This window comes from Brevibacillus sp. SIMBA_040 (assembly GCF_046535075.1).
Lineage (GTDB): Bacteria > Bacillota > Bacilli > Brevibacillales > Brevibacillaceae > Brevibacillus.
The window spans coordinates 1-230,686 of sequence record NZ_JAWRXI010000009.1 but is presented as its reverse complement, the minus strand read 5'-3'; the positions used below and the strand labels follow the sequence as shown (position 1 = coordinate 230,686).

228 protein-coding genes, 5 pseudogenes and 1 riboswitch (1 of these 234 cut by a window edge) are annotated in these 230,686 nt (G+C 46.6%); of the genes and pseudogenes, 189 read left to right on the top strand and 44 right to left on the bottom strand.

Annotation, left to right across the window (positions count from 1 at the left end):
- From SB752_RS17115 to SB752_RS17025, 19 genes are all read left to right on the top strand, one after another.
- Positions 1-161, top strand: the final stretch of a protein-coding gene (locus tag SB752_RS17115) for a phage tail tape measure protein (RefSeq protein WP_410716821.1). The gene continues 2,197 nt to the left of window position 1, outside the view; only the last 161 of its 2,358 coding nucleotides appear in the window; its start codon lies beyond the left edge, outside the window; the stop codon is at positions 159-161.
- Between the two features lie 55 nt (positions 162-216).
- Positions 217-477 carry a selenium-binding protein gene (locus SB752_RS17110; protein ID WP_410716820.1) on the top strand — a complete coding sequence of 87 codons (261 nt, stop codon included), beginning with the start codon at positions 217-219 and terminating at the stop codon, positions 475-477.
- A gap of 52 nt (positions 478-529) precedes the next feature.
- Positions 530-1,081 (top strand): hypothetical protein, encoded by a 552-nt coding sequence (locus SB752_RS17105; protein WP_410716819.1) that lies wholly within the window; start codon positions 530-532, stop codon positions 1,079-1,081.
- Positions 1,082-1,103: 22 nt separating this feature from the next.
- On the top strand, positions 1,104-2,096 hold the full coding sequence (locus SB752_RS17100) for an XkdQ/YqbQ family protein (RefSeq protein WP_410716818.1): 993 nt from the start codon (positions 1,104-1,106) through the stop codon (positions 2,094-2,096).
- Positions 2,093-2,524, top strand: a complete 432-nt coding sequence (locus tag SB752_RS17095; RefSeq protein WP_410716817.1) for a DUF2577 domain-containing protein — start codon at positions 2,093-2,095, stop codon at positions 2,522-2,524. Before SB752_RS17100 ends, SB752_RS17095 begins: the two co-directional genes overlap by 4 nt.
- Positions 2,521-2,958 (top strand): DUF2634 domain-containing protein, encoded by a 438-nt coding sequence (locus SB752_RS17090; RefSeq protein WP_410716816.1) that lies wholly within the window; start codon positions 2,521-2,523, stop codon positions 2,956-2,958. Before SB752_RS17095 ends, SB752_RS17090 begins: the two co-directional genes overlap by 4 nt.
- A complete protein-coding gene (locus tag SB752_RS17085) occupies positions 2,951-3,697 on the top strand; it encodes a baseplate J/gp47 family protein (protein WP_410716815.1) in 747 nt (248 codons plus the stop codon). The genes SB752_RS17090 and SB752_RS17085 overlap by 8 nt, the downstream gene beginning before the upstream one ends.
- Complete coding sequence (locus SB752_RS17080; protein WP_410716814.1) at positions 3,694-4,422, top strand: hypothetical protein; 729 nt, start codon at positions 3,694-3,696, stop codon at positions 4,420-4,422. The genes SB752_RS17085 and SB752_RS17080 overlap by 4 nt, the downstream gene beginning before the upstream one ends.
- Positions 4,423-4,434: 12 nt before the next feature.
- Entirely contained in the window at positions 4,435-4,953 is a 519-nt protein-coding gene (locus SB752_RS17075; RefSeq protein WP_410716813.1) for a hypothetical protein, read from the top strand.
- An 11-nt stretch (positions 4,954-4,964) separates the two neighbouring features.
- Positions 4,965-7,034: a DUF4815 domain-containing protein gene (locus SB752_RS17070; protein WP_410716812.1), complete on the top strand. Its 2,070-nt coding sequence runs from the start codon at positions 4,965-4,967 to the stop codon at positions 7,032-7,034.
- A gap of 14 nt (positions 7,035-7,048) precedes the next feature.
- The gene (locus SB752_RS17065) at positions 7,049-8,167 is read left to right on the top strand and encodes a hypothetical protein (RefSeq protein ID WP_410716811.1); all 1,119 of its coding nucleotides are present in this window, start codon (positions 7,049-7,051) and stop codon (positions 8,165-8,167) included.
- A 29-nt stretch (positions 8,168-8,196) separates the two neighbouring features.
- Positions 8,197-8,763: a hypothetical protein gene (locus SB752_RS17060; RefSeq protein WP_410716810.1), complete on the top strand. Its 567-nt coding sequence runs from the start codon at positions 8,197-8,199 to the stop codon at positions 8,761-8,763.
- A 4-nt stretch (positions 8,764-8,767) separates the two neighbouring features.
- A complete protein-coding gene (locus tag SB752_RS17055) occupies positions 8,768-10,366 on the top strand; it encodes a hypothetical protein (protein ID WP_410716809.1) in 1,599 nt (532 codons plus the stop codon).
- The gene (locus SB752_RS17050; protein WP_410716808.1) at positions 10,367-11,983 is read left to right on the top strand and encodes a hypothetical protein; all 1,617 of its coding nucleotides are present in this window, start codon (positions 10,367-10,369) and stop codon (positions 11,981-11,983) included. It begins immediately after the preceding gene.
- Between the two features lie 15 nt (positions 11,984-11,998).
- A complete protein-coding gene (locus SB752_RS17045; RefSeq protein WP_410716807.1) occupies positions 11,999-12,340 on the top strand; it encodes a hypothetical protein in 342 nt (113 codons plus the stop codon).
- A gap of 55 nt (positions 12,341-12,395) precedes the next feature.
- Positions 12,396-12,524: a hypothetical protein gene (locus SB752_RS17040; protein ID WP_410716806.1), complete on the top strand. Its 129-nt coding sequence runs from the start codon at positions 12,396-12,398 to the stop codon at positions 12,522-12,524.
- Between the two features lie 141 nt (positions 12,525-12,665).
- Positions 12,666-13,130, top strand: coding sequence for a phage holin family protein (locus SB752_RS17035; RefSeq protein WP_410716805.1), 465 nt, complete (start codon positions 12,666-12,668; stop codon positions 13,128-13,130).
- Between the two features lie 3 nt (positions 13,131-13,133).
- Positions 13,134-13,976, top strand: coding sequence for an N-acetylmuramoyl-L-alanine amidase (locus SB752_RS17030; protein WP_410716804.1), 843 nt, complete (start codon positions 13,134-13,136; stop codon positions 13,974-13,976).
- Position 13,977: 1 nt separating this feature from the next.
- A complete protein-coding gene (locus SB752_RS17025) occupies positions 13,978-14,307 on the top strand; it encodes a hypothetical protein (RefSeq protein ID WP_410716803.1) in 330 nt (109 codons plus the stop codon).
- Between the two features lie 97 nt (positions 14,308-14,404).
- Here SB752_RS17025 and SB752_RS17020 read toward each other — a convergent pair whose 3' ends face one another.
- A complete protein-coding gene (locus SB752_RS17020; RefSeq protein WP_410716802.1) occupies positions 14,405-14,839 on the bottom strand; it encodes a type II toxin-antitoxin system HicB family antitoxin in 435 nt (144 codons plus the stop codon).
- A gap of 28 nt (positions 14,840-14,867) precedes the next feature.
- Positions 14,868-15,032 carry a type II toxin-antitoxin system HicA family toxin gene (locus SB752_RS17015; RefSeq protein ID WP_486304118.1) on the bottom strand — a complete coding sequence of 55 codons (165 nt, stop codon included), beginning with the start codon at positions 15,030-15,032 and terminating at the stop codon, positions 14,868-14,870.
- A gap of 162 nt (positions 15,033-15,194) precedes the next feature.
- Here SB752_RS17015 and SB752_RS17010 point away from each other — a divergent pair, with 162 nt between their 5' ends.
- The 26 genes from SB752_RS17010 (at position 15,195) to SB752_RS16885 (ending at position 44,566) form a co-directional block, all read left to right on the top strand.
- Positions 15,195-15,410 (top strand): WYL domain-containing protein, encoded by a 216-nt coding sequence (locus SB752_RS17010; protein ID WP_410716800.1) that lies wholly within the window; start codon positions 15,195-15,197, stop codon positions 15,408-15,410.
- Entirely contained in the window at positions 15,400-15,642 is a 243-nt protein-coding gene (locus SB752_RS17005) for a LexA family transcriptional regulator (RefSeq protein ID WP_410716799.1), read from the top strand. Before SB752_RS17010 ends, SB752_RS17005 begins: the two co-directional genes overlap by 11 nt.
- Entirely contained in the window at positions 15,627-15,965 is a 339-nt protein-coding gene (locus tag SB752_RS17000; RefSeq protein ID WP_410716798.1) for a YolD-like family protein, read from the top strand. Before SB752_RS17005 ends, SB752_RS17000 begins: the two co-directional genes overlap by 16 nt.
- A 161-nt stretch (positions 15,966-16,126) precedes the next feature.
- A complete protein-coding gene (locus tag SB752_RS16995; RefSeq protein ID WP_410716797.1) occupies positions 16,127-16,612 on the top strand; it encodes a Panacea domain-containing protein in 486 nt (161 codons plus the stop codon).
- 42 nt (positions 16,613-16,654) lie between these two features.
- Complete coding sequence (locus SB752_RS16990) at positions 16,655-18,655, top strand: MFS transporter (RefSeq protein WP_410716796.1); 2,001 nt, start codon at positions 16,655-16,657, stop codon at positions 18,653-18,655.
- 349 nt (positions 18,656-19,004) lie between these two features.
- Entirely contained in the window at positions 19,005-20,372 is a 1,368-nt protein-coding gene (locus SB752_RS16985; protein ID WP_410716795.1) for a sigma-54 interaction domain-containing protein, read from the top strand.
- Between the two features lie 211 nt (positions 20,373-20,583).
- Complete coding sequence (locus tag SB752_RS16980; RefSeq protein ID WP_410716794.1) at positions 20,584-21,993, top strand: APC family permease; 1,410 nt, start codon at positions 20,584-20,586, stop codon at positions 21,991-21,993.
- Positions 21,983-22,864 (top strand): agmatinase family protein, encoded by an 882-nt coding sequence (locus SB752_RS16975; RefSeq protein WP_410716793.1) that lies wholly within the window; start codon positions 21,983-21,985, stop codon positions 22,862-22,864. The genes SB752_RS16980 and SB752_RS16975 overlap by 11 nt, the downstream gene beginning before the upstream one ends.
- A gap of 366 nt (positions 22,865-23,230) precedes the next feature.
- Positions 23,231-23,875 carry a hypothetical protein gene (locus SB752_RS16970; RefSeq protein ID WP_410716792.1) on the top strand — a complete coding sequence of 215 codons (645 nt, stop codon included), beginning with the start codon at positions 23,231-23,233 and terminating at the stop codon, positions 23,873-23,875.
- 339 nt (positions 23,876-24,214) lie between these two features.
- Complete coding sequence (locus SB752_RS16965; RefSeq protein ID WP_410716791.1) at positions 24,215-24,862, top strand: 2OG-Fe(II) oxygenase; 648 nt, start codon at positions 24,215-24,217, stop codon at positions 24,860-24,862.
- Positions 24,863-25,170: 308 nt separating this feature from the next.
- The gene (locus SB752_RS16960) at positions 25,171-26,364 is read left to right on the top strand and encodes a M20 metallopeptidase family protein (RefSeq protein ID WP_410716790.1); all 1,194 of its coding nucleotides are present in this window, start codon (positions 25,171-25,173) and stop codon (positions 26,362-26,364) included.
- 34 nt (positions 26,365-26,398) lie between these two features.
- Positions 26,399-27,712 (top strand): SLC13 family permease, encoded by a 1,314-nt coding sequence (locus SB752_RS16955; RefSeq protein ID WP_410716789.1) that lies wholly within the window; start codon positions 26,399-26,401, stop codon positions 27,710-27,712.
- 19 nt (positions 27,713-27,731) lie between these two features.
- Positions 27,732-28,529 carry a serine hydrolase gene (locus SB752_RS16950; protein WP_410716788.1) on the top strand — a complete coding sequence of 266 codons (798 nt, stop codon included), beginning with the start codon at positions 27,732-27,734 and terminating at the stop codon, positions 28,527-28,529.
- A 22-nt stretch (positions 28,530-28,551) separates the two neighbouring features.
- Complete coding sequence (locus tag SB752_RS16945; protein ID WP_410716787.1) at positions 28,552-29,886, top strand: CapA family protein; 1,335 nt, start codon at positions 28,552-28,554, stop codon at positions 29,884-29,886.
- Between the two features lie 159 nt (positions 29,887-30,045).
- Positions 30,046-31,341: a transcriptional regulator gene (locus SB752_RS16940; RefSeq protein ID WP_410716786.1), complete on the top strand. Its 1,296-nt coding sequence runs from the start codon at positions 30,046-30,048 to the stop codon at positions 31,339-31,341.
- Positions 31,342-32,196: 855 nt separating this feature from the next.
- Positions 32,197-33,942, top strand: a complete 1,746-nt coding sequence (locus SB752_RS16935) for a methyl-accepting chemotaxis protein (protein WP_410716913.1) — start codon at positions 32,197-32,199, stop codon at positions 33,940-33,942.
- 346 nt (positions 33,943-34,288) lie between these two features.
- Positions 34,289-34,981 carry a FadR/GntR family transcriptional regulator gene (locus SB752_RS16930; protein WP_410716785.1) on the top strand — a complete coding sequence of 231 codons (693 nt, stop codon included), beginning with the start codon at positions 34,289-34,291 and terminating at the stop codon, positions 34,979-34,981.
- Positions 34,982-35,469: 488 nt separating this feature from the next.
- Positions 35,470-36,387 carry a 5-dehydro-4-deoxyglucarate dehydratase gene (kdgD, locus tag SB752_RS16925; protein WP_410716784.1) on the top strand — a complete coding sequence of 306 codons (918 nt, stop codon included), beginning with the start codon at positions 35,470-35,472 and terminating at the stop codon, positions 36,385-36,387.
- Positions 36,388-36,550: 163 nt separating this feature from the next.
- Positions 36,551-37,009, top strand: a complete 459-nt coding sequence (locus tag SB752_RS16920; protein ID WP_410716783.1) for a RidA family protein — start codon at positions 36,551-36,553, stop codon at positions 37,007-37,009.
- A 46-nt stretch (positions 37,010-37,055) separates the two neighbouring features.
- Positions 37,056-38,033, top strand: a complete 978-nt coding sequence (locus SB752_RS16915; protein ID WP_410716782.1) for an aminopeptidase — start codon at positions 37,056-37,058, stop codon at positions 38,031-38,033.
- Between the two features lie 192 nt (positions 38,034-38,225).
- Entirely contained in the window at positions 38,226-39,227 is a 1,002-nt protein-coding gene (locus SB752_RS16910) for a TRAP transporter substrate-binding protein (RefSeq protein ID WP_410716781.1), read from the top strand.
- Positions 39,228-39,245: 18 nt separating this feature from the next.
- Positions 39,246-39,740, top strand: a complete 495-nt coding sequence (locus SB752_RS16905) for a TRAP transporter small permease (RefSeq protein ID WP_410716780.1) — start codon at positions 39,246-39,248, stop codon at positions 39,738-39,740.
- A 2-nt stretch (positions 39,741-39,742) separates the two neighbouring features.
- Entirely contained in the window at positions 39,743-41,044 is a 1,302-nt protein-coding gene (locus SB752_RS16900) for a TRAP transporter large permease (protein WP_410716912.1), read from the top strand.
- A 108-nt stretch (positions 41,045-41,152) separates the two neighbouring features.
- Positions 41,153-42,619 (top strand): alpha-ketoglutaric semialdehyde dehydrogenase GucD, encoded by a 1,467-nt coding sequence (gene gucD, locus SB752_RS16895; protein ID WP_410716779.1) that lies wholly within the window; start codon positions 41,153-41,155, stop codon positions 42,617-42,619.
- A 338-nt stretch (positions 42,620-42,957) separates the two neighbouring features.
- Positions 42,958-43,533, top strand: coding sequence for a sigma-70 family RNA polymerase sigma factor (locus SB752_RS16890; RefSeq protein WP_410716778.1), 576 nt, complete (start codon positions 42,958-42,960; stop codon positions 43,531-43,533).
- Positions 43,523-44,566 carry a hypothetical protein gene (locus SB752_RS16885; protein ID WP_410716777.1) on the top strand — a complete coding sequence of 348 codons (1,044 nt, stop codon included), beginning with the start codon at positions 43,523-43,525 and terminating at the stop codon, positions 44,564-44,566. The genes SB752_RS16890 and SB752_RS16885 overlap by 11 nt, the downstream gene beginning before the upstream one ends.
- A 42-nt stretch (positions 44,567-44,608) precedes the next feature.
- Here the strand turns inward: SB752_RS16885 and SB752_RS16880 are convergent, their stop codons facing one another.
- Positions 44,609-45,184 carry a GNAT family N-acetyltransferase gene (locus SB752_RS16880; RefSeq protein ID WP_410716776.1) on the bottom strand — a complete coding sequence of 192 codons (576 nt, stop codon included), beginning with the start codon at positions 45,182-45,184 and terminating at the stop codon, positions 44,609-44,611.
- A gap of 311 nt (positions 45,185-45,495) precedes the next feature.
- On the opposite strand from SB752_RS16880, the gene SB752_RS16875 reads away from it, so the two are divergent.
- From SB752_RS16875 to SB752_RS16865, 3 genes are all read left to right on the top strand, one after another.
- Positions 45,496-47,079: a sensor domain-containing diguanylate cyclase gene (locus SB752_RS16875; RefSeq protein WP_410716775.1), complete on the top strand. Its 1,584-nt coding sequence runs from the start codon at positions 45,496-45,498 to the stop codon at positions 47,077-47,079.
- A gap of 141 nt (positions 47,080-47,220) precedes the next feature.
- On the top strand, positions 47,221-48,237 hold the full coding sequence (locus SB752_RS16870) for a hypothetical protein (protein ID WP_410716774.1): 1,017 nt from the start codon (positions 47,221-47,223) through the stop codon (positions 48,235-48,237).
- Positions 48,238-48,425: 188 nt separating this feature from the next.
- On the top strand, positions 48,426-49,388 hold the full coding sequence (locus SB752_RS16865) for a metal-dependent hydrolase (RefSeq protein WP_410716773.1): 963 nt from the start codon (positions 48,426-48,428) through the stop codon (positions 49,386-49,388).
- A 104-nt stretch (positions 49,389-49,492) separates the two neighbouring features.
- Here SB752_RS16865 and SB752_RS16860 read toward each other — a convergent pair whose 3' ends face one another.
- A complete protein-coding gene (locus SB752_RS16860) occupies positions 49,493-49,810 on the bottom strand; it encodes a hypothetical protein (RefSeq protein ID WP_410716772.1) in 318 nt (105 codons plus the stop codon).
- A gap of 322 nt (positions 49,811-50,132) precedes the next feature.
- Between SB752_RS16860 and SB752_RS16855 the strand changes: the two genes are divergently transcribed.
- The 6 genes from SB752_RS16855 to SB752_RS16830 all read left to right on the top strand — a co-directional run bounded on the left by SB752_RS16855 (position 50,133) and on the right by SB752_RS16830 (position 56,456).
- Positions 50,133-51,455 (top strand): MFS transporter, encoded by a 1,323-nt coding sequence (locus SB752_RS16855; protein ID WP_410716771.1) that lies wholly within the window; start codon positions 50,133-50,135, stop codon positions 51,453-51,455.
- 162 nt (positions 51,456-51,617) lie between these two features.
- Entirely contained in the window at positions 51,618-54,197 is a 2,580-nt protein-coding gene (locus SB752_RS16850; RefSeq protein ID WP_410716770.1) for a winged helix-turn-helix domain-containing protein, read from the top strand.
- Between the two features lie 88 nt (positions 54,198-54,285).
- The gene (locus SB752_RS16845) at positions 54,286-54,462 is read left to right on the top strand and encodes a hypothetical protein (RefSeq protein WP_410716769.1); all 177 of its coding nucleotides are present in this window, start codon (positions 54,286-54,288) and stop codon (positions 54,460-54,462) included.
- Positions 54,463-54,550: 88 nt separating this feature from the next.
- Complete coding sequence (locus SB752_RS16840) at positions 54,551-55,369, top strand: alpha/beta fold hydrolase (protein ID WP_410716768.1); 819 nt, start codon at positions 54,551-54,553, stop codon at positions 55,367-55,369.
- Between the two features lie 263 nt (positions 55,370-55,632).
- Complete coding sequence (locus SB752_RS16835) at positions 55,633-56,253, top strand: stalk domain-containing protein (RefSeq protein ID WP_410716767.1); 621 nt, start codon at positions 55,633-55,635, stop codon at positions 56,251-56,253.
- 50 nt (positions 56,254-56,303) lie between these two features.
- Positions 56,304-56,456: a hypothetical protein gene (locus SB752_RS16830; RefSeq protein ID WP_410716766.1), complete on the top strand. Its 153-nt coding sequence runs from the start codon at positions 56,304-56,306 to the stop codon at positions 56,454-56,456.
- 78 nt (positions 56,457-56,534) lie between these two features.
- On the opposite strand, the gene SB752_RS16825 is transcribed toward SB752_RS16830, so the two are convergent.
- Positions 56,535-56,969 carry a DUF488 domain-containing protein gene (locus SB752_RS16825; RefSeq protein WP_410716765.1) on the bottom strand — a complete coding sequence of 145 codons (435 nt, stop codon included), beginning with the start codon at positions 56,967-56,969 and terminating at the stop codon, positions 56,535-56,537.
- A 264-nt stretch (positions 56,970-57,233) separates the two neighbouring features.
- Between SB752_RS16825 and SB752_RS16820 the strand changes: the two genes are divergently transcribed.
- The 3 genes from SB752_RS16820 (at position 57,234) to argH (ending at position 61,791) form a co-directional block, all read left to right on the top strand.
- Entirely contained in the window at positions 57,234-58,529 is a 1,296-nt protein-coding gene (locus tag SB752_RS16820; protein WP_410716764.1) for a hypothetical protein, read from the top strand.
- A 340-nt stretch (positions 58,530-58,869) separates the two neighbouring features.
- Positions 58,870-60,435 (top strand): APC family permease, encoded by a 1,566-nt coding sequence (locus SB752_RS16815; RefSeq protein ID WP_410716763.1) that lies wholly within the window; start codon positions 58,870-58,872, stop codon positions 60,433-60,435.
- Between the two features lie 36 nt (positions 60,436-60,471).
- Positions 60,472-61,791 carry an argininosuccinate lyase gene (argH, locus tag SB752_RS16810; protein WP_410716762.1) on the top strand — a complete coding sequence of 440 codons (1,320 nt, stop codon included), beginning with the start codon at positions 60,472-60,474 and terminating at the stop codon, positions 61,789-61,791.
- Between the two features lie 63 nt (positions 61,792-61,854).
- Here argH and SB752_RS16805 read toward each other — a convergent pair whose 3' ends face one another.
- Complete coding sequence (locus tag SB752_RS16805; protein WP_410716761.1) at positions 61,855-63,012, bottom strand: hypothetical protein; 1,158 nt, start codon at positions 63,010-63,012, stop codon at positions 61,855-61,857.
- Positions 62,996-63,550 (bottom strand): RNA polymerase sigma factor, encoded by a 555-nt coding sequence (locus SB752_RS16800; protein ID WP_410716911.1) that lies wholly within the window; start codon positions 63,548-63,550, stop codon positions 62,996-62,998. The genes SB752_RS16805 and SB752_RS16800 overlap by 17 nt, the downstream gene beginning before the upstream one ends.
- A 187-nt stretch (positions 63,551-63,737) precedes the next feature.
- Between SB752_RS16800 and SB752_RS16795 the strand changes: the two genes are divergently transcribed.
- The 4 genes from SB752_RS16795 (at position 63,738) to SB752_RS16780 (ending at position 68,774) form a co-directional block, all read left to right on the top strand.
- Complete coding sequence (locus SB752_RS16795; protein WP_410716760.1) at positions 63,738-64,421, top strand: response regulator transcription factor; 684 nt, start codon at positions 63,738-63,740, stop codon at positions 64,419-64,421.
- Between the two features lies 1 nt (position 64,422).
- Positions 64,423-65,424 (top strand): sensor histidine kinase, encoded by a 1,002-nt coding sequence (locus SB752_RS16790; protein WP_410716910.1) that lies wholly within the window; start codon positions 64,423-64,425, stop codon positions 65,422-65,424.
- 96 nt (positions 65,425-65,520) lie between these two features.
- Entirely contained in the window at positions 65,521-66,204 is a 684-nt protein-coding gene (locus tag SB752_RS16785) for an ABC transporter ATP-binding protein (protein ID WP_103109569.1), read from the top strand.
- Positions 66,201-68,774 (top strand): ABC transporter permease, encoded by a 2,574-nt coding sequence (locus SB752_RS16780; protein WP_410716759.1) that lies wholly within the window; start codon positions 66,201-66,203, stop codon positions 68,772-68,774. The genes SB752_RS16785 and SB752_RS16780 overlap by 4 nt, the downstream gene beginning before the upstream one ends.
- Before the next feature lie 64 nt (positions 68,775-68,838).
- Here the strand turns inward: SB752_RS16780 and SB752_RS16775 are convergent, their stop codons facing one another.
- The 3 genes from SB752_RS16775 to SB752_RS16765 form a co-directional block, all read right to left on the bottom strand.
- The gene (locus SB752_RS16775; protein ID WP_410716758.1) at positions 68,839-69,696 is read right to left on the bottom strand and encodes an SDR family NAD(P)-dependent oxidoreductase; all 858 of its coding nucleotides are present in this window, start codon (positions 69,694-69,696) and stop codon (positions 68,839-68,841) included.
- Between the two features lie 278 nt (positions 69,697-69,974).
- The gene (locus SB752_RS16770; RefSeq protein ID WP_410716757.1) at positions 69,975-70,409 is read right to left on the bottom strand and encodes a suppressor of fused domain protein; all 435 of its coding nucleotides are present in this window, start codon (positions 70,407-70,409) and stop codon (positions 69,975-69,977) included.
- Positions 70,410-70,420: 11 nt separating this feature from the next.
- Positions 70,421-70,849 (bottom strand): hypothetical protein, encoded by a 429-nt coding sequence (locus SB752_RS16765; protein WP_410716756.1) that lies wholly within the window; start codon positions 70,847-70,849, stop codon positions 70,421-70,423.
- Positions 70,850-71,215: 366 nt separating this feature from the next.
- On the opposite strand from SB752_RS16765, the gene SB752_RS16760 reads away from it, so the two are divergent.
- From SB752_RS16760 to SB752_RS16625, 28 genes are all read left to right on the top strand, one after another.
- A complete protein-coding gene (locus SB752_RS16760) occupies positions 71,216-72,394 on the top strand; it encodes a DUF4272 domain-containing protein (RefSeq protein WP_410716755.1) in 1,179 nt (392 codons plus the stop codon).
- A gap of 352 nt (positions 72,395-72,746) precedes the next feature.
- The gene (locus SB752_RS16755; protein ID WP_410716754.1) at positions 72,747-73,685 is read left to right on the top strand and encodes an ABC transporter permease; all 939 of its coding nucleotides are present in this window, start codon (positions 72,747-72,749) and stop codon (positions 73,683-73,685) included.
- Between the two features lie 2 nt (positions 73,686-73,687).
- Positions 73,688-74,575, top strand: coding sequence for an ABC transporter permease (locus tag SB752_RS16750; RefSeq protein ID WP_410716753.1), 888 nt, complete (start codon positions 73,688-73,690; stop codon positions 74,573-74,575).
- A gap of 48 nt (positions 74,576-74,623) precedes the next feature.
- Entirely contained in the window at positions 74,624-75,613 is a 990-nt protein-coding gene (locus SB752_RS16745) for an ABC transporter ATP-binding protein (protein WP_410716752.1), read from the top strand.
- The gene (locus SB752_RS16740; RefSeq protein ID WP_410716909.1) at positions 75,610-76,566 is read left to right on the top strand and encodes an ABC transporter ATP-binding protein; all 957 of its coding nucleotides are present in this window, start codon (positions 75,610-75,612) and stop codon (positions 76,564-76,566) included. The genes SB752_RS16745 and SB752_RS16740 overlap by 4 nt, the downstream gene beginning before the upstream one ends.
- 49 nt (positions 76,567-76,615) lie before the next feature.
- On the top strand, positions 76,616-77,722 hold the full coding sequence (locus SB752_RS16735) for an aminopeptidase (RefSeq protein ID WP_410716751.1): 1,107 nt from the start codon (positions 76,616-76,618) through the stop codon (positions 77,720-77,722).
- A 68-nt stretch (positions 77,723-77,790) separates the two neighbouring features.
- A complete protein-coding gene (locus SB752_RS16730; protein WP_410716750.1) occupies positions 77,791-78,792 on the top strand; it encodes a dipeptidase in 1,002 nt (333 codons plus the stop codon).
- A gap of 20 nt (positions 78,793-78,812) precedes the next feature.
- Entirely contained in the window at positions 78,813-80,144 is a 1,332-nt protein-coding gene (locus SB752_RS16725; RefSeq protein WP_410716749.1) for a transcriptional regulator, read from the top strand.
- A gap of 211 nt (positions 80,145-80,355) precedes the next feature.
- Positions 80,356-81,996, top strand: a complete 1,641-nt coding sequence (locus SB752_RS16720) for an ABC transporter substrate-binding protein (RefSeq protein ID WP_410716748.1) — start codon at positions 80,356-80,358, stop codon at positions 81,994-81,996.
- Between the two features lie 55 nt (positions 81,997-82,051).
- Entirely contained in the window at positions 82,052-83,686 is a 1,635-nt protein-coding gene (locus SB752_RS16715) for an ABC transporter substrate-binding protein (protein ID WP_410716747.1), read from the top strand.
- A 29-nt stretch (positions 83,687-83,715) separates the two neighbouring features.
- Positions 83,716-85,170: a serine hydrolase gene (locus SB752_RS16710; RefSeq protein WP_410716746.1), complete on the top strand. Its 1,455-nt coding sequence runs from the start codon at positions 83,716-83,718 to the stop codon at positions 85,168-85,170.
- A 3-nt stretch (positions 85,171-85,173) separates the two neighbouring features.
- Complete coding sequence (locus SB752_RS16705; protein ID WP_410716745.1) at positions 85,174-86,631, top strand: serine hydrolase; 1,458 nt, start codon at positions 85,174-85,176, stop codon at positions 86,629-86,631.
- Positions 86,632-86,636: 5 nt separating this feature from the next.
- Complete coding sequence (locus SB752_RS16700) at positions 86,637-87,746, top strand: mandelate racemase/muconate lactonizing enzyme family protein (protein WP_410716744.1); 1,110 nt, start codon at positions 86,637-86,639, stop codon at positions 87,744-87,746.
- A 44-nt stretch (positions 87,747-87,790) separates the two neighbouring features.
- Complete coding sequence (locus tag SB752_RS16695; protein WP_410716743.1) at positions 87,791-88,264, top strand: GNAT family N-acetyltransferase; 474 nt, start codon at positions 87,791-87,793, stop codon at positions 88,262-88,264.
- A gap of 18 nt (positions 88,265-88,282) precedes the next feature.
- Positions 88,283-89,395: a C45 family autoproteolytic acyltransferase/hydrolase gene (locus SB752_RS16690; RefSeq protein ID WP_410716742.1), complete on the top strand. Its 1,113-nt coding sequence runs from the start codon at positions 88,283-88,285 to the stop codon at positions 89,393-89,395.
- Positions 89,396-89,671: 276 nt separating this feature from the next.
- A complete protein-coding gene (locus SB752_RS16685) occupies positions 89,672-91,918 on the top strand; it encodes a N,N-dimethylformamidase beta subunit family domain-containing protein (RefSeq protein ID WP_410716741.1) in 2,247 nt (748 codons plus the stop codon).
- A gap of 464 nt (positions 91,919-92,382) precedes the next feature.
- Positions 92,383-94,005, top strand: coding sequence for an ABC transporter substrate-binding protein (locus tag SB752_RS16680; protein WP_410716740.1), 1,623 nt, complete (start codon positions 92,383-92,385; stop codon positions 94,003-94,005).
- Positions 94,006-94,032: 27 nt separating this feature from the next.
- Positions 94,033-95,010 (top strand): ABC transporter permease, encoded by a 978-nt coding sequence (locus tag SB752_RS16675; RefSeq protein WP_410716739.1) that lies wholly within the window; start codon positions 94,033-94,035, stop codon positions 95,008-95,010.
- Positions 95,007-95,822: an ABC transporter permease gene (locus SB752_RS16670; RefSeq protein WP_410716738.1), complete on the top strand. Its 816-nt coding sequence runs from the start codon at positions 95,007-95,009 to the stop codon at positions 95,820-95,822. Before SB752_RS16675 ends, SB752_RS16670 begins: the two co-directional genes overlap by 4 nt.
- A 98-nt stretch (positions 95,823-95,920) precedes the next feature.
- The gene (locus SB752_RS16665; protein ID WP_410716908.1) at positions 95,921-96,805 is read left to right on the top strand and encodes an ABC transporter ATP-binding protein; all 885 of its coding nucleotides are present in this window, start codon (positions 95,921-95,923) and stop codon (positions 96,803-96,805) included.
- The gene (locus SB752_RS16660; protein WP_410716737.1) at positions 96,795-97,409 is read left to right on the top strand and encodes an ABC transporter ATP-binding protein; all 615 of its coding nucleotides are present in this window, start codon (positions 96,795-96,797) and stop codon (positions 97,407-97,409) included. The genes SB752_RS16665 and SB752_RS16660 overlap by 11 nt, the downstream gene beginning before the upstream one ends.
- Before the next feature lie 428 nt (positions 97,410-97,837).
- The gene (locus tag SB752_RS16655) at positions 97,838-98,140 is read left to right on the top strand and encodes an urease subunit gamma (RefSeq protein WP_410716736.1); all 303 of its coding nucleotides are present in this window, start codon (positions 97,838-97,840) and stop codon (positions 98,138-98,140) included.
- Positions 98,141-98,174: 34 nt separating this feature from the next.
- Positions 98,175-98,498 (top strand): urease subunit beta, encoded by a 324-nt coding sequence (gene ureB, locus SB752_RS16650; protein ID WP_410716735.1) that lies wholly within the window; start codon positions 98,175-98,177, stop codon positions 98,496-98,498.
- Positions 98,495-100,207, top strand: a complete 1,713-nt coding sequence (ureC, locus tag SB752_RS16645) for an urease subunit alpha (protein ID WP_410716734.1) — start codon at positions 98,495-98,497, stop codon at positions 100,205-100,207. The genes ureB and ureC overlap by 4 nt, the downstream gene beginning before the upstream one ends.
- Before the next feature lie 11 nt (positions 100,208-100,218).
- Positions 100,219-100,671: an urease accessory protein UreE gene (gene ureE / locus SB752_RS16640; protein ID WP_410716733.1), complete on the top strand. Its 453-nt coding sequence runs from the start codon at positions 100,219-100,221 to the stop codon at positions 100,669-100,671.
- Positions 100,652-101,353 (top strand): urease accessory protein UreF, encoded by a 702-nt coding sequence (locus SB752_RS16635; protein WP_410716732.1) that lies wholly within the window; start codon positions 100,652-100,654, stop codon positions 101,351-101,353. The genes ureE and SB752_RS16635 overlap by 20 nt, the downstream gene beginning before the upstream one ends.
- A gap of 44 nt (positions 101,354-101,397) precedes the next feature.
- Positions 101,398-102,009: an urease accessory protein UreG gene (gene ureG / locus SB752_RS16630; protein WP_410716731.1), complete on the top strand. Its 612-nt coding sequence runs from the start codon at positions 101,398-101,400 to the stop codon at positions 102,007-102,009.
- A gap of 1 nt (position 102,010) precedes the next feature.
- On the top strand, positions 102,011-102,835 hold the full coding sequence (locus SB752_RS16625; protein ID WP_410716730.1) for an urease accessory protein UreD: 825 nt from the start codon (positions 102,011-102,013) through the stop codon (positions 102,833-102,835).
- 72 nt (positions 102,836-102,907) lie between these two features.
- On the opposite strand, the gene SB752_RS16620 is transcribed toward SB752_RS16625, so the two are convergent.
- The 4 genes from SB752_RS16620 to SB752_RS16605 form a co-directional block, all read right to left on the bottom strand.
- The gene (locus tag SB752_RS16620) at positions 102,908-104,560 is read right to left on the bottom strand and encodes a peptide ABC transporter substrate-binding protein (RefSeq protein ID WP_410716729.1); all 1,653 of its coding nucleotides are present in this window, start codon (positions 104,558-104,560) and stop codon (positions 102,908-102,910) included.
- A 272-nt stretch (positions 104,561-104,832) separates the two neighbouring features.
- Positions 104,833-105,414 (bottom strand): DoxX family membrane protein, encoded by a 582-nt coding sequence (locus SB752_RS16615; protein WP_410716728.1) that lies wholly within the window; start codon positions 105,412-105,414, stop codon positions 104,833-104,835.
- 410 nt (positions 105,415-105,824) lie between these two features.
- Entirely contained in the window at positions 105,825-106,715 is an 891-nt protein-coding gene (locus SB752_RS16610; protein WP_410716727.1) for an RNA polymerase sigma-70 factor, read from the bottom strand.
- A 46-nt stretch (positions 106,716-106,761) separates the two neighbouring features.
- Positions 106,762-107,937 (bottom strand): NAD(P)/FAD-dependent oxidoreductase, encoded by a 1,176-nt coding sequence (locus SB752_RS16605; protein ID WP_410716726.1) that lies wholly within the window; start codon positions 107,935-107,937, stop codon positions 106,762-106,764.
- A gap of 179 nt (positions 107,938-108,116) precedes the next feature.
- Here SB752_RS16605 and SB752_RS16600 point away from each other — a divergent pair, with 179 nt between their 5' ends.
- The 3 genes from SB752_RS16600 (at position 108,117) to SB752_RS16590 (ending at position 110,937) form a co-directional block, all read left to right on the top strand.
- Positions 108,117-108,635: a DUF2199 domain-containing protein gene (locus SB752_RS16600; protein ID WP_410716725.1), complete on the top strand. Its 519-nt coding sequence runs from the start codon at positions 108,117-108,119 to the stop codon at positions 108,633-108,635.
- 356 nt (positions 108,636-108,991) lie between these two features.
- A complete protein-coding gene (locus tag SB752_RS16595; RefSeq protein ID WP_410716724.1) occupies positions 108,992-109,549 on the top strand; it encodes a sigma-70 family RNA polymerase sigma factor in 558 nt (185 codons plus the stop codon).
- The gene (locus SB752_RS16590; RefSeq protein ID WP_410716723.1) at positions 109,546-110,937 is read left to right on the top strand and encodes a hypothetical protein; all 1,392 of its coding nucleotides are present in this window, start codon (positions 109,546-109,548) and stop codon (positions 110,935-110,937) included. Before SB752_RS16595 ends, SB752_RS16590 begins: the two co-directional genes overlap by 4 nt.
- Positions 110,938-111,011: 74 nt before the next feature.
- Here SB752_RS16590 and SB752_RS16585 read toward each other — a convergent pair whose 3' ends face one another.
- Positions 111,012-111,887: a dimethylarginine dimethylaminohydrolase family protein gene (locus SB752_RS16585; RefSeq protein WP_410716722.1), complete on the bottom strand. Its 876-nt coding sequence runs from the start codon at positions 111,885-111,887 to the stop codon at positions 111,012-111,014.
- A gap of 187 nt (positions 111,888-112,074) precedes the next feature.
- On the opposite strand from SB752_RS16585, the gene SB752_RS16580 reads away from it, so the two are divergent.
- From SB752_RS16580 to SB752_RS16545, 8 genes are all read left to right on the top strand, one after another.
- A complete protein-coding gene (locus tag SB752_RS16580; protein ID WP_410716721.1) occupies positions 112,075-112,809 on the top strand; it encodes an IclR family transcriptional regulator in 735 nt (244 codons plus the stop codon).
- Positions 112,810-113,156: 347 nt separating this feature from the next.
- A complete protein-coding gene (locus SB752_RS16575; RefSeq protein WP_410716720.1) occupies positions 113,157-113,711 on the top strand; it encodes a hypothetical protein in 555 nt (184 codons plus the stop codon).
- 38 nt (positions 113,712-113,749) lie between these two features.
- Positions 113,750-115,000, top strand: coding sequence for an aminopeptidase P family protein (locus SB752_RS16570; protein WP_410716907.1), 1,251 nt, complete (start codon positions 113,750-113,752; stop codon positions 114,998-115,000).
- A 1,267-nt stretch (positions 115,001-116,267) separates the two neighbouring features.
- A complete protein-coding gene (locus SB752_RS16565; protein WP_410716719.1) occupies positions 116,268-116,660 on the top strand; it encodes a VOC family protein in 393 nt (130 codons plus the stop codon).
- 104 nt (positions 116,661-116,764) lie between these two features.
- Complete coding sequence (locus SB752_RS16560) at positions 116,765-117,199, top strand: YciI family protein (RefSeq protein ID WP_410716718.1); 435 nt, start codon at positions 116,765-116,767, stop codon at positions 117,197-117,199.
- Positions 117,196-118,452 (top strand): RNA polymerase sigma factor, encoded by a 1,257-nt coding sequence (locus tag SB752_RS16555; RefSeq protein ID WP_410716717.1) that lies wholly within the window; start codon positions 117,196-117,198, stop codon positions 118,450-118,452. The genes SB752_RS16560 and SB752_RS16555 overlap by 4 nt, the downstream gene beginning before the upstream one ends.
- A 16-nt stretch (positions 118,453-118,468) precedes the next feature.
- On the top strand, positions 118,469-118,903 hold the full coding sequence (locus SB752_RS16550) for a YciI family protein (RefSeq protein ID WP_410716716.1): 435 nt from the start codon (positions 118,469-118,471) through the stop codon (positions 118,901-118,903).
- Positions 118,904-118,935: 32 nt separating this feature from the next.
- The gene (locus SB752_RS16545; protein ID WP_410716715.1) at positions 118,936-119,274 is read left to right on the top strand and encodes a DUF1801 domain-containing protein; all 339 of its coding nucleotides are present in this window, start codon (positions 118,936-118,938) and stop codon (positions 119,272-119,274) included.
- 82 nt (positions 119,275-119,356) lie between these two features.
- On the opposite strand, the pseudogene SB752_RS16540 reads toward SB752_RS16545, so the two are convergent.
- Positions 119,357-119,446, bottom strand: a pseudogene (locus SB752_RS16540) (glycosyltransferase); the annotation flags it as partial.
- 153 nt (positions 119,447-119,599) lie between these two features.
- On the opposite strand from SB752_RS16540, the gene SB752_RS16535 reads away from it, so the two are divergent.
- On the top strand, positions 119,600-120,121 hold the full coding sequence (locus SB752_RS16535; RefSeq protein WP_410716714.1) for a GNAT family N-acetyltransferase: 522 nt from the start codon (positions 119,600-119,602) through the stop codon (positions 120,119-120,121).
- 32 nt (positions 120,122-120,153) lie between these two features.
- A pseudogene (locus SB752_RS16530) lies at positions 120,154-120,537 on the top strand (LysE family translocator); the annotation flags it as partial.
- Between the two features lie 206 nt (positions 120,538-120,743).
- Here SB752_RS16530 and SB752_RS16525 read toward each other — a convergent pair.
- Positions 120,744-121,634, bottom strand: a complete 891-nt coding sequence (locus tag SB752_RS16525) for a hypothetical protein (protein ID WP_410716713.1) — start codon at positions 121,632-121,634, stop codon at positions 120,744-120,746.
- Between the two features lie 361 nt (positions 121,635-121,995).
- Between SB752_RS16525 and SB752_RS16520 the strand changes: the two are divergent.
- A pseudogene (locus tag SB752_RS16520) lies at positions 121,996-122,199 on the top strand (GNAT family N-acetyltransferase); the annotation flags it as partial.
- 74 nt (positions 122,200-122,273) lie between these two features.
- Positions 122,274-122,750 (top strand): hypothetical protein, encoded by a 477-nt coding sequence (locus SB752_RS16515; protein WP_410716916.1) that lies wholly within the window; start codon positions 122,274-122,276, stop codon positions 122,748-122,750.
- On the opposite strand, the gene SB752_RS16510 is transcribed toward SB752_RS16515, so the two are convergent.
- Positions 122,740-124,020: an ATP-binding protein gene (locus SB752_RS16510; protein WP_410716712.1), complete on the bottom strand. Its 1,281-nt coding sequence runs from the start codon at positions 124,018-124,020 to the stop codon at positions 122,740-122,742. The genes SB752_RS16515 and SB752_RS16510 overlap by 11 nt on opposite strands.
- A 217-nt stretch (positions 124,021-124,237) precedes the next feature.
- Positions 124,238-124,364: riboswitch (SAM riboswitch) on the top strand.
- Between the two features lie 114 nt (positions 124,365-124,478).
- Here SB752_RS16510 and SB752_RS16505 point away from each other — a divergent pair.
- The 8 genes from SB752_RS16505 to SB752_RS16470 all read left to right on the top strand — a co-directional run bounded on the left by SB752_RS16505 (position 124,479) and on the right by SB752_RS16470 (position 132,319).
- Positions 124,479-125,492, top strand: coding sequence for a sugar ABC transporter substrate-binding protein (locus SB752_RS16505; protein WP_410716711.1), 1,014 nt, complete (start codon positions 124,479-124,481; stop codon positions 125,490-125,492).
- 163 nt (positions 125,493-125,655) lie between these two features.
- Positions 125,656-127,146 (top strand): sugar ABC transporter ATP-binding protein, encoded by a 1,491-nt coding sequence (locus SB752_RS16500; RefSeq protein ID WP_410716710.1) that lies wholly within the window; start codon positions 125,656-125,658, stop codon positions 127,144-127,146.
- A gap of 1 nt (position 127,147) precedes the next feature.
- Positions 127,148-128,146 carry an ABC transporter permease gene (locus SB752_RS16495; RefSeq protein WP_410716709.1) on the top strand — a complete coding sequence of 333 codons (999 nt, stop codon included), beginning with the start codon at positions 127,148-127,150 and terminating at the stop codon, positions 128,144-128,146.
- 232 nt (positions 128,147-128,378) lie between these two features.
- Positions 128,379-129,194 (top strand): alpha/beta fold hydrolase, encoded by an 816-nt coding sequence (locus SB752_RS16490; protein WP_410716708.1) that lies wholly within the window; start codon positions 128,379-128,381, stop codon positions 129,192-129,194.
- 252 nt (positions 129,195-129,446) lie between these two features.
- The gene (map, locus tag SB752_RS16485; protein ID WP_410716707.1) at positions 129,447-130,190 is read left to right on the top strand and encodes a type I methionyl aminopeptidase; all 744 of its coding nucleotides are present in this window, start codon (positions 129,447-129,449) and stop codon (positions 130,188-130,190) included.
- Between the two features lie 147 nt (positions 130,191-130,337).
- Positions 130,338-130,892, top strand: a complete 555-nt coding sequence (locus tag SB752_RS16480; protein ID WP_410716706.1) for a DNA-3-methyladenine glycosylase I — start codon at positions 130,338-130,340, stop codon at positions 130,890-130,892.
- A gap of 30 nt (positions 130,893-130,922) precedes the next feature.
- Positions 130,923-131,399, top strand: coding sequence for a DinB family protein (locus tag SB752_RS16475; RefSeq protein WP_410716705.1), 477 nt, complete (start codon positions 130,923-130,925; stop codon positions 131,397-131,399).
- A gap of 254 nt (positions 131,400-131,653) precedes the next feature.
- Complete coding sequence (locus SB752_RS16470) at positions 131,654-132,319, top strand: hypothetical protein (RefSeq protein WP_410716906.1); 666 nt, start codon at positions 131,654-131,656, stop codon at positions 132,317-132,319.
- A 26-nt stretch (positions 132,320-132,345) separates the two neighbouring features.
- On the opposite strand, the gene SB752_RS16465 is transcribed toward SB752_RS16470, so the two are convergent.
- Entirely contained in the window at positions 132,346-133,479 is a 1,134-nt protein-coding gene (locus SB752_RS16465) for a serine hydrolase domain-containing protein (RefSeq protein WP_410716905.1), read from the bottom strand.
- Positions 133,480-133,685: 206 nt separating this feature from the next.
- Here SB752_RS16465 and SB752_RS16460 point away from each other — a divergent pair, with 206 nt between their 5' ends.
- From SB752_RS16460 to SB752_RS16365, 20 genes are all read left to right on the top strand, one after another.
- A complete protein-coding gene (locus SB752_RS16460) occupies positions 133,686-134,282 on the top strand; it encodes a TetR/AcrR family transcriptional regulator (protein WP_410716704.1) in 597 nt (198 codons plus the stop codon).
- Positions 134,283-134,570: 288 nt separating this feature from the next.
- Positions 134,571-135,614 (top strand): hypothetical protein, encoded by a 1,044-nt coding sequence (locus SB752_RS16455; protein WP_410716703.1) that lies wholly within the window; start codon positions 134,571-134,573, stop codon positions 135,612-135,614.
- Positions 135,615-135,991: 377 nt separating this feature from the next.
- Positions 135,992-138,571: a S8 family peptidase gene (locus SB752_RS16450; protein WP_410716702.1), complete on the top strand. Its 2,580-nt coding sequence runs from the start codon at positions 135,992-135,994 to the stop codon at positions 138,569-138,571.
- A 352-nt stretch (positions 138,572-138,923) separates the two neighbouring features.
- Positions 138,924-139,373: a hypothetical protein gene (locus SB752_RS16445; RefSeq protein ID WP_410716701.1), complete on the top strand. Its 450-nt coding sequence runs from the start codon at positions 138,924-138,926 to the stop codon at positions 139,371-139,373.
- Positions 139,373-139,564 (top strand): hypothetical protein, encoded by a 192-nt coding sequence (locus tag SB752_RS16440; RefSeq protein ID WP_410716700.1) that lies wholly within the window; start codon positions 139,373-139,375, stop codon positions 139,562-139,564. The genes SB752_RS16445 and SB752_RS16440 overlap by 1 nt, the downstream gene beginning before the upstream one ends.
- A gap of 2 nt (positions 139,565-139,566) precedes the next feature.
- Positions 139,567-140,904: a phage tail sheath subtilisin-like domain-containing protein gene (locus SB752_RS16435; RefSeq protein ID WP_410716699.1), complete on the top strand. Its 1,338-nt coding sequence runs from the start codon at positions 139,567-139,569 to the stop codon at positions 140,902-140,904.
- Positions 140,905-141,357: a hypothetical protein gene (locus SB752_RS16430; RefSeq protein ID WP_410716698.1), complete on the top strand. Its 453-nt coding sequence runs from the start codon at positions 140,905-140,907 to the stop codon at positions 141,355-141,357.
- A gap of 11 nt (positions 141,358-141,368) precedes the next feature.
- Entirely contained in the window at positions 141,369-141,749 is a 381-nt protein-coding gene (locus SB752_RS16425; protein ID WP_289137882.1) for a phage tail assembly chaperone, read from the top strand.
- Between the two features lie 233 nt (positions 141,750-141,982).
- The gene (locus SB752_RS16420; RefSeq protein WP_410716697.1) at positions 141,983-144,526 is read left to right on the top strand and encodes a phage tail tape measure protein; all 2,544 of its coding nucleotides are present in this window, start codon (positions 141,983-141,985) and stop codon (positions 144,524-144,526) included.
- Positions 144,523-145,113 (top strand): hypothetical protein, encoded by a 591-nt coding sequence (locus tag SB752_RS16415; RefSeq protein ID WP_410716696.1) that lies wholly within the window; start codon positions 144,523-144,525, stop codon positions 145,111-145,113. The genes SB752_RS16420 and SB752_RS16415 overlap by 4 nt, the downstream gene beginning before the upstream one ends.
- Before the next feature lie 19 nt (positions 145,114-145,132).
- Positions 145,133-146,086, top strand: coding sequence for an XkdQ/YqbQ family protein (locus tag SB752_RS16410; protein WP_410716695.1), 954 nt, complete (start codon positions 145,133-145,135; stop codon positions 146,084-146,086).
- Position 146,087: 1 nt separating this feature from the next.
- On the top strand, positions 146,088-146,336 hold the full coding sequence (locus SB752_RS16405; protein ID WP_410716694.1) for a hypothetical protein: 249 nt from the start codon (positions 146,088-146,090) through the stop codon (positions 146,334-146,336).
- Positions 146,336-146,770, top strand: a complete 435-nt coding sequence (locus SB752_RS16400) for a DUF2634 domain-containing protein (RefSeq protein WP_410716693.1) — start codon at positions 146,336-146,338, stop codon at positions 146,768-146,770. Before SB752_RS16405 ends, SB752_RS16400 begins: the two co-directional genes overlap by 1 nt.
- Positions 146,758-147,573: a baseplate J/gp47 family protein gene (locus SB752_RS16395; protein ID WP_410716692.1), complete on the top strand. Its 816-nt coding sequence runs from the start codon at positions 146,758-146,760 to the stop codon at positions 147,571-147,573. The genes SB752_RS16400 and SB752_RS16395 overlap by 13 nt, the downstream gene beginning before the upstream one ends.
- Complete coding sequence (locus tag SB752_RS16390; protein WP_410716691.1) at positions 147,570-148,142, top strand: hypothetical protein; 573 nt, start codon at positions 147,570-147,572, stop codon at positions 148,140-148,142. Before SB752_RS16395 ends, SB752_RS16390 begins: the two co-directional genes overlap by 4 nt.
- On the top strand, positions 148,142-148,456 hold the full coding sequence (locus SB752_RS16385) for a hypothetical protein (protein WP_410716690.1): 315 nt from the start codon (positions 148,142-148,144) through the stop codon (positions 148,454-148,456). Before SB752_RS16390 ends, SB752_RS16385 begins: the two co-directional genes overlap by 1 nt.
- Positions 148,456-148,728 (top strand): hypothetical protein, encoded by a 273-nt coding sequence (locus SB752_RS16380; protein WP_410716689.1) that lies wholly within the window; start codon positions 148,456-148,458, stop codon positions 148,726-148,728. Before SB752_RS16385 ends, SB752_RS16380 begins: the two co-directional genes overlap by 1 nt.
- A gap of 53 nt (positions 148,729-148,781) precedes the next feature.
- Entirely contained in the window at positions 148,782-150,467 is a 1,686-nt protein-coding gene (locus SB752_RS16375) for an Ig-like domain-containing protein (RefSeq protein WP_410716688.1), read from the top strand.
- Positions 150,464-150,667 (top strand): hypothetical protein, encoded by a 204-nt coding sequence (locus SB752_RS16370; RefSeq protein ID WP_410716687.1) that lies wholly within the window; start codon positions 150,464-150,466, stop codon positions 150,665-150,667. Before SB752_RS16375 ends, SB752_RS16370 begins: the two co-directional genes overlap by 4 nt.
- A 39-nt stretch (positions 150,668-150,706) precedes the next feature.
- Positions 150,707-150,835, top strand: coding sequence for a CD1375 family protein (locus SB752_RS16365; RefSeq protein WP_410716686.1), 129 nt, complete (start codon positions 150,707-150,709; stop codon positions 150,833-150,835).
- Positions 150,836-150,898: 63 nt separating this feature from the next.
- Here the strand turns inward: SB752_RS16365 and SB752_RS16360 are convergent, their stop codons facing one another.
- Entirely contained in the window at positions 150,899-151,078 is a 180-nt protein-coding gene (locus SB752_RS16360) for a hypothetical protein (RefSeq protein WP_410716685.1), read from the bottom strand.
- On the opposite strand from SB752_RS16360, the gene SB752_RS16355 reads away from it, so the two are divergent.
- From SB752_RS16355 to SB752_RS16345, 3 genes are all read left to right on the top strand, one after another.
- The gene (locus SB752_RS16355) at positions 151,079-151,330 is read left to right on the top strand and encodes a hypothetical protein (RefSeq protein ID WP_410716684.1); all 252 of its coding nucleotides are present in this window, start codon (positions 151,079-151,081) and stop codon (positions 151,328-151,330) included.
- Positions 151,331-151,466: 136 nt separating this feature from the next.
- Positions 151,467-151,928 carry a phage holin family protein gene (locus tag SB752_RS16350; RefSeq protein WP_410716683.1) on the top strand — a complete coding sequence of 154 codons (462 nt, stop codon included), beginning with the start codon at positions 151,467-151,469 and terminating at the stop codon, positions 151,926-151,928.
- Positions 151,929-152,768, top strand: a complete 840-nt coding sequence (locus tag SB752_RS16345) for an N-acetylmuramoyl-L-alanine amidase (protein WP_410716682.1) — start codon at positions 151,929-151,931, stop codon at positions 152,766-152,768. It abuts the gene before it with no gap.
- A 65-nt stretch (positions 152,769-152,833) separates the two neighbouring features.
- On the opposite strand, the gene SB752_RS16340 is transcribed toward SB752_RS16345, so the two are convergent.
- Positions 152,834-153,337: a S4 domain-containing protein gene (locus tag SB752_RS16340; RefSeq protein ID WP_410716681.1), complete on the bottom strand. Its 504-nt coding sequence runs from the start codon at positions 153,335-153,337 to the stop codon at positions 152,834-152,836.
- 507 nt (positions 153,338-153,844) lie between these two features.
- Here SB752_RS16340 and SB752_RS16335 point away from each other — a divergent pair.
- The 3 genes from SB752_RS16335 (at position 153,845) to SB752_RS16325 (ending at position 156,584) form a co-directional block, all read left to right on the top strand.
- Entirely contained in the window at positions 153,845-154,321 is a 477-nt protein-coding gene (locus SB752_RS16335) for an alpha-helical endospore appendage domain-containing protein (RefSeq protein WP_410716680.1), read from the top strand.
- Positions 154,302-155,156, top strand: a complete 855-nt coding sequence (locus SB752_RS16330) for a hypothetical protein (protein WP_410716679.1) — start codon at positions 154,302-154,304, stop codon at positions 155,154-155,156. Before SB752_RS16335 ends, SB752_RS16330 begins: the two co-directional genes overlap by 20 nt.
- A gap of 330 nt (positions 155,157-155,486) precedes the next feature.
- Complete coding sequence (locus tag SB752_RS16325; protein ID WP_410716678.1) at positions 155,487-156,584, top strand: histidine kinase N-terminal domain-containing protein; 1,098 nt, start codon at positions 155,487-155,489, stop codon at positions 156,582-156,584.
- Between the two features lie 41 nt (positions 156,585-156,625).
- On the opposite strand, the gene SB752_RS16320 is transcribed toward SB752_RS16325, so the two are convergent.
- From SB752_RS16320 to SB752_RS16295, 6 genes are all read right to left on the bottom strand, one after another.
- A complete protein-coding gene (locus SB752_RS16320; RefSeq protein ID WP_289137897.1) occupies positions 156,626-156,934 on the bottom strand; it encodes a hypothetical protein in 309 nt (102 codons plus the stop codon).
- Positions 156,935-157,018: 84 nt separating this feature from the next.
- Complete coding sequence (locus tag SB752_RS16315) at positions 157,019-157,228, bottom strand: cold-shock protein (RefSeq protein ID WP_410716677.1); 210 nt, start codon at positions 157,226-157,228, stop codon at positions 157,019-157,021.
- Positions 157,229-157,415: 187 nt separating this feature from the next.
- Positions 157,416-160,304 carry an ATP-binding protein gene (locus SB752_RS16310; protein WP_410716676.1) on the bottom strand — a complete coding sequence of 963 codons (2,889 nt, stop codon included), beginning with the start codon at positions 160,302-160,304 and terminating at the stop codon, positions 157,416-157,418.
- A complete protein-coding gene (locus SB752_RS16305) occupies positions 160,301-160,663 on the bottom strand; it encodes a response regulator transcription factor (protein ID WP_410716675.1) in 363 nt (120 codons plus the stop codon). Before SB752_RS16305 ends, SB752_RS16310 begins: the two co-directional genes overlap by 4 nt.
- 39 nt (positions 160,664-160,702) lie before the next feature.
- On the bottom strand, positions 160,703-162,325 hold the full coding sequence (locus SB752_RS16300; protein WP_410716674.1) for a response regulator: 1,623 nt from the start codon (positions 162,323-162,325) through the stop codon (positions 160,703-160,705).
- Between the two features lie 209 nt (positions 162,326-162,534).
- Complete coding sequence (locus SB752_RS16295; protein ID WP_410716673.1) at positions 162,535-163,011, bottom strand: hypothetical protein; 477 nt, start codon at positions 163,009-163,011, stop codon at positions 162,535-162,537.
- A gap of 98 nt (positions 163,012-163,109) precedes the next feature.
- On the opposite strand from SB752_RS16295, the gene SB752_RS16290 reads away from it, so the two are divergent.
- Positions 163,110-163,313 (top strand): YwbE family protein, encoded by a 204-nt coding sequence (locus SB752_RS16290; protein ID WP_312113292.1) that lies wholly within the window; start codon positions 163,110-163,112, stop codon positions 163,311-163,313.
- A gap of 64 nt (positions 163,314-163,377) precedes the next feature.
- Here the strand turns inward: SB752_RS16290 and SB752_RS16285 are convergent, their stop codons facing one another.
- Both SB752_RS16285 and SB752_RS16280 read right to left on the bottom strand, forming a co-directional pair.
- On the bottom strand, positions 163,378-163,938 hold the full coding sequence (locus SB752_RS16285; protein WP_410716672.1) for a cysteine hydrolase family protein: 561 nt from the start codon (positions 163,936-163,938) through the stop codon (positions 163,378-163,380).
- Positions 163,939-164,208: 270 nt separating this feature from the next.
- Entirely contained in the window at positions 164,209-164,757 is a 549-nt protein-coding gene (locus SB752_RS16280; protein ID WP_410716671.1) for a GbsR/MarR family transcriptional regulator, read from the bottom strand.
- 335 nt (positions 164,758-165,092) lie between these two features.
- Between SB752_RS16280 and SB752_RS16275 the strand changes: the two genes are divergently transcribed.
- The 4 genes from SB752_RS16275 to catA all read left to right on the top strand — a co-directional run bounded on the left by SB752_RS16275 (position 165,093) and on the right by catA (position 169,000).
- Positions 165,093-166,319, top strand: coding sequence for a quaternary amine ABC transporter ATP-binding protein (locus tag SB752_RS16275; RefSeq protein ID WP_410716670.1), 1,227 nt, complete (start codon positions 165,093-165,095; stop codon positions 166,317-166,319).
- Positions 166,316-167,155, top strand: coding sequence for an ABC transporter permease (locus SB752_RS16270; RefSeq protein ID WP_410716669.1), 840 nt, complete (start codon positions 166,316-166,318; stop codon positions 167,153-167,155). Before SB752_RS16275 ends, SB752_RS16270 begins: the two co-directional genes overlap by 4 nt.
- Before the next feature lie 11 nt (positions 167,156-167,166).
- On the top strand, positions 167,167-168,093 hold the full coding sequence (locus SB752_RS16265) for a glycine betaine ABC transporter substrate-binding protein (protein ID WP_410716668.1): 927 nt from the start codon (positions 167,167-167,169) through the stop codon (positions 168,091-168,093).
- Between the two features lie 247 nt (positions 168,094-168,340).
- Positions 168,341-169,000 (top strand): type A chloramphenicol O-acetyltransferase, encoded by a 660-nt coding sequence (gene catA, locus SB752_RS16260; protein WP_410716667.1) that lies wholly within the window; start codon positions 168,341-168,343, stop codon positions 168,998-169,000.
- Positions 169,001-169,101: 101 nt separating this feature from the next.
- Here catA and SB752_RS16255 read toward each other — a convergent pair.
- The 6 genes and pseudogenes from SB752_RS16255 to SB752_RS16230 form a co-directional block, all read right to left on the bottom strand.
- Positions 169,102-169,440: pseudogene (locus tag SB752_RS16255) on the bottom strand (VOC family protein).
- A 57-nt stretch (positions 169,441-169,497) separates the two neighbouring features.
- Positions 169,498-170,931 (bottom strand): DUF1254 domain-containing protein, encoded by a 1,434-nt coding sequence (locus SB752_RS16250; protein WP_410716666.1) that lies wholly within the window; start codon positions 170,929-170,931, stop codon positions 169,498-169,500.
- A 116-nt stretch (positions 170,932-171,047) separates the two neighbouring features.
- Positions 171,048-171,245, bottom strand: coding sequence for an AEC family transporter (locus tag SB752_RS16245; protein ID WP_410716665.1), 198 nt, complete (start codon positions 171,243-171,245; stop codon positions 171,048-171,050).
- On the bottom strand, positions 171,236-171,382 hold the full coding sequence (locus SB752_RS16240) for a hypothetical protein (RefSeq protein ID WP_410716664.1): 147 nt from the start codon (positions 171,380-171,382) through the stop codon (positions 171,236-171,238). The genes SB752_RS16245 and SB752_RS16240 overlap by 10 nt, the downstream gene beginning before the upstream one ends.
- A 27-nt stretch (positions 171,383-171,409) precedes the next feature.
- Positions 171,410-172,882 carry an amidase gene (locus tag SB752_RS16235; RefSeq protein WP_410716663.1) on the bottom strand — a complete coding sequence of 491 codons (1,473 nt, stop codon included), beginning with the start codon at positions 172,880-172,882 and terminating at the stop codon, positions 171,410-171,412.
- Between the two features lie 73 nt (positions 172,883-172,955).
- Positions 172,956-173,828: a helix-turn-helix domain-containing protein gene (locus SB752_RS16230; protein ID WP_410716662.1), complete on the bottom strand. Its 873-nt coding sequence runs from the start codon at positions 173,826-173,828 to the stop codon at positions 172,956-172,958.
- 238 nt (positions 173,829-174,066) lie between these two features.
- Here SB752_RS16230 and SB752_RS16225 point away from each other — a divergent pair, with 238 nt between their 5' ends.
- The 7 genes from SB752_RS16225 to SB752_RS16195 all read left to right on the top strand — a co-directional run bounded on the left by SB752_RS16225 (position 174,067) and on the right by SB752_RS16195 (position 180,547).
- Entirely contained in the window at positions 174,067-174,954 is an 888-nt protein-coding gene (locus tag SB752_RS16225; protein WP_410716661.1) for a DUF2167 domain-containing protein, read from the top strand.
- Between the two features lie 164 nt (positions 174,955-175,118).
- Positions 175,119-175,718 carry a DedA family protein gene (locus tag SB752_RS16220; protein WP_410716660.1) on the top strand — a complete coding sequence of 200 codons (600 nt, stop codon included), beginning with the start codon at positions 175,119-175,121 and terminating at the stop codon, positions 175,716-175,718.
- 18 nt (positions 175,719-175,736) lie between these two features.
- The gene (locus SB752_RS16215) at positions 175,737-176,396 is read left to right on the top strand and encodes a phosphatase PAP2 family protein (protein ID WP_410716659.1); all 660 of its coding nucleotides are present in this window, start codon (positions 175,737-175,739) and stop codon (positions 176,394-176,396) included.
- A 100-nt stretch (positions 176,397-176,496) separates the two neighbouring features.
- Positions 176,497-177,057, top strand: coding sequence for an amine oxidase (locus SB752_RS16210; protein WP_410716658.1), 561 nt, complete (start codon positions 176,497-176,499; stop codon positions 177,055-177,057).
- A gap of 93 nt (positions 177,058-177,150) precedes the next feature.
- Positions 177,151-177,807, top strand: coding sequence for an efflux RND transporter periplasmic adaptor subunit (locus SB752_RS16205; protein ID WP_410716657.1), 657 nt, complete (start codon positions 177,151-177,153; stop codon positions 177,805-177,807).
- 12 nt (positions 177,808-177,819) lie between these two features.
- Positions 177,820-179,379 carry a DHA2 family efflux MFS transporter permease subunit gene (locus tag SB752_RS16200; RefSeq protein WP_410716656.1) on the top strand — a complete coding sequence of 520 codons (1,560 nt, stop codon included), beginning with the start codon at positions 177,820-177,822 and terminating at the stop codon, positions 179,377-179,379.
- A 25-nt stretch (positions 179,380-179,404) separates the two neighbouring features.
- Positions 179,405-180,547: an HlyD family secretion protein gene (locus tag SB752_RS16195; protein ID WP_410716655.1), complete on the top strand. Its 1,143-nt coding sequence runs from the start codon at positions 179,405-179,407 to the stop codon at positions 180,545-180,547.
- Here SB752_RS16195 and SB752_RS16190 read toward each other — a convergent pair whose 3' ends face one another.
- Positions 180,548-182,125: a vWA domain-containing protein gene (locus SB752_RS16190; protein WP_410716654.1), complete on the bottom strand. Its 1,578-nt coding sequence runs from the start codon at positions 182,123-182,125 to the stop codon at positions 180,548-180,550.
- Between the two features lie 140 nt (positions 182,126-182,265).
- On the opposite strand from SB752_RS16190, the gene SB752_RS16185 reads away from it, so the two are divergent.
- The 7 genes from SB752_RS16185 to SB752_RS16155 all read left to right on the top strand — a co-directional run bounded on the left by SB752_RS16185 (position 182,266) and on the right by SB752_RS16155 (position 187,364).
- Positions 182,266-183,426 (top strand): iron-containing alcohol dehydrogenase, encoded by a 1,161-nt coding sequence (locus SB752_RS16185; RefSeq protein WP_410716653.1) that lies wholly within the window; start codon positions 182,266-182,268, stop codon positions 183,424-183,426.
- Positions 183,427-183,561: 135 nt separating this feature from the next.
- Positions 183,562-183,792 (top strand): hypothetical protein, encoded by a 231-nt coding sequence (locus tag SB752_RS16180; RefSeq protein WP_103110073.1) that lies wholly within the window; start codon positions 183,562-183,564, stop codon positions 183,790-183,792.
- 17 nt (positions 183,793-183,809) lie between these two features.
- Entirely contained in the window at positions 183,810-184,139 is a 330-nt protein-coding gene (locus SB752_RS16175) for a hypothetical protein (protein WP_410716652.1), read from the top strand.
- A gap of 128 nt (positions 184,140-184,267) precedes the next feature.
- The gene (gene lgt / locus SB752_RS16170) at positions 184,268-185,065 is read left to right on the top strand and encodes a prolipoprotein diacylglyceryl transferase (RefSeq protein ID WP_410716651.1); all 798 of its coding nucleotides are present in this window, start codon (positions 184,268-184,270) and stop codon (positions 185,063-185,065) included.
- Positions 185,066-185,271: 206 nt separating this feature from the next.
- Positions 185,272-185,589, top strand: a complete 318-nt coding sequence (locus SB752_RS16165) for a rhodanese-like domain-containing protein (RefSeq protein ID WP_410716650.1) — start codon at positions 185,272-185,274, stop codon at positions 185,587-185,589.
- Positions 185,590-185,605: 16 nt separating this feature from the next.
- Positions 185,606-186,175 (top strand): sulfurtransferase TusA family protein, encoded by a 570-nt coding sequence (locus tag SB752_RS16160; protein ID WP_410716649.1) that lies wholly within the window; start codon positions 185,606-185,608, stop codon positions 186,173-186,175.
- A 67-nt stretch (positions 186,176-186,242) separates the two neighbouring features.
- On the top strand, positions 186,243-187,364 hold the full coding sequence (locus SB752_RS16155; protein WP_410716904.1) for an MBL fold metallo-hydrolase: 1,122 nt from the start codon (positions 186,243-186,245) through the stop codon (positions 187,362-187,364).
- Between the two features lie 70 nt (positions 187,365-187,434).
- Here the strand turns inward: SB752_RS16155 and SB752_RS16150 are convergent, their stop codons facing one another.
- Positions 187,435-187,818, bottom strand: coding sequence for a hypothetical protein (locus SB752_RS16150; RefSeq protein ID WP_410716648.1), 384 nt, complete (start codon positions 187,816-187,818; stop codon positions 187,435-187,437).
- Between the two features lie 83 nt (positions 187,819-187,901).
- On the opposite strand from SB752_RS16150, the gene SB752_RS16145 reads away from it, so the two are divergent.
- From SB752_RS16145 to SB752_RS16120, 6 genes are all read left to right on the top strand, one after another.
- Positions 187,902-188,588 (top strand): response regulator transcription factor, encoded by a 687-nt coding sequence (locus SB752_RS16145; RefSeq protein ID WP_410716647.1) that lies wholly within the window; start codon positions 187,902-187,904, stop codon positions 188,586-188,588.
- Positions 188,545-189,660, top strand: coding sequence for a sensor histidine kinase (locus SB752_RS16140; protein ID WP_410716646.1), 1,116 nt, complete (start codon positions 188,545-188,547; stop codon positions 189,658-189,660). The genes SB752_RS16145 and SB752_RS16140 overlap by 44 nt, the downstream gene beginning before the upstream one ends.
- 82 nt (positions 189,661-189,742) lie before the next feature.
- Positions 189,743-190,243: a hypothetical protein gene (locus SB752_RS16135; RefSeq protein WP_410716645.1), complete on the top strand. Its 501-nt coding sequence runs from the start codon at positions 189,743-189,745 to the stop codon at positions 190,241-190,243.
- Entirely contained in the window at positions 190,236-190,958 is a 723-nt protein-coding gene (locus tag SB752_RS16130) for a cytochrome c biogenesis CcdA family protein (RefSeq protein WP_410716644.1), read from the top strand. The genes SB752_RS16135 and SB752_RS16130 overlap by 8 nt, the downstream gene beginning before the upstream one ends.
- Before the next feature lie 20 nt (positions 190,959-190,978).
- Entirely contained in the window at positions 190,979-191,536 is a 558-nt protein-coding gene (locus SB752_RS16125) for a peroxiredoxin family protein (protein ID WP_410716643.1), read from the top strand.
- 16 nt (positions 191,537-191,552) lie between these two features.
- On the top strand, positions 191,553-192,191 hold the full coding sequence (locus tag SB752_RS16120) for a hypothetical protein (RefSeq protein ID WP_410716642.1): 639 nt from the start codon (positions 191,553-191,555) through the stop codon (positions 192,189-192,191).
- A 78-nt stretch (positions 192,192-192,269) separates the two neighbouring features.
- Here SB752_RS16120 and SB752_RS16115 read toward each other — a convergent pair whose 3' ends face one another.
- From SB752_RS16115 to SB752_RS16105, 3 genes are all read right to left on the bottom strand, one after another.
- The gene (locus tag SB752_RS16115) at positions 192,270-192,650 is read right to left on the bottom strand and encodes a DoxX family protein (RefSeq protein WP_213025233.1); all 381 of its coding nucleotides are present in this window, start codon (positions 192,648-192,650) and stop codon (positions 192,270-192,272) included.
- 73 nt (positions 192,651-192,723) lie between these two features.
- On the bottom strand, positions 192,724-193,911 hold the full coding sequence (locus tag SB752_RS16110) for an oxalate decarboxylase family bicupin (RefSeq protein ID WP_410716641.1): 1,188 nt from the start codon (positions 193,909-193,911) through the stop codon (positions 192,724-192,726).
- Between the two features lie 96 nt (positions 193,912-194,007).
- Positions 194,008-194,556 carry a hypothetical protein gene (locus tag SB752_RS16105; protein ID WP_410716640.1) on the bottom strand — a complete coding sequence of 183 codons (549 nt, stop codon included), beginning with the start codon at positions 194,554-194,556 and terminating at the stop codon, positions 194,008-194,010.
- Between the two features lie 153 nt (positions 194,557-194,709).
- On the opposite strand from SB752_RS16105, the gene SB752_RS16100 reads away from it, so the two are divergent.
- From SB752_RS16100 to SB752_RS16090, 3 genes are all read left to right on the top strand, one after another.
- A complete protein-coding gene (locus SB752_RS16100) occupies positions 194,710-195,306 on the top strand; it encodes a TetR/AcrR family transcriptional regulator (RefSeq protein ID WP_410716639.1) in 597 nt (198 codons plus the stop codon).
- Between the two features lie 667 nt (positions 195,307-195,973).
- Positions 195,974-198,256, top strand: coding sequence for a DEAD/DEAH box helicase (locus tag SB752_RS16095; RefSeq protein WP_410716638.1), 2,283 nt, complete (start codon positions 195,974-195,976; stop codon positions 198,254-198,256).
- Positions 198,246-199,685 carry a ribonuclease H-like domain-containing protein gene (locus SB752_RS16090; RefSeq protein ID WP_410716637.1) on the top strand — a complete coding sequence of 480 codons (1,440 nt, stop codon included), beginning with the start codon at positions 198,246-198,248 and terminating at the stop codon, positions 199,683-199,685. Before SB752_RS16095 ends, SB752_RS16090 begins: the two co-directional genes overlap by 11 nt.
- A gap of 98 nt (positions 199,686-199,783) precedes the next feature.
- Here SB752_RS16090 and SB752_RS16085 read toward each other — a convergent pair whose 3' ends face one another.
- Positions 199,784-200,356 carry a GNAT family N-acetyltransferase gene (locus SB752_RS16085; protein ID WP_410716636.1) on the bottom strand — a complete coding sequence of 191 codons (573 nt, stop codon included), beginning with the start codon at positions 200,354-200,356 and terminating at the stop codon, positions 199,784-199,786.
- Between the two features lie 197 nt (positions 200,357-200,553).
- On the opposite strand from SB752_RS16085, the gene pdxR (SB752_RS16080) reads away from it, so the two are divergent.
- The 4 genes from pdxR (SB752_RS16080) to SB752_RS16065 all read left to right on the top strand — a co-directional run bounded on the left by pdxR (SB752_RS16080) (position 200,554) and on the right by SB752_RS16065 (position 203,438).
- The gene (pdxR, locus tag SB752_RS16080; protein WP_410716635.1) at positions 200,554-202,008 is read left to right on the top strand and encodes a MocR-like pyridoxine biosynthesis transcription factor PdxR; all 1,455 of its coding nucleotides are present in this window, start codon (positions 200,554-200,556) and stop codon (positions 202,006-202,008) included.
- 76 nt (positions 202,009-202,084) lie between these two features.
- On the top strand, positions 202,085-202,663 hold the full coding sequence (locus SB752_RS16075; protein ID WP_410716634.1) for a TetR/AcrR family transcriptional regulator: 579 nt from the start codon (positions 202,085-202,087) through the stop codon (positions 202,661-202,663).
- The gene (locus SB752_RS16070; protein ID WP_410716633.1) at positions 202,660-203,034 is read left to right on the top strand and encodes a DMT family transporter; all 375 of its coding nucleotides are present in this window, start codon (positions 202,660-202,662) and stop codon (positions 203,032-203,034) included. Before SB752_RS16075 ends, SB752_RS16070 begins: the two co-directional genes overlap by 4 nt.
- 8 nt (positions 203,035-203,042) lie before the next feature.
- On the top strand, positions 203,043-203,438 hold the full coding sequence (locus tag SB752_RS16065; protein WP_410716903.1) for a YvaD family protein: 396 nt from the start codon (positions 203,043-203,045) through the stop codon (positions 203,436-203,438).
- A 428-nt stretch (positions 203,439-203,866) separates the two neighbouring features.
- Here SB752_RS16065 and pdxR (SB752_RS16060) read toward each other — a convergent pair whose 3' ends face one another.
- On the bottom strand, positions 203,867-205,300 hold the full coding sequence (pdxR, locus tag SB752_RS16060) for a MocR-like pyridoxine biosynthesis transcription factor PdxR (RefSeq protein WP_410716632.1): 1,434 nt from the start codon (positions 205,298-205,300) through the stop codon (positions 203,867-203,869).
- A 127-nt stretch (positions 205,301-205,427) separates the two neighbouring features.
- On the opposite strand from pdxR (SB752_RS16060), the gene SB752_RS16055 reads away from it, so the two are divergent.
- The 13 genes from SB752_RS16055 (at position 205,428) to SB752_RS15995 (ending at position 223,105) form a co-directional block, all read left to right on the top strand.
- A complete protein-coding gene (locus tag SB752_RS16055; protein WP_410716631.1) occupies positions 205,428-206,402 on the top strand; it encodes a proline dehydrogenase family protein in 975 nt (324 codons plus the stop codon).
- 343 nt (positions 206,403-206,745) lie between these two features.
- Positions 206,746-209,115, top strand: a complete 2,370-nt coding sequence (locus tag SB752_RS16050; protein ID WP_410716630.1) for a DUF7408 domain-containing protein — start codon at positions 206,746-206,748, stop codon at positions 209,113-209,115.
- Positions 209,112-210,038, top strand: a complete 927-nt coding sequence (locus SB752_RS16045; protein ID WP_410716629.1) for an ABC transporter ATP-binding protein — start codon at positions 209,112-209,114, stop codon at positions 210,036-210,038. The genes SB752_RS16050 and SB752_RS16045 overlap by 4 nt, the downstream gene beginning before the upstream one ends.
- Positions 210,035-210,928 carry an ABC transporter permease gene (locus SB752_RS16040; RefSeq protein WP_410716628.1) on the top strand — a complete coding sequence of 298 codons (894 nt, stop codon included), beginning with the start codon at positions 210,035-210,037 and terminating at the stop codon, positions 210,926-210,928. The genes SB752_RS16045 and SB752_RS16040 overlap by 4 nt, the downstream gene beginning before the upstream one ends.
- Before the next feature lie 3 nt (positions 210,929-210,931).
- The gene (locus SB752_RS16035; protein WP_410716627.1) at positions 210,932-212,650 is read left to right on the top strand and encodes a hypothetical protein; all 1,719 of its coding nucleotides are present in this window, start codon (positions 210,932-210,934) and stop codon (positions 212,648-212,650) included.
- A gap of 36 nt (positions 212,651-212,686) precedes the next feature.
- The gene (locus SB752_RS16030) at positions 212,687-213,670 is read left to right on the top strand and encodes an AAA family ATPase (protein ID WP_410716626.1); all 984 of its coding nucleotides are present in this window, start codon (positions 212,687-212,689) and stop codon (positions 213,668-213,670) included.
- The gene (locus SB752_RS16025; RefSeq protein ID WP_410716625.1) at positions 213,667-214,548 is read left to right on the top strand and encodes a DUF58 domain-containing protein; all 882 of its coding nucleotides are present in this window, start codon (positions 213,667-213,669) and stop codon (positions 214,546-214,548) included. The genes SB752_RS16030 and SB752_RS16025 overlap by 4 nt, the downstream gene beginning before the upstream one ends.
- A gap of 17 nt (positions 214,549-214,565) precedes the next feature.
- Positions 214,566-216,428, top strand: coding sequence for a vWA domain-containing protein (locus SB752_RS16020; protein ID WP_410716624.1), 1,863 nt, complete (start codon positions 214,566-214,568; stop codon positions 216,426-216,428).
- Complete coding sequence (locus SB752_RS16015) at positions 216,418-219,267, top strand: VWA domain-containing protein (RefSeq protein ID WP_410716623.1); 2,850 nt, start codon at positions 216,418-216,420, stop codon at positions 219,265-219,267. The genes SB752_RS16020 and SB752_RS16015 overlap by 11 nt, the downstream gene beginning before the upstream one ends.
- Positions 219,268-219,486: 219 nt before the next feature.
- Positions 219,487-219,942 (top strand): xanthine dehydrogenase family protein molybdopterin-binding subunit, encoded by a 456-nt coding sequence (locus tag SB752_RS16010; protein WP_410716622.1) that lies wholly within the window; start codon positions 219,487-219,489, stop codon positions 219,940-219,942.
- Positions 219,943-219,978: 36 nt separating this feature from the next.
- Positions 219,979-221,814, top strand: a complete 1,836-nt coding sequence (locus SB752_RS16005) for a xanthine dehydrogenase family protein molybdopterin-binding subunit (RefSeq protein ID WP_410716902.1) — start codon at positions 219,979-219,981, stop codon at positions 221,812-221,814.
- Entirely contained in the window at positions 221,811-222,644 is an 834-nt protein-coding gene (locus tag SB752_RS16000) for an FAD binding domain-containing protein (protein ID WP_410716621.1), read from the top strand. Before SB752_RS16005 ends, SB752_RS16000 begins: the two co-directional genes overlap by 4 nt.
- 2 nt (positions 222,645-222,646) lie before the next feature.
- Entirely contained in the window at positions 222,647-223,105 is a 459-nt protein-coding gene (locus SB752_RS15995) for a (2Fe-2S)-binding protein (protein WP_410716620.1), read from the top strand.
- A gap of 202 nt (positions 223,106-223,307) precedes the next feature.
- Here the strand turns inward: SB752_RS15995 and SB752_RS15990 are convergent, their stop codons facing one another.
- Complete coding sequence (locus SB752_RS15990) at positions 223,308-224,018, bottom strand: hypothetical protein (RefSeq protein WP_410716619.1); 711 nt, start codon at positions 224,016-224,018, stop codon at positions 223,308-223,310.
- Positions 224,019-224,303: 285 nt separating this feature from the next.
- On the opposite strand from SB752_RS15990, the gene SB752_RS15985 reads away from it, so the two are divergent.
- The 6 genes and pseudogenes from SB752_RS15985 (at position 224,304) to SB752_RS15960 (ending at position 230,117) form a co-directional block, all read left to right on the top strand.
- Entirely contained in the window at positions 224,304-225,017 is a 714-nt protein-coding gene (locus tag SB752_RS15985) for a hypothetical protein (protein ID WP_410716618.1), read from the top strand.
- Positions 225,018-225,019: 2 nt separating this feature from the next.
- Complete coding sequence (locus SB752_RS15980) at positions 225,020-225,739, top strand: hypothetical protein (protein WP_410716617.1); 720 nt, start codon at positions 225,020-225,022, stop codon at positions 225,737-225,739.
- A 319-nt stretch (positions 225,740-226,058) separates the two neighbouring features.
- Positions 226,059-226,802 (top strand): annotated as a pseudogene (locus tag SB752_RS15975) (class I SAM-dependent methyltransferase).
- A gap of 240 nt (positions 226,803-227,042) precedes the next feature.
- Positions 227,043-227,510, top strand: coding sequence for an SMI1/KNR4 family protein (locus tag SB752_RS15970; RefSeq protein WP_410716616.1), 468 nt, complete (start codon positions 227,043-227,045; stop codon positions 227,508-227,510).
- A 224-nt stretch (positions 227,511-227,734) separates the two neighbouring features.
- On the top strand, positions 227,735-229,021 hold the full coding sequence (locus SB752_RS15965; RefSeq protein WP_410716615.1) for an IS110 family RNA-guided transposase: 1,287 nt from the start codon (positions 227,735-227,737) through the stop codon (positions 229,019-229,021).
- Positions 229,022-229,553: 532 nt separating this feature from the next.
- Entirely contained in the window at positions 229,554-230,117 is a 564-nt protein-coding gene (locus tag SB752_RS15960; RefSeq protein WP_410716614.1) for an AAA family ATPase, read from the top strand.
- Positions 230,118-230,479: 362 nt separating this feature from the next.
- Here SB752_RS15960 and SB752_RS15955 read toward each other — a convergent pair.
- On the bottom strand, positions 230,480-230,686 hold a 207-nt coding region (locus SB752_RS15955; RefSeq protein ID WP_410716613.1), incomplete at its 5' end, for a hypothetical protein.

The window sequence follows — 230,686 nt, the reverse complement described above, 5'->3', positions numbered from 1 at the left end:
AAACTCGGGTAGAACTACAACAAACAATTCAGGTGATTGTTCAGGGCGGAAACGTCAGTGAACCTGGAGAATTGGAAAAGCTCGCAGAAAAAATTGCGGAAATAGTTGCAGAAAAAACAGGGCATATATTTGCGGGAACTGGAACAGTTGTTCTTGAGTAGAAGGTAAAGTCTTCCTGAGAATCGAATACATCTTCTTTGAAGGAGGTGTATTGATGTGGGTATCTTTGGTGGAAAAAAAGATTCGAATTCAAAAGTTGATATGCTCGTGATAACATCTGATAAGCTGAACCGAGACTATGAGCCAATGGGGACTGTTTCGGTTGCATCAGCAAAAATATCAAGTGATATGGATATTTTTATTAATATGCTTGCGGAGAAGGCTAAAGAGCAAGGCGCAGATGCGGTTATCTGTTTCAGATATCAGTATAGTGGCGCTGTACATATCGCGTACGGCACCGCAGTGAAATACAAGTAAATTGGAAGGCGCTCTACAAATGTAGGGCGTCTTTTTAATTGGAGGTAGGGAGATGAAATTCAAGCATCTGGAGTTCTGGTTAACCTGGAACAATAACGCGGAAAAGCTTCGTCTGCCTGTCATCCCGCCGAAAATAGCAGTCAAGATCGGACACAGCTACATCGACATTGAGCTCGTCGCAATTGGGGAAGCGACCATCATCGGGGAATCAACATTGGAAGAGTATTCTTTTTCAACCAGATGGCCAGAGTCATATGATCCGGGGGATTGTGACTATGATGGGTTCCCTTCTCCTGAAGAATTTAAGGATACCCTTATACGTTGGAAAAACTCAGGTTACCCCATTCGATTCACGGTAACAGGAAGTGAAATCAATGTCCCAGTGACGATACGAGATTTTAGCTACGATTGGGACGGGTTTGATCTGGAGTTCACTTTGGCATTGAAAGAGTATAGGTTCGTTACGGTTGAGAGCACTGATGTAAATATTCCTTTCCAAACAACGGCGAAAGGAAAACGACCAGATACACGAAAAGCCAAAGTGTCAGCAACCAAGAAAAAAAGCGGAAAAGAATCCTTAGTCGACAAGTACAATTCACGATGACAGAGCAGGAAGGAGGGGGCAAATGCTTCCGAAATATCATTATGAGGTTCGATTCCAAAAGCCTGGTAAAAAAGCGCTTCGCCTCCCCTTTACAGAAGCGACTTGGTCCGGAAGTCGGCAGGAAGCAAAACGAACCCTAGCAGTTAAGACAAACAATGGTCGAGATCGTTTCTGGCCAAATGTGAATGTGGAGGAGGGTGACCTTCTGGAGTTGATTTCCTATTTCTCAGGCTCTCCACGTTCCCTGTTTACCGGTATGGTAGTGGATTTGGGGAAGTCGGCAAAGGGAGACGTTAATCCTGTCGCATATGACTTCGGCTTTTATTTACTCAATAACGATGTAGCTGTGGTGTTTACAGGGGGACCTGCCGATCAGCTCCTAAATGTAATTTTTGCGCAGCATGGTATTCCTGTGGGCGGTATCGGAGCAATGCCCGCCGTGGAAAAACAGGTCATTCGGGGGAAAAGCGTATGGGATGCAGTCGTGGACGTCCTTAATCAAGTATACCGTGCCACTGGTGATCGTTACTGGTGCTGGATCGATCAGGGAAAGGTGTATGTTGGAACGCAGCGCGGACAAATAAGACAATGGAAAATACAGCAAGGCAGCAATCTATTAAATGCGGAGCGCAAGCGATCCATTGCAGATATGCGAACGGTTGTAAGAGTCATCGGGAGCGATAGCGACTACCTCTCTGTTTTGCATGATGAAGTTGACGCAACCAACGCCAAACGATATGGCCATCTTGTTAAAGTGATTGAAATACAAGACGAAGATCGGGGAAACAAAATTTCGATTGCTAAGCAAGAGCTGCAGAACCTCAGCCGGGTAAAGGAACAAGCTGCTGTTACTTCTTTAGGAATTGATGATGTGATTGCCGGTACCACGATTGGTGTTTATGAGGAGATTACCGCGCTGCAAGGGACATTTACTGTTTTTGGCGACAGCCACACGATTCGCCCTGGTTACCATGAAATGAAGCTCGATTTACAGATGGAGGTGAGTGGGAAATGAACGGATTTCAAAAGCTTGCTCATACTCTATCAGGCATGGATCAAAAGCAAGGCCAGAATGGTGCAAAGCCACCTCAGAAAGATATTCGAATTGAGTTGGCAACTGTCATAAAGCCCCAGCCAGATTTGAAAATCTTGATCGATGGAATGGCTGAACCAATCGGTAAGGAGTTTCTTACGATTGCAGAGCATTTGGCGAGGCATAAGCGGATTGTCACCATTACTCACCAAGAGAAAGCTGAACGGGATCTGGGTGACATGAAGAAGGAGGACTATTTGGATACCGATGATCTAGCAGCTCCATACACATCGTTCAAACACAATTACTTGGAGCAGCAATTCGAGGATGTCCTCAAGAAAGATGACAAGATACTCGTCCTATCCGTAGGCTCAGCCTATTACATCATTGATCGGGTGGTGAGCCCATGAGTATCTTTCCAGATTTCCAGTTGGAAGATGAGAGTCCTGAACTGGAGCAACGCTCCATCCCCAACGTTCTTCGAACGTATAAGTACGACTTTGAAGCTGGTCAGTTTGTAGTTCGGCCTGATGGAAAGTCGGTGATGATTGTGGGCGAAGAGGCATTACTTCAAAATGCAACAAAGGCTCTCCTTACAGATCGCTATACTTTCGCAATCTACTCTTCAGATTATGGGCATGAACTAAAGGCGTTAATCAGAAGCGATGGAACACGGGAGTGGAAACAAGCGGAAGCTAAGCGCTTGGTGTGCGAGGCTTTGGAATATTTGTACGGGATAGAACGATGTGAAAAATTCTCTTTTCAGTGGGAAAGCAACATTTTGAAAATCTACTTTTTAATCATCACTGAAGAAGGGGTGTTGGAGATGGTGATTGATGTTTGAAACGGATTTAAGCTTTCTAGAAGGTTCGACCTTCCAACAGATATTATACGAGATGCTTCTCACTGTTGCCGAAGACTTAGACAGAAGCGAAGGCTCGATTATATACGATGCTCTTGCTCCGATTGCAAAAGCGCTTTTTAAGCATCAAACGGAACGCGGCAAGATTATCGAACAGGCATTTGCTGTAACTGCAACGAGGAAATATCTAGAGCTCATGGCAATAGATTACGGGTTAGCTCTGGATAAAAACGAGCCTACGGAGGATTTACGCAACCGGGTGTTGCGCCATAAACGGAATCCAGAACGCGGCGGAGCATTAGAAGATTATGAGCGATGGGCATTCTCAATACCTGGTGTGAACTACGCAAGAGGACTTAACTTGATACGAGGGATCGGCACTGTTGACTTGGTAGTCGGCGGTACGATCCCTAATTTATTGGAGACAGTTAGGGCAATAATTGATCGTCGTAAGACTCCTGGCCTTGATATAGTTGTTCGCCCTGTTAGTAAACAAGCTGTACCCATTGAAGTTGCTGTCACCGGGTTGGATAAAGAAAAAGCTCGACAAACAATATTGGCTTATACGAGTTCCATTGGTGTTGGTGGGACTTTATTCCTTGCTCAGATTTTTGCTGCGTTGGTTGGTGCCGGCGCAACAGACGCTCAGATTATTTTACCGACATCCAGTATTACACTTCGGCAAGATGCACAAATTGATCCGGTGGTGACGATTACATGAGCGAAGAGCAAAGGAATGCACTAATGGAGGAATTGCCTAGTTACTATAAAAAAAGCCGGCACATGCGAGCGATTATGAATGCAGCATCGGACTATCTACCAGTGGATAGCGACATCTGGAAAGCATTTTTCATTCATCTCATGTATGAGCCTTCATTGGAACTTTGGAGGCGCGAGCTTGATGCTGATGACGATGAGGATCTACTTGCAAAGTTGAGGGCAACTAATGGCAGAATGACGGTTGAATCTATTCTTGGACAAGGATTCGGATTACAAGAATCCTATCGCCTCATGCCGGAGGATGGTGTTGATCTTTCCGAATTTGGTGTATTGGCCGACGGCTGGGAGTTTGGACCTCTTACCTCTGTTATTTTCGCGACACCTGAAACCGTGGGAGTCGCACGCGGAATCGTAAAACTAATGGGGCTTGCAGGATTCCGTTATCTCTTCGGTGTCAGGGTCGCAGCATACCTCAAAGCGAAACAAGGGAAGACCATTACCAAACAGACCCGATTTTTCACAACGAGTAACTACAAAGAAAGAGACAACGAAGAAGCCAGCGGTCGTAAAATGGACTCGGCTGTCGCTAGATCGCAGTATTTCTCGTCGATTTGTGACGGACAGCGTAAAGCTTTCTGGACGCCAAATATAACGTTTCTGGATGACCTAACATTCGTGGACAAACTATTGGTCGTCCAGCGATCAAAAATCACAGTAATGCCGTAGGGGGTGCATGGAATGGGTATTAAATCATCTGACGTGGTAGGATTGCGGACCTTCCACGCCTACAATTTTTTACACAACGGGAGCATTTTCGTTGGTGCTGGGAAGAACACGCCTTGGACTGGTACACCTGAAGTGGTTCCAGAGCCAGCGTACAACGGGACAATCGAAAAGTTGGTCGCATTGAAACGTGCGGATCAAGTCAGGTATGCATTACCTGATCCGCTGGGAGACATTGAGATCACGATAGGGCAGAAATACCGCCTTGTTGATGAAGTAGAAGCAATCGCTAATAACTGTCGTTGGGTTTATGTACAGGCATGGTTTAAATACGATCAATTTCCAATCACGACGTACCGACAAACGGGCGTATTCACTAGCGTAAAGCTAAAGACGGGGATTCCAGTAAACAAGGATGTGCTGCTGCCCGCCGATGTTGAAAGTTACGGATTTTTCATCAACCTTTCGAACCTTGACCCGGTTGCTAGGGACAAGCAATCCAAGGAAAGCATTGAATACATTATTGAATTATAGGAGGGCGAGCCATGACGCATTACAATCGTTTCAATCCCGCGGACAAGTGGGTTTCTGTCGATATTAACGGTGGAAAACGAATCCAAAGCGCGGAACTGAACGAAATACAATCAATTGCGCTTCATCGGGACAAGCAAATTGGCGACATCATTTTCGGTTCAGGCCACGTTATCGAGGGCGGAGAGTTGTATATCAATGCTCAAAAAACGCAACTGCGGATCAGTCCTGCTCGCGTCTATCTGGACGGGATCGTCCACGACATCCCTGACACGACTCTGCAAATCACAGGGAAGGGAGAAGAAGACATCGGGTTAAAAGTGGCCATGACGGTAATCACATATGAAGATGACCCGAAACTTTTAGATCCTGCTGTCAGCCACTCTAATTTTGGGATGCCAGGAGCAGACAGAACGGTTTCACACCCCAGCTGGTACATTAACGACCCAGCAGCTACGACCATGTACCGCCTGATAGACGGGCAATTGGTAACGGCAAGGGTTCCTCCTGAATTGGAAGGCTTCACGCCTGTATTGGCGCGACGAACATACGATCAATCAGGGTCGTTTCTTGTGTCTGGAATGGATGGGTTTATCGAACCGAAAAACTCCTTGAGCGTGAATCTTGTCGTTGACGCAGGGAAAGCGTATGTACTCGGCTATGAATTATCCCGACTCGTTCCGACAAGGATTGAGATTCCAAAAGCCTTGGACTATAGAACCGTCATCAACGAAACGAAGACGTACACGACTGGAACAAACCTCTACACACTGAACTCGAAGCCAGTCAAAGAGATCACGCAAGTCACAGCGACAGTCGAGCGCACGGACACGATCACGCGCGGGAATATTGGCGGAACGTCTGACACCCTGCCGAATACACCTGTCGTCAATATCGTGGAAGTGAAGCAAGGCGGAACCACATATGTGAAGGGTGTTGACTTCCAACAGGTGGGCGATTCGGTCGACTGGTCACTCGCAGGAGCAGAGCCAGCAGGCGGGACGTCTTACACAGTCAAATACCAATACACGAAAGTAATGGTGCAAGGAACGGACTACAACAAGAGCGCCGACCGAGTCTATTTCCTTACTACTGGCGACAAACCAGTCAACGGGTCAACATTCCAGACGACCTACGACTTTTACTTGGCACGTAAAGACGTCTATTACATCGACGCCAAGAACGAAATCAAAGTCATCCAAGGACAACCAGCGGTTACAGCTTTCGCACCGACCTCACCACCTGACGTTTTGGAATTGGGCGAATTGTACTTGCCGCCAAACAGCAATCAGGTCGTCGTCACAAACCGCAAGCCGAAGCGCCTGACCATGCTGGAATTGCGGTCGCTGCTGGAGCGCCTGGAACGCGCCGAGTACAACCAAGCGATTGCCAGCCTCGATACGGCAGCGCAGCTTTCCGACCCGTCCTTGACCAAGAAGGGGATCTTCACCGACAACTTTACGAATTTCGAGCGCACAGACATCGGACATCCTGATTTTGACGCCATGCTGAACCCAGCCGAAAACGTGCTGCAACTGCCGATTGACGGGGATTTTTACGACCTACAAATCGACACGTCAGGTACAACGGCAAAGGTACATGAAAGATTGGTCACGTCGCAGTATGCCGAAGAAGTCCTGATCGACCAGTCCTTCACTACGCAAACAATGAACCTGAACCCATACATGGTATTCGGTAACATCGCGACGATCCGTCTAACGCCGTCGAGCGACACATGGATCGAACAGCAGACTATTACGAAAAAGGTTTGGGGATGGTGGGACGACTGGCGCAAAGTTGGGTCGACCAAGACCACGACGTCGATCCTGCTGGACGAGGCTATCCCATACATTCGACAACGCGAAGTCATCGTCTACGGCGAAGCGTTCGAGCCAATGAGCAATAATATCAAGGCAGAATTTGACGGCGTCCCTGTCACGTTGACGCCGCTAGGAACTACGGTCGCAGGAACAGCGCCGGGAACAATCAGGGCGGACGGACTGGGCAAATTCCAATGCTCGTTTATGATTCCGCCGAACATTCGCAGCGGAACCCGTGAAGTGTATTTCTATAACGAAGTGTAAGGGATGGGCAGACAATGGCAAAACAGAACGAGGCAAAAGCATCATACGTCGGTGTAGGTCGTAAACAAGTCATTGAATCGACGTTTTGGGAGATCCCGTCATGGCGTCTATATGACCCGTTGGCGCAAACTTTTATGCTGACGGAAGAACGGTACATCACTGGTCTTGACTTGTTTTTCGGACAAAAAGACCCGAACGCCGACGTTACGGTTCAAATTCGCGGGGTAGCCAATGGATACCCTTCTATGACGATCCTGTCGTCGACGGTGCTTAAATCTAGCGCCATTAGTGTGTCGGCAAACGGGACAGTTGCAACGCGAGTCAAATTCCCCGACCCGATCCTTTTGCAAGCTAACGTCGAATATGCAATCGTATTGCTGACACCATCGTCCAACTATCGGGCGCACGTCGCGAAAATGGGCGAAAAGGATCTTTACACACAGAAAGTCGTCGCAAAACAGCCGTATGACATCGGCTTGCTTTTTTCGTCTTCCAACGCGTCGGCATGGACAGCACATCAAGACATGGATCTCAAATTCAGGCTGATCGGCGCGAAATTCGTGCAATCAACCTATTATTTGAAATTCAAAAAAATGTCAGTTGATCGCGCGGCGCAAATGGTGATTGCGGTTTCTCAAATCGTGCCAAAGAATGCGGAAATCCAGTGGCAATACTCGCCGAATAACGCAAGTTGGTACGCTCTTGACGACGTCAGCGTGACGGCGTTCAACCAGACAGCGAACGACATTTATGTGCGTGCCATGTTCAAGTCGAAAGGCTCTTCTGCTGTCGTGCAAGCTGCGGTCGGGGCGTTCCCGTTGGCGTACAAAGACAGAGGGACGTATGTCAGCCGCGAAATCACATCGGCAACGAATTTCACCACGATCACGGCATATGTCGAACTGAATACGCCGTCAGGCACGAACCAAATCGTCGAATACTCGCTAAACGGCACGGACTGGATAGGTTTCGGGTCAGCCGTTTCAAGCGTTCAAATCGACCAAGACTTTATGCAATTGAAATTCTCGGCAAACGTATCTGCATCGGGGAAAGCGCGTGTCCGAATCAGACAGTTGTCGTCGTCTCGGTTGATTACACCAAGGGCGCGAAATCTGATGGTACATTTGACGTAATCCAACGATGAAAGGGGGAAGGATCGAACATGTCAACCAACACTGAACGTATTGTCCTCGATCCTTCCGCACCTGATTCGCTTCAAAAGGGTGCGGAAAAACTCAACAGGTCATTCGATTATTACGACCAAAAAATTGCGGCGTTAGAAGAGGATGCAACTAGCAATTCGACTGCAATAGAAGCGGTCGAATCGCTGATGAATACAGTCGTTTTCCCCGTTCAGAACAACCAAGAGTCGCGTATTCATGAATTGGAAAGTTGGCGCCTGGAACAAGACGAAATCGTCATCGGGATGAAGGCGGATATTTCGTCCGCCAAAAGAGGAATTGTCGACCTAGAAGACGACACAACACCTCTTTTCCCTGTTCGTTCAGGCAAAGACGAGAACGGCATTTTCACCGTTATCGACATGAATAGACTGAATGGGACGCTGCACACAAAAAGCGAGTTGATCAACAAAAACAGCGACGGGCAGTATTATGGGCGGCGAGTTCGGCGCTACGCAAAAGACGGCACGACGTTAATCAGGGAAGACTACTTGACGTTGTTCTATGATCTCGACGGCGATCTTGTAGAAGAAGTGAACGGGGAGTGATCTTATGAGAAACATCCACGAACTGCACGGACTGATCGGGGGTAAGTCAGAGAGTGCCGATGACATTATCGTCCGACAAAAAGCGACGGGGGACATCATAAAGGGCGACCCCGTCGCCCTCCATTTTTGGACAGCGAAAACAGCAATTGAAAAATCGTACAAACCACTGACGGAGACGTACCCGTCCAGAACCAACACCGGGAGCGTGAAGATGATTTCGGTGCTAGATAGCCAGCAAGGGAGAGATGTTCAAATCCTTGTGTGGTACGACACGGCAACGTCACTTGTAGCTATGATGGCGATTAAGTACGACATGGAAGGCAACAAACGAGAAAGTCAGAAGTACACCCTGTCGGGGTGGAATTCATGGAACTCGATCAACGATATTGTTTATATGCAAAGATCGAATGAAGCCATTTTCGTTGGGGCAAAAGGAACCAATATCGCTGCTGTACACATCACCGTAAACAGCGTCGACATGACGCTTTCGTTCGTGGAAACAGTTAGCACGATTTCAATAACAGGGTTTTCTTATGGATACCTCTACAACCAATCGCAAACAAACAATTGCTACTTTTTGCGGAATAGCAGCGGGTATGCTGTTGTTTATGCCATTACCGTAACGAACAAGGTGTTCTCTTTTTCGACAGCGCCATATACAGCAAGCACGGCATCTACGAATTTCATGTACGCTAGGATAGCAAGCGGCTCAGGAAACCTCCTTTTCATGCTTCCTACGGATACGACAACGACTGTATTCGGGGGACTCTCGATCAGCGGAACCACGTCGCCTACAATAACGTTCCGAGGGGTTAAATCAGTCACCATGACGTCGTCGCTAACATGTTTCGGGATCGTGTCAATCCCGAGACAGACGGCAGATAATGGGATATACAGATTTTTGTGTTTTGGAAAATCAGCACCAAACGAATACAGGCTGTTCGAGGTTGACTGGGACGCTAACGCGAATATCACAGTCCCAGCAATGGCGGACGCACGCATTTTAACAAATATCATGGGGGAGGGTGACGCCCTTTTCGGCGAACTAATACCACTCGAACCCGGAATCACTTCTTTCAGTACACATGCGGTTGTTGTTTTGTACACAGCGACAGCGTGGGTGTATGCCTTGTACGACACGCAAAACAAGAACCCCGCGCCAATATCGAAGCATGTAGTAAAAAGCAACGCGACCGTTAATGCAAGAGGGAACCCGCAAGTAGATAACGGAAAAGGTTATCAAAACCAGTATGATTTCGCGAAACGGATCGTCGATATGGTTGGATATTCGCCTTACACAGCATTTTCCTTTGTCCAAATGGGCATCAACAATGACCGCGATTTTATCGACGGAACCATTATCAATAACGATCCAAAATTCATGGGAATCGCACTGGAAAACGCTGGAAACAATGAATATTTGCGCGTTCAAGTGCGGGGGATTGTGAAGGGGTTGTCGAACCTCGTGCCGGGGTCAAAGTATTACGTTGATAAAAACGGCAAATTGACAAGAAAAAAGACAAGGAAGAAAGTAGGCGTTGCAATTTCCGCGACGGAACTCTTAATGCCTCGCAAATACATGGACGAGGGAGGAATAGTGTAAATGCAAACGATTAAACGAACATACCCAATCAGCGGAGCAACGAAGGCAGGTCTAATTTCGTATTTGCAGCCCGACGGTACGGTTTCGACCAAGGCATGCAACACGATCAACCAAGGCAATAAGAAGCTGACAGACAGCTTGATTCGTTCCTTTACGGCTGGCGGGTATCATAAATATCAATTAGTGCCAATGGGCATTGGTTTTATGCACCTAACGGTCTATAGTGGCTCGATTAATTACCAGCCCTTTCTTGTTAGTGGGGACGCTTTGGTTCCGGGTACAGTAACGGTTTTATCTGATCTTGGCACGAATATCACGCATTTCTATGTCTTGAAGTATCCGAGCGAAGATAGAATCCTAATTGTCTATGGTTTTTGTGACGGGACATCAACGAACTTTATCCGATGCCAACCGTATTCCGTCGACAAGGTATCGGGAGCCTTGACCGCCATCGGGACGTTTACAAATATCGTCAATGCGGTTGCGGTGAAATTCCCGCGATTTGAAAGTATCCTGAGCGGTGACGCGGTTTACATTACGTACCTTAATGGGGTCGTAGACAATAAAGCGGTCGTCCTGTATAAGACTGACCAACTAGGCGGCGTTGCGACTGGGTCAACCACTACCATTATTGCATCCGTATACGGCGCAGCAATCCAAGGGGTCGGCGCAATTTGCAAATTGAGCGAGACAAGCATTTTCCACATAATGAGGTCAGAAGTAGCGTCAAACCCCAAAACATGGAGAACCTTTGTGGCTACCATCAACACGACAACGAAGGGCGTTACGATTGCTTCTTCATCACTCACAAACGACGCGATCCAGACGGACGGGACTGCCGTGGAGGTTGCACTCGTCGGACAACACAGGGTCGCAATTCTGTATCACAAGAAACATAAAGGTATACACAAAAATATGATCACGCTGGTCGACACCCAATACACACCACATGCTTTCTACCAACCAGTAGAGGTCGAAAACGTATTGGGAAGGTTTGAGAAAAACCCGTTCAACGAACCGTGCGAACTGGTCTTTGATATCAACGCAGGGCAGAACAACCCGATAGTCGTTCGATTGGGAACGGATAAGATTGCGTTCGTAGGGCGGTACTCGCTTACCTACAGGGGAAGCATCGGGACGTCAACCGCCAGATTTGGGGTTGCTCTTGTCGTGGAGTTAGCGCCAGAAAGGGACGGGTTGATCATAAGTGAGCCATTCATCGTTTTTGACAGCATTCTTGGGAGTATTACCTCGGGAAGTATAATCGACATCGCGCAGGCGGCTGACGGGAGTTTTTTAATGGGGGCATATGCGTCAAGCACGTATATGCAGGTTGCCAAATTCGATGCGAGTATGTTCGTGGAAGGATACCCTATCGGAATTATGCAACAAGACGGAACGACAGTCCTGAAAGGGAAGGTAAAGACGGATGATTTCAACGGGGTCCCCATGTACGCTGGGTATTTTCAGTATTTGAACCCATCGAATAACACCTCTAACGTAGATAGATATTCGGCGCGATCCGCTAATTATACAGGTGCGCAAATCGGGGAAGCACTTGCGTATCAAGATCAAAACTGGTTTTATATGAACGAATACATCGGGTACGAAAAATAGGGAGGAATCAAAGGTATGTACATTATTTTCCAGAAAGACACAGGTATCATTGTTGATAAAACGCACAAGGCGAGTCGCGACGAACAAGGGATCGTTTCAGACAACACGATCTACGTCGACACTGAGGGAACCCTCGATTTCCGCGAAATGGATGAAGCCAAAATCCCAGCCGATCTCGTCGGTCACAAATATTTGTACGTAGCAGGCGGGGTGGATGGGGAAGACGTCATCGTTCCTAACCCTGATTACGTCGAATACAAGTCACCGGAACAAAGAATTGTAGAAATGGAAGCGCGTCAGGCTGCGACGGAAGAAGCTGTCCTGCAATTAATCCTTTCCCAGCCGTCCGCTGTCTAATAGAATGGTTGTCCAAGTTTGAATGGTTACATCTATATAGAGGGAGGTGAATAAAATGTATGCTTTTCTGCTTAATATGTGGGTCATGCGCAGGGTGACAGACGTTCAGCTTCAAACATGTCTGGCAAAGAAACAACTCACCCAAGACGAATACGACATGATTATTGTAACACCGCAAAAGTAGAAACGCCTTTCCAAAATGGAGGGCGTTTTTTTGTGGGGCTGATGATGTGGCTCCTCTTTCTATAACAACAAGTCCGACAGCAAGCTCCGTGCCTAGCGGGGCTATTTATTTGCCCCAAGGGGGTGAGAGGAAGATGAGCTGATGAAGTTTCTACAAAGCTTAGAGAATGTAGCAACACCTGCCAATGGCTGGGCAGCAACAGTAGGTGCGATACTGTCGACCCTATTTCAATATTTTTATGGCATTGATGCCAATCGTGTAGAGATTATTGGAGTTTTACTTTTTACAATCGGGCTTGATTGGATGACAGGTGTAGCTGCAGCTAAAAAAGATGACTCATATTCATCAGAATATGGTCTATCCCGAATTCCCCGAACTTTGTTTCTTATCGCATTACCTGCCTTAGCTAACCAGCTAGATAAAGTTATGGGCACACCGGGATTTTTATTTTATGGAGTGACTTTCGGTTTGCTCTACCATACTTGGAACAGCCTAACGGCGAATGCATATCGAGCTGGATGGCCAATTCCAAAATCAATCGTTAATTTGGTTGGTTCAGAAATAAAGGCTAAGGCAGAGCGAGCTACGCGAAAGGAGAGTAAGTAAATCATGCAAATCGTAGAAATGCTTCTTAACAATACAAGAGCACGACCTGGCACGAAGATTACGCCAAAGGGTGTAGTCATCCACTGGACTGCGAACGAACGTAAAGGCGCTGATGCCGTTGCAAACCGCAATTTCTTCAATAACCCAACAACAGAACCCAGCGCGCACTATTGTGTCGATGACAAGCAGATCGTACGCTGTCTGCCAGAGGATGAAATGGGCTACCACGTTGGTGCAAAAACGTACAAGCCTGATGCCCTCAAGCAGCTGAGCTCTTACCCAAATGACTGCACAATTGGCATTGAAATGTGCGTCAACCAAGACGGCGATTTCAATGCCATGTACCAGCGAGCATTGGAGCTGGCTGCGGACATCCTGAAACGGTATGGTTGGGGCATAGATCATCTGTGGCGGCACTTCGATATCACAGGGAAGAACTGCCCGGCATATTTCGTTTCAGATGACTACGCACGGAGGTTCACCGGACTGACAGCAGCGCAGGCATGGGCGAAATTTAAAGGTGATGTCCACAGGTTATTAACAGGATATCCACAGAAAAATGAAAGCAAGAGAGAACCGGTTACGGTCCAAATTACCCTGTCACGTCAAGGATTCTATATTGATAAAGTATCCTATTTGCCTATCAGAGCAGTTGCAGAGGCAGTAGGTGCCAAGGTGGAGTTTGATGCCGCCACCAGCCAAGTAAAGGTCAACGGCAAAGACGTTACCGAAACGATTGAAAACGGTACTTCCTATGCGCCGGCAAGGGAGCTGGCTGGCATCTTGAATCTTGATGTGGAGTGGGATGGGAATACCAAGACAGTTATTTTGAAAGGGGAGTTGTAGTATGGATTGGTTTACACAAACGATCCTATTTGTACAGGAGTGGGGCTGGTTAATGGCTCTGCTCTTTTTAGTCTTAGGGGCAATGGGAGCTGACCTTTTTCCGCGTGTGTACGCGTTTATTGTGGAAATTGAGAGTAGATACCCTGAGTTTGAAAAAATGCTTTTCACGAAGGAAAAAGAGCTGATAAACCGATACGAGTATTTGCCAGAACGGATACGAAAAGGTTTTGCTCTAGTCGGAGGAAAGCAGGCTTGGGCCTGGTTGGTAACGCGGATGTACCGATATTTAAGAGAACGAACTTGGAGAACAAGAAATAATACTGATGTATAAATGACGGGCCCTCCTTTGTGGAGGGCTTTATTTCGTTAGAGGCGTGTTATTGTACCGAACGTAAAATTAATACCCGCCAAATTGGCGGGCATTAGGTTTAATTAGCTGTTGAATCATTTTGACGGGGATTGTTGCCAATACCGAGTTGTTTTTTAAGGGCAGTCTGCAGAACTTGAGAAAAGTTTATGCCAGCGTTCTTTGCTTCATCAGCGAGCCACTTCGGCATGGTTACGGTCTTGTTCACAGCCTTGTTTTGCATCTCATCTCGAATAACATCCATCCAAGCAGTGATGATGACGAACTGACCAACAGGTTTATTTATCCAATCACTAAAATTGGATGTTGGCTTAGGAATAGGCATGCCTTCTTCTTCCATGCCGTACAGATGAAGTTCAAGTGCTTCCTTAGCATTGCGTGCTGCTTCTTCAAAGTCGTCTCCTTCTGTGATACAACCAGGTAGATCCGGGAAAGTCACGGTGAACCCTTGAGCATTGTCTGGTTGAAACAAAGCTGCAAACATATAGCGTTCCATATATTTAAAAACCTCCTTGCAGGGGGGCTTATAGCCCCGCCTGACTGAGTATTGATCTTATGGTGTCGGTTTTAAGGTCTTTTCTTGGATGTGGGATGGTTACCAGTCCAACCTTGTTAGGGTGTTTGTACTGTCGATGACTACCATTCTGTCTTACCAAGTACCACCCATCTTGTTCAATGATTTTGATCATGTCCCGCGACGAGTAGCTTTTCATTATGTCCTCCTTTCTATCTAAATTATAACACGTGTTATTTACCCGTGTAAATAGCATTTTGGAAAAATTTATCGTTGTATGTTCCTGTTTTGTTCGCATATAATACAAACAAATGTTCTTGTTTTGGAGGCGGATTAAGTGATAAGGGAACTTGAACGTGCGTTAAAGCAACAAAAAAACATTCAAGTCATTTATTTGGGCAAAGATGGCCATACAACAATGCGAACCCTACGCCCATTGGAGGTTACAGGAGAACGACTGAAAGCGTATTGCCTCACACGTAAAGCACCGAGGATTTTTGCAATCGACAACATACTTGCTGCTGAACCAGTGGAGAGTGGCCATGCTGTCTGATATCGAGCGAAAGGTACTCAGGGTGATTGGCAACTACTCTGCTGGTCGCCGGCGTACGCCAACAGTAGACGAATTGTGTATCAAGACAGGACGGAATCGAGGCGGGATTATGACCGTTTTGGAGGTCTTAGCACGTGAGGAATACATTGAGTGGCAACGTTCGGAACCAAACAAAATGACGGTTCTGGAAGCATGGGAGAGAAAGGAGCCAGGTAGATGGCAAGCAAAATAGAAAACCCATTGTCGATGCGCTTTGTGTTACCAGAGCAGCGAGCTTTGTACTTGAAGATGAAGGAAGAAGACAAGCTTGTGGCTATGCCAAACATTGAACAAGACGAGCTCGAGTCATTCCACTACCTGATCCGTGATTCTGCGCGCGAAGATTATGCAATCACAATTTCTTGGTGGAAGCCGATCAAAGGCGAGTTGGGGAGTACCTGTGAAATGTGGGGCGTGGTTAAATGGATTGATCAGAACGGGAAACGGATCAAACTAGTCAATGACGAGGATAGTCAGTGGATTCAGCTAAATACGATCGTTAATATTTTTGCATAATATAATACACCAGAGACCAACTATATATAGAAATCGTTTATGATGGGGACACAAAATGCGGTGATTATAACCTGTTATAAAATAAAAATCAACAGGTTAAGTGACTTTTTAAGTATCGTGCTGTAAAATTAAGTTAGAAGACAGAAAAGGAGGGATAGCAAATGGTGATTAGCGTTTTTGATGTTGCTAATTATTTTCTTTATAAGAGTGCCCCGGGGACACTTAATGCTGTCACTCACCTCAAATTACAGAAGCTTGCTTATTATGCACAAGCTTGGCATTACACTATTTTGAGAAAACCACTGTTCAATGAAGAAATAGAAGCGTGGGTTCATGGACCTGTGTGCCCAGTATTATACAATGAATTTAGAGATTATGGATATGAAGTAATTCCGGTACCTAGAAAGAGGGTAATGGCTGATCTTCATTCAATAATGAAACATCATCCAGAAGTTGAAGCACTTCTTGAATTTGTTTGGGATCTATATGGAAAGCACACTGGCAAAGAATTGGAGGATTTGACACATCGGGAAGATCCTTGGAAACGAGCACGGAAAAACATAAGTGAAAGTGAGCCGTCAAATAATATAATCACTTTAGACAGTATGAGAAAATATTATAAGAAGTTTTTAACCGGAGTTAAGTAATGATTATATTACTTGCTCCTTTTTGTTGAAGGGGAGTTATAAGTGGATGAATATGTAAAGCTTATATTTGAATTAAACGAAGTTAAAACAGTTTTTTTATACCTTATAGCATTTATACTATTTCGTATCTGCATAGTATTATACAGGCGTTTCGATTTAGGAAATAAACTTCTTGGAATTGTACAAAAGTTCCCAGAATGGGCAAAGGGTATTAAACGGTCGATATTTTTCGTGGCAAAACTAGCTCTTGTTGTCATAGTACAATTTGGGTTGGTAGTTGCTTATATATTTTCTGTTATCGGGAAGTTTTTTATTAGGTCAACTGTTTTTGGACTTATTATTTTATTTGGTCTTTTTGCAGTAATTTTCTTACTTTCTGGAATGGTATCATTTAATTATATTGCATTGATTTTCTATATATTTGATCCATTATCTCCAGACGATAAACTTGTAATGACGGTCATTTCGTATATCACTAACGGCATTGGAGTCTTATTACCAATCAGTTTAACACTGTATGTCTTTGCATACCGTGAGCAAAAAGCTTCATCGGTAAGTGGCATATATTCTCGAAATATATCGTTACTCATATTTTTATTAATTTCAATAGTGGTAATACCTTATGGATTGTTTTTAAATTATTTTCTGAAATCAACCGCTGTTAACGGTAATTTTATCTCTACTTTTCAACACTCTGGTAGAATAACTGTATGGGCGATTCTTGTTTTGATAGCTCTAATATCAGGGGCAAAGATGCTAAAAGAGACAATAAAGAGTGTAAACATTCGTTGGCTACTACAAGATTTAATTAAAGAAATTGATGATGAAATTTTTAATTTGCAATTTGCATTGACTAAATACCAAAGATCCACAATTTACCCAACATTACATATGTATGTAGAGAGCATTTATCAATTGTTTACAACAGCTATTGAGAAAAATATGAACGAAGTTTATGAAATAAATTATAATCGGTGGGTAAGGTTATTAGCCACGCTTTTCCAATCACCTCGATTAGGGTTTATAGATAATACAACGCAATACGAGTATTTAATAGGTAAAGATAAAATAGAGTTTCAGGGATTTTATAAGACTATACTACGGAATCATATTTCTTTAATAATAACGCTGGTGAAAAACAACAAAATTGAAGAAGCTCATAACTGTCTGAATACTTTTTTTGAACTGACTCCACGTTCAAATGAGTTAAATTCGATTTATTTAACTGGTCTACACGAATTAACGTTATTATTGACTGATGATAGCTCCCTTCAAATACATCCAATATTAGATGGCATTGAACAAATAGGGAGTGATTCCGATTTTAAAAAAGGATTAATTTTTATTTATAAAGCACTTTTGGTTCGAGGGGTTCAAAAAAACGATGTAAAGGCTATCTCGAGTTACGCATACTCTCTTTCAAAATGTATAGATAAAGAAGAATTCTCACTTGAACAAGAGAGAGTAAATAAAGCCCTAGATAGATTAACAAATACAATTGGTCAAAATATTAAATTAAACTCCTTCGCTCAGGTAAATAGTAGAGCTAGTGCTAACTCGCAAAAAAATGCAGGAGTATTCATCTTGTTACAGGCAACTTTAAAAAGTATAGAATTAGCTCATTATGCAGCAACAGGGTTTTTAATTAAATTTATGGTGACCAATTATGATTCGGATATTTTTAATTATACTTTCAAAATCTTTTGTGAGAATAAAGGTGTTGATAATCCATTTATTGCAAAAAGAGAAGAGTATTCAAAAATATACGCTTCATTTAGTTTTAATGACAAAACCTTAGAATACTGCATTAAAAAACTTGTTATTTTAGTGTACGGGCAGCAAAACTACGTTAAAAAAAATAAGATAGATTTTGGGTTTGTTCCAAGCTCATTTATAGACTCTAAACTCGCATCATGCTCATATCTTGAACATTTATTTGAAAACATCCAGAAGGTGGGAGACAAATACGGATTAAATTTTCCAATTGATGATGAATTGAAGAGGACTTTAAATGACCCCGACGAGAACACAAAGAATAATTAAGTAAAGATCAGCCGTTTCCATTCAAATTGAAAAGGGAAACGGCTCTTTTAATTCAGGAGTATCTCAACTTGTAGTGCACATACATCGTTTCTATTGCAAGTCATTGGTGAAACGATTTGAACGGATGAAGTAATTCCGTACTTAATAGGGGGTCAGCCCCCCCGCCTCCACCAAATACATAAGTGAAGCCACCTGATGAGGGTGGTTTTTTTGTTGCTTTTTGCTATTCATTGTCATCTCACAGTTTGAAAGCATATTCAAAGAAGATTTGAATTATCAAATAAGTCTAAAGTGTAAAAATAATAATAAAAAGTGTAAAATATTTTTACACACCTAGGAGGGATATAGATTGTATCATGAACAATTAAACCAGATGAAAGAGAATTTTAAACAAACAGATTTAATTTGTATCGTTGATAAAAAGGGAAATATATTATATTACAACAACTATAATGACGTTTGTAATAAATTGGGGAGCAATGATGTTATTGGCATGCCATTATTGGAGTTATATCCGTGGCTTTCAAATGAAACAAGTACAGTGTTAAAAGTTATTGAAAAGGGAGAACCAATTGTAAATGAACTTCAATGCTATGAGGTTAATAAAAGCTTTACTGTTAACGCTATTAACTCTGCATTCCCGTTAAAAAATAAAAGTGATTTATTGGGAGCTGTTATAGTCTCGACAAACTTAGATGAAAAACCTCATAAAATGAAGAAAAAGAGCAAGATAAATAAAGATGTTCTTGCATCGTTGTATGCAAAGTATACATTTAACGATATTGTAACAGTTAGCGAGGAGCTGAATTTAACGAAAAATCAACTAAAAAAAGCAGCGCTTAAGGATTCTAATATATTTATTTATGGTGAAACAGGAACGGGAAAAGAGTTGTTTGCACATTCGATCCACAATGATAGTAGCAGGAGAAAGTTCCCTTTGGTTGCACAAAATTGTGCTGCCATTCCTAGTACTTTAATTGAAAGTATTTTGTTTGGAACAACAAAAGGAAGTTTTACAGGTGCTGAAGACAAGCAGGGAATATTTGAAATTGCCGATGGTGGGACCATTTTTCTAGATGAGATTAACTCTATGCCTATAGAAATGCAGGTTAAGCTATTAAGGGTTATTGAGGAAAGAACAGTTAGAAGAATAGGAGATCACAGAGATATCCCAATAAACGTAAGAGTTATTGCTTCAACAAACGAAAAACCAATGAATTTGTTAAAGGAAAAAAGGTTTAGAGAAGATTTATTTTATCGTTTAAATGTTGTTAGTGTAGAAATTCCCCCATTAAGGAAGAGAAAAGAAGATATTGATTATTTATGCTCCTATTTTATTAATTATTATAATCAAGCTTTTGGTGAAAACATAACTGGATTAGACTCAGATGCAAGGAAAATACTAAATAATTATAGATGGCCAGGTAATGTTAGAGAGTTACGGAATTGTATTGAAGGTGCGTTTAATTTAGTGGATGGAAGTATAATATCCCCGCGAGAATTGCCCACACATATATTAGCATCAGAGGAAGATGCACCATTAGAAAAGTTATCTGACGAAAGCTCATTAATGGATTTAGTAGAGCAGTATGAGAAGGAAATTTTGAAGGATGCTTTAGTTAAAACTCATTTTAATATTGCAAAGGCTGCTAGACTATTAAAAATACCCCGGCAATCCTTTTACAACAAAATGAAAAAGTACAAGCTTCAGACGTAGAACATATGTCAAAGAATTTTACACTTCTAAACATGGAGTTAAAAATGATTGGCCCATTAATAATCAATTTATATGTGAATGGCTTAATATACTCCCTTAGAATCCAGTGATAAACTACGTTGGCATAATTGTTGCTTTCATAGTTTGCGATCTCTGAATTTTTTATCAATTGGCTAGAAAATTAAGAGATGAAACGAAAGGAGGAAAATACTTGAACAGTAACAGCAAGGGAATGTCTACAAAAGATTACTTTGGTCTGGCATTCGGAAGTATGATTGGGATTGGCTGGGTTATTTCCGTTCCTGCTTGGATGGGAACTGCAGGAAGTGTTGGTGCTATCATAGCTGTCGCACTAACAATGCTCATGATCATCCCAATTGGCTTTGTTTATGGTGAACTTACATCAAGTTTAAAAGTCAGAGGAGGAGAGTTTGCTTATACATTCGTAGCTATAGGGAAAGTGCCAGCATTTATATGTGGATGGTTTCTTATTCTAGGCTATTTAATAATTTTACCATGGGTTGCTATATCTGTTTCATTACTGGCAAGTTATGTTTTCCCATGGTTAAACTCAATACCAATTTATTCAGTGTTTAGCTATCAAGTGTATCTGCCACAATTGTTAGTAAGTTTATTAGTGGTCGGGATAATTGTTTATATGAACTGGAAAGGTACGAAGCAATCAACTGTTTTTCAAAATACAGCCACCTTTATGATGATAGTTACTTTTATTCTCTTTATTATCGGAGGGATGTTCGTAGGAGATTCGGAAAATTTTAAACCATTATTCTCTTCCGAGGGAAAAGTAAATAGTATTGTTTTAGCGATGGCAGCTATTCTGTTTTTTATGAACGGGTTTGACACCATTCCAAAGACAGTTGAAGAGGCAGATAGCAAAATAAATTATTCTAATCTAGGAAAAGTTATAGTTGGAACTATCACTTTAGGTGGTCTACTCTATATTCTAATTATCATTTCTTCCTCTTTTATAATGCCTGCAGATAAAATCGGAAATATGGGATCGTTGCCGTTAATCAATGCACTTGAAACAACTACGGGTTCAAAATTTCTTCCGTATATAGTTGCTTTTGGTGCACTTATGGGAGTTATTACAACATTTAATGGGTTTTTATTAGCAGGAAGCCGTTTAATTGTTTCATTTTCTAAAGCTGGTTTTTTACCTGAAGCATTTTCTAAAACTCATCCTAAATATAAATCCCCAACTGTTACATTGATAGTTATGACAGTTGTTTCGGTCATCGGTATTTTATTAGGAAGTGGTGTTCTTCTTCCGTTTATTATCATGGGGGGAATTTCTTTTCTTATTGCTTGGTTTTGTATGGCAATAAGCAGTGTGAAAATTCGTAAGGATCGTCCGAATCTTCACAGACCATATAAAATTCCAGGCGGACTTTCAATGGCATATATAGCGACCTTTTTCTCAGGACTCTTTCTTGTCTTGATGATAATTCCTGGCACTCCTATTTCAATGGGAACAGTTGAATATATTTTATTTACCTGCTGGCTAGTTATTGGGTTTGTCGTATACGCATTCTTCTCAAAAGGTGACATAGCAATCGAAGATAATACATTAAAAAATGAGGGTGAGTATGTTGAGTAATCAAAAATTTGGAGTTGTCGGATTTCCATGGGACGGAGGAGCTTCTTTAGGACGACCAGGTTCTCGTTATGCTCCTAGTAAAATACGTGAGGCGTTTGTATGGTTTGTTAATCGCATTGAAAATAATCAAGTTTACAATGTCGAAAAGCGAAAAACTTATCAGCTAGCTGATAATGGTATTAAAGATTTTGGGGATATAGATATTGCAGCGTATAGCACTGATGTTACTTTTAGGAATGCTGAAGAGAAAATACGTGGACTATTAGATGAAAATGTATTTCCATTTGTATTAGGGGGGGACCATTCTATTTCTTACCCTGTAATTAAAGCTCTTCATGACAATACAGAGGGGAAAATTGGTATCATTCAATTTGATGCTCATCTAGATTTAGTTGATGAATCTCCAATTCAAGGGAGATTTTCTCAAAGTAGTCAAATGCGTAGAGCACTTGAACTTCCAAGAATTAATCCAGAGAATATCGTTCAAATTGGAGTGCGCAGTATTAATTATCCTTGGTATGAAAATTATTTAAAGGAAAGTGGAATTGTTCAAATTACAGCTAGAGAGGTACACAAATCTACACCAGAGGAAGTCGTGGCTAAAACAATGGCGGCAATGAAAGATGTTGAGAAGATATATTTAACATTTGATATAGATGTATTAGATCCAGCATATGCACCAGGTTCCGGGGCAAATGAACCAGGTGGATTAACTCCTGTACAATGTATGGAGATGTTAGATATGCTTTATTCTAAAGTAGACGCATTTGATATTGCTGAAGTTAATCCACTTTACGATCATCAAGATATTACTACTACCTTTGCAGCTCGTATAATGTTTGATTGTGCGGTTGCAAGATTAAGTAAATAGTTACATTAAAACAAGAAAAGGAGGGCTTATATTACTGGCTCTTCTTTTCTTTGATTTTGGAGCTATTTTTTATTTACTTCAAAGAAGGAGTGAAAGCAATTTATTGAGATGCTGCTAGCGGGTGTGACTGCTAAACTAAAGTGGACAGTATCCGCTAAATAAAAATAGAAACTTATTATCAATTTTCAATCCTTAATATAATAGATTTGTGGCATGGACCTCTGTCAATAGATTGGACATATAAAACCGAGAGAATTGCGCCACAAAACGGGCCTTTAGTGAGAAATACCCTATACCACAGGACGAAGCCCCTTCCGCGTATGCTAAAATAAAGAAATACTTCCAAAGCAAAGGAGAACCACCATCTTGTCTTCCTCTCTACGTAACTTACTAATCATGATCCTTCTCGGGGCTGTAGGTGGCGTAACAATCTCCCTCCTGGACATAGAGCCTTCCCCAATCGTATGGATCACCTTTTTCTTGACCGTTTTTGTCATTCTCATCGGAAAAGACCTGTATATCTTAAAATTCAGCACCAATATGAATACGGTTGAACGCTACGTAAAAAATTCAAAGCATCCTTACTATCGTTTTTTGTATGCGTATCTGCATGATAACGATGCCGAAGCCGAAAAGGAACTAGCCAAAATTACGTCCGATAAACTAAGTGCTTACATCACCATCTTGGTAGAGCTGGGTCGCGGTAACAACGATTTGGTAGAAAAAAATCTTGATAAGATTCATTCGAAAGAGCATCGAGACTATTACTCCGCACATTTAGCCCTACTAAAAAACAACCAAGATGCTTACAAGCAGCACCGATCCGGGGTCAAAAATCGTATCTACCAGATGTCACTCGATGCTGAAGTGGCATATCAGCATGGAAAGATGGCAGAGGCAGAGCAATACGGTCTACAGGCAATCGCCGAATCCAAGGGCGTACAAAAATACCTGATGATCAAGACACTTGAAAAAAACAAGCGTAATCCGCATCGAAACTCATACTTCTAGGTCATTTTCGTCGCATCTTTTACTTCAAAAGGGACCGTCCCGATTTAACGATCGAGACAGTCCCTCTCTATTTTTTATTCTTGGCTTTCGAGTAGATCGCGTTATGAGCGATTCATCTTTGAATCTGGTTAATGGTGTGTCTGGGCATTTTGTAAGACATTGATTAAGAGTAAGTCCTGTCTGACCGGCTATCTATAAATACATCGATATTCTCATCATTTCCATCTTAAACCCACTTTTAAAAACCTTTGTATTTGTGTGAATTTTCCAGAGAGTATTTACCCATTTTATGGTATTCTATTTTTTGCAACGGAAGTCATATACATGGGGTGCATTACGATGAAAATGCATACGACAGAAAAGGAACGGCCGATCTTTGACCACACTGGGAATAGGATCAAGACAGACAATCGAGAAATTCGAATTCTTGCCAGGTATGAGGAACCGCTGGTCGTAGTACTAGGAAATGTGCTGAGCGATGACGAGTGCGATGAGCTAATCGAACATTCTAGGGAACGATTACAACGCTCAAAAATAGGCGAAGATCGTGCACTCAATTCCATTCGAACGAGCAGCGGGGTGTTCTGCGAGCAGACGGAGACGATTACAAGGATCGAGAAGCGAATCTCTCAAATCATGAATATTCCTATTGAGCACGGAGATGGCTTGCAAGTTCTGCGATATACCCCTGGTCAAGAATATAAACCTCATTATGACTTCTTTGCAGAAACGAGTCGAGCAAGTACGAACAATCGAATTAGTACGCTCGTAATGTATTTGAATGACGTGGAGCAAGGCGGAGAAACGGTGTTCCCTTTGCTTAATTTATCTGTTTTTCCCACCAAAGGCATGGCTGTCTACTTTGAATATTTTTACCAAAATCATGAATTGAACAAGTCCACTTTGCATGCAGGGACACAAGTGATCCACGGAGAAAAGTGGGTTGCAACGATGTGGATGAGAAGACAAAACTTTCGGGTTTCCTAGGTCGTTTTAAAAGTAAATGAAGCCACCTAATGAAGGTGGTTTTTTGTATGTACGTCATCGCTTTTCCCATATTTCCTACTAACATATCAATAACCAAACTAAACTAAAAATATCGAATATTAAATTGACAGGCTATCAAAATATGAGTATAGTAAATTTACAAGTCACATAACGACGATTAAACGACAAATTGAGAGGTCAAAAAGGGGGCAAACAAAGAGCCTCATATTTTACGGTCATTTAACGACTACTAAACGTCATTTTTATTTACAACAATGCAAGCGTTTTCTTGAGCGAGGAGGATCAGCATGACACGAATGAACGCAACCGTAAAAGGGAAAGCAGATGAAAACTACATCAAGGAGCTTCGCCGAGAATTTCATCGCAATCCTGAGTTAAGCGGGCAAGAACAGCGTACTTCCCAGCGTGTAATAGAAGAACTGAAGAAGCTCTCGATTCATGAGATCCGCCACAATTTGGCAGGCTATGGAGTGTTGGCGGTCATCGGTCAAAAGAAAGACGGGCCAACCGTAGCGCTTCGTGCCGACATGGATGCACTGCCCATTTTCGAACAATCGGGTGTATCCTTTGCTTCCCAGAACGAAGGTGTCATGCATGCATGTGGACACGATGCACATACCGCCATGCTGCTCGGCGCAGCTAAAATTCTCAAGAGTATGGAGCAGGAGCTGCCGGGCCGAGTTCTCCTGGTATTTCAGCCAGCAGAGGAGAACAGTCCTGTCGGGGGCGCAAAGCCGCTCATTGAAGCAGGGGCCTTTCTCGATCCGAAGCCAGATGCGATTTTCGGCCTGCATGTATGGCCGTCATTGCCTGGGAGACAGGTTGGGGTACGGGAAGGAAACTTCATGGGTGCTTCCGACCGATTCCGGATTCGGATCATTGGAAAAGGCGGACATGCAAGCATGCCGCATGAAACGATTGATGCGGCTATCGTGGCGGTACAGGTAGCGCAGGTTCTGCAAACGATCGTCAGCCGCAATGTGAATCCATTGGATGCGGGAGTGCTCACCTTGGGGAAAATTCAGGCGGGTACGGGCCACAACGTGATTGCGAGCGAAGCTTTGCTTGAGGGAACTGTCCGAACCTTCGTGCCCAAGACACGGGAAATGATAAAAGAACGTTTTTATTCGATTGTGCAAAGTGTGGTTGAGAGCATGGGAGCTACGGTAGAAATCGATTACCAGCTCGGTTATCCGGTTCTCTCCAATACACCAGAGATGGTCGAAATCGTGCGTGAGGCAACCACTGCCTTGCTAGGAGAACGAGCGCTTCCTCAGGTAGAGCCTGCTATGGTAGCCGAGGATTTTGCTGTTTATTTGCAGCGTTTCCCCGGAGCGTTCTTCTGGCTGGGGTGTGGCTTTGAGGATACTTCTCTCAATGCGCCGCTGCATCATCCGAGGTTCATGCTGGATGAGGGGATGCTGACCACTGGTTCCGAGATGCTGGCAGAAACAGCAGTGCGCTTTTTACGCTCACGTTAATTCATAAAAACAAGTCATCTAAGGAGGTATTGCCATGGTAACTGCTCCATCGCTTTGGGGACTCATTCCGTTGTTTCTGTTCATTGTTCTAATCTTTCGTAAGTGGAATCCGATCGCTGCGATAGGCGGGGCTATTATAGTCGGGGCCGTGATGAGCGGAGCGAGCTTAATGGATGTCGCTACGGTCATCGCGAAAAACGGGATGACGGACTTTGTCGCCTATATCGGGCTTGTCATTCTGGCAGGCGGCGGTTTAGGGAAAATCGCTGAAAAGACCGGGGTAGCCCGGAATATTGTGAGCTTTATTTTAAAACGGGTAGGGATTAACTCCCCAAATAAAGCAATGGTCAGCACCATGATTGCATCTTGTGTATTGTCTGCCTTGCTGGGGACTCTCGCAGGCGCTAATGCGATTATCGCACCCGTGCTGATCCCGGTCGTTGCCGCTGCAGGTCTTTCCTCTAGTGTCGTTGCCATTTTGTTTCACGGCGCGGCAGCGGCAGGATTGTTGCTTGGACCTTTCACTCCTCCGATGGTGACGTTGATGGAGCTGACAGGCCTGAGCTATCCGCAAGTGCTGTTGCACGCAGGACTGCCTTATGCGATCGTGCTGCTCATCGTTACGTTTGTCTACAGCAAGGTCATTTTGAAAAAAAGCCTCAAAGACCATGCTTATCCAAGTGAAGATGCCAACGTGCATGTAGAGGAGCAAAACCACGACCCTCGACAAGCGATGATATCCAAGCAAGCTACAGCAGCTTTTCTGATTACGCTGATCGGTGCGATTATTTACGGAATCACGGTGAAGGGCGGAGCGAACTTTACCATCGTGGTGATCTTGCTTACAGCTATCGTTACAGGTCTTGCTGGCCGCATGAATCCCAACCAGATTTCCGAAACCTTCGTAGAAGGCGCGAAGCCGCTTTTGTGGATTTTCCTGCAATTTGTACTTTTTACGCCATTTATCTACTTCATCGAAAAAATGGGCGGATTCGAAGCACTGAAGAACCTGCTGCTGCCTTTGGTAGAAAGCAGTGGTCAAACAGGAATGATCATCATCAGTACGCTGGTCAACGTCGCCGGTATTCCGGGCGCTGCGGTTGCGCACTCGATCCTGATGCACAAGATGTTCCTGCCTACAGTAACCAATCTGCACGTACCGATGTCGATTTGGGCGCTGGCGCTTTTGGTAGGTTCGCAAATGCCGTCTTTCCTGTACCCGACAGGAGACGCGATCGGGGCCATGGGTCTCGCCAGATCCAATGACTTGAAAAACGTTATCATCTTCGGTGTCGTAGCGACAGTGGCAGTTATACTTCTGGTGATTGTTTACGCGTTTCTTCTATAAATAAGGCAGGTGTTGAGACATGAAGAAGAGCAAGCTGGAAAAGACGATTCAGGAGCTGGCAGCTTCTGTCAGCGGGCGAGTGGCCGTATTCATCGAGTGGGATGAGGGATGTGTCTGCCTGAACGAACAGGAGGCCTTCCCATCTGCGAGTCTCATTAAAATTCCAATCATGCTCGAGGCGCTGAGACAGGAACAGGTGGGCCAAACAGACTTGAATGCCAGCCAGGCGATTCCCGCTGATGAACGAGTCGGGGGAATGGGAGTACTCGCCAACCTCTCTTCGGACATCCAGCTTCCCCTGCGGGACCTGGTCTCGCTGATGATTGCGATATCTGATAATACGGCTACCAATCTGGTCATTCAAAAGGTAACGATGGAAGCGGTCAATCAGTTAGCGGCTCATCTCGGTTGTCAGCAAACCGTACTGGCGAGAAAAATGATGGACACAGAAGCTGTGCGGCAGGGGAGGGACAATTACACCTCTGCGCAGGATATCGGTTTGTTCCTGAAAGAGATCATAGCAGGAGATACGCTGGATTCATCCAGAAAAAAGGCAGCCTTTCAAATGATGCGTCAACAGCAGTTCCATACGAAGCTGCCTGCGTATTTCCTCGGCGAGCTGCCGCCAGACGCAAGCTTCGCCCATAAAACAGGGGAGCTGGCAGGGATTGAGCATGATGCTGGCATCCTGAAAATGGGGGACCAGTACATTACGATGGCGGTTCTCACAAGAGATCTGGTAGATGAAGCAGCCGGGCGAGAATTTATCGCCAAAGTGGGAAAAGCCGTGTTTGATACGTTTTACCAGAGAGATTAACAGGGTGTAGGAGGAAACCAAGATGAATCACAATGAAGGATTGAAAATTGTACTGACAGGAGACAGCATTATTGCCAGGCGCATCGGTGTCTATCAGGACGAACCGACGAAAGAGCTGGTGAAGCTGATCAAGGATGCAGATGTATCCTTTACCAATCTGGAAGTACTGCCAAATGATTTTCAGGGTCATCCGGCAGCAAGAAGCGACGGGGCGCACTTCGCAGCTCACTCGTGGGTACTGGATGAGTTGGTGGATATGGGCTTTAACCTGTTCTCCGTCGCCAACAATCACGCGTTGGACTATGGTGTGGAAGGTCTGCTTGCTACTTTTAAAGAGCTGGAAGACAGAAAAATGTCCTATGCAGGTGCAGGGCGAAATCTCGCAGATTCCCGGATGCCTGTCTACTATGATACGGATGCTGGCAGCGTAGCCATGATTTCTTGCACGTCCACCTTCTTTGAAGAACAGTCAGCCGGAGACCAAAGCCCGGAGGCAAAAGGACGACCAGGTGTAAATCCACTCCATTTTGACGTGGTATATGAAGTAACGGAAGAGCAGCTGTCTGTCCTGCGTCAGGTTTCTGATGACCTGGGCCTGGAAACACAGCGTAAGGAGTGGGTCAGACTTGGCTTTGCTGCTGATCCAAAGGATACCAGCCTGCTTCCATTGGTAGATTCCAATTTGCGTGTAGCGGGGACCTTGAATGCCAACTTCCGTGCGGCTGAAAAAGCGGCGGTGCGCACAGTACCGAATGCACAGGATTTAGCGGAAATTGTAAAATGGGTAAAAGAAGCGAAATCCCGCGCAGACATCGTCATTGTCAGTTTGCATGCTCATGAGCAAGGGGAGACAAGAGAGCAGCCAGCTGAATTCATTCAGATGTTTGCCCGAAGCGTCATCGATGCTGGAGCCGATATTGTCGTTGGACATGGACCGCATCTCTTGAGAGGAATGGAGCTGTATGAGGGGAAACCGATTTTTTACAGCATCGGCAACTTCATCGGTCAAAATGAACTGATTTACAAGCTGCCAGCGGATTCGTATAAACGGTTCGGAATCGATAAAGACTTGGCGCCAAGCGAAGTATTCCGCATTCGTAGCCAGGACGGGAAAAAAGGCTTCCCTGGCGACTCATTATACTGGCAGACGGTTGTACCTGTTTGCCGATTTGAGGACGGCAAGCTGGTCCAGCTAGATATCACCCCGGTTGAACTGACCTACTCGAATAAGCCACACAAGCGGGGTAGACCATTCTTGGCAAAAGGTCAACGAGCAGAAGAAATTCTTCAGAAGTTTAGCGAACTATCCAGCGAATTCGGCACCAAAATAGACGAAAATGGACGGGTAGTTCTGTAACAACGAATAATCATAGGCAAGCCAGTGGTACTCTATGCACAAGTATCACTGGCTTTTTCTACCTTTCTCTTGCTCGATCCGAATATTGCTTGCAAAAGTTGTTCTTCATTGGTAAATATGAAAGTACCATCTTATTGTGCTGGGTTCAGGAGGACAGGAATGGAAATACGAGTTGCAGTGATAGGGACCAAAAATATGGTTCAAAAAGTAATCAGTTCGAATACGCATGAGCAGGTACAAATTCGTCCCTACGTGTACGAGCGTCCGGAAGACAGTGAACAATTGATCGATGAAGCCATCAACAACGATGTTTTCTTGTTCACAGGACCCATCCCTTATTATTTGGGGAAGCAAAAAATAGAAGAACGCGGCTTACTGGCTATGTATATTCCCACAGATGAGCTCGCTTTTAGCGTGTCGCTCAATTACATCACGCACCATCGAAACATTTCCCCGACCCGCTTGTCCATAGACATTCCCCGACGCGAAATCGTGACGAACATTCTAAGTGAACTGTCGATTGAGCCCGTGAACATTTATATAAAAGAGTTCATCTACACGAACCATCACTTTATTACAAAGGAAATGGTCGAGTTTCATCAGCACAATTGGGAGTCAGGAAATGTCGATTTTGTGCTGACAAGCGTGCAGTCTGTTTTCGATGAACTGCAAAAGAAAAACATCCCGAGCTTCCGGGTGATCATCCCACACAAAAATATTTTAGATACGCTGCAAAGAGCGGTGACAGAAGGAGAGCTGCTGCTCAGCAAAAAATCGCAGATTGCGACCGGAATCATCCAAATTAACGCAGATCAACAAGGAAAAGAGGTCTTGGATGAGCAGGTATGGAAACAAATGCAGGACCTCCTGATGAAGTTTTCCCAAAAAATGAATGCCTCGCTCAAGATGATTGATCGAAATACCTTCATTATGTATGGAACCAAGGGCGGTATTCAGCAAATTACCGAGGATTATCGGGTTTTTCCTTTGATCGATCAATTAGTTCGACTGCATAATACACCGATTCATTTTGGATTTGGATTTGGGTTGACAGCAGTAGAGGCGGAGGAACATGCTCATATCGGACTCTACCATGCGAAGAAAATGGGGGAGCATGCGGCGTTTATCGTGACGGAAGAAAAGCAAGTTATTGGTCCTTTGAACAAGTCCGTAACGAAAACGTTCCAATTGCAGAGTCAAGATGATCAAACGCTGATGATCGCTAAAAAAACAGGTGTGAGTGTATCAGCCATTACGAAAATGATGAATTTTATTGATCTGAGACAGAATCAAATCTTTTCAGCAAATGATCTGGCCAACTATCTTCAAGTAAGCAAACGAACTTCAGAGCGGCTTTTGAAAAAGCTGGTGGACAGTCAATTTGCTGAGATTTCCGGTGAAGAACAGCCCTACCATAAAGGGAGACCACGGGCACTGTATAAGCTACTAATTTAATTGAGGAGCAACATACAAGACGCATTTCGCACCGCCAGAGAGCGGTGTTTTTTACATTTGATGTACTTATCCGTTTTGAATTTCACGATTTTTTCAGGAAATGCTCATTATAATGTGGGGGAAGATGCGGTGAAAGGATGGTAGCAACTGCATGGGGAAGAAGTCGAAATGGCTTAAATGGAAAATTGGAGGCAGCCTCTTCGGTTCATCGGCAGCGTAAGGATAGAACTCTTTAATCCTACCAGACATATTACTAAAGCAGCATCGTATCCCGCACTTCCTTAAGAATCCGTGTGTAGGTGTCATCATACCAGCCACCTTTTTACACGAACCTTTGCAGTAAGTTCCTATAAATCGGTGACCAATCTGTTGTAAGATAGGTGTCCTTGATCTTTTGGTAGCAAGCGTAATCTCCGTCCTCAACAAGTTCTTCTTCAATTTTACGCAATAATTTGATTTGTCCAGAACGCTGATAGCCTTCCAATCGATATTTTTTCCATTGGTTCACCGTTCCTCGGAGCCCTTCGCTTGGTCCTGTTCTTCTCCTTCTTAGCCAACTTCAGCAGGTCACTATTTGTCGAAGTGTTTGAGAGATTTAATTTTAAAAATCGATATTCTATAAACATTAGTAAGAGTTTTTAATTTTTATTTGTAATACAATTATAATATAATATGGTAATATAAATTATTGCTTTTTCGTAGGAAGCGCTTCTTGATAGTACGGTGGAGGAGAGTTGCTTACGGGAATCGTGTTCCAGAAAAATTCAAAAGGAGGGGGCGCTTTCCGCACTGAAGAGTAGTGGCTATGTATCGTCAAGTTTGCAGGTAACTACTAAAAGGAGTGAATGAATAGTGATGAAATTGTTGCGCATGAACTCATTGCGCCCAAAATTTTTATTGATTTGTCTTTCTCTGTTGGTCATTCCCTCCCTTGTGATTGGTCTTGTTACCTACCAGATCTCCAAGCAACAGTTGGACGAATCCGGCAGGGATCAGCTTCAGCACAGCGTCCGTCTGGCAATCGGCATGATCAATCTTATGGACAAGGAAGTAAAAGCAGGAAAGCTGACGTTGGAAGAAGCACAGGAAATGTTTCGCCAGGAGATTTTCGGACCAAAAGATTCGGATAACAATCGCCTGATCAATCAAAAATACTTGGTTGGCCAAACCGGTTACTTATTTGCCGTAAATAAAAACGGTGTCTCCGTCATGAATCCCAAAAATGAGGGGGCTGACATGTATGGAGTGGTGACACCAGACGGCGTCGAAATGGGAAAAACGGTGGTTGGTCTGGGAACAAGTGGTGGAGGGTATTATACGTTCATATGGAATAATCCCGTTTCCGGCCAAGATGAAACGAAAATTGCTTATGTAGAAATGGATCCAAACTGGGGGTGGATTGTCGGATCGGGGGCGTACCTGACCGAGTTTAACGAGGGAGCGAATCAGGTGCTCATATATCTGACTCTGACGCTCTCCATTTCAATCATTGTCGGAGTGATTGTCGTTTGGCTGTTTATCAATTCTGTCGTGAAACCGATCGCCGTCATGGCGAAGCAGGTTGAAAAGGTCTCCAACGGGGATCTGAAGGTAGCAGATCTTACCTATAGTGGCAACAATGAAATCGGACAGCTGACTCGCGATTTCAACGTCATGTCCTGGAATTTGCGGGAGTTGATTGGCCACGTTTCCAGCAGCTCTGAGCATGTGGCATCGATTTCCGAGGAATTGATGGTCAGCGCCCAGCAGACGTCTAAAGTGGTCGAGCAAATTGCCATCGCTTCACAGGAAGTGGCGGTCGGGGCGGAAAATCAGGCCAAAACGTCGAGCAAAACCAGCGAGGTTGTCAGTGAGATTTCCAGAGGGATGGGGCATGTTGCCTACTCCATACAGACTGTGACAGATGCCGCCTTAAGCGCCAAACAGGAAGCGGCAAAAGGTAACGAAGTCGTGAAGCAGACGATCGAGCAAATGAATGTCGTGCATGACCGTGTAAAGGCGACAGCGACGGTGATCCATTCGTTGGGGGATAAATCCACAGAAATTGACCTGGTGGTATCGCTGATTTCGGACATTGCTAACCAGACCAATCTTCTCTCCCTTAACGCAGCGATTGAGGCTGCAAGAGCGGGAGAGCAAGGCAGAGGGTTTGCCGTGGTAGCGGATGAAGTTCGCAAATTGGCGGCGCAATCGGGCGAGGCCACAGAGAAAATTCGCGGTATTATTCAGGACATCCAAATTGACACTAAAGATGCGGTGATTGCCATCCAAGAGGGGACAAGCGCTGTCGATGTCGGGATGAAACAGGTGTATCAGACAGGGGAAAGCTTCCGGTCGATTACCAAAATGATCGAGGATGTTTCCGCTCAAGCCCAGGAAGTATCGGCAATTGTGGAAGAGGTAAGTTCTAGCTCGCAAAACATGGTAGAGATGATTCAATCGATCACAAGCATCTCCCAGCAGTCGGCAGCCAACTCGCAAAGTATGGCGGCTGCTTCAGAAGAACAACTGGCATCGATGGAGGAAATTACCTCCTCAGCCACAGCGCTGGCCCACATGGCGGCAGAACTGCAGAATTTAATCGGGAAGTTCAAAGTTTAATTGTCGCACCACTCCTTGACTCTGGGAGTGGTCTATTTGGCGCTGACTGTTAAGTAAGCGTACGGACAGCATTATTGATCGTGCTAATGAGAAAATTATCCGGACACGCATAATTATTCGGACAAGTTGTTAATTCCCAGTAAGATGATAATCGCAACTTGGTTCGGTGAAGATATTTTTGGTACAATTCTCTAAGCACAGGTTATAGGGCATCAAGGTTTTCAGTTAAGTTTAATTAAGAGCTCAGTTTCCTATAAAAATTCCACTGAACAACTACAATAGGTGTCTGCCTTGAATAAATTGTTTTATTGTCATACAATAAGCGGATAAGGGGGATTTATTAAATATGGAAAAATATACAGTGGACTCTATCACTAGAAATACATTGTCACAACAGGTATTGGAGCAGATTGTAAAGCTCTTGTTAAGTGGCCAACTGAAGCCTGGGGATCGGCTCCCTACAGAAATAGAGTTTATGGAGATATTGGGAGTAAGCAGACCTGTTATACGTGAAGCGCTCAGTTCTCTCGAAACACTTGAAGTGATTACGAAAAAGCCACGCGGAGGAACTTTCTTCAATAAAAAAATAGGGAAAACGCCTTTTATGGTGATGTTGGCATTATCTATGGATAACTTGCCTGCTATTATTGAAGCCAGAATGACTTTGGAACTAGGTTTAGTTACCCTTGCTGCCGAAAAAATTACAAATGAGGACTTGGAGAAATTAAGAGAAACAATTGACTATATTTCTAATAGCTCTGATGGAAATTACGGTTCACAGGATAGGGAGTTTCACAGAATTATTGCACAGAGTGCTAATAATCCTGTGGTTGAAGGAATGATTGATTCACTGCTGATTACACATGAAAAAACAGACAGCCTGATTAAGTACCGTGAACCAGGGATAACAGTTGAGCACCATAATGCAATTTATGAAGCGCTTGCAAATAGAGACCCATATGAGTCGTTCAAGCAGATGTACCGCCACTTGAATTATGTTCGTCAAAAAATTCTCAAGGATCATCACACGAAAGCTTGATGTTGAAATTGGCGATTATCATTTTAGAGCGAAAAGTAGTTACATAGAAGGCTATAGGTATAGACGATCCATTCCTAAAATTAATCGGGGAGGGATCGTTTTATTTTTCCCCTTGTTCCGTCACTCGAAATATTTATCCGTTTTATGGAAAAATAACAGTAACGATTATCGGATGGGGGAGCAATAGATGGACCGATTTCAAAAAGGGAAGTAGATGGGTTCGAATCAGGAACTCTCAAGAGGAAATTTTCCACAATTGTACTGATCGGGTATTTAGAAGAATGAGCTAAGATGGCGGGTTTCAGTGGCTTGTAATGTATCTAGGACAAGACGCTCAGGTTCAGTCCCGTTTAGGATGGTTGCAAACCGATGTGAAATTAATAGTTAGATTTCTCGAAAAATTTTATCATTTATTGACACGTCTAATAATATGTCTTACAATTAAATAGTCTTATAAATAGTGATTTGAAAAAAGAAGGGATGAGAAAATGAATCAGCAAAGAACATCACCAACTGGTATTTTAGGCTTTCCGGTTGCTCCAATGGACAAGGACAGAAAATTGGATGTAAAAGGATTAGAAAGTAATATTCGTTTTCTGATGGACGAAGGATTGTCTTCTATCTTTGTTGCATGTGGCGCGGGAGAGTTCCATGCTCTTAGTAATGAGGAGTACAGGGAAATGGTTGAAGTTGCTGTGGCGACAACTAAAGGGAAAGTTCCCCTTTATACAGGTGTAGGTGGAAATATCAGCCACGCTCTGGAACAAACGAGAATCTCAGAAGAATTGGGAGCGGAAGGCTATCTGATTCTACCCCCGTATTTAATTGATCCTTCCCCGGAAGGCTTATATGACTATTTGCGTTTAGTAATAGAAAGCTCATCTTTAAATGCAATTGTCTATCATCGCGATAATTGCCGATTAGACTTGGAAGTTCTAGAGCAGTTAATCGAATTGCCTCAATTGGTAGGTTTTAAAGATGGAGTTGGAGATATTGAATTAAATAATGAGCTTACCTACTCTATTGGAGAACGTCTAGAATGGATTAACGGAATGCCCCTGGCGGAAGTGACAATGGCTTCCTATGTAAATCTCGGATTCAGATCGTATTCTTCGGCGATATCAAACTATATTCCGCATATTTCCAAGCTATTTTACGATGCCCTGTTAAACCAGAAAAAAGAACTGTTGCATGATGTTTATCAGGAAGTGATCCTTCCGATTCATCGAATTAGAAGGCAAAAGAAAGGTTATGCCGTTTCTTTAATCAAAGCCGGAATGGAAATTGTTGGCCTGCCAGTTGGAACTAGTGTACGACCACCGGTCACTTCTGTTGATCCGGAACATTATCGGCAGTTGGAGAGAATTATTAATGTGGCGTTTGAAAAATTTCCTAAACAAAAGTAACAAAGCAAGCATTTATAATTAAGAAATAAAAGATTCAAAACTAAAAAAACTAAATATTGAAATTATGTGGACTTTTTTTATATTAATAATTGTATTACGATTAAATTGAAATACAATTATTAACGGGTATTTTGATGATGTTCTTAGGAAAGGGGAAATGCGCGTGAACTACGAGGAAAAATTAGAGAAAGCCGGCTATAAGCTTCCGGATCGATTGAAGCAAAACGAACGCCCGTTTGAAGGCGGGATCAGAACCGGCAATTTAATCTTTGTTTCCGGAAACGCGGCAAAAGTAGACGGTGTTTTGAAATATAAAGGGATTGTAGGCGACAACATTTCATTGGAACAGGCTCAGGATGCAGCTAAAATTGCCTTTGTGAATTGTTTGGCAACCGTAAGAAATATGATGGGAAGTCTTGATTCTATCAAGAAGATTGTCAATATAAAAGGGTATGTGGCAAGTACGGCTGATTTTATTAATCAGCCGGAAGTGATGAATGCGGTTTCTTTTTTAGCAAACGAAGTTTTTGGTGAAGCAGGAAAACACAGCAGAGCAGCATTGGGGACGGCATCGCTTCCGGGCGGAACCCCTGTTGAAGTGGAAATTGTCGTCGAGGTGTAAGGACGGGGCCATATGATGGCTAAACAAGAAAAAGAGAGGAGAAAAAATGATGCTAAAATTCCCAAAAGATATGCCATTAGGAATTAAACAATTATTTACGAGTGTTTCCAATTTAAAAGAAGGGGAAAAAGTACTCGTCATCACAGATGATAACAAAAGAGAAATCGGAGAATTTGTTTATAACTATGCAAAAGAATATTTTGATACCACAATGATCGTTATGGCACCGAGAGAAGGACACGGTGCTGAACCGACAGATGCTGTCAGAGCGGCATTAAACGCTTGCGATGTAGCATTTGGCGCAACGACGATGTCACTGTATCATTCAAAAGCGCGTTTGGAAACAAGCAAAAATGGACGGCTCCGCTGGGTTGGACTCCAGGATTACGCGCTGCATATGTTTGAAAAAGGCGGTTTAACGGCGGATTTTGACGAGGTTAGACAGGTTATTGATCGGGTGTCCAAATATTACCAAGGAAAAACATTTACACTTACTGCTCCTGGTGGGACCCATTTGGTTTGCAGCATTGAAGGACGTAAACCTGTTTTCGATTATGGAACATCAAAGGAACCCGGTTCTGCTTCCTTTCCGCCTAATGCAGAAGTGGCGCTTGGCCCAGTAGAGGGAACGGCAAATGGCGTAATAGTTTTTGACGGAAGCATCCCTCACCCGCTGTTGAATTTACTTGATGAGCCGGTTATATGCAAGGTTGAAAACGGTTTCATTACAGAAATTACAGGTGGGCGTGAAGCAGACATTTTGCGTAAGCTTCTGGCCGATTTCAACGACCCGACTGTGTATAACATCGCAGAACTTGGCCTCGGATTAAACAAAGAGAATTATTTGTGTGGACATATGGCTCCGGATGAAGGTTCATTTGGAAATATCCATATCGGGATAGGAAAGAACTTGAATTTTGGAGGACATGTAGATTCCCCGCTGCATATGGATTTGGTTCTTAAGACTGTAACAGTTGTGATCGATGATTGCACCATCATGAAAGACGGAGTCTTGATGGTATAGAACTTCCATTGGGAAAGGGTTCTATGGGCCCATAGCAGTTTAGGAGTTCAGAAAGGGAGGGGAACCTCTCCCCTCCTGGCAAGCGCCCGCAAGTAGACGGATATCTACTGCATCTTGGCAGTTTATCATTGATCAGAAAGGAATAATGAATGATTCGATTCGTTCATTATACAAGGTGATTACATGAAAAGGATGAACAAAATTGCATCTGTTTTGATCGGAATTGCCTTGGTGCTAGGGTTAATAGGCTGTTCAGCTTCAGCCAGTAATGGTGTTGGTAATAAACGTATTATCAGCATAGCAACAGTCCAGCCTGAGAACCATTCAATCGCGATAGCCCTTTACGCATTTAGAGATTATATCGAGAAAAATTTGGGAGATAAATTTGACATCAGGATCTTCACCAATAGCGTGATGGGCGGGAATTCGGAAGCTCTGGAATTGCTGCAGATGGGGAGCCTGGATATGGTTGCTACGAGTGGAAGCAATCTGGAGGCATTTGCCAATGAATACAAGATTTTTAGTTTACCCTATTTGTTTAAAGACGAAGCGAGTTTCCGTAAAGCTATGAACAATGAGGACTTTATAAATGAAATTTATAACTCTACCGCCGAAAACGGTATTAAGGGTGTCGCCTGGTTTGCCAACGGCGTCAACAACTTTTACGCTTCCAAAAAAATTGAAACTCCGAAAGACTTAAAAGGATTGAAGATTCGCGTACAATCCAGCGATGCGAACGTAAAGATGGTACAAGCATTTGATGCGGCTGCAGTTGTGATGGCTTATGGTGAAGTATACACCGCGATGCAAAATCACGTGATAGATGCCGGGACCAATCCGGAGATGGCTCTTGTCAGCATGAAGCATGGAGAGGTTGCCAAATATTATTCCCGCACCGAACATCAGATTTTTACAGATATGCTTGTTGTCAGCACCAAGTTTATGGATTCTCTCACGGAGAAAGAAAAAGAAATCTTCCAAAAAGGCTTTAAAATGGCTACTCAAGTTCAAAACGAAGAATGGGATAAACAGACTTTGGAAGTAATCGAAGAAGCAAAAAAAATGGGCGTAGAATTTATTACAGTAGACAAAAAAACATTTGAAGAAATTCAAAAACCAGTGAGAGAGGAATTACTGAACTTGTATCCGAAGTTAAGGCCTCTGTATGACAAGGTGCAGGCCATGCAAAACTAAATGATGGGAGCAGATGTGATGGAAAAGGTCAAAAGCATACTGGATAAGCTGCTTTCCTGTGTGTGCGCTGGACTGCTGGCTTTTATGACATTGCTTACTGTTTACCAAGTTGCGATGCGGTATGTATTCAAAAGTCCAAGCACCATGTCAGAAGATATATTGAGCTATTCATTTGTCTGGGTATCGTTGCTGGGAACGGCATTGGTATTTGGTCAAAAAGATCATATGAGATTGACATTTTTTTCAGATAAGGTGAAAGGAAGAGGCCAGTTAGTATTAGCCATCTTTTCAGAACTGCTCATATTGGCTGTCGCGGTCAGTGTGTTCTTATTCGGAGGAAAAGCGTTTATGGGCGTGGGTGCCTTGCAATTGTCTCCTACTCTCAACATTAATATGGATTGGGTTTATATGATCCTGCCCATCAGCGGCGTTTTGATCGCTGCCTACAGCGTAATTAATATTATCCAATCCATACAGGAATTTAACAGCAGCGGAAAGGAGGAATTGCAATGAGCATAGCGCTATCAGCAGGCTTGTTGATTTTTGTCACTATTGTAGTTCTGTTGCTGCTTGGCATTCCGATTGGAATCTCGCTGGTCGTCGCATCGATGTTGGCCATTATTCAGTCTTTGGGTGTTTCGGCAGCTATACCCGCATCGGCATTAAAGATGTTTCAAGGTATTAACATCTTTACGCTTTTGGCTATTCCTTTCTTCATTCTGGCGGGCAATATTATGGGGAAAGGAGGCATAGCAGTCCGGTTGATTAATTTTGCAACGGCAATGACAGGGCGGATTCCGGGCTCATTAGCCCATACGAATGTAGTGGCTAACATGCTCTTTGGATCCGTATCCGGTTCCGGTACGGCTGCCGCATCTGCAATGGGTACGATCATTGGTCCGATCCAAAAAAAGGAAGGCTATGACGAGGATTTTTCGGCTGCCATCAACGTAGCTACAGCGCCTACAGGACTATTGATTCCGCCAAGTACCGCCTTGATCACGTATGCTTTGGTAAGCGGGGGGACTTCAGTAGCAGCCCTTTTCCTTGGAGGAGTTATCCCGGGCATTTTATGGGGATTAAGCTGTATGATAGTCATATTCTTCTATGCGAAAAAAAAAGGGTTAGTTGCTAAACAATCAATAACGGCAAAAGAATTTTTCAAAGTCATGTTCGATGCAATTCCAAGCTTGCTTTTGATCGCCATCGTTATTGGCGGAATTGTTAGCGGTGTATTTACTGCTACGGAAGCTTCGGCAATTGCGGTTGTATATAGTTTATTGTTATCCATGATTTTTTATAAAACGATAAAAATGAAAGAGTTATACGGCATCCTGCTTGATAGCGCGAAATTGTCGGCCATAATTATGTTTTTGATTGGCTCTTCGAATATTATGGCCTGGGTAATGTCATTTACTGAAATTCCTTCTTTAATTTCGAATACAATATTGGGAATATCCGATAATCCCTTTATTATTTTGTTGGTCATTAATTTACTGCTGCTTTTTGTGGGCACATTTATGGATCTCACGCCCGCCATCTTGATTTTTACGCCAATCTTGCTTCCTGTATGCCAAGCATTGGGCATGACTCCTTTGCATTTTGGCATTATGCTCACATTTAACTTGAGTATTGGAACGATTACGCCTCCAGTGGGTAATATTCTGTTTGTCGGAATAAAAGTAGCCCAGCGGAAATTGGAAAATGTTTTGCCGCATCTCTTTAAGTTATATATTGCGATTTTCGTTGTTCTTATGCTAGTAACATATGTTTCATGGTTTTCAACATTCCTGCCTAAACTGGCTGGATACTCATAAGCATTTCTATGGTACCAATATAAAGCATCACAATATTCATTGTTATTTTTCAATTTAATATAGATAGATTAAAAAAATTACAAGAATAGGAAAAAGGAGACGATTACTATGAGTTTTGCTACTACTGCAGATAGGATTTTCTTAAACTATATTAATGGAGCATGGGTGGCTTCTGAAAGCAATGAAACAGAGAAAAGCACAAACCCTGCCAATATTGATGAAATTGCCGGCTATATTCAAAAATCGACGAAAGAAGATTTAAACAAAGCTGTTTCAGCAGCAAAACAGGCACAACAGCAGTGGAAAAAGCTTGCCGGAAATGTTCGCGGCGATTTCCTGTTAAAAGCCGCATCCATTTTAGAAAGCAGGGTAGATGAAATTGCCGAAACGATGACCAGAGAGATGGGTAAAACCTTCCCTGAAGCAAAAGGTGAAACATTAAGAGGGGTAGCAATTTTACGTTATTACGCAGGAGAGGGGTTGCGCTCCATCGGGGATGTGATTCCTTCTACCGACAGTGAGGCATTGATGTTTACAACAAGGGTGCCATTGGGAGTGGTCGGGGTAATCACTCCGTGGAATTTCCCTGTAGCCATTCCGCTATGGAAAATGGCGCCTGCGCTTATCTACGGAAATACAGTCGTCATTAAGCCGGCAAGCGAAACGGCAGTCACATGTGCAAAGGTAGTGGAATGCTTGGCAGATGCAGGCTTGCCTGCCGGAGTAGTCAATATGGTAACGGGATCGGGCTCTATCATTGGCCAGGGGCTGGCAGAACATCCAGATGTAAATGGCATTACGTTCACAGGATCAAACGGTGTAGGTAAACAAATTGGCCAGGCAGCGCTTGCAAGAGGGGCAAAATATCAGCTTGAAATGGGAGGGAAAAACCCGGTCATCGTGGCTGAAGACGCTGATCTTGATTTAGCCGTAGAGGCGACGATAAGCGGGGGGCTGCGTTCCACTGGTCAAAAATGCACCGCAACAAGCAGGGTGATTGTCCAAAGCAAAGTGTATGAAGCTTTTAAAGTAAAGCTTCTTGCCAAGGTTCGGGAAATTACCGTAGGAGACGGAATGCAAAAGGATACTTGGATGGGACCGTGTGCAAATAAAAAACAACTAGATACTTTTATCCATTATATCGAAAAAGGAAAAGAAGAAGGTGCGACGTTACTGTACGGGGGTAACCAGCTTCAAAATGAAAAAACGAACAGAGGCTATTTCGTGGAACCCACTGTTTTTGAAAATGTGAACTCGGATATGGCTATCGCACAAGAAGAAATCTTCGGTCCGGTTCTGGCATTGATGAAGGTGGAGACCATTCAGGAGGCTCTTTCGTTAGCAAACGATGTTGAATACGGCTTGAGCGCCTCCATCTTCACCACCAATATTCGCAATATGCTTTCCTTTATCAACGAGATTGATGCAGGTTTGGTTCGAATCAATGCAGAGAGCGCCGGTGTCGAACTCCAGGCACCATTCGGGGGAATGAAGCAATCCAGTTCCCACTCGCGTGAACAAGGAAGAGCGGCTATCGAGTTTTTCACATCAATTAAAACGGTATATGTCAAATAAGAGAGGTCCCTCCAGCATCACAACGAAAATACACCCTAAAGACCGTTCAAAATTTAAAAAGCCGGGTTCCATTCTAAGGAATCCGGCTTTTGTTTTATTCTAGTAGTAGATGTAATGCTTGTAGAGTAATGGTCAGTTATACGCAAATGTATATTCGCCGAAAAATTAAAGCAAAAGACAGGTCACTGCAGCCATATAGCTCATTACACCCCTGCTTGTCTTCCTGATTAATAACCGCCGGCACACAACCATATGCAAAAAAAATCAAAAACACCGAACCTTTTCCGGCCAGAGCGACAATATAGGGTGTAAGCTGCTTACTCAGGAGGGCCCTCTGAATGCAAAGTGAATATATGTACCAATTACTTACGGAAATGAAGGATGGTAATCAACAGGCGTTTCATGAGCTGTATGATGCTACCTTTCAGGACGTCTATCGGACAGTCTCCTTTCTGGTGGATCACCAGCAGGATCGGGAGGATGTCATGAATGAGATCTATATGCAAATGTGGACCTCGCTTGCCAACTACGATACGAACCGACCATATCATTTCTGGCTACATGGCTTGGTAATCCGCCAAGTGCAGAGATTTCGGGTCAAGAGCTGGCGGAGATTCCGAATTTTTGATCGCATTCGTGCCTTTACTCGGGAAGAGTCTCATTGGGATCAACCTGATGTGTTGATGGATGAGACGAACCAAATGATATCGCAGGCAATCAAAAAGCTGACCGACAAGCAGAGAATGGTGATTATCCTCCGCTTTTATCACGACTATACGCTCGAGGAAATCGCAACATTGCTGGATATTCCACTGGGTACTGTCAAGTCCAGATATCATGCCGGGCTCCAGGCGCTTCGAAAAAAATTATGGAATCTCCCCCCAGAAAGGATGGAACAGATCAATGACTATTGAACGCAAAGTTCGTGAACATCTGCACGAAAAAGCAGAAATGATAGAGTGCCCGCCGGCCATTTCCAAACGAATTGAACAATCCTATTCTCACTATTTGCAACAAAAAAGGAGCGAAAAAACCATGAAAAAACGATTAATTGGTGGAATTGTTGCTGCTGCGTTTTTGATCCCAACGGCAGCATTTGCAGCCCCTGCCGTGATTGAAATGCTTACGAGAACACCAATGACTGCTGAACAAGTCAAGGTAGATGAGATTGGCAATGCAGCACTTGAGAAGCTATATAGCGCATTTCCCGAAACAAAATCGTTTGAGGTTATCGACGCTAGTAATGTCCAAGGTGTCCAAACAAGCATCACTTTGCAGGAAAAGGGTGGGACCGGCAAAAAGATTTCCCTTCATACAAATGGTACCACGGGTGCGATTGAACATGTGATTCAAGAGAATTGGGAGCCGAAGGAGAAGCCACTTACGGCTTTAAACGATCAGGAGATCAAGGCGAAGGTAGATAATCTCATTGATAAAATGTACGGCAGCAGCAAAGAGTACGAGTTTGCTATGGAGCAAATGGAAAACCCGGATCAAAAAACGTTTATGCTGAATTACACCAAAAAGGGATCATCAGCACCGCTCTACCAGGTATTTGTTCAGGACAATTCCATCAGTGCTTCTCTGATCGGAGGGGAGACTACATCTTCAAACACGAAAGTAGAAGGTTTCTTTACTACAAATGGTAAGCCCGATTATTTTGCTGATTCCTTTTTGAATGATGAAAAACTGTTTTCTCTACTAAAAATGAGCGGAACAGAATTGAAAGAAGAATTAGCAAAAGGTAAATCTGTGGTGGAGGTTGCAGCCTCTAAAAATGTCTCGAAACAACAAGTGATTGATGTCATTGCAAAAACACAGGTTGATTCACAAATACAAGGTGAAAAGAACGGCGAAGTTCCGAAAAGCAATGTTTCAAATGCACAAATGGTAAAAGCGATTGAACCGAAAGTATTGCAGGTTATTGAATACAAATCTGAAAAATAGTGATTCGTAAGAAGCCCCTCACCAAAAGGTGGGGGGTATATTCTACTCATACCTTTGATTCTCTCTCCTCGAACTCCGTAAAACCGTGATAAACCCATCCAATATCTCATGACTAACAGCAAAGCCCTTCCGTTTATAAAATTCCAAGGCGTTATGATTGCCATTGGAAACAAAGATAAAGTAATCATGAATATCCTCAAATTGCTTCAGCCATTCCATCGACCTATCAAAGAGAGTTGATCCAATTCCATATTGTCTGTACGCTTCTTTTATATAGAATTGAGATAAACATCCCACATTCTTTCCGTTCACAGTAGAAAGATCAAAAAAAGTAGCGAACTCGTTGTCATAGGCTTCTTTAGGAGTGATGTTGGAATAGACATACCCTACAATGCTGTCATCGTGTTTCGCTACGATAATATGGTTGTGGAGGGCTTTTTGGACAGAGGGGACCATCCTGGTGTCAAAATTCATGCTGTCAAACCGTTCTGGGCTGACCTGTGTCTTTGATCTCTGGAATGCCATCAATTCATTACATAGCTCTCTACAGCATTCGATGTTTTCCTCGGGTATCCATTCATATTTTATGTTCATAGAAAACTCCCCCTTCTTTTTCATTCCTTTGTTCATCATGGGTATTAGTATAGGACATAGGGAAGCGATAACAAGTATGCAGTTTTTTCTCTACGTCAATCCAAAACGGTATCCAAACACGACCACCTGAAGAAGGTGGTTCTCGTTTTTTATCGATAAAAATTGTTTCGAGTCTACAGAAAGCGCTTACTCTTTTCGATATGCTTGAAAGGGATACCGGCGAGTGTTAGACTGATTTTTGTTTGTAACAAGATAATGACGAAATATTATCGCGTTTTCCAATATTGCTAGCAAGTATAGTAAACAGCTCCATCCTGACTACAAGGGGGCATCCGATGCCTGTCTTACCAAAAAAGAGGAAACAGTGGAACAAAATTAGCCTGGTCACGCTGTTAACAGGGCTTGTTTCTATGTCTGTTGCTCTGACCGTTACGATTCTTCTCATCTCCTCCTACCAATCCAAAAAACAAGCACTGATAAACACGACATTGACCTTGAATCACACGAGTGCCATCAAGATGAGTCACACGATCGACTCTTTGATCAAATCCATGCGGAGCAGCTTGCACTATTCTGCGAAGCTCTTTTCAAATGCGATGTCCGCAGAGGAAGGATATTCGAAACTAGAATTGATCCGGCATACAAACAACTATTTTAATTCGATTACAGTGGTGGATGAAACTGGGCTTGTTCGATATGTGTCTCCCGCCTCTATTGGTACGGCAGGGAAGTATATTACTACGGAAACAGCGAAAGCAGCATTAGCAGTAAAAAAGCCTTACATCTCCAAACCGTACCTAACTGTTAACACCAAACGTCTCATCGTACTGATCAGCGAGCCCATATTCGATAAAGACGGAATCTACAGGGGGGTTATCGCAGGAACAATCTATCTGCATGAGAACAACATATTAAATACGATCTTTGGGAGCAACCCGACTGACGAGCTAGATTCTTCTTTTTATATTGTAGGGTCTGACGGTCATTTGTTGTTCCATCGTGATACCAGTCGGATCGGAGAGGACATCAGTGAGAATCAAGCAGTACGCAAGCTGATTCAAGGGAAAAGTGGATATGAACAGATGGTCAACCTGAGGGGAGAGACGGTATTATCTGCTTACGTGAAGGTTCCAGAGAATGGCTGGGGCGTCGTAGTCGTGTCGCCGATCAGTGCCGTCTATGAACAATTAAATCGGCATCTTGCATCTATTTTGCTATATATGCTGCCTCCTTTTCTATTATTAATGCTCGTCGTTATTTGGCTTGCGCGCAGAGTTGCAAAACCTTTTGTTTCCCTGGCTGATCTCGTGAGCAAGGCAGGAAGAGAAGAGGTCCAACTCACTGAAGGAAAACAGCATTGGAATCGCGAGGCTGAGCTGTTAACTCGCGCCATTAGCTATGCATTAACCGATATGAAAAAACAGACAGATCAATTGGCACATGATGCCAGGACCGATCCATTGACAGGGTTAACCAACCGAAGAACGTTCGAAGCAACCATGCAGCAATGGATGGAGGAGCAAGCCTCTTTTTCTGTGATTTTGATGGACCTAGATCGCTTTAAATCGATTAATGACACCCATGGTCATCAGTCTGGAGACGAGGTGTTGAAGCATTTTGCCCAAATTGTTTCTGCATCGCTGCGGTCAGGCGATGTATGCTGTCGTTTCGGAGGGGAGGAGTTCGTTGCATTGGTTTCACATGCTAGTGCTGAAGAGGCCTATCAAGTGGCAGAACGAATTCGCCATACGTTAGAGACGAGTACCAATCCAATCGGACAGCTGATAACCGTGTCACAAGGCATCGCTCATTACCCTTCGCATACGGATTCGGCTGAAGGCCTGTTGCATTTGGCTGACGTAGCATTATATGAAGCGAAGAGATCAGGAAGAAACCGAACAGTAATAGCCGAGGGTTGAGGCGCTATCCGAGACGCTCGGAGCTGCTTATTTTCAAACAGTTGTTGCAGGATTTATCTGCGGCGACTGTTTTTTATGTGTCACAAAATCCGTTCAGCTGGATCAAATAAGTGATCTGGAAGCAGAAAGGGAGAATGACATATGAAAAAACAAACGATAGTAGCTGTAGGTATGGTGGCATTGCTGGTGTCCGCAGCAGCATCCCCGTTTACCAGCATGGGGACACCCGTGTACGCAGCTGTTCAGGGTGAAGCTGTAAAAGCAGAAATAAAGACACTTGCACAGTTGGATAAAAACGTCGTAGAAGCGGCCAAGCAAGCGATGCAAAAGCAGGCAAGTGGTGTACCCATCGAGCTAGATCGAATTAGCGGAGAGAATGCTGATTGCTGGGTGATTTCCGCAAAGGACAACAGGGGAGAGGTCCTGGTTACCAAGAAAGAGGGAAAAGTCGTATATGTAAAAGTAACTCTCAAGTTCAACGAAGTAGCTGCCAATCTGCAAAACACAGTTACAAGTACGTTGAAAGGGATGGATGCAAAACGTGCGTATGTGATTGATTCAGTCGAGCGAATCAACTGGGAAAAAGAAAACGTTTGGCAATTTAATGGGGCAAATGTTTCGGTAAGTATTGACGCCGAGACTGGGAAAGTCAACACGGCTTCTCTGAAGTATACAACCCAACAAATGAATGCCAAAGTGGTCGACACAGCGCAAAAGACACTGAAGTCACTTTCTAACGGAAATACACCAGGGTTACTCTCGGATGTAATGCTTGTAAAAGATACACAAAGACATTGGGATCAAGTATGGAGCTTTTCGGATACTAGTCGGACATACAGCATCATCATAGGGGCAAAAACAGGAAAAGTCGTTTCCGCCACCACTTTCAACGAGTTTATAAATGACAAATATGTATCGGACGAAGATATTCCGAAGGTGTTTGCTAAACCTTTCTATACAAAAGAAAAGGCGATTGTTGCTGTGAACCCCATGATGAAAAAAGTATTCAACCTTGATTTGAGCGGATACAATGTCTCGTCTAAATACAATGAATATACGTTTACGAAAAAAGGAAAACCGACTGTGATCGCATCTATCAACAAAAAAGGTGTCTTCTATGATTTCCTCGTTACGCCGGAAAACGGTTTGATCAATTAGACAGGAAATCGTAAGTGCCTCCCAGGACTAGGTTCGGGAGGCTTTTCCATTTCATTCATGTAAATATCGTAAAGATCTCACCGATAATCTTCGAAAAACCTTTACCTGTGATTTATTGATTGAAAGTGATTCGCGAGTAGAGTGAAAGTGAAAGGATCACCTTGTGACAAAGCAGAGGGGGTATCATAATGGATACGGGTAGTCATCTCCTTTTTGGCGTGACGTTGGCTGGATTGGCACACGCGACTACACTTGCTGGGAATAATCCAGCTGTGAGTCAGGCATTGATGATTGCTACTGTTGTAGGATCGCATGCACCCGATTTTGATACGATTGCCAGATTGCGCGGTTTTTCTGCTTATATTCGTTTTCATCGGGGGATTACTCATTCGATTCCCGCTTTATTCCTTTGGCCACTGGTCATTAGCCTACCACTGGCGTGGGCGTTTGGTGTGATGGATCAGCTCGGAATGTTATACTTCTGGACGTGGATTGCGGTAGTGTTCCATGTCTTCCTCGATATGCTGAATGCGTATGGTGTCCAATGTGCTCGCCCGATTAACCGGCGCTGGGTCCATATGGATGTGCTTGCGATTTTTGAACCATTCCTGTTTGCCATTCATTCGGCAGCAGCAATCTGGTGGCTGGCTTTTGGGGGAGAGGCAAGTGTGCTCTTTCCAGCTGCGTACGGGCTTACCTTGCTGTACATTGGTGTACGTGCCTGGCAGCATCGGCGGTTGGTCAGGCGTGTGGCATCTGCTCTGGAAACGAAGGGCGTATGTCATGTCATACCCAGCTTTCATCCGTTTCATTGGCGGTTTGTCGTGGAGACCGATAAGCTCTTTTATACCGGAAAACTCGAATATGCGCATGTGATACTGGAAGAGGTTTATCCGAAGCAGCAGCATGATGATATTATCAAGGCGACAGTCGGTGTGGATGGTGTACGTGCGTTTCTCGGCTTTGCACAGCGTATCCACGTCACCTGGAACGAGAGTCAGGATGGCTATGAGGTCATTTGGAGCGATGTGCGTTTCTGGTATAATCGCAAGCTGCCTTTTGGCGTGGAGGTCCAGCTGGACAGGGAACTCAATGTCGTGAATCATCAATTGGGCTGGAGAAAAAAAGCGTGGGATCCACCGTTTGTGTAGGGAAAGAGCATCTTTGACACATTAGCAAATAAGAAAACGGATCGATAAAAAGGGAGCAAGCCAAAATGTGTTGTCGTTTTGGACTGCTCCTTTTTTCTTTTTGCTTACCAATCCCAGCTGCTTTTTTTCAATCCAAGCTTTTCAGCGATCACATAAGCGATCGGCAGATAAGCAGGTTGAAGTGATTGTTCCGTGCAGCTTGACTCTGGCTTGTAGTTGGTCTCTTTTGCCTTTTGCAGATCAGCTTCCGCAATATTGTTTGTCTTTTGCGCTCCTTCATAGCAAGGAGGGGTGATATAGGTTTGGTTCGTGTGCTCTAAGATGATGCGGGTACCTGGTGAGGGGGCTGACTCGATTTTGATAGCAAATAAACAGGTTACCAATACGACAAGGCCAATCACAAAAAATGTCATGCGTTTCATGAGATCAACTCCAGCCTATCTTTTTAGCTTTACTAAAGGAAGAAGACTTATTTTAGCACGTCCAATCCCTGTTTTTAATGGCTAACTATGACTATTTTGAGTTGATAACGGCGCTAGGAAAGTCATGATAAGCATGGAATGAAGATATAAGGGATTACCCTGCGTTATAGTATAGGTGCTATACTATAGGAAACAGTATTTTACAACGAGTGGGGCGGAAAGTGCAGAGAGGGGGTTCCATTTTGCGAATATTGAGTTAAAATGGAACCATTTTACACACTCCATGCATGAGGCTTACACGTAGAAAGGTGGTCCAAAAGCTATGCCGAGTGAACCTGCAATTGGGAGAAAAGAAGATCAGAAACACTGTATTCAGAATTATATTCGTTCCCCGGACAGTCAAAAAAAGCTTTATAAGCGCACACTGCTTATCGTAGTTATCTCGCAAATTTTTGGTGGTGCTGGTCTGGCAGCAGGTGTTACGGTTGGGGCGCTGCTTGCACAGGATATGCTGGGATCAGATAGCTTTGCAGGAATACCTGCTGCCTTGCTTACTTTAGGATCTGCTCTTGCTGCTCTGCTGGTAGGGCGGCTGTCGCAGCGATCCGGACGACGTCTTGGACTCGCAACGGGTTTTTTAAGTGGAGGAATTGGCGCGATCGGCGTCGTTCTTGCCGCGGTCTTGCAAAATGTTCCACTGCTCTTCCTTTCGCTACTCATTTATGGAGCAGGTACTGCCACGAACCTGCAAGCGCGATATGCGGGTACTGATCTGGCAGGTCCGAAGCAAAGAGCAACAGCTGTCAGCGTTGCGATGGTGTCAACTACATTTGGCGCAGTGGCAGGACCGAATCTGGTTGAAGTGATGGGTACATTCGCTACCTCCATCGGTGTCCCGGCTTTGGCAGGTCCATTTATTTTAGGAGCTGCTGCCTTTACGTTGGCTGGTCTTGTCTTTTTGATTTTCCTCCGTCCCGATCCACTCATCGTTGCCCAAGCAATTGCTGAAGCGAAGCGTGCAGATCAGCAGCATGCAGGTGTGGACCCCAGCACAAGCGCGGCAAACAACCGGGGTATTGTTGTAGGGGCCTGTGTCATGATCTTAACGCAGATCGTAATGGTCGCGATTATGACGATGACTCCGGTACACATGAAGCATCACGGACATGGACTGAGTGAAGTAGGGCTCGTCATTGGCGTACATATTGGGGCGATGTATCTCCCGTCTCTCATTACGGGCGTGCTGGTTGACAAAATCGGACGTATTGCCATGGCGTTTGCATCTGGTGTCATTTTGCTTGGAGCCGGATTGCTTGCAGCATTTGCTCCTGCCGACTCCATGCCGATGCTCATCGCAGCTCTCGCTTTGCTGGGGCTTGGGTGGAATTTTGGCCTAATCAGTGGCACGGCTCTGATTGTGGATGCGACGCACCCTGCCACTCGGGCAAAAACACAAGGAACCGTCGACGTCTCAATCGCGCTGGCTGGTGCATCAGGTGGCGCTCTATCTGGCATGGTTGTAGCAAGTTCTAGCTATGCAACCCTTTCACTTGCCGGGGGATTTCTGGCACTCTTATTGATTCCTGTCGGGATATGGTATCGGGGCAATCAAAAAGTGGCGAAGTCCGAAAATATGAGTATGTAGAATATATCCTCCGAAAACATCGTTCTTAACAGGAACGATGTTTTTTTCTTGAGTCTGAACGGATGAACGCTTGTCATTTTTTTCACACATGGATTATTCTGATAGTAGATTTCAGCTTTTGATCGGACATTCTTTTATTTGAGATCAGACGAGGAGATGCGCATGGATCAACGAAATGACAGTCCACTTATTACAACCAAACTTTATGTGCCTAAGTACGGTTCGGACCTTTTGCGTAGACAACAGCTCGTGGAACAAATCGACGAGGCTGCGACTGCTAGATTGATCCTGGTATGCGCACCGGCCGGATTTGGCAAGACAACGGCAGTCAGCCAATGGATACAAAGCTCCGGCTATCCAACAGGCTGGGTCTCCCTCGACGAATTCGATAATGATCCTACTCGCTTTTGGCGTTATGTTGCGCAGGCGATCTATATGATGCAAAAAGAACAGGACAGAGAGGCACCGACTTTTAATCATTTGCCGAGCGCAGCGTCGTCGGAGGCAGTGGTGTCTGCTTTGCTGGAAGTGATGGCTAGCATGCGAAGCGATTTTTATCTGGTTTTGGATGATTATCATGTTATCAAGGAGACTTCTATCCACGACGCCTTACATATGCTGATCCAGCACGCTCGCTCCTTTATGCATATCATCCTCATTAGTCGGGAGGAGCCGCCGTTATCCTTGCATCGTTTTCGGGTACGCAAGCAGGTAAAGCAATTGGGCTCGGATAATCTTCGGTTTAATGAGGAGGAATGCCGCCGCCTTTTTAACGATGTCATGGGACTGAATCTGTCAAACCAGGACATCGGCTTGTTAAGCAAAAGGACGGAAGGATGGATTGCCGGTCTGCAACTGGCGGCTCTCTCCATGCAGGGGAAAGTGGACAATGCTCTGACCATTCACGGTTTTTCCGGAAATGATAAATATGTCGACGATTATTTGACCGAAGAAGTATTGAAACGGTTGCCAGAAGCCGTCCAGGCCTTCCTCTTGAAAACCTCCATCCTGCAACGCCTCTCGGGAGATTTGTGTGCAGCGGTCACTGGAGAACAGGATGCCCACGCCATCCTGCGTATGCTCGAGAGAACGAACTCATTTGTAATCGCACTGGATGGTGTGAATGAGTGGTATCGCTATCATCATTTGTTCGCAGACATCCTGGGGACGCACCTGAGAAAAAAGGATAAGGAACAGCATCCGGCTTTGCATCGATTGGCGAGCAATTGGTTTGAGAAGAACGGGTGGGTGACGGAGGCGATTGAGCATGCGCTTTCGGGGGAGCACTGGGTTCGCGCCACCCGCTTGATTATTGCAAATGCTCCCGTGATGCTGAAGCGTTACGAGAATAAGACCCTGCGCAAATGGATGGAGCGTTTTGAGAAGTCCTGGCTAGAAAGCAATCCAGAGCTTTGCATTGCCTTTGCCTGGATGCATGTGCTGTCGGATGAAATCGAACAGGCAGAAACGCTGCTTCGATTTGTTGATAAAAGCTTGCTTGGGAGCAGCAGGAATTTAGATGAGTGCAGGGTGGAAATCTGTGTACTGCGAGGTTATATCGAGGTCATGCGCAGAAATACAGCGCTTTCCTTGACGTACATGGAGCAGTCCGTTCAGATGGAGCCCAAATTTAGTCGGTATTTCATCAATGGCATTGAACTCAATTCGGATGAGCCTTACGTACTTCGCAGTCGCGTGGCACTGAGCGGGTATTTGACCAAAGTCAGTGAATATTATTTGAAGCTGCGAACGATCTGGAAGCATAGTGGACTTGGGATATTGGCATATGGCTCGATCGTGCTGGCAGAGCTGTATTATGAGCGAAACGATTTTGAACAGCTGCGTTATTTCGTACCGAGGGCGATTGAGCTCGGAACCATTTCGTTGAACTTCGGTGTACTAGTTCCGGTTTATTTGGTATTGAGCCGATGGAGAAAAGCGGAGAAGCGCTACGATGAGATGCGGCTGGCTTTGGATGAAATCAGTGCGCTATGCCGTCAGCACGATGCTCCCGCGCATTGGAGTACTTTTGTAGATGTATACCGTGTCAGACTCTGGATCGATGAAGATGATCGTGAAAAAGTGGAGCAATGGACGGAGCCAAATGGCAAGATAAGCAGCGAAATGGTCGCGTCCAGGCATGAGTTTGAGAGAATGATGCTGGCACGCTCCTACGTCTATTTAAAGAACAACGAGGCGGCCATCCGACTGTTAACCAGCCTCGTTCATGAGACAGAGATGAAGTCCCGACTGGGGAGTCAGATTGAGTCTTATATTTTGCTCAGCCAAGCGTACCAGAATCAAAAGAAGCATCATGAAGGCGCAGCGTGTATTCGTAAAGCGGTAGCACTAGCAGCACCAGAGGGGTATGTTCGGATATTTTTGGATGAAGGTCCGCCAGTTGCGAAAATGCTATACGCGCTCTACAAGAGTAAAACTGCCTCCAAAGAGGAGCTGGCGTATGTCTCTATTCTATTGAAACAGATGGAAAAAGAGTTTCCTGCCCTCGACATTCAAATGCGCATCTCCACAAAGCTAGACAAATTAACGGAAAGAGAGTCAGAAGTATTGGCGTTGCTCGGGGCAGGCTTATCGAATTCGGAGATTGCGGAGAAGCTGCACTTATCACATGGTACGGTGAAATGGTATGTGTATCATATTTTCAATAAGCTTCAGGTGCGAAACCGGGCACAAGCGATCATGCGACTAAAAGAAAGCGAGAATCATGATAGTAGTACCTAAATTCATAACTAGAGTTAGGTTTCCTTCCGAAAAACTGTTGCTATCATAGTACTGTTTCTGGATTCTTTCAAACATTCGGGAGGAAAACATGGAAAATGCTCTTATTGCTTTTGTCACTACGCTCGTGGTGGGAGTTGTTAGTTATATTGGTACCTGGTTTAGCAGCTTTGAGCTTTCGCGAACATTTACGAAATGGTACTTTATTGTTATTTTTGCAGCAGCGTTGATTCTTGGGGTCATTTCTTATTTCTTCTGGATTGATTAGTGATAAATACGTAAAAAGGGTTTTTGCGGAATATATGGAATTATGACTAAATAAGTACAAGGAATCGGAAATAAAGGAGGCGGCAGTGATGAATCAGGGCGGCAAGTATATCAAGATAGAGCCAGGGGTAGAAATCTTTGTTCAGGATGTAGGAAGTGGAGATCCGATTGTATTCATTCCGGGGTGGACGTTTACCACGGAGGTTTTTCATAAGCAGGTCGAGCATTTTCAAAAGACAAACAGAGTAATTGTCATCGACCCAAGAAGTCACGGCAGATCGTCTATCACGATGCATGGAAATGATTATGCGACGCATGGCTCCGATTTGGCAAAAGTCATCGAAGCGTTGGAGCTGAAGAATGTTACGCTGGTGGGCTGGTCATTTGGATGCTTGACCATTTGGGAATACATCAGGCAGAACGGGACGCAAAATATAAAATCTCAGGTCTTAGTCGATCTGTCGCCGAAGCCACTGTCAACCAACCATGAACAGGACTGGGTGGAAGGACCTTTGGACGAAATCGCGGCAGTTTATAGCACCTATTTGAGAGACTCCGAGAAGCAGCGGGAGTTTGTTACAGCCTATGTAACAGACGTCATGGTACAGAGAGAGCTGGAAGAAGGGGAGCTGAACTGGATTGTAGAGCAATCGCTAAAAACACCACATTACGTTGCAGCGAATCTGTTTGCAGCCGGTATGTTCTCTGATTACCGAGAAGAAGCCAAGCTGGGAAGTGACGCTGTACCGACTCTTACCGTCATTGCCGAGCATTGGGCTGATAAAGCGAAGCGTTTTGTGGAACAGCATGCACCTAAATCAGCTATTGAGGTTCTCGGCGGACACTTGATGTTTTGGGAGCATGACGAGAAATTTAATCAGATTGTTGAGAAGTTTATTCGAGCGTAAATTATCTAGCCTTCCTGGAAGGGAAAAATATCATCCAGTGTGTGATGGGGTTCAACCAGAGCATACTGGTTTCTTTTTTTCTCGACAACGAATGAAGTTTTCAATGATGATCGTACGTTATCCCCTGAAGGAGAAGGGGAGTGGTTCTAAAAAACTAGTTCAAAAAGCTCGAAGGAATTGGTAAATTCTGCTCTTTTCGCATATTTTATTTATTTGAAATAATGGTACGAAACTACTTTTATTTTCCAAATGAGGAGGAAACGATGCGAAAGAAGAGCTTTATTTTACTCATGGTATTCATGGCGACATTACTTACTCCATCCGTCTTGGGGGCTGCTGGACTAAATATCAGCGCTGTTCTTTCCCCACAGATCAAGCTGGTCAAAGAAGGACAGCTCATTGACACAACGTCGAATACCCCAATCACTTATAACGGTAAAACGTATGTACCTTTGCAAGTGGTAAGTCAGGCTATGGGGTATCAAACCGAATGGGATGGTAAAAATCAAACGATTCATTTATCACCTGCGGATGACCAATACCCGCTCGTCAGTTTGCCCGATGTTCAGCTTATTTCTGTGGAGCCTAAGTATGATCTGATTACGAGCTTGGACGGACAGACGTGGTTAGGTAGTATCAACCTGAATTTTGTCCATCAAAATGACAAGGAATTGAGCAGACAGCCGGTACTTGTTGTGGAAATGGTAAATAAGGATAAAACGGTTTTGACCAGTACGACCACCCTATTGAATAAATCCCAAGGAACGCAAAAGGGGTATACACTAGGAGACCACATTCGTTTACCGTATAGCATCAAGATGAGCCGGGAAGAAGTCATCAAGCAAATGCAGGCTGACTACTATTACCGGATTAAGCTGAAGTAATCGGCAAAGGGAGAAAATTCTTCGTAGATAAAAAAGCAAAGCAGATTTTGATGAAAACATTTTGGAGCAGTCAAGGCAGGGTTCCGGCCAAGGATAGACCTGGACGCGGTGGGAAAAACGATTTTATGGCGGTCGTCAATTGGCGCGGCGAAGATGGCTATAGTGAGCCCGAGGTGCAGAATTTGTTTGGTCAATGGCTATAGTGCACGATTTCACTTGTCCACGTATGCTCCTCAAAGCATGCTAGCTTCGAGGAGCGACGCGGCCAATATGGTAAACTCCTACAAATGAACAATTTCAATCCGCTTATCAAACTCCCGCAAATACTCCACAACCAATTTCCGATGGCAATGATGTGGCTTCTCTTCACTGCATAAAAAGCAAGGAACACGATCGCCGAGAAGCACGTCCATCTTCGTTTCAATTTTTCTCTCCTGCAGTAAATCTGTAAAAGTTCTTTCAAATTCTTCCCAAGAAAGCTCCTTTTGCTTGATTGCTTTTAACAGGGGCTCTGTCGGCGCTAACGAGAGATCATGAATATATTCGATGTTCAGCAATTCCAAAACGTATTCCAGGTCATCCTTTTTGGCAAAACCGGCGAGCTGCGATGTATTTTGCAGACGAGTATCGATTACACGATCAACCTTGTGGTGCTGTAGAGTGGAGGCAAAGGTACGCAGAGATTTTTTAGAGAAGCCGATTGTCGTAACGAGCATGTCCATTCTCCTTATCTGTCTGTGCTTGTAATAGGGGGAGTATCACGCCAATTGCGAAAAAAATTGTGCTATAGCATGGATTCGACCTAGGTAAGGTTTGATCCTTTTTGTATATTTATTCGTTTTAGTGTATGATTTTTCGGAAAAAACACAAAATAACTGGACATTAGATAGCAGTTATAGCTATTGTGGAATTATACTTATATTAAAAGTGAGAATGAATCGCAAAATGATCGTTATCGGGTTTTGGATTGGGAGGTCATTATGTACAAGGTTGGGGTAATCGGTCCTCATTCATCCGTAGAACGCATTATTCAGATTGGCAAGGAATATGAGCAGACGATGGAGTTTGTTGCGTATCCATATCGTGACTTTCATGAAACGGAAAGCATCGTTCGCAAGCATAATCAGGATGTTGATGTTTGGCTTTTTTCGGGCCAGATTTCTTATATGACGGCGATGAAGGCGTTAAACTCAGAAGAAAAATTGGTTTATATTGAGCATACAGAGTCTGATATTTATAAAAGCCTGCTGCACATGGGGTATTACCAGAATGAATTTTTGAATCGGGTGAGCATCGATGAAATTACAACCTCTCACCTGGAGCAGGCACTTCGGCAAATTGACATCGAGCCGCAGGAAATGTATATAAAGACGTTTGACATCAACTCAAGCACGCAGGAATTAATCGATTTCCATCTCGAGCTGTGGAAAAGCGGCAAAACGAAGGGAGCAATCACCTGTTTTGAAGCGGTCTATCTAGGCTTAAAAGAGGCAGGAGTACCGACGTATCGCATATCAACGACCGATATGGAAATTCGGCAGGCGTTGCGAATTCTGGCCGAACGAACAAGGACTTTTTACTACAAAGACACGCAGATTGGCGTCCAGATCATCGAAATGGAGCATTTTGACAAGATCACCGAGAAGGCGAAAAGCTCCTATCATCTCCAGTATTTCGAGATGAAGGTGAAAGAAACGCTTCTGCGCTATTGTGAGAATCTGGATGGCTCCTTGATGGAAAAAGGAAACGGGCGTTATGTCATTTTCAGCTCACGGGGTGCCATCGAGCGGGAATTGCGAGTCTTGCAGGAAACGATTACCCAGCTTGCAGACGAATCCGATCACTCGGTCGCAGTCGGGATTGGTTATGGGGTAACGGTGCATTCTGCGGAAATCAATGCTCAGCGTGCAATCCAGCTGTCCAAAGAAAGAGCGGAGCACGGAATTGTCATTATTCAAGAGGATGGAACCATGATTCAATCGGCAGGGGAAGAGGAGGAGCTGCGCTATTCGTACCGTTTTGACGATAAGGAGCTAATCGACAAGCTCAAGGACGTCAAAATCAGTGTGAAAAACTATCATAAGGTAGCTGCTCTGATTCGGAGAATGAATTGGAACGACTTTACTATTAAGGATTTGGCTGCCCATCTGTATTGGGATGAGCGCAACGCGAGACGTTTCATGGTCAGCCTGTGCGAGGTTGATTTGGCAGAATACGCCGGGGAAGAAGCATTCTCTACACGTGGAAGACCAAGTAAACGATATCGTTTGAAATAACTGTCCAATATATGGGCGGTTATTTTTTTTGCGCGTAAAAAATCGGCGTTGTATTACTGTTGATCCTCAATTGGAACAGTTCAGGAGAGATTTTTTTTTATAAATCTTCAGAATTTCAGATTGAAAAATAGAAATGATTAAAATATAATCCTTTTAAGTCAATTACCCTTTTATTACCCTAAAATAGTTTGGCTAACCCAAAGAGTATTCAAAGCGATGGGGCGATTTGGGTTGAATGATGCTCTAGCTGTCAAAAAATAGAGGAAGGAGGATCGCGTTTTCTGGTTTGTAAAAGGTATGCATCTATAGATTACTACTACGTGAAGAGAGAGGTACACTTATGGATCAAGAACAATACCTGAAAAAGAAAATGGGCTTTTGGTCTCTCACAGCACTTTCTCTCGGGGGGATTATCGGGTCGAGCTGGCTCTTTGGTCCTTGGGCAACAGCAAAATTAGCTGGCCCTGCTGCGATTATGTCTTGGTTGATCGGTGCAATCGTCATTACTTTTATCGCACTTGTTTATGCTGAATTAGGAAGAGTGAAGCCTGAATCTGGCGGTTTAGGTCGCTATCCACTCTATTCCCACGGAAAAATGCTGGCAACCGTAACGAGCTATTCGATTTGGCTTGGCTATTGTGCCACAGCGCCAGTGGAATCTGCGGGTGTGATCCAATACGCCAATCAGTTTTGGCCAGGGCTTTATGATGTAGCCAAAGAACAGCTGACAACATCGGGTATATTGGCAGCGTGTTTTCTAATGATCTTCTTCGTTGTCTTTAACTACTTCGGAGTAAAGCTGTTCGCTGTCACAAATACAGTGATTACCGTTATCAAATTCGTAGTACCTGTGCTCACGATCATTGCCTTCTTTATGACAGGCTTTCATACAGAGAATTTCACGAGTCAAGGTTTTGCACCAAACGGGTATAGCGCAGGGCTGAGTGCCGTTTTAACAAGCGGGATTTTCTTCGCTTACACCGGTTTTGGAAACGTCATCATGATGAGCGGGGAAGTCGTCAATCCGCGAAAGAATATTCCGCTCGCCTTGATTGCTTCACTAGTTGTTGCAGCGATTATGTACGTACTGCTGCAAGTGGTCTTTATCGGTGCGGTTCCACCTGAAATGCTGGCAAATGGCTGGAGCGGTATCAAGTTTGATTCACCGTTTGCAAACCTGGCGATGATTGCCAACATGGTTTGGTTGTCCTGGATTATCACAGCAGATGCGATGGTGTCCCCTACAGGCTCGGCACTCGCGTATACGGCTGGAACCTCCAGACACGTTTTCGGAATGGCAAAAAGCGGTTTCCTGCCAACCTACTTCGGAGTAATCAACAAGCGATTTGGTGTTCCAACTCGTGCACTCGCTTTCAATTTCGTCATTGGACTGCTCTTTTTGTTCCCGCTCAAGAGCTGGACGGCGATTGTTGCTATCGTCGGCGCAATCGGAATTTACAAGTATGCGTCCGCATGCGTAACCGTCATGGTATTCCGCAAGGTTGGTTTGACCAAAGACAGCGGGCTGCCGGGGATGAGTGTCATTGCGCCATTAGCGTTTGTCTTCGCAACACTACTCATTTACTGGACAAACTGGAGCAAGGTACAGCTGGGGATCATGGGCTTAATTATTGGAGTAGCCGCGTATTTGATCACTCACTTTGTCAAAAAGGAAAAGCCGGTGGAAATCCTCGGTGGTCTGTATTTGATTGTCTATATCCTGATGCTTATCGTGATGTCTTACTTGGGTAATTTCGGTGGTCATGGTGTTCTTCCAGAGCCGTTCATGTCTATCATTGCAGCTGTATTAGGGTTCATCTTTTACAACTTCGCAGTTTACAACGGTGTCTGGTATATGCGCAAAAAGGGCAACATTGAAGAGCTTGAGGAAAGCGTGACCCAGTAATCGTCAACACTAACAGAAATAAAGGAGAACTTGGATATGAAGCTTTGGGGAGGCCGTTTTAGAAAAGAAGAAAACAAACTGATGGAGGATTTTAATAGCTCTCTGCACGTAGATAAGAGATTGTATGCAGAAGATATTAAAGGGAGCATTGCACACGTAAACATGCTGGTAGAATGTAGTCTCCTCACTCCAAAAGAGGGGGAGGATATCGTACAATCGCTGATTTCCATTCGAGATGATATTGAAAATGGAACATTGCCGATCGAAGGAAACTACGAGGATATTCATAGCTTTGTAGAGTCCAATTTGACCCAGCGAATCGGGGATACAGCGAAAAAGCTTCATACCGCTCGAAGCAGAAATGACCAGGTTGCAGTCGATATTAGGCAATACGCGAAAAACAAGGCTCTCGAAGTGGTTGAATACATTGAGGAGCTGCAGGACAGCTTGGAGAAAAAGGCGAGAGAAAACAACGTCATCATGCCGGGCTACACCCACCTGCAGCGTGCACAAGTCGTTACTTTCCAGCATCATCTGCTGGCATACTACAACATGCTGAAGCGTGACAGACAAAGAGTTCTGAATGCGATCGAGATCATGGATGAAAGTCCACTCGGCTGCGGTGCCTTGGCAGGGACTACTCACCTGATCAATAGAGAAATGACCGCCAAGGAATTGGGCTTCAAAAAGCCAGTCGATAATTTCCTCGATGGGGTCAGTGATCGTGATTACTTGCTGGAGCTGCTGTCCAGCTTCTCCATTCTGATGATGCATCTGAGCCGTTTGAGTGAAGAATTGATTTTGTGGAGCAGCCAGGAGTTTCGCTTTGTTACGATCGATGATGCGTACTCAACAGGCAGCAGCATCATGCCACAAAAGAAAAACCCGGACGCAGCCGAGCTGATCCGTGGAAAAACGGGCCGCGTGTATGGATCGCTGACATCACTTTTGACCACGATGAAAGGACTGCCGCTTGCCTACAATAAAGACATGCAGGAAGACAAAGAGCCGTTCTTTGATGCTTTGGATACTGTGCTGTCTTGCCTGCAAATCATGTCCAAAATGATTGCGACCATGAAGGTTAACAGTGAAAATATGAAAAAAGCGGTGAAAGAGGGCTTCCTCAATGCAACAGAGGTTGCTGACTATCTGGTTAGCAAAGGCGTTGCCTTCCGGGATGCACATAGTATCGTTGGCTCTATCGTAATTTATTGCGAGGATCATCAAAAAGCAATTGAGGAGCTGTCGCTTGCGGAATTGAAGCAGCAAAGCCCGTTCATCGAGGATGACATCTATGAGTTCATTGAGTATCGCAACATCTTGAACAAAGGGATCAAGGTAGGTTTGCTGAAATAGGCACAGAGAATGAAATGGGCAAAACCCGAGGACTTTTCCAAGTTTCTCGGGTTTTTGCGTGTTTTACTTGCTTGGTATTTTTTCGATTAGCTGACCAACCCATTTCTCCTTCTCTTGATGTAGTTCAAGAGCAGCATAGACACCATTTTCCCGTTTCCAAAGCATATACGCTTGCTTCTCGGTCGGATGGACAAGAAGCAATGGCATCGTATCCCCTTTGATCCGATATTTTTGTAGCTCCTTTTTTGCTATCTCCCGTAAATAAGAGGCTTCGATGGGGGTCCCAAGACTTATTGGGGGATGGTGGAGCAGTTCTCCCATCTCAAAATAATCAATTTTTACCCAATCGACATTCGTCAGCTGGAAAGCGTCAATCGCTTCCTTCCAAACTGCCTGTAACTTCTGTTCCAGCTCTTTGTTTTCCTCACCAGTGCTCCGCCTAAAGTGAATGCTCTTCAGCTCACCTTGGGCGTCAAGTGTAACAAAGTAAGAAAAGGAGTCAGGGGGAGCAGGTATACTTCTAGGCTGAAATTCGACGATTGATTTGAGCTGAACCCCAGTAGGCTTTTCCTTTCCTTCTTCTCCGCTGATGGTCGCCGATGGAGTGACATTGGAAGCGATATAGTCTTGCGCAAGCTGTTTGTCGATGTATGTAAGCCAGTCAGTAGCTTTTTCTTTGGCTTGTTCGATAGACAGAGGTGTTTGTGCGTCATTTTCCAGTCCGTAGCGAGTAAATGCAATTAGCTGACCCGTTTTTTCGTCGATGGTAATGGTAGCAACGTCTCCCGTTTTTTTCAATGTCATCTTATAAACTTGACGATTGGAAGGCCTGTCATAGTCACTTTCAATTGTGTAAGGGAGCCTCAATTCAGGGAATGCCGACAGTACCTTTTCAAAGGTAGCTTTGGCCGAGTTTGGCAAATTGTCTAGCGAGGCGCTTTTTGCGGTCCCTCCTGTCGTTATGAAGGGGGAGGGAAGGGCTGACTGCTGGACAGGCAAAAGACTTTCGTAATTTTTATAGAATAGAAAGCCAATAAAGAAGATCGCTGTACCTATCACAATCCATTTCAAGTGATAGTACAATTGTAACTTACTCTTGGACTGCTCCACTTTTTTTAGCAGGACCTTCTGAATTTCTTCTGTTTTCTGTCCGGTTAAGGTGTAATGGGGCATGCTCTGCAATTTTTGAAACAATCTTTCATGATCATGAGAAAGTTTCATGCTGTATCCCTCCTTTTGCTACAGGATTTAGCTCGTTTTCTAGTTGTTTTAGTGCACGATGCATCGTGACATTTACTTTTGTTAGACTCCAGCCAAGGACTTCAGCCGTTTCTGCTCCTGATAATCGCTGGATTCCCCTCAATATCAATACTTCACGATAGGACTGCTTTAGCTTGCTGATGGCTTCATAGAGCTCTCGAGCATCTTCACTGGCTTCAAGTGCTTCTGTAGGTGTCTTTTCGGTGGATAAAAAGGAAGTCAGTAGCTTGCCGCTAAACAGCCGTTTTAGCTTTTGCTTTCTGTAATGGTCGATTGCTGCGTGACGAGCAATGCTGATAAGCCATGTCTTGCGATTGGATTTGTTCTCGAAACGATCAAAATGGGTGATGACCTTGATAAATACATCCTGAACGATATCTTCTACGTCTAAGCTTGCTGTGTAATAGACAAGGTAGTTATAAATGTCGTCCTTGTATTGAACAAATAAGCGTTCAATTTCTTGCTTATTCTGCACATTTTTCACTCCATTCTTATTCATGCACAGATTAGACGGATAATCTTTCGTTTTTATTACAGCATCTTCCATGTGCACTCGAAGATGCAAGTATCGTCTCTAGTTTGAAAATGCTGCACCTTTGCTAATCATCCCCCTTTTTACTATGATACAGTTACAATCATATGGCTCTCGTCACTTTTGAAAAAATCCATATTAGGATGATGATTTGATGAACATTTTACTTGTGGAAGATGATAAAACGATCGCGTCTGGACTCGAGTACTCCCTACAGCAAGACCAGTTTTCCACGGTTTTGTGCCATGACGTCGCATCTGCGAAAAAGGTTATAACCGAACAGCTGGATCAGTTTTCTCTATGCCTATTTGATTTATCCCTGCCAGATGGAAACGGGTATGAATTGTGCAAAATGGTGAAGCAGCACAGCGACATCCCCGTAATTTTTTTGACGGCTGTTGATGATGAGGTCAATGTTGTAATGGGATTGGATATGGGAGCGGACGACTACATTACAAAACCGTTTCGCATTCGCGAGCTGCTCTCACGGATCAAAACGGTTTTGCGCAGATATCATAAGCAGCCACAGACCAAGACAGTTATCGAAATCGATCCGATTCGTATTCATACACTAGAAGGAAAAGTGTACAAGCACGGGACTGAAATCCAATTGACTGCCTTGGAGTACCGCTTATTGCTGATTTTCGCCAACCATCTCGGGCAGATTCTCACTAGAAATCAGCTTTTGGAACAAATTTGGGATGTTGCAGGGGACTTCGTTAACGACAATACGTTAACCGTTTATATGAAAAGGCTGAGGGAAAAACTGGAGGATGATCCGAAGGCTCCAACCATCATTAAAACCGTACGTGGTTTAGGGTATAAGGTCGGTGAGTAGCATGCTGCGTAATTATGAAATCCGTCTCGTATTCTTGGTGATGGGTACGATCAGTCTGGTTATGCTTGTAGTCGCGGCGTTTTTTTCACTTGCTGCCGTCGTCCTCGTTCTACTTACTTCTATGTTACTCATCGGATGCAGCCTCCTTTTTACGAGATTGAGATATCAGGAGATTGAAAAGCTGTCCGGCTATTTGCGGAGAATTAGTAGTGGCGACTATACCCTCGACGTCCGCGATAATCGTGAAGGGGAATTCAGCATTCTGAAAAATACGATTTATAAAGTAACCGTCATGCTGTCGGAGCAAAGTGCCCTTTTGCATAAAGACAAAATCCATCTGACAGACGCGATTTCGGACATATCCCATCAGCTAAAGGCACCTCTCACCTCGATGATGGTCATGGCGGATTTAGTAGACGACGTCAAACTGCCGGAAGCGAAAAGAAAGGAATTTACACGCAATATTCGCATTCAGCTCGAACGGCTGGATTGGCTTGTTTCAACGCTATTAAAGCTTTCAAAAATTGATGCAGACGCCGTGCAGTTCAAGAAAGATCAAGTCATGGTGGCAGGGCTCATAGAAAAAGCTCTACAGCCCGTTCTCATTCCGATTGACATCAAAGACCAAACGATTTCGATAACGGGAGAAGACAGAGTCTCGTTTCGAGGCGATCTAAATTGGACAACAGAAGCGATCATCAACATTTTAAAAAACGCTGTGGAGCATACGCAGGATGGTGGAACCATCGCGATTTCTTTTTCAGAGAACCCACTATATACGGAAATGATGATCACAGATAACGGGAAAGGCATCCCCAGGGAAGAGCTCCCATTTATTTTCAAGCGTTTTTATAAAGGAAAGGGTGCGGGAGAGGGCAGCAGCGGCATCGGTCTCTCGATGGCTCACAGCATCATCACGAAGCAAAATGGAGATATAGATGTTCAGAGTGATATTCATGAGGGAACTACGTTTCGGATTCGCTTCTACAAGCGAGTCATCTAGCAAGGTTATAGTGACGAGACTGTCACTTTGCAGTCACTGCAGTGTCACTTCGGACAGATATACTACATCCATCAGCGAACGTATGGAGGTTTCAGTATGGAAATTTTGAAGATCGAACATCTGTCTAAAGTGTTTGGAAAAGGTGATACAGCAGTAAAAGCACTCGATGACGTATCCTTCTCGGTGAACAAAGGGGAGTTCGTCGCCATTATCGGTCCGTCTGGCTCGGGAAAATCCACGCTTTTGCATTTGCTGGGTGGTGTAGATCGACCGACGAGCGGAAAAGTATTTGTGGATCGCACAGATATGTACAGCCTGAATGAAACGCAGCTGGCGATTTTCAGGCGGAGGCAGATCGGGTTGATTTATCAGTTCTACAATCTTCTCCCGATTTTAACGGTGGAAGAAAATATGCAGCTGCCGCTCCTGCTTGATGAGCATCAGGTGGATCAGAAACAGTTTGAGGATCTAGTGAAGACGTTGAATTTACAAAATCGCTTAAATCATCTGCCCAACCAGTTATCCGGTGGACAGCAGCAGCGGGTCTCGATAGGAAGAGCGTTGATGAATCAGCCCGCGATCATACTGGCAGATGAGCCAACCGGTAATTTGGACAGCAAAAACAGCAGCGAAATCATTGACTTATTGAAAATGTTCAACAAAACCTTGCATCAGACTTTGATTATGATTACCCATGATGAGCGAATTGCTTTGCAGGCTGATCGCATTATCGCGATTGAAGATGGACGGATTGCGAGAGATGAGGTCATTCGACCATGAATATCATCAATAAGCTAACGCTTAGACATTTACTGAAAAATAAAAAGCAGACGCTTGTGACCATTATTGGAGTCATTATTTCAGTGGCGATGGTAACGGCTGTTATCACGCTTGGCTCGTCTTTTTTGACGCTGATGCAAAAGGAAACGATAAAAGACTATGGAGATTGGCATGTCCTGTACAGAGATGTAAACAAAGAGCAGCTCGAAGCGATCAAGCAGGATGCTGCAACCAAACAACTCATGACTTCAAAGGAACGCGGCTATGCCCAGCTGTCAGGAAGTCAAAATGCAGGCAAGCCCTATTTGTTTATTAAAGCGTATAATGCCCAAGGCTTTACAAACTTCCCGATCGAATTGAGCGAAGGGAGACTTCCAGAGCGAGCGGATGAGATTGTTCTCTCGGAAGCGATCGCCACAAATGCCAAAGTCACATATCAGATCGGGGATCACTTAACCCTCGAAGTTGGGCAGCGTTATAATCAATCTGACCCAAGCGATACGAATTTGTCGCAAAATGACCAATTGCGCACTAGCGCTGGTGCGAGCATGGAAACCTTAGTTGATACAAAAACCGAAACATATACCGTTGTCGGGTTTATCAAGCGTCCTACATGGGAGCAGACGTGGGCGCCGGGGTATACGGCTCTTACGTATGTAGATGAGAATATGTTGGACGCAAACAAGACTGTTGACGTGAGCGTTGTCGTGAAGAACATCGATAGTACTGTATATGATCATGCCAATGACTTGGCAGAGAAAAACAACATCAGCTCGTTTAAAACGAATGATTCGCTACTGCGTTATTATGGTGTGATGGGTGGCGGATTGGGCCAAACCTACAACTCGTTATTGCTCATTGTTGTACTTGTGATTGTTGTCGGCTCTGTTTCGTTAATCTACAATGCCTTTGCGATTTCCGTCTCGGAGCGCTCGCGTCATCTCGGGATGCTCGCAAGTGTTGGGGCAACGAGAAGACAGAAGCGAAATTCGGTATTTTTTGAGGGAGCGGTGATTGGCGCCATTAGCATTCCCTTGGGCGTCATCTGCGGCATGCTTGGAATCGGCATTACCTTTGGCTTTATCAACCCGATCCTTGAGGATGCGCTGGGCGTTACTGAAAAACTGACGTTGGTCGTCACGCCTTTATCAATTGCACTCGCTTGTCTGGTCTCGATTATCACGATCTTTATATCTACGTATGTTCCAGCTCAAAGGGCCTCTAAGATTTCTGCTATCGATGCCATTCGGCAAACTGCGGATATCAAGCTCACAAGTAAGGCACTAAAAACCTCCAAGCTGGTCAAGCGATTATTCGGCGTAGAAGCGGAGATCGGCTTGAAAAATTTGAAAAGAAACAAGCGCAGATACTACGCCACTGTTTTTTCCCTTGTCATTAGCATCGTGCTGTTTCTGACCGTATCCTTTTTCACTTCCAACCTGCAGAAATCACTTGAGATTTCGCAAAAAGGATATAACTATGATATCGCTATATACACAGTCGGCGAAGGGGCAACGCTAGAGGATGAACAATCGGTAAAAACGATCACATCGTTGGAAAATGTCACTGAATCTAATCTGATGAAACAAATGAATGGCAGCTTCGTATGGCTTGCTGAAGAGGTTGTTCCAGAAAATATAAAACCGTACTTGTACCAGGAACGTAACTTGTATAAATACAATATACGTGTAAATAGCATGCGCGAAGACAAGCTGAAAGCGTATGCCAAACAGGTTGGGGTAGAGTATACGAAGCTGACGAATCCGGATCAGCCGACCGCCATATTGATTGATACCATGACGTTCCTCGATGAAAAGGGTAAATTTATCGAGACAAAAGTCAATGGGAAAGTCGGGGAAATGTTGGATCTCGTCTCCGAAGATGATAAGCAGCAAGTGGTCAATCAGGTGGAGCTGGCCGCAGTCACTGACAATTTCCCAATGGGAATTGTACAAACAGATAGCATCCTTCAAGTGAATCTTGTCGTGTCCGAGCCGGTCTACGAGCAGCTCTTGAAAAAAAGCGTCTTTGTTAGCTCTTATTCAGGACTCTACCTGAAAAGCAAGGAGCCTTTGAAAACACAACAGGATATTGAGGAAATGCAAAAGGATTTAACCATCATGAACCTGTTTCAAGAAAGACAGCGCTCTGAACGAAAGATATTGTTCATGTCTGTTTTTGTCTATGGCTTCGTGGCATTAATTACGGCGGTTTCGATGGCGAATATATTCAACACGATTTCGACGAGTGTGGCTCTTCGTAAACGGGAATTTGCGATGCTGAGGTCGGTTGGAATGACGCCGAAAAGCTTTCATAAAATGATCAACTACGAAAGTATATTTTATGGAATCAAGTCGCTCGCTTACGGTCTCCCAATCAGTGCCGTAATTATGGTGTTGATCTACCGTTCCTTCATGTACAGCTTTTCGTACGAATTCGTAGTGCCTTGGACTAGCATTTTGTATGTGATTGCTGCTGTATTTGTGATCGTAAGCTTGTCCATGTATTACGCGAGTATAAAAGTGAAGAAAGCAAATATTATCGATGCTTTGAAGCAGGAGAATCTATAGATGTAGAGGAGAAAGAAGCCCTTAACCGTGGAGAGGGCTTCTTTTTCTATGCTCATTTATGGCCCTAAATTGAAGAGGGGACGACGAACGTCGGATTTTGCTGATTCAAAATATCTTCCATTCGCTGCCCTACACTCTGCTTATAGGCTGGATCAGGCAAAATGTAAAAGCGATTGTTCTTGATTGCAATAAACGTCTGCTCGGCAATCTCCTCAGGAGAGATGCCTTGTTCGACACCTGCTCGGATGAACTGGTCAATCATGGTAGTCATCGTAGTCGGGGCTGCGATGTCGCCAGGCTTGCTCAGCTCGGCAGGACGATTGCGATCGGCATCGCAGATTTGCGTACGCACAAAGCCGGGACACAGCACGGAGACGCCGATGTTAGAGCGCATCAGCTTCAACTCGTGGTAGAGCGTTTCAGTCAGACTGACGAGTGCATGCTTGCTTACCCGGTAAATACTGTTGCCTGGACCTGACTCAAGTCCCGCCAGTGATGCAGTATTCACAATATGACACTCTGTTTCCTGCTGCAGCATGATTGGGACAATAATTCGTGTCGCGTGTATGGCGCCCCACAGGTTGACGTTCATGACCCATTGCCAATCGGCAGAGGTGCTGTTCCAAATGGTGGAGCCTCCGCCAACCCCGGCATTGTTAAACAAGAGATGGATTGCACCGAAAGTCTCCATTGTTTTTTGAGCCAGAGCTGAGATGTCGCTTTCTTTGGCTACATCAGTCACTACGGAAAGGACGGTTGCACCAGCAGATTTTAATTCCTGCACTGCTGTGGCGAGTGCCGCCTCTTCAACGTCTGCAAGCACGATCTTCATGTCTTCCTGCGCACAACGTGTTGCCAGTGCGCGACCGATCCCGCTGGCAGCGCCTGTGATGACGGCTACCTTGTTTGAGAAATTATTCATGGCATCCTCCTTGGATGAAAGATGAACAAACGAAATGATTGTTTGTTTTTATAATAATAGACATATATTATTTTTGTCTATTAAATATTAAATCCCACATTTTTTGTTTATGCCGACAAGAGCGGGCGTTTTCCAGACAGATCGAGCTTGCAAATCCGGGGAAAATGAATTGCATAAGCAAAAAAAGAGTATCTGGCGAGGTGTGATGGTTACACCAAGCCGAGATACTCCTTTTTCCCTGAAGCTTATTACGAACAAATTTCTTCGAGCAGACCTGTTTACCGACTTGCAGAAAACTTGCTTCCCCCATTGAAAATCCAATACGCAAGACCCTTCGCAGCCTTTTGAACCAAGTTTACGGAGCTGTGGGTCTGTGCAAAATGCAGTTCATTCTCTGTGAGTGGAATCATCCACAACAGATTGACAGGATCTCCGCCGACCATAGGAAAAGATATAGTAGGAGCCTCGTCCGGCTTCGCAAGCAGCATCGAAGTAAATTGCTCATCTACTTCACTGATTTCTCGGCACGGAATCGTGTGCCCCTGAGTAAAGAAGGTCAGGTATGACCAGGGCAGAGAGGTTTGACCGCTGATGTATGCCAGCATTTGCTGCTCGTTTTTGGCTAGCCACTCGGTTTCGCAAGCAAAAGCGAATTCGAATCTGCGCAATAGCTCCGGTGTCTCTGTATACATCTCGACCTTTGGCTGAGGCAAAATGGATACTCCTAGTGTGACAACATGGTGACGTTCTCCTTCTCGATCGTCACCATGGCTTTAGGCGGCCAGTGGCCTCCGTCAATGGCGTAATACTTTTTTACAGGACCAAGGCTTGCGGTGATGGCGCCGAGAAATTGCTCCTGCATAGCTGGCCATGGATCCTCGTCCCAGCTCGCCCAAAATTTTTGTGCCGACTCGATGCGGGCAAACAATTCGTTTGTCTCGGGGGTTCCCAGTGGAAAGCAGATCGAGGATTCTCCGATGCAATCCTTGGCATAAGCAGGATAGCTGGAGCCATCTGGCGCAGAGCCTACCCACCCCGGAATGACGGAGAGCACCTCACCTTGATAGAGCAGAGCCGCAGCATCGCCTTCCTCGAACCAGACGATGGAAAGCTGATCCGGGTCCAGTCTGGGAGCACCATCCGGGAGGCACAACAGTCACGCGGCAGCATCGGAGCTTGACCATCCTCCATGGCTGCAACATCTATGGTGTCAGGGGCCTTGCCGTAGTTTCTCACCCAACCGGCCCGGATGCTGGCGTACTCTTCACCAGGATCATTCCACAAATAAAAGTAGACGCAATGTTCATCCTCTTCTACAAATGCTTGAATCTGACATATGGGTGAAAATTCTTCTAATAGAACGTTTTTCATCGAATCACCTTCAATCATTGAAATCGTTTGTCCGATACTTATTTAGAGAGATTACGTCTTGCATAGAACAGGGATAGAATACCATAATTGACTTTTGGTGACAAAATTCCGTCTAGTGAAAATTTGGGATGAGAAACGAGGGAGAAGGATGAAGCACTGCACGTTATACATCTCCATACAGCAGCATCAAAAAGTAATCGATGCGATCACCGGAGCTTTTCGTGATAAATCTGTTGACGTGTCTGCAGATGGGCGGACCGTAACGGTAACAGATAAAAAATGGTTTAGCAAAAGTACGGTCACGTTTACTCTCATGCGCGAGGATAATGATTCGGAAGCATTTCTGCAAATGAAGCAGGGGATGTACGGCTTCTTCGCACAAATCGAAACGAGCCACGAAAAAGTAAAGCAAAAGCTGCTGCTGCAAATAACCGCCCTCAATGTGGCGGTCGGAATCGCAGCAAGCAAAGAGATAGATGAGGAACTGTTCCGCAGAATTATAACGGTTGCTGGCGAAGTGCTTGGCATCGTCTTTCTGCCCTCGGGAGATATGCTGGATAAGCAGGGCAGCTTGATCCTGAATACCTCGGGTGAATCGGAGCTCGATGATTTTATGCTGAATGTGAGCGTGGACCTGATCGATAGGCATGTACGGCCGTCGGAGTCGGGAGAAGAGCGCAAAGCACGAAGCATCAAGCTTTTGCAGGAGCAGGGGATTCCCTCCATTGCACATCTGCCGGTCATCGTCGGGGACGAGGAGGCGGTCATCAGGACCAAGGAAGAGATTGTCCAGCGTGCCATCGCCTTGTGCTTGATTGCCGTATACGCTGGCGGAATCGCCGAAAATGGTAACGTCCAGGAAGAGCGGGAGTTTATCGAGGAAATTATTGAGCAATACGGGGCAGCCAATTTCTTTACGGAAAAAGAAAAATTGCTTTTGGGTGATCCCCAGCCCAACCAGACAGACATGATCCAGATGGTATGGATGTACGAGTGCTACTGGGTGCTGTTGTGGGCGCTCGGGTATAAGGAAGAACTCGAGTTTCCCGGCCAAATTTGTGATGTGGGAATGGCGGTTGACGCTTTGCGAAGCGCTGGTGACTACGACACCTTCTATCAGAATGCAGTGGTGCGCAGCAAGGCAGAGATTCTGGATCAGGCAGATTTGATCTACCGCTACGACTGGGCTTGCGTCAATGCGAGAATAAATGGCAAGACTGTAGAGGGCGGGCTGAACGATGAAGTCGTATTGGAACGTCACAGGGCGCTGAACTGGCTCGTCAACTACATGGAGGACGAGTGGGATGATGTGCGGACAGATACGTAAAGACGCATGATAAAAGTGTTGGGAAGGATAAGCTGATGTCGTAGAAACGATGTCAGCTTTTCTTTTTCGATAAAGTTATCAGGTGGGTTGTTTCAAATCGTGTGGTAGCAGTCAGCCACCTATGGAAAAAAGATGAAAAAATACGTGTTGAATTTTCTTTAAATTTCAAATAGACTATTTTTAAATAAATAACGACATGATAACGACATATGTCGTTAGAAGAAGTATCGAACAGGGAGGGGCGAAAGGTGTCAAACGACAGAATGGATTGTAGGGAAATCAGCAGCAAGCATTTTCGTGACAAAGACAAGAGGAATTATCAATTTGTTGCTCACAGCCAGGTGAGGGTCTCATGAAGCAATATATTTTAAAAAGGTTGCTGTCGGGTGTCATTGTGCTCTTTGGACTCTCCGTTTTTACGTTTATGCTCATCCATTTCATCCCAGGTGATCCCGTGCGGATTATGCTTGGACAGCGAGCAACGGTGGAACAAATCGAGGCACTGAGGGAAGAACTCGGACTTAATAAGCCGCTCATCGTCCAGTATTTGGACTACGCGTCCGGCGTGGTCAAAGGGGATTTGGGCACCTCGCTCAAAACAGGAAGACCAGTCAGCACAGAAATCGCAGAGCGCTTTCCTGCTACGGCAAAAATGGCCGTGGCAAGTCTAGGGGTTGCGGTGATTGTCGGAATTGGCTTGGGAGTTCTCGCGGCGAGGTTTAAAGATACGTTTCTTGATGGCCTTATTATGACGTTTTCAACCTTTGGCATGGCTCTGCCAGGCTTTTGGCTGGGGCTGCTGGTGATACTCGTGTTTTCTGTGCATCTAGGCTGGTTTCCGATCGCGGGAGGCACCGGATTTATGGATATTGTGCTGCCTGCGGTCACGCTTGGTACGTTGACGGCGACGGCCCTCAGTCGTCTGACGCGTGCGGGCATGGTCGAGGTCTTGTCCAATGACTACATCCGAACCGCTCGTGCAAAAGGAATGGGGGAGCGGATCGTACTTCTACGCCACGCCTTTCGCAATGTGATGATCCCGATTGTGGCGGTCATCGGACTGGAATTTGCGGGACTTTTGGGTGGTGCCGTCATTGTCGAGCAAGTATTCAACTGGCCGGGAATCGGGACTTTGGCGATTCAAGCCATCAGCTCGCGGGATTTTCCTATGATTCAGGGAACAACCTTGTTTATTGGGGCGATTTACGTCCTGGTCGTGATTTTGATTGACGTACTGTATGCCGTTCTTGATCCTCGCATCGATTACACGGCAAAAAGGGAGGGAGCGTAAGCATGAGCGAGCTGAACAAAACGATTCCTGTCCGTTCGATCTGGCGGAATGAAAGGTCTCTGCCCCGCTTTGAACTCTTGGACAAGATCATGCAAAAAAGAAAGGCGAAATACAGCTTCTTCATGATGCTGGGGATTATTATCATCGGGATCATTGGTCCGTGGATTGCTCCGCATGATCCGACCAAAACGTATTACGAGGCTTTCATGCAGGGACCCTCAGCTGAATTTTGGCTTGGGACGGATGCCATCGGTCGTGATATTTTATCGCGCCTGCTGTATGGAACCCGGGTGACGTTGACAGTAGCTGTGATGGCGTCTGCGATGACGTTTGTCGCCGGAACGCTCATCGGTGTAACGAGCGCGTACCTGGGAGGAATTTTTGACAACGTGATGATGAGGATCATGGACGTTTTGCTGGCGCTTCCAGGGATTGTACTGGCTTTAGCAATCGTAGCGGCACTTGGACCCAGTCAAGAAAATGCGATGATTGCGATCGGGATTGCATCTATACCCGGTTTTGCCATCCTGGTTCGCGGAGCAGCTCTAACTGTCAAAGGCTCAGGGTATGTGGAAGCGAGCCGGTCAATCGGAAGCTCCAACTGGTGGATTATTATCAACCAACTAATTCCGAATATTTCAAATATACTGATCGTGTATACAACGATGTTCATTGGAAGTGCAATTTTAGGGACTTCTGCACTCGGGTTTATTGGACTGGGAGCCCAACCCCCGACTCCCGAATGGGGAACGATGCTGAGTGAAGGCAAGGATTACTTGCGGGAAGCTTGGTGGCTGGCGACGTTTCCGGGACTGGCGATTACGATTGTCGTCTTTACCGTCTACATGCTAGGCGATGCCCTGCGCGATATTTTTGATCCGAAATCGTAAGGCCGCGACATGAAAAAGGCTTCCATTCATTTGCAAGGAGGAGACAACATGACAAACGTGCTGGAAGTATCCGGTTTGACAACCACGTTTGCTAAAAATGAAAAGGCTTTCAAGGTAGTAGACGATCTTTCTTTGTACGTGGAGAAGGGGGAAGCCTTGGGCATCGTAGGGGAGTCTGGCTGCGGGAAAAGTGTCGCCTCGCTCTCGATGATGCGCTTGCTTGGGAAAAACGGACAAATCGAGGGAAGCATCCAGTTAAACGGCAAGGAATTGTTGGCGTTCAGTGAAAAGGAGATGCAGAGGCTCAGAGGAAAAGAAATGGCGATGATTTTCCAAGAGCCGATGACCTCTCTCAACCCTGTATTGACCATCGGCAAGCAAATGAGCGAAGGACTGGAAAAGCATGAAGGCATGAAACGCGCCGAGGCAAAGGAGAAAGTGGTCGAGCTGCTTACACAGGTAGGAATCTCACGGGCAAATGAAATCTACCACGAGTACCCGCATCGCCTGTCGGGAGGAATGAGACAGCGGGTTATGATTGCAATGGCGATTGCCTGCAGCCCGAAGCTACTCATCGCGGATGAACCGACGACGGCTCTCGATGTGACGATTCAGGCGCAAATTCTCGATCTGATCCAAAAAGTTCGCAGGGAGATGGGCATGTCGCTGATCATGATTACGCATGATTTGGGCGTGGTCGCCGAGACCTGTGACCGGGTCATGGTGATGTATGCCGGGCAGGTGATTGAATCGGCTGATGTACGATCCCTGCTGCGTAACCCGAAGCATCCGTACACCATCGGGTTGATCCAGTCGACCCCGCATAAAGCCAAAGGACAGAAGCGTCTGAATAGCATCGCTGGTAGCGTACCAACCCCAGACGAATATCCCAAGGGCTGTCGCTTTGCCCCGCGCTGTGACAAAGTCATGCCTGTCTGTCTTGAACAGAATCCGCAGCTGGCGGCGGTAGACCAGCAGTCCCAGTGCCGGTGCTGGCTGTATCAGGAAAAAAGCGAGAGATCGGCGGTGAATCTATGACGGGGCCACTTTTGGAAGTGAAAAATTTGCAGAAGCGGTTTCTCCTGGGCAAAGGGTGGCTTCAAGAGCCTTCTTACGTTCATGCAGTGAACGGTGTGAATGTGACGGTAAACGAAGGGGAGACATTGGGGATTGTCGGGGAGTCAGGCTGCGGCAAGTCGACGCTGGGAAGGTGCATATTGCGCCTGATAGAGCCGACTGAGGGAGAGATTGTTTTTCAAGGCAAAAACATTCGGACCTTTAGCAAAGCAGATATGCACAACGTCCGACGGAATATGCAGATGGTCTTTCAAAATCCGTTTGATACGCTCAATCCCAAGCTGACCATCCAGCATATTTTAACCGAGCCGCTGATTGCCCATCGCATCCCCAGAGAACAGCGAAAAGCACTGCTCGAAGAGACGATTGAAATTGTCGGCTTGAGCAAAAGACATCTCACGCGGTATGCCCACGAATTTTCAGGGGGACAAAGACAGCGGATCGGGATTGCGCGGGCTTTGATGCTTAGACCAAAGGTGATTATTGCCGACGAGCCAGTGTCCGCTCTAGATGTGTCGATCCAATCGCAGATTCTCAATCTGTTGCAGGATTTGCAAGAGCAGTTTTCTCTGACGTACCTCTTTATTTCTCATGATTTAAGTGTTGTTGAACATATTGCCGACAGAGTAGCCGTCATGTACTTGGGAGAAGTCATTGAGCTGGCGAAAAAAGAAGAGCTGTTTCAGAAGCCGCTGCACCCGTACGCGCAATCGCTGTTATCCGCTGTTCCAGTCTCTGATCCAGATGAAAAAAAGGAACGGATTATATTAACAGGAGACTTGCCCTCGCCCTCCAATCCTCCTGCGGGCTGCAAGTTTCACCCACGCTGCTGGGCATGTATGGACGTATGCAAAAAGGAAGTGCCAGCTTTAAAAGAAGTAGAGGGCAGAATGGTCGCTTGTCATCTCTATTAGGTGCAGGCAGCGAAAATAGAAAAACAGTTGGCGGAGGTGCCATGGATCGATGCTGGACTCGCGTTTAACCAAATTGGCGGATGTGCTGGTGAACTATTCGACTCACGTACAGCCCGGGGATCATGTACTGATTGAGGCAATTGAAATTGACACACCATTGATCAAGGAGCTGGTGAAAGCTGTTCATCAGGCAGGCGGACACGCTCATGTAAATCTGAAGGATCATTCTGTGCAACGTCAGCTGTTGCTGCAAGGAGATGCCATGCAGTTTCAGACTTGGGCAGAGATTGATCGGTTTCGGATGGAGAAAATGCAAGCCTTTATCCTCATCGAGGGTGGAAACAACATTAACGAACTCTCGGATGTGCCTGACGAGCAGATGAAGCTGTCCGCTTCTTTTTCTAAAACAGTGCGTCAGGTGCGGCTCCAGAAAAAATGGGTGTATCTGCGCTACCCGAATCCCGCCGTGGCACAGCTGGCGAATAAGAGTACAGAAGCCTTTGAGCAGTTTTTCTTTGATGTCTGCACGATGGATTATGCTAAAATGGCCGAGGCCATGCTGCCACTAAAAGAGCTGATGGAAAAAACAGACCGAGTGAAAATCGTTGGACCCGGCACAGAGCTTGCTTTTTCGATCAAAGGAATCCCAGCAGTTTTGTGCGCAGGCGAAAATAATATTCCCGATGGTGAAGTGTTCACGTGTCCGGTTCGTGAATCAGTAAACGGTGTCATCACCTTTAACACGCCATCTCCTTATCAGGGCTTTACGTTTGAGAATGTGCGTCTGGAGTTTGAAAACGGAAAGATCGTAAATGCGACAGCTAATGATACGAAACGTCTTGAAGGCATCTTGGACACGGATGAAGGCGCACGGTATATTGGCGAGTTTGCGATCGGCGTAAATCCTTTCATACGAGAACCGATGAAGGACATTTTGTTCGACGAAAAAATTGATGGCAGCTTCCATTTCACACCAGGACAATGCTATGACGATGCTTCGAACGGAAACAATTCCAACATTCACTGGGATATGGTCATGATCCAACGACCGGAGTACGGCGGAGGGGAAATCTGGTTTGATGATCGGCTGGTCCGCAAAGATGGACGCTTCGTTCTGCCGGAGCTGGAACCGCTCAATCCTGAGAATTTGCGATAGAACGAGGGAAGCGGAAGAGATTTCAGAGATAGAGAAAGAAGCCATGGAAAAGGAGAGAGACACGGGGCATGAAGCATATCATTGACGCTCATTTTGATCTGCTGATGGATGTGGCTATCCAACGGGAGTACGGCAGAAAAAAAGTCATTATATCAGATTATTTGCCTGACTTTTTGGCAGGCGGGGTGCAGACCATCGTCGCTGCCATTTATATCGACAGCAAGTTTTTACCGGAGATGGGACTGCGTAAGGCGCTCCAGCAAATCAGCGCGCTGCATGCGGAAGCGGAAGAGGCACCGGACAAAATCATGGTATGTAAGAATGTGGACGATATCGAAACCGCAAAGAAGACAGGGAAAGTCGGCTTTGTCCTCTCTCTGGAGGGAGCTGACCCGCTGTACAACGACCTTAGCTTGCTCCGAATTTTCTATGAGCTTGGCGTGCGTTTTATGGGACTCGTCTGGAGCAGGCGCAATTTTGTAGGAGACGGCAGCCACTTTTCTCCTGTGCGTGAGGGGAAGAAAGGCGGAATTACCGAGTTTGGCGTGCAATTGATCGAAGAGGCGGAATCGATGGGGATGATCATCGACGTCAGCCACCTAAACGACGAAGGCTTCTGGGATGTCATGGAGATTGCTAAAAAGCCGATTATCGCTTCCCATTCCAACTGTCGATCACTTGCCAGCTCCATGCGCAATCTGACAGATGAGCAAATCAAGGCGATTGCCTCGACTAATGGGGTAATAGGGATTAATGGCGTTAACATTTTTGTAGCCGATAGCGATGACAAGTCTGATCTGGAGCATCTGCTGAACCATGTGGACCATATCGCAGAACTTGTTGGGGTAGAGCACATCGGAATCGGTCTGGATATCATCGAGCCATTCATGAAGTACGATTCGCCGATTGCTCTCGCTGAGGCATCGCGCAAGGATTTTGACGTGGTGAAAGGACACAGTATGGTACCTGATCTGGTCAGTGCGCTTGCCAAGCGAGGGTATACAGATGAAGCCACCCGGCTGATCATGGGCAAAAACTTTATTCGCGTGTATAAGGAAGTCTGGAAATAACAATGAAAAGGGAATGAGCAATGATCATTAGAATAGCGGCAATCTCTTCGGAAGAATTCGTACCAAGGATTAGGAAGAATATCCATGCAGACGCGAATATTCATCTGACGACGTACACATACCAGAATCCTAAAGAGAGTGCGGCTCTGCTTGACCTCATTGATGATTGTGACGTACTGCTGTTTGCTGGACCGCTGCCGTACTTTTTTGCCAAAGAAAAAACGGAACAAAAAAAGTGGCCAGCGGTGTACATTCCATCTGATGAGTACACGATTTCACTTTCGCTGTTTCATACGATGCTGCATGTCCCAGAGGGATTGGACCGAATCTCCATTGATGTGCCAAAGGCTGCGTATATCGAGAAGGTAGCAGAAGAATTGGGTATTCAACCTACGCCTTGGTTCGTAACGGATTACAGCGAGATAGTCGAAGAAGGTGGCACCAGATTTGACGCCGAGGAAGTAATCCATTTTCACCGGGAGCATTGTGAAAGAGAGGAGAGTAAATTTGCCCTGACCGGTGTTGATTATGTGTATACACGCCTGCGTGAGCTGAATATTCCCTGTGCTCCGCTCATCGTTCCAGACAAAAATATTCGAGATGCCATCCAGCAAGCGGTGGCGTACGGGCAACTGAAAATTAGCAAAAATTCGCAGATAGCGGTGGGCATCGCTACGATCAATCAGGCGGACGGCGCAGGCTTTCAGGCAGAAAGCCAAATGCAGGACGCCACGATCAACCTGCTCCAAGAGCTGCTTGAGCTGGTCAAAGAGACCGATGCCTCTATTCAAAAGCTCGGGATGGATCAATTTATTATTTACGGGACGAGAGGCAGTATTGAGCAGATGATGGAATACGGCAAGATCGCCCATGTATTGGAAAACGTCAGTCAGCTGCGGAAGGTCACGGTCACGATGGGCTTTGGGTTCGGTCTCACAGCGAAGGAAGCGGAAGCAAACGCGCGAATCGCGATCTATCATGCGCGAAAAACGCAAGAAAGCAATGCTTATCTCGTGACAGATGAAAAAGAAGTCATCGGGCCTGTGAACACTGAGGCGAAAACCTTTCATTTAAAAAGCGAAAACAAGGCCATTTTGGAGATTGCCGAAAAGTCAGGCTCGAGTGTCGCTACCATTAACAAGCTGATCCAGTATGTAAAGCTGCGACGGGACAATCGGTTTACAGCGACTGACCTGGCCGAATACCTCCAGATCAGCAGACGAAGCTCAGAGCGAACCGTAAAAAAACTGATCGATCATCAGGTGATTGAAGTGGTTGGCGAGGAGCAGCCGTATCAACAAGGACGTCCTCGCGCTGTGTATCGCTTCAATCACCATCTACTCTCTCGTTAGTGAAAACGAATATGTCCCGGTTGTTCCTAGTGAAGGAGCAATTCGGGACCACCTCCATACCATTCTACTTGAACTCATCTACGATCGACTCCTACTAGCACTACCTACTAACCCTGCAAAAAGCACAAATGAAATTAGCGACTATATGGCGACGTGTGTCACGTAAGCAAATGCTTTCCCCGATAAAACAATGCCAAAAAGGAGGCACGCAATGTTACGAAAAAACTTGGATCGCCGTATCAAATACGTCCTGTTCGCTTGCTTACTCGCCTTTTCAGCAGCGGGGTGTACATCTACACCTCCACCCGCCAAAAACGTGGAGCAACAACCAAAAGCTACTACCAGCCTGACGCCAAAAACGGGCGGAACAATCACACTCGGGCTTCCAGCGGAGCCAGATACGTTAGACCCGCAAAAAACAACGATGTCATCGGGAAACTTCGTAGGTGGCTTACTGGGGGGAGCGTTGATGGTCCTCGACCCGTACACCTTTGAGCTGAAGCATCATCTCGCTGAATCGTACACGGTCTCAGAGGATGGGAAGACCTTGACGTTCAAGCTACGCCCTGGAGTGAAGTTTCATGATGGAACACCGCTGACTGCAGCTGTCTTCAAGCAAAGCATAGAGCGAGCAATCGATCCAAAGACCGCTTCACCGGTGGCTGGACAAGATCTGGCCGCCATCGAATCCGTTGGCGCGCCTGATGACGCTACACTGGTTCTTCAACTGAAGGAGCCGTCAGCATCGCTGCTCAGTGCCTTGACTTACGGGGGGTATCAACAGCCGATTTCGATAGAGGTGCTGAAAAAATACGGAAGTGATTTTGGACGAAATCCGGTAGGTGTCGGACCGTGGAAGTTCGAGAACTGGAAGACCGGGGAATCCATTACACTGATCCGCAACGATGACTATAAATGGAGCGCACCGTTTTTGGAAAATCAGGGACCTGTGCACCCGGATAAGCTCGTTATCAAGTTCATCAAAGACAATCAGACTTTGATGGCTGCTCTGGACAGCGGAACCATCGACATCGCGAGTGTATCTGCCAAAGACGTGAAAAAGTACAAGGATGATAAGGAATTCAGTGTTTTGGAAGGGATGCAGCCGGTTGAGAGCTTTATCGGCATGAATTTGGAAAATGAGATTTTAAAAGACATCAATGTACGTAAAGCAATCAATTTGGCGATCAACAAGGAAGCACTAATCATCGCAGATTTGCAGGGAGAAGGAGTGCCTGTCTACGGACCGATTCCGCCTACCATGTTTGGCTACGACAAAGCAGTTGAGGAGTATGGCTACAAATATAACAAGGAAGAAGCGATTCGCTTGCTGGAGGAGTCCGGCTGGAAGCTGGGCGGGCAAGGAATCAGGGAAAAGGGCGGCAAGGTGCTCAGCCTGACGATGATCATCGAAGATCCTAAGCCAGGAGATCAGCTTGTACAAAGCATGCTGAAGGAAATTGGCATCGATCTGAAAATTCAAAGCTACGAAATGGCCACCGCCCATGCGCAGGCTGTAAAAGGTGAATTCGATTTGATGGCAACCTCTCACGGAGACCTAGACCCGAATATTTTGGCGATATTGCTTCACTCGAACCAAATCGGCGGTTTGAACTTTTCCCGTGTGAACAATAAAGAGCTGGACAGCCTGCTGGAAAAAGGCTCGATCACAACAGACAGTGACGAAAGGCAGAAAATATACGCAGCCATTCAGAAGCTCGTTGTGGATGAGGCGTACTGGGTTCCACTGTATTCGGCGAAGACATTCCAGGTCATCAACAATCGGATCCAAGGAGTCAAGCCAAATCCGCTTGCAATACTCACCATCCAGGATATGTGGGTGAACGAATGACGTTTGTGCAGCATCAGTCAAAGGATTTCACTGCCATTTATAGGGGGGAGTCATTGTGAAGAGAAGAAATTTTCGAGCGCGCATCTGGTATGTCTCACTTGTTTGCTTCCTTGTACTAGCCGTGATCGGCTGCAGCCAGTCAGCAAGTCCAACGGCCCAAGGGGGCACCCAGCCCGAAAGCGGAGGAGAACCAAAGCCGGGTGGTACGATCACGCTTGGGCTATCGGCAGAGCCGGATACTCTCGATGTACACAAAACGAATATGTCAGCGAGCGAGGTCGTGACCAGGCTGATTGGGGGAGCGCTCTTGTCCATGGACCCTGAAACGAAAGAGGTCAAACCGTATTTAGCGGAGTCGTACAGCATTTCCGATGACCAAAAGACTTGGACATTTCAAATCCGCTCGGGAGTCACCTTTCACGATGGCACACCACTGACGTCTGCTTCCTTTAAAGCGACCTACGAACGGGCGATTGCACCGGAAACGGCTTCTCCAGGAGCTGGTCCCTTGCTCAGTGTGGTTGAAAAAATCTCTGCCCCAGACGACAAGACACTCATTCTTCAATTGAAGGAGTCGTCTGCCCCGCTCCTGTCGTACCTGATTCAGCCTAATGTGACGCAGCCGCTGTCCATGGCTGCAATCGAGAAGTACAGCAAGGAATATGGGCGAAATCCAGTGGGGGTCGGCCCGTGGAAATTCGAAAGCTGGAAGACAGGGGAATCGATCACGCTGGTCCGTAATGAAGCGTACAAGTGGGCAAAGCCTTTTGCCAAAGTGCAAGGACCGCCGATGCCCGACAAGCTCGTTATCAAATTCATCAAGGATGCGCAAACAACAATTGCTGCATTGGAAAGCGGATCAATCGACATCGCTTCGATATCGGCAAAAGAAGCAAAGGAATACAGGAGCAACGGCAAATTCGAGGTTTTGGAAGCGACGAAGCTGGGTGTTAATTTCATTCAGATGAATCTGGAAAATGAGATTTTGCAAGATCTTCGTGTACGTCAGGCGCTAAACATGGCGCTCAACAAAAAGGCAATCATCCAGGCAGATCAGCAGGGAGAAGGAGAGAGTGCTTTCGGTCCACTGCCGCGGAAGATGTTCGGCTATGATCCTGCTGTCGAAACATACGGCTATCCGTTCAATGTAGAGGAAGCCAAAAAGCTCCTAGAAGACGCAGGCTGGAAGATAGGTACTGGGGGTATCCGCGAAAAGGACGGGAAGCCACTCAGCCTGCAGCTTTTAACCGCTATGAATTCACAAGGAATTCCGTTGATACAAAGCATGCTGAAGGATATTGGGGTGGAGATCAAGGTACAAAACGCCGAGCTGGGCAGTGTGCTGGATTTGTCAGCAAAGGGACAGTTTGATTTGAATGTACTGGGCTACACCGATCTGGACCCCGATATTTTGTATTTGTTTATGCATTCCAGTCAAATCGGCGGTCTGAATCACTCCCACATCCAGAATCCGCAGCTGGACGCTTTACTGGAGAAAAGCCGCACGGTAGTCGATCCAGTTCAGAGACAGCAAATTTTTACAGAAATCCAAAAAATTGCAGTAGAGCAAGCGTACTGGATTCCGTACTCCGAAGAGAAAACCTTCCTTGCTGTGAATAAGCGTGTAAACGGAGTCAAGCTGGACTCGATGTACGGCATTATGCTGGGAGACAGCTGGGTGAATCTGTAAGCAAAAAGATCGCTACATGGAGGATAGAGATGGAAAACAAAGGATGGGAGCAGCAATTTGTAGAGGTAGCACAGCCACTCGTAGAAAAGTGCGGCGTACCAGGGGTTTATGTAGGCTTGAACAAAGACGGTCAAAGTGTCTATCGGCACGGGTTTGGCTATCGGGACAAAGAAAGGCAACTGCCAATTACGCCTGATACGGTGATGGGCGTGGCGTCGATCACCAAGTCATTTACGTGTGCTGCGATCATGCAGCTGCAGGAAGCGGGGAGGCTACGGGTTCATGATCCGGTGCTCACTTATTTGCCAGAATTCCGCACGCCCGACCAGAGTTGCACCGAGAAAATGACGATTCACCACTTTATGACCCATACATCGGGATTGCCGTTATTGCCGACGGATTGCCTGGCAATCAAGGGTTTACCGGATGGGAATATCGAGGACGAGGAGCATCCGATACACAAGCAAATCAAGAAAGAGGATCAGAAGTGGGTGCATACGTACGAAGATTTTATGGAGGTCATCAGCAAGACAGACTTCCAGCTAGTAGGGCAGCCTGGAGCAAGATTCAGCTACTCCAATGATGCTTACTCACTACTTGGCGCCATCATTGAACGGGTAAGCGGGAAGACCTACGAGACGTACATCAAGGAGCATATTCTTCAGCCGGCAGGGATGCAAAATAGCTCGTTCGACTTACAGGATTTGCAGCATTACAAAGAGGTAACGACGATCTATCGACTTAAAACTGAGGCTGGGAACATTGAGGTTTACCCTGATCCTAAGTGGGAGGAAGGCCCCGTTGTGCTCGCTTCTGGTCACTTAAACTCTACCGTCCATGACATGCTGCGCTATACGGAAATATATCGGACAGGGGGGCTGGTCGGTTCAGAACGCATTCTTTCTAAAGAAAGCGTGGAGCAGATGACACATCCCCATGTCCAATCGGGGTATGGTCAGTATTATGGCTACGGATTATTCGTGACGCCGAATTACTACGGAGCTACAAAGCTGGAGCATAGCGGAGGGCTCAAAGGGGTGGCATCGCAGATGGTCATTATCCCCGAGCGAGGAATAACGGGTATCGCGATGGCGAATTTGGCAGAGACGCCAATCATTGAGCTGCTGAACTATGCCGTCCATTCGCTGGAGAACCGTCCTGCAATCTCTCCCTCCGTGCCATTTCCTGCGGAGTGCAGTGTCAATGAAGCGCAGCTGCGGCAGTACACAGGTACGTATCGAGCAGGGGCCAGCCACGATAGGTTAGTAATGATGGAGCAAGGAGCTCTGGTGCTTGATCTGGGCGGCAATAAGGTCTCGCTGCGCCCGATCGGAGATGACTATTTCGTGATGAAGCTGGATGAAGAGGAACAAGCGATCAGGTTTCAAAGAGACGAGAGCGGTAACGTATCCGGCATCTCAGTAGGTGTTCTTTACTTGGTGAAGCTTGTAGATGAAAACGTAAATGATGGGAAAGAGGTGTGAAGGATGAATAGACAAGGTTGGGAAAGCACGTATGAAGAGCTCGCAGAAAAGGTGATAAAGGAGAGCCGGGCACCTGGGTTCGTCATGGGAGTCAATCAAGACGGTAAGAGTCTTTATCGAAAAGGGTTCGGCTACCGCGACGCCGAGCATCAGCTGGAGATTACACCTGATACCGTCATGGGACTGGCATCGGTCACCAAGTCCTTTACGTGCATGGCGATCATGCAGCTGCAGGAAGCCGGGAAGCTATCCGTCCATGATCCTGTTCTCACGTACCTGCCACAGTTTCGGACCCCGGACCGTCAGAAGACAGAGCAAATGACGATTCATCACTTTATGACGCATTCTTCCGGGCTTCCACCACTGCCTGTCGATCTACTCGCGATCAAGCATTCCTTGCTCGATACGCTTCCAGAAGAGGCAAATCCGATACACAGATTTTTGAAGAAGGAAGATCAGAAGTCGATCCATACGTATCAGGAATTTATCGAGGTTCTCTCAAGAGTCGACTACGAATTGTTGGGTACGCCCGGTCAGCATTTTAGCTACTCCAATGACGGCTATTCCTTGCTCGGAGCCATTATTGCTGAAGTGAGCGGCAAACCGTATGACGTCTACGTGAAGCAGCACATTCTTGTACCGGCAGATATGCCGAGCAGTACCTTTCTTTTGAGTGACCTGCCTCGTTATCCAGATGTAACTACGATTTATCACATGAGAGACAATCAAGGTGTACCTGAGCTGTACCCTGACCCTCACTGGGAGGATGGGCCAGCTGTAGCTGCATCCGGACATTTGAATTCAACCATTCGCGATATGCTGAATTACGCTGAAATTTTTCGTACAGGCGGAATGGTCGGCAAAGAACGGATACTTTCTGAAGAAAGTGTTAGACAGATGACCCTTCCTCACATCGAGTGTAACTACAAAAAGTATTACGGGTATGGACTGATGGTGGAGCCTAATTATTACGGAGGAACGCTTCTGAAGCATGGGGGAGCAATCAAGGGCGTTGCGGCTCATTTGAGCATCCTTCCCGAAAGAGGAGTTACAACAATGGCTTTGGCTAATCTGATCGGAACACCGGTGGAAAAGCTGACTTTGGCTGCCTTGAATCTTCTCGAAGGTCGGGAAGCAGACGTGCCTATGGTCACCTATGAAGAATATCGGGCGACGACAAATCGATTCGACGAGTATGTGGGCAGATATGTCTCAGGCGAAGGGATGGATGTCAGCTTAACGGTAGAGGACGGTGCACTGACTCTGATAAACAATACGGCTATTTTTGCAAGCGACAAAGCAGTGAAGTATCCGCTTATGCAGATCGCCGAAGATTACTTTTTGGCCCGTATGGACGGAAGCGAGCTGACAATCGGCTTTACAAACGGAGAAGACGGAAAAGTAAAAGCTGTTGCTTTCGGATATCGACAAATTCCTAAGGTTCTAGCTACGGAGGTATAAACGAAATGAAAATAAAGTCTGTCCAGGTCCATGCCATCAGAATCCCCCTTTTGCGCCCGTTTATTGTTGCATACGCCACCTATTACGAGATGCCTTCTATTATTGTGCGTGTAGAGACCGAGGATGGACTGGTGGGCTTTGGAGAATCTGTTCCCGATCAGCATGTCACGGGGGAGACTTGGGAGGGCACATACGCGCTGCTTGTCCATCATCTGATCCCGACGATCATCGGCGAAAATCCGTTTGACATCGAGCGAATTCACGACTTGATGAACCAATGCGTATACCAAGCACCGGCAGCAAAAGCGGCTATTGATATCGCGTGCTACGATTTAATGGGAAAGGCCGCAGGACAGCCCGTCTATCATTTACTAGGTGGAAAATATCATCCGACTCTGTCCCTGCCATATGTGCTCAGTATTCTTGCGCCTGAGATAATGGCAGAGGAAGCGAAGCAGGCTGTGGCATCCGGATTTGACAGTGTAAAAATAAAGGTAGGCGCCGACCTTTTGACAGACGTACAGCGCATTCATGCGGTCCGCGAAGCGGTGGGGCCGGCTGTGAAGCTGCGGGTAGACGCCAATCAGGGCTGGGTCAATCGCTCCAATTCCTTGCTCGCCCTAGGGCAAATCGAGGATTGTCAAATCGATTGGATGGAGCAGCCCGTCCTGGCCGATGACCTGGAAGCATTGGCAGACATTCGCAGGCAAACGACGATTCCGATCATGGTAGACGAGGGCTTGCTCGGGCCGAGCGAGATGCGGGAAGTCATCGCGAAAAAGGCAGCCGATAAGGTGAACATAAAGCTAATGAAGTGCGGGGGCATCTACCCTGCAAGCAAGCTGGTTCATCAAGCCGAAATGGCCGGGATGGAATGCCAGATTGGCTCGATGCCAGAATCATCAGTGGGCAGCGCGGCAGGAGCTCACTTGTCGATCGCGAAGAAAAATATTATTTCAAATGAATTGGCAGGTCCTTTCATTTTTTCAAAAGATGTGGGGAACCTGACGTGCCAAGGAAACCAGATTGTAGTGAGCGACAAACCAGGATTAGGGATCGAGGTCGATGAAGCGATTCTCGCCGAGTTGACGGTGATGTCAGAGCAAATTCGTTAACGCCTGGAGGTTTCAGGCAAGAGAAAATGAGGAGATGAACAGCCATGCACAGGACAAAAGCGACAACACTTAAAATCGTGGAGACATTAACCAAGGAACAGCTAACGATGCTAAAGGAGCTGGAGCAGGAAGCCTTTGGTGCGCATGGAGGCATCGATGAATGGGTGCTCGTACCGCTTGCCAGACATGGCTGCATCGTCCTTTTTCAGGAAGAGGGAGACTCTCGGCCCGTTGGCGTTTGTGAGCTGATGAGAGATTTTCGCCAGCCCGACAAAGCGTATGTGTACGGGTACTATACTCGAGCGGACAAAAAAGGCTTGGGGTACGGCTACACTTTTTTGGAGAGCTTGCTTGCGCAATTGCGAGAGGACGGATTTTCAAAGGTTTGCTTGACCGTTGGACCGGAAAATGTCGGGGCGGTTGCTCTTTATCAAAAAGCGGGCTTTCAGATTATAGAGACACGTATTGCGGAGTACGGCAGCGGCCACGATCGCTATTACATGGAAAAGACATTGTAAAAGGAGGCACCTCTCAAGATGAAAGGATTTCCTGTCTTTCGGATTAGCGGTACAGCATACGAAAGAGGGAGGCAATTCGGACAGCTTGCCAGAGAACAAATCGTAACGAATCTGCGGGCATATGAACGAGCCTTCCGGGAAGGGGCAGCCATCTCGTGGGAAGAAGCAACAGCATATGCTGCCCAGTTTATCCCATGGATCGAGCAGTACGATGCGGAGATCATGGAAGAAATCAAAGGCATCAGCGAAGGGGCAGGTCTTGATTTACAGGATATCGTTGCCTTGAATGCTCGAAGCGAAATCATTACCAATCTGGGCGGCTCTGCTTCGAAAGCAGACGGGTGCACATGCATAGCGGCAGTCTCGCCTGCTACAAAAAAACAGGAGACGCTTATCGGACAAAACTGGGACTGGGTCAATCTCGTAGCAGATGGGCTCGTAGTTGTAGAAATCGAACAGCCGCCACGACCGACTATTCTCATGATTACGGAAGCGGGTATAGTCGGAAAAATTGGAATGAATGCCAAGGGACTAGCGGTATGCCTGAATTTCCTTCGACACTCGGAAAAATCAGTTGGGGTTCCGATCCATATCATTTTGCGAGGAATATTGAATAGCAGCACGCTGCCTCAGGCGATTCGCCAAATCACGAGACTTCCCCGAGGGACGGCGGCTAATTATTTGCTGGCGCATCGAGAAGGTGAGGCGGTAGGGGTAGAGACTGCACAGGTAAACTACGACGTTCTCTATCCGTTGGAAGGACATATCACTCATACGAATCATTTTGTCAGCCCTCGCATACAGGTAGATGATTCCGTTCGCATGGGGGCCTCCGATACGTATTTGCGGATGGGGAGAGCGACGAAATTGCTGACAGCTGAGCGAGGCAGTATTGACGAGGATTATATAAAGGATATATTTCGGGATCACTTCAGCTATCCGGATGCAATCTGTCGCCATGGGGAAGCGGAGACGAGTGAAGAGGCAGCGCTGCTCGATTGTACGTTGTTCTCCATCGTCATGAATTTGACGACAGGTACCTTTGAATTATCCAAAGGTCAGCCTTGCCAAAGTACGTATGAAAGGTATCATTTTTCTTCGAAGCACGATACCGCCAAACCAATTTTATAAAAGGCATGTCATTAGAGTCGTCGCGTATTTTGCGTGACGACTTTTTATTAGGCGTAACTGGGTAAATAGGGATGTTTATCCTAATTACATTCATTTATTCCAGCAGTGTGTCAGTAAAAGTTAGCCATTCAAACGCTTTTGAGGTTGGCATTAAAATTGCTTTATTTGTTAATGGAGTAAATATTTTGATAATTTATAAAAATCAATCATCGTTTGCCGATGATGAATCAGGACAGGAAGAGAGAATCAATCATTTTTCCACGGAGGTGCAAAGCGATGCAAACAAATGCTGAAGGTAAACAGGATCATCTGACGATTGTGGGTTACGCGGATCAAATCAGCGCAGAGCCTGGACAAAAGCTTAATTTCATGATTAGCACGACCAGTTCTACTTACACAGCAGGTATCGTTCGTTTAAAAGGCGGTATGACTGACCCGGATAGTCAGGAGCTGGAAAGCGAGCCGATCATCAGTGAAATATCAGGGGAATACCCCGGTCGGCTACAAAAGACTTCGGCAGGATCATATGCTGAGCTCCCTCTTCCTTCTGATTGGTTGGACCATGGACAATTCACGGTGCATCTCTGGGCATGGCCGACAAAACCTGCTTCAGGACATAGACAGACTATATGGTCGGCAGGTTCGATGAACGGGAGAGCTGGAGCCGAGCTATATCTGGATACGGACGGGCACCTGACATTTGCGTTGACAGACAAGAACATGGACACGATTCAGGTATCCTCCGAGAATCCATTACACGCCAGAGCTTGGTATGAAATCGTGACCCAATATTCTGCGCAAACAGAAGCACTCTCCCTGCTGGTCACTCGTTGCGATGGTTGGACTGCTGCAGATGAAACCCAGCTAGTAAAGGTAAACGCTAGGCTGGATTTCTCAGATGTCATCGCATCGCGTGTACTGCTTGCCGCAGCTCCAAATGAAACCGATCAGCTTTATCAGCACTATAACGGTAAAATCGGGAATCCTAGCTTTTTCCGGACCGTATTTGATTCTACCAGCCTAAAGGAGCTTTCAGCAGGAGCAGACCCTATGATGATCGCGGGAGACATGCTCGTCGCTCACTATGATTTTGGGACCAAGATCTCTTCCTCTCAGCTTGTGGACCGCTCCAAAAACGGCTACCACGGAATTCTTTATCAAGGGCCGACACGTGCTGTTACCAGTCACTTATGGAACGGTGAGCACCTTGAGTTCACATCCGCACCTAAGCACTATGCCGCAGTACATTTCCATGATGATGACATTGCAGATGCTGGTTGGGAAGTGGATATCAGCTGGGAAGTACCCAATCATTTGCAGAGCGGGGTATATGCCCTTAAGCTCATGGCTGATGATAAAACAGATTACATCCCGTTTTTTGTACGGCCAACCCTCGGTGCAGCTACCTCTCCAGTCCTGTTTCTGGCCCCGACCAATACCTATTTGGCCTACGCCAATGAAAGATTATTCGAGCTGGGACTTGAACCTCTCATGGGGCACGAGCTAAAGCTCTCTTCGCAGGATCGTTACCTGATAGATCATCCAGAGCTGGGCAAATCAATCTATGATACACATAGCGACGGAAGCGGGGTTCATTACTCCTCACGCTTACGGCCGATCATGAATATTCGTCCGCACTACCGGAACTGGCTGAATGGTGCAGTTCGTCATCTGGCCGCCGATCTCTACATTACCGGCTGGCTGGAGAAACGAGATGAGGGCTATGATGTCGCAACGGACGAAGACCTTCATAGAGACGGACTTGAGCTGCTCTCCTGTTATAAGGTACTTGTCACTGGCACCCATCCTGAGTATTGGACACGATCTATGATGGAGACGCTGCAGAAATATTTAGCGAACGGCGGAAGGCTCATGTATCTGGGGGCAAACGGCTTTTACTGGGTGACCAGCATTGATCCGCAGCAGCCACATCTGATTGAAGTACGTCGTGGCAACGCAGGAACACGTTCATGGGAGTCGCCGCAGGGGGAATTGTATCACAGCTCGACAGGTGCATCAGGAGGATTGTGGCGTCACAATGGCTTTGTTCCCCAAAAGCTGGTTGGTATCGGTTTTACAGCCCAAGGATGGGGACCAGGCAGCGGATACAGGCGCTTGCCGGACAGCAACAGCCCTGCTGCCAGCTTTATCTTCGAAGGAATTGGTGAAAACGAAGTAATCGGTGACTTTGGTTTGGTCATGGGCGGAGCTGTAGGTGACGAAATTGACCGTCTCGATTTTGAGCTTGGGACACCGCTTCACACACTGTGGCTCGCTACTTCCATTGGCGTTGACAACCGCTACCAGCTCGTACACGAGGATCAGCTGTTCACATCACCTGGCCAAGGAGGCGAGGAGCACCCACTGGTACGGGCAGATATGACGTATTTTGATATTAAGGGTGGAGGTGCCGTTTTCTCCGTTGGCTCTATCAATTGGGCGGGGAGTATGGCCTGGAATGAATACAACAATAATGTAGCTCGCATCAGCGACAACGTATTGAACCGCTTCCTAGATAAATGAGTGGAGGGAGAAGCCCCGTCTAATGTGGGGTTTCTTTTCTTTTTTTTTTGTGCTTTTCCAAAGTATTTTCTCTCATAATCGAGATAATCTACCAAAGACAGACCTTGCAGATGAAAGCCTGTGAAAGAGAGACATGCTTCGATTTTGCAAGGGATTCTATCACTATACGATTCGACAAACATGTATTATAGTAAGCTAGTTGGTTCGCAAACCACCAACCGCCCACCTGTTCCAATGGCGATCGCCATGTATGGTTGTTGTTTCCCCCCCAGACAGCCATATCCGTCTAGTAAAAGAAGTGAACCGTTTTTGCAAGCGCTCTCTGTTTTGAAAAAAGATCGATAAATAGATATGAGGTGAGAATTTCTTCGCTTAAAAAAGCAGAAGAAGCTGGCTTATTCGTTATGCGCTGGCGCCATATTTGACGCTTCCGTACAATTTTGTGGATGGGAGAAAAGGTATTCATGATTAGAAAACGCTTAATACTGCCAATCGTGTGGGTGCTGACGCTCACTATGCTGCTTGTAACCGGCTGTGGTGCAGCGAAAAAAGAACAGCTGATGAACGCTAGTGCGGATTCAAGCAAAAAGAAGGACGAGCTGATTCTAGCGATCGGCTATGAGCCGGAAGATGGTTTGGACCCGACAACAGGCTGGGGACGTTATGGCTCTCCTCTGTTTCAGAGCACGATTTTAAAACGCGATAAGGATTTGAAAATCGTCAATGACCTCGCAACGGGCTATGAGGTAAGTCCTGATGGCTTGACCTGGACAGTCACGCTGCGCAATGATGTGAAGTTCTCCGACGGTCATCCATTGACAGCCGAGGATGTTGTTTATACGTATCAGACAGCTGCCAAGAGTGGTTCGGTTCTCGACGTTACGGTCATGAAAAGCGTCGAAGCGCTGGATGATCATACTGTCAAATTTACGCTGAACCATCCGCAATCTACGTTTGTTAGCATTCTCGTTTCTACCGGGATTGTACCAAAGCACGCTCATGGTGCAGATTACAGCAAGAAACCGATTGGCTCCGGTCCATTCCAGCTCGTACAATGGGATGTTGGCCAGCAGATGATCGTTGAAGCGAACCCGGAGTACTACGGACCGAAATCGGCATTTAAAAAGCTGACGTTTCTCTTCTTGAAGGAGGATGCTGCTTATGCCGCTGCCAAAGCAGGAGAGGTCGACATGGCTTTTGTTCTGCCGAGTGTAGCGAAGCAGCAAATACCGGGAATGCATCTGGTGATTGCCAATAGTGTCGATAACCGTGGAATTCTTTTTCCGTACGTAAAGGCAGGCGGAAAAACAAAGGAAGGCGTTCCGATCGGAAACGATGTAACCGCAGATATCGCGATTCGCAAAGCGATTAATATCGCCATCGATCGAAAAAAGCTGGTTGACGGAATATTCGAAGGTTTCGGTACACCTGCTTATTCGGTAGCGGACGGCATGCCCTGGTATAATCCGGAAACCATAGTGGCTGACGGTGATCTAAAGCAAGCGAAACAAATACTGTCAGAAGCAGGCTGGGAAGATGTTAATGGAGACGGAATACGAGAGAAAGGCTCTCTAAAGGCACAATTCACGCTCATTTACCAAGCAGATGATTCCTCGCGTCAATCACTCGCGATCGCGGTGTCTGATATGATACGACCGCTCGGGATCAATGTTAAAGTCGAAGGCAAGAGCTGGGATGACATCGCGAAAATGATGCATTCGAATGCAGTTCTGTTTGGCTGGGGCAGCTATGATCCATTGGAGATGTACAATCTGTACAGCAGCAAAACGGTAGGACTCGGCTGGTACAACACAGGCTTTTATTCCAATCCGGTCGTCGATGATTATATGGAAAAGGCATTGCAGGCAACGACTGAGGAAGAAGCACTGGGCTATTGGAAAAAAGCGCAATGGGATGGTACAACCGGATTCAGTGCCAAGGGAGATGCGCCTTGGGCGTGGCTCGTCAACCGCCAGCATTTGTATTTGGTACGGGACGGACTGGAGATCGGACAGCCAAAGATTCAGCCACATGGACATGGCTGGCCGATTACAGACAACATCGTAGAATGGTTCTGGAAGGAATAGCGAAAAAAGGGGAGGAGCCCGGGGCACATGATTGCGTTTCTATGTAAAAAGCTGCTTCGTTTCGCGACGCTGCTCATCGCCCTATGTGTGCTCTCATTTTGGCTCGTCAGCTACTCTCCACTTGATCCGATACAAGCGTATGTCGGTGCTGACATGACAAGAGTAAGTCTCGAGCAGAGAGAAGCAATTGCAGAGTATTGGGGTCTCAACAAGCCCCCAGTGGAGAGATTTCTTCACTGGGGGTCGGCATTGGTACAAGGAGATATGGGAACGTCGATGATATTTCGCCGCCCGGTAGCAGAAGTGATCGGAGAGCGGTTTATGGCTTCGCTTGCCTTGATGAGCATGGCGTGGCTGTTTTCCGGAATATTGGGATTCGTCCTCGGTGCGATCGCGGGCATGAAGCAGGGTACATGGGTCGATCGATTGATTAAGTGGTATTGCTTTACGCTAGCTTCGACGCCGACGTTTTGGCTGGGGATGCTGATGGTGATTGTGTTTGCTGTTTGGTTGGGCTGGTTTCCAGTCGGGCTAGGAGTTCCGGCAGGCTTGTTGGCAGAAAATGTGACGATGGCAGATCGTCTTTATCATCTGGTTCTGCCAGCACTGACGCTGAGCATACTGGGTGTAGCCAATGTGGCGCTGCATACGAGACAAAAGCTCGTGGAAATCCTTTCGAGCGATTACGTTTTATTTGCCAGAGCGAGAGGAGAAAAAGGCTTCCTGCTGTTCTGGCGGCATGGTCTGCGCAATGTAGCCATTCCTGCTATTACGATTCAATTTGCTTCCTTCAGTGAATTGATTGGTGGGACTGTCCTGGCGGAGCAGGTGTTTTCTTATCCGGGCCTGGGACAAGCAACGGTTCAGGCAGGGCTGCGCAGTGATTTTCCGCTCCTGCTCGGGATTGTCATTTGTAGTGCTCTCTTTGTTTTCGTAGGGAACCTGGTGGCAGATATCATTTACCGCTTGGTTGACCCGCGAATTCGAAAGGGGGAATCCGCGTGAATCGCCGACAGAAAACGTTGATTACGACTGTATGCGCGGCGCTTTTGCTGATTGCGGTAATCACTTCCGCCCTTTTGGTTGGAGATGAGCGGATCGCAACCAATTTTGAGATAAAAAACGAGCCTCCATCGCTTGCGCACCCGTTTGGTACGGATTGGCTCGGTAGGGATATGCTGGCGAGAACGGTGAAAGGCTTGAGTGTCAGTATCGGAGTAGGCGTCATTGCGGCAACGGCAAGCGCCGTAATTGCTCTCCTACTGGGGATGCTGGCAGCGACGATGGGCAAGGCAGTCGATAATGCCATTACCTGGCTAATTGATTTGCTGCTGGGCGTTCCTCATCTTGTCGCCCTCATTCTGATTTCGTTTACGCTTGGTGGCGGATTAAAAGGAGTCGTGGTCGGCATCGCCCTCACGCACTGGCCCAGTCTGGCACGCGTCATTCGGGCAGAAGTCATGCAGCTGCGTTCAGCCGAATACGTTCTCATTTCACGTAAGCTCGGAAAATCAAGATGGTGGATTGCCAGCCGTCATATTTTGCCGCATATGATTCCACAGCTGCTGGTCGGATTTGTCCTGCTTTTTCCGCATGCGATTTTGCATGAGGCGTCGATCAGTTTTCTCGGCTTGGGGCTGTCACCACATCAGCCGGCTATCGGCATCATTTTATCTGAATCCATGCGCTACCTGACCTCTGGCATGTGGTGGTTGGCCTTTTTTCCGGGAATTTCTCTGCTCATGATCGTACGGGCGTTTGATATTTTAGGGGAAAACCTGCGTAAGCTGACCGACCCGCATAGTGCTCACCAATAAGGCAGGAACAGTAAGCAGCGTCAGAGGAGGAAGGACATTTGACTACACAATCAGGGGTGACACCGCTTCTAGAAGTGCAGGACCTCTGCGTTTCATTTATGCAGTATACGAGCGGTCTCAGGCAAAGCACCTTGCAGGTCATCCACAATTTGAGTGTATCGATCTACCCGGGGGAAATCGTCGCTGTAGTAGGATCAAGCGGATCGGGAAAAAGCTTGCTGGCACACGCTGTACTGGGGATCTTGCCCGGAAATGCAAGCCTGTCTGGCGCGATCTCTTATGATGGTCAGGCGCTCAGCCCGAAGCGACAAGCAGAGCTGCGAGGGAAGGAGGTTGCGCTCATTCCGCAATCTGTCAACTATTTGGACCCGTTAATGCGCGTAGGCAAGCAGGTGCAAACGTCCGTCCGTACTGGAAATCCGCGTAGCAGGCAGCGAGAGGTTTTTGAGCGATATCAGCTCGGCCCAGAAGTCGATCAGCTCTATCCCTTTCAGCTATCCGGGGGGATGGCGCGGCGCGTGCTCGTCTCTACCGCTTTGGTCAGTGGGGCCAGGCTGGTGATCGCAGATGAACCGACGCCAGGTTTGGATGATGCTGCTGTTGCGGAGACGCTTGGCTATTTTCGCGATTTGGCAGATCGGGGACGTGGGGTCATGCTGATTACGCACGATATCGAGACCGCACTGAAAATCGCGGATCGCATTGCCGTCTTTTATGCGGGCTCGACAGTGGAAATCGCACCTGTACAGGACTTTGCCGGAGAGGGCGAAGCGCTACGGCATCCGTATACGAATGCGTTGTGGCGGGCACTTCCGCAAAACGGCTTCGAACCGATACCGGGATCTCAGCCGCTTCCACATGCGCTGCCTGCCGGATGCGTGTTTCAGCCACGTTGCAGGCTTGCGACACCGGAGTGTAGCACAGAGCGACCGGCAATGCGTACGGTACGAGAAGGAATGGTGAGGTGTATTCATGCTACTTGAAGCCAAACAGATCGGGTTTCGTTATGAGCGGGATCGCCCAGTACTGCGAGGGGTAGATATATCGATCCAATCGGGTGAGATCGTGGGGCTGATTGGTCCTAGCGGTTTTGGCAAATCAACACTCTGCCGTATTCTGGCTGGATATGAAAGACCACATGAGGGGCAGGTGCTTCTGGACGGAGCGCCGCTGTCTACCTCTGGCTTTCATCCCGTTCAGCTCGTATTTCAGCATCCGGAGAAAGCGGTGAATCCTCGCTGGAGGATGAGTCGTACGCTGGCAGAGGGCGGTTCTCCGGACGAGTCTTTGCTAGAGCAGCTCGGCGTACAGCAGGAGTGGCTGGGGCGTTTTCCGAATGAGCTTTCCGGTGGCGAGCTGCAACGTTTTTGTGTAGCTCGTGCGCTTAGTCCACATACGCGCTTTTTACTTGCGGATGAAATGACGGCGATGCTGGATGCGATTACACAGGCCCAAATTTGGCAGGTTGTGAAGGAAGTTGCCCGCAGGGAGAATATGGGCGTACTCGTGATTAGCCATGAGAAAAACCTGATTCATCGACTATGCACACGAGTTGTTGATTTGACGATAACGAATGAAAAAACATAAACGAGGATGAAAGAGAGTGATTGAGAGATATCCTTGCCATTTTCGTGCCATAATTCAACTATACTGTTTAGAAAACATGTAATATATTTAGCTTAATTGCCAAAATTTTAGCCCAGTATTCATTATTTGATACTATTTTTTCTATTGGCACCCCAGAAGAAAGAAGCCCCACCTTCTTTCTTTCATGGCAATCGCCAAATATGGTTGCTCTCCCTCATGTAACCATATCTCTTTTATAACGCCTTACAAGAATGTTCTTATGCTAGAGCTGCGGAGTCTTTGTAAGAGTAACAGCAAAGGTCTTTTCGTGGTGCACTCGATTTGTCGTGCGATCAAGAAAGCCAAGCAAACTCAACGTTTGTCTCTTTGGTGTGCGTATTCATGAAAGTTCGTCTATCAATCAACGCAGAAAGATTAGGTGAAATGGGATGAAACTGACGTATCGTGAACAGGAAAAGCTCTTGATGGTCGTCGCTGCCGATTTGGCGAGACGTCGCAAGGAGCGGGGTTTAAAGCTCAATTATCCGGAAGCGGTGGCGTTGATCTCGTATGAAATTATGGAGGGAGCCCGCGACGGCAAGACGGTCGCTCAGCTGATGAGTGAGGGTGCAGGCATCCTTACCCGTGAAGATGTGATGGAAGGGATCGCCGAGATGATCCCTGATGTACAGATCGAAGCGATGTTCCCGGACGGAACGAAGCTGGTTACGGTTCATAATCCGATTCGATAACGAGCAGTTTTGAAATATGAAAGGAGAATTTGGCGTGGTACCAGGAGAATATGTATTACGGCGTGATGAGATCGTTTGCAACGAAGGTAGAGAAACCTGCAAAGTAACCGTGTTGAACACAGGTGATCGCCCGATTCAGGTAGGCTCGCATTTTCACTTTTTTGAAGTCAATTCCGCTCTGCAGTTTGATCGTGATCTCGCCATTGGTATGCATCTGAATGTACCATCGGGGGCAGCGGTGCGGTTTGAACCAGGCGATGCCAAGGAAGTGGAGCTCGTAGCCTTTACTGGCGAGCGCCGTGTTTACGGTTTGAACAACAAAACGGAAGGTGTATTGAAAAGGGTGGTTGCAGTATGACGTTTCGCATGGGCAGAAGACAGTATGCTGACATGTTTGGCCCTACCACGGGCGATGCTGTCCGTTTAGCAGATAGTGAATTGTTTATTGAAATTGAAAAGGATTATACCAGGTACGGAGACGAGGCCAAGTTTGGCGGAGGGAAGTCCATTCGTGATGGCATGGGACAGCATCCGCTCGCGACTCGGGACGAGGGCGTACTCGATCTCGTCATTACGAATGCCATTATTGTTGACTATACAGGGATTTACAAAGCAGATATCGGGGTGCGGGACGGTATTATTGCTGGGATTGGGAAGTGCGGCAACCCACTTTTGATGAATGATGTCGATCTGGTTGTCGGAGCTTCTACAGAGATTATCGCCGGAGAAGGCTTGATCGTGACGGCGGGCGGAATCGATACGCACGTCCATTTTATTGCCCCGCAGCAAGCAGAAACGGCATTGGAATCAGGCTTGACGACCTTGATCGGGGGAGGATCAGGTCCAGGCGAAGGATCAAAAGCGACGACTTGTACATCTGGAGAATGGAATATTTTTCGGATGCTGGAAGCTGCCGAGGGATTGCCGATTAATGTCGGATTTCTCGGAAAAGGTAGCGCAGCAGCAGAAGAGCCGCTTGCGGAGCAAATTCGTGCCGGTGCTATCGGCTTGAAGGTGCATGAGGATTGGGGAGCAACTCCCTCTGCCATCGATCACGCTCTGCGCGTTGCCGACAAATACGATGTTCAGGTAGCACTTCATGCCGATACGCTCAACGAGAGCGGTTTTGTTGAGGATACGATTGCAGCGATCAAAGGCAGAGTCATCCATACGTACCATACAGAAGGTGCGGGCGGAGGACACGCTCCAGACATTATGAAAGTGGCAGGCTATTCGAATATTTTGCCTTCGTCCACCAATCCGACTCGTCCGTATACCATAAATACGATTGATGAGCATCTCGACATGCTGATGGTTTGTCACCATTTGGACCCGAATGTACCTGAGGACGTGGCGTTTGCAGATTCCCGGATTCGAAAAGAAACGATTGCTGCTGAAGATATTTTGCACGACATGGGCGTATTCAGCATGATTAGCTCCGATTCCCAGGCGATGGGCAGGGTGGGAGAGGTCATCTCCCGCACATGGCAGACTGCGGACAAAATGAAAAAGCAACGCGGAAAGCTGGCTGGCGATGAGGGAGTAGGCGACAACAATCGGGTCAAACGATATGTGGCCAAATATACGATCAATCCAGCGATTACACATGGCATTGATTCCTATGTAGGCTCCATTGAAGTCGGCAAGATTGCTGACCTTGTCATCTGGCATCCAGCATTTTTCGGGGTCAAGCCAGAGCTGATTATGAAGAACGGAATGATCGTGCGCAGCCTGATGGGAGATTTGAATGCTTCGATTCCTACTCCGCAGCCGGTTATTTACCGTCCGATGTACGCGGCATACGGTAAAGCACTCCTGCAAAGCTCCATTACTTTTGTATCCCAGGCTGCTTTTGACGCTGGTGTGCATCACAAGCTCGGACTGCAAAAGAAGGTCCTGCCTGTCCATGGCATCCGCAATTTGACTAAAAAGGATATGAAGCTGAACGCAGAAACACCAGAAATTCATGTCGATCCACAAACGTACGAGGTGAGAGTGGACGGCGAGCTGCTTACGTGCGAGCCTGCTGAAGTGGTACCGATGGCTCAGCGTTATTTCTTATTTTGAGGTGAAAACCTGTGATTATTGAAAAGATCGTAACGAACCTGGAGCAAATGAGCCAGGAAGAAAAGGCCAAGCGCCATGTGGAAAAGGTATATATGCAAAGCGACGAGCTCGTGAAGCGGATTCAACGAGTCACGACTGACCATGGACGCGAGCTGGGGATCAGATTGAGTGAACCGCGTGATCTGGTTGAGGGCGATGTTCTGTACATGGATGAGAAAAACATGATCGTCATTTCCGTGCTGGCTGATGATTTGCTCGTCATTCGCCCACGCACCCTGCAAGAGATGGGAGATATTGCACATCAGCTCGGGAACCGTCATTTGCCTGCTCAATTTGAAGGTGATGAGATGCTGGTGCAGTACGATTATTTGGTAGAAGAGCTGCTGCAAAAAATCGGAATTCCTTTCTCTCGTGAAAAAAAGACAGTCAAACAGGCATTTCGTCATGTCGGCCACAGTCACTGATCTTCACCTGCTGTCGCTCATGCAGCTATGTGACTCCAACTTTCCGACAGGCGCTTTCAGCCATTCGTTTGGACTGGAAACGTACATTCAGGAAGAGCATGTCACAAGCAAGAAGACTTTTTTCGAGTGGCTGCAGGCATACGTCAATGAGCAGCTGGTATATACGGACGGACTTGCCTGCAGACTGACGTATGAAGCGCTGGAGCAACATCAAGTGGAGACGATTTGGGCGCTTGATCGGTTGATGACCGTGCAGAACTTCCCCAGAGAATCGAGAGAGGGCAGCCGCAGAATGGGAGAAGGGATGATTCGGCTAGGATGCGAGCTATATGACTCGCCACAGCTGCGATCGTACCGGGAACGCGTAAAGGCAAAGCAATCAAGCGGACATCCGGCGATTGTATTTGCCCTGCTTGCTCATCATCTGACGATTCCAAAGAAAACGGCTGTTCTATCTTATTTGTACCAGGCGACGGCAGCATTGATCCAAAACGGAGTACGTGCCATTCCACTCGGTCAGACAGAAGGACAGCGTTTGCAATGCGAAATGCAGCCGCTTTTGCTGAAGGCAGCCGAGCTGATCGAACAGCTTGACCAAGATGATCTGGGGATTGTGACGCCTGGCCTAGAGCTGGCGCAGATGAGGCATGAGCAGTTAAACATCCGAATATTCAGCAGCTGATTATAGAGGAAATTGAACAGGAACTAGTAGAAAGAGGGAAAACAATGAAACCAGTAAAAATTGGCGTAGGCGGTCCGGTCGGGGCCGGGAAAACGATGCTGGTGGAAAAGCTGACGCGACGCATGCATGAAGAGTTCAGCATGGCTGTCGTAACGAATGATATTTACACCAAGGAAGACGCGAAATTCCTCATGGAAAATGGCGTTTTGCCAGCAGACCGCATTATCGGAGTGGAGACAGGTGGTTGTCCGCATACGGCGATTCGTGAAGATGCATCGATGAACTTTGCGGCGATTGACGAGCTGATCACTAGACATGAGGACGTTGAGATCATTTTTGTAGAAAGTGGTGGCGACAATCTGGCTGCTACGTTCAGTCCTGAGCTGGTTGATTGCTCCATCTATATCATTGACGTGGCGCAAGGAGAGAAGATCCCGCGCAAAGGCGGTCAAGGCATGATCAAGTCTGATCTGTTCATCATTAACAAGACAGATCTGGCTCCTTATGTTGGCGCTGATCTGAAAGTAATGGAGAGAGACACACTGACGTTCCGCGGAAACAAGCCGTACTTTTTCACCAACCTGAAGGATGAGTCGGGCCTGGGTGAGGTCGTGGACTGGATCAAGAAAAACGTGATGCTCGCAGGACTGGAATAGCATGGCTGACTGGACTGGGTTTTTGCGGCTGGAGGCAGGACACAAGCTCGGAAAGACCATTGCATCCCATGTGTATTTTCAGGGAGCTTTCAAGGTCACACGGCCAATCTATCTGGATGAAAGCGGGCAAGCGAGCTTATATTTGATGAATCCCGGCGGGGGCTATGTAGACGGCGATCGTTACCGCATGGAAATTGTGGTTGCCGAGGATGCACAGGTACTCTTGACCACCCAATCCTCCACGAAAATCTACAAAACAAAATCCGAGCCGGTTCTTCAGGAGACGGACATCGAAGTGAAAAAGGGCGGCTTTCTGGAGTATATTCCTGATCCGATCATCGCGTATCAGGATGCGCGCTATCAGCAAAAGACCACCATTCGCCTGGAGCGAGGCGCGGTCCTGGTCGCTTCTGATATCATAACGCCTGGCTGGTCTCCTGACGGTGAGCTGTATCGTTATCGTATGCTGCAATTAAAAACGGAAGTGTATATGGATGAACAGCTGGTTGTTCACGATCATCTACGGCTACAGCCAGACATGCAAAATATGCAAGCACTTGGTATTTTTGAAGGATACACGCATTATGGCTCTATACTGATTATCGGGGAACAGGCTACTGCGGAAATTGTGGACGAGCTCCATGCGGTGATAGAGGAGTGCGGAATCGCTGGCAGAGTGGGATGCTCGGCCCTTACGATTCCGGGAATTGCTGTTCGTGTGCTCGCTTCCTCGACGCAGGAAATCGAGCAGCTGTTTGAACAGTGTACACGTTATGTGCGCAAAAAGTGGTTTGATCTGGACCCAGTGTCTCTACGGAAGTATTAAAAGGAAACATAAGAACAGGCTACCAAAGCAGGTGGCCTGTTCTTTTTTTGTACCGATGAATTCTAATTCCGTTTATTTCTCTACGTACGCGTATTTGAAGTAAGAACCGCCGAGCGGGAAGATGACGAAGTCTTTTACCTTATCGTTTTTCACATACGCATTTCCGCGGAAGTGAAGAGGGGCGAGCGGCATTTCTTCCATTAAAATTTTTTCGGCGTCAAACATCAGCTGCTTGCGTTTGGCAGGGTCGGTTTCATAGTAGCTCTTGTTCAAGAGGTCGCGGTATTCCTTGTTGTCAAAGCGAACTACGTTGTTGCCACCTTCCTTGTCCTTGTACATCTCAAGGAAGTTGATCGGATCGTTAAAGTCCGCTCCCCACAGCCAAATTCCGAAGTCATATTTTCCGCTTTGGACATCCGTATTAAAAACTTTCCACTCAGACGTGCGAATGTCGATGTTGATTCCCAATGTCTTTTTCCATTCGTCCTGGAGAGCTTGGGCGATTTTTTTGTCTGTTTCCCCTGTGTCATAGTAATAAGTGACTTTTGGGAACTCTTTTAGTCCCAGCTCCTGCATTCCTTCAGCTAACAGCTGCTTTGCTTTTTCCATGTCCTCTTTAAAATAGCCATCCGGATTGAGGCCCATCGATGTCGGAACCCAGCCGTATGCGGCCGGCACTCCTGTTTGCAGGATGTTGTCGATCAGCATTTTGCGGTCAATCGAATAGGCGAACGCCTGACGAATCTTTTTATTGGTAAACGGCGGCTTCTGTGTATTGAAAATGACAGCCTTGGTTCCCGGGTTATCGGCAACGACCAGCTTGCCTTCATCCTTGATTTGCCCGATAGCGTCAGGGGACAAGCCAAAGGAAGGGTATCCTCCCCAGTCCACATCACCGTTTTCAAACATAGACAGGGCAGTATTGTTATCTTCAATCACGGCAATGTCGATCTTGTCCAGCTTGACGTTTGCTTTATCCCAATACGTCGGGCTTTTGCTGAAGGTCAGCTTTGCTTTATGCTCCCAGCTGTCGATCAGGAAAGGACCGTTCCCCACGATGGAAGCGGCTTCTCCTGCCCATTTAGGATTTCCTTCCACTGATTTTTTGTGGAGAGGATAATAGGTAGTGAAGGATGTCAGCTCACGGAACCACGGTGTCGGGGAGCGCAAGGTAAAATCGAGTGTGTAGTCATCCATTGCTTTGACAGCGACATCCTCAGCTTTCCCGGTTCCATTGAAAAACTCCTCGCCTCCTTTGATGTAGAAGAGCTGGTAGGCATAGCCGGAAGCGGTTTGCGGATCGAGATTGCGCTTGATGGCGTATTCAAAATCATGTGCGGTAACCGGATCACCGTTGCTCCACTTGGCGTCTTTGCGGATGGTAAAATGAAACTGCGTGAAATCAGGGGAATTGGTGAAGCTCTCAGCTACGGCGTTGATCATTTGTCCCTGGCGATCTACAGCCGTCAACCCTTCAAAGACGAGGTTGATCATGTCCATGGATGAGGCATCAGTGGCAATACCTGGGTCCATCGTCGGTGGCTCGCCAGTGAGGCTCCAATGCAATACCATCGGTTCTGTCGATGTTGTGTCAGTCGATTTGGTCGTTTGGGGAGTTTGCGTGGTAGTAGCAGGCTTTGCGTTCTCTGGTGCTGTCGTGCTGCAACCAGTTACAAGACTAAAGAGAAAAGCTGTGCTAAATAAACCTAATAGCCATTTTTTCATTCTGACCCCCTGAATTTATCTAAAAATTTTAAAAATTATAACGTAATTACAGGGTAAATCAGGTAAAAAGTGAAGTCATTAAACAATGTGTACAAAGGTATTGGAGAAAATAACAGAATAACAACGTAAAAATTCATACAACTTGTCCCTCAAATAGGAAAGAAATGGGCCGAATTTACATAAAACCAATAAAAACCAAGAGAAGCCACTGAAGTGTTGGCTTCACTTGGTTTAATACAGGTACTCACTTGGAGTTACTTCTTTTTTCTACTTTATCGATCGAGGTACGGTCCTGAATCACGCGATTTGGATCTTGTCCACGGCGTTCCCAAATACGACAGCGCCCAGCGGTCTAATCCATACCAGCCTGCTACCTTCCAGGCCATGACGAGCCACGTAGCAAAAACAAACAAGAGCGGGTTCGTACTTACGGTACCAGCAAAGAGGAAGCTGACGTTCATCAGACCACCGAAAAATGCAGCGATCCCTGTCAACAAGCCAACAACAAGTCCGAGACCGACGAAAAGTTCCCCGTAGGCGACCATAAAGCCAAACAGCTTGGCATTTGGCAGTACGCTGTTTTCGAGGAACCATGCGTACCAGGAGGTTACATCTTTGCCGTCTGCCGCTTTGGCCAAAGCCCCTTTGATGAAGCCCTCGATAGCACTTCCTGCGTTTTCACCCGTCCACGCATCCGAGGTGATTTTTTTCCATCCGGAGGTAATCCAGACGTAACCGACATACAGCCTGATGAGTAGCCAAAGTGTTGCAGATCTGGTGCTTGTGAATAAGAATCGGGAAACAGGATTTTCAGGAATAATAATTTCTTTACTTGCCTGACTTCGCAAATCCATTTCTACTCCTCCTTACATTTTGCGATAAATATCTCCTATAGAGGATAATTGTTCCAGTGAATTCTAACACAAGGATATAGAGTCTGGTACGACTTCTCGCATAAGTTCATGAGGTGTTCATTGACACTATTGGCACATTGTTAATAGGTATTTTGGAAAATATAGGTGGCTGTAGGTACCGTCTATTAGAATGACATTGACAGTAAACCGGGTGGTAAATGTTGGGACCTGGCAAAAATACAAAGATATTCAGTGGAGAAAAACATGACCAGCACATGGCTACGATTTCAGAGCACAACGTTGGGTATACCGAGACACTCGAGGGAATCGTGAACCGGTTCAAGCTGTAGTAGCCAAACAAACAAGAAAAGGGAGACCAAACAGCTGACAAACTGTAGGTCTCCCTTTGTTTATTCGATCATTTGGTCGATTTCCCGAATGGCCTTTAATTTTTCAGGGTTTCTGATGAAATAGATGCGGGAAATCTGTTGTTCCTCGATATGCAGGAATACGACAGTATCGATTTGATCGCCCTGATAGATGACAAGCCCCACTTGGTTGTTCAAAGGTAACAACTCTACACGAAGTCCTAGCGGTTGAATCGTTTTGCGCATTAGGCCGAAAAGGAAGTGTGCGACGCGTTCTGCAGAGACGATTAGGTGAATCGCAGCCGATACTTTGCCGCCACCGTCTGACAGGAGTACGGCATCTTTGGCAAGCATGCCAAGCAGTGTGTCCATTTTTCCGTGCTCAAGCGCGTCAATAAAACGGCTTACCCATTGTTCCTCGATTGATTTTTCCGGGGCAAACAGAACGTGCTCCTCCAAAGAGGTAATTCCGAGCTTGGCTTTCACGCGGCTAATGATTTTGCGACAGTTCGCTTCACTTTTTCCGACGAGCTGGGCAATTTCCTCATAGTCAAAGCCAAGTGCTTCCCGTAGGACAAACACAGCTCGCTCTGTTTCCGATAACTGCTCTAGCAGGACGAGCATGGCATAGGAGAGCAGGTCTTTTTGAATCACAAATTCGGCCGTATCGGATACAGGCGTATTGATCGGCTCGGGCAGCCACGGTCCCGTGTACAGTTCCCGCTTTTTACGAGCTGACTTCAAGAGGTCGAGGCAGCGATTGGTGGTCATTTTGCACAAATAGGCCTTGGGATCTGCCATTTGCTCAAGTTGGACCTGATGTGCTTTTACGAACACATCCTGCACGATATCCTCAGCGTCTGCAGCAGAGCCGGTCATCTGGTAGGCAAGAGAAAACAGCAGTCCTTTGTAGGTGTGGTACAACAGCTCCATCCCTGATTCACTTCCTTTTTCGCGTAATTCAGGTTTGATCTTGTTTTTAGTGTAGCATGCTGGCTATATTCCAGGTGTACTGACGGATTTTCCAGCCGAGCTTTCCTGTCAAAATGATATCTAGCCCCCATTTTCGTGTCCATACGATACCCTGGTCCGGCCCCAATCCGATGCAAAAAAATTCCATGAAGCTTTTGTGTGCTGGGGAGGGGGTACCGTCCAGATCAGCCACTACAACACTTCCGAGTCGCGCAGCTTGAGCCGTCGCTTCTTTGCACGTCATCCGATCTGCTTGCCCGCTGGTGGGGTCGATGATCCGGGCACAATCCCCGATACTGTAGACGCCAGGGGCACCGCTCACACGATACGATGCATCGACAATTACCTGTCCCTGCGTTGAAATAGGAACGCCGATCGTACGAAGGAGGGGATTGGGGAGAAGCCCGAGCGACCAGATACAAAGTCCAGTTGGGAGGGTACTGCCATCAGACAGCGTCACGATCCCGCCTTGTTCCCGCAATGCTTTTAGTCCATGCAGTACCGATACACGATAGTCATTAAGCGCCCGCTCCAGTCTGCCCCCAAGCTTGGCAGGTCCATCCGGGAACAGGCGATTCCCGGTATTGATGAGGTAAATTTTTGCTGCTAAAGGATGCATTCCGAGGCGCGTCGCTTCCTCGCGCATCGCATAAGCCAGCTCCGCCGCCGTCTCGATTCCGCTAATTCCCGCTCCCGCTACTGTAACGGTAAGCAAACGCTGACGTTCTTCTGGATTCTGCTCTTGAGCAGCTTCTCGCATATTTGCCTGCCAGGCTTCACGGATGGCTACAGCTGCCTCTATATTTGAAAGCGCAATCCCTCCCTGCTCCGGCTCTGCCCGGCGGATGACACTGCCCACGGCAAGAACGAGGATGTCGTAATGAATGGCTTGTGAGCTGCCTTTTTGGTCTTGGTAGCAAAGGACTTTTTCGTTTTTTTGTATGGTAGTAGCCGTCCCTTGGATGAATTCGACACCTTCAGGAAAGATGCGGTTCAAGGGAAGCGCAATCTCAGCTTCTTTACTGACAGCTGGCTTAAACAACAGGACTTTTCGCAAATGATGGGGCTCTTTATCCAGTAAAATCATGCGAAGGCTCCGACCAGCCAGTTTTTCTCGCATCGCTTTGACAGCATGTATGCCTGCATATCCTCCACCGACGACAACACAAATTATTTCTTTCATGTGGATCAGCTCCTCGCTGCGGTTTTCCTTATAACGAGGGGAGGGGGAGGTTTGTGACAAGGCGAGGGAAGCATCGGTTCATTGTGAAAAAAGATTCAGTTTGATAAAATTGGAAAATACAGGTGGCAAGATTCAACCTAATACAACAAGGATGCATCAAAAGGAGTAGGAGATATAATATGACGTTTCAAAACGGGTATACTTGTGCTTGCTGCGGTAATGTGCATGAGGAGCTTCCGCTCAGCTACGGGAGTCCAGCGCCTGCTCTTTGGTTTTCATTAGCCCCCGAAGAACGGGACGAGCGCTGCTTGATGAATGATGAATTATGTGTGATTGATGATGAGCATTATTTTGTCCGCGGGTGTATCGAGATTCCCGTGATAGATAGCGAAGATACATTTATTTGGAATGTGTGGGTATCGCTTAGCAAAGAAAATTTCAAGCGGACCTATTTATACTGGGAAGAAGAAGGAAGAGAAAAAGAACTAGAGCCGATGTTTGGCTGGCTGTCCACTTCTCTGTCGTGGTATCCCGATACGACCTTGCATCTGAAAACCCTCGTTCATACGAGACCTGTCGGTGTTCGTCCGTATATCGAGCTGGAACAGACGGATCATCCACTATCCATTGAGCAAAGAGCAGGGATAACACGAGCGCGGGTAATTGAGATTGCGGAAGCATTGTGTCAAGGGAGTTGAGATAAGGTTCTTGTTCCGATAACGATGGTAGCTTCTCGTTCTTCGTCAGTTTCCACTTGCGGAGTTATTCAGCTCAGTGCGAAGATTTCGACGGCAAGTGGCACCTGACGCTCACTAGTCTCGACCTCAGACAACAGAACTCGTCGTGGTTATTAAACTAACCTACCCGTCTACAGCTTTATTATCTCAGCACAATAGCAGGTGAGAAAGAGGAGAAACCGCTGTGAAAACAACGGTTTCTTTATTTTTTCTGGACATGATTCCCGGTCACTTCTTATCCACTACCGCCCGATTTGTCACAAACCTGACCGCAGAAGGATCATACCTAGTAGAAACAAGCAATGAGGTGAAACAGGTTGAACGGAGCAGAAACAATACCGGCTAGCTTGGCGGAAACGAGGGAAGCGCGGCTAAAATGGCTGATGCAGGAGTACGGGGAAAATGTTTTCCATCTCATTTGCCTCACGGTAAAGAGCCATTCCTTGGCGGAGGATATCACGCAAAACGTGTTTATCAAGGCATATCGTCATCTGGACCAATTTCGCGGGGAAGGCCAGATCAAGCATTGGCTCTACAAGATTGCCATGAATGAATGCAAAAAGCATTTTCGCTCGTGGTCCTTTCGCAACATTTTTCCTACGGTAGATGACCATCTTGGAAATCTGTTGGACGGTCAGGCAACGAATCGGGTGGAAGAAGAGATTCTCAGTCGAGTCAAGCGGGATGAGATCATAGCGTATATACACTCCCTCGCACCGAAGTACAGGCAGGTCATCCTGCTGCATTATTATGAGGACTTGTCCATACAGGAGGCAGCGGAGATTCTTTCTGTTTCACAGGAGGTTGTCCGTACGAGATTGCACCGCGCTAGAAAGCAATTAAGAGAGAGCATGTCCAAGGGGGGACAAGGATGAGCGAGGATCGTGTGTGGAAAGAGTGGGGCCAATCTGCAAAGCAGGCGGTAAGAGAGCAGTACCCGTTTCAATTGCATCAGCTGGAAACAGAAGTATTGAAAAAAATCAAAACGCAAAATCGGCGTAGGGGCTGGAAGATTGCTTCGTGGACGGCAGGTGTGGCGGTCTGTGCTACGTTCTTATTGCAGGTGGTTCAGCCTTTTTTTGGAGCGGAGAGTATCTTTGGGTTAGCGGGGGGGCAGCAGTATCCGGAGCAATTTGAATGGACGATCCCGGATAAAGGGTTTTCTCATGCCTTAAAGAATGGCTATCCGATCTTGCCTGAGATCAAGGTAGAAAAAGATGGCTTTACGTTTCAGCTCAAGGATCTCATGGTTGATCAACGACGGATCACCTACACGCTCTTGGTTTCGGGGGAAAAGCTTGAGGCGATCGTCAAAGATAATGATGAGGACAAAATATTTGCGCTACTCTACGGGGGACTAGATGTAAGTCTGGGCGATATGAATCTTAGCGGAGGGGCATCAAAGGATCTTCAGCTTATTAAAGGCACCTACTATTTTGTTATAAAGGCAAACTATTTGCTGGAATCACAGAAAATGCAGGAGCTGGTGAACCAGCCTAATCCGGTACTTCCCATCACGATCCAAAGACAGAACAAGGAAGTAAATGAGGTACTTGCGGAAATGCGGGTGCCATTGCCAAAAGCAGTCGTTGCAGCCGAAAAGGTAATCCAGCCGACAGAAGGCAGTAATGCAGAGTCCAGGTTGGGCGCAGAGGAAATATTGAATTCCCTCTCGGTGAATCAAATGGTAGCTGCTCCCACTATGATGCAGGTAGAGCTGGAGGCAAAATTCAAGAACGGGTTCGAGCTGAAACGCTTGCAAAATGCTAGGCTGGTAGATGAAAAAGGAAATGAATATAGTGCCATGGATGATACGGTCAATCCAAACGTCAAGCAGATCCAAGGGACAGACAAATATACGATCAAGTTTATTCCGTCTTTCTACCATGCTGATCTTCCAGAGAGGCTAGAGCTTCGTTTTGATGGAATCGTTGCGAATCGAAAAATAGGAGACAGCCATGTGCTTGGTATGAAGGACAGGTACCCGCGGGATATTTCATTTGGCAAACGAACCTTGCATATCCAAAAGGTGTACTACGAGAATGACAAGCTCTTTATTGTGATTCCGAACAAGGAGCCTGAAGAGATTACGCTCAGAATCGACGGTCAAAACTACAACGATTTAATCGTAGCCGATACGCGGGAGACGGTCACGCTTGACTTCCCGGTAAAGAAAAAAGACAGTTATGACTTGTTGCTGAGTGGTCTGGATAGAGAGGAGTCTATATTTGAGGGTATCATTCCCATCCTTTCAAAAAAGTAGACGAAACATGAAAAAAAGCCACTGCGAAAGTGGCTTTTTGTTTGGGGAAAATAGCAGCGACGAGCTGACTGCGATTACACTCGCTCTACAGGGCAAGTCAGGCAAGTAGGACCGCCTGTACCTTTGTAGGAAATCTCCTGACCTTCGTATTCATAGACGGTTGCGCCTGCATCGAGGAGAAGCTGCTTGGTAGCTGGATTTCCGGCAACGACCATGCATACACGAGGTGCCAGTGCCAGTACATTGCTTCCGAGATTCTCGTATTCGTGATCAGATACTTCGATCAGCTGGATACCTCTATCGATTAGCAGCTGGCGGAAGAACACAGGCATCAGCTTGGAATAGACAACAGCAAGATCGTGGTCCACCATGCTGATGACGGACATCAGATGCAAGCATTCTTCTGCGCCGCGATCATACGGAAGCGGGACGATGATGACTTCTTCGGTAAAGTCTTTCACCATTTCGGTGATTTGCGCGATCGCTGCCTGATTTGTGCGGAAGCCAAGTCCGATTGCAAGCGTTTTCTCATCGAGCCAGACCAAATCGCCGCCATCTGCGAGGGCATCACCTGTCAGTTGACCCAAGATCGGGATGTTGTTTTCTTGTAAAAAGGCTTTGTATGCTTCAGCTTCACCCTGACGAAGCTCTTTGCCTGACTTTAAAATAATGGCACCTTTGGCGGTGAACTTTACCGGGTCATGTGCATAAATCGAGTCGAGGCCGGTTTGGTCAGACTGAGGGAGGTGAAGTACATTTTCTACGTGCTCTCGCAGAATGGCTTCGAATTTTGCATATTCCTCCTGTGCTTTGTTCCAGTCGACATTATCTGTATAGTTGAACGTTTTCCAGGATTGGTCCAAATGCTCCTGACTGATGAAGGCTTGGTTAGGGTGTTTGATGATGACGGTTTTCATCTTTTTGACCATGGATTGGCTGCCTGAGAACATAGTTGCCTCCCTTAATTCCACAATGTAGAATTATATTCATATTTCGAAATATTTTACACTTAGTTTACACACTCTCGTTTCACACTGTCAATTGCGGAACGTTCTTTTTTTTACGATTCACAAAATTATAGAAAATGGTTTAAGATATGGGGTATACCGGATACAGACAGATAAAGGGGAGATGAGCGTGATCCAATCGTTTGATCGAGCGATGGCGATCGCGACGGCACTTTCGTCGGACGAACAAAGAAAATGGTGGACGATAAACGATTTATCGAAAGAATGTCATCTTCCAGTGAGTACCATCTATCGGCTCTTGTACACGTTGATGAAGCACGGGCTAGTGGAACAGGATGCTGTGGGCAAGCAGTACGCCTTGGGCGTCAAATGGATGGAGTTTGGCCTTCGTGTACTTGACCGGATCGACTATCGCAAAGTGATAAAACCGATGATTGAGGAGCTTGCCAGAGAAGTAGAAGAAAGCGTTTACTTCAGCCAGGCGAGCGGACTTGAATCTATCATCGTAGATCGCATCGACAGCCAGCACAATATTCGCGTCTATGATCAGCTCGGTTTGCGTATCCCACTAAACATCGGTGCTGCCAATAAAACGATTCTAGCGAATATGCCGATCAATGAGGCTGAGCAAATCCTGCAGCAATTGATTGAGCAGGAGCAGGTGCCGGCGTTTTTGGAAAAGCTGACGGAGATCAAGCAACAAGGCTACGCGGTGAGCTTCGGAGAGAGAACAGAGAATACAGCATCGGTGGCGGCTCCTGTATTTGATTATAACCAAAAAGTGATTGGTGCTTTGAGCATTGGGATTTTGTCGTATGATTTAAAAGAAGAGCGCTTGCAATTTTTAATTCAAAAAGTAAAAGATGTTGCCCATCGGACATCGCAAAGATTAGGAAGTCACTAGTCTTTCTTCTTTAGTTCGGTTGCTGGAATTTATTTTGGAATGTGAAAAAGAGCGGAAGGCTGTCCGCTCTTTTCTGTTTGCTTGCTGCTCTTTGGCGTGCTTTGGGCTCTAGGCACTATGTTGAAACGACCTTCATCGCCAGCCTACTTGTCATTATCGACATACTGATCCATTTTCATAATCTGTGGTGCAGCTGCGCTGCATAGTTGGCTAACGGATATTTAGTAGAGTTTCTTATTCCTTAAAAAGGGAACTGATGTATACTGAACTAATAATGTATATAGTTGGATATTTTTGTTTTGTGGATTGTCACTGATCATACATTATTCCGTTAGAAGGAGAAGCATATGAGTTACGATCTCTCTGTCCACCTTAAAGGATTAAATGACAGTATTATTCCTGAATGGTTGTCTGAAATAAGAAAGTTTAATATGGATGTAGACGTATATCCTGGTTTTTCATTCAATAATCATTCAGGATTTCTTCCCTTCAAGGTTGTCATCTATGATTGTCCTAACAGAAGTCTGAATAATATCGAATTGATGACAGGATTTGAATTGTTTGTTAGACGTATAGAAGTAAAGGGGGAGAAGAAAACCTTTTTCACAAAGATATTTCGCAAACAACAATCATTGAGTTCAATTGAGAAGAAACTAAGAGAAGCGGAAACTGAAATAAGTTTTTACATAAGGGCTCAGGATAGTTTTGAATTTAGAATGGGATGGTATTCGGCGGCTACGCTCGCTTTATTGTGTAATGGTGTATTGACCGACTTACAGGAAGGTATTCAATTGGAAGGAAGCCAATTAATTAGACATGCACATGAAGTTGTTTTGAAAGACGAGAGGGAAATCAATAAACACGATTGGAGGGTACATGAATTTAAAGAATGGCTTAGGTAACTCACGAACGAAGGGGTAGAAAACAAATGACCATAACCATGGATTCAAAAGAGTTCATCCATCGACGTCAAAGACTCGCGGAAAAAATGCCTGATCACAGCGCACTTGTGCTATTTTCAGGGGTTGTCAAGACACGCAGCCAAGACGATAAATATCCATTTTCACCGAACCGCAACTTCTATTATCTAACCGGTATTGCTCGCAGCAACCTCATTCTCATGATCACGAAACGCGCTGGCATTGTGACCGAGATGTTATTTCTTCAACGTCCAAATGAACTGGAAGCGAAATGGACAGGAGCTGTCTTATCGGATCAAGAGGCTAAAGAGCAGTCTGGTATCGAACACTTCGACTATCTCGATGAGTGGCTCCAGGCATTTGCAACCTTTATGAGGCGCTGTGAAGGAAAGGGCTCGCTCTATCTTGACCTGTATCGCTATATGTGGAGTGATGAGCTGACCCCTGCAGAGACTTTTGCCGAAGATGCGCAGAAGAAATACCGGACCCTGCAGATTCACGATGCAGGCCCATGGCTGAAGGAACTTCGTATGGTGAAGAGTTCTGCAGAGATTGAGGAAATCAGACATGCGATTGCGATCACGGATGAAGCAATCCGGCGCATGTGGTCGCATGCACGTCCTGGAATGATGGAATATGAGCTAGAGGCGCACTATGATTTCACATTAAAGTCGCATGGAGTTCGCGAGCTTCCTTATTTACCTATTATTGCTAGCGGAATCAATGCTACGATCTTGCACTATGAAGAGAATAATCAGCGTACGGAAGATGGTGACTTAGTCCTCCTCGACCTCGGTGCAGCATCGAATTACTATGCGGCAGATATTTCGCGAACGTTTCCCGTGAATGGCCGCTTTACAGAACGTCAAAAAGAAATCTATCAACTCGTGCTCGAAGCAGAAATCAAGACCATGGCAGCAGTGAAGCCTGGTGTCACACTTCAACAACTCAATGAGGTCACGAAGCAAGTCTTAACAGATGGCCTGCTCCGTCTCGGTCTTATCCAAGAGAGCAGTGAGTTGTCCAAGTACTACTATCATTCTGTGGCTCATCATCTTGGACTGGATACGCACGATGTCTCCGATTACAGTGCTGCCTTAGAGCCTGGTATGGTAATCACGATTGAACCTGGTTTGTACATCGAGGAAGAAGCGATTGGGATTCGGATTGAAGATGATGTGTTAGTAACAGCAGACGGCTACGAGGTGCTCTCAGCGCAGATCCCGAAGGAAATCGAAGAAGTGGAATTGTTGATTGGGAAAAAGGAATAACGAGCGTAAGGATACGATTAAATTAACGCGTGGCGATAGTCCAAATAGATATGACGCAGTCTACGACCTTATTTAAAGGTTTTAGACTGCGTTTATTTATTTTGGTTGGCTTAGTCAAAAAAATTAAAGTAATACAGTTTGAATAGCTTTCTACTGGTGGCCAAGTTAAACTAACGGACAGTAAGTTAATATGAAAATGAAATTAAAGCGTGACCAGGACTTAACTTAATGAACGGAGAACGTTAGTTCAATAAGCCAGCGGCAGCCGCGAAGAAGGAAAGGCTGCTTTTTTCGTTGAACGGGCAGAATCATAGCCTTATCCTTCAGAAACACTGACTTTGAAATCCAATCAGGAGATGAGTTAATGATCGTAAAAATGACGCAGTTAAATAAGGACGATTTTCAGAAGGTGAATGAGGGCTTTTTCGTGTACAGGCCGGATTATACCTAAGTACGAAAATGAGATTTGGACTTATATGGAGGAGATTTTTACCGAACCATATTACAAAGAATATGAGTATGAAGAAATCGACATTAGTTATATTGACGAACCAGACAAAGCTGTTTTTGAGTGAGATGGAGTTCTGATAACTTGAATATTTGCGAGGTCGTAAATAAAAGCCATTGTTGATTGAACAGATGAAAAGATTTTCGGTTGTTAGTAGGTGGCTGCTCAATGATAGAACGAGTCTTAGTCAAATTACCTTTGGTATATAGACTTAGAATCCTTCAGCTTCGCATAAAGAGAGCTAGTTGTAATTTTTTCGTAAATTTTGCAAGGGAAAGAATAGTCGATCGATTTCTAGATTGCAATGCTAATAACACAGTAAAAAATGCGAATACAGTTTGGTACTACCCGGACGAAATCTTCTATTTACACTACATAAAAGCTCATTCTTCCATTGGAAAATCGAATATGTTGATATCGGTCAGAACATAGGGGAAGTGAAGTCATAGCAAAAGACATCGTTATCATGGATCGATAGTTGAATCAGGCAGCGGCATCCTAGGACTTTCTTTTCTTGTCCTGGGCTGCCGTTGTCTCATTAAACAGGATCAGTTTAAAACTTGATTTTCAACGAACGCGAACGGGCAGTTATTCGCATGGGAAGGAAGGAAATCAGACCACCCAGAGAAGGGATCAAACGGCACCGGATAAAAGAACCGCACAAGTTTTTAAAAATTTTTTCCGGATATGTCGATTTTGTCGTCTGCGGTTCGTCGCCTTAATAGAAGTTCAAATAACGATGAGGAAAGGATGTTGAACATGACAGCACAACTTAACGCTTACATTCATTCGGAGGACGCGAGAACGCAGGCTGCATTCTATGTGCAAGCATTGGAAGGAGAAATCCGCTCCATTATGACTTACGGGCAAACCCCCGGAACACCAGAAGCGATCAAGGATAGAGTGATGCATCTGGTGTTGACCGTAGCCGGAGGGAACCTATTGTTCCTTTCTGACTCCTTCGAACCGTCTGGGAGAGGACGATTCATTTCACTGGCACTCACTTATGAAAATGAAGCGGATGCCCGCCAGTCCTTCGAGAATTTGGCAAAGGACGGTACAGTAAAGTATCCGTTTGAACAGCAGCCTTGGGGGGCTTTTTACGGAGAAGTCGAAGACAAGTATGGAGTGAATTGGCAGATTGTGAAGTAGTGAAGAGGGTTTCATCCAGGTTTATTCAGCGTCATAATAGAAGCCAGAATACACAGTAAATATGAGGTGTTATCGTTTTATTTATTAGAGGAGGAGTTTACAGTATGCGGTTTATGATGATTGTCAAAGCGACAAAGGATTCTGAAGCAGGATTACCGCCTAACCCGGAGCTTTTTGAAGCAATGATGCGGTACAATGAGGAACTTGCCAAGGCTGGTGTCTTGATCGCCGCGGATGGCTTGCATCCAAGTTCAGGCGCTATCCGCATCTCTTATCCTGAGCCGGGAGGAAAACCGACCATTATCGATGGACCGTTCAGCGAGGCGAAGGAATTAATCGCCGGCTATACGCTAATCGAGGTTCGATCACGAGAAGAAGCAATCGAGTGGGCCATGCGTATGCCAGATCCCCACGGATTCGGTGAGGGACAAATCGAGCTTCGTCAAGTTTTTGAAGGCTCGGAGCTAACGGACAATCCGGAGCTAATTGCTGACCATGCTGCACTGATGGTTGAGCTGCAAAGGCGTACTCAGTCGTGACGGATTCTACTGCTCGTCGTACTATCGATACCATTTGGCGCTTGGAGTCGTCAAAAATCATCGCCAGTTTGACAAGAATGGTTCGTGACATCGATCTTGCAGAAGATCTTGCGCAGGACGCGCTAGTCATCGCGCTCCGGAAGTGGCCGGAAACCGGCATACCTGATAACCCCGGTGCTTGGCTGATGGCTACTGCGAAACGGCGTGCCATCGACATGCTGCGTCGTAACAAAATTCATGACAAGAAAGTTGAGGAGCTTGGTCGCAGCAGCGATTTGTTTGCAGAAGATGAGAGCAGTGATGCAGGGGATGGAGAGATTGGAGATGATCTCCTGCGACTCATCTTTATGACGTGCCATCCAGTTCTATCGCGTGAGGCACGTATCGCACTCACGCTTCGTTTGCTCGGTGGACTTTCCACAGAAGAAATTGCACGTGCTTTCTTTGTCGCAGAGCCGACTATTGCTCAGAGGATTGTCCGTGCCAAAAGGACGTTGCGCGAAGCTCGGGCAGATTTTGAAGTTCCGACGGGCAATGAGTTGAAGAAACGCTTGGAGTCCGTGCTCGAGGTGATTTACCTTCTTTTTAATGAAGGATATGCGGCTACCTCGGGCACCAACTGGCTGCGGCCGTTATTGTGCCAGGAGGCGCTGCGATTAGGACGCATTTTGGCTGAGGTGGCGCCTGCTGAGCCGGAGGTGCATGGATTAGTTGCTCTTATGGAGCTCCAGTCGTCCCGATTTAAAACCCGTGTCACTTCCTCTGGCGAGCCGATCCTGCTGAAGGACCAAAATCGTGCACGATGGGACCATTTGCTGATCAGGCGGGGATTAGCTGCACTTGAACGTGCCAAATCTTGCGGTCGTCCCCTTGGCCCGTATGCCCTGCAAGCCTCTATTTCAGCCTGCCATGCTGTGGCGCGCGCCGCAGAACAGACCGACTGGGTGAAGATTGCGGCTCTTTATGAAGCGTTGTCACGGGTGATGCCTTCCCCAGTAGTTGAATTGAACCGAGCAGTGGCTATCGCGATGGCGTTCGGCCCGGAATTCGGACTTCAGCTTGTAGAGCGGCTGGAGGAAGGGAAGGCGCTGAAGGTCTATCATTTGCTCCCTAGCGTCAAAGCCGATCTTCTCGAGAAGCTTGGGCGCAAGGAAGAGGCTCGTGACGCGTTTCGATTCGCGGCGTCGCTGACAAGAAACGAGCAGGAACAGCAGCTGCTGCTTCGACGTGCGGCAGAATGCGAGTCGAATTAGTAAAGGAGGAAGCGATTTGAAGTACGTAATGATGACGAAAGTGACAAGACATTACGAAGCGGGTATTCCGCCAAGCCAGTCGAGCAAGGATGCCTTGCAGTCCTATCTACACGAGCTGGAAGAGGCCGGGATACTTGTTGCAACCGAGCAGTTATACCCGAGCTCAAGTGGACTTCGCATGTCTTTTCCGAAACGCGGCACCCGGCCAGTACTCGAGTGGGGGCCGATCAGCGAAGTGAAAGAGCTGGTATCTGGGTTTACACTCATTGAAGTAAGCTCAGAAGAGGAAGCGATCGAATGGGCATTGCGCATGCCGGACCCCAATGGCTACGGCGAAGGGGTTATTGAGCTGCGACGGGTTTATGACGAGTCATCGACCTACGCCGATTCTCTCCAGCAAGGCTTGGAGTATGAGCTGCGCAGTCAGATTGGCATGTTGAAGAACAGATAAGGTACCTTGAACCAATGAAGGGAGACAGAACGATGAACCTGGAAGTAACGGAATTTATCGATGGACAAAAAGAACAGTGGAAAGAAGAGCTTTGCGCAAGTCTTCGGGAGGTTGTACATGAAGCAATTCCCGATGTTCAAGAACGAATGCAGTATAAAAAGCCGCATTTTCTTAAAAGCGGCAAGTACGCAGCCGTAATCTCCACTTCGAAAGATGCGGTAAGCTTTACTATTTTCAATACAGCCGGATTCTCACTGCCGGAAGGATTTGATGGGCCACCTGAACGGAAAACGATTAAGCTGCGGCAGGGACAACAGATTGATAGCCAGCAGTTTCTCGACCTGGTAAGTCAAGCGGCGTCGACGTTATAATCAAGCAAGTCTCATAGAGATTACATAATGTAATAATGCTCATATTTCCAGCAAAAGCGAAGGAACGACCGTGTGACAGAATCCAGTCACCCTTGAGGCAGGCTAGGACTATTTCCGTAATTAACTGAAGGTGCTGATAAAGCATATCTTGCAGCGTTTTAAATTGCCAGTTGGAATAAATCATTTCAGGCTGTTTTATTATGGTTGAAATATCCAATTTTATCCTGAGGTGTTTTTGAAATAACGAACAGGATAGTAAAATAAGGATAAATTTTCAGGAGGAGACCTCTTCATTGAGCGGAAAATCCAATCAGGAGATGAGTTCATGATTGTAAAAATGACGCAGTTAAATAAGGACGATTTTAAGAAGGTGAATGAGGGTTTTTTCGTGTCAGGCCGGATTATACCTAAGTACGAAAATGAGATTTGGACTTATACAGAGGAGATTTTTACCGAACCATATTACAAAGAATATGAGGATGAAGAAATCGACATTAGTTATATTGAAGAACCAGACAAAGCTGTTTTCTTATATTACGATGATAAGAATTGCGTCGGACAAATCAAGCTTTGTTTTAATTGGAACGGTTACGCTCTCATTGAAGATATTGCTGTTGCTAAAGATTGGAGACAAAAAGGTATCGGAACCATATTATTGCAAAAAGCTATCGAGTGGGCTATTCAGAATAATCTAGCTGGAGTTATGTTGGAAACACAGGATGTTAATATTTCAGCATGCCGATTCTACGCAAAAAACAACTTTATTATTGGTGGAGTAGATAATATGCTGTATTCAACCTTTCAGACAGCTCATGAAAAAGCGGTCTTTTGGTATTACAAATTTTAACTTTGATGAACTACGGAGGGAGGGAATGTAAATTGGTGAGCTTTGGTACTTTTATTGCCTTTATATTTGTTTCACTCGGCATGGTTTGTTCTCCAGGCCCAAACATGATTTATCTAATTTCCCGTACGATTTCGCAAGGTCGTAGAGCTGGAATCATCTCACTTCTTGGTGTTGTACTTGGATTCGTGATTTACATGGTCGCAACCATGTTTGGTCTCTCGGCACTTTTCATAACGGTTCCGTTTGTTTACGAATTAGTCAAGTGGGTCGGAGCTGCCTATCTGCTCTGGCTCGCTTGGAATGCGGTCAAACCGGGTGCTGCTTCCATTCTCAAGCCCGACACTCTTTCTATTGAACCACCGAAAAAGTTATTTTTCATGGGATTGATGACAAATCTACTGAACCCCAAAATTGCAGGGTAACCCATATAGGGAAAATAAACTGGCAGATGCACACCATACTCCTCCTTTTGTGAGCAGTATATGTAAAATATAGGTGTATGCTCTGAGTTGAATGCCTAATTAGGCTGACGGTACAATAGCTACTAATAAAGGCAGTGGGAGTCTAGGACTTTATTTTTACGTCCGAAACTTCCACTGCCTTTTCATTTGCGATTTGTCTATTATTGTTCTTTCAATACGGTCCAATGCTCATAAGAATGAATCGCTGTTCCCTTAAAGGATGGGTGAACAGACATCAAGTCCGACAGCCGAGACAGCATGAGGTTCATATACGTTTTGCCTTCCTCGAAAAAAGAAATATGATTGCCTTCGTGACTTTCTTTTGTTTCTACAGCGAGCAGTATGCTTTTACCCAGCTCATCAGCCCAGCCTATTTCCTCCGTAACTAAAGCAGTGATGCTGTTCGGTCCCTCGGTTCGATCGCGATAGGACATGATGGTAACATGATCGTGCTTGGAGATTAGCCATTTGCTAAAGGCGGTGGCAGGTTCAGCCTCATCTGGCAAATACACCTTGTCCAGCCAGAACGGAATATCGCAGCCGATCTCCAGACTTGGGTCCTTTTGGACATGTGTTGTATAGGCTTCTACATTTTCCTTCCACTGTCTGACGACGGATGCTTGATCTGTCTTCCATTGCGGCAATAAATAGGGCTCGATGTCGAGATGAATTCCGTTAAATTTTTCTTCATCCCCAGCTGTTTGGTTATAGGCAAGGACCCAGTCAACCAGTGCGAGGATTCTCGGGCGGTTTGCTTCCAAGCCCCATTGTGGACTGCCCCCAAGCGCATGAACGTCAATGCCCGCCTCACTTGCCTTTCGAATAAACGGACGATAGTATTCAGGCTTTTGCGAAAGGTCCATCTGCAAGTATAGGAGGTTTACGCCTTGTTCCTTGCTAAATGAAATAATCTGATCAGGCTCGGAAGCAATCAAGCTCGTATGCCAGATCCAGGTTGCTTTTATTTGCTTGTTTTCTGTGGAAAAGCCTGTCATGAATACGAATAATGTAACGAGAGCCAAGAGCGAAAAGGAACGGGATTTATACTGCACTTACGTTTCCCCCAAGATGTCGAGTAATAGTGACGTCCTCGTATAGGAAGAGGTAGCATTCACTTTATTCATATCGGTCAAGCATGACTTTTTTATAAGCATTTGCTGCGATAGGATCGAAAAATAGGGGGAGAGTGATTCAGCGTGGTTGAGTAGCTCATTTTAATAAAAAATATTTTATTAATTAGAAATTTTTAGTAAAATAACTGCAATGATCACATTTCCTTTTTGGAGGCGATTCTATGCTCACGTTCAAAAGATTTAACCAGTGCACACTAGATGAGGCGGTACAGGCGTACAACCGCGGTTTGAAGGATACTACTTTGATCAATCCAAAACGGCAGACACGCTCTCTCTGAAAATGGGGAAAGAAGAGCTGTCTCCCCTCCATTCTGTCATTGCTTTTATGAACGATGAGCCAGTAGGGATCGTATTAAACGGGATTTGGCAGCGTAACGGCAAAAAGGTGGGGTGGAATGGAGGGACAGGAGTTGCTACAGTCTATCGCAAGCAAGGTGTTGGGCAGGCATTGATGGAGGAGACGCTCCGCATTTACGAGGAGCAGGGGGTAGAGCTCGCGGCACTATACGGGAAAATGAAAAAGCGATTTCGTTGTATGAAAAATTGGGGTTCGAGCTGGTGGATCAGTCGATTTTCCTTGAAAAGAAAGGAGTACTTGGTACGCTATGTGGCGACGATTTTCAGTCCCGCTACCGCATTTTGTACGGGATACCTCATGACGTATACCAATTGTCTTTTTGGACGAATCCGGTATGGGACATACAATGGCAAACGATTGAAAACAAAGAAGCGCTCCTCGTCATCGATCGAGAAGAGCGCGTCATTGGATATGCTTTGTATCGACGGCTTTATGAAGAAAACCAAGCTTTGTCGACGATCCTGCTTTTTCATTGTGAGGCCGATCCACAGCGTCAGGATCATGCCGAAATCGTCCGCTATGCACTGGCCCATGCTTTTGCGCCGCTGGATCAGGAATGCCATCGTTTGACTGTAAATTTGCCAGCAGGCAACCGAGCAGTGGCTACGGCATTGCAAGATGCAGGCTTTACCCGGATGGCAGAGCAAGTATGTATGACAAAAGTGCTCAGGCAGTAAGGTTTGTTCCCACTTTTTCGATTGCATGACAAGGAAACGTAATCGTAAACTGGGTCCCGATAAACGGCTCACTTGTTACCTGAACGGTGCCGCCCATTGAATGGATGACATGATAGGAGTAGGTGAGACCTAAACCTGTCCCGCTTGTTTTGGTCGAGAAATAAATAGAGCCAAGGCGTTGGATTTGCCCCGCATCCATGCCAATTCCATTATCAGTGATCATGAGAATAGCGTTTCCTTTTTCAATCAGGATCGATAGTATGACACGTCCATTCTGTACATCCGCGCAAGCCTCGATCGAGTTTTTGACAAAGTTGACCAGCACCTGCTTGATCTCGTCAGGATTGGCGATGATTGTTACAGGCGTATCGTATATTTGTACATCCAGCTCCACATTATGCATGTTGGCAAAAGGAAGCATGACCTCTTGAATGACATGGAGCTGTTCGGATACATTGATCGGCTCAGAGCGCTCCTGTAGAGGCTTGGAGATGGAAAGGTACTCCGTTAATATGGATTCCGTTCGCTTGATTTCATCGAGGCTGATCTTGATGTACTGTTCGGTTTTGGCACGTTCATTAGGACTCTCCTGCATTAAACGCAAAAAGCCCTTTACCGCAGTCAACGGGTTGCGAACTTCATGTGCGAGTGAGGCAGCGACATGGCTCATGGCCTGGATTTTTTCATTTTGGGCGTGGGCAATGAATAGCTCCTTGTCTGCAATTGACTTGCCAAATAATGACATCAGGAGCCAAATGCCTACCGAGTTTTGGACAGGAATGACAAATACATGATAAGCCAGATGTTTTTTCACATAGTCAGGAAAAAAGATAAAGGTCAGGCCGAGCGCAACAGCTGAAAAAACGATTCCAGCCATGAAAGTAAAAAAAGTTTTCTTATGAGTCTTTTGGTATAGCTTATAGATCACGACAGAGAGCAGAAAGGTGCACACGAGCATGAGAAGGGCGACTCCTGTTCCTTCCCCACCCAAATAACACCGATAGATGATAAACTCGATAAGCAGAATCAGTGCCGTCTGCATGCCTCCATAAACAAGTCCAAAAAACATAATGACATAACGTATATCAAAAATGATGCCGTCAACAACGCTGGACGCAAACGTCATGGCAAGAAAAAGGCTGATCGAGCTGGTTATGAGAATAAAGGCTTTGCTGTAATTTTGGAGCTTGTCTCGGTAATATATGTTGTACAAAACAAACGGAGTAAGAGCAAAGAAGAGCTGTAGAATCACTTCTTTTAGTAGGCTCATTGGACATCCCCATACCAGACTGTTTAGGTTATGTATCTGTTCAAAATATTTCGACAAGACACAACACAAATCCTCTATTTCTTTGGTCATGCTTCTTATTTAGAAAACTTGGCTACACCAAGCCTCGATCTTGTTCAAAACACCCAGTTGACAGATGGGTAATGGAAGGATTATAGTCTGTATATACTAATACAAAACGTTTTGAATATAATAACAACTCTTATCCAGAGAAGGCTGAGGGAATGGCCCTATGAAGCCCGGCAACCTAGCATGTGAGACGTTACTTAACTCTTGCAAGCCAAGGTGCTAACTCCAACAGGTAGATGCTACCTGACAGATAAGAGGCGGGAATCTTGTCGATTGAAGCCTCTTTCATCTGTTGAAAGAGGCTTTTTTGGTTGCTTTCGCACATAGCTTTAGGCGGAAAAAGGGAGACAGAAAAAAGGGGGATCATGGAGATGAAAAAGAAATTAGGATTGGTAAGCTCAGTAGTATTGGCACTGTCGGTAGTGCTGACAGCATGCGGTAGTGGTGGTGCAACAGGTGGCGCAGGCGGAGCGGGTGGCGACAATGCGAAAAAGATCGCACTCATCATGCGCCAAAACGTAGGTACGTTCTCTGCGCAGTACATCAATGGCGTAAAAACAGAGGTAGAGAAAAACGGCGGACAATTGACTGTATTCAACGCGGATACAGACCTGTCGAAAATGGCTTCCAATCTGGATGCAGCGGTAAACCAGCACTTTGATGGAATCTTGATCGACCACGGTACAGCAGAAGCATTGCAGCAAGGTACGCAAAAAGCAATCGACAAGAAAATTCCGGTTGTCCTCTTCGACACCGATATTAAATTGCCAGGTGTGCCAGTAGTAGAGCAGGATGATAACAAGCTGGCAGAGCTGAGTCTGGAGCAGCTGGCAGCAGATAACAACGGCAAAGGAAACATCGTGAAAATCTGGGTAGCCGGTTTTGCCCCAATGGAAAAACGCCAAGTCACGTATGATGCTTTCCTCAAAAAGTACCCGGATATCAAGGAAATTGCTGCTTTTGGTTCAGCAACCAACAATACAGCCTTGGACACGCAAACACAGATGGAAGCGATCTTGAAAAAGTACCCGAACAAGGGCGATATCACAGCTGTATGGGCAGCGTGGGATGAATTTGCCAAAGGTGCTACTCGTGCCATCCAGCAGGCAGGTCGCAACGAAATCAAGGTATATGCCATCGACTTGAGCGATGAGGATTTGCAACTGATCCAGGAGGCAAACTCTCCATGGGCAGCGACCGCAGCAGTTGACCCATCGAATATCGGACGCATCCATGCGCAAACTGTTTTCCAAAAGATCAAGGGCGAGCAAGTACCTGAAAGTGTGAAGCTGAATCCTGTACTGGTGAAGCAATCTGACTTGCCAAAGGATAAAAAAGTAACGATGGGTGATCTGTCCCAATACGTAAGCGAGTGGGGCAAGTAAAAACTGTTACGTGCGTCAGCGAGCGAAAGCAGCCGTGCTCGCATCTGGCATTACCACGATAAAACGATCCTCTAAAACGCGGTCGCTCCCGGGTGAGTTGACCGCTATAGAGGTTTTTTTTTCACGAAGAGCTAACTTTTTTTGAATCGGGGAGGTGCAGCGCATGTCTACCTTACAAATGAAAGGCATTGTAAAGCAGTTTTCTAGCATTCCGGCGCTTCGGTCGGTGCAGTTTGAAGTGAAAGCTGGCGAGGTTCACGCGCTGCTAGGAGCGAATGGGGCAGGGAAAAGCACATTGATGAAGATTCTTACAGGCGCCTATCAGGCGGATGGAGGATCTATTTCCATCGACGGCAAAGAGGTGACGATACAATCTCCGCAAGACGCCAAGGCGCTGGGTATTCAGTGTGTCTATCAGGAGGTCGATACCGCACTCGTCCCTTATTTAAGCGTAGCTGAAAATATTTTGCTGGATCAGCTTGTATCCTCGAAAAAAAAGGGATTCCTCAACTGGCAGAGCTTGTACGCCGAATCGGAAAAGATTTTGCAGGGCTTCGGGTTTTCTATCCCTGTGAAAATGCTGGTGGAGCAATGTACCCTGTCAGAAAAGCAGCTGATCCTGATTGCGCGCGCTACTGTGCAAAAAGCAAAATACGTCATTTTCGACGAACCGACCGCTCCACTCAGCACAAAGGAAAGCGAGCGGCTGTTTCAAATCATCGCGCAGCTAAAAAGCGCCGGAGTAGGGATTATCTACATTTCCCACCGTCTGCCAGAGATTTTTGAAATCTGTGATCGGATCACGATTATGCGAGATGGTCAGGGCGTCATTACGACAGAGACAGCGGCGGCGAGCATGGACGAAGTGATCTCGCACATGCTGGGCAAAAGCTTTTCCGAGGAGTTCCCAAAAGTGGAGGTGCCGATTGGAGAAACCGTTCTCGAGGCCCGGGCTGTGGCCGGCGGCAAGGTGCGCAGGGCCGATTTGCATGTGCGCGAGGGCGAGATTGTCGGCGTAGTCGGACTTGTGGGTGCAGGGAAAACGGAGCTGGCTCGCTTGTTGTTCGGTGCAGACCAGAAGGATTCCGGTGACATCAGGCTAAAAGAACGGCAAGTGCGTATGACTTCTCCCAAGGATGCTGTCGATGCGGGGATCGTTCTCGTGCCGGAGGAAAGACGAAAGGAAGGCATTTTTGTAGAGGAATCGGTCAACAACAACCTGTCGGTAGCCACCTTGACCAGCTTTTCTCCACTTGGCTTTATCCGCAAAGGAATAGAATCCAAGCAGTCAAGAGATTTGGTGCAAAAGCTTGGTGTGAAAACGGCTGATATCGCGCAGCTGGTTGGTCATCTCAGTGGTGGTAACCAGCAAAAGGTCGCGATCGGGAAGTGGCTGAATACCGATTCGAGCATTTTTATATTCGATGAACCGACCAAAGGGGTAGATATTGGCGCCAAAAGTGATATTTATCGTCTGATCGGGAAGCTGGCCGAGCAAAAAAAGGGGATTCTGTATTTTTCCTGCGAGTTTCAGGAAGTGATCGGGATTGCGGATCGTATTCTCGTCATGTTTGAAGGAAAAATCGTCAAAGAGCTGAGTCGCGCCGAGGCGACCCAAGAGCTGATTATGTATTATGCAAGCGGAGGTGAGTAGCGTGGAAGGAAAGAAATTTAGCTTGTTTGACTTTGTTTATAAATATGGAACAGTCGCTGTTATTGTCATCGTTATGCTTCTGTTTAGCCTTACCAATCCGTACTTCTTTACGTATGACAACATTACCGACATTCTGCGCTCCATTTCGATTGTGACGTTCGTTGCGATCGGCGTTACCTTTTCCCTCATTGTAGGGGGATTCGACCTCTCTGTAGGGTCTACGGTGTCGCTCACTACGGTTGTTTCGGCTTCCATGATGGTGTGGTATGAACAGGGTGTCGTAGCGACTTTAGTGATTCCGATCGCACTGAGCCTGCTGGTTGGTTTGATTAATGCCTTTCTGGTTGTAAAGATTCGGATTCCTGATCTGCTGGCAACCTTGGCGATGCTCTATATCGTAAACGGGATTCATATGACTTATTCCAAAGGCTATTCCATTTATGCGAACATGCCGATGACAGACGGTACGACTGCTCCAGGTAAATTCCAGGAATGGTTTCTCTGGCTGGGGCAGGGCAAGATTCTGTCGCTGCCTGTTCCCGTTATTTTAACGTTTTTGCTTGTTGCCATTACTCATGTTTATTTGACCTATACGAGACAGGGACGGATGCTGTACATGACGGGAGGCAATCTGGAAGCGGCTCGTCTGTCGGGTATTCCAGTGAATCGCTATCGGACGCTTGCCTATGTATTGTCGGCTCTATTTGCAGGACTGGGTGGAATGCTGCTCGCAGCACGGATCGGAACAGGACAAGTAAGCAGTGGCGGCTCGATGCTGATGGATGCGGTAGCTGCCGCGTTTGTCGGGTTCTCCGTCTTTGGGGCAGGAAAACCCAATGTGTTCGGAACCTTCGTGGGAGCAATCCTGATCGGAGTCTTGCTGAATGGAATGACGATGCTGAATCTGCCGTATTATGCGTACGATATTATTAAAGGAACCGTGCTTGCACTCGCACTGGCTATTACGTATTATCAGCTGCGTCGGAAAAGAAAGGCGTAGCAGCTTTTTTGAATAGAGAAGATGGACTGTCAAAGGGATCTTTGGCGGTCTTTTTTCAACTAAATCAGAAAGTATAAACTTCACTTATCTGCATCCTGATTTAGCAAGAATAACTATCCGCAAAAACGCGGTCGCTCCTCCTTGAAGAGGCCTCGATAGAGGTTTTCTTATAATATGGTAACACTTTCACTGTTGACATCCCTCTTATATAATACGGTGAGGGGGAATATAAGTGATTCATTATAAGACATACATACGTGGCGAAAATGATGAATGGGTTACCTTTGTTCATGGGGCAGGGGGAAGCTCATCCATTTGGTATAAACAGATCAAATCCTACAAAGAGAATTTCAATATTCTCCTCGTCGACCTGCGCGGGCATGGCAAATCCAAAAACACCAAACGCAAGCTGTTCAAGGACTATACCTTTGCTGATGTGAGCAGAGATGTCATTGATGTTCTGAATCATCTGCGTATACCATCGACTCATTTTGTAGGCATATCGCTTGGAACTATTATTGTTCAGATCATTGCGGAAAAAGAGCCGGAAAAGATACGCTCAATGGTCTTAGCAGGTGCTGTGACCAGACTCAATTTCCGTTCTCAAGTATTGATCACGCTGGGGAACCTGGTCAAGCATATCGTTCCGTACATGTGGCTTTACCGTCTGTTTGCTTGGGTGATCATGCCGAGTGAAAGACATCGGGAATCCCGCTCGTTATTTGTCAGAGAAGCCAAAAAACTGTGCCAAAAGGAATTTAAAAGATGGTTCAAGCTCACGAAAGGCGTCAATTCCTTTTTGCACGCACTGCTAGCAAAAGAGCCTCCGATTCCAACGATGTACATTATGGGTGACGAGGACTACATGTTTTTGCCTTCTGTTCAGACGCGAGTAAGTCAGCGAAAGTATTCAGAGCTGAGTCTGGTGGCGAATTCAGGTCACGTCGTCAATGTGGATCAGCCTGAAGAGTTCAATCGCATTTCGATCGGATTCATTCAAAAACAGGCGAAGCTGCGCCCGGATGTGTATGCGATGAATCTAGCCTAATTGCTTTAAGAGATAACAAGGTACAAGAACCGCAGTGTAATGGCGGGGTATGGGAAGGTATGCTCACTACAATTTTCTTAACAAGCGCAGAGACATGGACCCGGAAGAAGCTGTACAAAAAACGATGAAATACATTCGGAACACCATGACAATTATTGAGAACGGTAGTAGCAAGTAGCATTGTATTTGCGTTACGCGACATATTTGTATATAACAGAAGAAGATAAGTTTTTTCGAGAAGGTGGGAAATAGATGTCGATTCAGAATGAACAAGATTTGATTTGCCTAAAGCGTATTGGGAGAATTGTGGCTGAAGCCAGAGAAGCTATGATTAAGGCAGTACGTGCTGGTATAACGACGAAAGAACTGGATCAGATCGGCAAGCAAATATTGGAGCAGCATGGTGCCGAATCAGCTCCGCGTAAGGAATACAATTTTCCTGGCTACACCTGCATCAGTGTGAATCATGTAGTGGCACACGGAATTCCGGATGGAACTGTACTGAACGAGGGCGATGTCATCAACATCGATGTGTCAGCCGAATTAGACGGATATTATGCGGATACAGGGGCTTCTATCGTAGTCGGTGCTGGTGATGAAAGGAAGCAATCACTGTGCAAGGTTGCCGAGGATTCGCTATACAAAGCGCTGGAGTCAGCCAAGGCAGGCTCCAAAATGAGTCAGATCGGACGCATCGTTCATAATGAAGCGCGGAAAAGTGGCTTTACTGTCGTGAAAAATTTGACGGGACACGGTATCGGAAAAAGTCTTCATGAGGACCCTGACCATATTTTAAATTTCTACGACAAGACGGACAAACGCTTGCTTACAGAGGGGCTGGTCTTGGCGGTGGAGACGTTCATTTCCACGAGAGCGGAGTATGTAACGGATGGACGTGACGGCTGGGCGTTTATTACGCCAGATAAGAGCTACGTCGCACAATATGAGCATACGATTGTCATAACCAAAGACAAACCGATCATCCTGACGGCTTGATGACGGCTGGTAATAGGAAGGGACCTCAGATTACTGGGGTTCTTTTTTATTTGAAAAAGTATTGATAGAAAAACTTGCAGAATAGCCAAAGTTTGTATATGATCTAAATAAGAATATACGTTCGTAATTAGCGGGAGGGATGTTCGAATGAATCGTTGCGGCTGGGTAAACCAAGACCCTTTATATATCGATTATCATGACAATGAATGGGGTGTGCCTATTTACGACGATCGTCTCCTGTTTGAATTTTTAAATTTGGAGGGAGCTCAAGCTGGCCTGAGCTGGTATACCATCTTGAAAAAGAGAGAGAACTACCGGAGGGCATTCGATAATTTTGATCCGGAAAAGATCATTCAGTACGATGAGCAAAAAATGGAGGAATTGCTCCAGGACGAGGGAATCGTGCGCAACCGATTAAAGGTTCGGGCAGTCGTCACGAATGCCAAAGCTTACTTTAAAGTGGTAGAGGAATTTGGCTCTTTTAGCAGCTATATCTGGTCTTTCGTAGGTGGCAAGCCAATCCACAACCATTTCCAGGAAATGAAGGACGTGCCTGCATCTACGGAGATTAGCGACAAGCTGAGCAAGGATTTGAAAAAGCGCGGCTTTACTTTTGTCGGTACGACCATATGCTATGCCTATATGCAAGCAGTCGGCATGGTGAACGATCATATCGTAACGTGTGACTGCTATCAACAATAGGAAGTGTGAGATTAGAGAGGAGGGAATGGCATGAATGAGATTGACCTGCTTATACTGAACTTTGAGGAAGTCAGACGCAGAAGCATCAAAGTATGGAAAAGCATCCCGAACGACCTTTTGAATTGGAAGCCGGATGATAAAGCATTTACGTGCGCAGAAATGATTCGTCATGTGATTGAGGGCGAGTTTCTCTATCACCAGATTTTGATCCATAGAGGAAGTGCGGCATTATCAGCCATTCCCAATCCTTTTGAAACAAAGGAATTTACGACGGTAGAAGATGATTTGCATTTTGCGGCGCCATTTCGAGAAGAGTTTCTGAAGTACGTGAAAACACTGACGAAAAGTGATCTGGAAAGCATTCGGATTGATCGATCCGAGGTCGGGTATGTTCGTACTTTGGGAGACATGCTGCTGCGCATTGCTTATCATGAGTCCGTCCATACAGGGCAGCTGCTGGATTACATGCGCACCATGAAAATTGCCCGTCCGAATATTTGGGATTAATGAGTATACGCGAAAGAAGCTTAGGAAGTGGAGTCAGTCCTTCTGTTGAAAAGACAGCGGGACTGGCTTTTTTTGTTTACTGTGACCGTTGCTGTGGCTCTTTGGATATTTCAAAGAAATGGTAGAAAAAGCTTGAATATGTCAGTTTTGTATGAGATACTTGTACTAATGATACGAACAAACGTTCTTTTTATTCTATACATGGAACACCCGATACATGCCCTTAAGGAGGAAAGATCATGGCACAAATGACACTGATTAGCAAGGATGTACTGATGGAAGCCGTATGCGAAGTGTGCCCGGCTACGTGCTGGGGGAAAAAAGCCCATTGCCAGGTTCATGATATGCATGTCGGAAAGATCGAGGCTTGCCCGGAATGGGACAAGTACATGCAGGACCAAAGCCAAGTAGGGAGTTCGCGGGCAAAACCGACTGCACAACGCGTGAAAACAGACAGCTTTAGCCATATGAGCGAGCTGGAGCCAGCGCTGGATATTGTCCAGAAAACCGAGGATGAGATTCGTGACTATAATTACATGTTGATCGAGGTTGTTCGCATTCAGCGATACTTGCGTGAGGCAGGTGAGGGGATGGTCGGACAGTACGGGATCGAAGCGGCATTGCCAAAAGGAAAGGGAGTTACCGGTGACAAGACACATGCAGAAGTGGCACGCCGGGAACGCAAGTGGAAGAGGCTGCAAAATCTCCAAGAGAAAATCGAACGGATTAACAGGGCAGTGGAGACGATTCCGGGTGAGCAGGAGCGTTTGATCGTCGAAGCGCTTTTGGATGGAGATAAAAACAACCTCATTGCCAAAGAGATCGGCGTTTCCCGACAGCGATATTATGAGATCAAGCGAAGCGCGGTTATAAAAATGGCACGGGCAATGTACGGAAACAAGATTCAACCAACCGGGTAAGACGGTCAGAGGCAAAATATCCAGATTTATAGACAGTCATAGACAGCTTTTCGCAAAGCCAGTTCTCTTGGCTCATTCGCCATCCCGAAGCCGTGTTTATTCATCGCGTACGCATAGCCTAGCTTTTCGTCAGGATCGGCAAAGCAAAACGAACCTCCAGCACCTGGATGACCAAATGCGCTTTCCGTTCGGCCAAATTTCACATCGGAAAATGGCTTCCAAAACCCTAGAGAATAGGCGATATTCATGCAATTTACATGATCGTAGAAGCCGTCCTGCGGGGGAACAGCCGGTTTACGCAATTCATCCATGGTGCAATCTAGCAGCTCTAGCTTCTTGGCAAGACTCGCAAAAGCTCCATAGATTTTTGCCATCGCGCGTACTTGCCCGATTCCGTTTCCAGATGGGAATTCGATAGAGAGCATCGGGCGATGGTTAAAATGCTCGTTTGCAACAAGCCTTTTCGGATCTACCAGGCTTCTCGCGACCAATGAAGTTGGGGTAAGAAAACCGAGCAGCATTTTTCGCGGTAGACGCGTGATGCCTTTTAGGAGTTGAAGCGGATGATTGATTCCTTCAACCGTAGTGATTCGATTGTCTGAAACCTTTGCAGGTAAGCCTATGTAAAATTCAGCTTGCAAAGGTTCTGCTATTTCTTCTTGAAAAAAAGTCTGCAAGGTTCGGCGCTGAGGGTCTACTCTTTTTACTATTTCCCCCATCAATGCCCCAATCGTCCACGCATGATATCCATGCATTTTTCCGACCTCCCATGCGGGTGCACTTGCTGCCAGGAAAGTGGCTAGACGAGCTGTGTCCAGGTCTTCGAAGGTCTGAATCGGAAGGGCGTGGAGTGGGGAGAGACCTGCCTGATGGGCAAGCAGTTGTCTGATCGTTATGTTTTCTTTTCCGTTTTGGGCAAACTCAGGCCAATAGGTGGATACTTTCTCATCGTAGGAAAAATAGCCTTTGGAATGGGCTAGCGCCAGGGAGAGCGCTGCAAAGCCTTTTGTTGATGAGAAGACTTGAACGAGCGTATCCTTTTCCCATACGTCGCGTGTCCGTCTGTTACGATAGCCGCCCCATAGGTCGACGACCACTTCATTATCGATGAATACCGAGACAGCTGCTCCGACTTCACCTCGCTTCGTAAAATTGTTGATAAACTCCTGTCACACGAGTTCGAATCCAGGTGCAACAAATCCATGAATAAGTTCATCTGCTAAAGCAGGCATACGCACTCCTCCAAATCAGACGCATTTTTAAAAAGTTTTCCTGTTTTCAGAAAGTCCCTTTATGATAAAATCAATATAACAAATAAATGACTGAAAATGTGTAAATAGTCAAATTAAAATTGAGGAGATGGCAGATGGCCCGGATTACATCGGAACAGAGACAGAAAATCCAAAACGATCTTCTCTACAAAGGAAAAGAACTGTTTATTCAGTACGGATTTTTTAAGACAAGCATTGATGACATCGTGCAGGCGTGCGGCATTGCAAAAGGCTCATTTTATACCTATTACAGCTCAAAGGAAGAGCTGTATTACGCGGTCCTGAGAAAAGAAGAGGCAATAAAGAAGGAAATCATCGGAGAGATCATGCGGGAGACGCTGCCACCAAAAGAGCTGCTCGTCCGCTTTTTTGAAAAATCGTGGCAGGCGATTGAGGGGAACCCTTTTTTGCAGAGTTTGTACCAGCGCGGAGAGTTTGAGCGGATTGTGTCACGTCTTCCGCAAGAGCTGTTAGACAAGCATGCTCGTGAGGATCTTGAGGAATCGGCGGAGTTCGTGAGGTGGCTTCAGGCAAAGGGGATTACCGAAACCGATCCAGAAGTGTTGATCGGGCTTTTCCGTACCGTTATTCTCATTCCTTTGCATCGCGCAGAAATTGGGGAAGAGATTTTTCCTAAAATGATGGCAAAGATGATTGCGTGTTTGGCGGAAGGCTTGACGAGCGAGTCATGAGAGAGGACTGACAGTGGTTTACACAACCTGACACTCACGTAAAATTATCCTTTATTTACCATTCAGGAGTTATACTTGAGTCAAGCGAAATGAATAGAAGAGAGCAGCACAAAGCCATCCGGTATGTTAGCCGGGTGGTTTTTTTGTACAGACAGGAAGTGCTTGGCGAGCAAGGAAAAAGGCGATAGAGCCGCATATATTGCGAGTTGAAGGCGTATGTCCACTCGCTCCTTGCTCGGCTGGCATGACTCGCTAATTCGGTCGAAATGAAAGGAGAACATGTAAAGTATGGGGATAATGGTCAACGCATCTACACCTGGTGATTCTTTTGCAAACGCAATTGTTGTTTCCGGCACCTCAGGAAGCGGAACGTTAAGCGACACAAAGGACCTGTTTTTCAAGTATACAGCTCCTCGTGCTGGTAGCTTCACTTTCAGTACTGCTTCCGGGTTCGATGCCTATCTGCAGGTTATCGACACAAACCAAGTAACAATTATGGGCGCAGACGACGATGGTGCAGGCGGAAATCAACCAAAAGTGACGGTCCCTTTAACTGCAGGGAAGGTCGTGTTTTTGAAAGTTTACGGGTACAACCATTTGGCAGGGAAATTCGGTCCGGTAACGTTGCGAATTGCGGAGCCTTCTACCGGTAATGCTCCAGGAGCGGTTTCTATGTCAGTGGGGACTCCAACTGCCAATTCGTTGACACTGACGTATTCTTCAACGGGTGCAACCTCCTATGATATTTACCGCAACGGCGTTTCTGTAGCAGCAGGACGCACTGCAACCACGTTTACGGAAACAAATCTGTCGCCTAATACCACATACACCTATTATGTAACAGCTCGTAATGCATACGGGTCAGCTTCCAGCCTAAGCAAGGCAGGGACCACCCGCGTCAATACTGGCCCCGATCCTGTTACGATCTTCGAAGGGTTTGAAGGAAGCACTTATAAGTTTACATTTACCGGGGATTGGGCTGATTCGAAAGTCGAAGCGTCTACCGGGACATGGAGTCGCAAGAGTAAAGCCATCACACACAAGGAAACATCGACAATGCAGTTTAAAGTGTCCATTCCAAACAAGTATGCGCAAACACCAACGTTGAAGTTCGATTACTTCGTCAGCTCCGAAGCGAATTACGACTATTTGGAGGTACTGCTCGACGGAGTAAGCAAGCTGAAAGCATCCGGTGAAACAGGGTGGGTGAAAGATTATACGGTTGCGCTCAGCACAGGGGAACAAATGGTGACGTTTAATTACGTCAAGGATAGCTCCACATCAAAAGGGCAGGATTGTGCTTATGTGGATAATATTCGGGTTAGTTATTGATAGGGGTGGCAGGTGATGGGATTCCGAATGGGGTCTTTTATTGTTTTTGAGGATTTGTTTAGGAATCGGGCTTGTATTTATTTGGGTAGTCCCTTTATCATGACATAAGTTTACACAAGCTTACACCAATTTAAAAAATCCATTAATTACCATTTATTGTTTTATAATTAAGTCAAGCGAAACACATAGACGAGTAGCAGAAAGCCATCCGGTAAAATGCCGGGTGGTTTTTTTGTGCCAGTCACCTAGAGACGCAAGTTTTTGCTCATTACGTTTATGGAGAGGGGGTGATTGTATTCGAGATATGAGTGAATGGTTGGAGAATTGAGGTACCGAGAGTAATGAGCATGATCAAATGAAAAAAGGAGAGATAGTTCATGACTAAATTTAGCATCATTTTTCATGGTTACAATCATCATGAAAATAAAAAAATCTTGAATGATTTAGGTGTAAAGATCAAAGACGAAATGCCAAACACGCCAAATTTGTTTATCGTGGAGGAGTTGTCAGAGCAACAATTAGAACAGCTTGAAATGCATCCTGATGTAAAGGAGGTTGATAAATCAGGAGGCTTTCATTCAGCAATGGCGCAAACGACAGAATGGTCCTTAAAATTATCTGGTATTCCTGAGTTTCACAGCCGCGGATATACAGGGTTGGGTGTAAAGGTCGGGGTTGTTGATGCTGGATTTCGTGATCACGAGGATTTGACGTACGCGTATCGTTATAGTGTTGACGGAGGTGATGTAACAAATGACTGGGCGAATCATGGTACCTCTTGCGCTGGAATTATTGGGATGAGGAATAATACCCTTGGCCATCTGGGTGTAGCACCTGATGCTGAACTGTACTGCGTTGGAATGAACGAGTCAATAGGATTTGGAGGCAGCTATGATGGTGCAGATATTGCGAGAGCGATCGATCATTTAGTAGGAAAGCAAGTAAAAATTATTAGTATCAGCCTTGCAAGAGGGGCACGTGACTCAGGGGTAGAGGCTGCAATTAATAACGCTGTTAACAATGGAATACTAGTTGTTGCTTCTGCAGGTAATTCAGGTGAGGAATTTAAGCAAATCAACAATCTGGTCATGTATCCTGCAAAGCAGTCGAATGTCATTGCGGTTGGCGCCGTAAAAAGAAATCGTGATATTTCTCCATATTCTGCTCGAGGTGAGGAAATCAATGTAGTTGCTCCTGCGGATGGAGTACAAGCGCCATCAGGCACTTCATCAACCGGTTACCAATCATTCAATGGAACATCTTGTGCTGCTCCTTTCGTAGCTGGACTTGCAGCATTATACTGGCAACAATATCCTAATCACACAGCATCACAAATTCGCAATCTCATTGAGACGAATGTATATGATATTGGGAAGGATGGATTGGATAAAACATTCGGGAAGGGGATGGTTATTTCTCCCTGGACCACTGTTACTGACTACCCTGGAAGACTTACTTCCAATGCCCTTACCCTCACCAACAGTGGTTATAATGGATCAATCACAACCAACAAATACATCATGCATCACAAGTATACAGCTAACGTAACAGGAAGACATATTTTTTATGTGGACTCGGCAACGGTTGACACGGTGATGAATGTATATGATGGAAATTACAACATGATTTACTATGATGATGACAACGGAAGTGGTTCGAACCCTGCGATGGTTGTCAACCTTACAGCGGGTCAAACTTACTATGTAAAAGTTGCGAGCTACTCAGATTCGACTGGGGTATACTCCTTGAAGGTCTACACTCCTGATCAACTAACTATAATCGAAGATACTTTTGAACAAGGTACCGACCACTTCACATTCACTGGGGATTGGTGGCAAGAAAAGGAGGCGCAATCGGGTACTTATTGCTGGGGAAGCAAAATTGATGCGAGCACGAAATCTTCAACTAAATTCAAAATAAACATACCATCTGATGCGAAAACTCCACTGCTAACTTTCTACCACAAAATGAATAGTGATACTAGAAATACGATGGATGTCATTGTAACCGGATCGCGAGCGTTCAGGCGTGAGGGTGATGTTACGACTGGAGTAATGTGGTCGGACCACCCGAAACAAATTGAGCTAGTTACAGGAGAAAATATCATTGAGTTTGTTTACACTGTAAATGGTGGAGTCACTGCAGGTAAAAACCAAGCATATATTGACAATGTAGCGGTTATTTTCTATTCTCCTTTCAGCAAGAGCGGGGAATCTATCGACTATCCTATTATGGTAAATGGAACGAACTCCAATGGTACACTCAAAGACACGAAAGACCTGTTCTTCAAGTATAAAGTTCCGTATAATGGCAGCTATACATTTACCACCTCGTCTGGTTTCGACGCTTATATGGAAATTATCGCTTCTAATAAGTCGACTGTATTAGGAAAGGATGATGATGGAGCCGGAGGAGGTCAACCAAAAGTGGTTGTTCCATTGAGTGCTGGCGATGTTATTTACGCCAAGGTATACGGACTTAACCATTCAGCAGGAAAATATGGGCCAGTAACTCTTAATATTACGCTACCTCCAGCAGGTTCTGCGACCATTTCTGAAGGATTTGAAGGCAGCAATTATGCATTCAATTTTACAGGGGATTGGGCTGATTCCAAAGTGGAAGCATCCACTGGTACGTGGAGCCGCAGGAGCAAGACAATTAACCATAAAGAAACATCTACATTGCAATTTACAGAAAACGTTCCGACCAACTATGCTCAAACCCCAACGCTGAAGTTTGACTACTTCGTCAGCTCTGAAGCCAACTACGACTACTTGGAAGTGTTGGTCAACGGTGTGAGCAAGCTGAAGGCCTCAGGAGAAACGGGCTGGGTAAAAGACTATTCGGTGACACTCGGAACTGGAAACCAAACCGTAGCATTTAATTACGTAAAGGACGGCTCCACATCAAAAGGGCAGGACTGCGCGTATGTAGATAACATCCGTGTCAGCTATTAATAAGGAAACTAGGTGATAAGATTCCAGAGGGAGTCTTTTTTTGTTGCCTGACAAAGCTTTACACACCCTGACACTGACGTTCATTTTCCCCTTCTTTACCTGACTTCGTTTATACTTGAGTCAAGCGAAACAAATAAGAGCTGAACAAAAGCCATCCGGTGTATAGCCGGATGGTTTTTTGTTCCCGGCGCGCAAGGAACCAGGCAAAAATGCCACACATTTATGCGAGTTTAAGGCTCAAGTCCACTCGCTCCTTGCTCGGCGGGCTTCGCTCGCTACGCTAGATGAAGGAGGAGAGCATATGTGACACAGCAGCAAGGCGCGTGCCAAAAGAGCGAGAGGTGTGGTTATCGTGGATCATGAGCTTTCTGTACTGAGTGATCTTATTAAAGAGGCTTATCCACAGCTACCGATCTTGGTAAATGTGGATGACTGGATGGCACAGCGTTTTCAAGCTCCAACCGTTTTCCTTTTGACACATGGCGTCATGGAGACGGGGAGCAGTCTAACGTCTTATCAGGTAGTTTCAGAGGCTGCCATTGTGCTTCACTATCCCAAAGTAGACGGTGTGTATCAGCCGATTTCCATTGAACCTCTACGTCAGCTTCTGCGTAGGCTGCACTTCAGCTATCGCGGGAAAAGCGATGATCTGACTATCGAGCTGGACAGCGCTTCCTTGCGAATCTGGAGGGATAAACGGGATCGAGCGGAAATCACGTTTCGGTTCACGTACAAGGCTACTGTACCAAAGGACGCAGTGGACAAAATCAATATCTTTGATATCAAGGAGGTCAAAACATAGTGGCAAAAAAAGAACAGCAAGCACAAGCCCCCGAGCTTGTGCAAACCAAACGAGAGTGGATTAAGTTCGCCGCATACTTTGGAGCCGAACGGTTCGAGGTAGCTGGGGCTCTTTTTTCTGAGACCGAGCAGCAGACATTGGCAGAAAGCCAAGTAAAAAGTCGATTGAACAAATACAAAGGCGGGGTGTAACCATGACAATTCAACGTGAGCGACCGGGTGTAACGGTCGAATTGATCGCAAAAGCAAAAGAACGTGTGGTACCACAAAGTGGTGTTGTGCTGGTGCCATATCAGGCTGAGTGGGGCGCTCCAGATGAACTGGTAAAGCTGGGTAGCTTTGACGAACGGATGACCGAAACTTTCGGTCAGGTAGATACAATTGAACTGGCGGCAGAAGGTGGCGCTACAATCCTGGCTTACCGCATGACAAATGGTAACGCTGCAGTGGCAACATATGAGCAGCCAGATGCAATCAAGGTAGAGGCGCTGTATCCTGGACTACTCGGTAACGATTTGAAGCTTAGTATTGTCGCATCCACATCTGAGCCGGGGAAAAGAGAGCTGCAAGTAGTAGGGCCAGTCAAAACAGAGAAGTATTCATTTGCCGATGCAGAAGAATTGACTGCTAAAACGAGTCAATCGATTTACATCCGAGTGAAAAAGTTGGGAGATACCGTAATTACCACAGTTGCTGAGACACTTTTGACGGGAGGAACGAGTGGTACAGATACTCTGTCTACGGCAGATTCTACCAAGCTATTCATGGCTGTTTCTGGTGCAGATTATGACACGATGTATCTTCCTTTTGACGATGCAGCCGTTCAAGCAGCTGCCAAACAGTTTATGGGGGATCGCCGCAAACAGAATAAAAAGCTGAGCACGCTTGTCATCGGCGGCAAAGCCATGGACGACGACAATATGACCAAGCACATCGAGCGCTCTGTAGCGCAAAATGCTCGTTATGTCGTGAATACAGCGATTGCAGGCCAACACAACAATGGCAAGGTCTATGGAAGCTTGGAATGGGCTGCATGGGTAGCAGGTATGATTGCAGCGACTCCAGCGCACGAATCGCTAACAGCAATTGTCGTTCCCCTGAAAAAAGCACTCAAAGATTGGGGGCATACCGAGATTTTGAATGCCCTCGGAACAGGTACATTGATCGCCACTCGTGACGGGGATGTTTACATTATCGAAAGCGCAGTGAATACTTTGGCCGTGATCGGTACCAAAGAGCGCGAGGATTACGGAAAAATCCGTGTCAGCATGACGCTTGATCAGATCGTCAACGACATCAGCCAAGTAGGCAAAAAATATAAAGGCAAGCTGAGCAACAACGATTTGGGTGGCGCAGTATTTGTGTCCGCGGTCAATGCCTATATGACTGTCCGCGAACAGCAAGGCGCAATTGATACAGGCTGGACGTTTGTCGATCAAAAGAATGGCGATGGAGACCGCCGAGGCTTCCTTTTGTCCGCAAAACCGTTAGACGCAATCGAATACTTTGATATTGACTGGGAGGTGCTGTAATTGGCTATTGCACGCGATATTAAACTGAAAAACTGCCAAATTTACGATGAAAATGGGGACCCGATCTACGGAACTCTCGAAGGAAAAATGGTTCTGAAGGTGGAGTATGGCGATACGAATCGTCTGCAAAAAGGGAAAATCCAGACGGTTAATGATTGGCACGTAGAAGTGACACTGAAAATTACTGCAACGAACGCTGCTCTGAAATACTACTGCGTACAGCAATTGACCAAAGGAAAAACGCCTGTGCTTCCATTCCTGATCGGTGAGACGCTGGATAAGGAAGCTGGAAATTCCGAGCGTGTCCGTATTTCAAATATCGTGTTGAATCCTGATGAAATTACGTTGTGGGAAGCAAAGGCAGATGGCAACGACCACGCTACCTATGATCTCAAAGGCATGTCCATCGAAAAGCCTGATTATCTCGACGAATTGCCAGCGTACACTGAATAGGGGGAATCAACATGAGCAAGCTGCAAAAATATTTGGCAAAAGCCAATGAACAAACGCCACGAAAAGAAATCGTGGTGAACATTGACGGTGATGAGTGGAAAGTACGCCAGTTAAATCTCTCCGAGCTGCGCGATTGCGAGCGAATGGCTGACAAAGGGGAGAAAACGGACTGGTTCCTCTACAACGATGCCCGTCTAGTGAAAGCGACTGAACACGACTTCCCTTGGAATCAGGAAGAGTTGAAAAAAGCGTACAAAGTGGGTACGAAGTATGAGCTGGTGGAAAAGATTTTTCGCGATAATCCGGAAGGCTATACGAAGCTGCTCAATGCTGTTCGTGAAGTAAACGCGGGCCAATCTGAGGAAGAGGCCATCGAAGAAGCAAAAAACTGATCCGATCTGACGGGGAAGCCTGGCACATTTGCCGCGCCTTTCTAAGAGGCCGAGGCAGACCGTCGGATCTACTAGAATACGAGGTTGATGTGTACAAGCAAAAGCTGTTTTTGTTTGCTTGTCAGATCATTGAGTCAGAGGAAGAGAAGGCCGGGGGATGATCCTCGGGCTTTTCTTGCTTTTGACATTTGAAGATGGATTAAGACCTCAGTGAAAGACAGGAGGTGAATCATGTGTCAACGGATGTAGGAAATTTTAAAGCGGCTAGTAGTGAAATTAAAGCAATAGGTAAAGAAATTAGTAATACAACTAAAGCCCTTGCTCATATGGAAAAAAAGCTAAGTAGCATTACTGGTGAGTTTTCGTCAAAAACGGAGCGCCTTAAACGAAGCATGAAAGGTTTACGATCCGAAATCAATGACCTGAACAACCTGAGTGCAACGCCGCGTATCGAATTAATTGAAAAGGGTTTTAGTAAGCTTGGAGCTTTCAAGCAGCAGCTTTTAGGTTTAGCTAGTACTGCTGCTGGGATTGCAATCGGCTCCTCTTTTGGAGGAATGGTAGATGAGGCGAAGGCAGCGGCTAGAGAGCGAGGTTTATACGCAGCCAGTGGGAAGACAGAAAAGCAAATGCAGGACTTCGATCAGCTCACAAATAAAATCATGGATATTAATCCATATCTGAATAAACCGCAAGCGATGGCACTGATCTCAAGAAGTGAACAGCTCAATCCCGAACATGCTGATAAATATGCAGAACGAGCAGCAATGCTCAGCGTTACTACGGTATATTCACCTGAAGAACATTTACGGATGATGGCTTCCATGCGTGAGGGGACTGGTATTGATGACGCTACGCGGTTAGCAAACTCGATTCAAGAAATGAGCAACAAGGTTGGCGATATGAACGGCAAGTTTGTTAGTTCGATTGTTGAGTTCAGCGAAGTGAATGGAAGACTTCTTAATACGCCGGAAAAAATGGCGGCTATGGTGTTTGAGATTAAAAATTTGGGGATTTTGAACGATGACAAGGCATTTGGTGCTCTGCGAGAGAGTGTTACTAGGCTTACAAATCAGGAAGAACTGACTACTATCCTCAAAACTCAATTTGAAGGACAGGGTTCTCGAAAACCGGAGGAAGCCCAGCGCATGGCCGAAGTTGAGGCTAAGCGAATTAATACTGCGCTAACATCAGGAGATAAGGATGAACAACGAATTGCGCTAGGTAAAGTAATGATGGCCATCGCTTCAATTGAAGATAAGGGTACGCAACAGAAGATTCTCTATAATCTGGGGGGAATACCAGGTAAGGAGATTCCTGAGGAATTTGCTAAGCTATTGGATGCTGCAGGTAAAATTGCTACAGGAGAGATCCGCCCGCAGGTTGGGAATGAGGCGCAGAAGGCCTACGAGGTAGCTACCAAAGAGAACGAATACTTTACATTAATGAAAGAGCAAGTTTTGGCAAAGCAGGCAGCATTAGAAACGCTTTCAAAGGTTACAGAAGATCTATCCGGGGTGTTAACTGGCTTATCAAGATTTGCTACTTCCATGGCTGGTGGTTTTAATGGTTGGCCAGATTGGGGAAGATATGCACTTTTGATCACCATAGGGGTAATTGGAGCAACTAGCCTTATAACAACTACAATTTCCACAACAAGAGCATTTGTATCGTCACTCAAACTAATCTACCAAGCAATACGAGAAATTCCTTCTAATGTAAAGACGAAAGTATCTAATTGGGGAAAAAAAGGGACTGACGTTGATACAGGAGGTTCTACCTCAACTTCAGGAAAACAACAGACCCGGAATTCAACAAATAGTAAGCTTACCTCCATATCCCAAAACATATACAAGGCGATACTAGAATTACCTTCGAAATTAAAAACGAAGTGGACAAACAGAGGAAAAAAGACTCCGTGTATTGATACGGGTGGAACAGATTCAACACCACAATCATTCTCTCGTGAAGGCGAGTCGAAGAGCCAAAACAAAACGGGTAACAATAAGAGTAAGAAAAATCAGAAAAACTATCGAAGTGGGGGAAAAAGCCACCAACCTAGCTTACAAGGAGGAAATTCCTCTTCTTGGAAAAATGGCTTCTCGCACGGTGGAGGTTCATCCTCTCTCAAGAGCGGATTTTCCCAAGCAGAAAGTGGTATCTCCGGGTTCAGAGGTGGAGTGAAAGGGCTATTTCGAAGAGTACCTTTTCTGGGACAAGCACTTGGCCTCGTCGATTTTGCCCAATCGGACAATAAGCTAGAAACGGCAGCCCAATTAGGAGCAGAGGCACTTGGAGGCTGGGGTGGAGCAGCAGCTGGAGCGGCAGCCGGGGCAGCGATCGGATCTGTTGTTCCTGTGCTTGGTACCGCAATTGGAGGCGTTATTGGTGGCCTGATCGGTGGATTTGGTGGTTCGATGGCTGGGAGTGCAGCATTTGACGGGATCAAATCACTGTGGCAAGATGAACCGCCAACAACAGTTCCAATGCCGAGGCGCCCACTTTCCAAGGAAATGAAACAAAACCTTCTCCAAGGCATGCCAGCGGGCCCGCCTGTACCAGATCAGTCACCCGTCAGTGGTCAGCAAGCAAAGTCACAGCCCATTTCACTCACGATTCCGCAAATTACCATCCCGCTTCATGCGGAAGGTGTTTTGCAGGATATTCCTACAATGCTAAGAATGCTAAGTGACCCATCGGTAGGTCAAACAATCAAAAACATCATCGAAAAATCATTGCTAGATGCACTAGAAACCAGAGGAGGTGTGACTGTTTGATTCGCTTGCAAGGCAAATATAGGCTGACATTTCCGGTCACACCTGCTGAAATTCAGTTTCGAGGCTATGGCAATGATACGGAGAGCATCACGTCCATTACGCTATCGACAGAAAATCGCATTTCTGCAAGACGTCCCAAGTCTATCTCTTTTGACTTCTTTCTTCCGGGAGATAGCGGTGCTCCCTTCATTGAGGTTGAAGGATATCAAGGGCCAATATCGTGGCTTGCGGGACTGGAGCGTTTAACAGGTACAGAGGTACTTTTGACAATAGATGAGCTGGATTTGGCATGGGTTGTACTCATCGGTCCATGCGATGGCAAGTTTCAGGGAAAAAATGTTGATTTCCACGGTTTTATCGAGTTTCCACTGTTTGAAAAGAATGAGTTCATCACGTGGAGCAATCAAACACAGCTGCTCAGTCCAAGTACGATTATTACAAAACAGCAGCCTGCAAGGCCAAATACGAGCGGCAAGGTATCAAAGAAAACCCAAAGACAAAATTCGAAATCTGAAAACCCTTCTACAGAAGAGGAAGTAAAAGGAAAAGAAGCAATCATCAAGAAAAAACTGGAACACGCATACTAAATGTAACGGAGTTGATGGAATGAAAGTCATTTACGGTAAAGAACAAACCCGCTATGACCTGACTCCAGCCGTTACGGAGCTGTCCTGGTCCTCAGCGCGGGGACAAATTGCTCAGAATTGTGATGTGAAAATAAAGGATGGCCCGCCACTTAAATCGGCGGGCTTTTTGATGCTCTTCACTGGCTCAGAACTAAAGGTTGCACAGCAGTTCTTCCATGGACCGCTCGTACGTTTCGATCGCGATGATCAAACGGGCGACCTGTCAGCGACAGCCTATGAGCTCGGCTGGTATTTGCAAAAAAATGAAATCTCCAGAATCAAGCTGGATGGCGATGCTGGTTCTGAGCTTGCGCGTATTATCAAGGGAGCTGGAATTAGCTTTACTTGCCCCGCTTTTGGATTTGTGACAAAGGAGCGAGTTTCACCCCAATCGTATACTGCTCTCTTTACTTCGCTAACAGACCAGGCTTATGAGAAAACAGGGATTCGCTATTTCGTCCAGTACGAGCGTGACAAGCTGACTGTCCTTCCAGAAGGCAAAAATCGCATGATCCCCATGTTCAAGGCGAGCATGCTTACCAGCAGCTCCACAGGCGAGAGCATCGAGGAGGTTTACACAGTAGTCACAGCAGAGCGTTATAAAGAGGAGCAAATCGCGAGCAGCGCGACCAAATCGAATGATACGTTGGTCAAGGAAATTGGGCAAATGCAAAAGGTGATTGACGCGGGGGAAGACAAAAATGTGTCTGCCCTGGCTGCTAAGCAGTTAGCCGAGCTATCCAAAATCCCGAAGACACGCTCCATTACGACCAGGCACGAGGATGAAAATGCTGCAAGGCTTCGAGCGGGCTGGCTGATTAAGATCATGGAAAAGGACAACAAAACAATAACCGATTGGATTGTGACCAATTGTCAAGCCCGCTGGAAGGGTGGTTTGTACACGATGGATCTCCAATTGGAAAGGAGGGTGTAAGATGCATTCAGTCATTGCAAAACTCAGAGGATATGCGCAGGACGGCTTGCAAAACACTCGTGGAGAGTTCGGGCAGCTTTTGTCTTTAACCCCGTTATCCGTGAAATTAGACGAAGACCCTACTCCCCTGGAGCAATATGAGCTGGCAACACTGCGCTCCGCTTTTTTGAGGCAGGAAGACGTAGGCAAAAAAGTAGCCCTACTTCGGTGCACGAATGACCAATACCTTCTGCTTGGGGTGGTGGAATAATGTTTCCCCTGCTACAAGGTACAGAGGAGATTATGGCTTCCCAAACAAACATGTCGATTCCATGGACGTACAAATTTGATTGGGATACCAAGCAAATGAGACAGGGGCCAGATGGCAGATATTTGCGTACAGAAACTTACGCGCAATATTTGGAAGAGGCTACTAAAAAAATTCTTAATACGCGACGCTTTCGTTACTCAATCTATTCCGAACGCTATGGCGTTGACTTTTTAACGGACAGAGGACGGATGCGGTCAGGGATATCCTTGGCGGTGGTCAAAGTTCAAGCTGAGGAAGCATTGGAAGCTCATAGTGAAATTGAGCGAGCAGAGGTCAGTGATATTCGGTTTGAGGGAAGCCGGGTCATTTTTCATGTGGAGATTACAGGAACACGAGGTGAAACGAGAATGGAGGTGGACGTATGGCAACGCTAGAGAAACCGAAAATGCCGATTTTGCGAGAGATGCCGGATCAGATCTATCAGCGAATGGCGAATAGGATGAAGCTTTTAGCTGAGCAAAAAGGAGAAACACCGCCAGCGACAGAGGAAGGAGAAATCTTTTATGATTTGCTCTATCCTTTGGCTGAGGAAATTAGTGAGCAGCAGCAGCTTTTGGAATACGCCTTTTTACAGGGGTTCTTGCCTTGGGCAGATGAAGAGTTTTTAGATGCCCATGGAGTATTCTTAGGTCTTCCTCGAAAGAAAGAAGAAGTAGACGAGGATTACCGGAAACGACTGATCGAGAGGGCTCGCTCAGAAGAAGGGGATGGACGACGCGGCGACTATGAGCGCTGGGCGAGAGATATTGACGGTGTTGGAGACGCCACTGCCATCGAAAAAGCACGCCACGACTTGTCTATCGACGTATATATTACGGACTCTCAAAGGCAGCCAGCAAGTGCTGAGCTGGCGCAACAAGTGGAGTTAAGGCTGAAGGAAAAACGGCGGGCATTGCATGATTTAAAGGTATTGCCTGCCAAGATATTTGAGATTGATATCACAGTAAAGCTTGTCCTGCGAGAAGGTGCGGTCATCAATCGGGTAAAGGATGCCATTACGAGCCAGATCAACGCCTATTTGCAAGGACGCTCTCGGATCGTCTATCAACAGATGGGATCGCTTTTTTTCGTAGACGGAGTACTCGATTTTACGAGCTACACATTAAATGGCGGGACAGCTAATGTAACAGTCGATGGGGATGCAGTGGCCATGCTCAATCTGGTGGTGACGCCATGATTTTAGAGAGATACAGAAAAATGCTTCCCCCATACTGGTATGAAAACCATGTGGCAGAGTATCACTTCGAAGGTGCTGCTACACCTGTTGATCACTATGCAAAAAAGCGGGACGAGCTCAGGCAACAATTATTTCCATTATCCGCCACATGGGGGCTTGATTATTGGGATTGGATTTACTTTGGCAAGAAGCAGTCTTCTAGTCTGACGCAACGACGAAAAAATATTCAGCAGCAGCATTGGGCATATCTCGGTTTTGCACCTGAAGTATTGCGAGCAATCGGGATCGCTTCTTCAGAAGGAAAGAAAGTCGAGATGATCGAGGACTTTCCCAACAAGTTGATCCGTTACGTCTATCCGATCGAGGATCAGTTCGATATACGGCATGCTGTGTCATCAGTGGAAAAAATCCGACCTGTTCATTGCAACGGGGTGGGATTGGAACCCACAACAAGTACCGTTATGGAATTGATGAGCAAGGTAGTAGTCGGTCTGAAACGATACCATATGGTCAAAGAGTTTCGGGTTGGCATGACGCCGATCAAGCAAAGCAAGGAGGTGGTTATCTGATGCACCAAGAGTATATGACTTTAGTCAGAGATGACCTGCTTAATCGAGTGAAGGAAGGCAGTATGGTGATTAATGACAGTGTAAATGTACCAGTTCGAGCTACCGTTATAACGTCACATCCTATTATTGACGTACAGCAGTCGATCGCGCTACAAATTAAGGCCGAGCAGATTACCGCCGTTCCAGTTATTAAGAACCTGAAGCTAAAAACGGCTGAGGGAGTAATCGTAGCTGAAAAAGACACTAACATTGTGCAAAGCGAAGCGCATTTTTTATCTGTATCGTTTGTTATACAAGTGAAGGAGGGACATTAATGGCCTATCAGGCAAAAATGGACTGGCAGCAGGACACACCTGTTACAGAGCACGATATTAACCGCTGGGAGCAAGGGATTTTGGATGCTCACTTGCTGATTGCTTTACTGCAAGCCGATGTTTCCAATTTGAAGAACCGCTTGAACACACTCGAAGCAACACTGCCGGATAATTTCATTCACAACAATTTCAATGATGATTTGTCCACGATTGATTCCATTCGGGTGATACGCGGGTATTACAATCAGGCGCAGAGTCGGTTGGAGGTTTAACGAATGATTGATAGCGAGCAATGTGACTATAACCATTACAGGAGGTGACAGAGATGCCGAATAATACTTTTCCAGAGAGTACCTCACGAAGTCAAACCCATACCTGGACGATACCAAACTTGAAATCTGTGCTAAGTGTGAAAGTCAGCTCGGGTAACGTATCGTACTCTGTCAATGGAAATACAATTAGTTTCACTCTGACAAATGGGTCAATAACGAGAAGAGTGCAGACAGGAGGAAGTTATACCGAGGCAGATACAAAATTCGTCACTGGTCAAACCTCTGCGAGTTATAACTCTGGCGGATATGGTGGAACATTGACGCAGTATGTTGCATCAGGTAGTTATACGCCTGCTGACACGAAAACGGTTTCTCAGTATAAGGGTTTTCGAATGAATTATTATAAAAAATGGAATGGCACTTCATGGGAAAATAATGGGAACTCCTTTGCCTCAAGCGATACTAACATTTATGACCCTATTTTATATAATAGTGGCGGGTATACAGGAAAACTCAGTTGGGGTGGTTTAAGTTCAACTTCTACAATTGCGACTTACCCCGCACCAACAAACCCCACATTAAATCAAAGATATATTTATGAGGTGACGGAACCTACGTATCAATATACAGGATCAGTGACTCGCCCTGAATCTGATACCCGAGTTTATAGATATGAAGGTTATGTTACAAAACCAGCTGTAGATACTCGGACATACGATAATTACTATCAGTACACAGTTACTGTCGATTACTCTACTAATGCGAATCCAACTGTCACGATTACAAAGCCAACTGATAATCAAGCACTGACAGAAGGAAACGCATTCCAACTGCAGGGCTCCGCATCCGACAGCGACAACGGTAATGTCATTACAATCAAATACAAAATCAATACAGGCCCTATTAAGGCGTTGCAATCTGGCGTATCAAACGGAAGCACGCCTATTTCTTTTGACCGAACCTTGTCGTATCGCACAAAACGAATTTATGATGGAGCTGCAGACGTAACAGGTGCAGACCTTGCAGAGAATACAGACCATACTCTTACCGTCTGGGCAGAAGACGACCAGGGAGGTAAAAGCGCAGAACTCACGCGTAAATTCCGAGTCATTTGGAACCGCCCACCTGTCATTAGCGGCACGAATACGAATCTGGGGTTAATCAAGATACCACCTGCATTAGAGTACTCTGCAACTGATCCAGAAGGTCATTCATTCACCTTTACCGAGTATCTCAACGGAAAACAGCTACGTTCTTTTCTAGGAGCTGCAGGACAAAAGTATTCATTAACTATTGATCACGATGCGTGGATTCGACTGGATTTAGATGTTGCCCATCAACTGAAAGTGCGAGCAACAGATAGCATGGGCCTATACTCTGAGCGTATCTACACATTCACTCGTACGGAGACGCACATCGAATTTATGCTTAATCTAGCCAATCCAAATGTACGCACTCACTTCCGTCTCGATGGCAAGCCTGAGCGTGTTCTGCTTACCTTGGATAAGTATTTACCAACAGGAGCAGTAATTGAAAGTGTCAAGGTATGTAATAATGCCTTGGATGTATCTCCAACGTGGGAGGATGCGACAGGAGCGGTAAGAGGTGGGAGAGGATATCTTTTCACCAACGAAATAAAGACGGCTGAGGCATGGTGCATCAACCTCTGGGTAACAATCGCCAAAGGAACAGTTACAGAGCGTGTAAAGCTGAACGGATATGGAGGTGCATTCGATTGATGACGATGACTAACGCAGCTCCCATTTCGCAAATCCGCTTGCAGCAAAAAGGGAAGGACGCTGAAAAAATCACACAACTAGAAAACGCTCTCGCAGAAGCAAAAGTGGAAAATTTGCTCATCATGGAGGCTATGGCACAGGTTTACGAGGAGCTGCAGTCTCTAAAGGAACAGATGAATAAACCTCCATCTGGCCCATAATTCCTAACGATATATAAGAGAATGAAAGGGGAGGAACTCGTGGTTGAAATCTACGTGAAACTGATCACGAACGGTCGCCGTACGTTCGAACAGGTTCCAGAAAACCTGAAAACGGCAGTCAAAAATCAACTGGATTTGCTAGAGCTGGAAACAAATGTGGGAGGATAAAGAAAAACCTCCACTATCCACCTTTTAATATCTTACGAATCTCTCACCAAGGGCTTATACTACTTATGCCCATTGTAAAATTCCGATCATTCCCGTTGATGGAACGCCGTGTGCGATGAAAATCGCCCGCACGGTGTAGGCTCGAACGAAGCCCTCCAATAGAGAGAAGGGGACAAAGTCGAGAATAGCATACCAACAGCTCAAAACCTGTTCTACAATGACCTGAACAACGATGATATTCAAGTGAATGGAATCCTGACGTGGGACGGGGCTTCTGATGAAACAGAGGTCAAAGAGTACCATGTATACTTTGTGAGTCAATCGAATATGAGAACACTCATGACATCGATTCCCAAAGGCTCACTGTACGAGTATACATTCACGCAAGTAGACGTACCTGCAAACTCCGAGAAGCTGGCAGTGTATGCGGTAGACAATTCTGACGCAGAGTATCCTGCTCATGCATGGGTCTATTACTTTAATCTCACGTTGTAATCCATCACGGCAGTACACCCATTTTGGCTTCTCTGGAACTCATTCTAGGGAATTTTTTGTACCATCACACAGAGGGAGGGTCTAAAAGGCTCTCCCTCTTATTTTTCCCCCGAGGGGGTGAGGAGGAGATACGTGCATGAAGTTTTTACACAGCTTGGATAGCATCGCGACTCCGGCGAACGGATGGGCGGCAACAACGGGTGCACTCGTGTCATCCGTCTTTCACTATTTTTATGGCACGAACCGGCAGGACATCCTGGTCGTGCTCTTTTTTATGATCGCGCTTGATTGGATTACAGGAGTCTCGGCCTCGAAAAAGGATTTATCTTATTCGTCCGAGTATGGATTGGCTAGGATTCCGCGAACGTTGTTTATCATGGCATTGCCGGCAGTTGGAAATTTGCTGGACCGGGTGATGGGCACTCCAGGATTTCTCTTTTATGGCGTGACATTCGCGCTGATCTACCACACATGGACGAGTCTGACTGCCAATGCACACCGAGCTGGCTGGCCGATGCCAAAATCGATTGAGCGGCTGGTGAGTGCAGAGATCAAGGCGAAAACAGAACGAGCCCAGCGAAAGGAGCCTCGCTCATAAATGCAAATTACTGAAATGCTGTTAACAAACCCAAGATCGCGCCCGCGAACCAAAATAACGCCAAAGGGAGTCGTCATCCATTGGACGGCCAATGAACGTAGAGGGGCGGATGCCCTCGCAAATCGCAACTACTTTAACAATCCTACTACGGAAGCGAGCGCCCATTATATCGTGGATGACACTCAGATCATTCGCTGTCTCCCGGAAAATGAAATGGGTTATCATGTCGGGGCAAAAGTCTACAAGCCTATGGCACTAGCAAAGCTTAGCACCTATCCGAATAACTGTACGATTGGGATCGAGATGTGCGTAAATGAGGACGGCAGCTTCCAAGTGATGTATCAGCGTACGGTGCAGCTAACTGCCTCTATTTTGAAAAGGTACGGATGGGGTATGGAGCAGCTGTGGCGCCATTATGACATTACGGGAAAGAATTGTCCTGCCTTTTTTGTAGGCGATGATTATGCCCGAAAATATACAGGAACCAGAGCAGCAGAGGCTTGGGCGAAGTTTCAACAGGATGTCCACAGGTTGCTCACAGCTTATCCACAAAAACCACAAGGCAATGTGGATAAGTGCTCGGTTCAGGTAACGCTAGCTGCCGATGGTTTCGTCATCAATGGGGTATCGTATGTGCCTGTACGAGCCGTTACTGAGGCAGTGGGGGGAGTAGTCGGCTGGGAGCCTGAAACAAAAACAGTAACAGTGAATGGACGAGAGATTACTTACATGAATGAAAAAGGAATTTCGTACGCTGCGACGAGGGAGCTGGCCACTTTGCTGGGGCTTCACGTTGAATGGGATGGCCAGCGGAAAATGGTCATTTTGAGGAAAGAGTAAAGGTCAACACAAAAAAGCCGCAGACATTTCTGCGACTTTTCGGGTTTCCAGCATCTAGCACGGTTTTATTGTATGTGAATCAAAATGATATCCTGTGCACTCAGTGTGAACCCAGGTTTTATTTGCTGTTGGTTCACGAGAATATGTCCTTCTCTGATTCTGTGGATAACTTTATTGCGACTCCAGCCGTCGATTCTCTCTGCGAGGAGCTTGTCGATGCGGAATCGTCCCTCTACATGTTCGATCAGGATGGTTATTTCCTGTATTCCATTTTCCTGATATTGCTGGAGAGGGAGGCGGGGGAGCTCTATTTGCGGCTCGATCGTCTCCGTAACCAGCACCTCTCGATGATCTGTGTATGCTTTATAGGTAGCCAATTTTTCATTCCATGTATGGTTCTTCACACATTTATAAATGGCGAAACGATAGACATTTTTCCCGTTTGAGTTATGACGGCGGATCATAGTGTCAAAAAACGGAACCGTTCGCCCACAATTGCTGCAATAGCGCAGTACTTCTCGATCCAGATTGTTTTCTTTTAATATCCACGTATGCCAGGTCGTCAGCATGGTATCCTTCACCTCTTCGAAAAGTGAAAGGAACGCACCTGCTATTTGGATGTCCTGTAGAAGTAGAGCGGTTTTTTAGCAATAAAAAAGGAGACTCCCCAAAGAGGATCTCCGCACGAATCTACACCTACAGATTTCGTTACGTTCCTTTGTAATGGGAAAAAAGGGCAGACTGCACCTGTATGAAAAAACGACGTGTTTTTCCAGGGCAAGACTATCCAGTTTTTTAGGCCATTACAAAGTTATAGTTGGCATACGTTAGGTACCGTACCTTTCCATCCAAATAGACATAAGAAGAATATACCATATAATGCGTGTTTATCCAATCGATTTAAAAAATGGCGCTCATACATCATAAAAAGATAATGTGAGAAATAGGATGATAAAAGTAAGTTCCGTGATAAAACCGCCTTCTTGTACAACGACGGCTTGCGAGTGATCGTCCTGTGGCGTTATCCTATATGCTTTATCTTTGCTCAAACTTCATGAAATGGAGGTTGTCATAAAATGTCTTTACATAATATACCGGATGTAACACCTCGCATTACGCTTAAACGGGAGGAAGTTATTCATCTTTTGTTAACCTCCATTGCCATGGAGGAGATTAGCATATCCCACATAATGAACGCGGAGGGCGATAAGATTCAGCAACTGCTGGAGAGGGATGATGTAAGCCTGGATGACATGCTTCGCCTGAATCGAAGCATGGAGCGAATGGTCCGCAATATGATCAGTAAGCAGATCCTGCTTCAATTCAAGTTGGATCATATTCTGGAAATGGAAGGGAAGAGCCCCGTGGTTGATGAGGGAGTTGAAGTAGATGAAATGCAAGGGAAGAGCCCCGTGGTTGATGAGGGAGTTTCAGTAGAAGAAATGGAAGGGAAGAGCTTCGGGGTTGATGAGGGAGTTGCAGTAGATGAAATAGAAGAAAAGGGTTTCGTGGCTGATGAGGGAGTTGCAGTAGATGAAGACGAAGCTACTTGACCTTTCTAGTGATCATCAATATGAAGATATGATTAAGCGGGCAAAGTTGATGGGGGGTGATGAGCAACCTTCAGGATTTGCCCGTTTAGTGGATTCCACGGTGGCTTTGGAACAAGCATTGGCCGTCCTAATAAAATGCCAGGCCGTGCAAACCAATACCTGCTTGATGTTGATAAACAGTGAAATAACACCGTATTCGTACCAACTGCTCGTGAGCTGGCTGGAAGCGTCAAATCGTGCGTTGGAAACAATGATCATGTATCACTGGATCACTCAAACTAGACAGAAGGGGATCTTTCCTTACTGGTTGGTCAGGTACAAATCGGGAAATAACGAAGGCATTCCTCATACTTTCGTGGAGGCAAAGCGTCAGACAGTCATGGCTGCTTATGCCTTGGCAGAGGCTAAAATCCAGCTGGTATGCCAATTGATGAGCAAGTTGCAACAGAGCCCTTCTCTGGTGACTCGTGGGGGCATAGTTGAGAAAGAGGCTCTCCTTACCCTACACAAAGTTGAGGACGTCTTGCGCTTACTGGGCCAAAAACACAGCCTGCTGACAACGCTTGATCAAGATCAAGATGCTGCGGTGGATACATCGCTAAAAGAGATACATTCTTCTCTGCTTGCCTCCGTGAAAAAACTGGAGGCTCAAATGGCAAAGGTGCCCTTTTTATCAAAAGATTTAATAAGTAATCTAAATAAAGCTTTAACCCGTTTATTAGAGTACTACAGTGTCCCCCAGACCTCAGCACAGGTGTTTTTCCAAGCGGAGCCCCCACTACCTGAGCCTTGGCTTAACGAAAAAGTTTTTGGACATCATAAAAAAGGTCGGTGAGGAAATAGTAGGCTGCTTCAGGGCAGTTTTTTTTTGTTACTAAATCAGAAAGTATAAACTTCACGTATCTGCATCCTGATTTAGCAAGAATAACGATCCGCAAAAACGCGGTCGCTCCTCCTTGAGGAGGCCTCGATAGAGGTTTTCTTATTCTATCGGGAGAATAACGTTGAAAGGAAGTTCGTATAAGAGAGTCTTGCCTTATGCAAACCAGGATACGGTGGAGGGGAAAACATGTTTGTTGATAAGTGAAAATATTTAGTTAATTCTATCAGTTAATAGTATAATATGATCGAAATGCCTATGCCTAATCACTCGGAGTGGAAACAGATGCCATTGGATGACTTAACATTCTTTTTGGAGAATCACGAGGCAGAAGTCGTAGAGGAGTTTAGGAAGCAGATCGTCGTAGCCGAACATGACCAATATCGGGGAATGATTCATTTAAATGGACAGGCTATGTATCGATTGGTCGTGGGATATTTGGGTGACAGGATCTCCCAAGAGGATATAAAGCATTTGGCTTACAAGGTGGCGCATGAGCGAAACCAAGCAGAAATTAACATTGGTGACTTTGTATTCAACGTTTGCTTGGGAAGGCAGTTAGTTTTTGACTTGCTCCAAAAAGGCCCATTTTCACCCTCAACGCTGGTACCGGCTCTGATTAAGATCAATGAGTGCTTTGACATTTTCCTGGTCCACGCTGTTTCACAATACACGTCAATGAAGGATAGCGACCTGGAAGAAAAAAAGATTTTTATTGAGCGATCCCATAAGGACAGACTAACGATTTTGGGGCAAATGGCTGCTAGCTTTGTACACGAATTTCGTAACCCGCTGACCTCGATTATTGGATTTTCCAAATTGCTCAAAGAAGATTTTCCTTCTTTGCCGTATGTCGATATTATCGAGAATGAACTGTACCAATTGAGTTATCGCGTGTCTCAATTTTTGCTCGTCTCCAAAAAGGGAGCGGTATATAAGTCAAAAGAGCTCTTTCATATGAAAATTCTTTTTGAGGAAATCCTTGCGTTTTTATATCCGAATATCGTAGATGTAAATGCAAATATGAAATGCAGCATCGATCCACAACTCACATTGGATGGGTACAAGGACGAGATTAAGCAGGTATTTATTAACATCATCTCAAATGCGCTGGATGCTCTCCAAAAAACGGTGGGGGACAAGGAGATTGTGATTGATGCCTATCAAAAAGAGGGGGCAGCGATCATTACGATTGCAAATAATGGTTTGCCGATTCCTCTTGATTTGCAAACGGTTATTTTCGAGCCCTTTTTCACAACCAAGGAATTAGGGACGGGTATTGGCCTGTATGTTTGCAAAGAAATCATTGAGAAGCATGGAGGAACCATATCCTGCGAGTCTTCCGAGAATCGCACGGTGTTTTACATGGAATTTCTCCAATAGAAATAGAAAAAAGCCACACGTCTTGGTGTGACTTTTGTTCATTACTCTTTATTTTGTTTTCGTTGCTCGATGACTTCGTGAACGACAAAGGCCAGGTCATCGTTACCGAACAAGGACAATACGCCAAGCAATGTGGTGTCTGGAATCTCTTCCGCCTCGTTTTTGGGAACGGTGTTTTCCAGCATTTGCGTGAGCAAGGGATTGTCGGATTGAGCGGGATATGCCTGTCGATACAAAGCTTGTGCATCCAGATCGTGATTGACGCACCACTGGGCGAACACAAGAATCATCATGCCTTCATCTCGCTGGTAAGCCTGAATCACTTGTTCTTCCATTTCTTTTCGATTCATAACTACGCTCCTCTACCTATCGTCTGCCATGAGCTAATTGTAGGCAAGAGGGCGAATACCCGCAAGAAAAAAGAAGCTGAGCATTTACGGAGTTTTTTTCTGGTGGTTGTGATTGGTAAGAACGGGGAGCATGCGCGTATCTTTTACCATTTCGGACTGGCAAAAGGGGCAGTTAGGGCTTGCATCAAAGGAAAAGTTATCTCTCATCCAGCACGTACAGCCATCATTGCTGCACATCCATACATCTGTTTCCTCTTCTTCGATTGGAACGATTGCTTTTTTAGAGAAATACATAAAAACTCCTCCTTTGCGGGGCATCGTGCACGTAATAACCTCTATTAATGTATGATGAATTTGACATATTTATACCAAGTATTTTCTTGCTTGCCAAAAATAACATATCTTGTCTGTTCATCGTTTGCGGCAAAAAGGCAACGGAAGTCTGACTTCGTTGCCTTTTTCTTCCATTCAAAAGAAAAGCTTATTCTTGATCGGGGATGAGGATCTGTCCGTTAGATTCATTGCTGGTAATCGCGAGCAAGATCGCCTTTGACAGCGTATCGGGATGATAGGGCTTGATCAAATAGCCTTTGGCACCGAGCTCGAATGCCTTTTTCTTTTCCTCGAATGCACTGGAGATGACGATCGGGATTGTCCGCAGCTCTGGATTTTCCTGCATGGTTTGGATCACCTTCCAGCCATCATCACCATCCTGTAAAACAAGGTCGAGCACAACGGCATCGGGGCGCAGCTTTTCTATCGTCTCCATGGCTTCAGCGGCTTTAGAAAAGGAGTAGACAGTAAACCCGGAACCGATCAGCTCATCGCGCAAAAGCTCAGACAGGTTCACATCATCCTCAATGATCACGACTTGTCCATTAGATTGACCAGAGGAAGCGTGAGGATTGTCCGTGCGCTCAGAGCTTGTCACTGCAAAAGGCTCTTCAGGCAATGGCAAGGAGACAGTAAACGTACTGCCCTGGCCAGATTCTGAAGTAACCGCAATTTCTCCGTGGTGAATGTTCACGATCTCTTGTACGATCGCAAGCCCAAGTCCTGTTCCACCAATTTCACGGCGATCTGAATTATCGACGCGGTAAAACTTGGTGAACAAATGCGGAATGGCCTCCGCCGGTATTCCCAAACCCTCATCCTGAATGTCTACGAGCAATTGCTTGTCCTCTTCACGACAGATAACGCGGATACGGCCGCCTTTTGGCGAGTATTTCACAGCATTGCTGATTAAATTCACGAGCACTTGGCGCAATTTATCCCGGTCTCCCAAAATAGTGGTCTGCTCTGTTTGCAAATCAAGCTGGAACGTGTGAGCGGGGGATTGAATGCGATAAGAGCCGAATACCTCGCGAATCAGCTGGTCAATCGCTACTTTTTCGATTTCATAGGTTTGGCGACCAGACTCCATACGCTGCAAGTCCAAAAAGTCGTTAATCAGGGAGGTGAGTCGCTTTGCCTCCTGATAAATCGCGGTCATGTAGCGCTGCTGACGTTCCGGCTTCAATTCTTTATTCAGTAAAAGCTCGGCAAAACCGAGGACACTGGCAAGCGGTGTGCGCAGCTCATGGCTGACCGTGCTGACAAACTCTGATTTCATCTGGTCAATCTCGTACTCTTTGGTAATATCCCGGTAGACGAGGAGTGTACTCCATTTTTCCTGATGACGGTATAAAGGCTCAGCGTATAGCTGAATATACCGGGTTTGCGGGTGATTCAATTCGAACATGAGACTGCCAGAAGGTAATTCGCCTTCTTCCATAACAACAGAATGGATGTACTGAATCAAGCGATCAGAATCGCGAGTATGATCTTTCAGATGAGAGAAGAAATGATCGAGATGATGCCCTTGCAGCTCGCTTAGGCTGTTGTAGTCCAATAACTCACAGAAGGTACGATTCACCTGCAGAGTAACACCGTTTAAATGAACAAGCTGCACGCCTTCCTGAACAGTATCGAGCATATCTTGTGTCATTTGACGCTGCTTTTCTGTTTCTTCATACATGGCTAGCTTGTCTAAAGCCAACGAGATTTGCTTGGCGAGACCGATGGCCAGAAGCTGATCCTGCTCTGCGATTTTGCGGCCAAAGCGAGAAAGAATCATGCAGGCGACCACTTCCTGTACTGCATTCAACACAGGCAGGTAGAGAACAGACGTATGAGAGACTTCCTCCAGGTAGCCTTGTTCTCCTACTGTGCTCTCACACAAAAGGACATAGGGTTCTTTGGTTTCCTGTATCCGCACAAGCGGGCCATCTGCAAGACCGCGCAATAGCTGATCTACGCCAGTAGATGAAACGCCAAAGCCAGCGACATCTTGCTCTGCATTCAACAAAACGATAACGCCCTTGTCTGCATCCATGACCTCAGTGGTGTTGCGTATGATGCTCGACAAAAGCTCTCGTTTATCCAATGTATTGGATAGTGATTGGACGAGGTGATTGCGTTTTTCAAGATAGCGCTCATTGATCTCCATTTTGGCGAGAGCTTCTTGGAGGTCTTCCTGCTGCACCATCAGCTCATCCTGCTGAGCGAGCAGCTCCTCGTTTTGCGCCATGAGGATTTCTTCCTTGGACTGGATCTGCTTCATTAAAAAGTCGAGCGAGCGGGTGAGCTTGCCGATTTCGTCCAGACGATCCAGATCAGGAAGCTGTGCGGTATGACCTTGCGCGAAGCGATCAGCTTCCGCAGCGAGACTTACCAAAGGACTGCCAATATCCTTGGTCATTCGTATGCTCACCCAGAGCGAAATGGCGAGGACCATGAGAATGTACAAAATGAACCAGGAGCTCTGTCGGGTCAAATCTTCAAATAAGAGGCGATTCTCCTGTATCAGCGTATTTTCGCTCTCTTTGGAATACTTGGTAGCGTAAAAAATCAGATTGTTGACCTCTTGATTCAAGCCGCTGGAGGAGAACTTGCGGAGCGCCTCATAATCTCCGGTTTGTGCATATTTAGAAGCGGTAGGGAACACGTTGGTAAAAAAGTTATTGAAAAAGTTCTCAATGGAGGTAACGAGATTTTGTTCCTCACTGCTCAACGGAAGCTTTTTAAATGCATGTAATGATTGCTCTAATTTCTGTTTCTCATTAAAAAGTTCATTGTATTCAAATGGACTTAAAAAAGCGTAGTAGCCTCTAGCGCGAAAAATGATCTGATTTGTGTGCTCTTTAATCTCAACAATCAAATCCTGTTTTTGCCTGGATTCTTTCAATGTCGTCTGATATTCGCTAAACGCTTTGTAATTCAAAGACAGAACGATTGCCGCTCCAGCGATGACCAGGGAGAGGAACAAGAGCATCATAGCCGTATAACGCCGCGTGATGCTCTTCCTCAGGATCTGTCGAAGGTCATTCATGTAAGCATTTCCTCCACTTTGCGAACCAGATCGCTCGGACTAAATGGCTTCGGCATGAAATCGTCGGCTCCGGCAGCCCGCATCTTTTCCTGTTCGGTATGCTGGCTTTTGGCGGAGAGGATCAAGATTTTCACTGCCTGCTTTTCTGGCATTTTCTTAACCTGGGTCAAGACATCATATCCAGTCAGCTTGGGCATCATGTAATCCAATATGATCAGGTCGTACTCGTTTTGACCGATTTTTTGCAAGGCTTCTTCTCCGTCGCAAGCGATATCCAAATGGTATCCTTCGTCCTCGAGGGTATCGCCAATCAACATGCGCAATACCGCTTCGTCTTCCGCTAACAGTATGGTTGCCATCTTTTTTCCTCCAACAAAATTCGTTTGCGCTGCTTGTTGTTATACGACTCGTTTTACCAAGCGCTTGATTCTCGCTTCAAGCTCCCGCATGCTAAATGGTTTGGTCATGTAGTCATCAGCGCCGAGCTGCAGCGCACGGACAATGTCCTGTTCTTCTGTACGGCCTGTGAGCATGATGATCGTATAACGCTTTGCATTCGGCAAATTCCTGATTCTTTGCAAGACTTCCAATCCGTCCATTTTGGGCATAATTCCGTCAAGAATGACGAGATACGACTCAGGACCCAGATGCCAGCTGCTATTGAAAAAAGCCTCTCCATCCTGAAATTGCTGAACATCGGCATACATCCAGCCATCAAAGCTGGCTTGGACTGAATCGACCAGCATCGTGCGAATCATGGAGTCGTCATCGATGATCGCTACCTTTAGTTTGACGCTAGGGACTTCGGTTTCGCCAGTCGATGCTGCGACCTCAATTCTGCGACGGCCGAGATTTTTTGCTGTATACAAAGCCGTATCTGCAGCTTCTACCCAGAAAGGAAAAGGCTTTTCTGCGTCGTCGATCTGCACAACACCTGCTGAAAAGCTCAAGGAAAAAGCTCCCTCAGGAGAATCGAATACTTCTTTGCAAAAGGCGTCCAGTATATGCTCTAAACGCAGCTTCGCCTCTTGTATAGTGGTTCGTGGCATGAGCAAAAGGAACTCTTCGCCGCCATATCGGAACAAAATATCATGCTTTTCTGCACGTGATTGAATGAAAGTTGCGAATCTGTTCAGTACCTGATCCCCGATCAAATGGCCATGCGTGTCGTTTACCCCTTTAAAATGATCAATATCCAAAAAGCCGATGGACAGAGGAGCTGAAGTCCGCTGGGCATCAAAAAGAAGCCTTTTATATGTATCGGAGAGAGAATTGCGATTGTATACTCCTGTCAAATCATCTACAAATAAAATCCGGTCCATCCAGCGCTTGCGGCGCAGCTGTCGTTCCAATCTAACGGCAAGTTCCTCGATGTCGAGTGGCTTGCACATGACGTCATCAGCGCCGAGTCGATAAGCATGGAATCGCGTCTGTCGGTCACAATCAATACTGATCACGGTTGTAGGCACATACTGCTTTTTGATTTTTTCACTGAGCGTTTGCATGACTTGAAAACCACCCGTTTCTGGAATGTTCAAGTCCAGAATCAAGCAGTCCGGGTTCATGTCGTGAAAATAATCGAGCGCCTTGTGCGGATGCACAGTAGCAATAACTGACCAATTAAGCTTCTCCAAATTTTCTTTCAAATACATTAAAAGCGTCACGTCATCATCTAAAATGAGAATAAGCGGCTGGTTTTCGTAGTTGTTTTCTCGTTCGAGGGTAGGATCTTCCAGCAGCACCTCCTGTTCAGGGCGATGCTCATAGCAAAGTGCGATCAAATCAAGTAAAAACGGTCGCCATTCATGCGCGTGCCACTCTTTTGCCTGCATGTGTTCCATTTGATCGAGCAAGGTTTGGGAGAGGTCGGATAAATCAGTAAGACCAATCGTGCCTGACGTTCCTTTTAATGAATGAAGAAAACGATACAGATCCTCGTGGGAGATAGGCCCATCCAGACTGAACCACGTCTCCAATTGTTTATGAATATGAAAGAGAAGAGTCTCTCTATACTTCATCATGCTTGTGTGTTCCCCCTGTTTTCCATAGCGGTACAAGCAGTCAAATTGACTGCCTGTACGCACTGTTCAAAGGTCATTCGTTTGATTGTATACTTGCAACTAGGAGGAAGTGTACCATATCAGGAGGGTTTATCCAATGGATGATCTGATCGCAGATAGGGCGGTTGGCAGGGAAGTAGGTAACACTTCATGAAATAGTAGAAATTACGTTACTGACGGGTAAACTCTTCGTCGAGCAGATACTGTTCTGCCTCTACGTATGATTCAAAGGAAGCTTCTAGATTCATGCCGTGGTATACATTAAACAGAGCATCCTCCTGCTGGAGCAGCAGGGTGTTTCCTTTTTTGTCGATCCACGTTTCTTCGACTTGCTCAGGTGTCGCCGTATTTTGGGGGGCGAGCTCACGTTTTACGGACAGAGAGTTAATCGAGGCTTCAATAATTGTGCGCAATTGATCCTCGGAGAAGTCGCGGATGTTTACGTAGCCTTTGTCATCCTTTTGATAGCCTTTCAGGAAGGCAGCGAAAACAAAGCCGTTTCCGTTCGGATGCAAGTGATAGACGACTGTTTTTTTATCATGAAGGCTCTCTTCATAATGGAAATTGATGCGTTTGAGAGAGACGTCGTTGCGAGTCAGCTGTGGGAAAGATTCAATAATCGCCAGTTTTTCTTCAAAAGTAAGCATGGATTCCTCCGTAGGTAGATGGATTTATCCGTCGATTATATCATAGGAGGACAGAAAGAATGAAAAGGGAACGTTATATAGAAGAAAAGAGGGATAGCATGAATGGTAAAAACCGAAAAGACATCGTGGCTGGACTGGAAGTTGATATCGTTTTAAAGCAGGATCAGCGGACAGGCAAGAGGACACGGGGGATTGTAAAGGATATATTGACGAATTCCAGCACCCACCCGCACGGGATCAAAGTGCGACTTACAGATGGTCAGGTGGGGAGAGTACAGGAGATTGTAAAAAGAGGGGAGTGAAAAAACGGGCAGCTGCCATGACAGCCTGCCCGTTCTTGCTTATGTGCTTAGATGAAAAAACGAGTTACCGATACGAATCATGGCTAGGCACCAGCACGTCTTCATCAGATCCCCTCACTATAACAAACGGCTCCAAATTCCCCAACCCATGCAAGACCGTATTGTGATGAGCGATGATTTGCTCCGCTTGCAATACTTCATTATCAGTGGTGGAGTGGGCATCCTTTACGAGCGTAACATCATATCCGAGTGTCGTCGCCTTTCGGCAGGCACTGTCTACGCAGTACTCTGTCTTGCAGCCCATGATGACCAGATGATTGATCCCGTGAGACTGTAGCTGCTCATGCAGGTCTGTTCCATGAAACGAATCTGTCGCTTTCTTTTGAATAACCGGTTCCCCAGGAAGCGGAGCGATCGTGGGATGAATCGCATAAGCGTCTGTACCGTGATCGGCAACATCTACGTCCTGCACATAGAATACCGGGATAGCTTGGCTGCGTGCCTTTTCAATAACGCCCTGCATTGTATGAACAAATCGTGCAGGCTCGTGGACAGGACCAATCCCGGGCCCTTCAATAATTCCTACCTGTGCATCAATCACCAATAGTGCAGTTGTTCGAATCATAAGCTCCTCCTTGGAGAAGGGGACTATCGCAGGGACGCCCCCTTTTTGATGTGAAGTGTACGAACGAATCTATTAGCATTCTGAATGGTATATATGTTCATCATCACCAGCTCCTTTCGTGTCATCGAACCCAAGCACAAAGGAGTGCCGGATTTCTCTAAGCGAATTGTAGCATAGATGTGGAAAATTTTAGACGTTTTTTAACGAAAAAAGACTCTTTCTCTACTGGATGCCAGTAAAGAACAGAGTCTTTTTCTCTTTTACCATGTCTTATGATTCGTTTTCCTTTTTCGGTACAAACTGAAAGATATCATGTGATTCGAAGGAGTCGATCAACCGAGACAACCACAGATAATATTCGAGGCCATTTTCGATGCGTTGGATGCTGAGGTTCACACGTTCTCTGATTTCATCGGTGAGGTCTTCTGCTTCCTTGAGGGCGCGCAGCTCCTGGAGCGACTTTTTCAGGCCGTGTACATTTTGCTCGCAGGCGTGTCTCCACTTTACGGAAAACAGATCAATGAAGTTCTGGTACCAATCCAGATTCACTTCATAGTGATCCTTTCGCGTCCCTTTTTTCCATATTTTTTCTACCATATTTAAGTCCATTAACGTGCGAACGCCGGTACTCATGCTGGTCTTGCTCATTCCCAGCGCTTCTCCCATTTCATCGAGCGTCATTGACTTGTCCTGAAATAGCAACGTACCGTACAACAGCCCTGTAGACATGGTGATGCCATACAAATCCATGTTGCGGGCAAGGGTCTCGATTACGCGTGCTTGAGCTTTTTCGAGGATTTTTTCCTGGTTCGTATCCATTTGAAAAGAGCAGCTCCTCTAGTCATTTTACCGTAAGTAGAATTGTACGTTTCTAAAAGCAAAAAGTAAATGGAGATATTGTACAGTATGTACGAGTAAAACTGCGAATACAGAAAGAAAAGTACGTAAAGTTTTTTCTGAACGCTGAAAATGCCCGATTATCGTGGCTCACCCAGTTTGAGGTAAAAAAAGTGGTTCGTTACAATTGTAAGAGTAAGAAACACCGATCGATGCCTCATCAAGGAGGAGAGCCGCTTATATGTGGGGCGCGCTTATCAATCCTTATATGGAAGAAGAACAGTCCGGAATCGGGTGTAAAAGTTGGAGGTGACCATATGCCCAAAATCAAAGTAGAGAATCTGACCAAAATCTTTGGACGCCAGCCAGGGCGCGCACTGCCCCTAGTCAAGCAAGGAAAGACCAAACAAGAGATCGCAAAGGAAACGGGTCTTACGTTAGGGGTTAACCAAGCGAGCTTTGAGGTGCATGCCGGCGAAATTTTCGTCATCATGGGGCTTTCAGGTAGTGGGAAATCGACACTGGTTCGCTTGTTGAATCGGTTGATCGAGCCTACAGAGGGCAAGATCTTAATTGACGGTACGGATATCGTCAGTATGAATACCGAGCAGCTGCAAGAGGCTCGTCGTAAAAAGCTGAGCATGGTATTCCAGAAGTTCGCCTTGTTTCCGCACAGGACGGTACTGGAGAATGCGGAGTATGGGCTAGAGGTACAAAACATCCCCAAGGCAGAGCGAGAGGCAAAAGCGAGAGAGTCACTCGCACTCGTAGGTCTTGGCGGCTGGGAAAACAGCTATCCAGATCAGCTGAGTGGGGGAATGCAGCAGCGTGTCGGGCTAGCCCGTGCACTTGCCAATGATCCTGACGTGCTTCTCATGGATGAAGCCTTCAGTGCCTTGGACCCGCTGATTCGAAAGGATATGCAGGATGAACTGCTGGAGCTGCAAAGCACCATGCAAAAAACGATCATCTTTATTACGCATGACCTGGATGAAGCGCTGAAAATCGGAGATCGGATTGCTTTAATGAAGGATGGCGCGATTGTGCAAATCGGGTCCCCGGAAGAAATCATGACAAATCCGGCAAACGAGTACGTGGAACGTTTCGTGGAAGACGTAGACCGCTCCAAAGTCTTGTCTGCTGAAAACGTAATGAAGCGAGCGGAAACCATTACGTTAGACAAAGGACCTCGTGTCGCTTTGCAATTGATGCGAGATCGTGGTGTATCTAGTCTGTACGTGGTGGATCGGAAAAAGACATTGCTCGGTGTTTTGACAGCAGACGCTGTGAACGGAGCCAAGCAGGAAGGAAAAACATTGGAGGATGTGCTGCGAACAGAAGTACCAACCGTTGGACCGCAGACACTGCTCAATGAATTGTTTGATCTGGTTGCGTTTTCCGATATTCCCGTAGCGGTGATTGGCGAACAGAACCGTTTGCTGGGTGTCATCGTAAAAGGGGCCGTCCTGGGCGGTTTGGCAGGAAAAGTAAATCATGAGAATCCACTGCCAATGGATGAGGAAGGGCAGGTGAGCAAACAATGAGTGGGCTAATTCCGAAGCTGCCGTTAGATGAATGGATAGAAGCCATTGTAGATGGGCTCGATGAGCATTTGGGATTTTTATTTGACGCGATTTCAACAGGGATTGGCGGAACGGTTGATCTGTTTAACTGGATTCTGACCGGGCTTCCATTCTGGCTGATTATCATTTTGTTTACACTTTTAGCCTATCGCGCTGGGAAATGGACGATCGCTCTTTTTACATTCATTGGACTTCTTCTGATTCAGAATCTGGGTTATTGGGAGCATTCAATGGAAACACTTGCGTTGGTGCTTACTGCAGGACTGATCTCGGTGGTGATCGGGATACCGGTAGGCATCTGGTGCGCAAAGAATGACTCGGTACAAAAGATCGTGACGCCACTGCTCGACTTCATGCAGACGATGCCGGCGTTCGTCTATCTCATTCCCGCGATCTTCTTCTTCGGGCTTGGGAAAGTACCGGGAGTCATCGCATCCGTAATTTTTGCGATGCCGCCAACGATCCGCTTGACCAACCTGGGGATTCGCCAAGTGCCTTCAGATTTAATCGAGGCTTCCGATGCTTTCGGTTCGACCTACTGGCAAAAGCTGATCAAAGTACAGCTGCCGATTGCCAAGACGACGATGATGGCAGGGATCAACCAGAGCATTATGTTGGCGTTGTCCATGGTCGTCATCGCGTCCATGATTGGAGCGAAAGGATTGGGAGCGGACGTCTATCGTGCCGTGACGCAGATTAAAATCGGGGAAGGCTTTGAGGCTGGTCTAGCCATCGTCATCATGGCGATTCTGCTCGATCGCATCACGCAAAGTGTCGGAAAGAGAAAAAAAGCGTAGGAGGGGTTTTCATGAAAAAGGGTACATTGAAAGGGTTGGCAGTTGCACTTGGACTTTCCATGGTAATGGCAGGTTGCTCTAGTGGAGGAGCGCCGCAGGATAACAAGCCTGCAGGCGACAACACGGGTACTGCTGCACCGAATAGTGTAGGGGCTCAGGTCGACCACAAAATTATCGGGATTGACCCAGGTGCTGGCTTGATGAAAGCAACCGAAAAAGCGATGAAAGAATACGATCTCAAGGACTGGGAGCTGGTAGAGGGCTCCAGCGCAGCGATGACTGCTGCACTGACGCAGGCGTACAAGGACAAAAAGCCGATTATCGTCACAGGCTGGACACCTCACTGGATGTTCTCTAAGTTTGAGATGAAATATTTGGAAGACCCAAAAGGTGTGTATGGGAAGGATGAACAAATTCACACGATTGTTCGCAAAGGCTTGAAGGAAGATCAGCCGAGCGCGTATGCATTCCTCGACAACTTCTCCTGGACACCAGAGGACATGGAAAAAGTGATGCTCGCCATTCAAGATGGCAAAAAGCCTGAGGATGCAGCAGCCGAGTGGGTAAAAAACAACGAGGCGACCGTGAATAAATGGGTAGAGGGCATCCAGCCGGCAGAGGGCAAAAAGCTGACCCTCGCGTATGTGGCTTGGGATTCTGAAATTGCCAGCACGAACGTTGTGAAGACGGTTCTGGAGCAAAAGCTGAAGTATAAAGTAGAGATGAGCCAGGTCGAAGCCGGCCCAATGTGGGTAGGCGTATCCAATGGCGATGTGGACGGTATGGTAGCAGCATGGCTGCCAACGACGCACGAAGACTACTTTAAAAAGCTGGGTAAAGAAGTGGAAGATCTGGGACCTAATCTGACCGGGACCAAGCTCGGATTGGCAGTACCTAGCTACATGGATATCAACTCTATCGAGGATTTGAAGAAATAAAGCAAGCTGTTTAGTGAGAGGCACTGTCCCTTTATGTAAGGGGCGGTGCCTTTTCCAGTATAAGGGCAATAGTGTCTTCACCAAAGATATGGCAGAGCCATGTTCCTAATGAATGACAGTACCGGGTATGGTAAGATGGTGGGGAAACACGGAAATCCACAATACAAAAAGGGATGAGTGTCATGAAAATCGCACGCAAAGTAACCTCCTAAAATCGCAGAATGAATCATTTTAGGAGGGTTAACAAATGGAATTTCATCGAATCGATCTGGACAGTTGGAAAAGAAAGCCTTACTTCGATCATTATTTGAACCAGGTGAGATGCACCTTCAGTATGACGGCAAACATAGATATCACTGAATTGCGTGTGCTTCTTCGGGAAAAAGGGGTAAAGCTGTATCCGGCCTTTCTCTATATGGTGACAAAGGCGGTCAATGCGCACCCAGAATTCAGGACGACATACGACAAAGAGGGGCATTTGGGGTATTGGGAGCGTATGCTGCCCAGCTATACTTTTTTTCACCAGGATGATCAAACGTTTTCTGCAATGTGGACCGATTTCTCTGATGATTTCTATCTGTTTTATGAAAACTATACGGCTGACATGAAAACATACGGCGACAATAAAGGAATCGTGGCAAAAGAAATGGAGCCACCCTATGCCTTCCCTGTCTCTTGTATTCCATGGGTCAGCTTTACCGGCTTTAATCTGAACATATTCGGCGATGGACGGTTTTTGCTGCCGATCATCACGAGTGGAAAATATTTCGAGCAAGACGGCAAAACGTTGCTGCCCGTTTCGTTGCAGGTTCATCACGCGGTTTGTGACGGATATCATGCGAGTCTGTTTCTAAACGATTTGCAAAAATGGGCAACGGACTGCAAGGAATGGCTACTTGTTCGGTGAGTGGCTGTCTAACGGGTTAGCAGCTATGTGCATATAATAATAGAATTGGGCGGACATCTATAGGTGTCCGCCTTGTTTTTTGCAAGCTTTATGCCTCAGTTTTAACAAAGGACTTCGACGGTAAATCCACCTGGAGCTGTAACATAAAAAGTCCACCCGTGCGACCTTTGTGGAGGTTCCACATCGTACCCGTCAGCCTTCAAACGTTGATTGATCTCGTTGACCCGCTCTTCACTCTCCTGAATGAATCCGATATGAAAGGTCTTGGGTTAGCTGACTTGAGCACCTTTCATCAACGTAAGCACTGACCCGTCGTCATCAAATAGTACAGCAAATGAATTACCGCGCGTATCTCCCGATTTTAAGTCGAAGTACTTCTCAAGGAACTCTCGAGCTGCATGAACATCAGTGACAGTGAGATTGAGGTGGTTTAGTTTCATAGGATACACCTCCAAAGTAGTGTTAGTTTGTTCCTTATTTTACCATAAAAGGCTATGTCATTTCACACTCTTATTCTCACGATTCGGAGGCCACGCATGAGTTTTCCCCACAGTATCCGGTGAGGGGGCAAAAACCCGGAGCACGAGATTGAAATTGCCGTCCGGTGCAGGAAGCCAGTTTGCTTCTTTGCCTGGTGGCGGCTCTTTTTGAATGTAAAGATCGAGGGAGCCATCTGGATTGTAGATGAGCGTTCCCGTATTGCTGCGAACCGAGGTGCGATTTGCTGCGGTGTTAGCCAAGTAAAGCTGATTGTTATAGACGTTGATCGACCAAAAAGCGGATGTCTGCGGCAATTCATCCTTTGCAAAATGCAGCGTGTAGCGCTTGCTGCCCGTCAGCAGAGCGCCGCGTTCATCGGTATACGCTCGGAAGTACATTTCCTCTTCAGGAACATTGGCAGCAAGGCCGGAATAAGCGATGAAGGCACGCGCGAGAAATTGGTTGCCATAGGTGCCGACCGGTGAAAAAGAACCCCAGCCGTTGCGAATCGTCGTATAAGGAAGAAAGCCATTTTGCACAATCTGGGGAGCGTCTATCAGAGCGCGCCTTAGTCCGGCAATCGTAGCAGGGCGCAGCTTGTCGGGGGAAAATCCATGCTCCGAGTCAATTCCTGCTAGAGCGAACTGGTCGAGCAAGACGCGATCACAGGTTGGTGGCGGGTTCTTGTGGATCATCTCCGCCATGATCTGAAAAAAAGATAACGACGTAAGTGCATCGGCTGGAATCGTCGGAGATACTTGCGGGACAGCGGCTTGCTTTGTTTGGAGCATGGGTGAGAGCGTAATTTGTTTTTCAAAATCAACCGCTTGTGGCAAATCGCGATCGCCTTTCACTTCTACCCGTCCGATTAGCCAAACGGTATTCGTAGGTGTTTGTATCAGCTCGGTATTGGCCGGGATAAGTCCTCTCCAATCGGGGCCAGCAATCATATAGCGTCCGGCTTGCTGCTTGGTGGAACGATTGGATACATTGCGAAACGTATTCGTGTAGACATCCAGCATTTGCACAGTGTAGTAGCGATTTTGCGGGTTGTTAGGCACCTTCAGGATCATCGGAGACTGGGACAAATCCAGCCAGGCGCTCATATACAGCGTATCGGAGTTGGGAGTGACAATATCCCGAAAGGTGGGGGAAGCCAGTGTTTCCGAATAGAAAAACTGATTGAGTGGCGCGCGAGTTTGAGTCATCACACCCATCGTTTTGGCAGAAAGAACGAGAGGATAGCCATACACATAAGCCTGAATGCCGAGGGAATAAGCGAGCTCCTCCTGAGACTGCCCGAGCTGCTTTAGCTTCTGGGCCATGGGAAAAGGCTCGGGGGTAGGGGGCTTGGTTTGTGCAGCTTTCAGCGTAGAAGTGTACGGCGGGAAGCAAGCAAAACAGAGTGTTAAGATCAAAAGTGCGAAGATTTTTTTCCGATTGCGAAGCATACTGACCCTCCTGTACCGATAAAAGTCATACGATATGCACTGATATTCTTCGCGGGATCATGGCTATTTTATACAAATGCAAAAAGCCACCCGGGAAACGGATGGCATGTAGGGCATCAGGATGGAAACAAGTGTGAGGAAAGGGTGATGCACATGGTTAGCGTCACGGTGCTGAGCAAAGTAGAGACAAGCACTGCTTGAGCTGCAAACTCAGGCTCATTGCCATACTCCAGTGCCAGTGCAGCGCTATTGCGTGAAGTCGGAATCGCGCTGACGATGAATAGGGCTTGTGCGGTGATTCCTCCTAGCCCCATAAGTGAGATGATTCCAAATGCAGCTTGGACAGTGTATTCATGTCAAAGCGAAACGCCCGGTGGAGGATGGCGCCAATCGCGATTAAGACGATGATAGGTGCAATGATTTCTTGGGCGGTGATCCAAAAGAATGACATAAGGCATCTCCTTCTAGTTAGTTCATGTCATAGCGTAGGGGGCTGCCATTTCTCGCACGTCTCGAACAGGGCAGCAGTGGTACCCAGCAGATCGTAATCGCGCCAGCGCTTGCCTACACACTGGATGCCGATGGGGAGTCCATCTGGGTCAAAGCCAATCGGCATGGTTACGACAGGACTGCCTGTCACGTTAAACAAATTCGCATAGTAAGTGGTGGCAATCCAGTAATTTTGCGGCGTGCCGTCAATGTACAGCGGCTCCTTGTAGATAGGCTGGTAGCCAACCATCTTTGTTTTTTGGAGATGGGGAAAGGCCGTTGTGCTGCTGACAGGGCAGAGAAGCACATCATATCCTGTCATGAATTGCTCAAAGCTGCGGATCAGTTGGTCGCGCTTGGTTAACACGCGCATGTAATTTTTAAACGTGAGCGGGACAAGCATACTCGCTGTAGGGATTTGCTGGCTTACTTTTCTCGTTGCGAGATAGGACAGGCCTCTTTGGAGAACGGATGCAGTCGAGTTTTGCTCGGCATCGATCATCTTTCCCCATGTTTCCCACGCTGAACGGATATCTAATGGAGGAGATGTGATCTGTTCTACCATAATACCTTGCGCAACCAACTGCTGGACAAAGCGGCGAAGCGCTTCCTGAATGGAGCGGCTGACGGGATAGCCCGGCAGCTCGTCTATCCAGCCTACCCGCAGCGGAGAGGTTGACGGTGAGGGAGAAGAAGCCTGCGGTCCATTCGGCAATCCCCCTGCATATCCATGACTCCCTGCAATAATCGCAAACGCTGCCCGTACATCCTCAATGGAGCGAGTCAGCGGACCATAGCAAGCCAAATGACGTGAAGAAGCATAGTCGGCCATTCCTTCAAAGCCAGGCATATGACCCGTGGCGGGTACTGCTCCTTCCGTTGGCTTTAGACTGAAGACACCGCAGTAATGAGCCGGAATTCGGAGCGATCCGCCAATGTCGCTGCCGATATCCAAATAGGAAAGTCCAGCGGCGACAGAAGCTGCTGAGCCGCCGCTGCTGCCTCCTGCAGTACGGGTATCATTCCAGGGGTTGTTGGTTCGTCCATAAATATCGTTGTCTGTTTGGATATCCATCAGCAGAGGCGATATATTGGTTTTCCCAAGCAGGACGGCACCTGCCTGCTTCAATCTGCTGACCACGGCAGCGTCTCTATCGGGTACGAAGCCCTTCAGCGCTGTGCTTCCAGAGGTCGTTGCAAGTCCTGTCGTGGAGAACGAATCCTTGACCGTAATCGGGACGCCATGGAGTGGACCGCGGATTTGACCGCACTTGATTTCTTTGTCTGCCTCTCTTGCGGTGTGAAGTGCAGCTTCTTCATCCATGGCCACGATGGCGTTTAGACGTGGGTTATGATCGCTGATTCTTTGCAATGCGTGTTTGGTGACTTCCTCCGCACTCACTTTTCTAGTCTGGATGAGTGCTCCAACTTTTGTGGCTGGTAAATAGGCGAGTTCATGCATATCGATCGCTCCTTTCGCCACTTAGCGTACGACAGATGCTTAGGGAAAACTTGATCGAAAATGCGATTAACACCTAAGGAGTAGATAAAACAGGAACATAGATGTAGCAAAGAGAGTCTGGGTGATCCACGCCTAAAAAGCGCTCGTCATAATACTCGAAATCATACGGTGCAAATAGCAGATTGGCTGACTGGGAAAACCAGCTGCCGTAAATATATTGATAGGTGAGCGGGAGGTTTTGCGTTGGTCCCCTGTGTGTAAACACCAGATAGCTTGCCGCAGGCAGCTTCCAGCGCTCCAATCCCTCCTGCTTAGGCTCAAAGTTAATCGCTGCCGAGGCTTCCAAGCCAGATAAATACGTGAAAGATAAATCGAGACCAAAGGCATCCGGATATCGCAGCACACCATAGAGGGGAGCTTTTACCGTGGCGTCTGCAGTTTCCTTTGCCTGACTCAAGCGCTGCCAGCCGGACAGGATGTCTTTCTGACTGATCGTGTCGCACGTATATCCGACAATTTCCTTGTCACATCGAATCGTGGTATGAAGCGGCTCAATTCGATGTGACTGGATATGGCGAAGGTAGGGTACCTGGAGCTTTTCCTTCATCGCAAAGCGCGGCATCTTTCCCGTTTTACGCAGGGCAGAGGGAGTCAGTCCAAAACGCTTGGCAAAAGCTCTTGTAAAGGCCTCATGTGATTCGAATCCAAAGGTAAACGCAGCGTCTGTTACACTTTTTTGGCGCAACGATAAGTATTTGGCGGCTTCTGTAAGTCGTCTTTTTGTGATGTACTGTCCGATTGTTTCTCCTGTGACATGATGAAACAGACGTTGAAAATGGTATTTGGAATATCCGATTGACGAAGCGACACGATCCACTGTCAAAGCTTCAGTTAAGTGACGCTCGATAAAAGAAAGGGCATCCGCGATGCTTTCCAAATAATTCATGGGTCCCTCTGAGCTAGAAATAGTTTTCCAGTAGGATACCATAACTTCCAGATTCGTAGTGTAAGAAAATGTGCCTATACTTCACGGGGCAAAAGTAACAAAAACACAAATAATCGTTTGCTTATATTAAGTAATATTGAATTATTTATCCTTAATTTTGTATTTTTATTTTGAATTGGGAAAATATTCCTTGTAAGATGAGGTGGTTCTTGAAAAAAAAGGGATTGAGGGGTAACAAATGCGTAAACATGCTTGGCTATCATTTTTCATGGTCTTTATTTTAAGTTTTGGAATGCTGCTTCCGGTAAGTGCGGAACAAAAATTAAATTACGTGGAGCCTGGAACAAAAGTAGAGATGGAAGGCAAATTTTCGTTCACGGTTCCGGAAAACATGGTCTACCTCAACAAAGAAGATACAATCAAAATGGAGCAACAGACAGGTGATATTCCGACGAACGATGAAATCGGAAGCGTTCTGCCTATCGAAGAAAACCAGGACTGGGCTTTGTTCATGGAATATGTGGATTCCGGTCACATCAGCGATGACGAGCAAAACGAAATCGATGCAGACGCTCTGCTGCAAAGCTATAAGGATGGTACAGAAGAGGCAAACAAACAAAGAAAGCCGGAGGAGCAGTTTCATGTAGTTGACTGGAATGTGAAGCCTGCCTACAATGCTGCTACTCATGAGCTGGAATATTCGATGCTGCTGGAAACAGAAAGCAAAGAAAAATTTCTGAACTACAAGCTGCAGATTTTGACGCGAACCGGTCACGTTTCTTTCATTCTCGTAACCGATCAGGCGAATTTGGAAAAAGACAAAGCGACGCTTCGCTCGTCCATCCTCAAAAACTTTGTGGTCAAGGAAGGACATCGCTATACCGATTTTGATGCCAAGACCGATAAAGTAGCTGAATACGGTCTGACTGGATTGATTTTGGGTGGCCTCGGACTTGCTGCCGCGAAGAAATTAGGCTTCCTGGCACTGATTCTTGCTTTCGCGAAAAAAGGCTGGATTCTGATTGTCGTAGCGATAGGAGCGATTGGTGGCTTGGTGAAAAAGCTGCTGGGTAAAAAGAACAAAGCGGCTCACAACGAATCGGATGAGGATAGACCGTCCGCGTAAAAAGAATGATAGACCTGACAGCTTTTCTCCGTATGGGAACGGGGAAAAGCTGTCTTTTTTTGTTTCTTGAAAAAAGGGACTCAATTTCCAGCAAAAAAGCCAGAATGTCAGAGAAGAGGGGGAGAATAGAATGAAGTAGGACAACGTATTTACGGAGGTAAACCTTGGAACAGCATTTGGATTTATTTTTGATGAAATACGGATATGTGGGTATCTTTTTTTCGCTGGCATTAGGCGTAATCGGATTGCCAATACCTGATGAGGTATTGATGACGTATGCAGGTTATGCGGTTTCGCGTGGAATTTTGAATTTGCCATTTACTCTGCTTAGCGCATTTTTAGGAGCATCCGTGGGAATCTCGGTCAGTTATGCGATCGCTGCCAAGTGGGGACTTCCGCTGCTTTTAAAGGTAGGACCCTACCTGAATTTCACACCGAAAAAAATTGAATCGACGCAGAAGATGTTTGCCCGGTATGGCCCCTATCTTTTATTTTTTGGCTATTTTTTGCCAGGGGTTCGTCACATAACGGCTTATTTGGCAGGTGTGGCCTCTATGGACTTCCGGCGATTTGCTGGCTTTGCCTATGCAGGTGCGATGCTGTGGAGCCTGACGTTTCTCATGCTGGGACGAGCGCTTGGTAAGGAATGGTACAAGGTCATTATTTTTATTCGTCATTACGGGCTGGTGACTTTGCTGATTCTGGCATCCATTGTTATCGTCATCTTTCTCTATCGAAGGTACAAACTAAGCACCAGGACATGACGAAGGGAAGGCATCAAGATGATAAACCAGTCTCGACTCTCTACGAAAACGAAGCAGTATGCGCTCATCTGCAGCCTGATTATAGCTGTCAGCCTGTTTGTATTCGGCAAGCTGGGACAGGAGATGCTGGAGCAAGAGCTGTACGCATTTGATTCCTTTGTGATCGCAAAGATTCAGTCACTCATTACGCCAAAGCTCACATCTGTGATGCTATTTTTCACTTTTCTTGCCTCGACATGGTCATTACTTATGTTAACAGTGATCTCGATTGGGCTCATGCTTTGGCAGCACAAAAGATGGGAGGCGCTCTTTTTGCTGCTGGCACTAGGTGGCGGTATGGCGTTCAATCTGCTGTTAAAATGGCTTTACCGTCGCGAAAGGCCTACCATACATCGGTTGGTTGAAGAAAGTGGATACAGCTTTCCAAGCGGGCATTCAATGGCTGCTTTTCTTTTTTTCGGGATGATGGCTATGCTTCTCACATTATTTGTTGTTTCCCGGGCAGCGAAAGCCGTCATTATTCTTGCAACGGTTGTCCTGATTTTGCTCGTTGGGATCAGCAGAATTTATCTCGGTGTGCATTATCCAAGTGACGTCCTGGCTGGATTTGCGGCTGGGGGAGTATGGCTCGTCATGTGTCTTTTGGGATTGAAAATTGTGGTGGAGACAAGGAGTTGAAAAAAACACTTTACAAACCGACGGTCGGTACGTAAAATAAAAAATCATAACGAAATTTCCTACTTAACCCATTGTGAAAAATGTAAAGGAGAGCTGTCTTATGTTAGCCACTTTGTTCTGGATTTTTGTTGACCTCATCCCTTTTATTGTAGCTTTTCAGGTTGAACCACAGACGCTTGGCTTTGGTATCGGTTTTGTGCTTGCCGTGCTGATTTATTTGTTTCAGAAAAAGAAGTTTGGCGAAGTAACCACGATCATTGCCATCAAGGTTTTTTACTTCTTTTGTGGATTTTGGGTCGCGCTGCTTTTTCCGGCTTTTCATCTGTTCGATTTCACCCAACTGTTCATGTATGGGATTCTTACGCTTGCAGCGGTTTGGTCGCTGGTGATCAAAAAGCCATTTACACTGCAATACGCTCGTAAAGTAGTTGCACCTGGGTTCACAGAGCATCCGCTCTTTTTAGCCTCTAACTTTTGGCTGACAGTGATTTGGGCCGTTGCATTTGGTTTTTCCTTAGTTTGCTCGACTTTGTATGCGATGGCGCTTGTTTCCGGGGAAGTTGGGGTTACACTGGTTCATGTATGGAATTTGCTTGGGCTTGCAGCAACCATTTTAGTTCGTCCGATTGCACGGCGTTATTTCTTAAACAAACAAGGGTAAGGGTAGGGGCTCGAAATAAAGAGCACCTTGTTTTTTGGACGATAACAAACCGACAGTCGGTTTAATAATAAGATAAAAAGGAATGATTCCACGGTGGAGAACAAAAAGCCACGTAAAAAGTTGATTTTGCCCGCTATTCTCCTGCTCGTCTGTGCTGTCGTTGGATATTACGCCTATCAGGGCTACTTTTATGTAAAGACAGAGGATGCCATCGTGACTGGCGGGATTTACAAGATTGCCCCCAAGCTATCGGGGAAGCTGACGCATGTGACGATAGAGGAGGGGAGCCAGGTCGAGCAGGATCAGATTGTGGCGGAGCAGGAGCAGATGAATGCAAATAGTCCGGCGCAAGTGGAAAATTTGATGATTCGCACACCCATCAGCGGCGTCATCCTTCAGCGAGCGGCAAAAGAGGGAGAAGTCGTAGGAGCCGGCAATACAATTGCGCTTGTGATCGACAAAAGAAAGCTATACGTGCAAGCAAACATTGAGGAAACAGATGCGGGCTATATTCAGGTTGGGCAAGTGGTCGATATCCAGTTGGATAAATACCCAGGGCGTGTTTTTCATGGGACGGTAAGCCGGATTGGAGAGGCGACCCAGTCTACATTTTCTTTGCTGCCACCCGTGAATGCAGGAGGCAATTTCACCAAGGTGACACAGCGAATCCCCGTTAAAATTTCGTTTGTTGAAGGGCCTTATGATTTTCAACCTGGCTTGAATGCCAAGGTTACCATACACGTGAGGTAAGGGTGAGGATGGATGAATCCGCAGAAAAACTTTTGGCCCGGAGTATTTGCAATCGTGCTGGGAACCTTTATGGCTGTGCTTGATACGAGTATTGTCAATGTCGCGATCCCGGAAATGATGAACGTCTTTGGGGCTTCCACGGAAGAAATCCAATGGGTCGTCACCAGCTACACGTTAACGATGGCAGCGGTCATTCCATTGGCTGGCTATTTGGGAATTCGGTTTGGCGTGAAAAAAAGCTATCTCGCCAGTCTGTTTCTCTTTACCGCAGGCTCCCTGCTATGTGGGCTTGCCTGGAGCAATGGCAGCATGATTGTTGCCCGGATTATTCAAGCGGCAGGTGGCGGCTTGATGATGACGATAGGTCAATCGATGATTCAATATGTCGTGCCACGTGAAAAAATGGGGCCAGCCATGGGCGTTTTCGGGATTTCGGTTTTTGTCGCGCCAGCTGTCGGCCCAACACTCAGCGGTTATTTTGTGCAGCATCTGGATTGGCGCTTTATTTTTACAGTGAATATTCCGTTCGGGCTCTTGGCGATGCTGCTCGTTTGGCGCTTTTTACAGGAGGGGGAAACGAAAAAAGAGCATCCGTTTGACCTTGCTGGGTTTATTTGGTCAGCGACAGCGCTGGTGTCACTGCTGCTTGCGGTCACCAAAGGAGAGGAAAAGGGCTGGGATTCGTTTCCGATCGTATCGCTTTTGCTTCTCTCTTTGATTAGCGGTTACTTGTTCATCACTCGTGAGCTGGACGCTGAGCATCCACTGGTCGATGTCCACCTGTTCGCAAATAGGGATTTTACGCTGGGGCTTTTGGTAAACAGCCTGATTATGGTGGGCAACTTCGGGGTGATTTACCTGCTTCCGATCTACTCGGAAAACATGCTGGGGCACACCGCTATGGATACGGGATTAATGATGCTTCCACAAGCGATCGCTTCGGGTATCGTGACACCCATCTGCGGAATGTTTGCTTCCCGAATCGGATTGAAGCCTCTGATTGTTGCAGGTCTTATGTGCTGCATCGTGCCCGGCTATTTTCTCTCTCACATCGATCTGAATACAGACTTGAGCACGCTTCATTGGCTGCTGGCGCTTCGCGGCTTCGGCCTGGGTCTGTGTCTCATGAGCTCGATGCAAATCCCGCTTCTGGCAACCAATGACCCGGCGCGTGTGCCTGCGGCTTCGGTCATTACCAATATATCCCGTCAAGTCGCTACCTCCATCGGGATTGCCGGGTTAATCAGTTTATTCTCGCGACGTGGTGTAGAGCATGCAGCACAGATGAGCGAACAGATGACGGCGACGCATCCAACGGTAATCGATACGCTCGGACAATGGCAGCAGATGTATATGGCAAAAGGACTTTCCCTACAGGAAGCATACGAGTCAGCCCTGCAACTAGGGAGTCAGCTCGTAAAAAAATATGCGGCGGTTTCGGCTATGCAGGATAGCCTGCTTGTCGCAGTGCTGGTGCTGGTTGCGGCACTCATCGCGATGCTTGTGGTGAAAGAAAACAAAGCGATCCAACAGTCTGCCGAAGAAACATCCCAGCCAGTGATGCTGGATTGATGGAAAAAGAAAAGGGGATAGGATGATGAAAACACATAGCATGAAAGTCATCGTGGGAGTAGGCATTGCCGCTTTGCTCTTGTCAGGCTGCGGGAGTGCTCAGCCAGTAGAATTGCCAATGGCATCGGCCCAAGGAAGCACGTCGACATCGAATGAGAAGAGCACCCGCGTGTTCACAGGGAAAATGGTCGGGCTTGAGGAGGTCACGATTTATGCCAAAGCGGCAGGGAGGGTCGCATCGGTTCACTACGATATCGGTGATCGAGTCGAGGAAAACGCAGTGTTGTTTGACCTTGAGAAAACTGAGCTGGAAGCCAGTCTGCAAATGGCAAAGGCTGATTTGGCGCAAGCAAAAGCCAAGTGGGAGGAAGCCAAAAAAGGAACGCGCCCAGAAGAAGTAAAATACGCAGAGGCAGGCTGGCAGCAGGCGATAAACAAGTATCAGGATGTAAAAAATGGAAAGCGACCAGAGGAGCTTGTACAGCTTCAGGCTACCTTGCAATCGGCAAAAACAACGTATGAGCTGTCCACAGCAAAAAAGGAACGGACGCAGGTACTCTTTTCCCAGGGAGCTGTCTCTGAGCAAGCGCTGGAGGATGCACAAGCAGCAGAAGTTCAGGCTGAAGCGCAGTATAAACGAAGCGAAGAAGAGCTCGCTCTGGCTAAAGCAGGCGTAACCGAACCAGCTCTGCAGGCACTAGAGGCCAATGTTGAACAGATGAAGGCATTGTATGACAAAGCTAAAAACGGCTTTATGCCAGAACAGCTCGCACAGTTCGAAGCCAATGTGCAAAAGGCAGAGGCAGCTATAAGCAATGCAGAGTATCAATTGAAAAACGCAGTTGTCATCAGCCCGCTCAAAGGCTACGTAAGCGCCAAAAATATTCATGCAGGTGAAATGGTAAACACGAGCCTGCCTGCGATGACTGTGGTCAATACAGATCAAATGTATGTAGTGATCGGCGTATCGGAGGCAGACATTGCCCGGTTTACCGTGGATGAGCAAGTCGATGTAACCGTAGAAGCAACCCATGACAAGCTGCGGGGGAAAGTAGCACGAATCAGCCCCAAAGCAGATGCGGGCACGAATACGTTTACCGTGAAAATTTTACTCGATAATGCAAAAGGGCTCCTTCGCTCAGGGATGACAGGAGAAGTGCAGCTCTAACTAACGCCCCCTAATCGCCAGACTGTCTTTTACAATGCGTACAAATTCCAGCTCTTGTTCTCCTTGTGCCGAAGATTTTGCCAGATCCAGTACGTCTCGCAGAGAGCCTTCCTCTGCCCATGGACTTTTGCGCAAAATCTCGGCGAACTGGGCAGCAGCAGCGAGGAATTTCAGGTCGGGAGCAAGCTCGCTTTGTACTTGTACAGGCTGAGCCACTTCTTCTACCTGTTGGGAGGCTGCATCATGGTAGCGGATGCGAACAGTTCCCAGCTCTGTATTACTTGCAGGCCCCAGCTTCACCTCGTATAAAGCCGTCACGCTATGACCCGCACCAACCTCGCCAGCGTCTGTCTTGTCATTGCGAAAATCCTCATCGCGAACATCGCGGTTCTCATACCCGAGCAGACGATACGCCTCTACTTTTTTTGGATCAAATTCGACCTGGATTTTGACGTCGCGCGCGATCGTTTGTAGAGTACCCGTCAAAGCTTCGGTAAAGACACGTCTCGCCTCTGAAAAGGAGTCGATATAAGCGTAGTTTCCTTGGCCTTTGTCCGCCAACTGCTCCATCAAAACGTCGTTGTAATTGCCCATGCCAAAGCCGAATGTACTCAAATAAATATCCTTTCGCGCGTAGTCCTCAACAGAACGCAAGATGCCTCTTGCACCGGTTTCCCCGACATTGGCTACGCCGTCAGAGCAGAGAATAATTCGATTGATTGCACCGCGCTCAAAGGACCGTGAAGCCATTTCGTAGCCGAGAGTCAGTCCTTCCTCCACATTGGTAGAGTCCTCGGGAGTCAGGCTACCGATCGCAGCCAAAATCTTGTGCTTGTTATCAGCAGAGGTTGGAGGGAGCAGGACGCGTCCATTCGAGCCGTACACGACAATACCGACAGTGTCTTCAGGCAGTAGTTGATCGACGAGGACATTTAGGCTTTTTTTCACAAGCTCCAGACGATTTTCACGATCCATCGACCCGGAAACATCGATGACAAAAACCAGCTTGGCGGGTTTTCGCTGCTCTGCTGTTATTTCTTTGCCCTTGATGCCAATCCGAACCAGCTGGGTTCCTGTATAAAAGGGAGAGGGACCACCGTCGGATACAATGGCAAACGTCTGCTTTTCAGGAGCGGGGTAAGCGGTCGGAAAGTAATTGATGAATTCTTCTACGCGCACCGCTTCGGGAGGCGGAAGGGAGCCGTCACTGACATAGCTGCGCATCACGGTGTAAGAGCCTGTATCGACATCAGCGGCAAAGGTCGAGAGATGATCGGTTGCAGTCGATACGAATGGATTGGTGCCGTAGTCTTGGAAGTACATCTCATTTGTTCGCGTATAAGTAGGTTTCTTCTTGACGGCGTAATCAGCCATCCTTTTGCTAAGCTCCGAGCTTTGCGCGGTATTTTCCTGACTGGGAGCGCTGGAGACTGCCTGATTGGAAGTCGGTGACGGCATGCGCTCAGTTAACGCTGAGGCTGGCTCAACATAGCTTTTAGTGGCAGGATGGCCAGCACTACAACCGATTAAGGATGCGACCAGAATGGTGAGACCACTTGCATGTGTAATTTTTTTCATCTCTCTATAGCCCCCTTTGCTTTATGAGACGTGGAAAAAAAAGGATTGTTACAGCATAGGGCTATTCATTGTGCGAATTTTATAGCAATAGAGTCTTCCTCACTTGTATGATGGAGAAGAGAAGGTGGGGAGGCGTATTTATGAAAACATACAGCTATTTTTGCTCGACTAGGGTTGAAATGGGGGCAGGAAAATCGAAGGAACTGCCCACTTTGCTACATTCAATAGGCGAAGGCTCGTCCATTTTGCTGGTGAGTGATCCCGGCGTGATTCGGGCTGGACTGGTCGCTCCGATTCAAGCAGCACTTGAGAGTGCAGGCTATCGTGTATCCCTGTTTGACAAGCTCAGTCAAAACCCGAGAGATATCGAATGTCTGGAGGGGGCAACAAAGTTCCGTGATGTTTCTGCTGATATGGTAGTAGCGATTGGTGGGGGAAGCGCGATGGATACGGGTAAAGCGATTGCTCTATGCGGACCGAATGGCGGAACTCCCGCTGAGTATGCCGACGGTCGACTTGCCTACGAAAACATCGCTCCTATCATCTGTGTGCCGACTACTGCCGGGACAGGCTCTGAGGTCACCCGTTCCTCGGTCATTACGGAATCGACTACGCATCGCAAAATGACGCTCAAGCATGCAGCACTGCGCCCGACACTTGCTGTGCTCGACCCTGTTCTGACCTACAGTGTTCCTGCTTCGGTCACAGCTGCCACTGGAGTTGATGCGCTTGTACATGCCATCGAGGGTTACACCTGCAAGGTGACCAATCCGATCTCGCAAGCGCTTGGCGCAAAGGCCATGAAGACGATTGTTTCTGCACTTCCAGTAGCTTATGCAGATGGTCAGGATGAAGCGGCGCGGCATGCGATGCTGGAGGGGAGCCTTCTTGCAGGGCTTTGCTTTGGCTCTGCGGATGTGGCGGCTGTCCATTGTCTGGCAGAAGCTCTAGGGGGGATGTATGATACCCCGCACGGTATTGCTAATTCCGTCTTTTTGCCACATGTACTGCGTTTCAATGCTGCCGAAAATAAAGCGATGCACGCCGAACTCGCCCGGTACATGGGCTTTGCGGTTGACGCTAATACGGATGAGCAGGCAGTAGAAAAGCTGATTACTGGAATTACTGACTGGACAGCGGGACTGCAAATTCCCAAGCTCAAGGACCTGTCAGGTGTAAAAGAAGAGGACTTCCCGCGAATTGTAGAATTGTCCATGAAAAACGGCTCTACACCAAGCAACGTGCGCACGATTACGGCAGATGATTATCTGCGTATTTTGGAAGAGGCTTATCGGGCATAGATGAAAGCACCGTCATTCGCGGTGCTTTTTTATTTGTTCATTTTCTTATGACAGCCCGAAGGATTAACCTAATGAATAAAAACAATCACTTGCCGCAAACTATAACCAGCTATCACGGGAAAGTGAGGGAAGAGCATGGTTCCGTTTCCTGGCATTTATTATGCGATCTTTGCCCTTATCTTTATTGCGGGTTTGTTATTGACCATTCATTTTATGAAAAGACAGGAATCAAAAGAATTAGACCACAATGTGAGCCAATCAACCGTGAAGAATAAAGTACTCGGCAATACAGGGATGCTTTTTTACGTAGGAGCATTTGCTGTTTTGCTGGCAGTCTTACTCATTGGCATCGTTGTTTATAGGTAAGCAAAGGAGGCGTAGACATGGACAAAAAACGATACTATGTCTCAGTTCAGGCTGGAACAATCATGGAAAACCAGGGGGATTCAGGGTACGAGTTTGAAATTGAGGCAACGGAAGAGGAAGTAGGCTTGATCAGGAGCTTGTTTGAGGATCGGACGGCCTATGAGTTCAATACGTATTTGCGTGGGCATGTCGTAGCACTCCCGTATCACTTTGATGCAGAAAACGATGAGTACGACCAATGCTTGCAGGAAATTTACGCAGCTGTGTATCAATGTGGGACGGATGAGACGAAAAATCACATTCAATCGATGGGTATTCTGGATGGTTCGTTTTTTAAAGAAACCTGAGGAAAAAAAGGAAAAGAGGGAGACGACTTTTACTCGGTTGTCTCCTTTTTTGTACAGACAAGCCTCTATTTTTCTGATAGTATAACCGTTATCTCACTAATAGTGACCTAGATAAGGATGTGATTTTCTTGCACCAATACCTGGGGTACATAGGCTCATTTCCGATCCGATCCTATAGCTTGATATTCGTATTGGCAATCGTATTAGGAATTGGGGTAACGGTTACGTTAGCCAAGCTGCAAAAAAAAGAGCTTCTGGCTGAACATCTTCTGAATTTATCTGTTCCGATGATTATTGGAGCTATTGTCGGCTCCAGGTTCTGGACAGTCTTTTTCTTCGACTGGGATTTTTACTCCAAGCATCCTGCGGAAATTATTGCGGTGTGGCATGGCGGGCTGTCGATCCAGGGTGGGGTCGTGGGTGCCATTCTGGTCGCTATCTGGTATGTACGAAAGCATAAGATTTCATTTTGGGAGCTGGCCGATTTATGTGCACCGGGTCTGATTCTCGGGCAAAGCATCGGTCGTGATGCCAACCTGATGAATGGAGATGCGTTCGGTGATCCGACGGGCAGCAATTGGGGCATCCTTTATCCAGAAGGAACGAATGCCAGAGCGACATTTGGCGATCAACCGCTCTATCCTGCAGAAGTGTGGGAGGGACAAATCGATATCATCATTTTTGCGATTCTTCTCCTTCTCATGCAAAAGCGTTTAACGAGAGGCTATTTGTTCCTGGCCTACAATATACTCTATAACCTTGCGCGCTTCTTTTTGGAAATGCTGCGCGGAGATTCGCATCGCTTCTTATTCAACTGGACGACTGCGCAGTGGACATCTGTGGTGGTCATTGTACTTTCGGTGGGCATTGGCATCTATTTGCGCCGAAAACAAAAGGTACAGGAGCCGGGTGGACTAGCTTCCTAGCTTACGAAAATATAAGCTCGCAATACCAATCCTCGTCATCACGACGGGGATTTTTTTGTTCAAAGGCAAATCACCCTTTTGCTAACGAGGGGGTATTGACAAAGAAAAAGCAAAATCATATTATAATACCCATAGGGGTATATGTATTATAAAGTTTAGCGATCAATTTCGGTAATTTGTCTTTCAAAATAAGGAGGTCATTCACAATGAGCAAAGTGTGGCAAGACATCACGCCGCAAGAGGTTGAAAAAATGCTGGAGGACAAGCGGGAGGCTCAATTCATCGATGTCAGAAATCCGGATGAGTACAGCGCTGGACATATGGAAGGAGCGACACTGATTCCTCTTCCTGTCCTGCCCGTCAGACTTCATGAGCTCGACACTGAGAAAGAAGTGATTTTCATTTGCAGAAGCGGCGCCAGAAGCGCACAGGCTTGTGAATTTGCCGTCAGCCAAGGATTTAAGAAGGTAGCGAATATGGCGGGCGGCATGCTGAATTGGCAAGGAAACCAAATAAAAGAATAGAGCCGGAGGGTTACACATGGGTACAGCAATTACTACCGATAAAACCTTGGATTGCAAAGGACTTGCCTGTCCAATGCCAATCGTGAGGACAAAAAAAGCGATGGATGAGCTTCAGCCCGGACAAGTCATCGAGGTCCAGGCAACGGACAAAGGCTCATTGGCAGACATGCAGGGCTGGGCTAAAAATACTGGGCATCAGTATTTGGGCACTGTTCACGATGGGGATGTGCTGAAGCATTATTTGCGCAAAGCAAATCCTGGTGAAGCAAAAGAAGAAACCAAGCACCCATACACGATTACAGCAGCAGAGCTTGCCAAAAAGCTAAACGAAACGATCACAATTGTGGATGTGCGCGAACAAGCCGAGTACGCGTTTCAGCGGATTCCTGGGTCTAAAACAATACCTATGGGGGTATTGGAGGAGCATCTTCACGAATTGGATCAGACTGCAGAAGTTTACGTCATCTGTCGCTCCGGCAATCGAAGTGATCAGGCATGCCAACTGCTCACTGAAAAAGGCTTTACCCACGTGAAAAACGTGAGTGACGGAATGAACGGGTGGACAGGTCCAACAGAATCGAATTAGGCAGCCATACACACGAATAGAAAAGGTGGGGGAGAGCATGACACAACAACAAAAAGATTTGCAGCCAATGACACCGCATGACCTGACACAAATCATCTTTCAACACGAAGAGCTGTTTATTCTCGATGTTCGAAACCAAGGTGATTACAATGATTGGAAAATCGAAGGGAAAGGGATCGAGAGCATCAACATTCCTTACTTTGATCTGATGGACGGAGTTGAGTCCGCACTGGCACAGCTTCCAGCAGAAAAGAAGGTTCTCGTCGTTTGTGCAAAAGAAGGCTCGTCGATTTTCGTAGCGGAACAACTCGTAGAAGCAGGCAGGGGCGATGTGTATTATCTTGCTGGCGGTATGAAAGCATGGAGTGAGCATCTCGAGCCGGTGAAGGTAGGAGACTTGAGAGATGGCGGGGCGCTCTATCAATTTGTACGGATCGGCAAGGGCTGCCTGTCCTATATGGTGGTATCCAATGGGGAAGCGGCTATTATCGACACGCTGCGGATGACAGACTATTATATGGATTTTGCCAGCAGCCATCAGGTCCAAATTACGCATACAATCGATACACACCTGCATGCCGACCATATTTCAGGTGGGAAAAAGCTCGCTGACCAAGTCGGTGCGACTTACTGGCTCCCTGCCAAAGACGCAGAAGAGGTGACATTCGCCTATGAAAAGATGGAGGAGGGCAAGGAAATGACAGTAGGCAATACGAAGATTGCGATCCAGCCAATCTACTCGCCGGGTCATACCATTGGCAGCACGTCCTTGATTATGGATGACCAATACTTCCTGACAGGAGATATCCTGTTCGTCGAGTCCATCGGTCGTCCCGATTTGGCTGGGAAAGCAGAGGATTGGGTCAGTGATTTGCGCCATACCCTATATAATCGCTACAGAGAGCTTTCCGAAGAGCTGATTGTGTTGCCTGCTCACTTTGGCAAAATTACCGAGCTGGGTGAAGGCGGTGTCGTTTCTGCCCGTTTAAAAGATTTGTTTGAGCAAAACCCTGGATTGAACATCGCTGATGAGGGAGTATTCCGCAGAGCAGTAACAGAAAACCTGCCGCCTCAGCCAAATGCCTACCAGGAAATTCGCCAAACCAATATGGGCAAAATAAAGCCAAGTCCAGAAGAGCAGCAGGAGATGGAGATTGGCCCTAATCGCTGTGCGGTTCATGATAAATAAACGGGTAACCGGGAAATAGCGGGGAGGGGGGAATAGTCCCCCCTTTTTTATAGCTTTCATCCTGTAAGAATTAGCAACTATGCTTCAAATAATTCGCTGCTACTTTGTTTAGATAATAACTGTAACCGACTTGCCATTGCTCCAGCATATTTCTATGAAAATCATCAATAATGAAGAACTTTGTTTGATTCAGGAAGTCTTGCGGCGTTGATGGATGTCGCTTTTTTTCCAGAAAGGATAAATGCTTTTTTACTTGATCAAAGACTTTTGGATCGTTTGCGGAGACTCCTTTTTGTAAGAAATGAATCATGCCTTGATTAAATGACTGTGCTTCCACGGCAGAGTCGTTCATTGCTTCTACTTCAATGGTTTGATTCGATAAATCAAAATCATATTCTGCTTTCAAATGCTCATTTTGGTCTTGTAAGGCCTCTTTCCATTCTTCTTCCGTCAACTAGGTAAGGGTAGTCATGGCATGAACTTTATCGTTTCTTTACAATGGGAGGATTAAATAGAAGAGATGTGGGGGGCGAAGCCGTGCAGGGGAAAAACATTTTGGTAATTGAAGATGATGCGAAAATAAGACGGCTGTTAAAGCTGTATTTAGAAAAAGAAGGATACGACGTGATCGAAGCGCAAAACGGGGAGGAAGGCATGGCTGCTTTCCAAAAGCATGATCCCTGCTTCGTCATTACCGATTTAATGATGCCAAAGCTCAGCGGCGAGGACTTATGCAAATGGATTCGCAGTGAGCAGAAAAGCGATATACCGCTGATCATGCTGACAGCAAAGGTAGCAGAGGCAGAGCGGATCGAGGGCTTGCAAATGGGGGCAGACGATTACATAACGAAGCCTTTTAGCCCACAGGAGGTAGTAACCCGGGTCAATACGGTGCTTCGCCGGACAGCCAATCGCTGCAGCAAAATCAGCTTTAAAGGCTTGACCATCAAGCCGGTGCGTGGAGAGGTCAAATACAACGGGATGCCTATTTCGCTCACACAGCACGAGTTCAAGCTGCTCTATTTTTTTATGCGCCACCCCAACCAAATCTTGTCGCGCGAGCAAATTTTAGGAGAGCTATACCCGAATGAAGAGAAAAGCGTGATCGATCGTACAGTGGATGTTCATGTCGGCAAGCTCAGAGAAAAAATTGAGACGCCAAACAAAGGAGCCTGTTTTTTTGAAACGATTCGGGGAATGGGGTATCGCTTTGTTGCTCATTAACCAGCTGCGTAAATGGAAGCAGAATATGACCTGGAAGCTGGTCGGAGTAAATATCATCGTTATGCTGACGGTGATTTTGCTAGCCGGGGTTTCGGTAAAGGACTTCGCGTGTGTGCTCGTCGAGAAGTACCGTTTGGTCGGAGAAGAGAAAAACATCATGTTCAACCAAACCATGCAGTTTTATCTGATGCGTGCGAGCTTACTTGCGCTCGTGGTTGCCGCACTCATTCATTACGTATTCATCAAAAAAATGCTGGTTCCCTTGCGCCGCCTGACGGAATCGACGCGCCAGCTCACAGAGGGCACATATCCGGAGATGCTTGAGGTCACCTCTCGTGATGAAATCGGGCTGCTCACAGAGCATTTTAATGAGATGACAAGGACGTTGAAGCGAGCGGAAGAAAACCGCAAGCGTATGCTGAGCAATATTTCTCATGACCTGCGGACACCGCTCAGTAATTTGAACGGGTATTTGGAAGCGCTGGGCAGTGGAGTGATTACCGGAGACCCGGAGCTGTATCAATCTCTTTTGGAGGAATCACAGCATATCACCAGACTGGTTGAGCAATTGCACCTGCTCTCTGCATGGGAGGATCACCGGGAGACGCATATGACAAAAGCGTGCATCCCGATCGATGAGTTGATATCGAGGAGTACGAAAGCTTTTCAATGGGAGTTAAAAAGTAGAGAGCTGGAGCTGCATGTAGCCGTAGAGCCTGGAATGGTAATTGGCGATGAAGACGGATTACGTCAGGTATTTAATAATTTATTGCAAAATGCAATTCGTCATAATGCTGGACGGATGATCTGGGTGACAGGTATTTGTGAGCCGCTACATTATCGCGTAACCGTGAGCAATATTGGCGAGCACATGCCAGAAGAGGTACGTGAGCTTGTCTTTGAGCGCTTTTATCAGTCAGATCCGGCGAGACATCGAGCAGAAATAGGCAAAGGAAGTGGGCTTGGTTTAGCGATTGTAAAAGAGATCGTGCAGAAGCACGGGGGAGAAGTCGGGCTTTCCTCTGGGGACGACAAGCATTCGTTTTGGATTACCATTCCGAGGAGCGGATAAACACATCATCCCGAAACTCGAGCAGCTTTATCATATCTTTAAAAAAGCACGGTACTCTCATGACAAAAGGAGGCCGTGAACATTGTACAACTTTCAAGTAGGCTCTTTGGTTGTAAACGGGCAGCTCGTCCTGTTTTTCAGCTTTTATCTTGCGGGCTGGTTGATGCTGCACTACCGCTTGCGAGGCAGGAACGATAAAAAACTGATTTTGTCTGTGGCAGCAAACGCCTTTTTGCTTTGGATCCTTATGTGGAAGGCGAGCTATTTCCTGTTTCATCCCCAGGAGGTCATCTCCCACCCGATGTCGCTCTTGTATTTTGATGGAGGGGAACGGGGACAATGGACGGCGAGTCTGGCTGCAATCGTTTATAGCGGGTACGCCTTTCGGAAGCGAAGCCTGCCTGTGAGGCTGTGGCTGGACAGTGGCGTGTGGTTTTGGTTCGCGGGCTGGATGGTCTACCATGCTTTGCTGCTGGCGCTGGGGGAATCTCCATCGGTCTATGCCTTTTTGCTAGCTGGATTATGCCTCACAAGCTGGGTCTGGTTTCGGGAGAAGCGGCAAGAGGGGGATGTACATGGATAATCTCTCTATTGTATTAGCGTTTGTCGCGGGAATGCTGTCGTTTTTGTCTCCCTGTGTTTTTCCGCTCATCCCTGCTTATGTGTCCCATCTGACGGGCTCGACGATACACGAAGGCAGACTGGTCGTGCAAAAGAGAACGCTGCTCTATCAGTCACTCAGCTTTATTGTCGGCTTTAGTCTGATTTTCATTGCCATGGGTGCATCCGCTAGCCTCATTGGGCGCTTTTTTGCCGAGGAACGTGATTTGGTGCAGAAAGTGAGCGGGCTGCTCATCGTTATATTTGGCTTGCAGATGATCGGCTTTTTGAATCTGCGTGTGTTGATGGCAGGCAAGTCGTGGGAAACGAGGTGGGACATAAGCCGCGGTACGATTCGCTCGTTTTTGACTGGTCTTGCGTTCGGGGCTGGCTGGAGTCCATGTGTAGGGCTAGCCTTGTCCTCGATTTTGCTATTAGCCGGATCAACAGAAACATTATGGCACGGGATTGGAATGCTGGCGGTATATTCCCTTGGGCTCGGAGTTCCCTTTTTGCTCATCTCGTTGCTGCTGACGTATTCGCTTGGCATCATGAAAAAGCTGAACAAATGGATACCGCTCCTATCGAAAATCAATGGTTGGCTGCTAATTGGAATGGGGCTGCTGCTGTTTAGCGGGCAGCTGCAAAAAATTAGCGCCTGGCTAGCCCAATATACCTTCTGGGACATCGGCTTTTAACGAAGGGGAGGTGCAAAGTCTTGAAAAAAAGTATGCTCGCGATCATTTTATTGGTTGGACTTGTCGTTTATGGCGGGTATGATCTGTTGCAGAAATCGTCGTTACAAACGGGACAGACGAAAAGAGCAGACATCGCCAATCTGGAGGTGGGTACACAAAAAGGGCAAGTGGCGCCTGACTTTTCGCTGACCGATCTGAACGGAAATCAGGTCAAGCTGGCTGATTTTACGGGCAAGACCGTTCTGGTAAATTTTTGGGCGACGTGGTGCCCTCCATGTCGGGTCGAAATGCCTCACATGCAAAAGTTTTACGACGATTACAAAGACAGAAACGTGGTCATATTGGGTGTCAATTTAACACCTACAGAGAAAAATATGGACGTCGTCACCGATTTTGTGCAGGAGCAGCAGCTTACCTTTCCAATTGTGCTTGATCAGGAAGGGGAGGTCACACAAGCGTACAAGGTCGTTGCCTATCCGACCACGTATATTCTGGATGCTGATGGAGTCATCCGGGAAAAGTTCCAAGGCGCGATTAACTACGAAGTAATGGAAAAAGCCATTTCAAGCATGAACTAAACAGGGGGAGACGAGGGTGACTCAGCAGGTTGCAAAATTGATGCTATTTACATTATCGGCATGTCCATTGGGGCGATCAATACAGACGGTGCTCAGCGAGGTTTTGTTGGTCAAAAAGGATGTCGGCTATGAGATCGTTTATGTCGACGCCGATCATCAAACAACCAATCGATACCGAATCAAAGCGAACCCGACAACACTTTTTTTAGCTGAAAATGGGCAAGAGCTGTTTCGCTTTGAAGGCTTCAAAGAGACAGCAGAGATCCTCAGCCTATTCGAACAGGTCAAGGAAGGAGCACTTGCTCCTGTCGCGGATAGGGAAGAAAACCGCCAGACCGAGGAAGTCTACACCGTTTATTTGTATGACGCCGAGCAGATTGTTCCGGTTGAGGTAACCTACTGTAATTTGACGTCAGTAAAGGCACCTCGGATCACAGCGATACAGCAATTGCTACAGGCTGAGCGAAAGGGACTGGAAAATCCGTTCCCCGCGCAGACTTCACTGGAAGCCGTTTCTTTTCAAAACCAGTCGGGTGTGGTTACGCTTCGTTCTGATGAGAAAGTGAGCGCCAGCCAAGCCGAGCGGATGAAGGTACTGCTTGCTCATACGCTTGCTATTTATGGTGTAAGCGAGGTTCAGCTGGAATGGATGTAAAATGATCTTATTAAAAAAGAGGCTCGGGTCTTTTATTAAGACCAAGCCTCTTTTTTGCAAAATAGTAAGTACGTAACTCTAGAGCGAATACGCGCCAGGTCCGATCAGAGCCAAACCAACTGCTACAGCGATGATGACGACCAAATACTCAATACCGCCTTTGTCGATCCAATAGCCATTGGGCAGGTGAACCTTCATGGCACCGAGCATGGCGATCACAATCATTGCCGCACCGAGAGTGAAAAATAACCCTGAAGCGAAGAGAAGTCCGCCCACAAATTCGAGTATCCCCGCGATGGTCGCCATGAGGACACCCGGTTTAATCCCGACTGATTCCATCCAGCCGCCAGTCCCTTTGATTCCATGTCCGCCAAACCACCCGAACAATTTTTGACTCCCATGCCCGACAAAGCTTAACCCTAAAACAAGGCGAATGACAAGTAATCCGAGATCAACCATAATGCTCATCACCTTTCAGGAGTGACAATAGCGTGCGATCACTCATTTATTTACTGTCCAAAAGGTGATGAATTTATTCTCTGGTCGGATCGTAGCCATAGCCCGGATATTTGACCACAGGCCATTTTTGCTTGCGCAGAAAATCGAGCAGCTCCGGTCCTACGTTCAGATTCGACGCAACGAGCTCGTGCGTAGTGAGCGCCATCCATTGGTTCAGCGACACATCAACAAAGCGGTTGCTTTTGAACATTTCCAGAAACCATACCGTCTGATTCCCTGTATTTTGGATGTAATGACCTGTTGCAAACGGGACGTAACCGACGTCGCCAGCCCGGTAGTCAAAGGTGCGTGCCGTTCCGTTACCGTCAAAGACTGTCATGCGCGCCTGCCCCGAAATGTAGTACTGCCATTCGTCGTTGTTGGGATGCCAATGCAGCTCGCGCATCGCACCCGGATGTATCTCAACAAGGGCTGCCGAAATCGTTTGCGAGATAGGAAAATTACGGGAATCTACGATCCGGACGCTGCCCCCGGGTGTGATGAGCGGTTTTTGGGCGAGCAAGCGATGGGTAAAGCTGAGCGGGACCGTTCCGTATGGCGACTCTACTGCATCGACCTCCAACGGACCTGGGACCTCGCTCTGATAGATGTACACTTGTTTCGAAGGAATGCAGTCGAAGGCAGACTCGGGAACACCGAAATTGGCAGAAAGCACATCCCTTGGCGTGTGCGCAAACCAATCCGAGATCGATAACGTATTCAGATCGGAAAAGCTGCCATCGTCGAAGACTAGCAGAAATTCACAGCCTTCCTCCAGCCCCTGAATCGAGTGGGGGATACCAGGAGGGAAATACCACAGATCGCCCGGACCGATATCGGCGATAAAATTGCGTCCACGCTGATCGACGGAAGTAATCCGTGCCCGACCTAACAGCATGTAGGACCACTCAGCCTGTTGATGCCAGTGCAGCTCCCGCACGCCACCAGGCGTCAAGCTCATGTTTACCCCTGCCATTGTGGTTGCAATCGGCAGCTCTCGCACAGTGACTTCGCGGGACCAGCCACCATGATTCAGGGTCATTGCCGTATTCGAGAACGAAAACTTCAGATTCGGCAATAATCCCGAATCAGTGACAGGAGGGACGAGCATATTCGGGTTTTGTCGATCGAGCATAGTGTTTCGCGGCCCGCAGTCTACCCACCCAGTCCCGTCACTTCTCATAGGCTGTGGTACTTGATTTCCCTTATCTTGAGGGGCCATTTAATCAACCTCCCTTGTCCATAAACAGCCAACAGCTCCATTACCCATGACTATGGCCCAGTGCTTGGCATTTATGCGAAACAAGGAAGTATCCCTCTAGGAGCTAGTGCTTTTGCTTTTTCTTGGCCAAATGAAATAACTGATCGTGATCACAAGATCAATCCCTAGGACAACGGTCCAAAGCTGCATGATACCTGACAAGGCTTCTGTCCGAGCAGAGTCATTGACGAAATAAATCATGGCGAGAAGTATGCCTACTCCAATAACAAAGGCAAGAAGGTGCTTGAACCAGCTTTTAGCGTAATGTCTGGCATGCTCCAATCCGTATCGCCTTGTTTTTGCAGCGGAGGTACGGGAGACGTAGTGCTGGAATTTTTCATCAGCCCATTGAATCATGCTCTTCCCAAAAGCGATCGATACCCCGATATATACAGCCGCGAGCGCATGAGCAGTCGTGGCGCTGGCACCGCGGTATAAGTCCACGCCGGTGATGACGAGCAAAATGACATCGACAACGGGAGTCAGCGCCAGCAAAAACAGTCCCGCCTTTTGTTGCTTGAATATATATCGTGTGACTAACCCTAAGCCAATGACCACCCAAAAGGCGATTTCGCACGCAACGATCATCCATGCAATAAAGTTCATCTGACATGTCTCCTCTTGTGATCGCTCTTCCTTTAACAGGATACGATTTTTGTAGTACAACTGTATTGCAAAAAATATTTTAGCATCTGCTTTTAAATAATACAATTGTATTATTTCGTTGCTTGGGTGTATTGGTCTTGATAAAATACAGCTATGCCAAAACTGATCGATCACGAGAAAAGAAGAGAGCAAATTGCAGAAGCGACGTGGCGCATCATTTTAGAGCGGGGAATGGAGGGAGCAACGGTACGCAACATTGCAAAAGAAGCAGGATTATCACTCGGTGCTCTGCGACATTACTTTGCAACACAGGATGAGCTGCTGATTTATGCGATGACGCTCGTCAAAGAAAGAGCAACAGCGCGCATTGAGAAAATCGGTCTACAGGAGCAATTTACCCCGAAGGAAAAAATCATCATGCTCTTGCTGGAGCTAGTCCCGACCAATCAAGAGAAGATGGCAGAAGCGGAAGTGTGGTTCGCATTTACCGCTTACTTCAGACATAAGCAGGACGTGTTTGATGCGATGCACGACGGGATTTATGCCGGATTGCAAAAGGTGATGAACTATGCTGAGCACGTCGGTCTGCTTCCAAAAAATGTGGACAAGGAATTGGAGACAGAAAAGCTTTACGCAATTGTCGATGGCTTGGCACTACACGCCTTGCTTGATCCAAAGCGGTTAGACGGGGAGCGGATGGAGCGCATACTGGTCCAACATCTAACGGAGTTATTTGAAAGAGGATCATAGAAAATTGAAAGAATAGGGAAAGGGCAGCGCTTGTAAATGAGGTTGCCTTTTTTGCGTTGGGAGAGTCTGAGGCAGAGCCAGGACTCTTTTGCTTCTATTCATTATATTGAGAATGATTATCCACCACGTAGGTAGATGAGCACGTATGGAGGAAGTTATGAATACGATTATCTACGAATTTCAGGACGCTCGTTTGTTGGCGGATCGCGGCTTCTACATTTGAGAAGATGATAACAGAACGGGCGAAGAAGTAGTAGAGTGGAAGGTACTAACTCTTCAGCTAGCAGGTAAATAGGTAAATAGATCAACTCCAGGTGGGCACTTCATGGAATCGTCTTATCTTCGATGCGTGTACCCGTCTTTTTTATTAGAATCTTTTCCTGCCTCCACCAAACAAATCACTAGAGGAGCTTTCAAAAAAGCCCGAGAAACACCAAAAGCTGGACCGAGGAAAAAGGAGAAAACCGCGAAGCTCTTTTTGCATGTAGCCGTACAGGAATGACTCCCAAGCAAGGTACCCAAGAAGCTGGAGCGTTTTCTCCTTTTTCCTCCCCACCACGACAGCACGCCAACCTCTGCTTTTTTTAAAGCTACTTAGTTGATGCCGGATTTATACATTTACAACCCGAACGCCTATTCGTACAATAAGGGCAAGAAGGTGACGAAGATGAATCGAAAAAAAGACATGTCTGCCGTACTGGATTATTTAAAAACAGATGAACGTTTTCGCGATAACATTGCGCATTGGAAGGTCATCCCTCCACGCGAAGCAAAGTCCGTTCCTTTTCCTCTCGAAATGGATTCACGCATACAGGATGCACTCGTCAGACGAGGAATCACCTCGCTGTACACTCACCAAGAAACCTCCTTTCGCCACGTACGCGAGGGAAAACATATCGTAGCAGTAACGCCTACCGCCTCTGGAAAAAGCATGTGCTATCATCTGCCGATCCTGCAGACGCTATCAGAGGACACCGGGGCTCGCGCACTCTACCTGTTTCCGACCAAAGCCCTGGCGCAAGACCAAAAGTCCGAGCTGCATGAGCTGATCTCCGAAATGGGTCTTTCGATTAAATCGGAAACATACGATGGGGACACGCCAGCGAACATACGCCAGATGGTTCGAAAAGCAGGCAATATCGTCATTACCAACCCTGATATGCTTCATTCTGCCATCTTGCCGCATCACACCAAGTGGGTTTCCTTTTTTGAGCATCTGAAATATGTCGTCATCGACGAGCTACATACGTATCGAGGCGTGTTTGGCAGCCACGTTGCCAACGTGATTCGCCGCTTGAAACGCATCTGTGCCTTTTATGGAAGTTATCCGCAATTTATTTGCACCTCGGCTACGATCGCCAATCCAAGGGAGCTGGCAGAGCTGTTGACCGAGGAGCAAGTAGAACTGGTGGACAATAATGGGGCGCCAGCGGGAACAAAGCATTTTGTTTTCTACAATCCGCCGGTGGTCAATCGGCAGCTGAATATCCGGCGCAGCGCCACACTCGAAGCGCGTGACATTACCGAGCAATTTTTGACCAACGGCATTCAGACGATTTTGTTTGCCAGAAGCCGCGTGCGCGTGGAAATTTTGCTGACTTACTTGCAGGAATTGATTAAGCGCAAGCTCGGTCCCAAGACGATCCAAGGATACCGTGGCGGGTATTTGCCCAGTCAGCGACGGGAAATCGAACGAGGTCTGCGCAACGGCGAAATCATGGGTGTTGTCAGTACGAATGCATTGGAGCTGGGTGTCGATATCGGTCAGCTGCAGGCGTGTGTCATTACCGGGTATCCAGGCTCCGTTGCGAGTACGTGGCAGCAGGCGGGTCGTGCAGGGAGACGACAAGGAGAGTCTGTGGTCGTGATGGTCGGCAGCTCGACGCCGTTGGATCAGTACGTCATCGCTCATCCCGAGTATTTTTTTGATCGCAGTCCAGAGACAGCGCGGATCAACCCAGACAACCTGATCATACTGGTCGATCATCTCAAATGCGCCGCCTATGAGCTGCCTTTCCGCGAGGGAGATCGTTTTGGACGCGCAGAGATCGTAGAGATTCTGGAGTTTTTGACGGAGGAGCAGGTGCTGCATTTTTCAAAGGGCAAGTGGTTCTGGATGAACGATTCGTTCCCGGCGCATAACATCAGCCTGCGGTCGGCGTCCCAGGAAAATGTCGTTATTATCGATATCAGCGAACGGGGTAATGAGCGAGTAATCGGGGAAATGGACCGGTTCAGCTCGATGACACTGCTGCATGACGAAGCCATTTACCTGCATCAGGGCACGCAATTCCAGGTAGAAAAGCTCGATTACGAGGAAAAGAAGGCGTATGTCCGCGAAGTTCAGGTCGACTACTACACGGATGCCAATCTGGCTGTTCAGCTCAAGGTGCTGGAGCAGGATCAGTACCGCAGCCATGCCCAAAGCGCGTTTGCCTACGGAGAGGTTTCCGTGCATGCGATGGCGACGATCTTTAAAAAAATCAAATTCGAGACGCATGAAAATATCGGCTCTGGCCCGATTCATTTGCCAGAAGAAGAGCTGCATACGAATGCTGCCTGGATCGGTTTTTCAGAGACGCTGCTCACGGAAATCGGCACGGAGGATGTGGAGCGTGGTCTGGTCGGGTTGGCGCATGTTTTGCAGCACGTCGCTCCATTGTTTGTCATGTGTGACCCGATGGATTTGCACGTCATTCCCCAACGTAAGGCCGTTCATTCGCAGGAGCCGACGATCTTCTTGTATGACCGTTATCCCGGCGGAATTGGCCTGAGCGAGCAGGTGTACAAGGAGATGGAGATGATTCTCATGCAGGCGGAGAGGATGATTGTCTCTTGTCCATGCGAGTCAGGATGTCCGTCTTGTGTAGGAGCAACGGATGACGGCAGCAAGGAGCTGGCTATGACCTTGCTGCGTGTCGCGCAAGGAGGAAGCGCGTATGTCTCTTAAATCCAAGCTGCAACGGATGAAGGGGCACTTGGTCAAGGATACGGACAAAACGGCTTCCCTGTCGACGGAAGCGGTCGCGGCAGGGGCAGTGGAGCAAGAACCAGCAGAGTTTGCCCACGAGTCAGCTTTGGCGCAGCAAGCTACGCAGCCGCTATCAGCATCGACAGAAACGGAGATCCCGGTACAGGAGAAAGAGACGGAAATTCCGTATGCAGATCGGTGGGAAAATCTCCAAGCGTCGCCGTACATCTGGGAAGATGAGCACGTCATGATCCGCGAGGTCCGATATCCCATCGCACAAAAGCACGGAGCTTATGCCTTTTCCGAGCTGCATGGTGTCATTTCGGCTTGGGAAGCATCTGGCAAAGAGCATCCGCTGTCTACGGCAGGCAGACGCCCGGAAGACCTGCTGTTTTTTGACACAGAAACGACTGGGCTGTCTGGAGGTGCGGGCAATACAGTATTTTTGTTGGGATACAGCCGTATTGAAGGGGAAGAGGTTGTCGTTCGGCAGCATTTCCTTCCTGCTCCGCATGCGGAGGTGACGTTGTACCAGTCGTTTTTGGAGCAAGCGGAGAAATCCTCGCACCTCGTAACGTTTAACGGGAAATCGTTTGACTGGCCGCAAGTGAGGACGCGGCATACGCTGATTCGCGACCTGGTGCCTGCTTTGCCCGCGTTTGGTCATTTGGACCTTTTACATGGGGCGCGGAGATTGTGGAAGGCCGAGCTGGAATCGTGCCGCCTGGGGATTATCGAGCAGGAAAAGCTGGACGTTTTCCGTGAGGATGACTTGCCTGGCTTCCTGGCTCCTGTGCGGTATTTTGACTTTCTGCATTCGCAGGATCCTGACGTGATTGAAGGTGTACTACGCCATAACGAGACAGACGTGCTGTCTCTTATCACGCTCTATATTCACATGACGCGGCTGTTGCTCCATCATGAGCGGGAAGCAGTGTCTCATGAGGAGCGCTTTGAGATTGCGAGATGGTATGAAGCGCTGGGTGATCAAGCGGCAGCCATGGATGGATACCGACTTGTAGCAGGCAGCAATCATTCGTGGAGCAATCGGGCGAGACTGGCGATCGGACATCTCTATAAAAAGCAAAAAAACTATCAGCAGGCCCTGCAGGTATGGGAGTCTTGCATGAAATCGTCCAACTACATTCCTGAAGAGGTGTATATCGAGGCAGCCAAGGTATGCGAGCATCAGTTCAGGGATTGGGAAAAGGCGCTGTACTATACCCGGCAGGCATACGAGCAGTGGAAGAAGCGAGGAAGTCTTTTGCGCAACAGGTCCAAGGCGGACGCGCTGGCGTATCAGAAGCGGATTGAGCGGCTGGAAGCAAAAGGACGGGGAAGCCATGCGGAGGAGGATGGCTTGGCTTCCGGGTTGTTTGATTGGACAGGAGACGAACAAAGCAAATAGCTGAATAAGCTGTAGAAAAAGAAGCCCTTAGGAATCCACCTAAGGGCCAATTTTGTATGCGCTGGCTTGGGGAGAGCTTGCTCGTTTTCGCGCCAAAGCTATTTTCCATATTTCGCCCGGTACTCGTCAGCGAGCATCGACATGAGGATGGAGTCATGGTACGCATGGTCGTAATAAAGCGCTTGTCGCTGTACGCCTTCCTGCACAAAGCCGAGTTTTTCATATGTATGGATCGCACGTGCATTGTAGGCGAAAACATTCAGTTCAATCCGGTGCAGGTTGAGGATGCCGAAGCCGTAGTCCAGCATTAGCTGTATGGCTTCACTCCCGTACCCTTTTCCTTGGTAGGCTGACTGATCGATAGCGATACGGATAAACGCGTTGCGGTTGAATGTATCGATGTCGCCAATCTGGATATCGCCAATGACCTGATCATTTTCGCACAGGGCGATCAATAGCAGAACGCTGGATGAATCCTGTCCTTTGCTCTCGATGTATTGCTGGATCTGCTCGCGTGTGTAGTGCTTCTGTGTCCCTGTCAGCTTGCGCGTTTCCTTGCTGTATAACGAGCGGTAGTAAAACTCGCTATCTTCTTGTCCAACCGGTCGCAAATAGACTTGCTTGCCTTCCAAAAAGCGAACTGGAGCATTCGTATGTGCATGAATAGACATTTGTGGTATCCTCCTGTTTGTTTTGAATCGTCCTGCCAAGGATGAATTCTGGAGCGCATGGAAACTTTCGGCTAAAACGCGGTCGCTCCTCCTTGAGAAAGCCTTGATAGAGGTTTTCTTATAGAATAGTGGAATTGTGTATACTTGAAAATGGACAGTTTTGCAAGATTTGAAACGACAGATTGAGGTGAAAGTAGATGCTTCTGACCCCGAAATGGAATGATAGTGGGGACGAGCCCCAATATGTACAGCTTTATACCGCTCTGAAAAATGAAATTGTCACAGGAAGACTGACTGAACATACTCGCTTGCCCTCCGTCCGCAAGCTGGCTGATTTGCTCGGACTGAGTACGACACCAGTCGAAATGGCGTACCAGCAGCTTTTGGCAGAAGGGTTTATCCAGAGCAAGCCGCGTAGCGGATATTATGTGGAGGCATTGCCCGATCCAGAGGTAAGGCCAGAGAGGGCAGGACATAGCGGGTATGGTTCTAGTCATCAGCAATCCGAGGCCATTACAAGCAGACGCCCTCTGCTGCGTGACGATAAAACATACAAGTATGACTTTCACATGTCCCAAAATGACTATACGCTTTTTCCGTATGCGGATTGGCGTCGCCTGTATAATCAGACGATGCGCCTGGAGCAGCAGGAGGAGCTTTTTTACGGTGACCCACAGGGTGAATCTGGTCTACGCCAGCAAATTGCAAGCTATCTTCATCGCTATCGCGGTGTCGTTTGTCAGCCAGACCAGATCGTGATTGGGGCTGATCAGTTCGGCTTGCTCTCGCTCATCAGCTTGATGCTAGGTCACAAGCATAAGCGCGTGGGAGTGGAGAATCCGGGATATCTCCTGTATGCCAATACGTTTCGCCAGCATGGATACGAAGCAGTACCGATTGCGCTGGAGGAAGACGGGATCAGTATCAGTGAGCTGTATGCTGCGGATGTTGGAGTGGTTGTCGTGTCGCCTTCCCATCAATATCCACGCGGGATGATCATGCCCGTGTCCAAGCGGCTGCAAGTGCTGGAGTGGGCTCAAGCGGTTTCCGGTTATATCATCGAGGACGATTACGACGGAGAGTTTCGCTATCATGGCAGACCAATCCCTTCTCTGCAAGGTCTGGTTCCGAATGCAAACGTCATTTACATGGGGGGATTTGCGCAGGTCATGGCCCCGGCAATCGGCGTCTGGTACATGGTTTTGCCTGAAACACTCATGGAGAGCTACTACAGTCTGCTTCGAGCGACACTTTTGGAGCAGTCAGCGTCTCGGCTGCATCAGCGAACCTTGCAGGCGTTTATGGAAAAGGGCTTGTTCGAAAAGCATGTCCGCAAAATGAGAAGTCACTATCGCAAAAAGCATGATACCCTGCTGGAGGCTGTCCAAGGACATTTTGACGATCGGGTTCGCGTAATTGGAAAGGATGCAGGCTTTCACGTGCTGCTGCGTGTGCACTCTGAGAAAAGCGAGGAGGAGCTGAAGCAGCTTGCGATTCAGGCAGGTGTGAGAGCATCTTCAGCATCGTTTACATGGCTGTCCCCTCCGCAAGTGATGCCCAAGGAGTTTTTTCTCGGATTCGCAGGCATTCCGCTGGATCAAATCGAGCGGGGGATCAAAGCGCTGTACCAAGCATGGTTTCGAGACAGTTGACAAAAGGATAGCTGGTAGTGGAAAATATAGAAAACAAAATATTTTCCTTGTTTTCGGAAGGGAGTGTCATACGCTCATGCAAGAGCGGATTATCCAGTGTGCGATTCAGGAAATAGAGGCACGGGGCGTACGGTTCACGATGTCCGATTTGGCACGCAGAGCAGCGATGAGTACGAAGACCTTGTATGCCCATTTTCCATCCAAGGAAGTGCTGATTTCACATGTGATTGAGGAAAGCCTGCAGGATATACGGGAGCGTGAGGATCAGATTTTGCACGATCGCCAGATGGACTTGGCCGAAAAAATGAGGCAGCTTTTGGCCTTGGTGCCAAACAGCTTCGCCCGTACGGATTTGCGGGTATGGTATGAGCTCAAGCGTTATTATCCTGAGCAGTGGAAGATGATTGAAGAATTTAACCAACAAGAGTGGGAGCATGTTCGAATCATTCTTGAGCACGGTGCCGAGAAAGGGATTTTTCGAAAAATCCAGTTGCCTGTCCTGATTCAAATGTACACGGGTGGCATCGAGCAGCTCATTGATCAGCAGATAGCAGGCAATCATCAGATGACGATCAGCGAAGCATTGGATGCCATGATTGATATTTTACTGGGCGGTGTTTTGGCTGTGAAGACAGGAGGAGAGGGGGAGAAATGACGAGCTGGATTTATTTGTTGATGGCAATTTTGCTGGAAGTGGCAGGCACGACTTCTATGAAGCTGTCCGAGGGGCTGAGCAAGCCTGTCCCAAGTGTCATGATGTTTATTTTCTACGTGCTATGCTTTTCGTCACTAAGCATGGCGCTCAAAGAGATGGAGGTCGGCGTTGCCTACGCGATCTGGTCAGGGCTCGGCACTGCAATCGTGGCGATCATCGGGGTGATTGTGTTCAAGGATGCGTTTACCGTTAAAAAGGTGATTGCGCTTGGCTTAATTATCGCGGGCTGCGTCTTGTTGAATCTGGGAGACGGGGCACATGGTCAGCAAGCGACAAAGCCTCCACAGGATACGGGAATGGTTGCAAAATGAATGGAACGATGAGACGGCTGCGTCCATTTTTTTGGCTAACCGACGTGGGGTTTGTGGTGTACTGGCTGATTACCTTTTTAGAGGTACTGCCAAAGCAATACATGTACCAGGATTATACTGATACCAATCTGGTAGCGTGGAACCTGTCGTTCTTTCCGCTGGACATTTTTATTTCGCTGACCGGATTTGCCAGCTTGTATGCCTATCACAAAGGGAAGGGCAGCTGGCAGCAGTTGGCGCTGCTCTCACTGGTGCTTACATTTTGCTCGGGCTTGCAGGCCATTGCTTTTTGGGCGTTCAAAGCCGATTTTGATTGGAGCTGGTGGATTCCGAATTTGTATTTGCTGATCTACCCGTTGTTTTTTCTGCCCCGTTTTATGCGCGAACGAAGCGCAGTCTCATAAGCAGATTTCAATGATAGGTGGACAGGTGCAATCAGGGCAGATGTTGATAGAAAACATAGGTAGGTACCCTATTTTCCGCTGGATGATGTCACGCGTCTATGCAGGTAAATGACACCCTGCATATACACATATAGTCATCAAAAATAAGAGGAAAGAGGGCGACAGCATGTATTATCCGAGTGCGCATTGGCCGTCATCGCAATCTTCGTTCTATGGTTATGGTCAGTCTTCCTATTATCCATCACAGCAAAGACCAGGATATCCACAGCCTCCAGGTCAAGGATATGGGAGTAGTCAGGGTATGGATCATAGACGCCGCAGATGTCCAGATCATTGTCGGTTTTGCCCACCAGAATGTTGTCGAGGTCGTCGTAGATACTAATTCATATTTTCTTACCTGAAAGAATAGCGAAGAGCCAGATCCGCCATTAACGGGGATGTGGCTCTTTTCGTATCGATGGATCTAAAACGGATTTCATCCTGCTGATACCTTCTTGAATCTGCTCTTCCGACACATTTCCGTATCCGATGATTACCTTGTCCTCGTGCCGGCCTTTGATAATCGCATGCTCCTCCACAGGATATAGTCGCACGCCGTTCGCTTCCAAAGCTGCGAAGTGCTCATGTGTGAATGTTATCCCCGCGAAGGAAACCACAATATGCAAGCCGGCAGATTCGCCCCATATGCATACCTGCTCTCCAAATGCTTGGCGGAGTGCATCTGTCAGGCATTTTCGCCGTTTTTTGTACAGCTTTTTCACGCGGTTGATGTATTTTTCCAGATGGCCTTCTTCGATAAAGTGACCAAGAGCGAGCTGATCGAGCGTAGACGTATGTAAATCTGCGAACCATTTTGCCTCCTGATACGGCTTGACCAAAGAGGGAGGGAGCACCAGATAGCCGAGGCGCAGACCAGGAGATAAAATCTTGCTGAACGAACCGATGTAAATAACGCGATCCGGTGCTAAGCCTTGGATCGAGCTGATCGGAGCACTTTCGTAACGGAATTCGCTGTCATAGTCATCCTCCACGATGTAGCAGTCCATCTCACGCGCATGCTGAATCAGCTGGATTCTGCGCTGAATGGGCAATGTCCCGCCCAAAGGAAACTGATGTGAGGGTGTGACAAATACAAAGCTGGGAGTGGTGAGAGGTGATTTCGGCAAACTCTCCATGACCATGCCGTGAACATCTGTCGCTACTGGTTGGATCGCAGCTCCGGCAGAGCGGAAAATGGTTTGGATATCATGCGTAATTGGGTCTTCCATCTGTACCGTGCTGCCGGGAAAAAGCAGCACTTTGGCGATTAACGAGAGCGCTTGAGTCGCACCTGAGGTCATCACAATTTGCCAAGGCTCACACTGGACACCGCGCATTCGATACAAATAACGGCTCAATACCTCGCGCAGCTCCGGCTGGCCTTCGGGTCGACCGTAGCCAAAAGCTGAAGCAGGTGCTTCCTGACAAACACGCTGCACCATTTTTCCCCATGCAGTCCGTGGAAATAGCTCCAAGGCAGGAACTCCTGAACGAAAATCAATACAGGGCTCAGCTTCTTCTCCTGTGTTTTGCGGTTGTAGTTCAGCTTGCTTCCTATTTCGCGCATGCTGCTCCAAATAGGTGCCAGAAGCAACGAAATAGCCAGAGCCTTGCGTGCTTTCGATATAGCCTTCTGCCAAAAGCTGATCATAAGCCTCCACGACTACATTGCGTGAAACCTGTAGTTCGGTTGCCAGGCTGCGGGTAGAAGGGAGCTTGTACCCGGTAGTAATCTCGCCTTGCAAAATCTTGGTGCGAATTTCTGTGTACAATTGTCTGATTAAGGACATCGGTTTTTCACGATCAATGCTCATCCATAGCAAAACGAGGCAGCCTCCTAGCCAAACTGGTCCTGTTCAAATAAGGGTGAACTGGATCTGATTGTCTTCAGCTTATCATGGTACGGTGAAGGAAGAGAAGACGACGCCATGATAAAAGGAGCGAGTAAAAATGACAGTTGACGAGCAAAACACAGCCCACATTTTACGCACGATAGCGCGCGATGAGCGCATCAAGGAGGCTGTATTGCAATCAACGCAGCTATATCCGTTACTGCTGGCTGCGGCGAAGCGCTATGTAACAGGTGAAACACGCGAGGATGCGATGGCTGTCGCCAAGAGGCTGGAGAGTAGGGGCTATCGTCTGTCCGTAGAGCAAATCGGAGAAAACACGCTGGATGTAGAAGCGGCAAATCAAGTACAGCAGGAATTTCTCGCTTTGACAAAAGCTTGTGCACAGCTGAATGCACCAGCTGGGATCTCATTTGATCTGTCGCATCTGGGGCTGCTCATCCAGCCTGAAACGACTTTTGCTCTCGTTGATGAGCTGGCAGAGGTGGCCAAGCAATCCGGACAGTATTTGATGATCAGCATGGAGGAGTCAGCCAAGACAGAAGCGATCGTGAGTATGTACGAGCGTCTGGCGCACCGTCATGAAAATGTGGGAATCACGATTCAGGCGCATCTGCACCGCTCGCTGGAGGATATGAAGCGGGTAGTGGGATTGCCGGGCAAGGTCCGCTTGGTCAAAGGCGCGTTCATGGAGCCGCGTGAGCTTGCGCTGCCGCGATCCACAGAGCTGAACGAGCGGTATTTGCAGCTGGCCGATATTTGTTTGCAGGCAGGAAAGCCGTGCTCCTTTGCTACACATGACCAATCGCTGGTTGAAGCACTCAAGCAACGAGACTATGTGTCGAGAGCAAACGTAGAGCTGGAGCTGCTGTATGGCGTTCGTCCCGAGCTGGCAAGTAGATTGCGAGAGCAGGGAGTTCCGGTACGGATTTATCTCACCTATGGCACCAAATGGTTTTTGTACTTATGTCACCGACTGGCAGAATATCCACCACATGTTCATCAGGCGATCGCGGACATGTTTGACCCGTCACGGATTGATGAATCCGCCTATAAGGCAGCTACATACAAATAGGGGAAGAAAATGAACGAAGCCACCTCCATTTTTGAGAGGTGGCTTAATCAGCATAAATAGCTATTTGGTTTGTTCCTTGCTTAATCCTGTTCGTACATACAAGCCCCAGCCAAAGGCGTCTTGATTCGTAAGCTCGGCGCGAATGGTGTTTACTCCAGCCTTCCAGTGAACGGGAATGGTGGCGTGATTGCTCCGAATCCGTCCATCACTTGCGGGAGGGCTCCATCGCCAGTTCCTGCTACCGAAAAAATAGACTGTAGCTTTTTTACCGTATTCATCGTCATTAATAATAGGAAATGAACGATTTGTATGGAGAGAAACTGTTCATGGAGGTATAAAGCGAATGAAAACGGCGAAGTGCAGAAGGTGGCTGATTGCCATTTTTGCGTTCCTGCTCCTAATAGCGGGAGGTCCTAGCAGCCTGGCTCCGATCGCCCATGCAGAGGAGGCAATCCAGCTATCCGTGATAGCAGGGATCGGAGGGGAATACAAGGAATTCGGAATTGTTCCTGTTCAGGTGTCTGTCACAAACGGAGGTGCGGATATAGAGGGTGAGCTTTTAGTAGCTACCGGAAACAGGGGGAATAACGAGTTTTCAGTAGGGTACTATCAGAGCGTTTCGATAGCAAAGGGCGCCACGAAGCAGGTGACGATTACCGTTCCTGGCTCAGAGCTGAACAGCAATACATACGTAGCTTTGATGAAAAACGGCAAGATTGTCGCGCAAACGCCTGTCGGAGGAAAGCGCTACAACTACGATACGCTGATGGTAGGGGTCCTTGCCCAAAGTCAGGATACAGCCAATTTCTTGGGGGTCTTGCCTAAGAATGCCGTTTCCTATGATGTGAGGGTGCACCCAATGAAGCCGGAGCAGATTCCGACCTCAGGGGCACAGCTTCAGATGATAAACATGCTCGTTTTGAATAATTTCGCCCTCGATACATTGAACGAACAGCAAATCCAAGCGATTCGTGACTGGACAAAATCAGGCGGTCTTTTGGTGATGGCGGGGGGAGCGCAGTACAAGAAAACAGCAGGGGCACTGGCTGATTTGTCTCCGGTGGAAGTAACCGGAGTGACGACTGTGAACTCGCTATCCAGCCTGGTTGCGGATAAGAACAAGCCGATTGAGCTGACCGCACCATTCACGATCAGTAATGGTAGACTGACAAAAGGAAAAACGCTGTACGCTGAGGGTGGTGTGCCACTGTTTGCCGTCCAAAACGCAGGAGAAGGAAAAGTTCTGTACGCTGCGTATGATTTGGCGGAAGAACCGGTAGCCAGCTGGGCGGGGAATAGTCGCTTCTGGGCGGATACGCTGATCAAAGCATTTGGCTCGTCACTCGATAGCTCGCGAATGTCCAACTTAGATCGCTTGTGGCCGCTCCAAGAGGCAGCTGACCGGATTCCAGCTTTGAAAATTCCAGAGGTTAGCTGGTTTGCGCTGTTTTTTGGGGTGTATGCCCTGATTGCTGGACCTGTTTTGTATTTCATTTTGCGAGTGAAGCGTAAGCAGAGCTACATGTGGGTAATCGTTCCTGGGCTTGCGATTGTAACTGGAATCGGCATCTTCTCCTTTGGTGCCATGCAGCGCGGCACTGGTGTCATGGTTCACCAGACAGGCTTCGTTCAGCTGACAAATGATGGACAAGCGAAGGCGAAAGCAGTTACGGCATTTTTCGTACCAAGCAGCGGAGATTACAAAGTAACGATCAAAGGCCAGGGGTTGTCCCAGCCGATTTTGGAAAGCCGTCGAACCGATGAAATTCCAAAGATTTGGGCGTCGATTCAAGCCGACCAGTCGGAGATTCAGTTCCGTGACGTAGAATTTTGGTCGATGCGCAAGGTTGCATCAGAGAGAATGATTCCCGATGCAGGCACGATCGAATCCAATTTGTCCTACGCGAATGGAGCATTGACTGGGACCGTAACAAATAAGACGAATTATACGCTTAAAGAAGTAAAAATTGCCTCCAGTGCACAGACACAGGAGTTCCCGGAACTTTCGCCTGGCGCAAGTGTAGAAGTGAATCTGCCGTTCCAGCCGTCAGCGCAAATGAGAAACAATCAGAAACAGCGTCTGGCCACGCAATTGCTGCCACAACGATTGCAGCAGACTCCACGGGAACAATCTCGTGAAGAGATCATGCTGGACATGGTGGAGTATTGGCAGAGACGAGGGGTTCAATCAGAAGTGATGATTGCGGGCTGGACGGATCAGCCAATCGTAGAGGCGGCCGTGCAAAATGAAAAAGTCAAATCCGACAGCATCTCTTTAATTACATCTGCTCTGGAAGTAAAACCGTCCAAGGACGGACACGTGTATTACCCGGTAGGTACATTCGATGTGACGATGTCTGGAAGCTCCGTTCCTGTAGAGGATGAGGGCGAGGGCTACAGGCTGCCGGCTGGAGACATTACCTTTGATATCAACCTGTATCGGGATGAAAAGAAGCTGAGCATCACCAATTTGTATTTGTATACATGGTCGGATGACAATACGCCATTTTCCAAAGATGTATACAACTGGAAGACCAAGGCATACGAGCCGTTTGAAAAAGTGTTTACCAACAACGTCATGACGGGAGACAAGGCAGGCAGCTTCCTATCTGCTGATGGAATTATCCGACTCAAGTTTGCCCACCAGTTTGGTGATCATCGCCACATTGGGATTCCAAATGTCAGTGTGGAAGGGAAGGTGAGTAACCCGTGATTCAGATTCAAAATTTGCGGAAGCGCTATGGCAAAATGGAGGCTTTGAAGGGACTGTCGCTTGAGATTGACAAGGGAACGGTGTTTGGTTTTGTCGGTCCGAATGGTGCAGGAAAATCAACGACGATGTCCATTTTGGCCACGCTTCTGGAACCGACAAGTGGAAAGGCATATGTGGGCGGATACGAAGTAACGAAGAATCCAAAGGAAGTTCGCAAGCTGATTGGCTACATGCCTGACTTTTTTGGCGTTTACGATAATTTGACAGCAGAGGAGTACCTGGATTTTTACGGGGCCAACTACGATATCCCGGCAGCCGAAAGAAAACAGATCATCCCTCAATTGCTGGAGCTGGTCAATCTTAGTCACAAGCGGGATGCTTACGTAGATTCTCTGTCCCGCGGGATGAAGCAACGGCTGGGCCTTGCAAGGTCGCTTGTTCACAATCCGGAAGTGCTCATTTTAGATGAGCCTGCTTCTGGTCTGGACCCGCGTGCGCGAATTGAGCTGCGCGAGATTTTAAAAGAACTGCGTGATATGGGCAAGACGATTATTATTAGCTCGCACATTTTGCCGGAGCTGGCAGAGATGTGTGATGTGATCGGAATCGTGGAAGAGGGCAATCTGGTTGCCTTTGGACGCGTGGACGAAATTTACTCCAAAATGCAGGAGCAGCGCGTACTGCGCATTCGCTTGTTGGATCAGGTAGAGGAAGCGATGACGCGTATGCGTGAAATGCCTGTGATTACCAACGTAACCAGAGAAGGAAACTGGATTGTAGCCGGATTTTCCGGGAATGACGAGCAGCAGGTGGAGCTATTGCGAGACCTGGCAGTAGCAGGCTTTCCCGTAGCGGCGTTCAATGAGACGGTTGGTGATCTGGAAGAAATCTTCCTGGAAATTACGAAGGGGGTGGGCTCATGAACGTTTTGAAGCGATTGCGCAACCCTGTTTTATTTAATGAGTGGAAAATGCGGATGCGCACGAACCGCTCCCCATGGATTATTTTCCTGTACTTGCTGACACTTGGCGGGATGACGCTGCTTTACATTTTCCTACAGACGAACGGAGGGACCTACTACAATCCCAACCAGACCCGCGAGCTGTTCATGATCCTCTCTATATTGCAGCTTGGTATGATCGGGTTTGTTGTTCCGGGGCTGACGGCTGGTGTCATCTCGGGTGAGCGTGAGCGGCAGACTCTGAGCATTCTGCTCACGACCAACGTGAGTGCGACCAGACTGATTCTGGGAAAATGGCTCGCATCACTTAGCTTTATGACGTTTCTCGTATTTTCGACGATTCCGTTGTACGCCATTGTCTTTTTGTACGGGGGAATTTCGCCGGGGCAATTATTCAAGGTGTTTGGCTTTTATGTCATTACAATGTTTTGTATTGGCAGTATCGGTGTGCTACTGTCCACGCTTATTAAGCGGACGGGAATTGCAACGGTAGTTAGCTACGCGATCGTTTTCGGATTTGCGATCGGCTCTAGTGTACTTGCAGAGATCATTCGCGAGCTGATCCGTTATCAGCGCCGAGTGAATTACGCGACTCAAGCTCCATTTCCGCTTTGGCCGGATCTTTTGCACAGTATCAATCCGCTGTTTGCGATGCTGAATATTTTTGGAGAAGGTCCTGTCCGGGATTTGACGAGAATGAACAATACGCAATTTACAATGTTGAATATCGATCCATTCTGGTATTACTGCCTCTTTTTGGCGCTTGTTACGGTCGTCTGCTTGCTCCTGGCGATTTACTTTATTCAGCCAGTACGACCACGATTCCGCAAATCCGCTCAAGTGGAGCGATAAACCATGTTTATTCCAAAAACCAATGATGAGCTGCAGTCGCTGCTAGAGCCGATTCGCAAAAGACTGGCGCTTCACATTTTCATACGGCAATTGACGATGTTCGGCTTGTGGGGGCTGGGAGGGAGCGTGCTGCTTCTTCTCCTGGCTCGTCTATGGCCGATTCCTTATTATGGGTGGATTACACTCAGTTTGTTTTTATTGTCGCTCGTAATTGGCGGTGTAAGCGTATTTTGGCGAAAGCCTACAACCCTGCAAAGCGCTCGTTTCGCTGATGAGAATGGCTTGGCTCAGCGTGTAGTTACGGCGTGGGAAAATCGTGCGAACGAGTCGAGCGTGGCAGCGATGCAAAGAGAAGATGCGTTGCGACGGTTACGCAAACAGCTGCCGCAGATCGTAGAAAATGTTCACGTATGGGTGGACGTGCGAAAAAACAAGTATGCCATCGGTGGATTGGCTGTGGTGTTTCTTGCCCTATTCCTGTGGCCCAATCCACAAGATGTGAGGCTCGCCCAGCTGGCAGAGGAGCAAAAGCTTGTAGCTCAGGTGGAAAAGGAAGTCGAGGCTATCAAGCAGGAAGCCAAAACGAATCCAGCTATGAGCGAGGCCCAGAAAAAGCAGCTGGAAGAAATGCTAGAACAAGCAAAAAAGGCGCTGGCAAAGGCGGATGATCCGGCAGAGAGGCTCAATGCCTTGAGAGCAGCTGAAAAGCAGCTGGAAAAAATGCGGGAGGCTGAGCAACGGAAAGAGTCTGCTCTGGCCCAGCTTCAGCGCAATTTGGGCAGTCAGCAAGGGACGCATGCTCTCGCTGACGCGATGGACAGCGGGGACAGGCAGAAGATGACGGATGCCCTCAAGCAGATGGAAAAAGCTCTGGAGGCTATGTCTCCGAAGGAACGAGAGCAGCTGGCGAGTGAGCTGGAACAGGCGGCTAACGAGCTGCAAAAGGCAGCCGAAGCGGCACAATCCGAAGAGATAAAAGAGATCGCAAACCAATTGGCACAAGCAGCTGTGCAAACGGCACAGGGACAGGTGCCACAGGCTATGGCGGCGATGCAGGATAGTCTCATGCAAGCGATGGCAGGCGCGCAGCAAGCTCAGCAAGGGATGCTGGCAGCAGCAAATGCAGCAGCTTCTCTCCAGCAGTCCCAGATGACCCTGGCGAGTGCAGGTGCCACAGGAAGTAGCGGGACAGCAGGAGCTGGAGCTGCATTGGGCACTCCGGGCACTGGTCCGGCTGTACCTGCATCGGGAAATCCTTCAACAGGAACAGCAGCGAACGCCAATCCAGGCTCGGGTGCAGCAAACCAGCCGGCTGGTGGAAATAATGGAAACGGTCAAGGAAGTGGCTCTGGAAACGGAACAGGCCAAGGCAACGGCTCTGGAAACGGCTCCGGCAACGGTTCGGGAACGGGCAACGGATCAGGTAGCGGTCAAGGCTCTGGTGCAGGACTGGGAGCTGGGAACCACGAGCTGGTTACGATTCCGTCCAACCGCATCGGCGGCGATACTGGACCGTTTGAGACGGTTGGCGGACCTTTGGGTGCCGGGCCATCACAATCGCAGCAAAGCGGCAATACACAGGTATCCTCCGGCAGTACATTGCCATACGAGGAAGTGTATGGACAGTATGAGCAGTTTGCCCGCGAGAGCATGGAAAAAAGCAGTATTCCCGGTGATTATCAAGAGGTTGTAAAGGAGTACTTTAGCAAAATTGAGCCGTAAACGGATTCAGATAGAAGAGAGGGAGGGGACGCGGCTATGGCGCAGCAAACCTTGGAGGATTGTCTGCAACGAGTAGAGCTCGTTAGACAAGAGATTGGGAAAGTGTTGGTAGGACAAAAAGATGTCGTGGAACAGCTCCTTTGGGCGGTATTTGCTGGCGGCCATGCACTTCTTGAAGGTGTGCCCGGTTTGGGGAAGACACTCTTGGTGCGTACACTGTCGCAGGCATTTGAGCTATCGTTTCAGCGTATCCAGTTTACCCCGGACTTGATGCCGACAGATATTACAGGAACGAATATTTTGCTTGTCGATGAATCAGGGCAGCAATCGTTCCAGTTTCAAAAAGGGCCGATTTTTGCCCATGTCGTGCTTGCCGACGAGATTAACCGCGCGACACCAAAGACACAGAGTGCTCTTTTGGAGGCTATGCAGGAGCGAACCGTTTCTGCCGGGGGGGTCACACGGCCTCTGCCCGATCCATTTTTTGTTTTGGCAACACAAAACCCGTTGGAGCAAGAAGGCACCTATCCATTGCCAGAGGCACAAATGGACCGCTTTCTACTGAAGATTGACGTGCCGTATCCGACAGAAGAAGAGCTAAAAGCGATTGTGTTGCGGACGACAATAGGGCAAGCCACACATGTGGAAAAGGTCGCGTCTGCTGGGCAGATTGCTGAAATTCAGCAAGCGGCACGCGAGGTGCTGGTAGCAGATGCGGTACTGGATTATGCTGTCGGGCTGCTCCTGGCGACGCATCCCGGCGAAAAGGCAGTAGCGTCCGTGAACCAATACGTGCGTAATGGTGCAGGACCGCGTGGTGTACAGGCAATGGTCGCGCTGGCAAAGGTACGTGCGCTGCTCTCGGGTCGCTACAATTTGGCCTATGAGGATGTGGAGGCCGTAGCTGTGCCAGCCCTTCGCCATCGAATCTTCCTCAATTTTGAAGGGGAGGCAAATGGCATTCGTCCTGACCGGATTGTCCGCGATATTTTGCAGGGACTGGAGAGCAAGAAGGTATGAGCCAGCATCTGCTTGACCCATCGTGGCTCGCAAGGCTGGAACGGATGCAAATGGCGACCAGAAGACTCGTTAGCGGGAGTCATGCGGGCGGACGGCGGGCAAGACAGCTGGGCAGCTCCATGGAGTTTGCCGATTACCGGGCGTATGTTCCCGGAGACGATCTGCGCCAGCTCGATTGGAATGCCTACGCACGGTCGGGAAAGCTTTTTTTGAAAAAGTATTTGGACGAGACGGAGCTTCACGTCACACTGTACATTGATTGCAGTCGCTCGATGGGCTACGGGCAGCCGGGAAAAATGGAGCGGGCGGTGCAAATTGCGGCTGCCCTCGGTTATTTGTCACTATGCAACCTAGATCATGTCTCTGTTTTTGCTTTTGACAGTCAAATTACTACCTCCTTACAGGGATTACAGGGAAAAAAACAGGCGCATCGACTTCTCAGCTTTTTGTCTTCGCTACAAGAGGGCGGGACGGGTGATCTGAATACAGCGATGCGCCAACCAGGTGCCGTGCATGGCAAATCGGGCATTTCGATTGTGCTGTCGGACTTTTTGTTCGAGTCAGGCTACTCCCCAGGTATTGCCTATTTGCAGGCTGCCCGCCAGGAGGTAGTACTGGTACAGGTGCTCTCACAGGAAGAGCTGCAGCCAGCCTATCAAGGGGAGCTGAGATTGATAGATTCCGAGACCCATCAGGCAAAAGAGTTGTCTGTAACGGGCCTCCTCATGGAAGAGTATCGGAAAAGCCTTGCGGACTACCAACAGGAGCTGACCTCTTTTGCTTACGGTAGAGGGATTACTTGTGTGGCTATCGAAGCCGAGCAAACGCTAGAATCTATTGTGTTTCAAGTATTTCGTCAGGCAGGCATGATTCGCTAGAGAGGAGAGAGACAACCATGCAGTGGATGACACTCGGCAACTTGTGGTTCGCATTGATCATCCCCGCCATCATCGTCCTCTATCTGCTCAAGCGAAAAGTAGAGGATCGCATCGTACCAAGCACGCTCCTGTGGCAGCGAACGCTGCAAAATTGGGAGGCGGTAAGACCGTGGGAAAAGCTCCGGCGCAATTTGTTGTTGATTCTGCAATTACTGATTGCATGTCTTTTGCTTTTGGCTTTGCTCAGACCAGCTGTACCAACAGACGGAATCTCCACCGATCATACAGTACTCGTGGTCGATACTTCAGGCAGCATGCTGGCAAAAGAAGGCGAGGTAACCAGAATGGAGCGCGCGGTCTCGACTGCTCAAGGCTTGATAGAGCAGCTGGGCAGCGGACAGACCATGACGCTGATCGAGGCAGGACGCGAGCCGAACGTGCTCCTCTCCAAAAGCGACGACAAGCAGGCATTAACTAATGCGTTGCAGACACTCTCCGCTTTTCCCGGAGCGGCAGATACCAATGCTGCGTATTCATTGGCAGGTGCAATCGCAGCGAATGAACCTGGAAGTGGTGTTGTATGGATTGGGGACGGAAGCGGGGATCGCAAGCTGGAAACGGGAGCAGCATCTTCTTTTCAGGGGCCATTCCGTTTTATGCAAATGGGACGGACGCGAGAGAACACGGCAATCGGTGTTTTTGTGATGCAGCCAGCAGCAAAAGGTGTAGAAGGGCTGCTGCGGCTCGATCATTACGGCAGTCAGCCTACGCGGGGTACCATTACGATTTTTGATGGGGAAAACAAGCTAGTAGATACAGACTCCTTTTCGATGGAAGCTGGGGGATCTTATACTGCCTCTTTTCAGGCGTTACCTGTATCTCCTGTTTACCGCGCAGTCATTTTGCCAGAACAGGATGGGCTGGCAGAAGACAACGAAATGTGGAGTGTGCCGTTTGCGGCTGGCAAGGGCAAGGCTGTTCTTCTTTCGCCAGGTGGGAACCGCTTTTTGCATCAAGCCCTGCAGACAGTAGGAAGTGTGGAAGTGGAGACGACTCAGCAAGCTCCACAGCAAAAAGCAGAAGCTCGCGATTTGTGGATTTACGATGGAATAGTGCCCGATAAGCTGCCAGATGCCAACGTACTGTTGCTGGCCCCTGATCGTAAAACGAGTTGGCTGCCATACCAGGGGAAGAGAGAGCTGGAGCAACAGCCAAAAGCGGTTGCCCAGGATGACGTGTTGCTCAAATATGTCGATTGGCGTGACGTTCACATAGCGGCAGGTGCGGAACTGGATGAAATGCCAGGCATGAAAACACTGGTGCGTGCAGGCGAGACAGATTTGGTGCGAGTAGGTGTCATTGACGGACGGCGGATCGTAATAATTGGCTTTGATCTGCATGAATCCGATTTGCCTCTGCGTCCAGCTTTTCCGATTCTCATGCAAAATATAGTGACCTGGCTATCTCCTACACAATCGGCGCCTATCGGTTCAGCTCATCCAGGCGAGGTATTGTCTATTCCGCTTACGCCGGGAGCTTCCGAGCGGACGATGACGTACCCGAATGGACAAAAAACCTCAATCACAGGCGAAGGAACTACATGGATGATGCAGGTTCCTGACGAGCTGGGGCTGTATCGTCTCGATGAAGTGATGGGTAGCGGGAAACAGACGAGATATTTTGCCGTGCAGATGAGTGAGACGGAATCGGATATTATGCCAAAGGTTCAGCGAATGGGTATGGAGCCTCAAGCTGGTCAACTAGAGGGAGGAGAAAAAGCAGCAAGCTCGGTAGGGGCTATGGAGCTGACGAGTTGGTTGGCAGCGCTAGCTCTCTTGGTGCTTTGTGTGGAATGGAGAGTGTATCAACGTGGGTATTAATTTTGTACAGCCGCTATTCCTCTTGCTTTTGCTTCCCATTATTTATTTGCTATACAGCTGGTGGCGTCAGCAAAAACAGATGCACGTCGGTAGAAAAGCGGCGATTGCCACCATTCGATCGATTTTGTTCCTACTGCTTGTTTTAGCGTTGGCTGGAACACAGCTGCTGACTCCGATTCAGGCGAAAACGATCGTTTTTGTAGTAGACCGCTCCGCATCGATGAAGGATGACCCGCGGATCATGTCCTTTTTGCGGGAGGCTGTGGAGCAAAAGAGGGCAGAAGACAAGTATGCGATCGTCTCTGTCGGCGCGGAGGCTGCGGTAGATCAGCCGTTGACTATGCGACCAGAAATATCGCCATTGGGTGTGGAGGTGAATCGCCACGCCACCAATTTGGCAGAGGGTATTCGTCTTGCATCAGCGATGATTCCTAGCAATGCGAGGGGAAAGGTCGTCTTGCTTACGGACGGGATAGCGACCAGTGGCGATGCAGCCCGTCAAACCAAGCTCGCTTCTGACCGGGGAATTGTAGTAGAAGCCGTTTCCTTGCAGCAGCCACAGGGCGATGAGGTCGTGCTCGCCTCTGTACAGGTACCGCAGCATTTGTACGCGGGAGAGGAATACGGTATCAGTGTAGATGTGGAAAGCACACTAGCTACCGAGGCAACCCTTCGCTTGTATGAAGGGAATCGGGAAGCTGGGCAGCAAATCGTTCAGATTGATAAAGGAAAAAATCGTTTTGTGTTCTCGCAGAAGGCGATACAGGAGGGCTTTCATCGTTTTCGCGTAGAAATCGAACCGAAGCAAGATACGGTGCAGGCAAACAATCAGGCTACAGCTTACACAGAGGTCGCCGGTTCTCCTGTCATTCTCGTAGCCGAGGGTCATCCCGGTGCGGCGACCAATCTTGTTCAGGCGCTGGAGGCGAGCAGCCTAAAAGTAGAAGTGCGTGATTTGGCGCTTTTACCAAAGGAGCTAGATGGATATAAGCAGTATGCTACCGTCATTTTAGCGGATGTACCTGCCACCCAAATGGGTGATGCCGATATGGAGCGCATGCGGACAGCCGTACGTGATCTAGGGATGGGGCTGATTATGACCGGGGGAAGTGACAGCTTCGGGATGGGCGGTTGGTTTCAGACGCCGATCGAGGAAGCACTTCCGGTCCATATGGATTTAAAAGGAAAAGAGCAGCTGCCTTCTCTCGGACTACAGCTCGTGATCGACAAGTCCGGAAGTATGACTGGTGACGCTAGAGGCGTGGATAAAATGGAGCTGGCTAAGGAAGCGGCAATTCGCGCGACAACGATGATGAATCAGCAGGATTACATCGGTGTTATTGCCTTTGACGGTGATCCATGGGAGGTTGTAAAACCGCAGACCGTTACCAAGCTGAATGAGATTCAGCAGCAAATCGGCAGCATCGTAGCTGATGGCGGAACAGATATTTTCCCGGCTCTGCAAATGGCGTATGAAAGCGTCAAAACGATGAAAACGCAGCGCAAGCACGTCATTTTGCTGACTGATGGACAGTCCGGCATGCAGGATGATTACCAAGGTTTGCTTCAACAGATGGCAGGCGAAAACATTACAGTGTCTACGGTAGCGGTTGGTGATGATGCGGATACTCAGCTTTTGCAGATGATTGCTGAGTGGGGAAAAGGCAGATATTACTTTGCCAATGATGCCGAGTCGATCCCGAAAATTTTCAGCAAGGAAACCGCTTTGGCAAGTCGCACCTTTATCGTGGAAAAACCACAAGTCCCGGCCCTCATGGGGGCGGGAGCATGGGCTACCCTGCAGCAGGGCTTGCCGCCTCTGCGGGCTTATGTCGCGACAACCCCCAAGCAAACAGCCGAAACATCGCTGATGAGCATGGACGAAGATCCGATCCTGACTCGCTGGCAGTATGGACTCGGGCGCTCGGTTGCGTGGACGAGCGACCTCGAAGGCAAGTGGGCTCCAGATTGGGTCAGCTGGGGAGGAAACAGTCGGCTGTGGAATGAAATCGTAGCATGGACACTGCCGCAAATTATAGAGGGCGAATGGAAAACGCAAACCGTTCTTGACGGAACCCGTGGAAAGGTAACCGTTACACTACCTGCTGGGAAATCTATGCCACAGGAGCTGGAGGCGGTCGTCCTCAATCAGGACATGGAGCGAGAGCTGATCCGACTCAAGCCCATTGCCCCTGATGTCATGGAAGGTAATTTTGACACAAACGATCCAGGGACGTATTTGATTCAGATCGTTGAGAAGGTAAAAGGAAAAGTAACGGCCAGTCAAACGACAGGATTGACCGTTTCATACTCGCCGGAGTATGGCATGCCAAGTGACGGTGAAAAAGAGCTGCGCAGCTGGCTCGTTGCCGGCGGAGGCAAGCAAATAGCTCAGGCGGGTGAGGTTTTTGGCGGGACGTTACCTGATAAGTGGGATACGCAATCGATTAGCCAGTGGCTCTTGATGTTAGCGGCCTTGCTCCTTCCATTTGATGTTGCTGTACGCCGTTTGCAGCTTCCTGATCATTGGTGGGCGAGACTGGCAAGTATTTGGACGCGCCGCCAGCGCGCATCGACAGACACAAAGCAGCAAGCCGTGCTAACACGCCTCGGGGAAAAGCGGGCAAGCCAAAGAAGCGCTACTCAGACTAAAGCGAGCAATGCGAGCAGCACGCAGGCAAGCACTGCAGCAGCAGCTCGATCAGTAGCAACAACTCCCGCGGTACCGAACAAAGCAGCGTATCCGGAGACGAAAAAAGAGCAAGGAAACAAAGAACAAGCCCAGCAAGATGCAACATTAAACCGTCTGCTAGAAGCTAAAAAGCGCCGAACCAAGTAACCTACCAATTAGGATATTACCAACCAAATAGGCACTAAAAAACAGCCATTAATTGCGAATAGCAATAGGCTGTTTTTTTATTCTAAGGTCCAGTTTTGCCCATAAGAGTATTAGGGGCGACGCCGTCCGCATGAGCATTCAACTCCACTAAAAGTATAGGATGCCAATATTTGAGTAAAAAATAGTAATTGATATGGTAATAGAGGGGTTGGGGCTTAGATGAAATCGGTAGGAAAAAGCGTACCGAGGATAGACGCTGAAAATAAAGTAACAGGGAGAGCCAAGTATACAGCTGATTTTTCTTCTCCGGGGATGCTTCATGCCAAATTGCTCACTAGTCCTTGTGCACATGCGCGGCTCATCAGCATAAATACGGAAAAGGCGATGAAATCAGAGGGCGTCCGAGCTGTGCTCACTGGTTCCGATATTCCCATCTTTGTAGGTCCACATATCGAAGCACGACCAATTTTAGCAACGGAAAAGGTACGTTATTATGGGGAGCCTGTCGCTCTGGTCGTAGCTGATCATGAGTACCAAGCGATCGCTGCTTGTAAACGGATAGAGGTCGAATACGAATCGCTACCTGTCGTTCTTACTGTCGATGAAGCGCAAAAAGAGAATGCAACACTTGTTCACCCGAACCTTGCAAGCTATAAGATTGACCAAAACGTGTAACCTGAGTTTCATACAAATGTAGCGAACCGGACAAAGATCAGAAAAGGAGATACGCAAGCAGGATGGGAACTGAGTGAAGTCATCGTGGAGGAACGTTTTTCATTTCCACAAACAGATCATGCAGCGATGGAAACACGCTGCTCAATTGCGGAGATGTTACCGAGTGGAGAGGTAAAAATCTTGACGGCTTCCCAAGCCCCTTTCGACGTGCAAAAACTGATTCATAAATACTTCTTCGTCCCCCTAGAAAAAATACACGTTCAGGTTCCGTTAGTTGGCGGAGGGTTTGGCGGGAAAGCTGCTATTCAATTGGAATTACTGGCGTTTGCAGCTTCAAGAGCTGTAGGTGGAAGAAAGGTGAAGCTTGCCAACAGCCGGGAAGAAGATATGATTACATCCCCAACCCACATCGGCTTGCATGCCAAAGTCAAATTAGGCTCTACTAAAACAGGAAAATTGATGGCCGCAGAAATTACCTTTGAGTTCATCGGGGGAGCTTACTCCGATGAAGCGGTGGATATTAGCAAATCAGCCGGATTAAATTGTACGGGACCTTATAAAATAGACAATGTCTGGTGCGACTCCATCTGTCTTTACACCAATCATACATATGCTACCTCTTTTCGAGGATATGCTCACACAGAGCTAACCTTTCCGATTGAACGGGCAATGGAGCTATTAGCGGAAAAATTGGACATGGATCCTATTGAATTCCGATTGAAGAATGCGATTCAACCTGGAGATAAAACGCCGTCATTAGCTGAATTGACCCGAAGCAACATTGGGGATCTAAAAACTTGCTTGAACAGGGCCAAGGAATTGATTAAATGGGATGAAGGACAATTCATTAAGGAAGATCGCACTAAAGTGAGGGCAAAAGGAATCGCTTGCTTCTGGAAAACCTCCAATTCGCCAACCAATGCGTTATCTGGAGCCGTCATCTCTTTCAACAAGGATGGCAGCCTCAACCTCTCCTGCGGGGTGGTCGAGATGGGACAGGGAACCAAAACAGCGTTAACCCAAATTTTGGCGGAACGCTTTAAAATGAGCGAAAGCAAAATCCATCCAATGATGGAAGTCAATACACAGGTCAATCCCGAGCATTGGAAGACAGTGGCAAGCTCCTCTGTTTTCATGGTAGGAAATGCCGTTCTGCGCGCAGCTGAGGATGCCATTCAGCAAATCTGCCGCATTGCATCCATTGTGCTGCGTTGCACTCCGGAGGATATCGATGTTGCAGAAGAAAGAGCTTTTTTAAAGGCAGACCCGCAAAAAGGAGTGTATCTGAAAGATATCGTCCATGGGTACAAATATATGAATGGCAATACGATTGGAGGCCAGATCATCGGTCGGGGAAGTTACGTCATGAGACACCTCACCACGATCGATCCCAATTCCGGCTCGGGAACGCCTGGGCCAGATTGGACCGTAGGGGCGCAAGCGGTAGAGGTTGTTTTTGACCCGCGAACGTATACGTATGAGTTGAAAAAAGCGATTTCCGTCATTGATGTGGGTAAAGTGTTAAACCCAATGGGCGCCAAAGGCCAGGTGATGGGCGGGATGAGCATGGGGCTAAGCTTCGCGACCCGCGAGGAATTTACGCATAACCAAAAGGGAGAGACGCTTGACTTCCAATTCCGAACTTATAAAGTGATGAGATACGGTGAAAATCCCGAATATGTGGTCGAATTCCTGGAGACTCCGCAGATTGATGGACCATACGGAGCAAGAGGGGTTGGCGAGCATGGAACCATGGGAATTGCCCCCGCATTGGCCAATGCGCTGTCGCTTGCCGCTCTAGTGCCACTTAACAAGCTTCCCCTGACTCCTGAATCGATCTGGGAAGCAAAAAGGAGAGAGCATCCATCATGATTCCTTTTGACTTTGACTATGTGAAGCCTGAATCCATCCAGGAAGCGATCTCTATCTTCCGTCAATGGGAGGCTGAGGGCAAAGAACCGAAATACTACTGCGGTGGGACAGAGATCATTACCATGGCCCGATTATCGCAGCTGCATACGAAAGGGATCATTGATATCAAAGGGATTACCGACTGTCAGATACTCGACTGGCACCAAGATCAGCTGGTTATCGGGTCAGCTGTATCGTTGGCACAGCTTGAGGCAGTGCAGTACTTTCCCTTGCTGAGCAGGGTCTGCAACCGGATTGCCGACCACACGTCAAGGTGCAAAATTACCTTGGGCGGTAACATTTGCGGCAAAATCATGTATCGGGAAACTGTCTTACCGCTGCTTGTTAGCAATGCCCAATTGCAGATTGCAACGGAAAGTGGAGTGAAGCAAGTATCGATCCATGATGTGTTTGAACGAGAATTGAAACTGCTGCCCCATGAATTTTTGTTGCAGATCACCGTGGATCGACAGGCAACAAAATTGCCGTACCAGTGCGAGAAAAGAACAAAAATCGATCGCATCGGATACCCCATCGTTTCGATTGCAGCGATCCAAAATCAGGGCGAGATTCACATCGCCTTTTCAGGGGTGTGTTCGTTCCCATTTCGTTCCAAAGAAGTCGAACACGCTTTAAAAGATCAGACGCTAAGCTTGGAGGAGCGAATTAGTTCTGCGATTCTGCGATTTCCGGAATCCATTATCTCAGATCAGCACGCATCGGCATCCTTCCGGGAGTTTCTTGTACATAACCTCATGCTGGACACGATAGAATGTTTTGAGAGGGATTGAACATGAACAGGCTAATCCAACTTACCATCAATGGTGAAAGAAAGACAACATACTGTCGCTGTTCAGACACTTTGCTGACGGTACTTCGAGAACATATGGGGCTGACTGGAGCCAAACCGGGGTGTGAAAATGGGGATTGTGGCGCATGTACCGTGCTTGTGGATCAGATTCCGCAAAAATCATGCTTATGGCTGGCAGTAGAATGTGAAGGAAGGCAAATTTCCACCATCGAAGGCCTGCAAAATACCCCAATTCAACAAGCCTTCTGCGAAAAGTGGGCTTTTCAATGCGGCTATTGCACGCCTGGTTTCATTATGAATTGCCATGCATTGGTAGAAGCATATCCGGAAGCTACTGATGTCGAAATCGAAAATTGGCTTCAATCCAACATATGCCGATGCACAAGCTATCAAGAGATAAAGGAAGCTATTCAGTCGGTCCTTGCAGAAAAGAAAAACTGAACGTCATATTTGAGAATGGAGTGGCCCGTAATATTTGGGAGATTCAGTTCAATCATTATCTCTTTAATACCCATGTGACTGAACTAAGAATATCTTCGTTTAGCTGACGGATATCGTTAGGTCAATGAAACAGAGGCAGTCTAGGACTTTATTATCGTGTCCTGGACTGTCTCTGATTTAGCAACCCAAAAACGATTTTATACTATCTTGTACCCACTTTAACCATAGACTTTACTATTTTTGTTAATTGCTCTGGTGTTGCTCGTCCAGTGATAATGTACCACGTTTTTCCGTTATCATAAGACCAGCCAGCATCCGAACTGACTCCCTCATTTGTTTCAATAGCTGTTATTTGTCCTTTTGTCGCACCATTAACAGGTATAGTTCCCTTTGGTATGGTTGCCATAACACGCTTTATGATATGAAAAGCATTGTTGGTATTCTTCGCCCATACCAGGTATTCCCAGCCATTAGCTTTCCAGATAAATGCTCTCTTATTCGCGAAATAATCCACATCAACCCCGTTGAACTTGATGGTTCCTTCCTGTATCTCAAATGCTTCGAATGTGGAGAAGGGCTGTTTTCGATAACGAGGTAGAGTTCCCGCTGACATCGTCATGACATCGGAAGTGAGAGTTCTTGCTTGTCCATCACGGACTCTTTGTCGTGAAATTTGGAACAAATAACGGTCTTTGCTTGCTTCCAACTTGCTCACGAATAAAGGCCCCAGCTGTTGAGAGAATTTAGATGAAGCTACATGAGAAGGAATATATACAGGAATATCTACTTTTTTTAGTACCTCAAGAAACTTTCCGTCCCATGTAAACGGTTCGACTTCGTCGTCTTGATTAGCGTTAGCGACAGGTACAAAAGCAATGAGCAAAGCTACAAAGAACAACATTATTTTCTGCATAAAGCACCTCCACATTTATTTTTTAAGTTTTGGTAATTTCTATGCAGAATAATTTATAAAACAAAAAGAGGTTGCCGGTAAAAATTCGGCAGCCTTTGTTAAACTAACGGTCCAGTTTTAGCAGAATAGAAAAATTCAATAGATTGGAAATAAAAATGTAATTAATGGTAAAATAAAGAAAAATTCAGAGGTTTAGTGTTTCCTAACGGATTCGTTGTTCGAGAAGGCGGGCTGTATTCTGCAGTTCTATTTAAGATGATTAAAAAGCGAGAGAGGAGGATTGGGATGGAACTAAATGTAAACAACAATATCATAGAAATACTAACTGCAATTTTAGGGTGGCTAGTTATTGTTTTTTTTGCCTATAGAATTTATCAAAAACAAATTGTAAAACTGAAAGTATGGAAGATTCCACTAATCATACTTGTTGGTCTTTTTTCCTTTTCAATTGATTTGGGTTTGTTGGATATCATATTAAAGTTGCCAATTTTACCTCTTGGTGTGTGGATCTTGTATTTTGTTTTTAAAGGCAAAGATGAAAGGTGGCAGACTTGTCGATCCTTTGCTTGGTTAGGCTTTGGGGCGAATTTTATTTTCTTTGCCTCAACTTTAATAACAATACCAGTCCATCATGTGATATACCCCAAAGACGAACTATCAGTCTATATCTCAAATGTTGAGAATGCTTCCATTATAAACACTCACCCATCAGCTAAAGACAGATCACTAAATAAAGATAGCCTTCAAAATCAACTCGATACAATGAGGCAGGAAGCCATTTATAGTCAACAGTGGTACAGAGAAACCTATTTTAATACTGAATCGAATAAGAGAAATGAACGGTTTCCATATCAAGTCATTGGAACCTCATCAAAATGGGGTAGTGGTCTTCAGACATTGATTTATATTGAAGACGATGGTAAAGGAATTTTATTATCAACACCGAAAAAGCAACTTTATTTTCGCTCCAAAGATTCACTAATAGAGGGGGGAGAATAAAAGTGATGAAGAAAAAGTTATGGTTTGCTAGTTTTTTTATTATATTGATATCTATCATTGTATACTGGTTCTATTTTTCGAAGCCTATTTCTTTTCCAACCAATGAACAATTGGTTGCAGAGATGAATAGTGTCTTTCCAGAGGCGACCGCAAGTATCATTCAAGACACGATTCCTATTGACGAGCGCCATGTATTAGCTCCTTTTATTTCCAAGGGGGATGACTACGGACTTAGCTATTGGGTATGGAAAAATCATAAATGGAAGGTTGTCTCGATTGATACAAAGGGGAAACCAATGCTATGGAAGCTTAATATAAACGATCCTTCATCGTTATATTTTGTGTGGAATATTCACCCGAAAGATCAATTGAGTTCTATTCATTTTTATTTAATTAGAGACAGAGGATATCACATCACACAAGGGATAGAGCATTACAATCCAAGAGTACAAATGGAGGAGAGAGTCTCTCTTCAAGAGAAATCTTATGGATTGATGGAACTGCCCGACGATTGGGTAAAGTTCATGAATGCATACAACAAAGTAGAATCAGCAAAACAATCCCCCGAACGAGATATGTATTTTGGGTGGATTCCATATGATCAGACGGATAAGGGAATTTTTCCAGAGAACTCTGTAAATGGAACTTCGTATTCAAATGGTGAAGTTGGCTTGGAATATGTGATGATATTAAATAAGGGGGACATCGAGATTCCAAGATAGCAATGATGAACTAAAGAAAGACTACTGGTTTGTGCTGACTGAAGAAGGGAAGACACATTTATGATTTAGGATTTGTTGACACAGAATGCGAAAAGAGCTGAAAAGTATGTTGAAGGTCAGTTTAACAGCAAGAAGAGGATACTTGCTTTCCTTCTTAAATTCACTAATTGGATCGTTAGATGAATAACAGTTCAACACAACAGCTGCTTTGTAAAGGCAGCTTGTTTTGTTAAGCTAAAGGGCAATTATCTTCAAATACTCATGTTGAAATATGGTTATAAGTGATCAAGCCATTGAACATTATTTGGGGAGGGCCGGCATGGATAAGAAATCTGTTTATAAAACAAACAGTTTCTATTGGGATACAAAAGGAAATGACTTCTTAGGAGCAATCGTTCTTCCTTTTTATGGAGCATTTGTCTCAGAAGAAAAATGCCAGCTTTTTGGCGACGTCTCGGGGAAAAAGATGCTAGAAATCGGCTGTGGAAACGGTCAATCCTTGCAATATCATGGAGAACGCAAAGCATCTGAAGTATGGGCTATAGATATATCAGAAAAACAAATCGAAAAGGCAGCTTAACATTTGAAGTCATGCGGTCTTTCAGCAAAATTGATCTGTTCTCCCATGGAAGAAGAATGTGGCATACCAGTGGATTATTTTGACTTTGTTTATTCGATCTATGCCATAGGCTGGACCAGCGACCTCGAGGGTACTTTTTGCCGGATCGCATCTTACCTTAAAAAAGACGGTGTTTTCATTTTCAGTTGGTCTCACCCTATACACAAATGTGTTGTTGTAGAAGAAAATAATAGGCTTGCTTTTAAAAAATGTTATTTCGATGAATCTTGGTATTCGGTATCTCTTAATGAAGGCACTCTAACATTATCGGACCGCACACTATCAACCTATGTGAATGCGTTGGCAAAAGCGGGATTTGTAATTGAGCAAATGATTGAGCAATCTGATGATGAAATTATGCAATCGAGGGACGATAACAGCGATCTTGCAAAAAAAGCAAAAATGCTTCCTGTAACTTTTGTAGTCAAAGCAAGAAAACTATAGTATCCGATAGCTCAATAAACCAAGCAAGGTCTAACACTTTATTTTCGTGTTTTGACTGGCCTATTTGTTTGGAAAGATTGAAAAGTCTAATACCTATTTTTCTAAGGTAAAGAGCTTTTCTTAGACAGAAAGAGCACCAAATCAACAAAATCAGTCTAATACTTCATTTTCTCTGAACAGAAATAGCATTTGCTTGAACACTCCAATGGGTTGGACAAGATGCAGTAAAGGGGTACGAAAATGAAAAATATTAAAATTAATGAAGTGCCTTCTCTTGGAGTTTCTGAAGAGATGATAAAGGCGGCCGCTGAAGAAATGGGAGTGGAATTTCCCGAACAATTAAAAGAGATTTGGAAAGTATCTAACGGACTAGAACTACCAGGTGGGTGGCTTTTTCACCCCGTTTTTGATATATCAAATCCTCGGAAAACATCAAGCCATATCGTTTACGAAAACACAAAAGCACGTTGGGAATACATGCACGACGATCTAATTTCAATCGCTGCTGGTGATACAGGAAATCAACTGGTTCTTCAAAAAACGAGTTCAGGGTTATTAAACCCTGACGTATACTTATGGAATCATGAAACAAATAAGATAAAGAAATGGAATAGGCCGTTAGATTTTATCAAAGAAAAAGCACTAAAGAGAATTGAAAATATAAGGTTACAAATACAAAGAGCTGCTAAACGGAAAGCTAGGGAATAACATCCTGACTGGTTTAATGCATTGAACTAACGGGGTCAATTGCGGTACAAACACAAATAAAGGCTGCCATTATTAAATACTGGCAGCCTTTGCTAAACGAACGGGCAGCATTCCTGTAATGAATAAAAATGACGTTTGAGCAAAAAAGGGGCCTCCTGATATCATAAGTGTTGTCCTGAGCTGGCCAGCAAAAAGGACGAACTCTAATACCAGGAGGCTGCAAAATGAATTATAACCAAAATGATAAGATTGCTCAAATCACTTCACAAACGTTAATTATCGGCGTCGATATTGCTAAGCACAAACACGTTGCACGTGCACAGGACTATAGAGGGTTGGAATTCGGGAAAGCTTTTTATTTTGAAAATACGAAATCAGATTTCCATCATTTTCTGGATTGGATTCAACAACTTATGAATCAACAAGGCATGGAAGAAGTGATTGTAGGTATGGAGCCAACGGGTCACTATTGGCTGAATCTGGCTCACTTTCTTATAGAGCAAAGCATTCACTTTGTCGTCGTAAACCCGATGCACGTTAAGAAAAGCAAGGAGCTAGACGACAATTCACCTACTAAAAACGATGTAAAAGATGCCAGAGTGATCGCACAGTTAGTCAAAGATGGGAGATACGCTGTACCTAACATTCCACAAGGAGTATATGCAGAACTTCGCGTGGCGAGGAAAATACGTGATCTTTTATCGGTTGACCTACAAGCCGTTCAAGGACAAATTCACAACTGGCTAGATCGCTTCTTCCCTGAGTTTCTTACCGTATTCAAAGACTGGGAAGGAAAATCCGCATTACAACTCTTAAAGCTAAATTTATTACCACATGAATTAAGCAAACTTCCTGACCAAGAGATCTTAATACATCTCAGAAAAGCCGTTACACGTGCGATTGGACTCAGTAAAATAACTCAACTCAAAGACGCAGCCAGTCATTCGATTGGCATTCGTGAGGGTTCGGCAATGGCTAAGCTAGAGCTACGCACGTTAATAGATAAGTATGAGCTCATAAATGAACAGTTCGAAGAACTGGAATCTAATATAGACGATTTACTCAAACAGATTCCAGGTGTTGAACAAATGTTAGCCATCACAGGTATAGGAAAAGATACGGTTGCAGGCTTCTTTTCAGAGGTAGGAGACCTCAGTAACTATTCCCACCCTCGACAGATTATCAAATTAGCTGGATTGAGTCTGAGGGAGAATACTTCTGGAAAGCACAAAGGACAAACCAAAATTACGAAGAGAGGGAGAAAGACACTCCGAGCCCTCCTTTTTCGAGTAGCCATGCCTTTGGTCGCTAAGAACAGTGCCTTCAAAGCTCTACATCAGTATTTTACAAAACGGCCCAATAATCCTTTGAAGAAGATGCAGTCCCTCATCGCAATTTGCAATAAGCTGATACGAATTCTGTTTACGATTGGCAAAAAGCAATGTGAATTCAGTGAAGAACGTATGTTAAGGGACATTCCCCATATGGTAGGACTTCCGAAAGTAGCTTAGATTGTTTTTTGAATTCTCGAAGTGTAGTAATAGGTAACAACATTTGAAGCACGGATTAGTCAGTAAAGCAACTATAATACGGGCAAAGGATCCTGTCGGGCAGCATGACTGACATCCACCTCATGGAAAGGTTGGACGAAGGAATTTGGGAGCGAAGACTCTGTGAGATTTGGGAGGGTTGACCCCCATGAGATATGTGGACATCCACCAGTGCGACCATAATTCGACTAGCAATCCATTTTTTGGATAAGAGTGGTCAGGTAACTATGATTCGTTTTTTCTCATCGGCCCCAAAATTAACCTTAAATACAGCCTTATTCCAGTATTCAAATGATTAGAAACCAACAACGCTATGAAAACTTGAGAAAACAAATGAAAACGAGAGATTTTGCTTTCTATATAGAGGGAGTTTTGTGGTACCGATTAATTAGTTACTATGAAAATCATCAGGTAAAGGTTGGTTATAGAGCGATGAATTTAATGTTAAGATTTACATTGAAACCTTAATTACTCTATGAATGGAGTTGCCTTGATGAATAGGTTAGTTGTCATAACTGTAGGTAAAACTCACAGCGGGAAAAGTACATTTGCTAAAGAATTAGAACAGTACTTACACAACTCAGTCGTGATTGACCGAGATGACCATGCTGAATTCATCAATACATATTATAAAACGATGCTACCTAAGCAAGGGGCTAATATATTCAAGAACGCGATCTCTCGAACAATAGTAGATTATGCTGTGAATGAAACAAATTTTCACCTCATTTTATGCAATTCTTATCGTTCTCGCAAAGGCCGCTTAGATTTGCTTGAACGTTTTCATCAAAAAGGATTTGTCAGTATTGTTGTGACTTTTGATATCCCCGATCATATTCTTCAAATTCGAATTGCCAATAGCCAGCGAAGTACAAATATCTTCAGGACTGCTTCTAATTTTGAAGAAGTGCTTGAACGCCAAAAAGATGAATCTCACAACGGCGATGTGATGGCACCAATAGAAGGAGAGGCCAACTATTTGTTTGTAATCAAGGACAGTGGTGAAGTTCGTTCTGTCATTCAAGAAATTGTGAACATAGCTAAAAGCATATGCTAGTTCCCAAAAAGAAGGGTTCAATTGGAACGACTCTCTTTTTGGACCTAGTACTATGCGAAACACAAAGAAAAATAGTTGAGGTGACAAAGCGTCCGAGGTAAGGGAGAGAAATGGGGGAACAAATATGTAATCGGCCGAAGGAAATAGAACAGTTTTTCTTATTTGAGGTTGTCGTTGTAGTTGGGCAGGGAGACTTGCCTATCATTGGGTTGCTTTACAAAACGTAAGATGTGCGCTCCTCGAAAAATGCTGTAAAAAAACCCCGGACTAACCCGAGGGCGGTTGATGGAAGTTGTTATTTACTATGAACTACAGGAAGTCGATTTTCCAAGTATTTCATTTGATTAAGTCAAATGTTCATGTTATATTTGTAATCCGCCTTTCAAAAAGGGCGAAACAAATAGAGCCAAACGAAACACCCTAAAAATTACCGGTTGATTTGAAATAATCATACGTGGTATATTATGAGTCCAGCACTTTTGAAGTGCTTGTAAAAATGCTCTTTGAAAACTGAACAGCGAAAGCGTTAATGAGTCTATCATTAAATGATTTGCCAGCTTTGAACCAGT

Excerpts from the sequence above, each read along its gene's own strand:
- SB752_RS17105 (WP_410716819.1), top strand. The coding sequence starts at position 530 with ATGAAATTCAAGCATCTGGAGTTCTGGTTAACCTGGAACAATAACGCG.
- SB752_RS17100 (WP_410716818.1), top strand. The coding sequence starts at position 1,104 with ATGCTTCCGAAATATCATTATGAGGTTCGATTCCAAAAGCCTGGTAAA.
- SB752_RS17095 (WP_410716817.1), top strand. The coding sequence starts at position 2,093 with ATGAACGGATTTCAAAAGCTTGCTCATACTCTATCAGGCATGGATCAA.
- SB752_RS17090 (WP_410716816.1), top strand. The coding sequence starts at position 2,521 with ATGAGTATCTTTCCAGATTTCCAGTTGGAAGATGAGAGTCCTGAACTG.
- SB752_RS17085 (WP_410716815.1), top strand. The coding sequence starts at position 2,951 with ATGTTTGAAACGGATTTAAGCTTTCTAGAAGGTTCGACCTTCCAACAG.
- SB752_RS17080 (WP_410716814.1), top strand. The coding sequence starts at position 3,694 with ATGAGCGAAGAGCAAAGGAATGCACTAATGGAGGAATTGCCTAGTTAC.
- SB752_RS17075 (WP_410716813.1), top strand. The coding sequence starts at position 4,435 with ATGGGTATTAAATCATCTGACGTGGTAGGATTGCGGACCTTCCACGCC.
- SB752_RS17070 (WP_410716812.1), top strand. The coding sequence starts at position 4,965 with ATGACGCATTACAATCGTTTCAATCCCGCGGACAAGTGGGTTTCTGTC.
- SB752_RS17065 (WP_410716811.1), top strand. The coding sequence starts at position 7,049 with ATGGCAAAACAGAACGAGGCAAAAGCATCATACGTCGGTGTAGGTCGT.
- SB752_RS17060 (WP_410716810.1), top strand. The coding sequence starts at position 8,197 with ATGTCAACCAACACTGAACGTATTGTCCTCGATCCTTCCGCACCTGAT.
- SB752_RS17055 (WP_410716809.1), top strand. The coding sequence starts at position 8,768 with ATGAGAAACATCCACGAACTGCACGGACTGATCGGGGGTAAGTCAGAG.
- SB752_RS17050 (WP_410716808.1), top strand. The coding sequence starts at position 10,367 with ATGCAAACGATTAAACGAACATACCCAATCAGCGGAGCAACGAAGGCA.
- SB752_RS17045 (WP_410716807.1), top strand. The coding sequence starts at position 11,999 with ATGTACATTATTTTCCAGAAAGACACAGGTATCATTGTTGATAAAACG.
- SB752_RS17040 (WP_410716806.1), top strand. The coding sequence starts at position 12,396 with ATGTATGCTTTTCTGCTTAATATGTGGGTCATGCGCAGGGTGACAGAC.
- SB752_RS17035 (WP_410716805.1), top strand. The coding sequence starts at position 12,666 with ATGAAGTTTCTACAAAGCTTAGAGAATGTAGCAACACCTGCCAATGGC.
- SB752_RS17030 (WP_410716804.1), top strand. The coding sequence starts at position 13,134 with ATGCAAATCGTAGAAATGCTTCTTAACAATACAAGAGCACGACCTGGC.
- SB752_RS17025 (WP_410716803.1), top strand. The coding sequence starts at position 13,978 with ATGGATTGGTTTACACAAACGATCCTATTTGTACAGGAGTGGGGCTGG.
- SB752_RS17020 (WP_410716802.1), bottom strand. The coding sequence starts at position 14,839 with ATGGAACGCTATATGTTTGCAGCTTTGTTTCAACCAGACAATGCTCAA.
- SB752_RS17015 (WP_486304118.1), bottom strand. The coding sequence starts at position 15,032 with ATGATCAAAATCATTGAACAAGATGGGTGGTACTTGGTAAGACAGAAT.
- SB752_RS17005 (WP_410716799.1), top strand. The coding sequence starts at position 15,400 with ATGCTGTCTGATATCGAGCGAAAGGTACTCAGGGTGATTGGCAACTAC.
- SB752_RS17000 (WP_410716798.1), top strand. The coding sequence starts at position 15,627 with ATGGCAAGCAAAATAGAAAACCCATTGTCGATGCGCTTTGTGTTACCA.
- SB752_RS16995 (WP_410716797.1), top strand. The coding sequence starts at position 16,127 with ATGGTGATTAGCGTTTTTGATGTTGCTAATTATTTTCTTTATAAGAGT.
- SB752_RS16975 (WP_410716793.1), top strand. The coding sequence starts at position 21,983 with ATGTTGAGTAATCAAAAATTTGGAGTTGTCGGATTTCCATGGGACGGA.
- SB752_RS16965 (WP_410716791.1), top strand. The coding sequence starts at position 24,215 with ATGAAAATGCATACGACAGAAAAGGAACGGCCGATCTTTGACCACACT.
- SB752_RS16960 (WP_410716790.1), top strand. The coding sequence starts at position 25,171 with ATGACACGAATGAACGCAACCGTAAAAGGGAAAGCAGATGAAAACTAC.
- SB752_RS16955 (WP_410716789.1), top strand. The coding sequence starts at position 26,399 with ATGGTAACTGCTCCATCGCTTTGGGGACTCATTCCGTTGTTTCTGTTC.
- SB752_RS16950 (WP_410716788.1), top strand. The coding sequence starts at position 27,732 with ATGAAGAAGAGCAAGCTGGAAAAGACGATTCAGGAGCTGGCAGCTTCT.
- SB752_RS16945 (WP_410716787.1), top strand. The coding sequence starts at position 28,552 with ATGAATCACAATGAAGGATTGAAAATTGTACTGACAGGAGACAGCATT.
- SB752_RS16940 (WP_410716786.1), top strand. The coding sequence starts at position 30,046 with ATGGAAATACGAGTTGCAGTGATAGGGACCAAAAATATGGTTCAAAAA.
- SB752_RS16935 (WP_410716913.1), top strand. The coding sequence starts at position 32,197 with ATGAAATTGTTGCGCATGAACTCATTGCGCCCAAAATTTTTATTGATT.
- SB752_RS16930 (WP_410716785.1), top strand. The coding sequence starts at position 34,289 with ATGGAAAAATATACAGTGGACTCTATCACTAGAAATACATTGTCACAA.
- kdgD (WP_410716784.1), top strand. The coding sequence starts at position 35,470 with ATGAATCAGCAAAGAACATCACCAACTGGTATTTTAGGCTTTCCGGTT.
- SB752_RS16915 (WP_410716782.1), top strand. The coding sequence starts at position 37,056 with ATGATGCTAAAATTCCCAAAAGATATGCCATTAGGAATTAAACAATTA.
- SB752_RS16910 (WP_410716781.1), top strand. The coding sequence starts at position 38,226 with ATGAACAAAATTGCATCTGTTTTGATCGGAATTGCCTTGGTGCTAGGG.
- SB752_RS16905 (WP_410716780.1), top strand. The coding sequence starts at position 39,246 with ATGGAAAAGGTCAAAAGCATACTGGATAAGCTGCTTTCCTGTGTGTGC.
- gucD (WP_410716779.1), top strand. The coding sequence starts at position 41,153 with ATGAGTTTTGCTACTACTGCAGATAGGATTTTCTTAAACTATATTAAT.
- SB752_RS16890 (WP_410716778.1), top strand. The coding sequence starts at position 42,958 with ATGCAAAGTGAATATATGTACCAATTACTTACGGAAATGAAGGATGGT.
- SB752_RS16885 (WP_410716777.1), top strand. The coding sequence starts at position 43,523 with ATGACTATTGAACGCAAAGTTCGTGAACATCTGCACGAAAAAGCAGAA.
- SB752_RS16880 (WP_410716776.1), bottom strand. The coding sequence starts at position 45,184 with ATGAAAAAGAAGGGGGAGTTTTCTATGAACATAAAATATGAATGGATA.
- SB752_RS16875 (WP_410716775.1), top strand. The coding sequence starts at position 45,496 with ATGCCTGTCTTACCAAAAAAGAGGAAACAGTGGAACAAAATTAGCCTG.
- SB752_RS16870 (WP_410716774.1), top strand. The coding sequence starts at position 47,221 with ATGAAAAAACAAACGATAGTAGCTGTAGGTATGGTGGCATTGCTGGTG.
- SB752_RS16865 (WP_410716773.1), top strand. The coding sequence starts at position 48,426 with ATGGATACGGGTAGTCATCTCCTTTTTGGCGTGACGTTGGCTGGATTG.
- SB752_RS16860 (WP_410716772.1), bottom strand. The coding sequence starts at position 49,810 with ATGAAACGCATGACATTTTTTGTGATTGGCCTTGTCGTATTGGTAACC.
- SB752_RS16855 (WP_410716771.1), top strand. The coding sequence starts at position 50,133 with ATGCCGAGTGAACCTGCAATTGGGAGAAAAGAAGATCAGAAACACTGT.
- SB752_RS16850 (WP_410716770.1), top strand. The coding sequence starts at position 51,618 with ATGGATCAACGAAATGACAGTCCACTTATTACAACCAAACTTTATGTG.
- SB752_RS16845 (WP_410716769.1), top strand. The coding sequence starts at position 54,286 with ATGGAAAATGCTCTTATTGCTTTTGTCACTACGCTCGTGGTGGGAGTT.
- SB752_RS16840 (WP_410716768.1), top strand. The coding sequence starts at position 54,551 with ATGAATCAGGGCGGCAAGTATATCAAGATAGAGCCAGGGGTAGAAATC.
- SB752_RS16835 (WP_410716767.1), top strand. The coding sequence starts at position 55,633 with ATGCGAAAGAAGAGCTTTATTTTACTCATGGTATTCATGGCGACATTA.
- SB752_RS16830 (WP_410716766.1), top strand. The coding sequence starts at position 56,304 with ATGAAAACATTTTGGAGCAGTCAAGGCAGGGTTCCGGCCAAGGATAGA.
- SB752_RS16825 (WP_410716765.1), bottom strand. The coding sequence starts at position 56,969 with ATGCTCGTTACGACAATCGGCTTCTCTAAAAAATCTCTGCGTACCTTT.
- SB752_RS16820 (WP_410716764.1), top strand. The coding sequence starts at position 57,234 with ATGTACAAGGTTGGGGTAATCGGTCCTCATTCATCCGTAGAACGCATT.
- SB752_RS16815 (WP_410716763.1), top strand. The coding sequence starts at position 58,870 with ATGGATCAAGAACAATACCTGAAAAAGAAAATGGGCTTTTGGTCTCTC.
- argH (WP_410716762.1), top strand. The coding sequence starts at position 60,472 with ATGAAGCTTTGGGGAGGCCGTTTTAGAAAAGAAGAAAACAAACTGATG.
- SB752_RS16805 (WP_410716761.1), bottom strand. The coding sequence starts at position 63,012 with ATGAAACTTTCTCATGATCATGAAAGATTGTTTCAAAAATTGCAGAGC.
- SB752_RS16800 (WP_410716911.1), bottom strand. The coding sequence starts at position 63,550 with ATGAATAAGAATGGAGTGAAAAATGTGCAGAATAAGCAAGAAATTGAA.
- SB752_RS16795 (WP_410716760.1), top strand. The coding sequence starts at position 63,738 with ATGAACATTTTACTTGTGGAAGATGATAAAACGATCGCGTCTGGACTC.
- SB752_RS16790 (WP_410716910.1), top strand. The coding sequence starts at position 64,423 with ATGCTGCGTAATTATGAAATCCGTCTCGTATTCTTGGTGATGGGTACG.
- SB752_RS16785 (WP_103109569.1), top strand. The coding sequence starts at position 65,521 with ATGGAAATTTTGAAGATCGAACATCTGTCTAAAGTGTTTGGAAAAGGT.
- SB752_RS16780 (WP_410716759.1), top strand. The coding sequence starts at position 66,201 with ATGAATATCATCAATAAGCTAACGCTTAGACATTTACTGAAAAATAAA.
- SB752_RS16775 (WP_410716758.1), bottom strand. The coding sequence starts at position 69,696 with ATGAATAATTTCTCAAACAAGGTAGCCGTCATCACAGGCGCTGCCAGC.
- SB752_RS16760 (WP_410716755.1), top strand. The coding sequence starts at position 71,216 with ATGAAGCACTGCACGTTATACATCTCCATACAGCAGCATCAAAAAGTA.
- SB752_RS16755 (WP_410716754.1), top strand. The coding sequence starts at position 72,747 with ATGAAGCAATATATTTTAAAAAGGTTGCTGTCGGGTGTCATTGTGCTC.
- SB752_RS16750 (WP_410716753.1), top strand. The coding sequence starts at position 73,688 with ATGAGCGAGCTGAACAAAACGATTCCTGTCCGTTCGATCTGGCGGAAT.
- SB752_RS16745 (WP_410716752.1), top strand. The coding sequence starts at position 74,624 with ATGACAAACGTGCTGGAAGTATCCGGTTTGACAACCACGTTTGCTAAA.
- SB752_RS16740 (WP_410716909.1), top strand. The coding sequence starts at position 75,610 with ATGACGGGGCCACTTTTGGAAGTGAAAAATTTGCAGAAGCGGTTTCTC.
- SB752_RS16735 (WP_410716751.1), top strand. The coding sequence starts at position 76,616 with ATGCTGGACTCGCGTTTAACCAAATTGGCGGATGTGCTGGTGAACTAT.
- SB752_RS16730 (WP_410716750.1), top strand. The coding sequence starts at position 77,791 with ATGAAGCATATCATTGACGCTCATTTTGATCTGCTGATGGATGTGGCT.
- SB752_RS16725 (WP_410716749.1), top strand. The coding sequence starts at position 78,813 with ATGATCATTAGAATAGCGGCAATCTCTTCGGAAGAATTCGTACCAAGG.
- SB752_RS16720 (WP_410716748.1), top strand. The coding sequence starts at position 80,356 with ATGTTACGAAAAAACTTGGATCGCCGTATCAAATACGTCCTGTTCGCT.
- SB752_RS16710 (WP_410716746.1), top strand. The coding sequence starts at position 83,716 with ATGGAAAACAAAGGATGGGAGCAGCAATTTGTAGAGGTAGCACAGCCA.
- SB752_RS16705 (WP_410716745.1), top strand. The coding sequence starts at position 85,174 with ATGAATAGACAAGGTTGGGAAAGCACGTATGAAGAGCTCGCAGAAAAG.
- SB752_RS16700 (WP_410716744.1), top strand. The coding sequence starts at position 86,637 with ATGAAAATAAAGTCTGTCCAGGTCCATGCCATCAGAATCCCCCTTTTG.
- SB752_RS16695 (WP_410716743.1), top strand. The coding sequence starts at position 87,791 with ATGCACAGGACAAAAGCGACAACACTTAAAATCGTGGAGACATTAACC.
- SB752_RS16690 (WP_410716742.1), top strand. The coding sequence starts at position 88,283 with ATGAAAGGATTTCCTGTCTTTCGGATTAGCGGTACAGCATACGAAAGA.
- SB752_RS16685 (WP_410716741.1), top strand. The coding sequence starts at position 89,672 with ATGCAAACAAATGCTGAAGGTAAACAGGATCATCTGACGATTGTGGGT.
- SB752_RS16680 (WP_410716740.1), top strand. The coding sequence starts at position 92,383 with ATGATTAGAAAACGCTTAATACTGCCAATCGTGTGGGTGCTGACGCTC.
- SB752_RS16675 (WP_410716739.1), top strand. The coding sequence starts at position 94,033 with ATGATTGCGTTTCTATGTAAAAAGCTGCTTCGTTTCGCGACGCTGCTC.
- SB752_RS16665 (WP_410716908.1), top strand. The coding sequence starts at position 95,921 with ATGCAGTATACGAGCGGTCTCAGGCAAAGCACCTTGCAGGTCATCCAC.
- SB752_RS16660 (WP_410716737.1), top strand. The coding sequence starts at position 96,795 with ATGCTACTTGAAGCCAAACAGATCGGGTTTCGTTATGAGCGGGATCGC.
- SB752_RS16655 (WP_410716736.1), top strand. The coding sequence starts at position 97,838 with ATGAAACTGACGTATCGTGAACAGGAAAAGCTCTTGATGGTCGTCGCT.
- ureC (WP_410716734.1), top strand. The coding sequence starts at position 98,495 with ATGACGTTTCGCATGGGCAGAAGACAGTATGCTGACATGTTTGGCCCT.
- SB752_RS16635 (WP_410716732.1), top strand. The coding sequence starts at position 100,652 with ATGTCGGCCACAGTCACTGATCTTCACCTGCTGTCGCTCATGCAGCTA.
- ureG (WP_410716731.1), top strand. The coding sequence starts at position 101,398 with ATGAAACCAGTAAAAATTGGCGTAGGCGGTCCGGTCGGGGCCGGGAAA.
- SB752_RS16625 (WP_410716730.1), top strand. The coding sequence starts at position 102,011 with ATGGCTGACTGGACTGGGTTTTTGCGGCTGGAGGCAGGACACAAGCTC.
- SB752_RS16620 (WP_410716729.1), bottom strand. The coding sequence starts at position 104,560 with ATGAAAAAATGGCTATTAGGTTTATTTAGCACAGCTTTTCTCTTTAGT.
- SB752_RS16615 (WP_410716728.1), bottom strand. The coding sequence starts at position 105,414 with ATGGATTTGCGAAGTCAGGCAAGTAAAGAAATTATTATTCCTGAAAAT.
- SB752_RS16610 (WP_410716727.1), bottom strand. The coding sequence starts at position 106,715 with ATGGAGCTGTTGTACCACACCTACAAAGGACTGCTGTTTTCTCTTGCC.
- SB752_RS16605 (WP_410716726.1), bottom strand. The coding sequence starts at position 107,937 with ATGAAAGAAATAATTTGTGTTGTCGTCGGTGGAGGATATGCAGGCATA.
- SB752_RS16600 (WP_410716725.1), top strand. The coding sequence starts at position 108,117 with ATGACGTTTCAAAACGGGTATACTTGTGCTTGCTGCGGTAATGTGCAT.
- SB752_RS16590 (WP_410716723.1), top strand. The coding sequence starts at position 109,546 with ATGAGCGAGGATCGTGTGTGGAAAGAGTGGGGCCAATCTGCAAAGCAG.
- SB752_RS16585 (WP_410716722.1), bottom strand. The coding sequence starts at position 111,887 with ATGTTCTCAGGCAGCCAATCCATGGTCAAAAAGATGAAAACCGTCATC.
- SB752_RS16575 (WP_410716720.1), top strand. The coding sequence starts at position 113,157 with ATGAGTTACGATCTCTCTGTCCACCTTAAAGGATTAAATGACAGTATT.
- SB752_RS16570 (WP_410716907.1), top strand. The coding sequence starts at position 113,750 with ATGGATTCAAAAGAGTTCATCCATCGACGTCAAAGACTCGCGGAAAAA.
- SB752_RS16565 (WP_410716719.1), top strand. The coding sequence starts at position 116,268 with ATGACAGCACAACTTAACGCTTACATTCATTCGGAGGACGCGAGAACG.
- SB752_RS16560 (WP_410716718.1), top strand. The coding sequence starts at position 116,765 with ATGCGGTTTATGATGATTGTCAAAGCGACAAAGGATTCTGAAGCAGGA.
- SB752_RS16545 (WP_410716715.1), top strand. The coding sequence starts at position 118,936 with ATGAACCTGGAAGTAACGGAATTTATCGATGGACAAAAAGAACAGTGG.
- SB752_RS16535 (WP_410716714.1), top strand. The coding sequence starts at position 119,600 with ATGATTGTAAAAATGACGCAGTTAAATAAGGACGATTTTAAGAAGGTG.
- SB752_RS16510 (WP_410716712.1), bottom strand. The coding sequence starts at position 124,020 with ATGAGCCTACTAAAAGAAGTGATTCTACAGCTCTTCTTTGCTCTTACT.
- SB752_RS16505 (WP_410716711.1), top strand. The coding sequence starts at position 124,479 with ATGAAAAAGAAATTAGGATTGGTAAGCTCAGTAGTATTGGCACTGTCG.
- SB752_RS16500 (WP_410716710.1), top strand. The coding sequence starts at position 125,656 with ATGTCTACCTTACAAATGAAAGGCATTGTAAAGCAGTTTTCTAGCATT.
- map (WP_410716707.1), top strand. The coding sequence starts at position 129,447 with ATGTCGATTCAGAATGAACAAGATTTGATTTGCCTAAAGCGTATTGGG.
- SB752_RS16480 (WP_410716706.1), top strand. The coding sequence starts at position 130,338 with ATGAATCGTTGCGGCTGGGTAAACCAAGACCCTTTATATATCGATTAT.
- SB752_RS16475 (WP_410716705.1), top strand. The coding sequence starts at position 130,923 with ATGAATGAGATTGACCTGCTTATACTGAACTTTGAGGAAGTCAGACGC.
- SB752_RS16460 (WP_410716704.1), top strand. The coding sequence starts at position 133,686 with ATGGCCCGGATTACATCGGAACAGAGACAGAAAATCCAAAACGATCTT.
- SB752_RS16455 (WP_410716703.1), top strand. The coding sequence starts at position 134,571 with ATGGGGATAATGGTCAACGCATCTACACCTGGTGATTCTTTTGCAAAC.
- SB752_RS16450 (WP_410716702.1), top strand. The coding sequence starts at position 135,992 with ATGACTAAATTTAGCATCATTTTTCATGGTTACAATCATCATGAAAAT.
- SB752_RS16435 (WP_410716699.1), top strand. The coding sequence starts at position 139,567 with ATGACAATTCAACGTGAGCGACCGGGTGTAACGGTCGAATTGATCGCA.
- SB752_RS16425 (WP_289137882.1), top strand. The coding sequence starts at position 141,369 with ATGAGCAAGCTGCAAAAATATTTGGCAAAAGCCAATGAACAAACGCCA.
- SB752_RS16410 (WP_410716695.1), top strand. The coding sequence starts at position 145,133 with ATGAAAGTCATTTACGGTAAAGAACAAACCCGCTATGACCTGACTCCA.
- SB752_RS16405 (WP_410716694.1), top strand. The coding sequence starts at position 146,088 with ATGCATTCAGTCATTGCAAAACTCAGAGGATATGCGCAGGACGGCTTG.
- SB752_RS16400 (WP_410716693.1), top strand. The coding sequence starts at position 146,336 with ATGTTTCCCCTGCTACAAGGTACAGAGGAGATTATGGCTTCCCAAACA.
- SB752_RS16395 (WP_410716692.1), top strand. The coding sequence starts at position 146,758 with ATGGCAACGCTAGAGAAACCGAAAATGCCGATTTTGCGAGAGATGCCG.
- SB752_RS16390 (WP_410716691.1), top strand. The coding sequence starts at position 147,570 with ATGATTTTAGAGAGATACAGAAAAATGCTTCCCCCATACTGGTATGAA.
- SB752_RS16385 (WP_410716690.1), top strand. The coding sequence starts at position 148,142 with ATGCACCAAGAGTATATGACTTTAGTCAGAGATGACCTGCTTAATCGA.
- SB752_RS16380 (WP_410716689.1), top strand. The coding sequence starts at position 148,456 with ATGGCCTATCAGGCAAAAATGGACTGGCAGCAGGACACACCTGTTACA.
- SB752_RS16375 (WP_410716688.1), top strand. The coding sequence starts at position 148,782 with ATGCCGAATAATACTTTTCCAGAGAGTACCTCACGAAGTCAAACCCAT.
- SB752_RS16350 (WP_410716683.1), top strand. The coding sequence starts at position 151,467 with ATGAAGTTTTTACACAGCTTGGATAGCATCGCGACTCCGGCGAACGGA.
- SB752_RS16345 (WP_410716682.1), top strand. The coding sequence starts at position 151,929 with ATGCAAATTACTGAAATGCTGTTAACAAACCCAAGATCGCGCCCGCGA.
- SB752_RS16340 (WP_410716681.1), bottom strand. The coding sequence starts at position 153,337 with ATGCTGACGACCTGGCATACGTGGATATTAAAAGAAAACAATCTGGAT.
- SB752_RS16335 (WP_410716680.1), top strand. The coding sequence starts at position 153,845 with ATGTCTTTACATAATATACCGGATGTAACACCTCGCATTACGCTTAAA.
- SB752_RS16330 (WP_410716679.1), top strand. The coding sequence starts at position 154,302 with ATGAAGACGAAGCTACTTGACCTTTCTAGTGATCATCAATATGAAGAT.
- SB752_RS16325 (WP_410716678.1), top strand. The coding sequence starts at position 155,487 with ATGCCATTGGATGACTTAACATTCTTTTTGGAGAATCACGAGGCAGAA.
- SB752_RS16320 (WP_289137897.1), bottom strand. The coding sequence starts at position 156,934 with ATGAATCGAAAAGAAATGGAAGAACAAGTGATTCAGGCTTACCAGCGA.
- SB752_RS16315 (WP_410716677.1), bottom strand. The coding sequence starts at position 157,228 with ATGTATTTCTCTAAAAAAGCAATCGTTCCAATCGAAGAAGAGGAAACA.
- SB752_RS16310 (WP_410716676.1), bottom strand. The coding sequence starts at position 160,304 with ATGAATGACCTTCGACAGATCCTGAGGAAGAGCATCACGCGGCGTTAT.
- SB752_RS16305 (WP_410716675.1), bottom strand. The coding sequence starts at position 160,663 with ATGGCAACCATACTGTTAGCGGAAGACGAAGCGGTATTGCGCATGTTG.
- SB752_RS16300 (WP_410716674.1), bottom strand. The coding sequence starts at position 162,325 with ATGATGAAGTATAGAGAGACTCTTCTCTTTCATATTCATAAACAATTG.
- SB752_RS16295 (WP_410716673.1), bottom strand. The coding sequence starts at position 163,011 with ATGCTTACTTTTGAAGAAAAACTGGCGATTATTGAATCTTTCCCACAG.
- SB752_RS16290 (WP_312113292.1), top strand. The coding sequence starts at position 163,110 with ATGAATGGTAAAAACCGAAAAGACATCGTGGCTGGACTGGAAGTTGAT.
- SB752_RS16285 (WP_410716672.1), bottom strand. The coding sequence starts at position 163,938 with ATGATTCGAACAACTGCACTATTGGTGATTGATGCACAGGTAGGAATT.
- SB752_RS16280 (WP_410716671.1), bottom strand. The coding sequence starts at position 164,757 with ATGGATACGAACCAGGAAAAAATCCTCGAAAAAGCTCAAGCACGCGTA.
- SB752_RS16275 (WP_410716670.1), top strand. The coding sequence starts at position 165,093 with ATGCCCAAAATCAAAGTAGAGAATCTGACCAAAATCTTTGGACGCCAG.
- SB752_RS16270 (WP_410716669.1), top strand. The coding sequence starts at position 166,316 with ATGAGTGGGCTAATTCCGAAGCTGCCGTTAGATGAATGGATAGAAGCC.
- SB752_RS16265 (WP_410716668.1), top strand. The coding sequence starts at position 167,167 with ATGAAAAAGGGTACATTGAAAGGGTTGGCAGTTGCACTTGGACTTTCC.
- catA (WP_410716667.1), top strand. The coding sequence starts at position 168,341 with ATGGAATTTCATCGAATCGATCTGGACAGTTGGAAAAGAAAGCCTTAC.
- SB752_RS16250 (WP_410716666.1), bottom strand. The coding sequence starts at position 170,931 with ATGCTTCGCAATCGGAAAAAAATCTTCGCACTTTTGATCTTAACACTC.
- SB752_RS16245 (WP_410716665.1), bottom strand. The coding sequence starts at position 171,245 with ATGGGGCTAGGAGGAATCACCGCACAAGCCCTATTCATCGTCAGCGCG.
- SB752_RS16240 (WP_410716664.1), bottom strand. The coding sequence starts at position 171,382 with ATGTCATTCTTTTGGATCACCGCCCAAGAAATCATTGCACCTATCATC.
- SB752_RS16235 (WP_410716663.1), bottom strand. The coding sequence starts at position 172,882 with ATGCATGAACTCGCCTATTTACCAGCCACAAAAGTTGGAGCACTCATC.
- SB752_RS16230 (WP_410716662.1), bottom strand. The coding sequence starts at position 173,828 with ATGAATTATTTGGAAAGCATCGCGGATGCCCTTTCTTTTATCGAGCGT.
- SB752_RS16225 (WP_410716661.1), top strand. The coding sequence starts at position 174,067 with ATGCGTAAACATGCTTGGCTATCATTTTTCATGGTCTTTATTTTAAGT.
- SB752_RS16215 (WP_410716659.1), top strand. The coding sequence starts at position 175,737 with ATGATAAACCAGTCTCGACTCTCTACGAAAACGAAGCAGTATGCGCTC.
- SB752_RS16210 (WP_410716658.1), top strand. The coding sequence starts at position 176,497 with ATGTTAGCCACTTTGTTCTGGATTTTTGTTGACCTCATCCCTTTTATT.
- SB752_RS16200 (WP_410716656.1), top strand. The coding sequence starts at position 177,820 with ATGAATCCGCAGAAAAACTTTTGGCCCGGAGTATTTGCAATCGTGCTG.
- SB752_RS16195 (WP_410716655.1), top strand. The coding sequence starts at position 179,405 with ATGAAAACACATAGCATGAAAGTCATCGTGGGAGTAGGCATTGCCGCT.
- SB752_RS16190 (WP_410716654.1), bottom strand. The coding sequence starts at position 182,125 with ATGAAAAAAATTACACATGCAAGTGGTCTCACCATTCTGGTCGCATCC.
- SB752_RS16185 (WP_410716653.1), top strand. The coding sequence starts at position 182,266 with ATGAAAACATACAGCTATTTTTGCTCGACTAGGGTTGAAATGGGGGCA.
- SB752_RS16180 (WP_103110073.1), top strand. The coding sequence starts at position 183,562 with ATGGTTCCGTTTCCTGGCATTTATTATGCGATCTTTGCCCTTATCTTT.
- SB752_RS16175 (WP_410716652.1), top strand. The coding sequence starts at position 183,810 with ATGGACAAAAAACGATACTATGTCTCAGTTCAGGCTGGAACAATCATG.
- SB752_RS16165 (WP_410716650.1), top strand. The coding sequence starts at position 185,272 with ATGAGCAAAGTGTGGCAAGACATCACGCCGCAAGAGGTTGAAAAAATG.
- SB752_RS16160 (WP_410716649.1), top strand. The coding sequence starts at position 185,606 with ATGGGTACAGCAATTACTACCGATAAAACCTTGGATTGCAAAGGACTT.
- SB752_RS16155 (WP_410716904.1), top strand. The coding sequence starts at position 186,243 with ATGACACCGCATGACCTGACACAAATCATCTTTCAACACGAAGAGCTG.
- SB752_RS16130 (WP_410716644.1), top strand. The coding sequence starts at position 190,236 with ATGGATAATCTCTCTATTGTATTAGCGTTTGTCGCGGGAATGCTGTCG.
- SB752_RS16115 (WP_213025233.1), bottom strand. The coding sequence starts at position 192,650 with ATGGTTGATCTCGGATTACTTGTCATTCGCCTTGTTTTAGGGTTAAGC.
- SB752_RS16110 (WP_410716641.1), bottom strand. The coding sequence starts at position 193,911 with ATGGCCCCTCAAGATAAGGGAAATCAAGTACCACAGCCTATGAGAAGT.
- SB752_RS16105 (WP_410716640.1), bottom strand. The coding sequence starts at position 194,556 with ATGAACTTTATTGCATGGATGATCGTTGCGTGCGAAATCGCCTTTTGG.
- SB752_RS16100 (WP_410716639.1), top strand. The coding sequence starts at position 194,710 with ATGCCAAAACTGATCGATCACGAGAAAAGAAGAGAGCAAATTGCAGAA.
- SB752_RS16095 (WP_410716638.1), top strand. The coding sequence starts at position 195,974 with ATGAATCGAAAAAAAGACATGTCTGCCGTACTGGATTATTTAAAAACA.
- SB752_RS16090 (WP_410716637.1), top strand. The coding sequence starts at position 198,246 with ATGTCTCTTAAATCCAAGCTGCAACGGATGAAGGGGCACTTGGTCAAG.
- SB752_RS16085 (WP_410716636.1), bottom strand. The coding sequence starts at position 200,356 with ATGTCTATTCATGCACATACGAATGCTCCAGTTCGCTTTTTGGAAGGC.
- pdxR (WP_410716635.1), top strand. The coding sequence starts at position 200,554 with ATGCTTCTGACCCCGAAATGGAATGATAGTGGGGACGAGCCCCAATAT.
- SB752_RS16075 (WP_410716634.1), top strand. The coding sequence starts at position 202,085 with ATGCAAGAGCGGATTATCCAGTGTGCGATTCAGGAAATAGAGGCACGG.
- SB752_RS16070 (WP_410716633.1), top strand. The coding sequence starts at position 202,660 with ATGACGAGCTGGATTTATTTGTTGATGGCAATTTTGCTGGAAGTGGCA.
- SB752_RS16065 (WP_410716903.1), top strand. The coding sequence starts at position 203,043 with ATGAGACGGCTGCGTCCATTTTTTTGGCTAACCGACGTGGGGTTTGTG.
- SB752_RS16055 (WP_410716631.1), top strand. The coding sequence starts at position 205,428 with ATGACAGTTGACGAGCAAAACACAGCCCACATTTTACGCACGATAGCG.
- SB752_RS16050 (WP_410716630.1), top strand. The coding sequence starts at position 206,746 with ATGAAAACGGCGAAGTGCAGAAGGTGGCTGATTGCCATTTTTGCGTTC.
- SB752_RS16040 (WP_410716628.1), top strand. The coding sequence starts at position 210,035 with ATGAACGTTTTGAAGCGATTGCGCAACCCTGTTTTATTTAATGAGTGG.
- SB752_RS16035 (WP_410716627.1), top strand. The coding sequence starts at position 210,932 with ATGTTTATTCCAAAAACCAATGATGAGCTGCAGTCGCTGCTAGAGCCG.
- SB752_RS16030 (WP_410716626.1), top strand. The coding sequence starts at position 212,687 with ATGGCGCAGCAAACCTTGGAGGATTGTCTGCAACGAGTAGAGCTCGTT.
- SB752_RS16025 (WP_410716625.1), top strand. The coding sequence starts at position 213,667 with ATGAGCCAGCATCTGCTTGACCCATCGTGGCTCGCAAGGCTGGAACGG.
- SB752_RS16020 (WP_410716624.1), top strand. The coding sequence starts at position 214,566 with ATGCAGTGGATGACACTCGGCAACTTGTGGTTCGCATTGATCATCCCC.
- SB752_RS16010 (WP_410716622.1), top strand. The coding sequence starts at position 219,487 with ATGAAATCGGTAGGAAAAAGCGTACCGAGGATAGACGCTGAAAATAAA.
- SB752_RS16000 (WP_410716621.1), top strand. The coding sequence starts at position 221,811 with ATGATTCCTTTTGACTTTGACTATGTGAAGCCTGAATCCATCCAGGAA.
- SB752_RS15995 (WP_410716620.1), top strand. The coding sequence starts at position 222,647 with ATGAACAGGCTAATCCAACTTACCATCAATGGTGAAAGAAAGACAACA.
- SB752_RS15990 (WP_410716619.1), bottom strand. The coding sequence starts at position 224,018 with ATGCAGAAAATAATGTTGTTCTTTGTAGCTTTGCTCATTGCTTTTGTA.
- SB752_RS15985 (WP_410716618.1), top strand. The coding sequence starts at position 224,304 with ATGGAACTAAATGTAAACAACAATATCATAGAAATACTAACTGCAATT.
- SB752_RS15970 (WP_410716616.1), top strand. The coding sequence starts at position 227,043 with ATGAAAAATATTAAAATTAATGAAGTGCCTTCTCTTGGAGTTTCTGAA.
- SB752_RS15965 (WP_410716615.1), top strand. The coding sequence starts at position 227,735 with ATGAATTATAACCAAAATGATAAGATTGCTCAAATCACTTCACAAACG.
- SB752_RS15960 (WP_410716614.1), top strand. The coding sequence starts at position 229,554 with ATGAATAGGTTAGTTGTCATAACTGTAGGTAAAACTCACAGCGGGAAA.